208 protein-coding genes, 5 tRNA genes, 4 pseudogenes and 4 other annotated features (2 of these 221 running past the window's edge) are annotated in these 230,686 nt (G+C 33.4%); of the genes and pseudogenes, 191 read left to right on the top strand and 26 right to left on the bottom strand.

The window, feature by feature from the left end:
* Together DRZ96_RS09850 and DRZ96_RS09845 are read right to left on the bottom strand one after the other, a co-directional pair.
* On the bottom strand, positions 1-644 hold the start of the coding sequence (locus DRZ96_RS09850) for a relaxase/mobilization nuclease domain-containing protein (protein WP_112890519.1). 688 nt of this gene lie to the left of the window's left edge; only the first 644 of its 1,332 coding nucleotides appear in the window; the start codon lies at positions 642-644; its stop codon lies beyond the left edge, outside the window.
* A gap of 1 nt (position 645) precedes the next feature.
* Complete coding sequence (locus DRZ96_RS09845; RefSeq protein WP_112890518.1) at positions 646-1,002, bottom strand: plasmid mobilization protein; 357 nt, start codon at positions 1,000-1,002, stop codon at positions 646-648.
* A gap of 311 nt (positions 1,003-1,313) precedes the next feature.
* Here DRZ96_RS09845 and DRZ96_RS09840 point away from each other — a divergent pair, with 311 nt between their 5' ends.
* From DRZ96_RS09840 to DRZ96_RS09570, 56 genes and pseudogenes are all read left to right on the top strand, one after another.
* A complete protein-coding gene (locus DRZ96_RS09840; RefSeq protein ID WP_112890517.1) occupies positions 1,314-1,925 on the top strand; it encodes a TetR/AcrR family transcriptional regulator in 612 nt (203 codons plus the stop codon).
* 17 nt (positions 1,926-1,942) lie between these two features.
* On the top strand, positions 1,943-2,524 hold the full coding sequence (locus tag DRZ96_RS09835) for an MptD family putative ECF transporter S component (protein WP_002841816.1): 582 nt from the start codon (positions 1,943-1,945) through the stop codon (positions 2,522-2,524).
* Positions 2,525-2,548: 24 nt separating this feature from the next.
* On the top strand, positions 2,549-3,250 hold the full coding sequence (locus DRZ96_RS09830) for an energy-coupling factor transporter transmembrane component T (RefSeq protein WP_002836640.1): 702 nt from the start codon (positions 2,549-2,551) through the stop codon (positions 3,248-3,250).
* Positions 3,243-4,634 carry an ATP-binding cassette domain-containing protein gene (locus DRZ96_RS09825; protein ID WP_072537733.1) on the top strand — a complete coding sequence of 464 codons (1,392 nt, stop codon included), beginning with the start codon at positions 3,243-3,245 and terminating at the stop codon, positions 4,632-4,634. Before DRZ96_RS09830 ends, DRZ96_RS09825 begins: the two co-directional genes overlap by 8 nt.
* Positions 4,635-4,669: 35 nt before the next feature.
* Positions 4,670-6,412 (top strand): ABC transporter ATP-binding protein, encoded by a 1,743-nt coding sequence (locus tag DRZ96_RS09820; protein WP_112890516.1) that lies wholly within the window; start codon positions 4,670-4,672, stop codon positions 6,410-6,412.
* Entirely contained in the window at positions 6,409-8,142 is a 1,734-nt protein-coding gene (locus DRZ96_RS09815) for an ABC transporter ATP-binding protein (protein WP_112890515.1), read from the top strand. Before DRZ96_RS09820 ends, DRZ96_RS09815 begins: the two co-directional genes overlap by 4 nt.
* A gap of 36 nt (positions 8,143-8,178) precedes the next feature.
* A complete protein-coding gene (locus DRZ96_RS09810) occupies positions 8,179-9,528 on the top strand; it encodes an MATE family efflux transporter (protein WP_112890514.1) in 1,350 nt (449 codons plus the stop codon).
* A gap of 319 nt (positions 9,529-9,847) precedes the next feature.
* Positions 9,848-10,258 (top strand): sigma factor-like helix-turn-helix DNA-binding protein, encoded by a 411-nt coding sequence (locus DRZ96_RS09805; RefSeq protein ID WP_036758229.1) that lies wholly within the window; start codon positions 9,848-9,850, stop codon positions 10,256-10,258.
* Between the two features lie 435 nt (positions 10,259-10,693).
* A complete protein-coding gene (locus DRZ96_RS09800) occupies positions 10,694-10,903 on the top strand; it encodes an excisionase (RefSeq protein ID WP_009345237.1) in 210 nt (69 codons plus the stop codon).
* Between the two features lie 77 nt (positions 10,904-10,980).
* Positions 10,981-12,216 carry a tyrosine-type recombinase/integrase gene (locus DRZ96_RS09795; protein WP_019132791.1) on the top strand — a complete coding sequence of 412 codons (1,236 nt, stop codon included), beginning with the start codon at positions 10,981-10,983 and terminating at the stop codon, positions 12,214-12,216.
* A 156-nt stretch (positions 12,217-12,372) separates the two neighbouring features.
* Positions 12,373-12,822, top strand: a complete 450-nt coding sequence (locus DRZ96_RS09790) for a methionine--tRNA ligase (RefSeq protein ID WP_112890513.1) — start codon at positions 12,373-12,375, stop codon at positions 12,820-12,822.
* Between the two features lie 220 nt (positions 12,823-13,042).
* A complete protein-coding gene (locus tag DRZ96_RS09785; protein WP_172605478.1) occupies positions 13,043-13,957 on the top strand; it encodes a Kiwa anti-phage protein KwaB-like domain-containing protein in 915 nt (304 codons plus the stop codon).
* 13 nt (positions 13,958-13,970) lie between these two features.
* On the top strand, positions 13,971-14,540 hold the full coding sequence (locus tag DRZ96_RS09780) for a hypothetical protein (RefSeq protein WP_146740971.1): 570 nt from the start codon (positions 13,971-13,973) through the stop codon (positions 14,538-14,540).
* Positions 14,541-14,690: 150 nt separating this feature from the next.
* Positions 14,691-15,071, top strand: a complete 381-nt coding sequence (locus DRZ96_RS09775; protein WP_322788181.1) for a GntR family transcriptional regulator — start codon at positions 14,691-14,693, stop codon at positions 15,069-15,071.
* Positions 15,068-15,946: an ABC transporter ATP-binding protein gene (locus tag DRZ96_RS09770; protein WP_112889278.1), complete on the top strand. Its 879-nt coding sequence runs from the start codon at positions 15,068-15,070 to the stop codon at positions 15,944-15,946. The genes DRZ96_RS09775 and DRZ96_RS09770 overlap by 4 nt, the downstream gene beginning before the upstream one ends.
* 3 nt (positions 15,947-15,949) lie before the next feature.
* A complete protein-coding gene (locus tag DRZ96_RS09765) occupies positions 15,950-16,594 on the top strand; it encodes an ABC-2 transporter permease (RefSeq protein WP_112890510.1) in 645 nt (214 codons plus the stop codon).
* Positions 16,595-16,800: 206 nt separating this feature from the next.
* A pseudogene (locus DRZ96_RS09760) lies at positions 16,801-17,022 on the top strand (DUF3847 domain-containing protein); the annotation flags it as partial.
* A pseudogene (locus tag DRZ96_RS09755) lies at positions 17,010-17,114 on the top strand (MobA/MobL family protein); the annotation flags it as partial. The pseudogenes DRZ96_RS09760 and DRZ96_RS09755, both read left to right, overlap by 13 nt.
* A gap of 117 nt (positions 17,115-17,231) precedes the next feature.
* Positions 17,232-17,804 carry a uracil-DNA glycosylase family protein gene (locus DRZ96_RS09750; RefSeq protein WP_112890509.1) on the top strand — a complete coding sequence of 191 codons (573 nt, stop codon included), beginning with the start codon at positions 17,232-17,234 and terminating at the stop codon, positions 17,802-17,804.
* Positions 17,805-18,596: 792 nt separating this feature from the next.
* A complete protein-coding gene (locus DRZ96_RS09740; protein ID WP_112890508.1) occupies positions 18,597-19,781 on the top strand; it encodes a phosphoglycerate kinase in 1,185 nt (394 codons plus the stop codon).
* On the top strand, positions 19,778-20,521 hold the full coding sequence (gene tpiA, locus DRZ96_RS09735) for a triose-phosphate isomerase (RefSeq protein ID WP_112889239.1): 744 nt from the start codon (positions 19,778-19,780) through the stop codon (positions 20,519-20,521). The genes DRZ96_RS09740 and tpiA overlap by 4 nt, the downstream gene beginning before the upstream one ends.
* Positions 20,518-22,020, top strand: a complete 1,503-nt coding sequence (gene gpmI, locus DRZ96_RS09730; protein ID WP_112890507.1) for a 2,3-bisphosphoglycerate-independent phosphoglycerate mutase — start codon at positions 20,518-20,520, stop codon at positions 22,018-22,020. Before tpiA ends, gpmI begins: the two co-directional genes overlap by 4 nt.
* A gap of 38 nt (positions 22,021-22,058) precedes the next feature.
* Positions 22,059-23,351, top strand: coding sequence for a phosphopyruvate hydratase (gene eno, locus DRZ96_RS09725; RefSeq protein ID WP_112890506.1), 1,293 nt, complete (start codon positions 22,059-22,061; stop codon positions 23,349-23,351).
* Complete coding sequence (locus tag DRZ96_RS09720; RefSeq protein ID WP_112890505.1) at positions 23,348-23,761, top strand: SixA phosphatase family protein; 414 nt, start codon at positions 23,348-23,350, stop codon at positions 23,759-23,761. The genes eno and DRZ96_RS09720 overlap by 4 nt, the downstream gene beginning before the upstream one ends.
* 62 nt (positions 23,762-23,823) lie before the next feature.
* Positions 23,824-24,228 (top strand): hypothetical protein, encoded by a 405-nt coding sequence (locus tag DRZ96_RS09715; protein WP_201621242.1) that lies wholly within the window; start codon positions 23,824-23,826, stop codon positions 24,226-24,228.
* Between the two features lie 6 nt (positions 24,229-24,234).
* A pseudogene (locus DRZ96_RS12330) lies at positions 24,235-24,309 on the top strand (hypothetical protein); the annotation flags it as partial.
* A 152-nt stretch (positions 24,310-24,461) separates the two neighbouring features.
* Complete coding sequence (locus tag DRZ96_RS09710; RefSeq protein WP_070702117.1) at positions 24,462-25,109, top strand: response regulator transcription factor; 648 nt, start codon at positions 24,462-24,464, stop codon at positions 25,107-25,109.
* Positions 25,109-25,972, top strand: a complete 864-nt coding sequence (locus DRZ96_RS09705) for a sensor histidine kinase (RefSeq protein ID WP_112890504.1) — start codon at positions 25,109-25,111, stop codon at positions 25,970-25,972. The genes DRZ96_RS09710 and DRZ96_RS09705 overlap by 1 nt, the downstream gene beginning before the upstream one ends.
* Positions 25,973-26,019: 47 nt before the next feature.
* Positions 26,020-26,700 (top strand): ABC transporter ATP-binding protein, encoded by a 681-nt coding sequence (locus tag DRZ96_RS09700; RefSeq protein WP_112890503.1) that lies wholly within the window; start codon positions 26,020-26,022, stop codon positions 26,698-26,700.
* Positions 26,693-28,372: an ABC transporter permease gene (locus tag DRZ96_RS09695; RefSeq protein WP_236587197.1), complete on the top strand. Its 1,680-nt coding sequence runs from the start codon at positions 26,693-26,695 to the stop codon at positions 28,370-28,372. Before DRZ96_RS09700 ends, DRZ96_RS09695 begins: the two co-directional genes overlap by 8 nt.
* Before the next feature lie 21 nt (positions 28,373-28,393).
* Positions 28,394-29,161 (top strand): ABC transporter permease family protein, encoded by a 768-nt coding sequence (locus tag DRZ96_RS11770; RefSeq protein WP_236587196.1) that lies wholly within the window; start codon positions 28,394-28,396, stop codon positions 29,159-29,161.
* 9 nt (positions 29,162-29,170) lie between these two features.
* Entirely contained in the window at positions 29,171-29,428 is a 258-nt protein-coding gene (locus DRZ96_RS09690; protein WP_112890502.1) for a hypothetical protein, read from the top strand.
* A gap of 196 nt (positions 29,429-29,624) precedes the next feature.
* Positions 29,625-30,833 (top strand): ATP-binding protein, encoded by a 1,209-nt coding sequence (locus DRZ96_RS09685; protein ID WP_112890501.1) that lies wholly within the window; start codon positions 29,625-29,627, stop codon positions 30,831-30,833.
* A gap of 98 nt (positions 30,834-30,931) precedes the next feature.
* A complete protein-coding gene (murJ, locus tag DRZ96_RS09680; protein ID WP_112890500.1) occupies positions 30,932-32,431 on the top strand; it encodes a murein biosynthesis integral membrane protein MurJ in 1,500 nt (499 codons plus the stop codon).
* Positions 32,432-32,500: 69 nt separating this feature from the next.
* Positions 32,501-32,824 (top strand): DsrE family protein, encoded by a 324-nt coding sequence (locus DRZ96_RS09675; protein WP_112890499.1) that lies wholly within the window; start codon positions 32,501-32,503, stop codon positions 32,822-32,824.
* Positions 32,825-32,978: 154 nt separating this feature from the next.
* Positions 32,979-36,722: a DNA-directed RNA polymerase subunit beta gene (gene rpoB / locus DRZ96_RS09670; RefSeq protein WP_112890498.1), complete on the top strand. Its 3,744-nt coding sequence runs from the start codon at positions 32,979-32,981 to the stop codon at positions 36,720-36,722.
* Between the two features lie 36 nt (positions 36,723-36,758).
* Positions 36,759-40,346 carry a DNA-directed RNA polymerase subunit beta' gene (gene rpoC / locus DRZ96_RS09665; protein WP_112890497.1) on the top strand — a complete coding sequence of 1,196 codons (3,588 nt, stop codon included), beginning with the start codon at positions 36,759-36,761 and terminating at the stop codon, positions 40,344-40,346.
* 907 nt (positions 40,347-41,253) lie between these two features.
* Complete coding sequence (locus DRZ96_RS09660; protein ID WP_112890496.1) at positions 41,254-42,423, top strand: poly(R)-hydroxyalkanoic acid synthase subunit PhaE; 1,170 nt, start codon at positions 41,254-41,256, stop codon at positions 42,421-42,423.
* Positions 42,424-42,468: 45 nt separating this feature from the next.
* Positions 42,469-43,536: a class III poly(R)-hydroxyalkanoic acid synthase subunit PhaC gene (gene phaC, locus DRZ96_RS09655; RefSeq protein WP_112890495.1), complete on the top strand. Its 1,068-nt coding sequence runs from the start codon at positions 42,469-42,471 to the stop codon at positions 43,534-43,536.
* A 21-nt stretch (positions 43,537-43,557) separates the two neighbouring features.
* A complete protein-coding gene (locus DRZ96_RS09650; protein ID WP_112890494.1) occupies positions 43,558-43,989 on the top strand; it encodes a MaoC family dehydratase in 432 nt (143 codons plus the stop codon).
* 396 nt (positions 43,990-44,385) lie between these two features.
* A complete protein-coding gene (gene rsxC / locus DRZ96_RS09645; protein ID WP_112890493.1) occupies positions 44,386-45,720 on the top strand; it encodes an electron transport complex subunit RsxC in 1,335 nt (444 codons plus the stop codon).
* A gap of 11 nt (positions 45,721-45,731) precedes the next feature.
* Positions 45,732-46,736 carry an RnfABCDGE type electron transport complex subunit D gene (locus DRZ96_RS09640; RefSeq protein ID WP_112890492.1) on the top strand — a complete coding sequence of 335 codons (1,005 nt, stop codon included), beginning with the start codon at positions 45,732-45,734 and terminating at the stop codon, positions 46,734-46,736.
* Positions 46,737-47,321, top strand: coding sequence for an FMN-binding protein (locus DRZ96_RS09635; RefSeq protein WP_112890491.1), 585 nt, complete (start codon positions 46,737-46,739; stop codon positions 47,319-47,321).
* 11 nt (positions 47,322-47,332) lie between these two features.
* Positions 47,333-47,929, top strand: coding sequence for an electron transport complex subunit RsxE (rsxE, locus tag DRZ96_RS09630; RefSeq protein WP_070702082.1), 597 nt, complete (start codon positions 47,333-47,335; stop codon positions 47,927-47,929).
* Positions 47,929-48,507 (top strand): electron transport complex subunit RsxA, encoded by a 579-nt coding sequence (gene rsxA, locus DRZ96_RS09625; protein WP_070702080.1) that lies wholly within the window; start codon positions 47,929-47,931, stop codon positions 48,505-48,507. The genes rsxE and rsxA overlap by 1 nt, the downstream gene beginning before the upstream one ends.
* A 9-nt stretch (positions 48,508-48,516) precedes the next feature.
* Entirely contained in the window at positions 48,517-49,428 is a 912-nt protein-coding gene (locus DRZ96_RS09620) for an RnfABCDGE type electron transport complex subunit B (RefSeq protein ID WP_070702078.1), read from the top strand.
* Positions 49,429-49,612: 184 nt separating this feature from the next.
* A complete protein-coding gene (gene tnpA / locus DRZ96_RS09615; RefSeq protein WP_112889581.1) occupies positions 49,613-50,086 on the top strand; it encodes an IS200/IS605 family transposase in 474 nt (157 codons plus the stop codon).
* 289 nt (positions 50,087-50,375) lie between these two features.
* Positions 50,376-50,924 (top strand): substrate-binding domain-containing protein, encoded by a 549-nt coding sequence (locus DRZ96_RS09610; RefSeq protein WP_112890490.1) that lies wholly within the window; start codon positions 50,376-50,378, stop codon positions 50,922-50,924.
* 94 nt (positions 50,925-51,018) lie between these two features.
* Positions 51,019-51,250, top strand: a binding site (T-box leader).
* Positions 51,251-51,307: 57 nt separating this feature from the next.
* Complete coding sequence (gene brnQ / locus DRZ96_RS09605) at positions 51,308-52,651, top strand: branched-chain amino acid transport system II carrier protein (RefSeq protein ID WP_112890489.1); 1,344 nt, start codon at positions 51,308-51,310, stop codon at positions 52,649-52,651.
* Positions 52,652-52,915: 264 nt separating this feature from the next.
* Complete coding sequence (locus DRZ96_RS09600) at positions 52,916-54,661, top strand: ABC transporter ATP-binding protein (RefSeq protein ID WP_112890488.1); 1,746 nt, start codon at positions 52,916-52,918, stop codon at positions 54,659-54,661.
* Positions 54,661-56,382, top strand: coding sequence for an ABC transporter ATP-binding protein (locus tag DRZ96_RS09595; RefSeq protein ID WP_112890487.1), 1,722 nt, complete (start codon positions 54,661-54,663; stop codon positions 56,380-56,382). The genes DRZ96_RS09600 and DRZ96_RS09595 overlap by 1 nt, the downstream gene beginning before the upstream one ends.
* Before the next feature lie 11 nt (positions 56,383-56,393).
* Positions 56,394-56,975 (top strand): MptD family putative ECF transporter S component, encoded by a 582-nt coding sequence (locus tag DRZ96_RS09590; protein ID WP_112890486.1) that lies wholly within the window; start codon positions 56,394-56,396, stop codon positions 56,973-56,975.
* Entirely contained in the window at positions 56,975-57,670 is a 696-nt protein-coding gene (locus DRZ96_RS09585; protein WP_112890485.1) for an energy-coupling factor transporter transmembrane component T family protein, read from the top strand. The genes DRZ96_RS09590 and DRZ96_RS09585 overlap by 1 nt, the downstream gene beginning before the upstream one ends.
* The gene (locus DRZ96_RS09580; protein ID WP_112890484.1) at positions 57,664-59,070 is read left to right on the top strand and encodes an ATP-binding cassette domain-containing protein; all 1,407 of its coding nucleotides are present in this window, start codon (positions 57,664-57,666) and stop codon (positions 59,068-59,070) included. Before DRZ96_RS09585 ends, DRZ96_RS09580 begins: the two co-directional genes overlap by 7 nt.
* Positions 59,060-59,512, top strand: a complete 453-nt coding sequence (locus tag DRZ96_RS09575; RefSeq protein WP_112890483.1) for a hypothetical protein — start codon at positions 59,060-59,062, stop codon at positions 59,510-59,512. Before DRZ96_RS09580 ends, DRZ96_RS09575 begins: the two co-directional genes overlap by 11 nt.
* Positions 59,496-59,993, top strand: coding sequence for a helix-turn-helix domain-containing protein (locus DRZ96_RS09570; protein WP_112890482.1), 498 nt, complete (start codon positions 59,496-59,498; stop codon positions 59,991-59,993). Before DRZ96_RS09575 ends, DRZ96_RS09570 begins: the two co-directional genes overlap by 17 nt.
* 22 nt (positions 59,994-60,015) lie before the next feature.
* Here DRZ96_RS09570 and DRZ96_RS09565 read toward each other — a convergent pair whose 3' ends face one another.
* Complete coding sequence (locus DRZ96_RS09565) at positions 60,016-60,810, bottom strand: nitroreductase family protein (protein WP_112890481.1); 795 nt, start codon at positions 60,808-60,810, stop codon at positions 60,016-60,018.
* Positions 60,811-60,919: 109 nt separating this feature from the next.
* Between DRZ96_RS09565 and DRZ96_RS09560 the strand changes: the two genes are divergently transcribed.
* Both DRZ96_RS09560 and mgtE read left to right on the top strand, forming a co-directional pair.
* Positions 60,920-62,779 carry an ATP-dependent helicase gene (locus tag DRZ96_RS09560; protein ID WP_112890480.1) on the top strand — a complete coding sequence of 620 codons (1,860 nt, stop codon included), beginning with the start codon at positions 60,920-60,922 and terminating at the stop codon, positions 62,777-62,779.
* Complete coding sequence (gene mgtE, locus DRZ96_RS09555; RefSeq protein ID WP_112890479.1) at positions 62,763-64,100, top strand: magnesium transporter; 1,338 nt, start codon at positions 62,763-62,765, stop codon at positions 64,098-64,100. Before DRZ96_RS09560 ends, mgtE begins: the two co-directional genes overlap by 17 nt.
* A 51-nt stretch (positions 64,101-64,151) precedes the next feature.
* Here mgtE and DRZ96_RS09550 read toward each other — a convergent pair whose 3' ends face one another.
* From DRZ96_RS09550 to sfsA, 3 genes are read right to left on the bottom strand one after another with little or no spacing between them, the layout of a single operon-like run.
* Entirely contained in the window at positions 64,152-64,367 is a 216-nt protein-coding gene (locus tag DRZ96_RS09550) for a DUF6440 family protein (RefSeq protein WP_112890478.1), read from the bottom strand.
* An 8-nt stretch (positions 64,368-64,375) separates the two neighbouring features.
* On the bottom strand, positions 64,376-64,879 hold the full coding sequence (locus DRZ96_RS09545; protein ID WP_112890477.1) for a GNAT family N-acetyltransferase: 504 nt from the start codon (positions 64,877-64,879) through the stop codon (positions 64,376-64,378).
* Entirely contained in the window at positions 64,870-65,568 is a 699-nt protein-coding gene (gene sfsA, locus DRZ96_RS09540) for a DNA/RNA nuclease SfsA (protein ID WP_112890476.1), read from the bottom strand. Before sfsA ends, DRZ96_RS09545 begins: the two co-directional genes overlap by 10 nt.
* A 77-nt stretch (positions 65,569-65,645) precedes the next feature.
* On the opposite strand from sfsA, the gene DRZ96_RS09535 reads away from it, so the two are divergent.
* Complete coding sequence (locus DRZ96_RS09535) at positions 65,646-66,170, top strand: cysteine hydrolase family protein (RefSeq protein WP_112890475.1); 525 nt, start codon at positions 65,646-65,648, stop codon at positions 66,168-66,170.
* Between the two features lie 387 nt (positions 66,171-66,557).
* On the opposite strand, the gene DRZ96_RS09530 is transcribed toward DRZ96_RS09535, so the two are convergent.
* From DRZ96_RS09530 to DRZ96_RS09520, 3 genes are all read right to left on the bottom strand, one after another.
* Positions 66,558-66,633, bottom strand: a tRNA-Phe gene (locus DRZ96_RS09530).
* Between the two features lie 7 nt (positions 66,634-66,640).
* A tRNA-Ile gene (locus tag DRZ96_RS09525) sits at positions 66,641-66,717 on the bottom strand.
* A gap of 7 nt (positions 66,718-66,724) precedes the next feature.
* Positions 66,725-66,816, bottom strand: a tRNA-Ser gene (locus tag DRZ96_RS09520).
* A 278-nt stretch (positions 66,817-67,094) separates the two neighbouring features.
* Here DRZ96_RS09520 and DRZ96_RS09515 point away from each other — a divergent pair.
* The 3 genes from DRZ96_RS09515 to DRZ96_RS09505 all read left to right on the top strand — a co-directional run bounded on the left by DRZ96_RS09515 (position 67,095) and on the right by DRZ96_RS09505 (position 74,214).
* On the top strand, positions 67,095-69,152 hold the full coding sequence (locus DRZ96_RS09515; RefSeq protein ID WP_112890474.1) for a heavy metal translocating P-type ATPase: 2,058 nt from the start codon (positions 67,095-67,097) through the stop codon (positions 69,150-69,152).
* Between the two features lie 270 nt (positions 69,153-69,422).
* Positions 69,423-69,593, top strand: coding sequence for a DUF362 domain-containing protein (locus DRZ96_RS09510; RefSeq protein ID WP_112890473.1), 171 nt, complete (start codon positions 69,423-69,425; stop codon positions 69,591-69,593).
* Positions 69,594-69,936: 343 nt separating this feature from the next.
* Complete coding sequence (locus DRZ96_RS09505) at positions 69,937-74,214, top strand: 2-hydroxyacyl-CoA dehydratase (protein ID WP_112890472.1); 4,278 nt, start codon at positions 69,937-69,939, stop codon at positions 74,212-74,214.
* Positions 74,215-74,310: 96 nt separating this feature from the next.
* Here DRZ96_RS09505 and DRZ96_RS09500 read toward each other — a convergent pair whose 3' ends face one another.
* A complete protein-coding gene (locus DRZ96_RS09500; RefSeq protein WP_112890597.1) occupies positions 74,311-75,261 on the bottom strand; it encodes a copper amine oxidase N-terminal domain-containing protein in 951 nt (316 codons plus the stop codon).
* A gap of 14 nt (positions 75,262-75,275) precedes the next feature.
* Positions 75,276-75,764, bottom strand: coding sequence for a hypothetical protein (locus DRZ96_RS09495; protein ID WP_112890471.1), 489 nt, complete (start codon positions 75,762-75,764; stop codon positions 75,276-75,278).
* Positions 75,765-75,863: 99 nt separating this feature from the next.
* On the opposite strand from DRZ96_RS09495, the gene DRZ96_RS09490 reads away from it, so the two are divergent.
* The 5 genes from DRZ96_RS09490 to DRZ96_RS09470 are packed head-to-tail and all read left to right on the top strand — an operon-like array spanning position 75,864 to position 81,628.
* Positions 75,864-77,186, top strand: coding sequence for a CCA tRNA nucleotidyltransferase (locus DRZ96_RS09490; protein WP_112890470.1), 1,323 nt, complete (start codon positions 75,864-75,866; stop codon positions 77,184-77,186).
* Positions 77,187-77,190: 4 nt separating this feature from the next.
* The gene (gene glmM, locus DRZ96_RS09485) at positions 77,191-78,534 is read left to right on the top strand and encodes a phosphoglucosamine mutase (protein ID WP_112890469.1); all 1,344 of its coding nucleotides are present in this window, start codon (positions 77,191-77,193) and stop codon (positions 78,532-78,534) included.
* Between the two features lie 9 nt (positions 78,535-78,543).
* Entirely contained in the window at positions 78,544-79,377 is an 834-nt protein-coding gene (locus DRZ96_RS09480; RefSeq protein ID WP_112890468.1) for a DegV family protein, read from the top strand.
* An 8-nt stretch (positions 79,378-79,385) separates the two neighbouring features.
* Complete coding sequence (locus tag DRZ96_RS09475; protein ID WP_112890467.1) at positions 79,386-80,504, top strand: 5-bromo-4-chloroindolyl phosphate hydrolysis family protein; 1,119 nt, start codon at positions 79,386-79,388, stop codon at positions 80,502-80,504.
* Positions 80,505-80,506: 2 nt separating this feature from the next.
* Complete coding sequence (locus DRZ96_RS09470) at positions 80,507-81,628, top strand: toxic anion resistance protein (RefSeq protein WP_112890466.1); 1,122 nt, start codon at positions 80,507-80,509, stop codon at positions 81,626-81,628.
* Between the two features lie 246 nt (positions 81,629-81,874).
* Here DRZ96_RS09470 and DRZ96_RS09465 read toward each other — a convergent pair whose 3' ends face one another.
* A complete protein-coding gene (locus DRZ96_RS09465) occupies positions 81,875-82,447 on the bottom strand; it encodes a xanthine phosphoribosyltransferase (RefSeq protein WP_070702028.1) in 573 nt (190 codons plus the stop codon).
* 163 nt (positions 82,448-82,610) lie between these two features.
* Here DRZ96_RS09465 and DRZ96_RS09460 point away from each other — a divergent pair, with 163 nt between their 5' ends.
* The gene (locus DRZ96_RS09460; RefSeq protein ID WP_112890465.1) at positions 82,611-84,074 is read left to right on the top strand and encodes a C40 family peptidase; all 1,464 of its coding nucleotides are present in this window, start codon (positions 82,611-82,613) and stop codon (positions 84,072-84,074) included.
* Positions 84,075-84,286: 212 nt separating this feature from the next.
* On the opposite strand, the gene DRZ96_RS09455 is transcribed toward DRZ96_RS09460, so the two are convergent.
* Positions 84,287-84,679 carry a zinc ribbon domain-containing protein YjdM gene (locus tag DRZ96_RS09455; RefSeq protein WP_256584847.1) on the bottom strand — a complete coding sequence of 131 codons (393 nt, stop codon included), beginning with the start codon at positions 84,677-84,679 and terminating at the stop codon, positions 84,287-84,289.
* 147 nt (positions 84,680-84,826) lie between these two features.
* Here DRZ96_RS09455 and DRZ96_RS09450 point away from each other — a divergent pair, with 147 nt between their 5' ends.
* The 8 genes from DRZ96_RS09450 to DRZ96_RS09415 all read left to right on the top strand — a co-directional run bounded on the left by DRZ96_RS09450 (position 84,827) and on the right by DRZ96_RS09415 (position 92,566).
* Complete coding sequence (locus DRZ96_RS09450) at positions 84,827-85,387, top strand: DUF5317 domain-containing protein (RefSeq protein WP_112890464.1); 561 nt, start codon at positions 84,827-84,829, stop codon at positions 85,385-85,387.
* A 1-nt stretch (position 85,388) separates the two neighbouring features.
* Positions 85,389-86,219: a diadenylate cyclase CdaA gene (gene cdaA, locus DRZ96_RS09445; protein WP_112890463.1), complete on the top strand. Its 831-nt coding sequence runs from the start codon at positions 85,389-85,391 to the stop codon at positions 86,217-86,219.
* Positions 86,200-87,138: a CdaR family protein gene (locus tag DRZ96_RS09440; RefSeq protein ID WP_112890462.1), complete on the top strand. Its 939-nt coding sequence runs from the start codon at positions 86,200-86,202 to the stop codon at positions 87,136-87,138. Before cdaA ends, DRZ96_RS09440 begins: the two co-directional genes overlap by 20 nt.
* A gap of 24 nt (positions 87,139-87,162) precedes the next feature.
* Positions 87,163-88,608, top strand: a complete 1,446-nt coding sequence (guaB, locus tag DRZ96_RS09435) for an IMP dehydrogenase (RefSeq protein ID WP_112890461.1) — start codon at positions 87,163-87,165, stop codon at positions 88,606-88,608.
* A 71-nt stretch (positions 88,609-88,679) separates the two neighbouring features.
* Positions 88,680-89,363, top strand: coding sequence for a response regulator transcription factor (locus DRZ96_RS09430; protein ID WP_112890460.1), 684 nt, complete (start codon positions 88,680-88,682; stop codon positions 89,361-89,363).
* Between the two features lie 8 nt (positions 89,364-89,371).
* Positions 89,372-90,793 carry a sensor histidine kinase gene (locus DRZ96_RS09425; protein ID WP_112890459.1) on the top strand — a complete coding sequence of 474 codons (1,422 nt, stop codon included), beginning with the start codon at positions 89,372-89,374 and terminating at the stop codon, positions 90,791-90,793.
* Positions 90,786-92,222, top strand: coding sequence for a hypothetical protein (locus DRZ96_RS09420; RefSeq protein WP_112890458.1), 1,437 nt, complete (start codon positions 90,786-90,788; stop codon positions 92,220-92,222). The genes DRZ96_RS09425 and DRZ96_RS09420 overlap by 8 nt, the downstream gene beginning before the upstream one ends.
* An 8-nt stretch (positions 92,223-92,230) precedes the next feature.
* Complete coding sequence (locus tag DRZ96_RS09415; RefSeq protein ID WP_112890457.1) at positions 92,231-92,566, top strand: cytochrome C biosynthesis protein; 336 nt, start codon at positions 92,231-92,233, stop codon at positions 92,564-92,566.
* A 117-nt stretch (positions 92,567-92,683) separates the two neighbouring features.
* Here the strand turns inward: DRZ96_RS09415 and DRZ96_RS09410 are convergent, their stop codons facing one another.
* Complete coding sequence (locus DRZ96_RS09410) at positions 92,684-93,331, bottom strand: ComEA family DNA-binding protein (protein WP_112890456.1); 648 nt, start codon at positions 93,329-93,331, stop codon at positions 92,684-92,686.
* A 150-nt stretch (positions 93,332-93,481) separates the two neighbouring features.
* Between DRZ96_RS09410 and fusA the strand changes: the two genes are divergently transcribed.
* From fusA to radA, 7 genes are all read left to right on the top strand, one after another.
* On the top strand, positions 93,482-95,542 hold the full coding sequence (gene fusA / locus DRZ96_RS09405; RefSeq protein WP_112890455.1) for an elongation factor G: 2,061 nt from the start codon (positions 93,482-93,484) through the stop codon (positions 95,540-95,542).
* A gap of 133 nt (positions 95,543-95,675) precedes the next feature.
* Positions 95,676-96,158: a hypothetical protein gene (locus tag DRZ96_RS09400; protein WP_112890454.1), complete on the top strand. Its 483-nt coding sequence runs from the start codon at positions 95,676-95,678 to the stop codon at positions 96,156-96,158.
* Positions 96,159-96,406: 248 nt separating this feature from the next.
* Positions 96,407-96,859 carry a CtsR family transcriptional regulator gene (locus tag DRZ96_RS09395; RefSeq protein WP_070702002.1) on the top strand — a complete coding sequence of 151 codons (453 nt, stop codon included), beginning with the start codon at positions 96,407-96,409 and terminating at the stop codon, positions 96,857-96,859.
* 11 nt (positions 96,860-96,870) lie between these two features.
* A complete protein-coding gene (locus tag DRZ96_RS09390) occupies positions 96,871-97,383 on the top strand; it encodes a UvrB/UvrC motif-containing protein (RefSeq protein WP_112890453.1) in 513 nt (170 codons plus the stop codon).
* Positions 97,376-98,356: an ATP--guanido phosphotransferase gene (locus DRZ96_RS09385; protein ID WP_112890452.1), complete on the top strand. Its 981-nt coding sequence runs from the start codon at positions 97,376-97,378 to the stop codon at positions 98,354-98,356. The genes DRZ96_RS09390 and DRZ96_RS09385 overlap by 8 nt, the downstream gene beginning before the upstream one ends.
* Positions 98,353-100,818, top strand: a complete 2,466-nt coding sequence (locus DRZ96_RS09380; RefSeq protein WP_112890451.1) for an ATP-dependent Clp protease ATP-binding subunit — start codon at positions 98,353-98,355, stop codon at positions 100,816-100,818. The genes DRZ96_RS09385 and DRZ96_RS09380 overlap by 4 nt, the downstream gene beginning before the upstream one ends.
* The gene (gene radA, locus DRZ96_RS09375) at positions 100,790-102,169 is read left to right on the top strand and encodes a DNA repair protein RadA (RefSeq protein ID WP_112890450.1); all 1,380 of its coding nucleotides are present in this window, start codon (positions 100,790-100,792) and stop codon (positions 102,167-102,169) included. Before DRZ96_RS09380 ends, radA begins: the two co-directional genes overlap by 29 nt.
* Before the next feature lie 71 nt (positions 102,170-102,240).
* On the opposite strand, the gene brnQ (DRZ96_RS09370) is transcribed toward radA, so the two are convergent.
* The gene (gene brnQ, locus DRZ96_RS09370) at positions 102,241-103,548 is read right to left on the bottom strand and encodes a branched-chain amino acid transport system II carrier protein (RefSeq protein WP_112890449.1); all 1,308 of its coding nucleotides are present in this window, start codon (positions 103,546-103,548) and stop codon (positions 102,241-102,243) included.
* Between the two features lie 123 nt (positions 103,549-103,671).
* Between brnQ (DRZ96_RS09370) and DRZ96_RS09365 the strand changes: the two genes are divergently transcribed.
* On the top strand, positions 103,672-104,949 hold the full coding sequence (locus DRZ96_RS09365; RefSeq protein WP_112890448.1) for a bifunctional folylpolyglutamate synthase/dihydrofolate synthase: 1,278 nt from the start codon (positions 103,672-103,674) through the stop codon (positions 104,947-104,949).
* A gap of 111 nt (positions 104,950-105,060) precedes the next feature.
* Here DRZ96_RS09365 and rpmB read toward each other — a convergent pair whose 3' ends face one another.
* The gene (gene rpmB / locus DRZ96_RS09360; protein WP_005955693.1) at positions 105,061-105,252 is read right to left on the bottom strand and encodes a 50S ribosomal protein L28; all 192 of its coding nucleotides are present in this window, start codon (positions 105,250-105,252) and stop codon (positions 105,061-105,063) included.
* A gap of 180 nt (positions 105,253-105,432) precedes the next feature.
* On the opposite strand from rpmB, the gene DRZ96_RS09355 reads away from it, so the two are divergent.
* The 42 genes from DRZ96_RS09355 to tsaD all read left to right on the top strand — a co-directional run bounded on the left by DRZ96_RS09355 (position 105,433) and on the right by tsaD (position 140,984).
* Entirely contained in the window at positions 105,433-105,786 is a 354-nt protein-coding gene (locus DRZ96_RS09355) for an Asp23/Gls24 family envelope stress response protein (RefSeq protein WP_070701987.1), read from the top strand.
* Between the two features lie 13 nt (positions 105,787-105,799).
* A complete protein-coding gene (locus DRZ96_RS09350) occupies positions 105,800-107,464 on the top strand; it encodes a DAK2 domain-containing protein (RefSeq protein ID WP_112890447.1) in 1,665 nt (554 codons plus the stop codon).
* Positions 107,465-107,537: 73 nt separating this feature from the next.
* Positions 107,538-109,568, top strand: coding sequence for an ATP-dependent DNA helicase RecG (gene recG, locus DRZ96_RS09345; protein WP_112890446.1), 2,031 nt, complete (start codon positions 107,538-107,540; stop codon positions 109,566-109,568).
* 53 nt (positions 109,569-109,621) lie between these two features.
* Positions 109,622-110,188 carry a 16S rRNA (guanine(966)-N(2))-methyltransferase RsmD gene (gene rsmD / locus DRZ96_RS09340; protein ID WP_112890445.1) on the top strand — a complete coding sequence of 189 codons (567 nt, stop codon included), beginning with the start codon at positions 109,622-109,624 and terminating at the stop codon, positions 110,186-110,188.
* On the top strand, positions 110,166-110,651 hold the full coding sequence (gene coaD / locus DRZ96_RS09335; RefSeq protein ID WP_112890444.1) for a pantetheine-phosphate adenylyltransferase: 486 nt from the start codon (positions 110,166-110,168) through the stop codon (positions 110,649-110,651). Before rsmD ends, coaD begins: the two co-directional genes overlap by 23 nt.
* Positions 110,648-111,088 carry an ATP synthase subunit B family protein gene (locus DRZ96_RS09330; protein ID WP_112890443.1) on the top strand — a complete coding sequence of 147 codons (441 nt, stop codon included), beginning with the start codon at positions 110,648-110,650 and terminating at the stop codon, positions 111,086-111,088. Before coaD ends, DRZ96_RS09330 begins: the two co-directional genes overlap by 4 nt.
* 364 nt (positions 111,089-111,452) lie before the next feature.
* Positions 111,453-112,568 (top strand): peptide chain release factor 2, encoded by a 1,116-nt coding sequence (gene prfB, locus DRZ96_RS09325; RefSeq protein WP_070701979.1) that lies wholly within the window; start codon positions 111,453-111,455, stop codon positions 112,566-112,568.
* Positions 112,569-112,575: 7 nt separating this feature from the next.
* Positions 112,576-113,280: an orotidine-5'-phosphate decarboxylase gene (gene pyrF / locus DRZ96_RS09320; protein WP_112890442.1), complete on the top strand. Its 705-nt coding sequence runs from the start codon at positions 112,576-112,578 to the stop codon at positions 113,278-113,280.
* The gene (pyrE, locus tag DRZ96_RS09315; protein ID WP_112890441.1) at positions 113,280-113,909 is read left to right on the top strand and encodes an orotate phosphoribosyltransferase; all 630 of its coding nucleotides are present in this window, start codon (positions 113,280-113,282) and stop codon (positions 113,907-113,909) included. Before pyrF ends, pyrE begins: the two co-directional genes overlap by 1 nt.
* A 62-nt stretch (positions 113,910-113,971) precedes the next feature.
* Positions 113,972-114,352 (top strand): YkvA family protein, encoded by a 381-nt coding sequence (locus DRZ96_RS09310; RefSeq protein ID WP_112890440.1) that lies wholly within the window; start codon positions 113,972-113,974, stop codon positions 114,350-114,352.
* Positions 114,324-114,947 (top strand): DNA-3-methyladenine glycosylase, encoded by a 624-nt coding sequence (locus tag DRZ96_RS09305; protein WP_112890439.1) that lies wholly within the window; start codon positions 114,324-114,326, stop codon positions 114,945-114,947. Before DRZ96_RS09310 ends, DRZ96_RS09305 begins: the two co-directional genes overlap by 29 nt.
* Before the next feature lie 53 nt (positions 114,948-115,000).
* Positions 115,001-115,825 (top strand): energy-coupling factor transporter ATPase, encoded by an 825-nt coding sequence (locus tag DRZ96_RS09300; protein WP_112890438.1) that lies wholly within the window; start codon positions 115,001-115,003, stop codon positions 115,823-115,825.
* Positions 115,816-116,682 carry an energy-coupling factor transporter ATPase gene (locus tag DRZ96_RS09295; protein ID WP_112890437.1) on the top strand — a complete coding sequence of 289 codons (867 nt, stop codon included), beginning with the start codon at positions 115,816-115,818 and terminating at the stop codon, positions 116,680-116,682. Before DRZ96_RS09300 ends, DRZ96_RS09295 begins: the two co-directional genes overlap by 10 nt.
* Positions 116,675-117,472, top strand: coding sequence for an energy-coupling factor transporter transmembrane component T family protein (locus DRZ96_RS09290; protein ID WP_070701968.1), 798 nt, complete (start codon positions 116,675-116,677; stop codon positions 117,470-117,472). Before DRZ96_RS09295 ends, DRZ96_RS09290 begins: the two co-directional genes overlap by 8 nt.
* Positions 117,469-118,203 carry a tRNA pseudouridine(38-40) synthase TruA gene (gene truA, locus DRZ96_RS09285; RefSeq protein WP_070701965.1) on the top strand — a complete coding sequence of 245 codons (735 nt, stop codon included), beginning with the start codon at positions 117,469-117,471 and terminating at the stop codon, positions 118,201-118,203. The genes DRZ96_RS09290 and truA overlap by 4 nt, the downstream gene beginning before the upstream one ends.
* Positions 118,204-118,710: 507 nt before the next feature.
* Entirely contained in the window at positions 118,711-119,097 is a 387-nt protein-coding gene (locus tag DRZ96_RS09280; RefSeq protein WP_070701964.1) for an Asp23/Gls24 family envelope stress response protein, read from the top strand.
* Entirely contained in the window at positions 119,094-119,492 is a 399-nt protein-coding gene (gene nusB, locus DRZ96_RS09275) for a transcription antitermination factor NusB (RefSeq protein WP_070701963.1), read from the top strand. Before DRZ96_RS09280 ends, nusB begins: the two co-directional genes overlap by 4 nt.
* Position 119,493: 1 nt before the next feature.
* Positions 119,494-120,945 carry an exodeoxyribonuclease VII large subunit gene (xseA, locus tag DRZ96_RS09270; RefSeq protein ID WP_112890436.1) on the top strand — a complete coding sequence of 484 codons (1,452 nt, stop codon included), beginning with the start codon at positions 119,494-119,496 and terminating at the stop codon, positions 120,943-120,945.
* On the top strand, positions 120,946-121,170 hold the full coding sequence (gene xseB, locus DRZ96_RS09265; protein WP_060799977.1) for an exodeoxyribonuclease VII small subunit: 225 nt from the start codon (positions 120,946-120,948) through the stop codon (positions 121,168-121,170).
* On the top strand, positions 121,154-122,011 hold the full coding sequence (locus DRZ96_RS09260) for a polyprenyl synthetase family protein (RefSeq protein WP_112890435.1): 858 nt from the start codon (positions 121,154-121,156) through the stop codon (positions 122,009-122,011). The genes xseB and DRZ96_RS09260 overlap by 17 nt, the downstream gene beginning before the upstream one ends.
* Entirely contained in the window at positions 122,011-122,811 is an 801-nt protein-coding gene (locus DRZ96_RS09255; RefSeq protein ID WP_112890434.1) for a TlyA family RNA methyltransferase, read from the top strand. Before DRZ96_RS09260 ends, DRZ96_RS09255 begins: the two co-directional genes overlap by 1 nt.
* Before the next feature lie 7 nt (positions 122,812-122,818).
* Positions 122,819-123,337 carry an AAA family ATPase gene (locus DRZ96_RS11765; RefSeq protein ID WP_236587195.1) on the top strand — a complete coding sequence of 173 codons (519 nt, stop codon included), beginning with the start codon at positions 122,819-122,821 and terminating at the stop codon, positions 123,335-123,337.
* Between the two features lie 19 nt (positions 123,338-123,356).
* Positions 123,357-124,481 carry a DNA repair protein RecN gene (locus tag DRZ96_RS09250; RefSeq protein WP_236587194.1) on the top strand — a complete coding sequence of 375 codons (1,125 nt, stop codon included), beginning with the start codon at positions 123,357-123,359 and terminating at the stop codon, positions 124,479-124,481.
* Positions 124,482-124,994, top strand: a complete 513-nt coding sequence (locus DRZ96_RS09245; protein WP_112890433.1) for an NUDIX hydrolase — start codon at positions 124,482-124,484, stop codon at positions 124,992-124,994. It abuts the gene before it with no gap.
* A gap of 31 nt (positions 124,995-125,025) precedes the next feature.
* Positions 125,026-125,826, top strand: a complete 801-nt coding sequence (locus DRZ96_RS09240) for a purine-nucleoside phosphorylase (RefSeq protein WP_112890432.1) — start codon at positions 125,026-125,028, stop codon at positions 125,824-125,826.
* Positions 125,826-127,127, top strand: coding sequence for a thymidine phosphorylase (locus DRZ96_RS09235; RefSeq protein WP_112890431.1), 1,302 nt, complete (start codon positions 125,826-125,828; stop codon positions 127,125-127,127). The genes DRZ96_RS09240 and DRZ96_RS09235 overlap by 1 nt, the downstream gene beginning before the upstream one ends.
* Position 127,128: 1 nt before the next feature.
* Positions 127,129-127,761: a site-2 protease family protein gene (locus DRZ96_RS09230; RefSeq protein ID WP_112890430.1), complete on the top strand. Its 633-nt coding sequence runs from the start codon at positions 127,129-127,131 to the stop codon at positions 127,759-127,761.
* Positions 127,740-128,486: a segregation and condensation protein A gene (locus tag DRZ96_RS09225; RefSeq protein WP_112890429.1), complete on the top strand. Its 747-nt coding sequence runs from the start codon at positions 127,740-127,742 to the stop codon at positions 128,484-128,486. Before DRZ96_RS09230 ends, DRZ96_RS09225 begins: the two co-directional genes overlap by 22 nt.
* The gene (gene scpB / locus DRZ96_RS09220; protein WP_070701937.1) at positions 128,455-128,982 is read left to right on the top strand and encodes an SMC-Scp complex subunit ScpB; all 528 of its coding nucleotides are present in this window, start codon (positions 128,455-128,457) and stop codon (positions 128,980-128,982) included. Before DRZ96_RS09225 ends, scpB begins: the two co-directional genes overlap by 32 nt.
* Positions 128,979-129,686 carry a pseudouridine synthase gene (locus DRZ96_RS09215; protein ID WP_112890428.1) on the top strand — a complete coding sequence of 236 codons (708 nt, stop codon included), beginning with the start codon at positions 128,979-128,981 and terminating at the stop codon, positions 129,684-129,686. The genes scpB and DRZ96_RS09215 overlap by 4 nt, the downstream gene beginning before the upstream one ends.
* Positions 129,683-130,237, top strand: coding sequence for a tRNA (mnm(5)s(2)U34)-methyltransferase (locus DRZ96_RS09210; protein ID WP_112890427.1), 555 nt, complete (start codon positions 129,683-129,685; stop codon positions 130,235-130,237). Before DRZ96_RS09215 ends, DRZ96_RS09210 begins: the two co-directional genes overlap by 4 nt.
* Positions 130,234-131,424 carry a BaiN/RdsA family NAD(P)/FAD-dependent oxidoreductase gene (locus tag DRZ96_RS09205; protein ID WP_112890426.1) on the top strand — a complete coding sequence of 397 codons (1,191 nt, stop codon included), beginning with the start codon at positions 130,234-130,236 and terminating at the stop codon, positions 131,422-131,424. The genes DRZ96_RS09210 and DRZ96_RS09205 overlap by 4 nt, the downstream gene beginning before the upstream one ends.
* An 83-nt stretch (positions 131,425-131,507) precedes the next feature.
* Positions 131,508-132,128, top strand: coding sequence for a (d)CMP kinase (gene cmk, locus DRZ96_RS09200; RefSeq protein WP_112890425.1), 621 nt, complete (start codon positions 131,508-131,510; stop codon positions 132,126-132,128).
* A 3-nt stretch (positions 132,129-132,131) separates the two neighbouring features.
* Positions 132,132-132,722 carry a lysophospholipid acyltransferase family protein gene (locus tag DRZ96_RS09195; protein WP_112890424.1) on the top strand — a complete coding sequence of 197 codons (591 nt, stop codon included), beginning with the start codon at positions 132,132-132,134 and terminating at the stop codon, positions 132,720-132,722.
* Positions 132,707-134,794, top strand: coding sequence for a bifunctional 4-hydroxy-3-methylbut-2-enyl diphosphate reductase/30S ribosomal protein S1 (locus DRZ96_RS09190; protein ID WP_112890423.1), 2,088 nt, complete (start codon positions 132,707-132,709; stop codon positions 134,792-134,794). The genes DRZ96_RS09195 and DRZ96_RS09190 overlap by 16 nt, the downstream gene beginning before the upstream one ends.
* Positions 134,795-135,028: 234 nt before the next feature.
* Positions 135,029-135,634: a hypothetical protein gene (locus DRZ96_RS09185; protein ID WP_112890422.1), complete on the top strand. Its 606-nt coding sequence runs from the start codon at positions 135,029-135,031 to the stop codon at positions 135,632-135,634.
* Positions 135,625-137,844, top strand: a complete 2,220-nt coding sequence (locus tag DRZ96_RS09180) for a DUF3160 domain-containing protein (protein ID WP_112890421.1) — start codon at positions 135,625-135,627, stop codon at positions 137,842-137,844. The genes DRZ96_RS09185 and DRZ96_RS09180 overlap by 10 nt, the downstream gene beginning before the upstream one ends.
* 103 nt (positions 137,845-137,947) lie before the next feature.
* Positions 137,948-138,481: a nitroreductase family protein gene (locus DRZ96_RS09175; protein WP_112890420.1), complete on the top strand. Its 534-nt coding sequence runs from the start codon at positions 137,948-137,950 to the stop codon at positions 138,479-138,481.
* Entirely contained in the window at positions 138,465-138,923 is a 459-nt protein-coding gene (tsaE, locus tag DRZ96_RS09170) for a tRNA (adenosine(37)-N6)-threonylcarbamoyltransferase complex ATPase subunit type 1 TsaE (RefSeq protein WP_112890419.1), read from the top strand. The genes DRZ96_RS09175 and tsaE overlap by 17 nt, the downstream gene beginning before the upstream one ends.
* Positions 138,904-139,578: a tRNA (adenosine(37)-N6)-threonylcarbamoyltransferase complex dimerization subunit type 1 TsaB gene (tsaB, locus tag DRZ96_RS09165; RefSeq protein ID WP_112890418.1), complete on the top strand. Its 675-nt coding sequence runs from the start codon at positions 138,904-138,906 to the stop codon at positions 139,576-139,578. Before tsaE ends, tsaB begins: the two co-directional genes overlap by 20 nt.
* Complete coding sequence (rimI, locus tag DRZ96_RS09160; protein WP_112890417.1) at positions 139,550-139,984, top strand: ribosomal protein S18-alanine N-acetyltransferase; 435 nt, start codon at positions 139,550-139,552, stop codon at positions 139,982-139,984. Before tsaB ends, rimI begins: the two co-directional genes overlap by 29 nt.
* Before the next feature lie 4 nt (positions 139,985-139,988).
* Entirely contained in the window at positions 139,989-140,984 is a 996-nt protein-coding gene (gene tsaD, locus DRZ96_RS09155; protein ID WP_112890416.1) for a tRNA (adenosine(37)-N6)-threonylcarbamoyltransferase complex transferase subunit TsaD, read from the top strand.
* Between the two features lie 302 nt (positions 140,985-141,286).
* Here tsaD and DRZ96_RS09150 read toward each other — a convergent pair whose 3' ends face one another.
* Positions 141,287-142,804, bottom strand: coding sequence for an oleate hydratase (locus DRZ96_RS09150; RefSeq protein WP_112890415.1), 1,518 nt, complete (start codon positions 142,802-142,804; stop codon positions 141,287-141,289).
* Between the two features lie 98 nt (positions 142,805-142,902).
* Here DRZ96_RS09150 and DRZ96_RS09145 point away from each other — a divergent pair, with 98 nt between their 5' ends.
* The 5 genes from DRZ96_RS09145 to DRZ96_RS09125 all read left to right on the top strand — a co-directional run bounded on the left by DRZ96_RS09145 (position 142,903) and on the right by DRZ96_RS09125 (position 151,918).
* Positions 142,903-145,794: an insulinase family protein gene (locus tag DRZ96_RS09145; protein ID WP_112890414.1), complete on the top strand. Its 2,892-nt coding sequence runs from the start codon at positions 142,903-142,905 to the stop codon at positions 145,792-145,794.
* An 11-nt stretch (positions 145,795-145,805) separates the two neighbouring features.
* Positions 145,806-146,585 (top strand): inositol monophosphatase family protein, encoded by a 780-nt coding sequence (locus DRZ96_RS09140; protein ID WP_112890413.1) that lies wholly within the window; start codon positions 145,806-145,808, stop codon positions 146,583-146,585.
* A gap of 201 nt (positions 146,586-146,786) precedes the next feature.
* Positions 146,787-150,446 (top strand): Rib/alpha-like domain-containing protein, encoded by a 3,660-nt coding sequence (locus DRZ96_RS09135; RefSeq protein ID WP_112890412.1) that lies wholly within the window; start codon positions 146,787-146,789, stop codon positions 150,444-150,446.
* A 112-nt stretch (positions 150,447-150,558) separates the two neighbouring features.
* The gene (locus DRZ96_RS09130; protein ID WP_112890411.1) at positions 150,559-151,623 is read left to right on the top strand and encodes an alpha/beta fold hydrolase; all 1,065 of its coding nucleotides are present in this window, start codon (positions 150,559-150,561) and stop codon (positions 151,621-151,623) included.
* A 1-nt stretch (position 151,624) separates the two neighbouring features.
* The gene (locus tag DRZ96_RS09125; protein ID WP_112890410.1) at positions 151,625-151,918 is read left to right on the top strand and encodes a YciI family protein; all 294 of its coding nucleotides are present in this window, start codon (positions 151,625-151,627) and stop codon (positions 151,916-151,918) included.
* A 45-nt stretch (positions 151,919-151,963) separates the two neighbouring features.
* Here DRZ96_RS09125 and DRZ96_RS09120 read toward each other — a convergent pair whose 3' ends face one another.
* Positions 151,964-152,221 carry a putative signal transducing protein gene (locus DRZ96_RS09120; protein WP_112890409.1) on the bottom strand — a complete coding sequence of 86 codons (258 nt, stop codon included), beginning with the start codon at positions 152,219-152,221 and terminating at the stop codon, positions 151,964-151,966.
* 165 nt (positions 152,222-152,386) lie between these two features.
* Between DRZ96_RS09120 and DRZ96_RS09115 the strand changes: the two genes are divergently transcribed.
* The gene (locus tag DRZ96_RS09115; RefSeq protein WP_112890408.1) at positions 152,387-153,691 is read left to right on the top strand and encodes a sodium-dependent transporter; all 1,305 of its coding nucleotides are present in this window, start codon (positions 152,387-152,389) and stop codon (positions 153,689-153,691) included.
* A gap of 175 nt (positions 153,692-153,866) precedes the next feature.
* Here DRZ96_RS09115 and rpsD read toward each other — a convergent pair whose 3' ends face one another.
* The gene (gene rpsD, locus DRZ96_RS09110; protein WP_070700104.1) at positions 153,867-154,463 is read right to left on the bottom strand and encodes a 30S ribosomal protein S4; all 597 of its coding nucleotides are present in this window, start codon (positions 154,461-154,463) and stop codon (positions 153,867-153,869) included.
* Positions 154,464-154,691: 228 nt separating this feature from the next.
* Here rpsD and DRZ96_RS09105 point away from each other — a divergent pair, with 228 nt between their 5' ends.
* The 32 genes from DRZ96_RS09105 (at position 154,692) to DRZ96_RS08950 (ending at position 183,813) form a co-directional block, all read left to right on the top strand.
* On the top strand, positions 154,692-156,035 hold the full coding sequence (locus DRZ96_RS09105) for an oxaloacetate decarboxylase subunit alpha (protein WP_070700105.1): 1,344 nt from the start codon (positions 154,692-154,694) through the stop codon (positions 156,033-156,035).
* A gap of 108 nt (positions 156,036-156,143) precedes the next feature.
* Positions 156,144-157,391 (top strand): aminopeptidase, encoded by a 1,248-nt coding sequence (locus DRZ96_RS09100; RefSeq protein ID WP_112890407.1) that lies wholly within the window; start codon positions 156,144-156,146, stop codon positions 157,389-157,391.
* Positions 157,392-157,575: 184 nt separating this feature from the next.
* Positions 157,576-158,871: a copper amine oxidase N-terminal domain-containing protein gene (locus DRZ96_RS09095; RefSeq protein ID WP_112890406.1), complete on the top strand. Its 1,296-nt coding sequence runs from the start codon at positions 157,576-157,578 to the stop codon at positions 158,869-158,871.
* A gap of 130 nt (positions 158,872-159,001) precedes the next feature.
* Entirely contained in the window at positions 159,002-160,522 is a 1,521-nt protein-coding gene (locus tag DRZ96_RS09090; protein ID WP_112890405.1) for a YifB family Mg chelatase-like AAA ATPase, read from the top strand.
* Positions 160,523-160,531: 9 nt separating this feature from the next.
* Positions 160,532-161,611: a DNA-processing protein DprA gene (gene dprA / locus DRZ96_RS09085; RefSeq protein ID WP_112890404.1), complete on the top strand. Its 1,080-nt coding sequence runs from the start codon at positions 160,532-160,534 to the stop codon at positions 161,609-161,611.
* Positions 161,612-161,636: 25 nt separating this feature from the next.
* A complete protein-coding gene (gene topA / locus DRZ96_RS09080) occupies positions 161,637-163,715 on the top strand; it encodes a type I DNA topoisomerase (protein ID WP_112890403.1) in 2,079 nt (692 codons plus the stop codon).
* Entirely contained in the window at positions 163,708-165,153 is a 1,446-nt protein-coding gene (locus tag DRZ96_RS09075; protein WP_112890402.1) for a GspE/PulE family protein, read from the top strand. Before topA ends, DRZ96_RS09075 begins: the two co-directional genes overlap by 8 nt.
* Positions 165,150-166,319 (top strand): type II secretion system F family protein, encoded by a 1,170-nt coding sequence (locus DRZ96_RS09070; RefSeq protein WP_112890401.1) that lies wholly within the window; start codon positions 165,150-165,152, stop codon positions 166,317-166,319. Before DRZ96_RS09075 ends, DRZ96_RS09070 begins: the two co-directional genes overlap by 4 nt.
* A gap of 9 nt (positions 166,320-166,328) precedes the next feature.
* Positions 166,329-166,712, top strand: a complete 384-nt coding sequence (locus DRZ96_RS09065) for a prepilin-type N-terminal cleavage/methylation domain-containing protein (protein ID WP_112890400.1) — start codon at positions 166,329-166,331, stop codon at positions 166,710-166,712.
* Positions 166,702-167,433, top strand: a complete 732-nt coding sequence (locus DRZ96_RS09060) for a prepilin peptidase (RefSeq protein WP_112890399.1) — start codon at positions 166,702-166,704, stop codon at positions 167,431-167,433. The genes DRZ96_RS09065 and DRZ96_RS09060 overlap by 11 nt, the downstream gene beginning before the upstream one ends.
* Positions 167,434-167,436: 3 nt before the next feature.
* Complete coding sequence (locus tag DRZ96_RS09055) at positions 167,437-168,726, top strand: type IV pilus biogenesis protein PilM (RefSeq protein ID WP_112890398.1); 1,290 nt, start codon at positions 167,437-167,439, stop codon at positions 168,724-168,726.
* A 27-nt stretch (positions 168,727-168,753) separates the two neighbouring features.
* Positions 168,754-169,737, top strand: coding sequence for an AIR synthase family protein (locus tag DRZ96_RS09050; RefSeq protein ID WP_112890397.1), 984 nt, complete (start codon positions 168,754-168,756; stop codon positions 169,735-169,737).
* A gap of 70 nt (positions 169,738-169,807) precedes the next feature.
* Positions 169,808-171,160, top strand: a complete 1,353-nt coding sequence (locus DRZ96_RS09045; protein WP_112890396.1) for an N-acetylmuramoyl-L-alanine amidase — start codon at positions 169,808-169,810, stop codon at positions 171,158-171,160.
* A gap of 10 nt (positions 171,161-171,170) precedes the next feature.
* Complete coding sequence (gene rph / locus DRZ96_RS09040; RefSeq protein WP_112890395.1) at positions 171,171-171,887, top strand: ribonuclease PH; 717 nt, start codon at positions 171,171-171,173, stop codon at positions 171,885-171,887.
* Complete coding sequence (rdgB, locus tag DRZ96_RS09035; RefSeq protein ID WP_112890394.1) at positions 171,884-172,468, top strand: RdgB/HAM1 family non-canonical purine NTP pyrophosphatase; 585 nt, start codon at positions 171,884-171,886, stop codon at positions 172,466-172,468. Before rph ends, rdgB begins: the two co-directional genes overlap by 4 nt.
* A 61-nt stretch (positions 172,469-172,529) precedes the next feature.
* Positions 172,530-172,606 (top strand) — tRNA-His (locus DRZ96_RS09030).
* Positions 172,607-172,644: 38 nt separating this feature from the next.
* Positions 172,645-172,731, top strand: a tRNA-Leu gene (locus DRZ96_RS09025).
* Positions 172,732-173,060: 329 nt separating this feature from the next.
* The gene (locus tag DRZ96_RS09020; protein ID WP_172605477.1) at positions 173,061-173,456 is read left to right on the top strand and encodes a NusG domain II-containing protein; all 396 of its coding nucleotides are present in this window, start codon (positions 173,061-173,063) and stop codon (positions 173,454-173,456) included.
* Positions 173,453-173,953 (top strand): Gx transporter family protein, encoded by a 501-nt coding sequence (locus DRZ96_RS09015; protein WP_112890393.1) that lies wholly within the window; start codon positions 173,453-173,455, stop codon positions 173,951-173,953. Before DRZ96_RS09020 ends, DRZ96_RS09015 begins: the two co-directional genes overlap by 4 nt.
* Before the next feature lie 8 nt (positions 173,954-173,961).
* Complete coding sequence (locus tag DRZ96_RS09010) at positions 173,962-174,540, top strand: Maf family protein (protein WP_112890392.1); 579 nt, start codon at positions 173,962-173,964, stop codon at positions 174,538-174,540.
* A 16-nt stretch (positions 174,541-174,556) separates the two neighbouring features.
* The gene (gene radC / locus DRZ96_RS09005) at positions 174,557-175,276 is read left to right on the top strand and encodes a RadC family protein (protein ID WP_112890391.1); all 720 of its coding nucleotides are present in this window, start codon (positions 174,557-174,559) and stop codon (positions 175,274-175,276) included.
* 8 nt (positions 175,277-175,284) lie between these two features.
* Positions 175,285-175,833, top strand: a complete 549-nt coding sequence (locus tag DRZ96_RS09000) for an SGNH/GDSL hydrolase family protein (protein WP_112890390.1) — start codon at positions 175,285-175,287, stop codon at positions 175,831-175,833.
* Positions 175,820-176,962, top strand: a complete 1,143-nt coding sequence (locus DRZ96_RS08995) for a hypothetical protein (RefSeq protein WP_112890389.1) — start codon at positions 175,820-175,822, stop codon at positions 176,960-176,962. The genes DRZ96_RS09000 and DRZ96_RS08995 overlap by 14 nt, the downstream gene beginning before the upstream one ends.
* Entirely contained in the window at positions 176,931-177,371 is a 441-nt protein-coding gene (locus tag DRZ96_RS08990; RefSeq protein ID WP_112890388.1) for a prepilin-type N-terminal cleavage/methylation domain-containing protein, read from the top strand. Before DRZ96_RS08995 ends, DRZ96_RS08990 begins: the two co-directional genes overlap by 32 nt.
* Complete coding sequence (locus DRZ96_RS08985) at positions 177,355-177,735, top strand: type II secretion system protein (RefSeq protein ID WP_236587193.1); 381 nt, start codon at positions 177,355-177,357, stop codon at positions 177,733-177,735. Before DRZ96_RS08990 ends, DRZ96_RS08985 begins: the two co-directional genes overlap by 17 nt.
* Positions 177,680-178,186: a PilW family protein gene (locus DRZ96_RS08980; protein ID WP_236587192.1), complete on the top strand. Its 507-nt coding sequence runs from the start codon at positions 177,680-177,682 to the stop codon at positions 178,184-178,186. Before DRZ96_RS08985 ends, DRZ96_RS08980 begins: the two co-directional genes overlap by 56 nt.
* Positions 178,179-179,144, top strand: coding sequence for a hypothetical protein (locus DRZ96_RS08975; protein WP_112890386.1), 966 nt, complete (start codon positions 178,179-178,181; stop codon positions 179,142-179,144). Before DRZ96_RS08980 ends, DRZ96_RS08975 begins: the two co-directional genes overlap by 8 nt.
* A gap of 14 nt (positions 179,145-179,158) precedes the next feature.
* Positions 179,159-179,716 carry an elongation factor P gene (gene efp, locus DRZ96_RS08970; protein ID WP_070700128.1) on the top strand — a complete coding sequence of 186 codons (558 nt, stop codon included), beginning with the start codon at positions 179,159-179,161 and terminating at the stop codon, positions 179,714-179,716.
* A 23-nt stretch (positions 179,717-179,739) separates the two neighbouring features.
* On the top strand, positions 179,740-180,048 hold the full coding sequence (locus tag DRZ96_RS08965) for a CD1247 N-terminal domain-containing protein (protein WP_112890385.1): 309 nt from the start codon (positions 179,740-179,742) through the stop codon (positions 180,046-180,048).
* Positions 180,049-180,137: 89 nt separating this feature from the next.
* Positions 180,138-181,403, top strand: coding sequence for a dihydroorotase (locus tag DRZ96_RS08960; protein ID WP_112890384.1), 1,266 nt, complete (start codon positions 180,138-180,140; stop codon positions 181,401-181,403).
* Between the two features lie 90 nt (positions 181,404-181,493).
* The gene (locus DRZ96_RS08955; protein WP_236587191.1) at positions 181,494-183,251 is read left to right on the top strand and encodes a DUF4153 domain-containing protein; all 1,758 of its coding nucleotides are present in this window, start codon (positions 181,494-181,496) and stop codon (positions 183,249-183,251) included.
* A 10-nt stretch (positions 183,252-183,261) separates the two neighbouring features.
* The gene (locus DRZ96_RS08950; protein WP_112890383.1) at positions 183,262-183,813 is read left to right on the top strand and encodes a hypothetical protein; all 552 of its coding nucleotides are present in this window, start codon (positions 183,262-183,264) and stop codon (positions 183,811-183,813) included.
* Between the two features lie 52 nt (positions 183,814-183,865).
* Here the strand turns inward: DRZ96_RS08950 and DRZ96_RS08945 are convergent, their stop codons facing one another.
* On the bottom strand, positions 183,866-185,500 hold the full coding sequence (locus DRZ96_RS08945) for a putative manganese-dependent inorganic diphosphatase (RefSeq protein ID WP_112890382.1): 1,635 nt from the start codon (positions 185,498-185,500) through the stop codon (positions 183,866-183,868).
* 79 nt (positions 185,501-185,579) lie between these two features.
* On the opposite strand from DRZ96_RS08945, the gene DRZ96_RS08940 reads away from it, so the two are divergent.
* The 4 genes from DRZ96_RS08940 to ileS all read left to right on the top strand — a co-directional run bounded on the left by DRZ96_RS08940 (position 185,580) and on the right by ileS (position 191,940).
* Positions 185,580-186,794 carry a BaiN/RdsA family NAD(P)/FAD-dependent oxidoreductase gene (locus DRZ96_RS08940; protein ID WP_236587190.1) on the top strand — a complete coding sequence of 405 codons (1,215 nt, stop codon included), beginning with the start codon at positions 185,580-185,582 and terminating at the stop codon, positions 186,792-186,794.
* A 72-nt stretch (positions 186,795-186,866) separates the two neighbouring features.
* On the top strand, positions 186,867-188,144 hold the full coding sequence (locus DRZ96_RS08935; protein ID WP_112890381.1) for an NAD(P)H-dependent oxidoreductase: 1,278 nt from the start codon (positions 186,867-186,869) through the stop codon (positions 188,142-188,144).
* A gap of 35 nt (positions 188,145-188,179) precedes the next feature.
* Positions 188,180-188,590 (top strand): RrF2 family transcriptional regulator, encoded by a 411-nt coding sequence (locus DRZ96_RS08930; RefSeq protein ID WP_112890380.1) that lies wholly within the window; start codon positions 188,180-188,182, stop codon positions 188,588-188,590.
* Positions 188,585-188,774, top strand: a binding site (T-box leader). (Overlaps the previous gene by 6 nt.)
* 64 nt (positions 188,775-188,838) lie before the next feature.
* Complete coding sequence (gene ileS / locus DRZ96_RS08925) at positions 188,839-191,940, top strand: isoleucine--tRNA ligase (RefSeq protein WP_112890379.1); 3,102 nt, start codon at positions 188,839-188,841, stop codon at positions 191,938-191,940.
* Between the two features lie 61 nt (positions 191,941-192,001).
* Here ileS and DRZ96_RS08920 read toward each other — a convergent pair.
* The 3 genes and pseudogenes from DRZ96_RS08920 to DRZ96_RS08910 form a co-directional block, all read right to left on the bottom strand.
* Positions 192,002-192,722, bottom strand: a pseudogene (locus DRZ96_RS08920) (amino acid ABC transporter ATP-binding protein).
* Complete coding sequence (locus DRZ96_RS08915) at positions 192,706-193,506, bottom strand: amino acid ABC transporter permease (protein WP_112890378.1); 801 nt, start codon at positions 193,504-193,506, stop codon at positions 192,706-192,708. Before DRZ96_RS08915 ends, DRZ96_RS08920 begins: the two are co-directional and overlap by 17 nt.
* Positions 193,507-193,513: 7 nt before the next feature.
* Entirely contained in the window at positions 193,514-194,323 is an 810-nt protein-coding gene (locus DRZ96_RS08910) for a transporter substrate-binding domain-containing protein (protein WP_112890377.1), read from the bottom strand.
* 34 nt (positions 194,324-194,357) lie between these two features.
* Positions 194,358-194,556: a binding site (T-box leader), on the bottom strand.
* A 205-nt stretch (positions 194,557-194,761) separates the two neighbouring features.
* Positions 194,762-194,960 (top strand) — a binding site (T-box leader).
* A gap of 79 nt (positions 194,961-195,039) precedes the next feature.
* Between DRZ96_RS08910 and DRZ96_RS12115 the strand changes: the two genes are divergently transcribed.
* The 10 genes from DRZ96_RS12115 (at position 195,040) to DRZ96_RS08865 (ending at position 208,224) form a co-directional block, all read left to right on the top strand.
* Positions 195,040-195,792 (top strand): argininosuccinate synthase, encoded by a 753-nt coding sequence (locus DRZ96_RS12115; protein ID WP_306344723.1) that lies wholly within the window; start codon positions 195,040-195,042, stop codon positions 195,790-195,792.
* Entirely contained in the window at positions 195,758-196,261 is a 504-nt protein-coding gene (locus DRZ96_RS12110; protein ID WP_306344722.1) for an adenine nucleotide alpha hydrolase family protein, read from the top strand. The genes DRZ96_RS12115 and DRZ96_RS12110 overlap by 35 nt, the downstream gene beginning before the upstream one ends.
* A gap of 1 nt (position 196,262) precedes the next feature.
* Positions 196,263-197,633: an argininosuccinate lyase gene (gene argH, locus DRZ96_RS08900; RefSeq protein WP_112890376.1), complete on the top strand. Its 1,371-nt coding sequence runs from the start codon at positions 196,263-196,265 to the stop codon at positions 197,631-197,633.
* A 197-nt stretch (positions 197,634-197,830) separates the two neighbouring features.
* Positions 197,831-198,112, top strand: coding sequence for an ArsR/SmtB family transcription factor (locus tag DRZ96_RS08895; protein ID WP_070700142.1), 282 nt, complete (start codon positions 197,831-197,833; stop codon positions 198,110-198,112).
* A 14-nt stretch (positions 198,113-198,126) separates the two neighbouring features.
* Positions 198,127-201,060 (top strand): UvrD-helicase domain-containing protein, encoded by a 2,934-nt coding sequence (locus tag DRZ96_RS08890; RefSeq protein WP_112890375.1) that lies wholly within the window; start codon positions 198,127-198,129, stop codon positions 201,058-201,060.
* A 20-nt stretch (positions 201,061-201,080) separates the two neighbouring features.
* The gene (locus DRZ96_RS08885; protein WP_112890374.1) at positions 201,081-202,424 is read left to right on the top strand and encodes a butyryl-CoA:acetate CoA-transferase; all 1,344 of its coding nucleotides are present in this window, start codon (positions 201,081-201,083) and stop codon (positions 202,422-202,424) included.
* A 448-nt stretch (positions 202,425-202,872) separates the two neighbouring features.
* The gene (locus tag DRZ96_RS08880; protein WP_112890373.1) at positions 202,873-203,355 is read left to right on the top strand and encodes a CarD family transcriptional regulator; all 483 of its coding nucleotides are present in this window, start codon (positions 202,873-202,875) and stop codon (positions 203,353-203,355) included.
* Positions 203,356-203,388: 33 nt separating this feature from the next.
* On the top strand, positions 203,389-204,477 hold the full coding sequence (locus DRZ96_RS08875) for a PIN/TRAM domain-containing protein (protein ID WP_070700146.1): 1,089 nt from the start codon (positions 203,389-203,391) through the stop codon (positions 204,475-204,477).
* 225 nt (positions 204,478-204,702) lie between these two features.
* The gene (locus tag DRZ96_RS08870) at positions 204,703-205,770 is read left to right on the top strand and encodes a pyridoxal-phosphate-dependent aminotransferase family protein (RefSeq protein WP_112890372.1); all 1,068 of its coding nucleotides are present in this window, start codon (positions 204,703-204,705) and stop codon (positions 205,768-205,770) included.
* 186 nt (positions 205,771-205,956) lie between these two features.
* Entirely contained in the window at positions 205,957-208,224 is a 2,268-nt protein-coding gene (locus DRZ96_RS08865; protein WP_112890371.1) for a stalk domain-containing protein, read from the top strand.
* Between the two features lie 79 nt (positions 208,225-208,303).
* On the opposite strand, the gene murC is transcribed toward DRZ96_RS08865, so the two are convergent.
* Positions 208,304-209,698, bottom strand: a complete 1,395-nt coding sequence (gene murC / locus DRZ96_RS08860; RefSeq protein ID WP_112890370.1) for a UDP-N-acetylmuramate--L-alanine ligase — start codon at positions 209,696-209,698, stop codon at positions 208,304-208,306.
* Positions 209,699-209,859: 161 nt separating this feature from the next.
* On the opposite strand from murC, the gene spoVG reads away from it, so the two are divergent.
* Positions 209,860-210,183, top strand: coding sequence for a septation regulator SpoVG (spoVG, locus tag DRZ96_RS08855; RefSeq protein ID WP_112890369.1), 324 nt, complete (start codon positions 209,860-209,862; stop codon positions 210,181-210,183).
* An 89-nt stretch (positions 210,184-210,272) separates the two neighbouring features.
* Here the strand turns inward: spoVG and alr are convergent, their stop codons facing one another.
* Together alr and DRZ96_RS08845 are read right to left on the bottom strand one after the other, a co-directional pair.
* On the bottom strand, positions 210,273-211,430 hold the full coding sequence (gene alr / locus DRZ96_RS08850; protein ID WP_112890368.1) for an alanine racemase: 1,158 nt from the start codon (positions 211,428-211,430) through the stop codon (positions 210,273-210,275).
* Positions 211,431-211,529: 99 nt separating this feature from the next.
* Entirely contained in the window at positions 211,530-212,849 is a 1,320-nt protein-coding gene (locus tag DRZ96_RS08845) for a uracil-xanthine permease family protein (protein WP_236587189.1), read from the bottom strand.
* Between the two features lie 92 nt (positions 212,850-212,941).
* On the opposite strand from DRZ96_RS08845, the gene crcB reads away from it, so the two are divergent.
* The 12 genes from crcB to smc form a co-directional block, all read left to right on the top strand.
* Positions 212,942-213,304: a fluoride efflux transporter CrcB gene (crcB, locus tag DRZ96_RS08840; RefSeq protein WP_112890367.1), complete on the top strand. Its 363-nt coding sequence runs from the start codon at positions 212,942-212,944 to the stop codon at positions 213,302-213,304.
* An 83-nt stretch (positions 213,305-213,387) separates the two neighbouring features.
* A complete protein-coding gene (locus DRZ96_RS08835) occupies positions 213,388-214,086 on the top strand; it encodes a response regulator transcription factor (protein ID WP_112890366.1) in 699 nt (232 codons plus the stop codon).
* The gene (locus tag DRZ96_RS08830) at positions 214,086-216,161 is read left to right on the top strand and encodes a sensor histidine kinase (protein ID WP_112890365.1); all 2,076 of its coding nucleotides are present in this window, start codon (positions 214,086-214,088) and stop codon (positions 216,159-216,161) included. Before DRZ96_RS08835 ends, DRZ96_RS08830 begins: the two co-directional genes overlap by 1 nt.
* Positions 216,162-216,259: 98 nt before the next feature.
* Positions 216,260-218,011, top strand: coding sequence for an aminopeptidase P family protein (locus tag DRZ96_RS08825; protein ID WP_112890364.1), 1,752 nt, complete (start codon positions 216,260-216,262; stop codon positions 218,009-218,011).
* Positions 218,012-218,015: 4 nt separating this feature from the next.
* Positions 218,016-219,878 (top strand): excinuclease ABC subunit UvrC, encoded by a 1,863-nt coding sequence (uvrC, locus tag DRZ96_RS08820; RefSeq protein WP_112890363.1) that lies wholly within the window; start codon positions 218,016-218,018, stop codon positions 219,876-219,878.
* The gene (hprK, locus tag DRZ96_RS08815) at positions 219,868-220,779 is read left to right on the top strand and encodes an HPr(Ser) kinase/phosphatase (protein WP_112890362.1); all 912 of its coding nucleotides are present in this window, start codon (positions 219,868-219,870) and stop codon (positions 220,777-220,779) included. The genes uvrC and hprK overlap by 11 nt, the downstream gene beginning before the upstream one ends.
* A gap of 228 nt (positions 220,780-221,007) precedes the next feature.
* On the top strand, positions 221,008-224,544 hold the full coding sequence (nifJ, locus tag DRZ96_RS08810; RefSeq protein WP_112890361.1) for a pyruvate:ferredoxin (flavodoxin) oxidoreductase: 3,537 nt from the start codon (positions 221,008-221,010) through the stop codon (positions 224,542-224,544).
* Between the two features lie 619 nt (positions 224,545-225,163).
* Positions 225,164-226,147, top strand: coding sequence for a phosphate acyltransferase PlsX (gene plsX, locus DRZ96_RS08805; RefSeq protein ID WP_112890360.1), 984 nt, complete (start codon positions 225,164-225,166; stop codon positions 226,145-226,147).
* Positions 226,147-226,374: an acyl carrier protein gene (gene acpP / locus DRZ96_RS08800; protein WP_070701583.1), complete on the top strand. Its 228-nt coding sequence runs from the start codon at positions 226,147-226,149 to the stop codon at positions 226,372-226,374. The genes plsX and acpP overlap by 1 nt, the downstream gene beginning before the upstream one ends.
* A gap of 4 nt (positions 226,375-226,378) precedes the next feature.
* Positions 226,379-227,074, top strand: a complete 696-nt coding sequence (rnc, locus tag DRZ96_RS08795; protein ID WP_070701585.1) for a ribonuclease III — start codon at positions 226,379-226,381, stop codon at positions 227,072-227,074.
* The gene (locus DRZ96_RS08790; RefSeq protein WP_112890359.1) at positions 227,067-228,116 is read left to right on the top strand and encodes an elongator complex protein 3; all 1,050 of its coding nucleotides are present in this window, start codon (positions 227,067-227,069) and stop codon (positions 228,114-228,116) included. The genes rnc and DRZ96_RS08790 overlap by 8 nt, the downstream gene beginning before the upstream one ends.
* 4 nt (positions 228,117-228,120) lie before the next feature.
* A protein-coding gene (smc, locus tag DRZ96_RS08785) for a chromosome segregation protein SMC (protein WP_112890358.1) crosses the window boundary here: on the top strand, positions 228,121-230,686 show its 5' portion. Its footprint extends 956 nt past the window's final position; 2,566 of the gene's 3,522 nt are visible here — the first part of the coding sequence; its start codon is at positions 228,121-228,123; its stop codon lies beyond the right edge, outside the window.

Genomic DNA, 230,686 nt, shown 5'->3' with positions numbered 1-230,686 from the left:
CCAAACTTAATTTCATAATCAAGAGCTTTCATATTTTCTAAAAACTCTTCCCACGAGTTAGACTTATTAATCATTCTATCTATATCAAATTGCAGTTTAGACTTCCAAGAATTTCCTTTCTTGTTTTGGTCATATTCGTACCAAGATTTACCAGCAGTTTTATATTTTCTTTTGTAAGCTTCATAATATTCATCAATGACTGAAAGCTTATTTTCTTTACATAATTCGTCACTTTGAAACCTGATTTTATGATAAGATTTTTTATTAGATTGGTAGCATTTACCAGTCTTGTAATTTACATTATTAAAAATAATATGGTTATGGATATGTCCTCTATCTATATGAGTTGCAAGAACAAATTCATAATCTTCTTTTAAAATTTTCTTACATAATTCCATTCCTATTTCGTGAGCTTTTATAGGATCAACCTCTCCTGGCAGAAAAGATTGGATTAAATGTCTACCCAAAACTGTACCTTTAGTATCATTGTCTTCTCGTGTTTTCATAAACTGAATATGAGCAGTAGATGGATGACATTTAAATGAAGATACCAAGATTTTTTCATCAGTTTTTTCACTATTAGTAATGTAGTCTATTGCCAAATTTAGAGTTGATTTTATAGGATGTATTTTCGTAATTGCCATACTAATCACCAGAACTTTCTTTTGATTTATTAAGAAGTAGGGAATGGATCTGCCATATTTCTCTTGATAATTTTTCTATCTGTTTCTTCATTGATTCAATTTCATTTTTGTAAATAACACCAGTTGTATTAGTTGCTTTTGCAATCTGGTTTATATTATTCGTAGCATTTGAAAGTAACCATTGTAGATTCCTAAATGGTTCTAAATCTACTACATAAATTTCTTTTTCTAATACACATTTCCTAAGAAAGTGGGACATAGTTTTGCAATTAGCAAGTTTCATTTTCTTTTCAAAAACTTCTTTTTCTTCATCTGTTAAATATATTTTAAGCTGATTTTTTCTCTTTCTGTTATCCATAGTATATCTCCTTATCATAAAATATTGGGGTCTTAGGGTTCTCCCTAACAAGGTAAAATTGATAAAAAAAGAAGCAGTCCATAAAGGTTCTGCTTCATCAATTTTTCGTAAGTGGGTACTCACTTACTGTGCTTGCTATTAAAGTTATAAGCGTTAAGCGTTTATTCAGTTTTATTAATTATACCGCATTTAAATAAATTAATTAAGAAGTATACGGTAGAGTAGAGCAAAATTTATAATTTGATTGATATTGAAAATATTTTTCAATTAAGATATAATAAAAACCGAGGGTACCCTCGGAAAATAATCGAATGATTGGAGGTATTTTATTGAAAGATAAGGAAACAAAAGTTGGTCAAATTAGAAAAAAAGAAATTCGAGATGCAGCAATGAGATGTTTTTTGAATAAAGGATTTCAGAATACAACAATGGAAGATGTGATTAAAGAAGTTGGCATGAGCACAGGTGGTGTCTATCATCATTATAAAAGCACAGCTGAAATGCTTAAAGATTTAATGCTTGATGGAAATCAGTATAGAAATAATTTAATTGATAATTATTTAGAAACTCACATAGGTCAAGATAAATATGAACAGATGAGTGAAATTTTAGTGGATAAGTGTCTACCAGATACAGATATTACTAAGGTTTATTCTCTTTTATTACAATCAAAAAAATATAATGAAGATTTAGAAAAGATGTTTCAAGATTTGAAAACAGAAACAGTAAATCAATTAGATTCAATATCTAATAAATTAGGAATTGATTCAAAGATTTTTGAAGATGGTTTTTTAGTAAATTATATAAATGGAATGATATTAAGCTCGCAAGTTCTTAATGCAAGAGATTCATATGATGAGAATAGGAAATATCTAAAAGATACAATTTTAAATTATATTTTAGATTTAGAAAAAAATAGATAACTAAGGAGGTTTCAGAAATGAATAAAAAATTAGAAGTTAGAGATTTAATTAATGTTGGTTTGTTTGCAGTACTTGGGTTTATTTTTATGCTAATAGGCTCATTTACAGCTATGGTTCCTGTTTTGATGCCAATTGTTCCCTTAGTACAGGGAATTTTAGTTGGACCTAGTAACATGCTTTTTTCAACAAAAATTAAGAAGCCAGGAATGCTTTTTATTCAAACAATGCTAATATCTTTAGCTTATGTCATCATGGGTCATGGTCCATGGGCACTTTTAACAGGAGCAATTGCAGGATTTATTGGAGAAATAATATTAAAATCAGGCTCTTATGACAGTAAAGGAAAATCTAGATTAGCATTTTCTTTTTCAAGTCTTTGCACTTTAGGAAACTATGTTCCGATTATCATCTCAAGAAATGAGTATGCACAAGGGCTTTTAAATCAAGGTTATAATCAAGAATTTATTGACACAATGATGAAAGTTATGCCTGATTGGATTTTAATAGTTATGGCTATTTTAGGATTTATTGGTGCTTTTGTAGGTTGTAGCTTAGGAATTGTGTTTTTGAAAAAACATTTTTCAAAAATTGGTAAGTAAGAATTAGGGAGCGGGTTATTAGATATGATAAGGATAGATTTTAGAGCAAAATTATTTTTAATGATGGTTATTTCTTTTATTATGACAATTGGAAATATTCAAAGCCTAAATCCTATATATTATGTATTAATATGTATGCTCCCTACTTTTTTATTATTTTTATCTGGACATATAAAATCCGGGATTAAATCAATCATACTTTTTATAATATTGAATATTATAGAAATTAATATTAGGGAATTAAATGATTCTATAATATTATCACTTATACACATAGTTATAATTATAATAAAAAGAGTTTTTGCACCTATGGTTATGGGAAATTATATAATTTTAACAACTAGTGTAGGAGAAGCAATTTGTTCATTAAAAAAGGTGAAGTGTCCTGATCAGATAGCCATTCCTGTTGCGGTTATGGTTAGATATTTTTATGCAACAAGAATTGAGTATAGACAAATAAAACAAGCTATTTATTTGAGGGGTATAAGTTTTAGGAAATTTTTAAAGAATCCTATTTTATTAATTGAATATAGGATAATCCCACTATTGATGACCCTATCAAATTCTGCTGATGAATTGACAGTAGCTTCATTAACTAAGGGTCTTGCTGTCAATCAAAATAGATCAAATATTAGAGAAGCAAAGTTAACATTTGCTGACTATTTAATTTTTTTTGTTTCTATTTTAGTTTTATTTTTTTATATAAGAGGAAGAAAATATGCTTAAAATAAGAAAGCTTGATTTATCTTTTGATGATGAAAATATCTTAAAAAATCTAAATTTTGAATGTAAAGCTGGTGAAATTACAGTTATTACAGGACATTCTGGATGTGGAAAAAGCACACTATTAAAAGCAATTAATGGAGTAATACCTGAATACCTTGATGCTAATATTAATGGAGAAATAAAATATAACAGCCTAGATTTACTTAGTAAAAATATATTTGAAAGATCATGTATTATTTCAAATGTATTTCAAAATCCAAAATCTCAATTTTACTGTATGAATTCCACTGAGGAGTTAGCCTTTCAGCTAGAAAATAGAAATACTGACAAGTCAGAGATAATCAATAGAATAAAGAAATACTCAAAACTCTTAAATATAGAATACTTATTAGACAAAAATATATTTGATTTATCTGGTGGAGAAAAGCAAATGATAGCACTTGCAGCTTGTGCAATTTCTGAAAATGATATTATTTTATTAGATGAACCATCTTCATCATTAGATAATGAATCTATAGAAAGGTTAAAAGAAGCCTTAGTGAAATTAAAAGAATTAAATAAGATAATAATTGTTGTGGAACATAGATTATTTTATTTAAAAGATATAATGGATAGGCTCTGTATTATTGATAATGAGTCTTTAATTTCATACGAAAAAGAAGATTTAAATGATTATAATTTGAATGCTATTGCAGAAGGATATGGACTTAGAACATTTAATAAAATAGAGAAAAGTGATTTAGAGATTAATAAATATTATAAAGTGAATTTATTGGATGATAAAAATAATTTTAGCAATGGAGATTTATCATGTCATAATTTTAAGAAAAAATATGAAAAGAATAAAATTTTTGACTTTAGTATTTCCTTTAATAAGGGAGTAAATTTTATCATTGGAAAAAATGGAATAGGGAAAAGTACTTTCATTAAATTATTGACCGGTACTACAAAAGGTCACGGAGATGTATTTGTTAATCAAAAAAAAGTTACAAAACAAAATAAAGAAATTTTTATGGTAATGCAAGATCCTAGCTCCCAGCTTTTTACAGAAAGTGTATTATCGGAAGTATCAACAGTAAGTGAAGATAAAAGCCTAAATGAAAAAATGTTAGAAAAGATGGGATTATTATCAAAGCTTGAAAAACATCCTCAAAGTTTATCGGGAGGAGAGAAGCAAAGATTGTTGATTGCTATAGCAAGGCTTAGTAATAAACCTATTATTATCTTAGATGAGCCTACAAGTGGATTATGTAAACCACAGATGAATACATTAATTAATTTCCTACACGATATGGAGAGAGAAGGAAAACTCATTATAATTATTACACACGATTTTGAATTTATAAAACACTGTGATGGTACAATATATGAATTTCTAAAATAAAATGAAAATGGATACAATTATGGAGGTGTTAAATTATGAAAGAAAAAAGTCCTGCTGTAATATTGTGGGAGCTTGCATATAAGGAACATTCAAAGTTAAAAACATCTGTATTTATAGCAAGTATCGGTGTTATTGCCGGAATTGTTCCATACATTGCTGCAAGCCGTATTTTAGTCTATTTATTAAATGGAATTGCAGATTTCAAGGTCTATTTTTTATGGATGGGAATAGGTCTGTTATCTTATATTTTAAAATCTGTTTTATACTCTACGGCGTTATCTGTATCTCATAAAGCGACTTTTAGTGTATTGAAAGATATTCGCTTGAGAATGATTGATAAACTTCCGAAGATGCCGTTAGGAGAAATAATCTCTGTTCCAAGCGGAAACTTTAAGCAGATTATAGTGGATCAGGTTGAAAGTATGGAGAAACCGCTCGCTCACCTGTTGCCTGAAATGACATCGAATCTCTTAGGTTCTTTGAGTATATTTATTTACTTATTATTTCTTGATTGGAGAATGGCTCTTTTATCATTAGTATCCATTCCTGTGGGGATGCTTTTTATGGGACTCGTAATGAAAAATTATGCTGTTCAATATGAAGGATCTGTAAAGGTAAATCGAGAAATGAATTCTGCAATTATTGAGTATGTTAATGGAATAGAAGTGATAAAAACATTTAATCAAGACAAGAGATTGTACGCAAAGTACAAAGATAAAGTCATTGCAAATGCAAGATACTTTTATGAATGGATGAAGAGCTGTCAGTTACCTGTATCTTTATCTAAAAACATATCTCCTACTACAATGATCACAGTGCTTCCATTTGGTTGGTATTTCTACATTAGCGGCAGTTTAAGTGCAGAAGTATTTATATCTGTAATTATTCTATCTTTAGGTATTGCAGGACCTTTACTTGAAACAATCAATTTTGTTGATGGTCTTGCTAAGATAGGGACTATTGCAAATTCTATTAACTTAATTTTAGAAGGAAAAGAACAAAAGCATTCTGATAGAGAAGTGACTATCCAGCAATATAATATTGATTTACAAAATGTAAAGTTTGGATATGAAGAAGAAAAAGAAATTCTTCATGGAATATCCCTAAACATAAAAGAAGGGACAACAGTGGCTTTTGTTGGACCAAGTGGAAGTGGCAAGTCAACTTTAGCAAAATTAATAGCTGGATATTGGGATAGCATGGAAGGAAATATAAATATTGGTGGACACAATCTTAAGGAAATTCCATTAAAGCAATTATATAGTTTGACCGCCTTTGTTTCTCAGGATAATTTTTTGTTCAACGAAAGTATTAGGGAGAATATAAGAATGGGCAATCCAAGTGCCAGTGATAAAGAAGTAGAAGACATTGCTAAGAAATCGGGTTGTCATGATTTTATTATGAAAATGGAACATGGTTACGATACGGTTGTCGGAAGTAGTGGGAGCCATGTTTCTGGTGGAGAAAGGCAAAGAATATCAATAGCGAGAGCAATGCTCAAAAATGCACATATTGTAATACTTGATGAAGCTACTTCATATATAGATCCTGAAAATGAAGTGATTATAAAGCAAGCTTTATCAAAGCTTATAAAAGATAAAACGGTGATTATTATTGCTCATAGGTTATCAACTATAACAGATGCAGAACAAATATTCTTAATTGAGAATGGAGAGCTTGTTTCACATGGTAAGCATGAAGAACTTATGGAAGATTCTGAGTTATACCAAAAGATGTGGAATGCTCATATTGGAGTAAAGGATGGTGAAATAAAATGATAAGTGCCTTAAAGAAAATTTTAGATTTCTCAGGTGATGAGAAGAAAAATGTATACCATTCTATATGGGTAAGTTTCTTGTTTGCAATTTTTCACATGCTCCAAATCAGTGCAATATACATTATTGTTAAAGCTATTGTTGAAAAAGATATGAGTATGACACCTGCATGGATTGCTTTGATACTTCTTGTTATAAGCATAGTTGGCAGAAGTGTTGCAAATTATTATTCACAGTTACAGCAATGCCATGCAAGTTATTTTATGGTGGCAAATAAAAGAGTTGCAATAGGTGAAATGCTCAAAAAAATACCTATGGGATTCTTTAATGAAAATAATATTGGTGAAATCGTTGGAATTTCTACAACTGTTTTGGAAGATGTAGAAAATACTGCGGCAATGGTTATGGTAAATACCTTATCTGGTTTTATTAACACAATAATTTTTACAATAATGATTTTGGCTTTTGAATGGAGGATCGGTCTTATTGTTACAATTGGATGCTTGTTGTACTTATTAATTCTTTCAAAAATGGAAAACAAGTCAAGAAATGTTCTTCCTAAAAGACAAGTGGCATCGGCAAAATTAGTTGACACTATTTTAGAACAAATAGGTGGAATGGCTGTTATAAAATCCTTCAATTTAACAGGGAAAGGAGATGAAAAAGTCAGAGATGCTATTGAAAATAGTAGAAAAATAAATCTTGATTGTGAAAAACTGTTTACACCTTATACGATTTTGCAAAATATTCTTTTGGATTTGTTTAGCATTTTGATAATAGGTGCAGGTATTTTCTTTTATATTAATGGAGAACTTTCATTCTTAAATACAGTTATGACGATTATAATTTCTTTTCTTGCTTTTTCTCAAATAAAATTGGCAGGAAGTGCAACAACCTCTCTCAGAGTTGTTAGTGGATCTATTGAACAAACAAAGAAGTTAGAGGAATTTCCAAAGATGGATATTGATGGAAAAGACATAAAGCCTACTACTTTCGATATTTCTTTTGATAATGTAGAGTTTTCATATTCAGGAAAAAAAATCCTTGATGATATTTCGGTCAAGATACCACAAAAACAAATGACAGCTATAGTTGGACCTTCAGGAGCTGGAAAAACTACATTTTGTAATTTGATAGCTAGATTTTGGGATGTAGATAAAGGAGAAATCAGCATAGGTAAACATAATATTAAAGAATATTCATTGGAGTCATTAATGAGACAAATTAGTATGGTTTTTCAAAATGTTTATTTATTTCAAGACACTATTGAGAACAATATAAAGTTTGCCAAGCCAGATGCTACTCATGAGGAAGTTATAGAAGCTGCAAAGAAAGCGTGTTGTCATGAATTTATTATGAAGCTTCCTGAACAATATGAAACAGTTATAGGAGAGGGAGGTGCAAGTTTATCTGGTGGAGAAAGACAAAGAATATCTATAGCAAGGGCTATGATAAAAAATGCTCCGATTATTATTTTTGACGAAGCTACTGCAAATGTAGACCCTGAAAATGAGGATAAACTACAGATTGCTATGGAAGAACTTACAAGAGATAAAACTGTAATAATGATTGCACACAGACTAAAAACCATAAAAAATGCAAATCAAATTCTTGTCTTGGCTAATGGAAAGATAACGCAACAAGGTACACATGAAGAACTTATTCAAGTTGATGGTATCTACAAAAAATTTGTTGAAGCAAGACAAGTGGCAGCAAAGTGGCAGTTGTCATAAGTTATAAAAATATTGAAAACAACTGGAGGAAGTCATATGGGAAAACAAGATATGAAAACACAACTTTTAACCAAAAGTCCTAAAGATTTATTGTTTCAGTTAGCTATTCCGGGAATTATAGGAATGGTAGTTATAGGGCTATATCCATTTATGGACGGAATTTTTGCTGGATGGATTATTGGAGACTATGCAATGTCTGCTATTAGTATATCCATGTCCTTAACAATAATAAATGGTGGAGTATCAGCACTTATTGGAGTTGGTAGTGCATCAATATTATCAAGGGCGATTGGAAAGGGAGATAAAGAAACAACTGACAAGATATTTGGAAATTTTTGTTATTGGGTAATTTTATTCTCTATAGTTATCACAATATTAGGTTTGATATTTGCACCTAATTTTTTGGATTTAGTAGGAGCAAAGGGGAATATTAAAGAACTTGGAGTCAGATATTTAAGAGTAGTTTTTTTTGGATCCATATTTGTTAATTTTGCTCAAGCCGGAAATATGACAATGCGTGGTGAAGGTGCATTAAAGCAATCCATGATTATTATGGGGGTAGGAGCAATATTAAACATTATTTTAGATCCCATTTTCATGAAGTTGATGGGAGAATATGCGATTGAAGGGGCAGCTGTTGCAACTGTAATCTCTCAAATTGTGCAAGCTATATTAACCTTCCGCTATTTTTCAAAGAAAAGTGCTTTTGTGGGGATTCATAAAATCCAAAAGAGTAAGGATATTTCCAGTGAAATGTTTAGCATAGGAAGTTCTGCAATGATGATGCAAATTTTGTTTGCAGTACAACAAACATTCTTGTTTAAGCAAGCTTTCGCATACGGTGGAGATAATTGGGGAATTTTAATGGCTGCTACAATGAGATTGTATATGTTCTCCTTTATTCCTCTTTGGGGAATGAGCCAAGGTTTACAGCCTGTTATTGGGGCAAATTTCGGAGCAAAGCAATATAAAAGAGTAAAAGATACAATGAAGGTTTTTATGTACGGAGCAACTATTCTTGCAGCTCTTTCATGGATACCATCGATGTTTTATTCAGAAAAATTACTATCACTATTCAGTGTAAGAAGTGAAATCATAGAAGCTGGTGTTATGAATTTCAAGATGTTTTATTCCACATTTATTTTGTATGGAATTATGATAATGACACTTACATTCTTTCAATCTATTGGAGATGGGAAAAAAGCAAGCATGATTGTAATGCTTAGACAACTGATTTTGTTTATTCCGGCTATATTATTGCTTCCAAAGTTTTTTGGAGCAAGTGCAGTTTGGTGGGCTGAACCTATTGTAGATTTTAGTATGATTATGTTGGGACTGTTTTTAATGCTTAATGGACTTAGGAAAATGGGAAAAGACAAAGCGTAAATACAAGGACATTTGATATAAAAGCGAAAATAATCAAAAGAGGCTGTAGCTATGGATGCTATTTATCTATAATGAACGGAGGGAAAGGGAGATGAACAAGTGTATAAGTTACCTTGTAGAATTGAAATGGAATAAAAATACTCCTTTTTTCTATAATTCTTGTAGTTGTCTGTCTTTACATATTCTCGTCTAAACAATTAAATATAGTAAAAGAAAGAACGGATTTCTTTCATTTCAGAGGACTTCTTATGCCAAGATGCAGGAGTCCTCCTTTTTTGTCTGAATAACAAATAGACAAAAAAGAAATGGAGGAAACTTTATGGCAAAAGAGTATTACCTTTATGTCAACGGACAAAGGGTTAAAGTCAGCGAGCAGATATATAAAGTCTACTGGCGAGAAAAAGAACACGAAAAGTATTTAGAGCAGGTGGACAAGAAAAACCACTTGCTCTTTTTTTCGTCCCTAAATCACGATGGGAATTTTGAAAATAATCTAGAAGATAAAAATGTTGATGTTGAAAAAGTTGTAGCTACACAAATAATGATTGAAGCACTAAGAAATGCTATGTCAAAGTTAAATGAGGAGGAACAGGAAATAATCGAAAGATTATATTTCAATGATGAAACACTTCGTGCAGTAGCAAAGACTCAAAATATATCACATCCTGCTTTAATAAAAAGGCGAGATAAGATTTTAGAAAAACTAAAGAAATTTATAGAAGAAATATAGTTTCTGGTTACCAAAGAGGGCAAATTTTCCTTTATAAAGTGAGGGGAGTTTTGTCCTCTTTCTATTTTAAAAGAAATTTAAACAATATTTGAACCTTAACAATTGAATAGACCAAGACAAGACATTAATCATTTTTGGAGCATAATAACCTATCCGCCAAGATCTTTCTGCTGAATAATTCGGCAAAACAAGTACTGCTAAGCAAAAAGCAAGGGAAGAAGAAAGAGAGCGATAAGTAAGAGTTTGAATATAGGGAGGGATACCCTATTCGCTACGAAGAAAATGAGGATAATGATACTTCTAAGGTTGAAGCCGGCTCATCCTGAACAGAGGCGGAGGTGAGATTCCTATGTTGCTAATCCAAGGCACTTGTCAATGTCAAAAAACTTTAAAAATATTAAAATAAATATTTTAAATATATTATTTGGAGGATTTATGATTAACGAAAATATAAAAGGTGTTCGTGTTTCTGAGAAAGCATTTCTAACATTAAAAGAAGCATCTGAATATTTTAATATTGGTCAAGATAAAGTTAGACAATTAACGGATGAAAATGATTGCGATTTTGTATTATTTAATGGTAGTAAGCGTCTTATTAAGAAAAAGTTAATGGAAGAATATTTAAATAGACAGTTCTCTATCTAATCTAAAATTATATATAAAACACGCTTAATGCGGTATAATAATTATAGCGTGTCTTTTATCAAAAAAGGAGAATTTTTATGGTAAAAAGACGCAAAGATAGTAAAGGGGTTGTTTTAAAAGACGGTGAATATCAAAGGTCAAATGGCACTTATGAATTTAAGTGGCAAGACAAAATAGGGCGTAGAAAATCTATCTATGCGAAAACTCTAAAGGAATTAAGAGAAAAGGAATTGGATATTTTACGCAATACTATAGATGGAATCAACAACGAAGGAAGTAGCTTGTCTGTAAATGATACTTTTAAGTTATGGACAAAGGTAAAAAGAGGTTTAAAGGATAATACCTTTAAAAATTACATCTATATGTATCAACAATTCGTCGAACCGACTTTTGGTCGTATTAAACTATCTGATATTAAAAGATCTGATGTTAGAAGTTTTTATAACAGATTAAAGGAAGACCAGGGATTGATGGTTTCTACCATAGATTGTGTCCATACTGTGCTACATCAGGTTTTAGAATTAGCAGTGGATGACGAATATATAAGGTTTAATCCATCTGACAATGCTTTGAAGGAATTGAAAGTAGCTTATCGAAATGAATCTCCGAAGAAAAAAGCCATGACAATAGAAGAACAGGTGCTATTTGAAGAATATTTATCTAATAGTGACGAATATAAAAAATGGTATCCAATATTCATTGTTATGCTTTGGACAGGAATGAGAGTTGGAGAAGTTACAGGATTGCAATGGGACGATCTAGATTTTGATAATGGTCTTATAAATGTAAATAGGACTTTGGTATATTATAGTAAAGGTAAAGGATTAAACAATAGATATGCTATTAATACACCGAAGACAGCATCAGGTAAGCGAAGTATTCCTATGGTTCAAAAAGTAAAAGATGCTTTTCTTATGGAAAGAGAGTTACAAAAGACTTTTGGAATCGAATGTTGTGATTCAATCGATGGATTTAAAGACTTTGTATTTTTAAATAGATTTGGAAAGGTTCATAATAATGGAACACTTAATAAAGCTTTAAGAAGAATTGTTAGAGATTGCAATTTAAGTATAATGGATAAAAATAAATCGAACTCTAATGATATTCTATTAGTTCCACATTTAAGCAATCACATTTTCAGACACACCTTTACTACAAGGCTTAATGAACAAAATATAAATACAAAAGCAATGCAGTCTATTCTAGGTCATTCTGATATTAGTACAACAATGGATATATATGTAGATGCAACAGAAGATTTTAAGATAGAACAGATGGGAGAATTTGAAAAAGCAATGAAATTTATATTTTAGAATTTACGACAGCTTACGACAAATTTACGACAATTTGCTAGAAATCTATAGGCACTTATAGAGAGTTAGCAAATTGTCGTAAATGGAGAAGTACCATAAAATAGACTTTTATAGAGATTTAGACAATTATCTAAGGTAGAGGGGATTTTCCCAACAATGAAGCCACTTGGAAAAGAAGTTGCAGAAATAAAAGCAAATAAGGCAGCAGATGACAATGCAAGTGCAAAGATTGACATGTCCAAGGTAAAGGTTGAACCTCTATTTGAAGACATGGTAGACTTTGATACTTTCTCAAAATCTGACTTCAGAGTTGTAAAAGTTAAGAATTGTGAAGAAGTTCCAAAATCTAAAAAACTTCTCAAGTTCACACTTGACGATGGATCTGGTGAAGATAGAATTATCCTATCAGGAATCAAAAATGTTTACGATGCAGAAGATTTAATTGGCAAGATTCTTGTTGCAATAACAAACCTTCCACCAAGAAAGATGATGGGAGTTGAATCTTGCGGTATGCTTCTATCAGCAGTATGCGAATACGATGGAGAAGAATTATTAAACCTTGTAATGCTAGAAGACAAGATTCCAGCAGGATCAAAATTATATTAAAGAACACGCTAATTATGAAACTGGGGTTTGTTATGAATCCCAGTTTCATTTTTATATCAAGCTTGATACTACGTTATTAAACGTAGTTTCTACTATAGACCTATATAACACATCAGAAACAATATCCAACCAAAAATATTTTGGACTAAATTATCAAAAGACTGATTCGGTTAAAATTTAAAATAGATGGTAATAAATATAAAATATGGAGGATACAAATATGAGTATTAGTATAGCTGACTTAGTTAGCAATTTGAGAGAAAATGATTTGGAATTTAACTTGTTTTTTTCACGTAAATTAAGAAATGGTAATTATGTTAGTTTTTCTCCAAATATAGACGCACAAATTTTCGACGATTTATTAAATTTAATAATTGAGTATGTTGAAACTTTTTCAGACAAAGAGATAGTTGAGTATAATCCAACAGGATATAAAGATGGCACTATAGAAACATGTGAAACTTCATATATAAATTATTATGACAGAGTTATTGACAGTTTTAGAAATAGCGATCATGTAGAAACAGAAATAGATCCAGATAATTATAATTTTTATACTTTTGAAATCAAAAAAGAAGATGAAAATTTTCCTGAAATTAAAATCTTTAGAAGAGTAACTAAATTTAGAAAATTACATTCTAAGGGTATAATTGCAAGATTTAACGGAAATACTCTGAATAAGGTAGAAAGTAAATTAATAGGGATAGATGGGGAGGTAGACTTTATAGTAGTTGATAATAAAATAATAATATTGTCCCATTACTCATTGGAAAGGATATTTAATCTAGATGAGCAGTTTAGAGATAATGCTTCAGCATTTTTAACTCAAGAAGGATTAAGTGATGGTATAGTTAATTTTGAAAGTTTTTATGAAGATTGTTTAAATGATGGTCGCTATAGAAAAACTTTAACTAAGATGTCTAGTGAAAATATAGATGTATCTAAGACATATGATAATTATAAAAATATCAAGGAAACTATTGATATGTTTAATTTAGATATAAATTATAATGAAAAACCGCGTTTTACTATAGTCTATGAAGAGAAAAGTCAAATCATGGACATACTAAGGATATTAAGAGATTCATATTATTTGAGTATTATTAATAAACAAAAAGGAGTAGATGACAAATAAAGGAGGTTATCTTATGAATAAAAGGCTGGATAAGCTTTATAATAGTTTAGTTAGAACTATTATGTTTATTTCTTCATATTTTCCTCTTTATATTATGATAACAATTCTTTATTATAAGAAAATTATTGAGGGTTTTAAGTGTATGAATGTTTTCTCAATTATTGTTACCTTAGCATTGGGTCTATTCATCATAATATCTATATTTAGCATTGTATTATTAAAGTTAGGAAAAGGGAGCAAGGAAAAACTAATTGAAGATTTGGAAAGGCCGGACGATACTGTTCTTAGCTATATTATGACATATATAATTCCTCTTGTAACGAATGGTGACAATACAACTGAGGTATATATGGCTAATATATTTCTTTTTATTTTGATTGGTTATATTTATCTTAGATTAAACTTGATTTATTTGAATCCCTTATGGGCGATGTTCGGTTATATGATATATAGAGATTCGAATAGGGAGGTTATTATTACTAATATATCTAGAGAGCATTTGAAATGTATGAATAAATTAAAAGGGTACTACTTAAGTAACTATGTGTTTGTAGCTCATAAAAAAAATAATTTAGAATATTAGAAAAGTATTAATAGGCGATAGAAATTAAAAAACTCTATCGTCTTTTTTTATATTCAAAATTAGGAAATTAAGGGGGTTGAAAAAAATTTTTATTGGTGGTATTATTAAAACGATAAGTACACATAAGTACACTTCTGGAACAGGAGGTGCATTATAAATATTATTATAAATACCGATTCTAGCGAACCGATTTATGAACAAATCGAAAATCAGATAAAAAAACAAATTATGAATGAAGATTTGAAAACTGGAGATTCTATACCATCTATGAGAGTATTAGCTAAAAATCTTAAGGTAGCTGTAATTACAGTTCAAAAGGCTTATGAAAATTTACAAAAAGATGGATTTATTGAGACTATTCATGGTAAAGGCAGTTTTATATCAGCAAGAAATATTGAATTACAAAAAATAGAAACATATAAAGAAGTGGAAGATTTAGCTAAAAAAATTGTCAAGAGCATACAATCAAGTTCTATTTCGTTAGATGACTTAATAGATTTAATAAAAAAGATATATGAGGAGGGGCAATGATGGATTCATATGAAAATAAATTAGCATTAAGGGTATCTGGATTAAATAAAAAGAATAAAACAAATGATTTTTCTTTGAAAAATATAAATATTGAAGTACCTTATGGATCTATTGTAGGAAATATAGGAAGAAATGGAGCGGGGAAAAGTACTACTATTTCTTGTATACTTGGAATGTTTCAAAAAGATGAGGGAAAAATAGAGATATTTGGTACTGAAGATTGTAATCAAATAGATATTAAAAAACACATAGGTGTTGTTTTAGATGAGCCAAACTTTTCATTATTATTAACGTCTAATGAGATAAATGAGGTAATGAAATTTAATTACAGTAATTGGGAAGAAGATAGTTTTAAAAATTATTTGAATAGATTTAATTTACCAATAGACAAGAAGACTAAGCAATTTTCATTTGGTATGAAAAAAAAGTTATCGTTGGCTATAGCGTTGTCTCACGAAACAAAACTTCTCATATTAGATGAGATTACTTCAGGTTTAGATCCAGTAAGCAGAGATGAAATACTGGGTATATTGTTGGAATTTATAGAAAACCCAGAAAACTCCGTGTATATATCATCACATATTACAACAGATTTGGAAAAAATAGCTGATTATATAGTTTTTATGGATAATGGCAAAGTCGTGTTGAGTGAAGAAAAGGATGAATTGTTATATAACTATGGGATACTTCGTTGTACTGATAAAGAACTAGAAAAAGTGGAAAAAACGGACATCATTTCATACAGGAAGGAATTTGGAAGGGTAGATATTTTAGTAAAAGATATATCGAAGATAAAGAATAAGTATAAAGAATTTGTTGTGAATAAACCAAATTTTGATGAGATGTTATTAATATTAACAGGGAAGGAGGACTAATATATGAAAGGTTTATTGTTAGAAATATATTACAAAAATATTAAAAACATTTTTATAATGAATGCATTTTTAATTTTAGTATGGATTCTAATAAATTTATTTGCTGACATACAAATGGTTGTTTTTGCGTATTTTGCAGTAGTAATTTTCGCTAACAGTTTGTTGCTTCTTTTATCTCAAAGAAAAGATTATGATTTAAAATTATATAAATATGAATTCATGCTACCAATAAAAAGTAAAAATATAATACTATCAAAATATATAAGTCAAGTAGTTATTATTCTCTTTTCTATATTGATGTTGATTATTTTGAATTATATATCAATCTATCTAGGTAAGAATTATTTTGATTATGGATCTTCAGACTTAATAGCTTTGTTAAATGTTCTATTAGGTATTATTTTGCAACTAGTATCAATCTTCTACTTAGCCATGTACTTTATTGATTTAGAGAAAGGTGATTTGTGGATGGTTTTAGGCTTGATTGGGTCTATAATGCTAGTATCAATAGAAATATTTACATTAAATAGGCTTGGATTTTCTAAGTCAGGTGGAAATGTTGCACTTTGTGCAATATATTTGATGCTATTTATAACATCATGCGTATTGAACTCAAAAAGAATGGTAAATCTAAAATTAGATACTTAAAATGGAAGATGCTATATCTATATTAGGTTTTATGTATAGAATTAATAAGTAAATATATTAATATTCAGAGCTGCTGGACCTAAAATATGGTCTTGTAGCAAAGAGATAAAAACTTATTGAATTAGAAAATATTAAAACGTGGATATTTTAGGCGATAGAAATTAAAAACTCTATCGTCTTTTTTTATTACAAGAAAGGAGTTATATATGAAAAATTTAGAGCAAATAAGACAAGAGTCAAAAGAAATAAAAGATAAAATTGATGATACAGAAGAAAGATTAAAGCAACTAAAAAATCAAGAAAAGAAGATATTAAAACAAGACATAGTGAAAAGAAGAAAAGAAAGAACTCATAGACTAATCATAAGAGGAGCAATCTTAGAAAGTCTTATAGAAAATACAGAAGAACTAACAGATCAAGAAATAAAAACCTAATTGAAAGATTTATAAAAGAAAATTTAACATCACAAGGAATGATAGTAGATTATGCAATTCATGATGAGAGTCAAGACAAAAATGGGTAATAATTTTATATAAGTTAAAAGTTTTACTAGGCTAAGAATAGATTTTTTACGAAAATTGTTACTTGTCCTAAAGCTTGGTAAGGTTCTAATTCTAATGAAGGTGATGGCAAAATTATGAAAGAAAAAATTATTATTAAAAAATTAAAAGAAGATCGCAGAAATGAAATCTACACAAATAGAGGAATTAACCCAATATTCCAGCTAAATCCAAAATCAAAAATTTTGATAATTGGGCAAGCTCCTGGGGAAAAGGTTGAAGAGACTGGTATTTTATTTAATGATAAGAGTGGGGAAAATCTTGTCAAATGGTTGGGTATATCAGAAGACGTCCTCCATAGTGAAGACTTTTCTATAATTCCAATGGATTTTTATTATCCTGGAAAGGGAAAATCGGGCGACAAGGCTCCCAGATCTTTTATTGCAAAAGAATACCATCCACTATTATTAAATGAATTGAAGGATATAAAGTTAACTATTTTGATAGGAGCCTATGCTCAAAAGTTTTATTTGAAGGATAAATTTAAGAAAAATTTAACTGAAACAGTAAAATCTTACAAAGAATTTTTGCCAGAATATTTCCCAATAGTCCACCCAAGTCCTCTAAACAACAGGTGGATAGCAAAAAATCCTTTTTTTAGAGAGGATGTCTTGCCTGAGTTAAAGAAAATGGTAAAAAAGCTGATATAAATTGTGTTTGTAAAAATTTATTGTATAACTTTTTTTATGGTAATGGTCATCAACAAGGAGAGAAAATATGAAGCGACTATGATGGAGAAGAACTATTAAACCTAGTGATGCTAGAAGATAAAATTCCAGCAGGAGCAAAATTATATTAATAAAAATTTTATTTATAAAAGTAAAAGGAACTGAGAAAAAATTATCTCAGTTCCAATTTTTTTGCTTTTTTTATTTTTTAAATTGTTTTAAAAGATTTAATATTTTTATAAGTAAGACAATCTTAATCACATGTAAAATTGTATAGGGAATTAGACCTGTAAGGATTGTCATAGTCGCTTCATATTTTTCTATAAAATCACATCTCCTTAAATAGTTCTTTTAATTTTTTTAATATTAAAATCAAAAGTATAATCTCAATTATGTTAAAAAGATATTGAGGCTGGATTATAGTGAGGAACTTAATTAATTGCATTTTCATAAGAAACATCTCCTTCAAATAATTGATAGAATTTAAATCAAAAATTTTATCTAATAATTTCATATATTTGGGAATTAATTTACATATTTTTTTGAATTTTAAGTAACGAAAGTTGAAGCTTATATCAATTTATCGATTTAACAAATTATATCACAAAAAGGGAAGTGCAAGTATAGTAATTATTCCTTGATTTTTTAATGAATTTACCCTTATAAATACTTATAAAGCAGTAGTACTAACTTCAACTCTTTATGATTTGTGGTATAATTTAAATGATAAATTGACGGAATATGACGGTATAAATCTAAAATTAGAGGTGTAATGTGAAAAAAACTATTAGAGATTTTGATTTTAATGATAAAACTGCTCTAGTTAGGGTGGACTTTAACGTGCCCCTAAAGGATGGAGTGGTAACTGGCGACGACAGAATTATTAAGGCAATCCCAACTATTGAATATTTAATAGAAAATGGGGCCAAAGTTGTTCTTATGAGTCACCTTGGTAGACCTAAGGGAGAATACAAGGAAGACCTATCTCTTGAACCAGTTGCAAAAAGAGCTTCAGAACTTTTGAAGAAGGATGTAAAATTTATTCCTTCGAAAGAAGTTGTTGATGAGGAAGTTGTAAGTCAAGTAAAAGAATTACAAAAAGGAGAAATTGTTCTTCTTGAAAACTTGAGATTTGTCAAGGGTGAAGAAAAGGATGATTCTGACTTTGCCAAAAAACTTGCATCTCTTGGTGACATCTTTGTAAATGATGCCTTTGGAACTGCCCACAGGGCTCACGCATCAAATGTTGGTGTGACAGAATTCCTACCATCTTGCGCAGGACTTCTAGTTGAAAAAGAAATTAAATACTTTGAAGATGCTCTTAAGAACCCAGAAAAACCTTTTGCGGCAATTCTTGGTGGATCAAAGGTTTCTGACAAGATTGGAGTAATAGAAAATCTATTGGAAAAAGTTGATTTCCTAGTAATTGTTGGTGCCATGGCCAACACCTTCTTAAAGTCAAAGGGACTTGAAGTTGGAAAATCTCTTGTAGAAGATGACAAGCTAGACCTTGCTAGAGAAATAATGGCAAAGGCAGTAGAAAATCAAGTTGAAATAATTCTTCCAAAGGACGTTATTGTTGCTCCAGAAGTATCTGAAAACGCAAAGGGAACTTTAAAAGATGTGGAAGATGTTGCTGAAGATGACATGATCTTAGACATTGGTAAAGAAAGTCTAAAGGATATTGAAGGATCACTATCTAAGGCAAAGACTGTTGTCTTAAATGGACCTTGTGGAGTTTTTGAAATTGAAAAATTCTCCCACGGAACTATTGAACTTGCAAAAATTCTAGCTAAGCTTGATGCCACAGTAATTGTTGGTGGTGGAGACTCTGTTGCTGCTGTTGAAAAGGCAGGAGTTGCAGATGACTTAACTCACATTTCAACTGGTGGTGGAGCAAGTCTTGAAATGCTTGAAGGGAAGAAACTTCCTGGTATCGAGGCAGTTGAAGAAGCATGAGAAAAAAATATATTTGTGGAAATTGGAAGATGAACAAGACTTCTTATGAAGTCCTTGAATTTGCAAAAGAAATAAATGAATTTGAATTTAATAAGGTAGATGTTTTAATAGCACCATCTTTTGTGAGTCTGGAAAGTCTAAGAAAAAACTTAAAAGATGAGATAAAGCTAGCGGGACAAAATGTGTCTGAGTTTGATGATGGAGCCTTCACTGGCGAAATTTCTACTACCATGTTAAAAGACATTGGAGTTGAAGATGTAATCATCGGCCACTCTGAAAGACGTGAAAAGTTTTCTGAAAGTGATGAGATTATAAATGCCAAGGTTAAAAAGGCCCTTGCAGATGATTTATCAGTAATTCTTTGCCTAGGCGAATCCCTTGAAGTCAAGGAGGAAGGCAAGGAAATTGACTTTGTAAGAGATGAACTTTTAAAATCTCTTGATGGAGTTGATGACTTAGAAAATCTTACTATTGCCTACGAACCAATTTGGGCAATTGGAACAGGAAAAACTTGCTCATCTGAAGATGCAGAAAACATGTGCAAGGAAATTAGAAATATAATAAATGAAAAATATGGAGAAATTTCTCAACAAATTAGAATTTTATATGGTGGATCTGTTAAGCCATCAAATGCAGGAGAAATTTTGTCCAAGGAAAATATTGACGGAGTCCTAGTTGGCGGTGCAAGCCTAAAGGCTAGTGACTTTATTGAAATTATAAAAGCTGGTGAAAATCTATGAAACCAACAATGTTAATAATCTTAGATGGTTTTGGGATAAATGAAAGTGAAGTAGGCAATGCAGTTAAACTTGCAAAGACTCCAACTCTTGATGAGCTTTATAAAACCTCAGCTCACACAAAAATTTATGCCAGCGAAGAATATGTTGGGCTTCCTCATGGACAAATGGGGAACTCTGAAGTTGGCCACTTAAATATTGGGGCAGGAAGAGTTATCTACCAAAATTTGACAAAGATTACTGAGTCAATTAAGTCTGGAGAATTTTTCAAAAATTCAGAATTTAAAAGGGCAATTGACAATGTCAAGAAAAATAATTCAAGCCTTCACTTAATTGGACTTGTGTCCAAGGGTGGAGTTCACTCTCACCTTGACCACTTAAAGGCTCTTATAGAATTAATGAAGGAAGAGGGAATAGAAAAAACTTATATCCATGCAATTACTGATGGACGTGACGTTTCTCCTCATGCAGCTATTGACGATATAAGAGAGCTTCAAGAAGAAATAGAAAAAGTTGGGAATGGAAAAATTGCCACAATTTCTGGAAGATATTATGCCATGGACCGTGACAAGAGATGGGAAAGAACTAAAAAATACTACGACAACCTAGTAAGTGATGTGGACTTCACTGAAGAAGACATTCTTTCCTATATAAAGTCATCCTATGATAAGGATGTTACTGATGAATTTTTAGAACCTGCAAAATTTATCAAAGGCTCTGAAATAAAAGATGGTGACTCTGTTATTATCTTCAACTTTAGACCAGACAGGGTTAGACAAATTACAAGGGCCCTTGTGGATGATGACTTCGCAGGTTTTGAAAGAAAAAAAATAGACACTACTCTTGTTGCTATGACAGAATATGACAAGGAAATAAAGAATAAGCTAGTTGCCTTTAAGGACGAAATTCCAAAGGATACTCTTGGAGAAGTTCTTGAAAAAAATAAAATCAAGCAACTTAGGATTGCCGAGACAGAAAAATATGCCCACGTTACATTTTTCTTTAATGGTGGGCGTGAAAAACCCTTTGAAGGAGAGGACAGGATCTTGGTCCCGTCTCCAAAGGTAGCAACCTATGATTTAAAACCAGAAATGTCTGCCAATGAAGTTACAGATAAGGTAATAGAAAGTTTGGAAAAGGACAAGTATGGCCTGATAATTTTAAACTTTGCAAATCCAGACATGGTTGGTCACACAGGAGACCTAAAGGCTGCCATAAAGGCAGTGGAAACTGTGGACCATGACCTTGGAAGAATTTTAAAGGTCTTAAAGGAAAAGGACGGAGCAGCAATAATTACTGCAGACCATGGAAACTGTGAGTACATGATTGATAATGAAGGCAATGTTGTAACAAGCCACAGCACAAACCTTGTTCCCCTATTTTTATTTAACAGGGATGAGGAACTTAGGTCTGACGGAGCCCTTTGCGACTTGTCGCCAACAATTTTAAAAATTATGGGATTAGATCAGCCAGAGCTTATGACTGGCAAGTCTTTATTTTAATATAATTAAATTAGAATTTATTTAAATTAGGAGGAATTATGAGTTTAATTGATTACGTTTATGCGAGAGAAGTTCTTGATTCAAGGGGAAACCCAACAGTTGAGGTAGAAGTGGGAACACTTAATGGTGGTTTTGGTTCTGCAATTGTGCCAAGTGGTGCATCAACTGGTATTCACGAAGCAGTAGAACTTCGTGATGGAGAAGATAGATACAATGGCAAGGGAGTTGAAAAGGCAGTTGCAAATGTAAATGAAAAAATTGCTGAAGAATTAATTTGCTTTGACTGCTTTGACCAACTTGGCATTGACAAGATGCTTATTGAACTTGACGGAAGCGAAAACAAGGGCAATCTTGGAGCAAATGCAATCCTTGGAGTTTCTCTTGCAGTAGCAAGGGCAGCAGCAAATGAAGCTGGACTTCCACTTTACCAATATCTTGGTGGAGTAAATGCAAAAACTATGCCAATCCCATTGATGAATATAATCAACGGTGGCGAACACGCTGACAACAACGTGGACATCCAAGAGTTTATGATTATGCCAATAGGAGCAAAAACTTTTAAGGAAGCTTTAAGAATGGGAGCAGAAGTTTACCATGCACTTAAAAAAGTTTTAAAGGACAAGGGACTTTCTACAGGTGTTGGTGACGAAGGTGGCTTTGCACCAAATCTTGAATCCAATAAAAAAGCCTTTGACTGCATACTTGAAGCTGTAAAGGCAGCAGGTTATGAAGCAGGCAAGGACATTGTACTTGCAATTGACGCTGCAGCTTCAGAATTCTATGACAAGGACAAGAAAAAATACATTCTTGAAGGAGAAGGTCGTGAGTTTACATCAGAAGAACTTTCAAAATTCTATGAAGAATTAGTAAAGGAATACCCAATTTATTCTATAGAAGATGGACTTGATGAAGACGACTGGGATGGCTGGAAGCACTTAACAGACCTACTAGGCGATAAGGTTCAATTAGTTGGAGACGACTTCTTCGTTACAAACACAAAAAGACTTCAAGAAGGAATAGAAAAAGAATCTGCAAACTCAATCCTAATTAAGTTTAACCAAATTGGAACAATTACAGAAACACTTGACTCCATAGAACTTGCAAAGAGACACAATTACACAGCAGTAATCTCTCACAGGTCAGGAGAAAGTGAAGACTCAACAATAGCGGACCTTGCAGTTGCAACAAACGCTGGCTTTATAAAAACTGGAGCACCAGCAAGATCTGAAAGAATTGCAAAATACAATGAACTTCTAAGAATTGAAGACGAACTAGGCGACTTGGCAATTTATCCAGGCTTTGATGCTTTCTATAACATTGACAGAAAATGAAAATTTACTTTATAAGACATGGTGAAGCAGAAATTTATGCTGAAGATGACTTCAAGAGAAAGTTGACTACCATTGGAAGGGTTAAACTGGAAAATTCTTTTAAGGCTTTTGCAAATAATTTAGAAGACAAGAGGTCCTACAAGATTTATTCCTCACCTCTTGAAAGGGCAAAGGAAACTGCAGAGATTTTGGCCAAGCACTTGGACTCAACTTATGAAGTCAAGGACTATCTTGCAGGAGCAAGGATAAGAGATATTTTAAAAACTTTAGATCAAGATGAAAACTATATTCTAGTATCCCATGAGCCTTTTATATCTAATTGGATTTATCAACTCACTGGTGAGATGAAAATTGTATCAAGAGGCAGCATAAACTTTGTGGAAATAAATTTAGAGGACTTTGCAGAATAAAAATTTTGAAATCTTAATCATATTTTGCTTTTCTTAATAAAAGAAGAAATTATGAGGAGACAATGAATAAGAAAATTACACTAGCATCAGTAGCACTACTTTCGCTAACACTAGTTGGATGTGGAGCAAAAAACGATGCAAAAGAAAATACAGCAAAAGAAAATAACACTAAGGTAGAAGCAAATAATGTAGAAAAGACTACTGAAGAAGCTCTTGAATTAAAGGACGGAACTTACACAGGTAAATCATCAGAAGATGACTTTGGTGGACACATGGAAGTTACAATCACAGTAGCCGACGGAAAGATTTCTAACACTGAAGTTAAGAACCTTCAAAAAGACGGAAGTGAAAAGGGAGAAGACTACGGTAAAGAAGCTGGCGAAGAAGGACACAAGACTGCACAAATGACACTTGAAGCTTCACAAACTTACGGACAAGAACTTACAGAAAAGGGTTCAGTAGAATAAGTTGAAGCAGTGACTGGCGCAACACAATCCTACAATCAATTTGTTGAAGCAGCAAATGATGCAATCAACCAAGCAAAATAATTTTAAAAATTAAAAGAGTTAAAATCACAAGCACTGGCGAAAGCTGGTGCTTTTTTTGTTGGGAAGATTTATAAGAACGCAAAAAGATTAAGAATTCTTTTAAAAACTAAAGTGTGATAGAATTTGTTTACAAGATTGTGTTAGGTGATCAAATGAAAAAAATAATTTTAATAGAAGACGATGAAAATTTATCAAGAGGGATTGAGTCCTATTTGTCAAAAAATAATTTTAAAGTAGAAACTTGTAAAAACTTTGAAGAAGCAAGGATAAAAATAAATAATTCTTATGACTTGGCAATTTTAGACATAAATTTGCCTGATAGGGATGGAATTAATTTGTTGAAGACTTTGAGAGAAAACAATGTGAGAGTAATAATCACAACAGTAAAAAACGATGAGAAATTTATCGTGAGAGCCCTAGATAGTGGAGCCGACGATTACATTACAAAACCCTTTAAGCTTTCTATCTTAAGAGCGAGAATAGATAAGACTCTTAGGACGGCTCTTGTAGAAGATGATTTTATTAGCTTCAAGGACTTGGCTCTAAATAATAAGGAAGGAAGCTTTTATTATAAAGATAAAAAACTAGATTTAACTTCACTGGAATTTGAAGTGATGAAATTATTTATAAATAATCCAAATAGAATTTTTACTAGGGACTTTTTACTAGAGAGATTTTGGGATAGGCGAGAGAAATTTGTCAACGATAATACACTTACTGCCACTATTAAAAGAATTAGGGACAAAAGTGACAGAGATATTATCAAGACAATCCGTGGAATAGGTTATAGGATGGACTGATGATTTATTTATTTTACCCTGTGAGCTTGTTGGCCCTTTATTATTTTTTAAAGAAAAGACAAAAGAAGAGAATTGAGGAATTGGAAGAACTTATAGATAGGTTGGAAGAAAAGAACTATTCAATCCCCATGGTCCAAGATGAATTTTCTATACTTGAAGACAAAATTTATAAGATATTTGTAGAACTTGTTGAGGCGAGAGAAAGCCTTGAGATAAATTCAAAAAAACAGAGGCAAAATCTAGAAGATATTGCCCATCAAATAAAGACTCCAATCACTTCAATGGTCTTTGACTTGGAAACAATTGATAAGACTGAAGAAAATAGAAAAGAGATTGAAAGGTTAGAGTCTCAACTTGAAAGGCTTAACTCTCTTGCTGATATTTTGTTAAAGCTATCTAGTCTTGATGCAAATATAGACAAGATGGATAAGAGAGAAGTTTTTATTTCAGAAATACTTGACTATGTTTTGGATATTTTAAGAAAATCAATTGATGAGAAAAAGGTAAAAATTATTTGTAACTACGAGGATTATGAGATAAAAGTCGATTACTATTGGATCTCTGAAGCTTTAATAAATATTATAAAGAATGCCTTGAGCCTTGATGGTCTTACAAGAATTAAGATTTCTACGGATAAAAATCCAATTTATACAGAGATAATAATTGAAGATGACGGTGGAGGGATTAAGGAAGAAAACTTCAAAAAAATATTTGAAAGATTTTACAAAAGTCCTGACTCTAAGGGCTTTGGCATAGGACTTGCCATGGCAAAATCAATTGTTGAGGCAAACAATGGAGATATATCTGTAAAAAATGGAAAAGATGGTGCGATTTTTAAAATTAAATTTTACAATGTCACTTAAAAGTCATTTTAACCCTTTATTATTAAGACAAATAGAGGGAGGTACATATGGAAATTGTTAGAACTGAAAATTTATCAAAAACTTATGGAAGTGGAGAAAATCTTGTAAAAGCAATTGATGATGTTAATTTAAAAATTGAAAAAGGAGAATTTATTGCAATTGTTGGACCAAGTGGATCAGGCAAGTCAACTCTTCTTCACTTGTTGGGTGGTGTGGACAATCCAAGTTCCGGAAAAATATTTATAGACGGCAATGACATCTCAAAATATTCATCAAAAGAATTAGCACTTTTTAGGAGAAGAAAAGTAGGTCTAATTTATCAATTTTATAATTTAATTCCCAACTTAACAGTGAGGCATAACATTGAGTTGCCCCTAAAGCTTGATAAGAGAAAAATCAATGATGAAGTCCTATTAGATATTGTTAGAAAACTTGGCATAGAAAATAAGTTGGATTCTTTTCCAAGTGAACTATCAGGTGGTCAACAACAAAGAGTTGCCATAGCAAGAAGTCTTATATATTCTCCGTCTCTTGTGCTCGCTGATGAGCCAACTGGAAACCTAGACAGAGAGAATTCAAGAGAAATAATTGAAATTTTAAAATATTTTAACAGGACTTTAAAACAGACAATTATTGTAATAACCCATGACGAGTCCATAGCCCTAGAGGCAGAAAGAGTAATAACAATAGTGGATGGAAAAGTAGTGGGAGATGAAAGAAATGAATAAGAAGAATCTATCAATCTCACTTTCACTTTTTATAACTGCAATTTTCTTTACATTTTGTGTTTACTTTGGATATGTAAATAATAAATTTGATTATGAATATTTTAGAAACAGATCAATTTATGATGCTAAAATTATGACTGAAACAGTTTCTGGTGACACAAGCAAATTAAAAGAAATAAAAAACATCAAAGAGGTGGGAGAAGTTGCAGTAGAAAATAATTCTGCCAAGCTATCTCAAAATGTCTTAGTGGTAAATTATACAGATCATGGTTTTAACAAGATGTTAGAAGATAATATGCTAAAAGAGGGAAGCTTTGCTACAAAAGATAATGAAATCACCATACCAAAAAGTCTTGCAGAAAAAGAAAATTTAAAAATTGGCGATAAGGTAAAAGTAGAATTTGGGAATAGACTAGTTAATGGAAAACAAATAAAAGCAGTTTCAAGTGTTACTAAGGATGAAGAATTTATAAGAAAAGATAGCAAGGAATATGTAATAAGTGGTCTCACAAGAAATCTTTACAATGAAAATATGAAGATTTTTTATGCGTCTACTGTCATAGGAAAGAATGCAAAGACTAATAGCTTTGTAAGATTTCATAATTTTAGAAAAGCCTATAGTAATAAAGATAATTTAGAAAAAGATCTTGCATCTATCTTGAATAAAGATAAAGTAGAACTAGAATTTAGCGAAATAATGAAAGATTACTATAATGTTGATGGGAGTCTTTTTCAGCAAAATAGGCAGATAATTGTAGATTCTCTTTTAATTTTTGCTACAATCCTTATTTTTATATTTTTTGTAAAAAATATTTTTACAGTTTGGGGACTAAGAAAGATAAGAGAAATTTCAATGTACAAATCCATTGGTTCAACAGATTATCAAATTTATAAATTGCTTTTAAAAGATGGATTAAAAACTTCACTTCTACCAATAGTTATGGGACATGTTTTCGGATATGGAGGAATCAACCTCCTCTATCTTGGCCTTCAAAGGATTGTAGAAGAAGAGGAAAAGTACAAGTATATAGAATTTTCGCCAAGCCTTTCACTTATAGTTTTGTTAATTTGCTTTTTTATAATTTTAATAGCAATACTTGCTCCAGCTAAAAAAATCGCAAAGATAAATATAATTGATGGAGTAAGGGGCAACTTTAATGACAAAAATATAAAACTAAAGAGAAATAAAGATATTTGGAAGGAATTAAAGATAAATAATTTAAAAACTACTTCCTCTCAGAGATATATTTCTGCCATTGGAATGATAATTGTCTCAATTTTTTTAATAGTTTTTTCTATGGCAAAGTACAATAGGGTGAAAAATACTTACACTTACAATACGAATATTAATATACTAATTCATTCAAATGAAGCTGAAGTTCCAAATGTCTTAAAAGATATAATGAATACTACAGAAAATGACAGAGCATTTCTTTCAACTGAAAAATATATTTCCCTTAGTAAGGAGCAAAATTATTCAGATGAGTTTAGGTCTCTTGATTTAGATGAGAAAATTCGAAAATATTATGATAATGGCGAAGATTTTTATCTCGATGGAATTATAACGGCCTTAGATGATGAAACTTTTGAAAAGATAGGTGGCAAAAAGGGAGAGGCTTTGCTATTAAATAGGGTCCAAGTCAATCCAAATGCACCAATTGATGGATCATAAACAACAAAATATTTTGAAAATATGGATATTTTAAATTACTCTATAACAGAAGAGAAAAATTACAATTATTCAATCAAAGTAGATAAATTAATCGATAGCACAAAGGACTTTAGGCAAAGAAGGCTACCCTTCGATGTGTATTTATACGTTGACTTTGACACATATTTTAAACTCTTAGATGACTGGAATAAGTACTATTTAAAAAATAATAATGACTTGAGAAGAAACACCTATGAACTATCAATGCAAGTTGATGAAAATAAGTTAGACGATATAAAGAATGAAGTTAAAGAAAAATTAGATTCTTCCATTGCCTACAATGAAACTTATAATTTAACTACAAGCAAAGATGTAGAGGCAAATCGCATGAAAGATGTAAAAACTTTTGGACTTATGATAATTTCTATTGCAGGCATAATTTTCATTTTAAATATAACTAATGGATATTCTTCCATTAATTTAAGTTTAATGGCAAGGAAAAAAGAAATTGGATCTTTAATGTCTTGTGGAATAGATGGGGAAGAACTAATATATAAATATACAAGAGATTTTATATTAGAAGAAATTAAATCACTGGCAATAGTTTTAATAGTAAGTTTTGCTGCTGTATTTGTAATTGCAAAAATATCTCCAACATTAGATATGAAAATTTTGTTGTCTTATTTTGAATATAAATATTTCCTTGCTTTTGGAATTTTGATTTATGGTATAAATATATTAATCTACAAATTATCTTTAAAAAACATTCTAAAGATCGATCCCATTGATTTGATAAGAGGATTTGACTAGGAGGTAGTCATGAGAAAAAATATCAGCAAGTATTTATTTTTTATTGGCATAGGAATTTTGATAATTTCTTATATGCTGCCTGTAGATATTCTTGAAAGTTTTACAAACTTAAGACCGACAGGTCTCACAAGTTTATTTATCTGCAGGGTTATAGGACTTATTGGTCTTATCTTTGCAATTAAAGAGAAGTCACTTTTGTTTGGAATATTAAATTTCTTGTTAATTATAATTTTTCCCCTCGTTATGTTCATTAATAGTTTGATATAAAGTTACAAGCTTTGAGTTTAGACTCAAGGCTTTTTTATTTGTATGTTATTTGATTTTATAAGCTATAATAAAACAATTCAGACTTTCGATTATAATAGAAATAAATAAAAAATCCCAAAGTCTTTCGAGTATAATCGAAATCAAGTTGAAAAATAATTTAAATTCGAGTATACTCGAAATAGATGGAGGGATTCAAATGGATTATATTTTTAGAGATAGGTATATAGAAAAAATTAAAAATTTTATTGATAAACCAATTGTAAAAATTTTAACTGGAATGAGACGTGTTGGAAAATCTACAATTTTAAATATTATTAAGAACGACGTTTTAAAGGATATTCCTGAAGAAAATAAAATTTATATGAATTTTGAATCCTTTGAATATTTTGAAATTAACAATTCAAGTGCATTAAAAGAATATTTAAATGAAAAATTGAAAGACCAAAAGGGAAAAGTTTATTTTTTCTTTGATGAAATTCAGTTAGTCGAAGATTGGGAGAAAGTAATAAATGCCCTGAGGGTTAGCTTTGATTCAGACATTTACATCACTGGGTCTAATTCAAAATTAATATCTGGTGACTTGGCAACACTTCTTGCTGGTAGATATGTTGAATTTGAAATCCAGCCCTTAAGTTTCTATGAATTTTCAGAAATTTACAAAGATTCAGACTTAAATGAAGAAGATTTATTTCAAAAATTTATAAAAATTGGTGGTATGCCAGGTTTAAAATATTTCAAGCTTGAGGAAGAAGTTTCTCAGAAATATTTAAATGATATTTATAACACAGTCCTCGTGAAAGATGTTTTGAACTACAACAATATAAGAGATGTTGATATTTTTAATAGGATTCTCAGCTTCGCAATGCAAAATATTGGCGCGACATTTTCTGCTAGTGCAATAAAAAATTATTTAAAGAGCGAAAATCGAAATATTTCTGTAGACACTGTTTTAAATTATTTGGAATATTGCAACAGGGCCTTTGTCTTAAAAAAAGTTCCAAGATTTGATCTAGAAGGCAAAAAACTCTTAAAGGTTGATGAAAAATATTATTTGACAGATCATGGCTTTAGACAGTCCATGGGCTTTTCTAACGTTAAAGATATTGAAAAAACTTTGGAAAATATTGTCTACATTGAGCTTTTATCGCGAGGATATGATGTGAAAATTGGAAAAGTAAAAGATAGAGAAATAGATTTTGTGGCAAAAAGAGGAGAGATCATTTCTTATTTTCAAATTTCATACCTAATGGAAAATGAAAAAACTAGAGAAAGGGAGTTTGGAGTTTATGATTTAATAAAAGACAATTATCCAAAATATGTCCTCTCCATGGATAAATTTGATTTTTCACAAAAAGGCATTGTTCACAAAAACATAATTGACTTCTTGTTGGAAAGAGAGAAATAATTTTTTAAATTGCAATAGAAGTGAACTTGTAAATAAAAATAAATAACTATATAATAACTTGGGGTTTAACCCAAGTTTTTTTAATTAAAGGAGAAAAAATGAAAACTTCTTATATACTTATGATAATTACAATCCTCTCCAAGGTCTTTGGACTCTTGAGGGAGAAGGCCCTTGCTTACTTCTTTGGAGTTGGCATGGTGGCAGATATTTTTTTAGTAGCCTTCCAACTTCCTATGACCTTTACCAATGTCATTAGTGGTGCTGTTGCCAACGGCTATATCCCTATGTACGACAAAATTAAGGAGAGGGACGACAAGAAACTTGCTGACATCTTTACTGCTAATCTTTCAAATATAATTTTTATTGTCTTTGCAATAGTGACAATTCTTTCCATTATATTTGCAAGACCTCTTGTCAAGTTAATGGCTGAAGGTTTTTCTGGAGAAAAGCTTGAGCTTGCAATTTTTGTTTCAAGAGTTGCCATGCTATCAATTGCCGTAACAGCAGTAAGTTCTATCTACAAGGCCTACTTACAAATTCATGAAAAGTTTGTAATTTCTGTCCTTCACTCAATTATTATGAATATCATAATAATTATTTCCATGGGGTTTGCCTACAAGATGGGGATAAATTATCTTGCAGTGGGAATTCTCTTGGCCTTTGTCCTTCAATATGGGATTTTTATTAGGCCAATTAAGAAGCTTGGCTACAAGCATTCTTTAAAAATTGATTTCAATGAAGATATTAAGAAGTTATTTACTTCTATTCTTCCAATTTTGATTTCAACTTCTGCAATTGAAATAAACTTTATGATTTCACGTTCTCTTGCATCTGGAGCCTATGCTGGTGGGATTTCTATCTTAAATTATTCCTATAAGCTGCAAAGTTTTGTCACAGGAATTGTTGTAACTTCAATTATCACTGCAACTTATCCTAAGCTTGCAAAGTTTGGATCAAAAAAAGATTTAGAAAATTTAAAAGATGCCTTGTCAGAAGGTCTTTCAAATATGCTAATCCTAGTTGTGCCGGCAGCCTTTGGCCTTTATGTTTTTTCTTTTCCAATTGTAAATCTCTTATTTGTTGGGGGAGAATTTTCTGTTGAAGATGCTAGGATTACTGCTACAGTCTTATCTTTCTTTGCCTTTGGAGTTATAGGAATTGGGGTTAGAGAAATTATTTCAAGAGCCTTCTACTCTCTTGGCGACAACAAGACGCCAGTTTACAATTCTCTAATTATTGTTGGAATTAATATTGCCCTTGCACTTTTATTATCAAAAGTCATGGGAATTAGGGGGATTGCTTTTGCTACATCAATTTCCTTTATTGTTGGAGCCCTTGCAATGTATTTTTCTTCTATAAGACTAATAGGAAATGTGTTTGATAAGAAGCTTCTTAAAAATCTTATAAAAATAACAATTTCGTCAGGAGCTATGGCTCTTGGATCGAGACTAGTTTATGAAGTCCTTACAAAAAGCTTTAGCATAAATTTATCTCTTCTTATTTCTATTCTTGTAGCAGGCCTAATTTATCTTATACTTCTCATCCTTTTGAGAGTTGATGAGATAAGAGAAATTTTAAAACTTGTCCTTAAAAAGTAGAAATTTATTAAGGACCTTTCCTTTTTCTCTTTATTAGTGTAAAATATTATCTAATAAGGAGTGATACATATGAAGGTAATTTTTCACGTAGTAGAACAAGACAAGTGGACTTCTGTAATATCAAACGTAAGAGACTTGTTAGACAACTTTGATGACATCCAAATAGAAATAATTGCAATGTCAAAAGCAGCTGCATTATTTAACAGATACTCTGGAGTTGACTTCCAAGGAATTATTGGAAATCCAAAGGTTAATATTACAATAGGAAAGAAAGCATTAGAAGAAAACAGACTTAAAGAAGAACTAATTCCTTCAGAAATCAAAATCGAAGACTTAGTTATAACAAAAATCGTAAAGCTTCAAAACGAAGGTTACGCTTATATTAGACTTTAAAAAGAATTCTGCCTTTTGGCAGGATTTTTTTATTTAAAAACCTTGCAAAGTGTCGGCAATAATGATAAAATACCTATTTGCATAATAATAATTAGAGTGGTGATTTGTACTCTAATTGGATACACTCATTTGAAAGGCTAGGGTGAGAAAATTAATGGTACATCCTGTTAAATATGGGAAACGTGAGAGAATGAGTTTTTCTCGTGTAGATGAAGTTATGTCACTTCCAAATCTTCTTGACGTGCAGACTTCTTCATACAAATGGTTGATTGAAGAAGGATTGAAAGAAGTTTTTGATGACGTATCTCCTATTGAGGATTACTCTGGAAATTTAATTTTAGAATTTGTGGACTATCATTTATCTGATGAAATCAAATATGATATAGACGAATCTAAACAGAGAGACACAAATTACTCTGCGCCATTAAAGGCAAAGGTAAGACTTATCAATAGTGAAACTGGCGAAGTTAAGGAACAGGAAGTCTTTATGGGCGACCTTCCACTTATGACACCAACTGGCACATTTGTAATAAATGGGGCAGAGCGTGTAGTTGTTTCACAACTTGTAAGAAGTCCTGGAGCATATTATAAGGAAGAAAGAGACAAGACAGGTAAGAAAATCTATTCGGCAACACTTATACCAAATAGGGGAGCTTGGCTTGAATTTGAAACTGATGCTCAAGGCGTTATCAATGTAAGAATTGATAGGACAAGAAAAATTCCTATTACTGTCTTATTAAGAGCTATTGGTGTTGAATCTAACCAAGAAATCATGGACGTAATTGGAGAAAGTGAAGCTGTATTAAAGACTCTTGAAAAAGATATTACTACTAACAAGAATGAAGCTTTACTTGAAATCTATAAAAAATTAAGACCAGGTGAACCACCTACTATTGATTCAGCTCAATCACTTTTTGAGAATATGTTCTTCGATGACAGAAGATATGACCTTGCAAAAGTTGGTAGATATAAATTCAACAAAAAGCTTGGCATTTCTGCAAGACTTGAAGGTAATATTCCTGCTGAAGACATAGTTGACCCAATGACTGGGGAAATCTTAGCAGAAGCTGGCGAACTATTAAATAGGGCAAAGGCTGAAAAGATTGAAGCAGCTGGTGTTAACCAAGTCCTAATTAAGACTGACGAAAACTACGAACACGCAAGTGAAAATACAATAGTAATTGGAAACAACTTCTCCTTTGTTGATGCTTATGAACTAGACTTCGACATGGAAGAACTTGGTTTTAAAGAAAAAGTATATAGACCACTTTTCGATGAACTTTATGAAGAATATTCTGAAGACACAGAAAAGTTTAAGGAAGAGCTTGTAAAGGCTCATAGAGAACTATCTCCAAAAAATATTTTAATCGACGATATTATCGCTGGTATAAATTATGAATTTGGACTTATGAACAACGTGGGATCCGTTGACGACATCGACCATCTTGGAAACAGAAGAATTAGATCTGTTGGAGAACTTCTTCAAAACCAATTTAGGATTGGTATTTCAAGAATGGAAAGAGTTATCCGTGAAAGGATGACTGTACAAGATGTTGATGCAACAACTCCACAATCACTGATAAATATTAGACCTGTGACAGCTGCGATAAAAGAATTTTTCGGTTCTTCCCAACTTTCACAATTTATGGACCAAAATAATCCTCTATCAGAATTAACTCACAAGAGAAGGTTATCTGCACTAGGACCTGGTGGGTTGAGTAGAGATAGGGCTGGATTTGAAGTGCGTGACGTCCATAACTCACATTACGGAAGAATGTGTCCTATTGAGACACCAGAAGGTCCAAACATTGGACTTATCACATCCCTTACAACTTACGCAAGAATCAACGACTATGGTTTTATTGAAACACCATATAGGAAGGTTGTTGACGGAGTTGTAACTGATCAAATAGATTATCTAACTGCCGATGTTGAGTACGAACAAATCATTGCTCAAGCTGACGAAAGACTTGATGAAAATAATAAATTCGTTGAAGATAGGATTGCTGCCAGAGGTCATGGCGGTAATGCCGATATTTTCGACATAAAAGACGTAAACTACATGGACGTTTCTCCACAACAAATTGTTGCTGTAGGTACATCCATGATTCCTTTCTTGGAAAACGACGACGCCAACAGGGCTCTAATGGGTGCCAACATGCAGCGTCAAGCAGTACCTCTATTAAAGACTGAGGCTCCTGTTGTTGGAACTGGTATTGAATACAGGGCAGCAAAGGACTCAGGTGTTGTAATTGTTTCTAAGAACAAGGGTAAAATCAAAAAAGTTGACTCTGTTCATATTGAAGTGGAAAGAGAATCTGACAAGGGAATCGACACATATAAACTTCACAAGTTTATGGGTGGTAACCAAGGAACTACAATTAACCAAAGACCTATTGTAAATGAAGGGGACCTTGTAGAAGCAGGAGAAATCATTGCTGACGGTCCATCAACTGATATGGGTGAAATGGCCCTTGGTAAAAATATCCTAATAGCCTTTATGAACTGGGAAGGATATAACTACGAAGATGCCATGCTTGTAAGTCAAGAGCTTGTTATTGATGATGTATTAACTTCACTTCACATTGAAGAATATGAATCAGAAGCAAGAGATACAAAACTTGGACCTGAAGAAATTACAAGAGACATACCTAATGTTGGGGAAGACATGCTAAAAGACCTTGACGACAGGGGTATTATAAGAATTGGTGCAGAAGTAAAACCAGGAGATATCCTAGTTGGTAAGGTAACTCCAAAGGGAGAAACTGAACTTTCTGCAGAAGAAAGACTTCTTCGTTCAATCTTTGGTGAAAAGGCAAGAGAAGTAAGAGATACTTCCCTTAGACTTCCTCATGGTGAACATGGAATTGTTGTTGATGTTAAGACATTTAATAGGTCTGAAGGAGACGAACTTCAACCAGGTGTCAACGAAATGGTAAGAGTCTTTGTTGCTACAAAGAGAAAGATTCAAGTAGGGGACAAGATGTGTGGTCGTCACGGAAACAAGGGTGTTATCTCTAGGGTTATGCCTAAGGAAGACATGCCTTACATGCCAGACGGTACACCAATCCAAATTGTTCTTAACCCACTAGGGGTTCCATCTCGTATGAACCTTGGACAAGTACTTGAAGTTCACTTGGGACTTGCTGCCAAAAAACTTGGATGGCACGTTGCAACACCAGTATTTGACGGTGCCAATGAAAATGACATCTTCGACACACTTGAAGAAGCTGGATATTCTAGAGATGGAAAAATTCAACTAAGAGATGGTAGAACTGGAGAAGAATTTGACCACCCTGTAACTGTTGGTTACATGTATATGTTAAAGCTTCACCACTTAGTTGATGAAAAGATCCACGCTCGTTCTACTGGACCTTACTCACTTGTTACACAACAACCTCTTGGAGGTAAGGCACAATTCGGTGGACAAAGATTTGGAGAGATGGAAGTTTGGGCTCTTGAAGCATATGGTGCTAGCCATACCCTACAAGAAATGCTTACAGTTAAGTCTGACGATATTGTTGGTCGTGTTAAGACTTACGAAGCTATTGTTAAGGGCGAAAACATTCCACAACCAGGAGTTCCTGAATCCTTTAAGGTTCTAATAAAAGAACTTCAAGCACTAGCTCTTGAAATTCAAGTTCTTGATGATAAGGGCAATGAAGTTGACCTTGAAGTTGATGAAGATGAACTAACAAAGATTGATAACATCGATGATAAAAATACAAAATCAGATGAAGATGAATTAAAGGAACTTATCGAACAAACTGGAACTGCAAATATTGGAATCAGAACAATTTCAAATGATGAAGTTGAGTCTTTTGAAAAAAGTCACATCTACGAAGATGAAGACGGCGAGTATGAAGACGACGATGAATCCGATGAATCTGAAGATTAATTATTGTTTTAATTAATATGAAAGGAGAAGTGCTCCTTGAGCGAACATGAATTATTCCATTCAATAAAAATTGGACTAGCTTCACCTCAAAAGATCAGATCTTGGTCTTATGGAGAAGTTAAAAAACCGGAAACTATAAATTATAGGACATTAAAGCCTGAAAAAGAAGGTCTATTTTGTGAAAAAATATTTGGACCTACTAAGGACTGGGAATGTTCCTGTGGAAAATATAAAAGAGTAAGATACAAGGGAGTAGTCTGCGAAAAATGTGGCGTTGAGGTCACAAAGGCTAAGGTTCGTCGTGAAAGAATGGGTCATATTGAACTTGCTGCTCCAGTATCACACATTTGGTACTTCAAGGGTATCCCTTCAAGAATGGGTCTTGTTTTAGACATGAGCCCTAGGGCCCTTGAAAAGGTACTTTACTTTGCATCTTATGTAGTAACTTATGTTGAACCAGGCGAAACAACTCTTTATGAAAAACAACTATTATCAGAAATTGAGTATAGGGAATTCAAGAGAGAATATGGTGACAAGTTCACTGCAAAGATGGGTGCAGAAGCTATTAGGGACCTTCTAGAAAAAGTTGACCTTCAAAGGGAAAATGACGAACTTACAGAAGAGCTCCAAGATGCAACTGGACAAAAGAAAATTAGAATAACAAGAAGACTTGAAGTTATTGATGCCTTTATTCAATCAGACAACAAGCCTGAATGGATGATCCTTGATGCGATCCCTGTTATACCACCTGATTTAAGACCAATGGTACAACTTGATGGTGGCAGATTTGCAACAAGTGACTTAAACGACTTATACAGAAGAATTGTAAATAGAAACAACAGACTTAAGAAGTTAATGGACATCAATGCTCCAGACATTATCGTTAGAAATGAAAAGAGAATGCTACAAGAATCTGTAGATGCTCTTATTGACAACGGTAGACGTGGAAGACCTGTTACTGGACCAGGAAATAGACCACTTAAATCTTTATCAGAAATGTTAAAAGGTAAGCAAGGTCGTTTCCGTCAAAACTTACTTGGTAAGAGAGTTGACTACTCTGGTCGTTCTGTAATCGTAGTTGGACCAGATCTTAAATTCTACCAATGTGGACTTCCAAAAAATATGGCACTTGAATTATTCAAGCCTTTCGTAATGAAGGAACTTGTTTCTCGTGGCCTAACTTATAACATTAAATCTGCAAAGAGAATGGTTGAAAGAGGAAAGGAAGAAGTTTGGGATGTACTTGAAGAAGTTATCCAAGACCACCCAGTTCTGCTTAACCGTGCACCGACACTTCACAGACTTGGTATCCAAGCCTTTGAACCTGTCCTAGTAGAAGGTAAGGCTATTAAGCTTCACCCACTTTCTTGTACAGCATACAATGCCGACTTCGATGGTGACCAAATGGCAGTCCATCTACCACTATCAACTGAAGCACAAGCTGAAGCAAGACTACTAATGCTTTCAACTAACAATATCTTAGCCCTTAAGGATGGTAAGCCAATTACTACTCCTACACAAGATATGGTTCTTGGTTCATATTATCTAACTCTTATGAGAGAAGATAAGTTAAAGGGCGACGGATCAATTTACAGAAACTATGATGAAATGTTCCACGCTTATGAATCAGGATTCTTACACCTTCAATCTAAGGTATCTATAAGAAGATATGCAGATGAAAATGACAAGAGGGGAAAAATTGTATCATCAACTGTTGGTAGATTTTTAATGAACGAATTTATCCCACAAGACCTTGGATTTGTTAACAGGGATGAAGACAAGTATTCACTTGAAATTGACCAAGTTGTAGACAAGAAACTTCTTGGAAAAATAATTGAAAAAACTTATAAAAAACATGGAAATATAAAAACTGCTGAACTTCTTGACAACATCAAGGCAACAGGATATCACTACTCAACTATTGGAGCAGTATCAATTTCAATGGGTGACGTACAAATTCCTGCATCTAAACCAGAAATTTTAGCAGCAGCTGAAAAAGAAGTAGCTAAGTATGAAAAAGCCTTTAGAAGAGGTCTTATATCTGATGAAGAAAGATATGAAAAGGTAATTGAAATTTGGAACAAGGCCACAGATGACTTAACTGACGATGTAATGGACGGCTTTGATGCCCTAAACAACATCTACATCATGGCAGACTCTGGAGCCAGAGGTTCTAAGAACCAAATCAGACAACTTGCAGGTATGCGTGGACTTATGGCATCACCTTCAGGTAGGACAATAGAAGTTCCAATCACTTCAAACTTTAGGGAAGGTCTATCAGTACTTGAATTCTACATGTCAGCCCACGGTTCTAGAAAGGGTCTTGCCGATACAGCCCTAAGGACTGCCGACTCTGGTTACTTGACAAGAAGGCTAGTAGACGTTTCACAACAAGTAATCATATCTGAAGAAGACTGCGGCACAGATGAATATCTTGTAGCTAAAGCCTTCAAAGATGGAAAAGAACTAATAGAATCTCTTGCAGATAGAATCGAAGGAAGATATTCCTTTGAAGATATTGTAAATCCAGAAACTGGAGAACTAATAGTTGGAGCTAACGAACCAATCTCTGATGATGACGCAGTTCTAATTGAATCTCTAGGAATAGAAGAAGTTAAGGTTAGATCAATTCTTGGCTGTAAGAGTAAAAGCGGTGTTTGTTCCCACTGCTATGGTAGAAACCTTGCAACAGGATCTCACGTTGGTATTGGAGAAGCAGTTGGTGTAATTGCTGCCCAATCAATTGGTGAACCGGGTACACAACTTACAATGAGAACTTTCCACACTGGTGGTGTAGCGGCAGCTGCCGATATCACTCAAGGTCTTCCAAGAGTTGAAGAACTTTTCGAAGCAAGAAAGCCAAAGGGTCTTGCAGTAATTGCAGAACGTGCTGGTGTAGTTGACATCAAGGAAACTAACAAGAAGAGAGAAGTTCTTATTACAGCTGAAGACGGAACAGTTGACTCCTATAATATCGTTTATGGTTCAAGATTAAAGGTTAAAGCAGGCGATGAAGTTGAAGCAGGAGATGAACTTACACAAGGTTCTGTATATCCACAAGACTTACTACGTGTTAAGGGCGAAAAAGGTGTACAAGAATACATTGTAAAAGAAGTTCAAAGAGTTTATAGACTTCAAGGGGTAGACATCAACGACAAGCACATTGAAATTATTGTTAGACAAATGCTATCAAAGTGCAAGATAGAAGATGCAGGAGACACAGATTTACTTCCAGGATCTCTTGTAAATGTTGTTGACTACAAAAAAGCAAATAAGGACGCAATAGATGCAGGTAAAGAACCAGCAATTGGTCAAATTAATTTACTTGGTATCACAAAGGCTTCCCTTGCAACAGAATCCTTCTTATCAGCAGCATCCTTCCAAGAAACTACAAGAGTTCTTACAGATGCAGCAATCAAGGGTAAGGAAGATAAACTTGAAGGTCTAAAGGAAAATATTATAATTGGACAACTTATACCAGCAGGTACAGGCGCTCGTATTAATTCCAAGGTTCAAATTGGAATCGACGAAAGCCTAAAAGAAGATTACAATATTCTAGAAGACTCTGAAGTAATAACAAGTGATGATGTAAAAATTGAACTTGAAACAGTTGAAGAAGAATAAAATATTATAAATTAAGAGTAGGCTTAGAGATGAGCCTACTTTTTTGTGCAAATTTTTATGGGTCCTTCTCTTATATGTTTTGTGAATAAAAATATTAATGAAAATTTAAAAATTTCTGATATTTAAAATATTTGCAAGTCTTAAGTTAATTATGAGTTTGAGAAAAATTAAGACTTTTTAATTAACTAGGCGCTTGTAAAAAATCATGACCTTCTAATAAACTTTGATCTTCTAAAAAGGAACGACCTTGTAATAAGTTAAGAACTTCTGAAAGATTATGACCTTGTAATAAATTATAAGCTTCTGAAAAATTATGAACTTGTAAAAAATTATGACTTTATAAAAAGTTTTGACTTTCAAATAAACTATGAGCTTGTAAAAAAATGACGCTGATTAAAAGTTTTTAAAATTAGATATAAAAGGACCTTTTAAAATTCAATTAAATAATAGGTAATATGGTTAAAATAAAAATTTTATTAAGTCTTGAGATAAATTATTTGGGTTTTAAGTTTATAAAAATTTTAATTAATCATAGATGGTGAAAGGGACGACAAGAAAATTAAAAATTAAAAGTTTAATAACAAAGAATCTAAATTAAAAATAATTTATATAAACCCTCAAGCTAAATTATTTTTATTTTGAATTTCCAAACAAAGTCTTTTTTTAATTTCCAAATAAATTTTTTTTATCATATTTTGTGGAAGGGAGTAGAAGAAACATAAAATTAAAAATTTTATAATAAAGAAATCAAAAATCAAATAAAAAACTAAGAAATAATAAATTTTACATAAACTTTAATATTTATTTAACAAAAACAAATATTGCTGTTTTATAATATAAAAACCGGGTAACCTATTAGTAAGATGAAGTAATAAATTTTTTAATTCTAAAATTTAGGGAGGATAATATGACAATGAATTACAATGCTTGGAATGATATGTTCAAGACAAGCCAAGATATGATGAAAGCATGGGTGGATGCTCTGCCAAAGAGAGACCCTGAAAATAAAGAATCTGAAGATAATGCCTTTGATTTTACAAAATATCAAGATTGGGCAAAATTTCAACAAGCTTGGATGAGAAGTTGGGAAGATATGATGAAAAATGCAGGCCCACAAAATGTATTTTCCAATAATACTTACGAAGCTTGGACAAAAATGATGGAATTATACAATCCTCTTGATGCCAGCAAAATGATGGGAGCAGGCACAAGAGATGTCTTCGAAAAAATTCTAAATTCTAACAAATTGTATCTTGGAGCTTATGAACAATGGAAAAAATTTAATGACGACTTTTTAAAGCCAGGAACTGATACTTATAAAGAGAACCTTGAACAACTAGTAAAGCAATTTAATGAAATATTCACGAATAATCTGATTCCACTTTTACCTAAAGAAATGCAAGGTTTAATGGTTAATTCTCAAAGCTATTTTAATACCTATTTAAAAACTTTAGAAAATTTCCTTGGCCCATGGTCTTTTGCTTACCAAAATATAGCTGAGATATATATGGAATCTATTTATAAGGATCCAATGAAGTTATCAGATGCCTTAAAAGAATGGAAGGATGCTTATAATAAGACTTTTGGAATTTTAGTAAAGTCTCCTGTAGTGGGAAGTTCTAGAGAATTACTGGAACAAAATAACAGGGCTGTAGACTCTATGGTTGATATGCTTATTTCTGTTTCAGAATTTATAACAAAGGCCTTATCAGTTGGATACAAAAATTCTCAAGAAGTTTTTGAAGAATACTTCGACTCAGTTGATAAGGGCGAAGATCCAAAAACTTTCAATGAGTTTTATAAGATGTGGTCAAAACATGTTGAAAATGCCATTGAAAAGTACTTCTACACTGATGAATTCTCAAAGCTTATTGCAAAAGCAGCAGATTCATATATGATTTTTAAAATAGAATACGACAAGTTAATAGAAAAATCTCTTAGCGATTCTCCAATTGTCACAAAATCAGAAGTAGACAATGTTTATAAAAATGTTTACGAATTGAGACGTGAAGTTAGGTCTCTTAAAAAAGAATTGGAAGAACTTAGGGGAAAAGAAGGCTTAAAAAGTGACAAATAATTATTTCCTATAATTTTGAAATAGTTAATTAAGGGAGGCAAAAATATGTATAATGATTTTTTCGATATAAAGACATCTATTGAGGAAGGAATAAAGGCTCAGGAAAAATTCCTAAAGAGTTATGAAAGTATGATTAGTGCAACTAATGACCACGCCAATCAGACTCCTAGAGAGGTTGTTTTTGAGGAAGATAAATTAAAACTTTATAACTATAAAAAGTCTACAAGAAGTATAAGCAAGGTTCCAACACTAATTGTTTATGCCCTTGTTAACACTCCTTCTATGATGGATATTGGCCAAGACAAGTCTTTTATTAAAAAGTTAGTGGACAGTGGTCTTGATTTATATTTAATCGAATGGGGATTTCCAACTGCTGATGACAAATATATAAGTCTTGATGATTATATAAATATTTATATTGACGATTGTGTCGACCACATTAGAAAGGAAAAGGGAGTAGACAAGATAAACATTCTTGGAGTTTGCCAAGGTGGTACTTTTAGTTTAATGTACACAGCTCTTCATCCAGAAAAAATTAAGAACCTAGTGACTATGGTTACACCTGTCGACTTTTCAACAGATGATGGACTTCTTTTCAAATGGGGAAAATATTTAAATCCAGATAGGATGGTAGAGGCCTATGGAGTTGTGCCAGGGGACTTTATGAATACTGGTTTCCTAACTTTAAAACCTCTTTCACTAATGGTCAATAAATATGTAGATGTTATAAATGACCTAGATGATCCTGAACATCTTTCAAGCTTTATGACTATGGAAAAATGGATTTTTGATAGTCCGGGACAAGTTGGAATGGCATACAAGGAATTTTTAAATGCAATGTACAGGGAAAATCGCCTAATGAAGGGTGAAATGGAAATTGCTGGTGAAAAAGTAGATTTGAAGAAAATTACTCAACCAGTCCTAAACCTTTATGCAGAAAGAGATAACCAAGTTCCAAATGCTGCGTCAATTCCAATTGGAGATTGTGTAGGAAGTGAAGACTACACAGCTAAATCTTTCCCTACAGGACACATTGGAATGTTTGTTAGTAGAAGAAGTCAGGAAGAAGTAGCGCCAACAGTAGTAGATTGGCTAAAGAAACGTTCAAAATAAATATAGAAGGGATAGTGACTTATGGATAATACAAAGGGAAAAACTATTGATGAGTTAAAAGTAGGACAAAGTGCTTGTTTTACAAAAACAGTTTCTGAGGCAGACGTTTATAACTATATCGGTGTATCTGGTGACTTTAACCCTGCCCATATAAATGAAGAATTTGCGAAAAAGACAAGATTTAAAGAACGTATAGCCCACGGTATGATTAGTGCAGGATTCATTTCTTCAGTGCTAGGAACTCAGTTACCTGGTCCAGGAACTATTTATTTGAATCAAGATCTTAAATTTACTCACCCAGTTCACTTTGGTGATACGATCACTGCAACTTGTACTGTTGAAGAATTATTCTCTGACACAAATAGGGTAATATTAAGTACAGTTTGTGAAAATCAACATGGACAAACTGTAATCGAGGGAAGGGCCTTAGTCCTAGCTCCTCTTCCAGATTAAAATAATAATAAAAATGATAGGGCGACCTTATATGAGGGTCGCTTTTTTATATTCAAAAAATTATTCTATTGGATAGAAAAATAAAATAAGATATTTTATCCTTGTGAAATTGAAAATATTTTGATAAAAAAGAATTGCTTATAAATTTAATCGCTTAATTTGCTGATGAATAAATACGAAGAATTAAAATAGAGAGATAAAATAAAGTTTTTATTGGTCTTGTTTTTGATAAAGAGTATCAGAAACCCTATTTTAAGAATGACTAGATTTGAATGATGATAAAGATTTCCCAAAATGAATTTTTTCAGTAGAATAATGTACTTTAATAAAATTTAGTGTTATAATTATAACAAATGGTAAAAATATAGGCTAAAGCCAAATAAGGGGTGAAGTTTTATGAGTTCAAGAAATCTCACTTTTTCCGTAGGTGGAGTTCATATGGACGAACACAAAACTTTGACAGAAAAAATCGCAATTGAGAGGATGCCAAGTCCAAAGATTGCTTACATACCTATGTCACAACACATTGGAGCGCCATGCTCACCTGTTGTTTCAAAGGGCGACTCTGTTAAAGTTGGCCAAATTGTTGGGAATTCTGAAGCTTTTATTTCAGCAGCTATACACTCTTCTGTATCAGGTACAGTTAAAGAGATTAAAAAAATGTATACAGCTGATGGAAGGTATTGTGATTGCGTCGTTATAGAAAACGATGGCAAAGATGAAATGATTGAGGACCTTAAATCTTTTAAGGATTATAAGGATCATCCTATTGACGACTTAATTCCTTTTATTAAGGAAAAGGGAATCGTAGGAATGGGTGGAGCTGGTTTCCCTCTTCATGCAAAACTTAAGGGTGAAGATCCAGTTCTAGACGAATGTATAATCAATGGTGCAGAGTGTGAGCCTTTCCTTACATGTGACCATAGAATTATGCTAGAAAAAACTGAAGAAATATTAGAAGGTTTAGATATCTTCTCACATTTTTACAATAAGGAAGCTTCTTACATGGCAATTGAGGAAAACAAACCTGATGCAATTGCTAAGATGGAAGAAGTTATAGGTAATAATCCTAATTGGAATCACTTAAAAGTTGTTGGATGTCAAACTAAGTATCCACAAGGTGATTCAAAGAGACTTTCTGAAGCCGTAGTTGGTAGAATTGTTCCACAAAATGGTGTAACAAATGATGTTGGAGTTTTCCTAACAAATGTTGGTACTACTCTAGCTTTCTATGAAGCTATGATCGAAGGAAAGCCTTCTTATGAAAGAGTTATAACTGTTTCTGGTTCTGGTATTAAAGAACCTAAGAATATTCTCGTTAAAGTAGGAACTCCTGTGGGAGATATCCTAGATTTCTGTGGCGGTCTTAAAGACAACTTCAAAGAAATCATCTGTGGTGGTCCTATGACTGGTAAGTCAGTATTTAATCTTGACTCACCAATTACTAAGACTACTTCTGGTATTTTGGTTTTCACTGAAGAAGAAGTTACAGAAAGAATTGAGTCTCCATGTATTAGATGTTCAAGATGTGTAGACCATTGTCCAGCCAATATAAATCCAACTGATATTAATCATGCGATTTTAAAGGGAGATGTAGACTTATGTATGGATCTTCACGCTGACCAATGTATGGAATGTGGTATATGTTCCTTTGTTTGTCCAGCCAAGAGACATCTTACAGCATCTGTTAAATTAGCTAAACGAGAAATCAGAGCTAATCAAAAGAGATAGGAGGGATCAATTTGGAAAATAATAAAATTAATAAGGATCCGATGACAGTAAACGAGGCACGCTTTGTTTCACTAGCTCCTCATATTAGGTCAAATGATACTGTTAGAAAGATTATGCTTGATGTTATTATCGCACTTGCTCCTGCAATGATTGCTTCTGTATATTTCTTTGGAACAAGGGCCATAGCACTTTTAGCAGTATGTATTGGTGCTTGTGTATTTACTGAACTTATTACACAAAAATGCCTAAAGAAAACTGTTCAAATTGCTGACTTATCTGCTGTTGTTACTGGGATTTTGATTGCACTTAATATGCCACAATCTTTTCCACTATGGATGGCAGCTTTCGGATCAGTTTTTGCAATATTAGTAGTTAAAGAATGTTTTGGTGGTATTGGTTTCAACTTTATGAACCCAGCTCTTGCAGCTAGACTTGTGCTTATGACATCTTGGCCAAAACAAATTACAGATTATATTTCACCAGAATTATTGAAGCAAGGTCTTACAACATCATCTGCAGCAGTGGATGGTCTATCTTATGCAACACCTCTTCAAGTTATTGCATCTGGTGATCTTGCAAATCTTCCTTCAATGGGAGATATGTTTATTGGAAATATTGGTGGTGTAATAGGAGAAACTTCTGCAATTGCACTTCTAATTGGATTTGTTTACCTAGTAGCAAGAAAGGTAATTTCTTGGGAAATCCCAGTAATTTATGTTGCATCAACTGCAATATGTCTATTTGTTCTTGGAATCCCAATGGAACTTATTCCTTATGAACTACTTGCAGGTGGTTTGTTACTTGGTGCTATCTTTATGGCAACTGACTACACTACAAACCCAATAAACAGAAAGGGAAGAATTATTTTTGCTCTTGGCTGTGGTATCTTAACTGCAGTAATTAGGGTTAAGGCATCTCTTCCTGAAGGTGTTTCATACGCAATATGTCTTATGAACCTCGCAACACCATTAATTGACAAACTTACTATATCAAGTGCATATGGGGAGGCGAAGTAAATGAAAGAACCAGTAAAATTCGGAATAATACTTTTAGTATTCTGTGCCCTATCAGCAGGTCTTCTTGCAGCTGTAAATAGTTTTACGGCTCCAGTAATTGCTGAAACTGAACTTAAAAATACACTTGCATCCTATGAAGTTATTTTTGGTGATGCTGCTGATAGTTTCGAAGAATACGATCAAGCTAAATTAGATTCAATAAAAGAAAAATATCCAAACATAGAAAAAATCTTTGTTGCCAAAAAAGGTGAGGATGTTGTTGGATATGGTGTAAACGTAAAATCAAATGGTTATGGTGGAGCTATGACTAACGCCCTTGGTTTTCTACTTGAAGGCGATACAATCGCTGGATTTAGAAATATCTCCAATGGAGAAACAAGTGGATTTGGTTCTAGAATCACTACTGATGAATATTATCCTTCCTATGAAGGTAAGTCTGCTGCTGGTCCTCTAGAACTTTCTAAGGAACCTAAGGCTGATAATGAAGTTATGTGGTTGACATCAGCTACAATCTCCTCTAAGGCAGCTCTTGCAGGCTCAAATGATGCCATTCAAGTTTATAACGAAGTTCTAAAGAATGAATAAGGGGGTTTAAAATGAAATTATCTAAAGTATTTTTAGACGGTGCTTTCAAAAACAATCCTGTATTCATGCAACTTATAGGTCTTTGTTCAGTACTGGCTATTACAAACAGCTTAACTAACTCACTAGCAATGGGTATGGCAGTTACTTTTGTACTTATAATGAGTAACACAGTAGTATCTGCCCTTAGAAATGTAATTCCTGATAAAATAAGAATTCCTTGTTTTATAGTAGTAATTGCAACTTTCGTAACTTTAGTACAAATGATCCTTCAAGCATATTTCCAATCAATTTATGCAGCACTTGGTATTTTCTTACCACTAATCGTAGTTAACTGCTGTATCCTTGGAGAAGCAGAAGGTTTCGCTTACAAGAACAAACTTGTTCCATCAATAGTAGATGGACTTGGAACAGGAGTTGGCTATACAATAGCAGTTCTTTCCATGGGTCTTGTGCGTGAATTTTTCGGCTACGGAACATTATTTGAAAAACAAGTCCTACCAGAATCCTATCCAGGAATTGGACTTATGGGAGCTCCAGCAGGTGCCTTCATACTTCTAGGATTCTTAATTGCAGGATTTAAACTACTACTTAATAGGAGGGCAGACTAATGTTAGAGAGTATTTTAACAATTTTAATTTCAACAATACTTGTAAATAACTATATATTTGCTCAGTTCTTAGGAATTTGTCCCTTCTTAGGTGTATCTTCCAAAACAGAAACTGCCCTTGGAATGGGAGTTGCCGTTACCTTTGTAGTTGTACTTGCATCTGCAATAACATGGCTAATTCAAAATTTCGTACTAAATAAATTTGGACTTGAGTACTTACAAACAATTGCCTTTATACTTGTAATTGCATCTCTAGTACAATTTGTAGAAATGTTTATTAAGAAGTCATCACCTTCACTTTACCAAGCTATGGGTGTTTATCTTCCACTTATCACTACAAACTGTGTTGTACTTGGTGTAACAGTATTAAACGTGCAAAACGGATATAACTTAATAGAAACAATCTTTAGTGGATTTGGAGCTTCTCTAGGCTTTACACTAGCTTTAGTATTAATCGCAGCCCTAAGAGAAAAACTTATGCTTGCAGATGTACCTAAGGCACTTCAAGGTGTTCCTATTGCGCTTGTGAGTGCTGGTCTTATGGCCATAGCATTCTCAGGTTTCGGCGGATTGGTATAGGAGGTAATTATGGAAATTAGTGCAATACTTACCCCAATGGTGTTTTTGGGAATAGCGGGAGCTTTTTTCGGAATAATACTTTCCATTGCATCAAAGGTTTTTTATGTAGAAGTTGATCCAAAGGTAGCTGAAGTAAGAGATGCCCTTCCAGGAGCAAACTGTGGAGCTTGTGGTTTCCCAGGTTGTGATGGACTTGCAGAAGCAATTGCCAATGGTACATCACCAGTTAATGGTTGTGTTATTGGTGGTGCAGAAACTGCTGAAAAAGTCAGCCAAGTAATGGGTGTCAATGCAGAAAATGTTGATAGAAATGTTGCCGTAGTTCACTGTCAAGGTGACTGTGACAAGGCAAAAAATAAATATGATTACAATGACCTAGTTGACTGTAGACTTATAGCTGACTACCAACAAGGTGCAAAAGCTTGTAACTATGGTTGCTGTGGTGGAGGAACTTGCGTTAGCGTTTGTGAATTCGATGCAATCCACATGGTTAATGGAGTAGCAGTAGTTGACAAGGAAAAATGTGTAGCTTGTATGAAGTGTATCAACATTTGTCCTAAGAAAATTATTTCACTTAGACCTTACAAATCAAAAACAGTTGTTGAATGTAAGTCACTTGATTCAGGAAAAGTTGTTAGAAATAATTGTAGCATTGGTTGTATAGGATGTGGAATCTGTGAAAAGAACTGTCCTAAGGATGCAATCCATGTAGAAAATAATCTTGCATCAATTGATTATGACAAGTGTATCAACTGTGGAATTTGTGTTTCAAAATGTCCAACAGGAGCAATCTATTGTGAATATCCTGAAAGAGTGGAAAAAATGAAACAAAAGGAAAAAGAAAAGAAAGAAAAAGAAAGACAAGCAAAAATAGCAGAAGCTCAAGCTAAAAAAGCTGCTGCAGAAAAGACTAATGCTTAATCTTAAACTTTAAATAAAAACTGTCGCTTAAGGCGGCAGTTTTTTCTTGTACGCTTTAGTATGAATAAACCACCAGCTATGCTGGTGGTAGGAAAATAAGCTTTAGCTTCAAGCAAAAAACCTCCCGTGATAAACTATTAATGTTACTGGCAGTAGCATAAATAGAAAAGGGAGGTATCCTAAAATGGATAAAAATAGTTTATCACATACATCATGGAATTGTAAGTATCACGTAGTATTTGCTCCAAAATACAGAAGGCAATTAATATATGGAAGATTAAAACAAGATATAGGAAAAATATTAAGAGATTTATGTGATAGAAAAGGAATAAATATAATAGAAGCGGAATGCTGTCCAGACCATATCCATATGTTGTTGGAAATTCCACCAAAATACAGCATATCTCAAACGATGGGATATTTAAAAGGAAAAAGCAGTCTAATAATATTTGATAGGCATGCAAACTTAAAATATAAATATGGAAATAGACATTTTTGGTGCAGAGGATACTATGTAGACACAGCAGGAAAGAATGTGAAAAAGATACAAGAATATATAAAAAATCAATTAAAAGAAGATTACATGGCAGATCAAATAAGCATTAAAGAATTTGTTGACCCGTTTACGGGTGAGCAAGTAAACAAAAGCAAAAAATAAGGTGCTTTAGCACCAGCTGTGAAAATTGGTGCACGAGAAAGAAAGTTCGAAGCATGGAATGCTGCCGGTAACAGCCCCTTATAGGGGCAAAACAAACCACCGGCTCAGCCGGTGGTTATGATTGTAAATTTTTATAATAAATACATAAAAATTTTAATGGGATTTATTCAAGATCTCTTAAATGTTTAAAACTTTTACAATATTTTGCACTTACATTTTCTTGATAATGTGATATTCTATTAATAGAATAAATTAAAGATGGTGCAAAAATTTAGAAGGAGGCTCTATTATGAAAAGAAAGTTTTATAATAAGATCGCTTATGCCTTACTTATAATGATCCTATTAACTTCTTGTAAGTCTAAGGAGGAGGCAAGTGTAGAAAATACTTCCAATGAAAAAGAAGTAAGCCAAGAAAATGTAGACAAAGAAAAAAGGTCAGATACTAAAGATAGGGAACTCTTTGTGGAAAAAGAAAATCCAAGAATTGTTGCCATGTCAGTTAAGGCTGCAAAGGCATTAAAATTTTTGGCTTATGAAAATGTAGTAGGAGTTCCTAGTGGAGCAGAAGCTCTTTATCCTGACGCAAGTCTAATAGGTGATGAAATGGATCCTGACTTTAAACTCGTAAAAAATCTAAATCCAGAACTTTTACTCACAGATAAAAGTGTAACTTATGACAAGCCCTTAGGACAAAAGGTTGATGATATAGATAATGCTTCGGCTTCCTTTGAGACTTTAGAGGACACGAAAGATGGTCTTAATTTCTTTGCCAAGGGTTTGGGTCTAGATGACGATAGCACTAGAGAAAAAATAGATTCACTTACAGAAAATATTTAGTTTTTAAATTATTTTTATAAAAAATTTTTAAAAAAGTGTTTGACAAGTTTATTTTTATTTCTTATAATAACATGCAAATCATAATTTTATTAATAAAAAATATTGGAAAAAACGAGTAGGTTTATTAAAGTTTTCAGAGAGTAGGCGTTTGGTGAAAGCCTATAATGGAGATAAATTCGAAAATCCTTTTTCTTATGCAAGTCTGAATCCTAGTAAGATTTGCCGCTTTAGTAGGCGTTATCTATACTCGGCATTGATTGATGCTTGTTAAGAGAGCTTACATATTGGTAAGAACTAAGGTGGTAACGCGATAATTCGTCCTTTGTCTATTATTTAGACAAGGGACTTTTTTTATTTATAAAATTAAAAATTAGGAGGAAAGTATGAAAAAATTATCAAGAAGTCAGTTTACTCAAGTGAGCATAATGCTCTTTGGATTGTTTTTTGGAGCTGGAAATTTAATTTTCCCTCCATTTTTAGGAAACCAAGCAGGGAATAAGACTATTATTTCACTTTTGGCTTTTTCTGTTACCGCAATTATTTTCCCAGTCCTTGGAGCAATAGCCGTTGGCAAGACTGATGGACTTAAAAACTTATCTTCAAGAGTTGGAGGAAAGTTCGCCCTAGTTTTTACTACTGCTATATACCTTTCTATAGGACCTGGACTTGGCATACCAAGAGCAGGGTCAGTTCCCTTTGAAATGGCAATAGCACCTTATGTACCAGAAAGCTTTAACCTATCACTTGTAAGATTAGTATATACATTCTTATTCTTCTCAGTTGCAATGCTTGTTTGCTTAAAGCCAAATAAGTTAGTGGCAAGAGTTGGAAAGTATCTAACTCCAACACTATTACTCTTAATACTTATAATGTTTGCCAAGGTAATGACTTTACCAAAAGATTTAGCAGTGGCAAGTGGAAATTATAAGGATGCTCCAGTAGTTGCTGGTTTCTTAGCGGGTTATGATACTATGGATGCTGTTGCAGCCCTTAATTTTGGTTTTGTTGTCACTCTTGCCATAAGAAGGTTTGGAGTTGAAGATAAGAAGCTTGTGACATCTTATACAGATAAGGCTGGTCTAGTTGCAGGTTCAGTTTTATTTCTTGTCTACCTAATGCTTTCAACAATGGGTATGGTGACATCAGGGGCTTTTGCTGGAGCAGAAAATGGTGCTGTAGTTCTTACAGAAGCTGTTAGGCTTGTCTTTGGCAATGCAGGATTAGTTTTATTGGCATCAATATTTACTCTTGCTTGTTTAACAACTTGTATAGGGTTAATATCAAGTGGTTCAGAATATTTTTGTACACTATTTAACCGCAAGATGTCTTATGGCAGATGGGTTTTCCTTTGGACCTTCTTCTCCTTTGTTATGGCAAACTTTGGACTTAATAAACTTCTTGCCCTATCAGTTCCACTACTAACTGTTATATATCCAGTTGCCTTAGTCTTAATAGTTTTAGGATTTACTCATGACTTTGTAGGTTATTCTAAGTATTCTTACAAGGCATCAGCTTTCTTTGCAGTAGGTCTACCACTTGTGGCAGTTGCAAAATCAACATTTAATTTAAACTTGCCACTTTTGACAAATCTTGAGGCAAGCCTTCCAATGGCATCAAGTGGTTTATCTTGGGTCCTACCAAGTCTTGGAGCAATTGTAGTAGTAGAACTTGTTAATAAGTCAATGGTCCTATCAAGATCAAGGGCTAAGGCAGAAAATTATATGTAAGAAAAATTAGAAATTTTAAAACAGTCTCACGTGATGAATGTGGGACTGTTTTTTTATGCTTTCTTGCAAATAAGTTTTATAAAAATTTTGGAAGTTTGCGAATGAAAGAAAAAAATATGGCAAATAAATTCTAATTGAATATAATTTAAAAATTTTTTTGAATATAAAAGTATTTTTGTTAAGAAATTAAGAAAAAGAAATATTATAATAATATCGATAATTGTTATCAGTTATTTTTTATTTAATAAAGAGAGGTGTTATATTTTGAAATTATACAAAAAATTATTTTCCTACATACCTGAGAGAAAACTCCACGGTATTTTTGCATGTTTACTTACGACGGTGGGCATTGTTTTAGAATTTTATGCCTATTATTTAATTTGGATTTTGCTAAAGAATGTTTTTAGTGGTGGAGTCTTGTCAGAAGAAAGAAGTCTAGCCATAAAAATTTTATTTTTATTTATCGCCTATGGTATTTTATACTTTATGGGACTATGGATGAGTCACTTGGCAGGATTTAGGCTTGAAACTCGTCTTCGTGAAAGAGGTATAAGACATCTTCTTGGGGCATCTAATACTTTCTTTGACCTACATAATTCAGGAGAAGTGAGAAAAATAATTGACAACAATGTGGAGCAAACTCACATGATTGTGGCTCATTTAATTCCAGATCAAACAGCAGCATTTTTGACTCCCATACTTATGATTATCTTGACCTTTGTATTGGATTTATACCTTGGAATATTTTTTATTGTCATTGTCCTAATAAGTTTAGTCCTTGTAAAAAATATGATGGGTGATCAGTCCTTTATGAAGAAGTATATGGATATGCTTGACGAAATGAATGCAGGTGCAGTTGAGTATGTAAGGGCCATGCCTGTAGTAAAGATTTTTAATGCACCCCTAATTGGTTTTAAAAAACTTTATGATTCGATTCTAATTTATAAGGAGATGGTCTATAAATATTCTATGTCTTGCAGGTTTCCCTTTGTCCTATTTCAATGGCTTTTAAATATTTTTATAATTACGCCAATATTCTTTGGAATCTTTATGGTAAATAGGGGAGCTGATCCTGGTCTTTGGGCTGCAAAAATTTTATTTTTCACTTTGTTCATGGGGATATTTTATTCCAACACAATGAAAATTATGTATGTTTCCATGTATATCTTCCAAGCCAACTCTGCTGTGGATAATCTTGAAAATTTATTCAAGGAGATGAAGGAGAAGGAAATAGAATTTGGAAGTCAAAGAGAATTTTTAAATAAAAATATTGAATTCAAGAATGTAGACTTCTCTTATGACGGAGAAAATAAAATTTTAGATAACTTTTCTCTCAGTCTTGAAGAAGATAAGGTCTATGCTTTGGTGGGTAGTTCGGGTTCAGGTAAGTCGACTATTGCAAAATTAATTTCTGGCTTGTATCCAGTTGACTCAGGAGAAATTTTAATTGGAGACAAAAATATTTCTTCTTATGACAAGGAAAGTCTAATGAAAAATATAGGAATTGTTTTTCAAAATCCACAACTCTTCCAGGGTATTTCCATTTTTGAAAATGTTAAGCTTGCGAAAAGTGACGCCTCTGATGAAGAGGTATTAAGGGCATTAAAAATTGCAAGGTGTGACGAGTTCATATACAAATTTAAAGATGCTTATGATGTAGTGATTGGAGCAGAAGGTGTAAATCTTTCTGGGGGAGAAAAGCAAAGAGTAAGTATTGCTAGGATTTTCTTAAAGGATCCAAAAATTATTATTATGGACGAAGCTTCAGCAGCTGCTGATCCTGAAAATGAGTATGAATTACAAATTGCCTTTAAGGAATTAATAAAGAATAGGACTACAATTATGATTGCCCACAGGCTCACTTCCATAAGAGGAGTGGATGAAATTCTTTTAATCGAAGATGGAAAGCTAATTGAAAGAGGAAGCCACGATATACTTTACAAGGAAGACAGCAAGTATAAGAAGTTTGTAGAAATGTATAATAGTGCAAATGAATGGAGGGTTGACTGATGAAAAATTACTTAAAAAATCGTTTTGGACTTACAGATAAGGGGGCAGAAGGTGCCCTAGTTGCAATAAGATATTCCAGCCTAAAGAACCTTTCTTATATGTTACCTATGTTCCTTCTTATGTATGTAATGCAAGGCTTGTTAAACTTAGGGGACTTTAGTCTAAGTCTTTCGGTCATTGCCTATGTAATAATTGCTCTTCTTATGATTTTTGTAATTAATAGGGACTACATTACAACTTACAATGAAACCTATAAGGAATCTGCAAATCTTAGGATAGAAATTTCTGAAATAATTAAGGAATTGCCTCTTAGTTTTTATTCAAGCAGAGATTTAACAGATCTTTCTCAAACAATAATGAAAGACGTAGAGGCAATTGAGCATGGACTTTCCCATGCAGTGCCAGGCTTTTATGGCTTTATAATAAATCTATTCATTATTTCGATTTTGTTACTAATTGGGAATTTAAAACTTGGGCTTGCAGTTATAATTCCAATTTATATTTCTGCTATCTTGAGTTTGCTTTCCAGCAGGATACAAAAGAAGGGAGTAAGGTCCTACTACAAGGAGCAAAGGAAGTCCTCAAAGATGTTCCAAGAACTCATTGACCTATCTACAGAGATTAAGTCCTATAACTTGACTGAAGAAAAGGAAAAAAATGGAATTGACTTTGTTAGGTCCTTAGAAAAAAACCACATTAAGTCAGAACTGGGACAAGTTATACCCATTGTTTCTGCAACAGTTGTGGCAAACTTATCGCTTGCCCTTGCAATATATGTTGGATTAAATAGCTTGATAGACGGGGAAATAAATATTTTGTATTTTGCAGGATACTTATTTGCTTCAGCAAGATTAATTGATGGCGTTGCTGCCTTCAACCAATTTTATGGAGAGTTAATGTATATTGATTCGCCAGTTGAAAAGATAAAGGCCCTAAGGAATGAAAAAATTCAAAAAGGAAAAGAAGCAGAATTAAGGTCTTTTGACATTAAGGGAGATAGAGTTTCTTTTTCTTATCTCGATGATAAAAAAGTTATAGATAATATTTCCTTTAAGACCTTGCAGGGAAAGACTACTGCCCTTGTTGGTCCATCTGGTTGTGGTAAGTCTACCTTAATAAAATTAGTGGCAAGGCTATATGATTATGACTCTGGAAAAATTACAATTGATGACAAGGAAATAAAAAATATTGACACACAAGACTTATTCAAACACATTTCCATGGTCTTTCAAGATGTAACCCTCTTTAACGGATCAGTGATGGAAAATATTAGGCTAGGCAGGTCCAGTGCCAGTGACGAAGAAGTTCTTGAAGCAGCAAGACTTGCCAACTGTGATGATTTTGTAAAGAAATTGCCAAGGGGATATGAAACAGAAATTGGCGAAAATGGTTCAAACTTATCTGGAGGAGAAAGGCAAAGAATTTCCATAGCAAGAGCCTTCTTAAAGGATGCAGAAATAATTCTTTTAGATGAAATTGCCGCATCACTTGATGTGGAAAATGAAAAGTACATCCAAGAATCTTTGAATAAATTAACAAAGAATAAAACTGTCATAATAATATCCCACAGGATGAAGTCAATAGAAAATGTAGACCAAATAATTGTTATGAAGGACGGAAAGATCGAAGACTTTGGAAGACATGAAGAACTAATAGAAAGAAGCAAGACTTACAAGAAGATGATTGAGTCATCAAAGAAGTCAGAAGAATTTGTATATTAGGAGGAGATAAGATGAAAAAATTTGGGATACGAGATTTAGTAAACGCCGGTGTATTTTCACTTTTAACTGTAATGGCAACTTGGTGTGGAGGTATGATAGGTTTTATACCTGTCCTTATGCCCCTAGTTCCCTTTGCTTGTGGTTTAGTTTCAGGACCAGTCTTTATGCTTTATTCAACAAAGATAGACAAGTTTGGAATGGTCTTAATAATGGGAATAGTTTTTGGACTTGTATTTTCAATGTCAGGTCATGGGGCAATAGTTCTTCCTGCCATAATTATCTTGTCCTTAATTTGTGAGATGATATTAAAAAGTGGTGGTTACAAGTCAATAAAAACTGCAAGACTAAGCTACACAGTCTTTATGATTTTTGCAGCTGCAAATTTAATACCAATTTATTTTGCTAGAGATGCCTTTGTACAATCCTTAATCGATAGAAATTATGGGGCTGAATATGTAAATAAATTATTATCTGTTATGCCAACTTGGTCCTTTATACCTGTTGTCCTAGTAGGCATGTTAGGTGGATATTTAGGCTGCACTATTGGAATTAAAATCCTAAATAAGCACTTCAAAAAAGCAGGAATGGCTTAATGAAAATAGACTTTAGGACAAAAATATTTTTAACAAATGTAATAGGGATTGTTGCCATTGAAGGTTCTCTTGGAAGAAGATATTATTATCTTGGAATTTTGATAGCAATTTTCCCCTACTTACTTGCACTATTTGATAGAAAGTGGTCCCTTTTAATTAAGGGACTTTTATATACTTCTGTGGCAGTCTTAGGGCAAGGTCTCTTGCTTAAGCTTCCGCAAAATTTCTTTACAATGATTTTAAACCTCTATGTTGGAATTATTATAAAAGTTTTGCCTGGCTTTATTATGGGTTACTATGCTCTGGTTACAACAAAAATGAGTGATCTTGTTTACTCTTTGCAGAAAATAAGCTTGCCAAATTTTTTGATTATTCCTGTTTCTGTAATGTTTAGATTTTTTTATTCAATAAAGGAAGATTACATGAAAATAAATGAGGCCATGTATATGCATGGACTAACTATGAAAAATTTTTTCAAAGACCCTGCTAAGATTTTGGAATATAAGTTTGTTCCACTTTTAATGATCACATCACAAACTGCTGATGATGTTGCCATATCAGCTATGACAAGGGGAATGAGAGTGGATGGAGAGAGGTCATCTATTTCTGATGCTAGCTTGAAGTTACAAGATTATGTCTTAATGATCTTTGGAATTTTTATAATTATTTTATTCATCAGGGTGAAAATATGTTAGAGTTTAAAAATTTTTCCTTAGCCTATGAAAATTATAAGGGCAAAGAAAATATAATATTTGAAAATATTAATCTGTCCTTCGAAAGGGGCAGTGTAAATGTAATAAGTGGCGAGTCAGGTTCAGGAAAGTCAACTTTTATAAAGTTAATTAATGGTATAATTCCAGAGATAAATAATGCAAAAATTTCGGGTCAGCTTTTATTTAAGGGGAAAAATTTATTTGACCAGGGCATAAGCGATAGGAGTCAATATATTTCCACAGTTTTTCAAAATCCCAAAAATCAATTTTACTGCATCAATTCAAGTGATGAGATGGCCCTTGCTCTTGAAAACAGAAATGTAAAAAGAGAGGAGATATTAAGTAAGATAGATTATTATACAAGGATTTTTGGGACAGATAAATTACTTGATAGAGATTTATTCAAATTATCGGGTGGGGAGAAACAACTTGTGGCTATTACATCTGTTGCCCTAATGGATAATGAAATTTATATTTTTGATGAGCCCTCTGCCTCTCTTGATAATCAATCCATTGAAAGACTAAAAAATATTATTGAGGTATTAAAGGAAAAGAAAAAAATTATAATTATTGCAGAGCATAGGCTTTACTACCTAAGGGATATAATGGAAAAGCTCTTTGTCATTGAGGACAAAAAAATAAATTCTTATGAAAGAGAAGAGCTTAATGATGAATTCATAAGAAATCATAAGCTGAGAAGCCTAAAGGAGATAAAAAAGGAAGATTTGAATAAGGATAAATACATAAAAAAATCTTTTTTTGATAAAAATTTTGATCATGACAAAATAATGGAGTGTCGAAACTTTTTTTGCAAGTATAGGGGAAGTGAGAAGGTAATTTTTGACTTCAACCTATCCTTTGACAGGGGAATTTATTTTATAATTGGAGCAAATGGAATAGGAAAGACCTCTTTTATAAGAAATATTTGTGGACTTAATAAGGGACAAAGGGGAGATTTATATTATGGGTCTGAGAAAATAAAGAGATCCTATGAAAAAATTTCTCTTGTAATGCAAGATGTGAACTATCAATTATTTACAGATTCAGTTTACTCAGAAATTTCAATAGTATCAGATGATGACCTCCTAAAGGAAAAAATCTTACGTGATTTAGGACTCTGGGACAAGAAGGGCAGACACCCCCAAGCCTTATCTGGAGGAGAGAAGCAAAGACTTGCCCTTGGACTAGCCCTTGCCAGCAAGAAGGAAATAGTTTTGTTAGACGAACCAACTTCTGGCTTGTGCCTAAAGAATATGACAAAATTAATTAGCTTCTTAAAGGAAATGAAAAAGCAAAATAAAACAATTATTATAATCACACACGATTATGAATTTATTAAGAGTGCAGATGAAAATATTTTGGAGTTTGTAAATGAAAAATAATAATTATTTAGCTTCCTGGGACTTTGAGGTCGTTGATGATAATGATGATTTTATAGAGTATCAAGGGATAAGCCATCCTAAAAATAAAATGAAAAATTATAAACTCTTCCCAGGACTTATGCTCATGTATATTGACTTAAGGGAAAGGTATCAGGTGCAAGCTTCTGATAGTAAGGGAAAGAAGGGTTATAGGATTTCTTATAGCTATGAAGGCAATTACTTTACCTATATCAATGATACAAAAATTTTAATAACTAGAGAAATTTTTATTGGAAAGGCCCTTCCCTATGCAAGGGAATCTTATACAACCAAGGACAGGGTTCAAGCCTTTAACTTTTTCATTTTTGAAGACCAGATAGATGAGAATTCCTTTTACGGGAAAATTTTAGGGGAATTTTTGAAAAAAAATAAATTTCATAAAGGATATGGGTTTTGTATATAAGAATGAAAGACTAATTCAAAGAGCCAATGAACTTATCCAAGTCCTAAAAAGTGAAGATATCTTGGGGATTTCTATAAAGGCTTTGGATTTTATTTACGATATTACACGAGAAAAAACTTCCGAAATAAGAAAATCTTATCAGAAGGAAGAGGGAAGTGAGGAAATTATTCTAATTGAAGAGTTTATTAAAAATAATTTAGACAAGGATATTACTTTAGATTTGCTTACAAAAAAATTTAAGATTTCTAAGTCAAACTTAAACAATAAATTCATTAGAAAATTTCAGTACACTCCTATAAAGTACTTAAATAATTTGAGGATGATGAAGGCAGAAGAAATTTTGACTAATACAGATAAAAATATAACAGAAATTGCCATGGAACTTGGTCTCACAAGTCCATCAAATTTCACAAGATCCTTTAAAAAATTTACGGGACTAAGTCCAAGTGAATACAGAAAAAAAGAAGCTCGAAGTGAATGAGCTTCTTTTTAATGTTTAAATTTTATAAAGTAAAGGAACCAATGTAATAATATTTGCCGTCGTCCTTTAGGTCTATTGTCCATTTCTTTTCGATTCCCATAGTCTTAAGCATCTCTTCCATGTAGAAAAGGATAACGCCCATGTCTATTAGTGATCTTGAGTCTTCGTCAGATTTTAACATGTAAGCTTCAACAACTGATCCCTTTAGAACAAATCTCCAAGGTTGGAAATTTTTGTGGCTTGGTGCATATCTAACAGATGAGAAGACATCAAAGACTCCGTAGTTTTCTAGAGTTTCAATGGAAATTGGATTTCCTAGTGTGTCAGCAAATACAATTTCATCTACATTAAGTCTTGAGCTTGTAACTTCTGGATCAAATAATTTTTTCTTTTGTCCGTAGCCAATTGCAATGAGATAGTCGATTCCTATTCCATTTTCCCCGAATATTGCCTTCTTAGTTTCTGCATCAACATCATCTACTGTTATCCAGCATGTGTCTAAATCAAGGTCGACTATTTTTGTATTTAGCTTTTCAAGGCAGTAGCCACCCTTTAAGATGTTAAGTGGTTTGTCATTTGTGATGTCTAGTGCAATGTAATGTGGAGCTTCGATCATAACTCCAGAATAACCAGCCTTGCCCCTTAGACCTTCTGCTACGATTTTTCCGTTTTCGTAAAGTGAAAAATTTATTTCTCCTTCTTCTTGGTCTAGTTCATCCATAAGTAATTTTATATTTTCTAAAGAATCCCTTGGTACTGTATCCTTCTTAAAATTTCTCACTGATTTTCTTTTTTGTAAAAAGTTTGTCATTAACATAGTAATCCCCCTTAAAGCTCTTTCATACTAAGATTATACCATAATGAAGAGCTTAAAAATAGATTTAAAATAATCGGACTATAGTTTAAACTATAGGAGGAGGGATAAAGTGAATTTAACACCAAGTCAATTAAAAGCTGTAGACCACTTTGAGGGTCCTGCCATCGTCTTGGCAGTTCCTGGAGCTGGAAAAACTACTATGATCCTTTACAGGACAAAAAAATTAATAGAGAGGGGAGTGGACCCAAAGAGCATCTTAACCATTACTTTTTCAAAGGCCCAAGCAGTGGATATAAAAAATCGTTTTGTAGGAATGAATGGAGACAGGACTGTCCACTTCTCCACTATTCATGCTTTTTGCTACTCAATTGTAAGGGATTATTCCAAAAAGTATGGCAAGTCCCTTAGCTTAATTGATTCTAATATGAAAAAGAAGTACGAGATCCTAAGAGACATCTACAGGTCGGTTAATAATTCTTATCCCACAGAAGAGCGAATCGAGACAGCAATTTCAGAAGTTGGCTATTGCAAGAATATGATGCTGTCGCCCCAATCTTTTGCCAAGACTAAAAGGTGTGACACAGATAATTTTGTGAAATTCTTTGAGACCTATGAGAAGTTTAAAAAAGACAAGAGCTTAATAGACTTTGATGATATGATAAATCTTTCTTATGAAGTCTTAAAAAATGACCCGGCAATAATGAAGAAGTACAGGGACAGGTTTAAGTTTATCCAAATTGATGAAGGACAAGACACTTCTAGGAGCCAATTTATGGTTTTAAAGCTCCTTGCCAAGCCTAGCAACAATTTATTTGTTGTTGCCGATGACGACCAGTCTATCTATGGCTTTAGGGGAGCCAACACAGAGGAACTTTTTAAGCTTCAAGATGAATTCGATGACATCAAGACTTTTTATATGGAAGACAACTTCCGTTCCACAAAAAATATCGTAAATATTGCAAATATTTTTATTGCCCAAAATGAAAAGAGGTTTGAAAAGACCCTTGTGACAGAAAATCCCTTTGACAAACCCGTCAATATTATTAAGGTCAAGGAACCAAGGGACCAGTACGCACTTATAGAAGAAGAGTTGAAAAAAGATGATGGTAACATAGCCGTCCTCTATAGGAACAACTTATCAAGTATTGGCCTTGTGGAGTATTTTGAGAGGAAAAATTATGAATTTAATATTAAGGACAAGAAGACCAAGTTTTTCTCCCACTTTATAACTCGTGATATCTTGGATATTTTAAATTTTGCCCATGATTTGTCGGACATAGACCTCTATGAAAAATTTTATTTTAAGTTGAAGGGTTATATTTCAAAAAGACATATTGAATACTTAAAGAGGCACAGGGGGAAAAATGTCTTCAACATCCTAAAGGACTATCCAGACCTTCCTTCTTACTACAACAAAAATATCAATGGTCTCCTAGTTGGTTTTAAGAAGATTGCAAGAGTAAGTGTCTATGAAGCTATAGATTATATTGACAAAGAAATGGGTTACGGTGACTACCTAAGGGAAAATGCCAAGAGGTTTATGGAGACAGAATCCACCTTAAATGAATACCTCTATTATTTAAAGATGATTGCAAAGTCAACTAAGTCCTTAGACTTATTCGTTGGAAGACTAAAGGAGTTGGAATATGATCTCTTAAAGGCAAGGGACACTGATGCAAGGCTTACCTTCTCCACAATCCACTCAGCCAAGGGGCTTGAATTCTCTAAAGTCTTTGTTGTAGACTTATATGAGGGAACCCTGCCTTCTACTTCAAGCATTGAGGACCTAAGAGAAGATCCAGACCTCTATGAAGAGGAGAGACGCCTATTTTATGTAGCCATGACCAGGGCAAAGAGGGAGCTCTTCCTCATGTATTCCCACTACACTAATGGAAAGAAAAATGAAATTTCTTCCTTTGTGACAGATTTAGAAACTTTAGCAGGAGGAAAAAGTGAACATAATAGATGAAATAAAAAATATAATTTTGGAAAGAGATGAGATAAAAGCAAATGAGCTCTTTGATGAATATCATCCAGTTGATATATCTCTAGAGCTAGAAGAATATGAAGACGATGAACTTGAAGTTTTTGTAAAATTACTAAACAAGGAAAATCTTGGACTCTTGTTAGAGTCATCTGAAGAAGATTTGGCAGTAGATATAATGAAGTTTTTCACCAATGAAGAACTTATTGAGGCCTTTGCCTTTATAGAAAATTCTATAGTGGCAGACCTTCTTGGATTTCTTTCAACAGTTAGGAGAAAGGAAATCTTGTCTAAGTTAAAAAGTGATAAACAAAATGTCCTAAAGATGATTCTCTCCTTTGATGAGGAATCTGCAGGTTCAATTATGGCTACAAATTTTATAGCCCTTAAGGAATATTTAACTGCTGACCAGGCTGTAAAGAAATTAATTGCAATTTCCCCAAAGACAGAAATTATAGACAAGATTTTTGTGACAGATGATAAGCACAGACTCAAGGGTATTGTAACAATGAGGGACCTCTTAGTTTGTCATGCAGATGATCTTTTAAAGGATCTTATGGAAGACTGCGATTTCTATGTCTATGGGACAGATGACCAAGAAGTTGCAGCCAATCTCTTCTCCAAGTATGAACTAGACATACTTCCAGTTGTAAATAATAATATGGCAATCCTTGGTGTAATTACATCAGACGATATCATCGCTGTTATTGACCAAGAGCACAACGAAGATATGTTGCAGATGCACGGTGTTAACGCCGATGAAGAATACGACTCAAGCATCTTAGAATCCTTTAAGTCTAGAATTCCTTGGCTAATTGTAAACCTTGTGACAGCCTTCTTGGCTTCATCAGTTGTAAAGGGATTTGAATCAACAATTTCTCAAGTGGTTGTCCTATCAGCTGCCATGCCTATTGTAACGGGAATGGGTGGCAACGCAGGGTCCCAAACTCTTTCAATTATTATCACGTCCCTTGCAAGGGGAGAGTTGTCTTTAAAGAAGGACTTTAAGCTTATTTTTAAGGAAATTTTCTTGGGACTTACTGAAGGGGCAATAATTGGTCTCTTGGCGGCAGGAGTTTTTGTCTTCTGGCACCACAATCTTTACCTTGGCCTAATACTATTTTTGGCAATGATTTTAAATATGATAATTGCTTGCTCCATGGGCTTTTTAATTCCACTAATCTTAGACAAGCTCAAGGTGGACCCGGCAATTGCATCATCAATATTTTTGACAACTTTTACAGATGTATTTGGATTTTTTATCTTCCTAGGTCTGGCAACAGTTTTTTTACCAAAATTAATATAAAAATAAAACCACAGTCTTTTAAGTATTAAACTTTTAGACTGTGGTTCTTTTTTATATTCTTTCCTTGTAAGATGCGATTTCTCTTTGATTAGAAACAATAACTTTTCCCTCACCATCAAGGAGGGGAGTGATTCCCATGCCGTAACCGGCGCTTATATAGAGATAATTAACACCAGTCTCTGTGTCCAAAAGAATTTTCATGTACTCAGTAAGAGATCCCTCTTTAAAAATCTCAATAAATCTTTTGTCATCCTTATTTTTAAACATTTTTAACCTCACAATACTTTTTCAAAGGCAAGTCTTTCATTCTTGCCAGAGAGATAAACTAGTCCTACGTATTTATAATTTAAGGACTTTAGAAGTCCCTGCATTGTCTTATTGCCCCTGTGGGTGTCAATCCTCACAGACTTAAAACTATTTTCTCTTGCATAGGCTTCTGCCAGCTCAATGACTTTTCTTCCGTAACCTTGCTTACTTTCCCTTTTAAGGGTTCCAATCCTGTGGAGGGCCACATAGGGCTTTGGACTTTGCCAAGTTCCATCTAAGTTATTTTCATAATCGATGTCGAAGTCATAAATAATTACAGTGGAGACAACTTGTCCTTGGTCATCTAAGACAAAAATATTTTTATTTTCTTTGAGTTCCTTAAAATTATCAAGATTTGGTTTATCTTGCCCTTGCCATTGGTCAAGTCCCAAGGACTTTAATTTCTTCGATCCATCATCATAAATCTTTAAAATTATTTCTCTATCATCTTCTTTTGCTAGTCTTAATTCCATTTTTCCTCCAAAATAACAGGGACTTCCTTATTAAGTTCTATTGAATTTCTTGTGACTATTGAATCATAGGCAAGAACGCCCACTCCATTTTCACTTGCTTCACTAAGTCCTTTAGAAAAATCTGGGTCAGTTAGATAATTGGGCGTAAAAAACTTAACATCTTCCATTTGGATTACAAAGAGGACAAAGGTCTTGTAGTCCTCGTGGGATTTATCTAGTCCCTTGACGTGCTTAAGCCCTCTCTTAGTTGGAGCATCGGGGAAGGCAACCACTCCGTCTTTTTCAAGTGTAACTCCCTTGACTTCCATGAGGGCTTTTTGTCCCTGGCCCTCAAGATAAAAGTCGAAGCGTGAGTCCCCGTAAGTGTATTCTCTCTTTATAGTTTCATATTTAAAACCCAAGTCAATTTTATTTTTAAGTAAGGCCTCTTCCACAACTTGATTGGGAGCCTGAGAGTCAATATTTATAAGCCTATTGCCCTTCATAACTCCAATAAGTGTATAGGAAGTCTTCCTATTAGGATTGTCGTTATAGGTTAAAAAGACTGTTACTCCTTCGAGGAGAAGCTCCTTGCAGCGGCCTGTGTTTGGTACATAGACCTCAAGGGTTTTGAAACCCTTCTTGCAATAGGATATAAATCTATTCTTTCTATATAAAAATTCTGCTTTAATTGCGCTAGTGTATTTCATAAGTCACCCCAAAATATTATACAAGTAACTTTAATTTATGTAAAATTTGGAGTAAGATAGGGAAAAGGAGGGAGATAATGGACGTTTTAGTTGTTATTGATATGCAAAATGACTTTGTAACAGGATCTCTAAAGGCAAAGGACGGAGAAAATCTTTTAAAGAGAGTTGTAGAAAAAGTGGAAGGCTTTGATGGGGAAGTGGTCTACACCCTCGACACCCACCATGATGATTATCTTTCAACAAATGAAGGAAAGAACCTTCCAATTGAACACTGTATTAAGGGGACTTGGGGCCACGATATTTCAAAAGAATTAAAGCTGACTAAGTCCTTTGAAGGAGCAAAGAAGTTCGAGAAAAATACCTTTGCTTCACTTGAACTTGGAGAGTATCTTAGAAAATTAGACGAGGAAAAGGGAATAGGGGACATTTATTTTCTTGGTCTTGTTGCAGACATTTGTGTAGTTTCAAATATTTTATTGGTCAAGGGTTTCTTGCCAGAGAAAAATATTTATATTTATAAGGATTTGACAGAAGGATTAACAGAAGAAAAGAAGAGATCAGCCTTAGATGTTTTAGATTCTTGTCAAGTAAAGATAATTTAAGTTTTTAAATTTATAAATTAATAATATTGGAGAAAATCGGAAAAGTTTTTTATAGTGATGAGGTTTTTCCATGGAAGATTTTTAATTTAAATAATTACAAGACTGACATGGATATGAAAGCTATAATAAAATACTTTATATAAAGAACAAACTTGATCCAGAAAGACTAAGTGAAGATGAATTAGAAAGATTTAAAACTTAGAAATAGAAAAAGCACACAAACTAGAATGCGAGATTTGCATAAGCTGTGTGCTTTTTTATGTAAGAAATTTTATTATGACAAAGATTTAAGTCAAAGATCCAAAAATATTTTAGGGTAGCCAACAAGTAGCCAACTTTTACAATAAAAAAACCTTGAAATCATTTGATTTCAAGGGTTATAAAAAATGGTGCCCAGAGCCGGAATCGAACCAGCGACACGAGGATTTTCAGTCCTCTGCTCTACCGACTGAGCTATCTGGGCAAGTAAATGGTGGGCCTTCAGGGACTTGAACCCGGGACCTACCGGTTATGAGCCGGGCGCTCTAACCAACTGAGCTAAAGGCCCTCACCATTGGCGGAGAAAGAGGGATTTGAACCCTCGCGACCCTAATCGGGACCTACTCCCTTAGCAGGGGAGCCTCTTCAGCCACTTGAGTATTTCTCCAAATTGAAGGTCACTCTTTAGCAACTTACTCTACTTATTCTAAAGTAATAAGTTTGTTTTGTCAACCGTTTTTTAAAAGTTTTTAAATTTTATTTAAAATTTATGTAAAATCTTAAAAAAAACAATATCAAGGCTTCTCTTGCTTAAGTATTATCTCATAGATTTTGAAAAAAATAAAGGCTTAATTAAAATCTATTGACAATAAAAGCAGATGATTTATAATGAATATATGAGCAAGTATCGAAGTATAAAAATGTAAAATAAAAAAGGAGGAATTTATGGATAAATATATTTTCCACTTAAGAGGCCTCACCTGTGCCAATTGTGCAGGCAAGATAGAGGAAGAACTTAAGTCAAAAGATGAACTCAAAAACTTGCACTACGACTTTCTAAACGACGAACTCGTATTTGAATCAGAAGAAGATTCAATAGAACTAAAGAGAAAAATTCAGGATATTGTGGATTCCATTGAAGATGGTGTTATTGTAACAGAAGATATAGGTGAGGAGATTGAAGAGGAGGAAGAGGAAGAAAACTTTTCAATCTACAAGGCTATCCTTGTTTTTATAGGTCTTGTAGCCCTACATTTTGTAAATTTAAATGAAAAATTTAAGCTGATTTCTTATTTAATTCTTTACATCATAATTGGATACGATGTTATCAAGGCTTCTATTTCAAAAATTTCTTCAGGTAATTTTATGGATGAAAAATTCCTGATGACAGTGGCTTCTCTTGCTGCAATTATTTCTGGCGAGTATGCTGAAGCTGTGGCAGTAATGCTCTTTTATAGCGTAGGAGAAATTATCCAAGATAGGGCAGTGGATTCTTCAAAGAAATCCATTAGAGAAGCCCTAAAGTTAAAACCGGACTTTGCCAACCTAAGACTCAATGGAGAGATTGTAAAAGTTGATCCAAGTGAAGTTTCTATTGGTCAAGTTATTTTAATCAGACCAGGAGAAAAAGTTCCCCTAGATGGAAAAATTATAAAGGGGTCTTCCAATCTTGATACTTCAAATATATCAGGAGAGTTTGCCCCAGTATCTCTCGAAGCAGGAGATGAAATTATATCGGGTTTCGTTAACTTAGATTCTTCCCTTGAAGTTGAGGTAACAAAGACTTATAAGGAAGGAACTATTGCAAAAATTATTGATATGGTAAAAAATGCCAGCGTCAATAAGGCTAAAGTGGAGAAATTTATCACTCGATTTGCAAAAATTTACACTCCAATAGTTATTGGCCTTGCAGTAATTTTATTCTTATTCTTAAATTTTGCAACAGACCATACTGCTAAGGAAGCACTTTACAGAGCGGCCATATTTTTGGTTATTTCCTGTCCATGTGCTCTTGCAATTTCTGTTCCACTTACAATATTTGCAGGAATTGGATCTCTTTCAAGAAGGTCAATCTTCGTGAAGGGTGGTAACTCTATTGAAGCCCTAACAGATATTGATGGAATTGCCTTTGATAAAACTGGGACAGTTACTAAGGGAGAATTTACTATTGCAGAAGTGGAAGAAGTCTCTGGATCAAGAGATGAAATTTTAGAAATTGCTTCTGTTGGAGAAGCCTATTCAACTCATCCTATAGCCAAGGCCATTGTAAAGGCTTTTGAAACTAATAAGACGCCTGACCACTTAAATAACCTTGGCGGCAAGGGTATAGAATTTGATCTTGAAGGAAAATCTTATCTTGTTGGTAACAAAAAATTAATGGAAGATTTCAATATAAAACTTGATGGCGATAAAGAGTCAAATTATGTTGATGTCTTTGTGGCAGACAAAGAAAAAGTCCTTGGTATTATAAAATTAAAAGACCAAATAAAGGATGGAGTTAAGGAAAGTGTAGATGAGCTTCACAAAAGAGGCGTTAAGACTTACATGTTTTCTGGCGACAAAGACAGGGTAGTAGAAGAAATCGCAAAAGAAGTTGGCATTGACTACTATAAGGGTTCTCTTTTACCAGAAGACAAGGTAAGTGAAATTAAAAAAATTGAAAAAGACAAAAGAATTGCCTTTGTTGGTGACGGAACTAATGATGCACCTTCACTTGCATCAGCATATTTAGGTATAAGTATGGGTTCTGGATCAGATATTGCCATAGAAACTTCTGACATTGTCCTTCTAAAAAATGATATTTCTTCTATTGTAAGAGGAATTGATATAGCCAAGAGGGTAAAGAAAATTGCCTACCAAAATATTTTTATTGCCTTGTTCTTAAAAGTTGTAGTATTAGGACTTGGAGCAGTAGGATATGTATCAATGCCTCTAGCAGTTTTTGCTGATGTAGGTGTTGCCCTACTTTGTATTGTCAATTCACTTAGGGTTTTTAAAGAATAATAAATCATAGTAAAATGCTATGATTTATTAGCTTTAATGAATACAATACTCATTTGAAAAACATTTTTCAAAAAATAAAAAAATTTAAATTAGTCTGAAAAGCTTGCAAATCCTTGAGATTAATAAAATTCACTAAAAATACTAAAATTTTATCATAAAAAAACAATAATAATGATTGAAATATTAAAAAGCTTATGTTAATATAATGACAGAAGATTATGAATATAAAAATTCATAAATTTTGGTATAATTTTATGGAGGTAATGAAAAATGGCATATGTAATTAACGATTCTTGCATCGCTTGTGGTGCATGTCAACCAGAATGTCCAGTTGGATGTATTAACGAAGGAGACATCTATACAATTGACGAAGCTCAATGTATCGATTGCGGTAGCTGTGCAGCAGTTTGCCCAGTTGGAGCTCCAAATCCAGAAGACTAATTTACTTAAAAAGAAGATAGGTTTCGGCCTATCTTTTTTTATTTTATTATTAATTTAAAGACTGTCCTTAGGTGGGCAGTTTTTTATTTTGCGAAAATCACCTTTTACTGTTATAAAAATCACTAAAGTAGTTTATAATAGAAGGAGCAATTACTAAGAAATGTCAAATATTTAAATAATAAATATCAAACTATGAATAATTTTTTCTTGTAATTGCAAGAAGAAAGTGCAATAATTATTTATCTCAAAATGTTTCTTAGATATCAAACATTTTTTAGATATTAAATTAAAAATACTTATACATAGAGTTTAGTGACTTTTATTTTGAAAGGAGAAAGTGACTATGCTAATTCATATGGGATTAGACGTTGGTTCAACTACTGTAAAACTAGTAATACTAGATGAAAAATTAAATATTTTATATAAAACTTATAGAAGACATTTTTCTGATGTAAGGAAAACTATCAAAGATGTAATAAATGAAGTTTATCCACAATTTAAATACGACACAGTAACTGTAAATGTAACTGGATCAGGGGGGCTTTCTGTTCATGAATTCTTGGGGATTGATTTTGTCCAAGAAGTTGTTGCAGGCAGGGAAGCTATCTCTTGTTTTATTCCAAAGACTGATGTTGCTATTGAACTTGGTGGAGAAGATTCAAAAATTACTTATTTAAGAGGATCTGTAGAACAAAGGATGAATTCCATTTGTGCTGGAGGTACAGGTGCCTTTATTGACCAAATGGCCTCCCTTCTTCAAACTGATGCTTCAGGTCTAAATGAAATGGCAAAGGATTATAAAAAGTTATATCCAATTGCCTCAAGATGTGGTGTTTTTGCAAAGACTGATGTTCAAGCCCTAATCAACCAAGGGGCAAGCAAGGCTGACATTGCTATTTCAGTTTTTCAATCTGTTGTAAACCAAACAATATCAAACCTAGCATGTGGTAGACCAATTAGGGGCAATGTTGCCTTCTTAGGTGGTCCCCTTCACTTCCTTCCAATGTTAAAGGAAAGATTTGTAGAAACTTTGGACCTAAGTGAAGATGAAATCATTGCACCAGAAAACTCACAAATTTTTGTTGCCCTAGGAGCTGCTCTTGCAAGTTTTGACTCTAAAGCTATGTCCTTTGTAGAACTTTATAATAAGGTAAACACAAGTGGAGATACTGTCATAAAAGAAAGTGACGTCATGCCAGCCCTCTTCACAAGTGATGAAGAAGTTAAAGAATTTAGAGAAAGGCATAAGACAAAATCACTTAAAAGTATTGATTTAAAATCCTATGAAGGGCCAATCTATCTTGGAATAGATTCTGGTTCCACAACATCAAAAGTGGTGGCAATTTCTGATAAAAATGAAATCCTCTATTCTTTTTATGGGTCTAATAAGGGAAATCCTCTTGACATTGCCATAGAAAATTTAAAGGAAATTTACAAGGAAAAAAATGATAAGGCCTACTTTGCTGGTTGTGGTACCACAGGTTATGGGGAAGAATTTTTGAAGGCTGCTTTAAACTTAGATTTTGGGGAAGTAGAAACTATTGCCCACTTCACTGCAGCAAAATATTTTGATCCTGATGTTGACTTTATTCTAGACATTGGCGGACAAGATATGAAGTCTATGAAGATAAGGGATGGAGTAATTGAGTCCATCCTACTAAATGAAGCTTGCTCAGCAGGTTGTGGTTCCTTCTTAGAAACTTTTGCTCACTCAGTAAATATGACAGCAGAAGAATTTGCCAACGAAGCGACAAAGTCAAGAGAACCAGTAGACCTTGGATCACGTTGCACAGTTTTCATGAACTCAAATGTAAAACAAGCACAAAAGGAAGGAGCATCTGTTCCAGATATTTCTGCAGGCCTTGCTTATTCTGTAATAAGAAATGCCATCCAAAAGGTAATCAAGGTGAGAGACCCTAAGGACCTAGGTCAACACATTGTTGTTCAAGGTGGAACCTTCTTATCAGATGCAGTCTTAAGAGCTTTTGAAAACTTAACTGGAGTTGAAGTTACAAGACCAGAGATTGCTGGACTTATGGGTGCTCTTGGTATGGCCTTAATCTCAAAGGAAAAATCAACTGGTAAGTCAAATATAATTTCTAAGGAAGCCTTAGAAACTTTTGAATATAAATCTATCTCAACAAATTGTAGACAGTGTACTAACCAATGTGCCCTTTCTGTAAATGTATTTCCTAATGGAAAGAGATACATCACAGGAAATAGGTGCGAAAAAGGTGCAGGTCACGTTAGAAACAAGGAAGACCAGCTTCCAAATATGTATGCTTATAAGTATGAAAGAGTCTTTGACTACAAAGCTCTTCCAGAAAAAGAAGCACCAAGGGGCATTGTTGGTATCCCAAGAGTTTTAAATATTTATGAAAACTATCCTTTCTGGCACAGCTTCTTTACAGAACTAGGCTATTCAGTTGTCTTATCATCAAAGTCATCAAGGGAAATTTATGAAAAGGGAATTGAAACTATAACAAGTGAAACTGCTTGTTATCCTGCAAAAATTTCTCACGGTCACATTGAAGACTTAATCGAAAAGGGCATAGATTTTATTTTCTATCCAGCAGTCTTCTATGAAGAAAAACAATTTAAAAATGCTGACAATACATTAAACTGTCCTGTAGTTGCAGGTTATTCTGAAGTTATAAAAAATAATGTGGATGACATAATTGATGGAAAAGTTAAATTTATGAATCCTTTTATTTCCTTTGACAACAGGAAGAAACTAGAAAAGAGATTGGCTGAAGTCTTTGATTTTATTCCAAAAAATGAAGTTAAAAAAGCAGTTCGTGCAGGCTACGAAGAACAAGATAGGTATAGGCTTGATGTCTTAAATGAAGGAAACAGGATTCTCGAAGAAGTTAATAAGAAAAATCAAAGAGCCATTGTCCTATCAGGCAGGCCTTATCACATTGACCCAGAAATAAATCACGGTATACCTGAACTTATAACAAGTCTTGGTCTTGCTGTTATCTCTGAAGATGGAATTGCTAATAATGTAGAAATTGATTCAAGACTAAGAGTACTGGACCAATGGAATTACCACTCAAGACTTTATAGGGCAGCTAAATTTGTTGGAGAGCATGAGAACTTAGAACTAGTTCAACTTAACTCCTTTGGATGTGGAATTGATGCAGTGACTACTGACCAAGTCCAACATATCTTGGAGTCTTACAACAAAATTTATACAGCCCTAAAGATTGATGAAGTTTCTAATCTTGGTGCAGTAAAAATTAGGATTAGGTCTCTAATAGAAGCAGCTGAGAAGAGAGAGTTCGAAAAAATCGATGCAGAACTTGAAGGCCTAATTGATGATGATCCAGTAATCTTTACAAAAGAAATGAAAAAAGATTATACAATTTTGATGCCGCAAATGGCGCCACTTCACTTTAGCATCTTTGAACCAATCCTAAGGCAAGAGGGAATTAACATTGAAGTCCTTCACGATACAGGCCACAAGGTTGTCAATGAAGGTTTAAAATATGTAAATAACGACGCTTGTTATCCATCGATCTTTGTTGTAGGACAATTTATTGACGCTGTTAAATCTGGCGACTACGACACAGACAAGTTGGCCCTTTTAATGAGTCAAACTGGTGGAGCTTGTAGGGCATCAAACTACGTTGGATTTATTAGGAAGGCCTTAAAGGATGCGGGCTATGGTCACGTTCCAGTTATTGGACTTTCCTTCCAAGGAATAGAAGAACACCCAGGCTTTGAGTTTGACAAGAGACAAATGGTGAGAATTGGAAGAAAATTAATCCAAGGCATGCTTTACGCAGACTTAATAATGAGACTTACTCAAGCTACAAGACCTTATGAAGTAATAGAAGGCTCAACAAATATCCTTCGCGACAGATGGATAGATATTACGACTTCAGAAAACTTGATTTACAACAAGAGAAACTTTATGAAAAATGTAAATCAAATGGTAAGTGAATTTGATAGACTTGAAATAACTAAGGAGAAGAAACCAAAGGTTGGAATTGTTGGAGAAATTTTAGTTAAATATCATCCAGCTGCCAATAACCACCTTGCAGAATTACTTGAAAGGGAAGGGGCAGAAGTTGTAATCCCAGACCTAACTGACTTTATGATGTATTCATTTAAGAATGCAAGAGCTAAGGCTGACAAACTTTCTAAGTCACAATTTACTGCTTTTGTATGTGAAATGGGAATTTCTTACATTGAGTCTTATAGAAAATTTGTTAGAGAAGCCCTAGCAGGTACTAGGTTCATTGTTCCTGAAAAAATTGAAGAGATTATCAAGTATGCAGAAAAATACGTTGACCTTGGAAACCAATATGGAGAAGGTTGGCTCTTAACTGGCGAGATGGTTGAGTTAATTGAATCAGGTGTTGAAAATATTATTTGTGTTCAACCTTTCGGTTGCCTTCCAAACCACATCACAGGTAAGGGAGTAATAAAGGCTATAAGGTCTTCTTATGAAAAGGCAAATATAATTCCAATTGACTACGACGCATCAGCTTCTGAAGTAAATCAATTTAACAGAATTAAGCTTATGCTTTCACAAGCCAAGAAAAATATGGAACAAGGCGAAGACAAATACAACAGAGGCTATTTAAAGAAAAAGGCAAGTATTAAAAATTAAATAAATTGATATAAACAAAACCCCTCAAATCAATGAGGGGTTTTTTGATGGATAAATTTAATTTTAAATCAAAAAATAAAATTTAAACAAAAGAAATTAAAGTTTATTAAAAATATTTTTTAAAGTTTTGTCTTGTAACAAGTTATCTGTTGAATCTTGTTTTTCCTTTTGGTCCTTGTAAACTTCAATGTCCTTTTGAGCTTTGTAGTCCTCTCCCTTAAGAGCTGCCTTAAAAGAATCTGTTGCTTCTTGCATCTTAACTTGGAAGTCAGTTAATTCTCTTATAAAAGATTTTGCAGCTTCTTCGTCCTTAGCCATAATAGAATTCTTTAGGCCTGGAAGAATTTCTAGGGCCTTCTCACTTGCTTCTAAAGTATATTGGTGAGAAGATTTAAATTTTTCTGGAACATCAAGGGCTTTTATCTTATCAACAGTAGATCTGATTTCTCCATCTGCTTTTTCATAGGCATTAGCAAGTTCAGCGTCACTTAGCTTAGCAGCATTGTCAAAGAAAGATAATTTTAAATCTTTAATTGACTTATTCAAATCACCTTGTAAAGATGTAATTTCTTTTACATACTTATCCTCATCTGATGACAAATCTATAATTGAAGATCCTTGTCGTTTATTGTCATTGATGATAACCTTAAAGTTCTTATTATCCCACTTAACTTCTGCCTTTAGATTTTCAGCAACAAATCTTAGGGGAACAAAAGTACGTTCCTTTTTAATTGAAGCAGGAGCGTCAAGCTTTAATTCTTTTCCATTAACTTTTGCCTTTGTTGAATCAATTTTAAGGGAAATTTCTGTGTCCTTGCCACTAATTCCAACTTCTCTCTTGTCATTATCCCAAGTAACCTTGTAGCCAAGAGTTTCTGAAATAAATCTTATGGGAACCATAGTCCTTTCATTTTGAATGTAGGGATTAACGTCTGACTTTATAATTTTTCCATTGTACTCAATAAGAGGACTTCTGCCTGCAAAAACATTTGAAGTCACAAAAATCATAAGTACAAGAGAAAATAGAATAGATCTAAATTTTTTCATTCTCATCTTCCTCCTTATTTGCTCTTTAATGATGAAGTGTAAGAGTTTGGATCAAATTGTTTTTCAATATAAATTAAGTTTGAGTCCTTGTCTCCTTGTAGCTCAATAAAAGCTCCGTCTCTTGTAGTAGGAGAAACTTCTCCCTTTTCATCATCCCTATAGAAAATTAAATATTCCTTGTTAGGGCTTAGATTCTTTGGAACATCTACTTTAATTTGAGATAGGTCTCCCTTATAATCCTTTAAGAAGGAAACAGACATACCTTCAGCAGTAGATGTTGAAATTCTAATTCTTGAAATATAATCAGAGTTTTTGATTAGTTCGTTAACAGCTTCCTTATCAAAGTTTGAAGTAGTAACTTGCTCTTCATCAGTCTCTTTATCAGTGACTTCTGATGTAACTTTTGCTTCATTAGCTTCAGCAGGAGCTTGGTCTTTTTTGCCACAAGCAGAAAGACTTATGCTGAGAAGCAATGACATTGAAATAATAAAAATCTTTTTCATGTTATACCTCCAATTTTAGTTCATTATATCACAAGAGAAGGGCTTAATTATATAATTTTAAATTAAGAACAAGAATGTTATAATGAAAAGGGTGATAGAATGCCAAAGGATGTCCTATTTATATTAAATAAACTAAGAAAAAGTGGCTTTGAAGCTTATATAGTTGGTGGGTCTGTGAGAGACAAACTAATGGGCATAGAGCCACACGACTACGATATAACAACTTCTGCAAGACCAGAAGAAATTAAAAGAGTCTTTAAAGACTGTAAGACTGTCTTAGTTGGTGAAGACTTTGGAACAGTTGGCATTTTACTAGACAAGACCCTCTACGAAGTTACAACTTTTAGGATTGACGGCGACTATGTAAATAACAGGAAGCCAGAAAAAGTTATTTTTTCGGATAATTTAACAGAAGACTTAAAAAGACGTGACTTTACTATTAATGCCATGGCTATGGATGGGGATGGAAGACTTTATGATCCCTTTGATGGCCAAGCTGATATAGAGAATAAAATAATTAGGGCAGTTGGTAATCCTAATGAAAGGATAAGAGAAGATGCCCTTAGGATGATGAGGGCAATAAGATTTGCTGGAAGGTTTGGATTTTTTATCGAAGAAGAACTTTTTGATGCCCTATCATTGAATGCAGGACTCTTAAAAAACATTGCTCCAGAGAGAATTTTTGATGAGTTTTCAAAGATGATTACAGGAGAAAATCCATCAAACTACTTGCTCTTAATGGAAGAGACGGGAATTCTCGATGTGATTTTTCCAGACCTAAAGAGAACAGTTGGCTTTGTTCAATTTTCTCCCTACCACGACAAGACTCTCTTTGATCACTTGCTTTGCGTAATGGATAATGTGAAACCAGACTTGAGTCTTAGACTTGCGGCACTTTTCCATGACATATCAAAGGTGGACACCTTGACAATAGGAGAAGATGGCAGGGGACACTTTTACGGACACGAAGTTCTTGGTGGAGATAAGGTAGAAGAAATTTTAAAAAGATACAGACTTCCCAATAAAACTATAGAAAAAGTTAAAATCTTAATTTTAGACCACATGAAGGTCCATGCTGAGATGACAGATAAGGCCCTAAGAAGGCAGATAAAAAGAGTTGGAAGGGATAATGTTCTTGACCTCTACGACCTATTAATTGCCGATTGTATGTGCACAAGAATAGATAGAGATGCATCTTTTATTATAAATAGAAAAAATAGGGTAAAAGAACTATTAGATGAAAAAGAAATGAAAACTGAAAAGTTTTTAGAAATAAATGGAAATGACATTAAGTCCTTGGGATTCTCCGAAGGGAAAATTATTGGAAAGATATTAAAAGACCTAGAGGAAATGGTCTTAGATGATCCAGAGAAAAATACCAGGGCTTATTTAATAGAATATATAGATAAAAATTACAGGTGATAAAATGACAAGATTGTTTGGAACAGATGGAGTTCGTGGAATTGCAAACAAAAAGCTAACTCCAAAACTTTGTTACGATATAGGAAGGGCTGCAGCTTATGTACTTGCCAAGGGCAAGAAGGGCAAGGTCCTAGTTGGAAGAGACACAAGACTTTCAGGAGACCTAGTTGAGTCTTCTCTTGTGGCAGGTTTTATGAGTATAGGGCTTGATGTAGACCTAGCAGGAGTAATCCCAACTCCAGGTGTTGCCTACTTAACAAGGACAGGTGACTACCTATGTGGAGTTTCTATCTCTGCGTCTCACAACCCTTATGAACACAATGGGATCAAATTTTTCTCATCAGAAGGACTTAAGCTTGATGATGAGGTTGAAGATGAAATAGAAGAAAAGATTCTTTCAACTACAAAGATATATAAGGACGTAACAGGCCATGAAATTGGAAGGCTAAATAGGTCTCATGAATTTACACAAAAATATGTGGACTATTTAAAGGGACTAGTCGATCTTGACTTTTCTGATTTTGAAGTTGCAGTAGATGCAGGTCATGGTGCCCAATCTTATATAGCTGAAGAAGTTTTAAAATCCTATGGTGCTAAGGTTAAAATCATTAACAATGAGCCAAATGGAAAAAATATAAACGACTCCTGTGGTTCAACAAATCCAAGTCTAATTCAAGAACTTGTAAAAAAAGAAGGAGCAGACATTGGAATGTCCTTTGATGGCGATGCCGACAGGATTATTGCCGTTGATGAAGATGGAAACATTGTTGATGGTGACCATATCCTTGCCATAGTAGCAACTTATTTAAAGGAAGATGGCAGACTCAAAAATAATGCTGCTGTTGGAACTATTATGTCCAACATGGGCCTTAAGAAATATCTTGAAAAAATTGGTGTAGACTTTGTTGAGACAAAGGTTGGGGACAGGTATATTCTTGAGAAGATGTTATCTGATGATTATATAATTGGTGCAGAACAATCTGGCCATGTAATCTTCCTTGACCACAATACAACAGGAGATGGACTTGCAACAGGCATCCACCTCTTAGAAATTATGAAAAAAACAGGCAAAAAATTATCTGAATTAAATAAATTGATGAAGGATTATCCACAAGTCTTAAAGAATGCAAAAGTTCGTGATGACTTGAAGAACAAGTACCAAGAGTTTCCAGAAATTATGGATGCAATAAAAGAAGTGGAAGAAAACTACCATGGATCTGGAAGAGTTGTAATAAGGCCATCTGGTACAGAAGCTCTTGTTCGTGTAATGATTGAAGGGGAAGACCAGGATAAACTTTCAAGTGATGCTGACAAAATAGTAAAGCTTATTGAAGATAAATTGAATTAGGAGCAAGCAATGTACAAGATTATATCAGACACAAGTTGTGATTTAAGAAAAGATGAGATAAGGGATCTGGGTATTGAGTATGTCCCATTTAAAATTTCTATTGATGGAAAAGATTATACAGATGATGAAAATTTAAAGATAGATGAATTCTTAGAAGCCATGGAAAAGACAGAACATCCAATAAACACAGCCTGTCCATCTCCTTATGATTACCTACAAGTAATTGAAGAAAATAAGGACAAGGATATTTATATTTTGACAATATCATCAAAACTTTCTGGATCTTATAACTCTGCAAAGGTAGCAGAAGCTGAAGCTAAAGAAAAGTTTGAGGGGATAAATATCCACGTAATAGATTCCAAGGCCGCATCAGCAGGAACAACAAGGATTGCCCTAAAGTTACTTGACCTTGTAAAGGAAAAAAACTTTGATGAGGTTGTCGAAGAAATTGAGAAGGAAACAAAGCTTGAGACTACAATGTTTGTCCTAGAATCCATGAAGAACCTAATAAAAAATGGGAGAATAAAAAAGACAGCAGGTCTTATTGCCAATGTTTTAAATATTAGACCAATAATGATTTCCAATGACGGTGAAATAGAACTCTTTGAAGTCAATCGTGGAATGAAAAAGTCTCTTGATAAAATGGTTAAGGCAATTGAGTCCAAATGCAAGATAGAAAAGCCAGACTTAATTACAATTTCTTATGTAGCAAATAAGGAAAGGGCAGAAAAAATCAAAGAAAGAATTGAAGACCTCTATGAGGGTGCAAAAGTACACCTTAGACATACTAACGGCTTGTCATCAGGATATGCCGACATAGGAGGAATTGTCATAGCTTTTTGAGGTGAAAGATGAGAAAAGATAAGGAAAATAATTTTCAAGATAAGATAAACGACGCCTTTAAAGAAGAGAATTTTAAAGAAATTGGAGAAATAATTGGAGAGGGAATTGATACAGCAATTGACGTCACAAAGAGGTCTATTTCTAATTTTGTTAATAAAAACAAAAAGAATTTGCCCTACTCCATCCAAAATGATGACAGGATAATAAATCAAAATCCAAAGACCATGAAGAGGATTAAGACTTGGGGACCAATTTTTAAAATTTCTATAGTAGGTCATATTTTTGCTTTGTTTGGTTTTCTCATGGATATGTTTGATACTTATGGATCAATAAGAGAAGATCTGCCAGCCTTAATTTTTTGGGTTATTCCTGCACTTATTATTTCTTTTTATGGAAACTTTAGAATAAAAAAATTAAAAGACCAGATAATTAGGTTCAGAAAATACAATCGTGAAATTGGAAATAATACAGTGATTCCAACAGGAGACCTTGCAGCCATAACTGCCAAGCCTCTTGATTTTACAATAAATGATCTTTTGAATATGATAGAAAAAGATTACTACAGGCAGGCAAGGATTGTTGAAGATGGCAAATTATTTATCTTAGATTCAAAAACTTATAAATTATACAAGGAAGAAGCCCTAAGAGATCCTCATGAAAAGATGGAAGAACTTGAAAATCAAGAAAACAATGAGAGGGCAGAAGAACTTCTCTTGAGAGCCAAGTCTTACGTGACAGAGCTAACTAAAATCGAGAGAAAAATTTCTTCTCCAATGGATGAAAAAATTAGAGAACTCTTAAAAATAATTGGAAAGATTTTTGAACTCTTAAAGGAAAATCCAAGCACAGCGTCAGACTTAAATAAGGCTATAAATTATTATCTGCCAACTACTCTTAAGCTTTCAAATTCATATTTAGAAATGAAGGAGAAGCCAACAGAATCTGTGAGAGGGTCTCTAAGAGATATTGAAAATACCATGGACATTGTAATAGATGCTTTCATGAAGATTTTGGACAATATTTACCAGGAAAAAATAATGGACTTATCTTCAGACATGAGTGTTTTGAAGTCCATGTTAAAGCAAGAAGGACTTTTGGATAAGGACGAATTTAAAATTGGGAGGTAAAAGTGGATAGAGAAATAAAATTATCACTATCAGATGACTTTGATGAAATTCAAGATGATGAAAAAATTATCTTGAAGGAAGTTGAAGAAGACAAGGAGCTTAAGCTAAGCCCAGAGGAAGAAAAACAAGTTAATGATTTTGCAAAAGAAATTGATATAACAAATTCAAATATAGTCCTTCAATATGGGGTTGGTGCCCAAAGGAAGATTTCAAACTTTTCTGAGAAGACCCTAGAGTCTGTTAAGACAAAGGATCTTGGAGAAGTTGGAGACTTATTATCTGGAGTAGTAAATGAACTAAAGACCTTTGACCTTGATGAGGAAGACAACAAGTTCCTTGGATTTTTCAAAAAACAAGCAAATAAGATGACTTCAATAAAAACCAAGTACGACTCTGCAGAAAAAAATGTCAATAACATTATAAAGACTCTTGAAGACCACCAAGTTACACTTATGAAAGACATTGCCATGCTGGACCAAATGTATGACTTAAACGAGTCTTATTATAAGGAACTTAGTATGTATATCTTGGCCGGCAAGAAAAAACTTGAAGAGGCAAGGAATGTAGAGTTGCCAAGACTTCAAGAGAAGGCTCAGGAGACCAACCTTCCAGTTGATGCACAACGTGCCAACGATTATGTGAATATGATTTCTAGGTTTGAGAAAAAGCTTCACGACCTTGATCTAACTAGGATGGTTTCAATCCAAATGGCACCACAAATTAGGATGGTTCAATCTTCTAACACAGTTATGGTTGAAAAGATTCAGTCAACTATTGTGAACACCATTCCACTTTGGAAGTCTCAAATGGTTATAGCTCTTGGAGCAAATCATTCTAAGGAAGCTGCCAAGGCGACAAAAGAAGTGACTGACTTAACCAATGAACTTTTGAAGAAGAATGCAGAAACCTTAAAGCAAACTACTGTTGAAACTGCAAAATTATCTGAGAGGGGAATAGTTGATATGGAAACAATAAGACACACTAATGATCAACTAATATCTGCCTTAAATGAAGTTCGTGAAATTCAAATTGAAGGTCATAAGAGACGTGAAGAAGCTTCACAAGAACTTAGAAGGATAGAAGAAAATTTAAAGTCTTCTCTAGTTGAAATTGCAAATAAATAAGAATTTGAAAATTAATAAGATAATAAGAGCCGAGAGAAATCTCGGTTTTTTTATTGGAAAATTTATGAGAAGAAGAGATTGGTTTATGAAATTGAATTAGATTTCAAAAATCTAAAAAAATTTGGTTAATTATTTTCTTGGAAAACTTTTAAGAGTGAACAAATAAAAAAAGCTCCAGCCAATGTCGAAAGGACAAAAGCAGGAGCCTTAAATTTTATAAATTGTTTTATAAATTCATCTATAGATTTATCTAAAAGAAATTTTTCCATCTTCAATGGAATCAATAATTGCAAGAGAGAGAAGGTCGTAGCCCATGTCTCTAATTATCTTGCCCCCATCTTGGAAGCCCTTTTCAATGGCAACAGAAACTCCAGACACATTTGCACCAGCTTGCTTAGAAACGTCAATCAAACCCTTAAGGGCATTTCCTTCAGCAAGGAAGTCGTCAATAATAAGTAAATTGTCATCAGGAGATAAGAATCTCTTGGAAACAGTTATAGTGTAATTTTTCTTTGTAGTGTAGGACTCAACCTTTGACTGGTAAACATCGTCTCCAATATTTAAAGTTTTTTGCTTCTTGCAAAATACCACCATGGCATCGTTAAAGTGTTTTGAAGCAACAGTTGCAAGGGCTATACCACTTGCTTCTATAGTAAGTATCTTGTTAATTTTTTTATCTTTGAAATAAAGAGCCATCTCTTCAGCAAGCTTATCCAAAAATTTTATGTCAAGTTGGTGATTTAAAAATGAATCTACCTTAACAATATTTCCATCTAAAATTCTTCCGTCTTTTATAATTCTATCTTCTAATAATTTCATTTTACACCTCTAGAATATTTTAAGGCAAAAGGATCAAGTTATCAAGTTGAGGACTGGGATTTATAAAAAATATTGTAGTCATCTTTTATAAAGTAAAAGTAGCTAAGGCAAGCTTTATTTGATAAAATTAATTTATCAAGGTAAATAGAGAAAGGAGAAAATTATGAAGAAAACTTTAATTTTACTTGGCTTGCTTCTTAGCTTAATAATTCCAACAAATATTTTTGCTGAAAAAGCTATGCCAAACAATTCATCAAAGATGGATATTATTGCAGAGAATGGAGACGTATCCAACTATACTTTTTCAACCTACATAATAAAGGATTACAACTATTTTAAACTTCGTGACTTTGCATCCTATATGAATGGAACTATTAAAAACTTTGATGTCGATTACAATAGGGACAAGGATGCCATTGAAATTACGACAAAAACATCTTATGGGGACTTTACTGGACTTCCAAGTGATAATGTAGTTGGGGCGAAGGAAGCTGTAACAACAAGACAAAAGATTTTTATTGATGGCAAAGAAGTTCAAATTTCTGGCTATAATATTGATGGAAATAATTATTTTAAGCTCAGAGACTTGGCTAGTGCCTTAGATATAAAGATTTATTATGACTCCTTGAGAAAATCTGTAATCCTCAATCCAAACCTTCCAAGTGATGAAAAACTTGTTGAGGACTTAAAGAAGGAAATAGACAAGCTAATTGGCATGGAAGAAGAAGCATCAAGACCTAAGGCAAGCACAGGAACAAGAGATCTTATTGGAGCAGAAGAAAATCTTATTTATCTTCCTCCAAAAAATATTGATAGAAAGGTGAATCTAAAGACAGGTTATGCAGCAGAGATTAGAAATTCAAAAATTCAAAACTTTAAAAAGATTTCATCTCAAGTAAATGTCCCAAAAGGTACAGGGATTTTATATTTTGATCTTGACACCTTAAAGACAATGACCATTTATATTGATGGTAATGACACAAACATCAGTCAGGCTTACTTAAATAAGTGGATGAAGAAAAACATCTTAGTTCCCCTTATTCGTGGAGAAAAAATTTCAGGTCAAGAAGATGCCTATAAGGTCGCTTATGTAACTTTTGTTGATACTGCTCCAAAGCTAAATGGAGTTAGTGAACTTGTTAGTGTAAAGGCTAATGAAGTTAGAAATTATCTTTATGGACCTCAAACAAATCTCAAGGATTTTACAGCCGATAGGGGACAAATTTATTCTCTTGCAAAGAAGGGAGAAAACATTGGATGGTCCTGGTGGTACTTCACTGGTCCAAATTCTTATAATGAAAAAATTGACCATATGATTAACTATGCCCTAAGTGTGCAAGGTTTTTCTTATGAGCAATTTGACTGCTCAGGACTTGTTGGGACAGCAGCAGAATTTGCAGGTTTTCCTCTTGCACCAGCCTACTCATGGCTCATTGAAGGATCACCTATGGTTGAGGATATTCCAATGAATCAGCTTAGGAGGGGAGACCTCCTCAATAAGGCAGGAGAACACATTATGATTTATATTGGAGATGGAAAGGTTGTTGAATCTGTTCCAAGGACTGGAGTAAGAGTAGCTCCAGTGAGAAAAGCAGGCTACAAGGCCCTAAGAATTAAAGATGTGTAAAAATTAAGGAGCTTAGGCTCCTTTTTTGATGGAAATTTTTAAAATTTGAATAAGCAATTCTTATATAATTTTGGAATAAAATTTGGAAAACAATTGAGATATAAAAAATAATAAAACTTGTAATAGCTTATAAACTGAAAAAATTTATAAAAAATCAAGTATGTAAAGCTAAGTTTTATAAAATAAATTATTTTAGGATTAAAAGTGACAACTTATAGTCCTATTTTGAAAATAAATAGAAAGTTATAAAATAAATAAAAAAAGTGCCAAGACTTGGCACAAAAATTAAGCTTTTTTACAACAGAAGACTTAAGATAAATTCCACCGAAGTCTTTAGTCTTAGCGTCAATGTCATGACCGTTAACTTCTTCATCGAGAATTCTAATATTAGTAATCTTAGTCCCCCTCTTCATGGTGTCTTTGCCAAACTTTAAGTCCTTAATAGTTACAACACTATCTCCAGTCTTAAGTTCGTTGCCATTGGCATCAAGAACCTTGTCCTCTTCAAGAGAAAGATCAGTCCACATATGTCCACATTCAGGACAGTTATAAGCAACATTATCAAAATAGCCATATTCTGACCCACAATTTGGGCATTTATACATTTACCTCATCCTTTCAAATATCTTATCCTAAGTATAATTGAAAATAATTTATAATACAAATCAAATAAAGTATTTGTGATATAATAATTTATTAGTAAAGAAGAAATATACAATTTTCTAATGTTATTCTTGTTTTGTGGTGATAAAATGATTTTAGAAGCCTTAATACTTGCACTTATAAGTATGATTTTTATTAAGGAAAAGGACCTAAATAATTTAATAAATTTTAAATTTAAAAGATTTTATCTGGCTTTTATTGGAATTTTTATAATGGTTTTTATAAATTTTCTTACGGGAAGAGACTTTGGAAGTCTTACTGACTTTTTTGTAAGAAACTTCACTTTGTTTCATATCGCATCTCTTCTTCTCATTAGCCTTTCATTTTTTTCCAATTATGAGAACAAGGGCCTTTTAATTTGTGGTATTGGGACTTTTTTAAATGCCCTTCCAGTTATGGCTAATGGAAAAATGCCAGTCTCGCCATCTGCCCTTATGAAAATAGAAAATGAGAGAATTATTAAAATTATTTATATGGGAGCAAGCCTAAGTCATGGTGTATTTGATAAGGCAAAATTATATTTCTTGTCAGACTTAATATACTTAAAGAGGTTTATTGGACCTTCTAAGGTCATTAGCCTTGGAGATATTTTAATTGCCCTTGGCTTATATATTGCACTTATAATTATTGTTAGAAAGAGAGGTGCTTAGGATGGATAAGTTTAGCAACCTATTAAATATTATTAACTTGAGAGATGTTGTTGACATATTAATTGTCACTATCTTAATTTATTATGTTTTAAAATTAATTAGAAACACGAGAGCAGAGCAAGTTTTTAAGGGAATTCTTTTTATCCTATTATTTATTAAAATTTCACAATTTTTCCAACTTTACACAGTGAACTGGATTTTTACCAGGTTTATCAATGACGGTATTGTGGCTATTATTGTCTTGTTCCAACCTGAAATTAGAAGGGGTTTACAATATCTAGGCCTTACTTCAAATATAAAGAATAGTTTCAGTCAAAATAAGGACAATGTGCCAGAGACTGTTGAGGAAATTACTTCTGCAGTTGCCTCTCTTGCTAGACAAAAAATTGGTGCCCTAATAATTATTGAAAATGAAGTTGGCCTTACAGAAGTTATTGAAACTGGAACTGAAATTAATGGAAAGGTTAGCAGTGGACTTCTTATAAATATTTTTATTCCAAATACGCCACTTCACGATGGGGCTGTTGTTATAAAGGGATCAAAAATTAAGGCCGCAGCTTGTTTCTTGCCTTTATCTGATAACCAAAAGATTTCCAAGGAATTGGGGACAAGACACAGGGCAGGAATTGGAATTTCTGAAAGAGCTGATTGCCTTTCTATAATGGTTTCAGAAGAAAATGGAACTATTTCCACAGCTGAAAATGGAGTTATTTCAAGATACTTGGATATAGAAACTCTAGAGGCAAAACTTTTAGAAATTTATAGTCCAGACTACAAGGCAAGAACTTTTTTCTCAAAGCGTGGTGAAAAAAATGAAGAAAATAAATTTTAAAAATGATAGGACCTTGATGATAAAAATTATGTCCTTAATTTTTGCTATCATCCTATGGTCCTATGTTAAGGGTGAAGCAAATTTCATTACTTCTACAAACTACAAAAATATAGAGGTTTCTTATGAAGGCTTGTCTGATCTAAAGGCCAAAGACCTAACGATTATTTCTCCTAAGGAGTCTACCGTTGATGTTAAACTCCAGGGTTATAATTCTTACATGAGAAATGTAACAAAAGATGGAATTGTTGCCAAGGTTGATGTTAGTAAGTTAACTGAAGGAGAACATTCTGTTCCTATTAATGTATCTTATATTGATCTTGGAATATCTGTAACTAACACTACACCAAGAAGGATACCTTTTAAAGTTGACAAGGTTTTAAAAGAGAAGCATGAAGCCAATATTGTATTCTTAAATAAGCTGGAAAAGGGACTTAGTCTAGGTGATTTAAATAAGAAAGTAGACGTTGAAGTCAAGGGTCCATCAACTTATATGAATAAGATTAAAAAGGTTGATGCTTATATTGATCTTGCTGATATAACTCAGTCAACGAGCCTTGAGGCAGAGATATATGCCTACGACGATGGAGGGAAGATAATTAAGGAAGTTGAAGTCAATCCTTCAAGTGTAAAAGTTGACCTTCCAATATTAAAGAGTAAAACTGTCCCAATTAAAATAAAATTTAATGAAAATACTAGCAAAAATATTGTGACAAGTGACTTTTCAATTGAGCCATCTTCTGTTACAATTAGAGGAAATTCTGATGTAATTGATTCTATCGACTTTATAGAAACTAAACCAGTTAATTTTTATAATTATAAAAATGGAAATGATTTAGTGAAATTAAGTCTGCCAGATAAGGTTACATTGGTTGATGAGAATATTGATTTCAGGTTGAAGTCAATTGCAAATGAAGAATAAATGTATTAATAATCAGGAGGGAATATGGAATTTTTTGGAGAAGGACTAACATTTGACGATATTTTACTTGTACCAGCAAAATCAGAAATTTTGCCTAACGAAGTTGATTTATCTACAAACCTAACGGAAAAGATTAAACTAAACATTCCTCTTATGTCAGCAGGTATGGATACTGTAACTGAACACAGGATGTCTATTGCCATGGCAAGAGAAGGTGGTATTGGTATTATCCACAAGAATATGTCAATTGAAGAACAAGCCCTAGAAGTTGACAAGGTTAAGAGATCTGAACACGGAGTTATAACTGATCCATTTTCACTAACTAAGGATCATTCTATTAAAGATGCTTCTGAACTTATGGATAGGTACAGAATTTCTGGTGTTCCAGTTGTTACAGAAAAGGGTGTCTTGGAAGGAATTATTACAAATAGGGACATAAGATTTGAAACAGATCTTTCTAAAAGAATTAGCGATGTAATGACTTCAGAAAAACTAATCACAGGAGATCCTGATATTAATTTAGACCAAGCTCTAAATATTTTAAAGAAATATAAAATTGAAAAGCTTCCTCTTGTTGACAAAGACAATGTCCTAAAGGGTCTTATCACTATTAAGGATATTGAAAAACACGAACAATATCCAAACTCTGCAAGAGATAAATCAGGAAGACTACTTGCTGGTGCTGCAGTTGGTGCAACTAATGATGTTATGGATAGGATCGAAGCTCTTGTTGAGGCAAAGGCTGATGTGGTTGTTATTGATACTGCTCACGGACAATCTAAGAACGTATTAAAGACTATAAAAAATATTAAGGATGCCTTCCCAGATCTACAACTTATAGCAGGTAACGTTGCTACTTATGAAGGAACAGAAGACCTAATTAAGGCCGGTGCTGACTGTGTTAAGATTGGTATTGGACCTGGTTCTATTTGTACAACAAGAGTTGTAACAGGTATAGGTGTTCCACAAATTACTGCTATTATGGAAGCTTATAGAGCTGCCAAAAAATACGGAGTTCCAATAATTGCCGATGGTGGTATTAAATTCTCTGGTGATGTTGCCAAGGCTCTTGCAGCTGGTGGTAATGTTGTTATGATGGGTTCACTATTCGCAGGTACTGACGAATCTCCAGGAGAAGAAATCTTTGTTGAAGGTAGAAGATTTAAGGCTTACAGGGGCATGGGTTCTCTTGGTGCCATGAGTGCCGGTTCTTCTGATAGATACTTCCAAACAGGTACAACTAAGTATGTTCCTGAAGGAGTTGAAGGCAGGGTTCCATACAAGGGACTAGTAGGAGACATTGTATTCCAACTTGTTGGTGGAGTTAAGTCTGCCATGGGTTATATGGGTGCAAAGGACCTAGAAACTCTTAGGGCAACTGCTAAGTATGTTAAAATCACACAAGCTTCACTTACAGAATCTCACCCTCACAACATTACAATTACAAGAGAAGCTCCTAACTATTATTAAGACATTAATAAATCCACTTCAATTGAATTTGGAGTGGATTTTCTTTATAATTACAAGATAGAGGTGATATTTTGAAAACAAAAGTCTTGCTCGTTGAAGACGAAGAATCAATAAGAAAATTTGTTAAGATAAATCTTGAAAGAGAAGGCTACACAATTTTTGAAGCTGGCAGCGGAGAAGATGGAATTGAAATTGCTAGACGCGAGCTTCCAGATATTGTAGTCCTAGATATTATGCTACCTGGCATAGATGGTTTTGAAGTCTGCAAGACCTTGAGGGGAGAGTTCCCAAGCCTTGGTATCATTATGCTAACTGCAAAGGCAGAAGACTATGACAAGATTATGGGTCTTCAATATGGAACAGATGATTATTTGACTAAACCCTTTAACCCAACTGAGTTAACTCTTAGGATAAAATCAATTGAGAGAAGGCTTGAAATTGGTGAAGAAAATGAAAGCAACTTAATCACAGACCCACCTTTTAAAATAGATTCTTACTCAAGAAAGTTTTATAAGGATGATGTGGAACTAGAACTCACTCCTACAGAATATCAAATTATAAAATTATTTATGACAAATCCTGGCAAGGCCATGACAAGAAATGAAATTTTAAAATTAGTTTGGGGAGATGACTTCTTAGGCGACTCAAAAATTGTTGATGTAAATATAAGAAGACTTAGGTCAAAAATCGAAACAAACCCAGCAAAGCCAGACTATATTGAAACAGTTTGGGGAACTGGTTACAGATGGAAGTAGGTTTATAATTGAAAAATAAAATTGGAAAAAGACTTGTCAGAAGTTTTTTAATAATAATTTTAATTACAATTTCAATTATAGATATATTCTTGCTTTTTTCCTTTAGCTCCTACTATTACAACAACATATCCAAGGAATTAATCCAGAGGATGGAGGTCTCTTTAGAAATTTACAGGAGAGACTATTCCGACAAGTCCATTGAAGATTTGATCTATGAGGACAGTGATATCTTCTTGTCTAACACCAATGCAGAAGTCCAAATCCTTGATAAGGATAAAAACCTCTTGTCAGATTCCATTGGAAGGTTGGCTTCAAACCCAATAGAAACTATAGATGTAATGGCCGCTGAGAAGGGTGAAATAAAGACTTGGAAGGGAGAAGATTCACAAACAGGTGAAGCTATAATGTCCGTTGCAGGTCCTATAAAAAATAATGAAGGAGAAATAATTGGCTACCTAAGATTTATTTCGTCTATTGAAGGAATCAAGGCTGCAATTTTAAAAACTATTATAAGTCTACTTATCTTTACTCTATTTGTAGCCCTAGTGACAACTATGGTTTCACTTCTTATATCAAAGTCCATTGTAAAACCAATTTTAGAACTTACAGAAGTAGCCAAGACTATGCTAAAGGGAAATTACGAGGAGAAGGCCAAGATTTTTGAAGATGACGAGATAGGAGAGCTTGCCAAGACTCTTAATGCCATGAGTGATGAAATTATAAACAAAGATAGGATAAAAAATGATTTTATATCTTCAATTTCTCACGAGCTTAGAACCCCTCTTACATCAATAAAGGGATGGGCCGTTGTACTAAAGGATGCCAAAGAAGATGAAAAAGAACTAATGGAAGATGGCTTAAATATAATAGAGAATGAGGCAGACAGGCTTGCCAAAATGGTTGAAGAACTCTTAGACTTTTCTAGATATATTTCAGGAAGAATCACCCTTGATAAGGATGTTTTTGATATAACACAAACTTGTGTGGATATATCAAAGCAAATGAGACCTCGTGCCAAGTCCAACAATATTGAACTTATTACAGCGCTCCCAGAAGAGTCAATACTTATTAATGCTGATGAAAATAGGATCAAACAGCTGCTTATTAATCTCTTGGACAATGCCATTAAATTTACATCAGACAAGGGATGGGTTAAGTTCCAAATGATAAGAGAAGCTGATCTTGTTCAAATTATGGTTTCTGACAATGGAATGGGAATGACTAAGGAAGAACTTGCTCACGTAAAAGAAAAATTCTACAAGGGCAAACACTCCAAGAGCCACAGTGGAATTGGTCTATCCATTAGTGATGAGATAACAAAACTCCACCAAGGTAAACTAGAGATTTTCTCCGAAGAAAATATTGGAACAACAGTCAAGGTTAGCTTGCCCCTAGAAATAGAAAAAGAAGTAGGTGAAAAAAATGATTAAAAAAATAATTTTTTACCTCTCATTAATTTCCCTAGTTTTATTAACGGGTTGCTCCTTTTTGACAAGTCAAGGAACTGATGTTGAAAGGCCAGATATGGGTCAGTCACCACTTTATGGTAAGTGGACAATAACGAAGTTTATATCCAATAAAAAATCAAACCAAGACAATTTTAAATTTAAGGAATTAATTGGAGAAGACTTATACTTTAGTAATGACTCAGTCCTTCTTGCCAATGATTATATAAAGGATGCTTCTTATAAGACTAAATATGTGAAACTTTCTAATTATTTATACCAAAAGTTTAATCTTGACTACAAGAATTTGGGACTTGAAGATTCTGAAGTCTATACAACTTATGTCTTCGATTCAAATTCCAACTCTTCCTTGTATTATGAAGTTATAAAGACAAGTGAGAACACTGCTCTCTTGTTTGACAATGGAATAACTCTTGAAATAAAACTTGTGGACGACAAGATAAAAAATGAAGATTTAAATTCACATATTTTAGAAAGAAAGGATGAGGTTTTAGCTAAGAGTAGCTTGTTTGACTTAACAGGTGACAAGGGATTTTTAATTGGATTTAAAACTAAACTTGATTCCAATATTCCTTCATGGAATTACAAGACTCTTTACCTAAAATTTTCTGATTCAAAATTGGAAAATGTCTACGAGATGAACAATATTATCCTTCCAAGGGATGATCGCTTCTATGAAGTTAGTGTTCAAAGAGAATCAAAGTCAGAGGAAACAACTGATAGGTTAATTGCAAGAGACTATAAAACGTCAAATCTTCTTAAAAGAGATTCGGAAATTCCAAAAAATGAAGCTGAAGAGTTAAGAGAAGACAACTCCCTTAAGACAATTAACTTTATTACAAATAATTATATAAATGTTGAGAGTCTCGATAGGAATACAGGCAAAAGGACTCTTAGAATTTATAATTTAGATAAGCTAGAGGATAAAAAGGCCCTTAGTTATAAAGATTTCATATCTGAAGATGAATTAAAGGCTGAAGGGAAAAACATTCAATCCCTAAAAGAAGATCCTTACAATATTGGAATCTATAGGGACAATGGATTTTGGAAGCTCAAGGGAAGGCTTAACACAGAAGATGGAAAGTATTCTGATTTTGATTTAAATCTAGTTCTTCCTTATGAAGTTAACAAGTACAACAAAATAAATATTCCAATGACTCAGATCAAAAGTTTTAAGTCAGGAATAAAAGATGGATTTGTTTCTCCAGATAACAATTTCTTAATAACATTGGAAAATAATTATCTAAGAATATATAATATAAGTGAAGGAAGAATTATCTCCAGTCCTATTTTTGAAAGGGAAATAGGAGATGAGGCTTCCACAATTATGACAGAGTGGGCAACAGGCCGCTATGCAAATATTTGGCAGGATGAACTTTCATCAAATAAATGAGGTGTGAAATGAATAAGATTATAGAATTGATTGGAGAAAATTCCACTTACATGCTCCTAACCCTAGGTGCAATATTAATTGGAATTGTCATTACCTTTATAGTAAACTTTGCTGCAAGGGATTTAAAATTTATAAAATATTTACCAGGACTTGCTCTGGTATTTGTTGGGATAATTTCTCTTTTTATGGTTATCAATAAACTTTTTGATCCAACAAGCTTAGACAATTTAATTATTTTTGTAGTGGGAGTTTCATCTGGATTAGTGTCACTTATATTTGCACTAATAATAGGCATTGCCTCTTCAGATAAAAATCGCTACAAGAAAAATACTAGAAATAGATAAAAAATTAAGCTCAAGATAAGAGGCACTCAGGTGCTTCTTTTTTCTTGAGCTTTTTTAGGAAGAATATGAAAAATATTTAGTAATTATTAAATAAGTTTTTGTTTGTAGTTTTTAAATTTAATAAGTAGAAATGTAGTCCTTCATGGATTCAAATTTTTTGTCCCCAATGCCAGGGACATTTTTTATGTCCTCAATGGAAGAGAAAGAATTGTTGGCCCTGTAGTCTAAAATCTTTTGGGCAGTTTTTTCTCCAACTCCAGGAATTTTTGTCAGTTCACTTAGGTCAGCTGAGTTAATATTTATTTTTGAAGCAGGCCCACTTGATGATGGACTAGATACAAGTGTGGTCATATTTTCTTGTACTTCGCCAACTTTTGGAATATAAATCTTTTCTTCGTCGTGAAGCCTTGCTGCCAAGTTAACCCTATCAAGGTCTGCATCATCTCTTGCTCCACCAGCCAAATCAAGGGCATCAACCACACGCTTACTTGAGTCAAGTCTTAGGATGCCAGGGCTATTTACCGCTCCAGATATATGTACCATTATCTCTTCACTTTCTTCAGGAGCTTTTTCAATCTCAAGTTCTTTTGTATTTTCATCAAGAGATTTCTTCTTATTATCAATTATGCCAGCAGTATTTATTTTTAAAAATTCTTTGGCATCATCCTTGCTGTGATTATCATAATATTGGTAGCCAATTATTAAAAGTAAAAAGACAATTATAAGGTAGGGGAGTTTATCTTTATTTAAAAATTTAAAATCCATTCACACCACTCACTTATTAGTAATATTATATTTATAACAATGTAATACCCTAAATAGATAATTTTACACAGTTTTCAAATGCTAAAATTTATGTTATAATTTATCCATCGAAACGATTTCAAAAAAATTAATATATTTAGGAGGAAAACAATGAAAGTTTATACAACAGATAAGGTAAGAAATCTTGCTCTCGTGGGACATTCTGGCTCCGGAAAGACTAACCTAACAGAGGCTATGTTATTCCAAAGTGGAGCTACAAAAAAACTTGGAAATGTTTCTAGCAAGAACACAGTATCCGACTTCTCAAAAGAAGAAAGAGAAAGAGGAACATCAATTGCAACATCAATTATTCCTGTTGAATGGAGAAATTATAAAGTAAACATAATAGATACTCCTGGATTTCTTGATTTTGTTGGCGAAGCTCACAGTGCTCTAAGAGCCAGTGAAGCAGCAATTATGGTTATAGATGCAACTAAGGGTATCGAAGTTGGAACAGAAAGAACTTGGAAATACACAGAAAAAATTGGTCTTCCAAGAATTATTTTTATAAATAAAATTGACGGAGAAAATGTAAACTTTAGAAAACTAATGGATGAGCTTGAAGCTGCCTTTGGTAAAAAAGTTATCCCATTCTCTGTACCTATTGGCGAAGGTGAAGATTTTGTTGGTGTAACTGATGTAATCTTCCAAAAGGGATATAAGTATATAAACTCTGCACCAGAAGAAACTGAACTTAACCACGACCAAGTTAAGGCAACTGAAAGAATGTATGAAGAAATTGCAGAAGTTGTTGCAGGTTCTGATGAAGTACTTATGGAAAAATACTTCTCTGGAGAAAAATTCACAAGAGAAGACCTTCTAAGAGGAGTTACAACAGCCCTACTTGAAGGTGACGCAGTTCCACTACTTGTTGGATCTGGTGAAAAGGGAATAGGTATTGATATTTTACTTAATACAATTGTTAACTACATGCCAGCACCAGACGATGATCGTGCCCACCTTGGATTTAGATACAAGGAAGGGGAAGAAAGAAAGGTTTCAGCAAAGGATCCTTTTGCAGCAGTTGTATTTAAAACTGTATCAGACCCATTCCTTGGAAAGATTTCTATCTTTAAGGTAATTTCTGGTATTTTAACTAAAAACACTCCTTTATATAATGTAACTACTGAAGAAACAGAAAAACTTGGTGGCCTTTTTGTAATGAGAGGCAAGGAACAAATAGAAGTTGATGAAATATATGCAGGAGACATTGGTGCAACTACAAAACTTGCAGGTACTTTAACTGGTGATACTCTTTGTGATAAGGACCACATGGTTAAGTACAAGAAGTTAAAACATCCTACTCCAGTTTTATATTATGCAATAGAACCTAAGACTAAGGGAGACGAAGAAAAGCTTACTCAATCTCTTAAGAAGATTAGGGACGAAGACCCAACATTTACAATCGAAAGAAATACAGAAACTAAACAAATGACTATAGGTGGTCAAGGCAAGGTTCAACTTGATGTTATACTTGAAAAATTAAAGAACACTTATGGTGTTGAAGTTGAAATTGTTCCATTTATAATCCCTTATAGAGAAACAATTAGACAGACTGCAAGTGTACAAGGTAAACACAAAAAACAATCTGGTGGAGCAGGCCAATATGGTGATGTTTGGATTAGATTTGAACCATCTGAAAATGATTTTGAATTCGATGAAGAAGTATTTGGTGGCGCAGTTCCTAAGAACTACTTCCCAGCAGTTGAAAAGGGAATTATTGAATCTAAGGAAAAGGGAGTTCTCGCAGGGTATCCTGTTACAAACTTCAAGGCTGTTTTATATGATGGATCCTACCACGATGTTGACTCAAATGAAATGTCCTTTAAACTTGCTGCAAATCTTGCCTTTAAGAAGGGTATGCAAGAAGCAAGCCCAGTTCTCCTTGAGCCTATTATGAAGGTTGAAGTTACAATTCCAGAATCTTATCTTGGAGATGTAATGGGAGATATGAACAAGAGACGTGGAAGAATTCTTGGTATGGACCAACAAAATGACGGCACTCAAGTTCTTATTGCTGAAGCACCTCAAGCTGAACTTTTCACTTACCTAATTGATCTTAGATCACTTACTCAAGGTAGGGGAACTTTCAACATGGAATTTGTAAGATATGAAGAAGTTCCACAAAATATTGCAGAAAAAATTATTGAAGAAAGAAAAACTGATAAATAAAAATAAATTTTTAAAGGTTGGGCTTAAGTGTTCAACCTTTTTTATTATAAAACGATTAAACATATTGAAAAGCAACATTAATAGTTTTATAATTTAGTTAGATAACATTATACCTTATAGAAAGGGGATAAAAATGAAAACTAAAAAAATTGTATTAATTTTAATATCTTTGGCTATTGTGTCAATTATGTGTGGTTTTTCTTTTTTAAATTCTAATAAAGAAAATTATAATTTTAACATAGATGTTTGTGATGATAAACCAAACTATGAAAAAATTATTAAGGACTTAACTTATGATAGTGTGTATAAATATAAGCTAAAAGAAGTTATTGTAAGTAACAAGATTATGGAAGAACAGGGTTTTAAATTTACAACAAATAAAGATGCTGATTATTTATTAGTATTTTCTAATGAAGATAATGAGAATGCACGTATAGCAGTAAGAGTTTCTGATGTGAGTTTGAGAATTTCTACTTCTAAAAAACATAGTAGTTATATACTTATTACTGATTCAAAAAATTCTAAAAAAGATTTAGATTTCTCATCAAAAAGTGGTATTCCAAAAGGAACATTTTCTATTTTAGAACTAGAACGAGAAAAAGTCATAAATAAGTAAAAAAAGAATTAAATAGCTAAAAATATCTGTTGGTGAGTTGAATCCCAACAGATATTTTCATTTGAAAAAAATTTATTATTTATATGAAACAATTCTTTAAAAAACAACAAAAATATATAAGCTTAACTTAAAAGGTAACGAAACTAAATACTTTACAAAAGTCCTAGTTTATATTAAACTAGAGATAGTAAAAGATAGTCAGATTTATTCTGACTTAAAAGACAAAGATAGTCAAAGGAAATGATTTTATGGCAAAATTATCCAATTCCATTGAAGAATTTTTAAATGAATTAATATTTGAATCAGGTGGAGTTGTTGAAATACAAAGATCAAAAATTTCAGACCAATTTAATTGTGCACCTTCACAGATAAATTATGTTTTGACAACTAGGTTCACACCCTTTAAGGGTTACTATGTTGAGTCGAGACGTGGTGGCGGTGGCTACATTAGAATTGTTAAGGTTAAATTAGAAGATGATGAAGATATACTAGAAAGATTTTTAGATTTTATAGGCGACTCTATTACAAAAAATAATTCAGACGACCTAATAGAAGAGCTTGTTAGATTAAATAAGTTGACTGAGAGGGAGATGGAACTCATGAAGGTGAGCCTGTCCGACAGGTCCCTAAGTCAATGTGAAAATAGAAATGAACTGAGGGCAGATTTGTTAAAGAATATGCTCCTCGTTATTTTCAGCTAGGAGGGAAGAAGATGTTGTGCGATAACTGTAAAGAAAGGGAATCAATAATTTCTTACACAAGAATAAACAATGATGAAGTTGAAGAAGTTCATCTTTGTCAAGTTTGTGCTGAAGAAAAATTTAAAAAAGAATTTCAGGGCTATCAAAATATAATTCCTCAACTTGAAAATGCCCTAAAAAATATTTTCAAGTTTACCGCCAACTCATCAAAGGATGAAAAAGATGACATTAGGTGTGAATACTGTGGTAGGAGTTTTAGAGAACTTAAGAACACAGGAGTCCTAGGTTGTCCAAAGTGTTATGATTCCTTTGGAAATGAAATTAAGGCCTATCTAAAGGCTTTAAATATAAATTTAAAATACAGGGGAAAAATTCCTAAAAACTCAGAATCTTATATTTACTACAATAGGAAGCTAGAGGATCTAAGGGAAAAGCTTGATCTTGCTATTAGCCTAGAGGAATATGAAAAGGCAGCAGAAATTAGAGATGAGATAAAAACTTTAAAGGAAGATGCCAATGTCTAATATTATTTTAGGAAACAAGATAAAATTATATAGAAACATTGACGGGAAGAACTTTGTCAACACTATGTATGACGAAGAATTAAGAGAAAATATAGACTTCCTTGACCCAATAATAAGAGAAATGGGTTATGAAAAAGTCGATATAGAAAACATGTCTTCCTTAAAAAAGTTAAAATACTTGGAAGAGGGAAGGCTTGGCAAGAGCTTTCTTGAGAAGAAAAATATTGGGTTTTATCAAAAGGTTGAAGAGCCAGATATTTTAATAAATTCAAGCGAACACCTTGAGCTTTCAAACTTTTCAAGGACTAAGTCTCTTGACGAACTTTATAAGGAAATTTATGACTTGGAAGAAAAGCTTGAAGAAAAAGTAGATTTTGCCTTTAGTCCAGAGTATGGATATTTGACTTCAAGGGTTTTTAATGCAGGAACTGGTTTTAAACCTATTGCATTTTTATACTTGCCAGCCCTAAATTATTTTGGCATAAGTGAAATTGCCAAGGGCCTATCAAGGCTTGGCTACACCCTAGGTTCTTATAGGGGCAGGTCCGAGAAAGCCATGGCAAGTATTTATACACTTTCTTTTGAGTCTACACTTACAGAAGACGAAGATTCTTATTTAGAAAAATTAAAACTTATTAGCGACGAGATTGCTGATGTTGAAAGGGAAAATAGAAAAAAACTTTATTTAGATAATATTATAAGCCTTGAAGACATGGTAAACAGGTCCTACGGCCTACTTGCCAATGCAAGGCTACTATCGGAAGAAGAGATGATGCAGTCCATGAGCATGATTAACCTGGGGATTGAGCTTTCAATCTTAAAGCCAAATAGGGATTTTGACTTTTACAAGGAAATCATGAAGCTTAGAAATGGACACTTACAAATTGAGAGAGGCTCAATCTTGGACCTTAAGTCAAGAGATATTTTAAGGGCCAACAAGTCGAGAGCTCTCATGAAGGAGGTTTTCAAATGAGTATGTTTGGAAGATTTAGTGAAAAATCACAAAAAGCCATTCTCTTTGCCCAACAAGAGGCAAGAGAACAAAGACATTCATATATAGGGTCAGAGCATATACTTCTTGGAATTTTGCGAGAAGGAACAGATGCAGGAGCCCACATACTTTCAAAGCTTGGGGTAGATTACAAAAAGGCCAAGGAAACAACTATGGATATAGTAAGTCAGGGCCAAGGTCCAGTGGTGTCAAGCATTGCTTACACACCTAGGACAAAGAGGATTTTTGAACTTGCTTTTGAAGTTTCAAGGGAAATGGGTGAGAACACAGTGTCAACTGACCACCTTTTACTTGGAATCCTAAGAGAAGGCCAAGGAGTTGCTATCTTAGTTTTAAAAAGACTGGGCATTGACGTAATGAGTCTTGAGAATGATATTGTAAATAATATGGAAGACTATGAGGACTATGAAGAGGGCAGCGAAGGTTCTTCTGAAGCCCTAGAAAAATATACTACTAATTTAAATAAAAAGGCTGAAGAAGGAAAAATTGACCCAGTTATTGGAAGAGAAAAGGAAATAAAAAGAGTAATCCAAGTTCTATCAAGAAGGACAAAAAACAACCCAGTCCTAATTGGAGAACCAGGTGTTGGTAAAACTGCCATAGCTGAAGGACTTGCTGCAGAAATTGTTGCAGGTAATGTTCCAGAAATTATGAAGGATAAAATTATTCTAACTCTTGATATTTCTCAACTTATTGCTGGTGCAAAATACAGAGGAGACTTTGAAGAGAGATTAAAAAATGTAACTAATGAGGCAAGCAAGAATAAAAATATTATTTTATTCATTGATGAAATGCACGTTATAATTGGTGCAGGATCTGCTGAAGGATCTCTTGATGCTTCAAATATTCTAAAGCCTATGCTTACAAAGTCAGTCCTACAAATTATTGGGGCAACAACTATTACAGAATACAGGCAAAAAATTGAAAAAGACTCTGCTTTTGAAAGAAGACTTATGCCAATAATGGTTGATGAACCAAGTGTGGAAGATTCAATCAAAATAATAGAAGGTCTTAAAAATATTTATGAAGATCACCACCATGTCATAATACCTGACGAAAGTATTGAAGCTGCTGTAAAATATTCTGACAGGTATTTAAACGACAGGTTCTTACCAGACAAGGCAATTGATTTAATTGATGAGGCAAGTTCAAAATTAAAGATAGAATCTTATAAGGTGCCAGAGTTTGAAGAAAAATATAAGCTTGACCTTGAAGACATAGAAGAAAAGAAAAACAAGGCAGTAAAGGACCAAGACTATGAACTTGCTGCAAATCTACGTGATGAACAAAAAAGAGTGGAAGAAGAGCTTGAAAAGAAGAGGGCTGCCTTTAAAGAAAAAGAAGCAAAGAAGGAAGTTTCTCCAGAACTTATAGCCGATATTGTATCTGACTGGTCCAAGGTTCCTGTTACTGAAATGACAGAAGAAGAGACTGAAAAATTAAGAGATCTTGATATAAAACTAAAAGAAGATGTCAAGGGACAAGACCAAGCTGTCAAGGCCCTTGCCAAGGCCATAAAGAGGTCAAGGATTGGCCTTAAGGATCCAAACAAGCCAATAGGTTCCTTTATCTTCGTTGGACCAACTGGTGTTGGTAAGACTTATCTTGCAAAGAGTCTTGCTAAAAACTTATTTGGTAAAGAAGAAAACATGATTAGGTTTGATATGTCAGAATACATGGAGAAATTCACTGTATCAAGACTTGTGGGTTCACCTCCAGGATATGTTGGTTACGATGAAGGTGGCGAGCTAACAGAAGCTGTTAGGACAAATCCTTATTCAGTAATTCTCTTAGATGAAATTGAAAAGGCTCATCCAGATATATTTAACATTCTTTTACAAATTCTTGATGAAGGAAGATTAACTGACTCCAAGGGTAGGACTGTTAACTTTAAAGACACAGTTATAATTATGACTTCAAATGCTGGAGCAAACCTCCTTGCCAAGAATTCAGTGCTAGGCTTCTCAACTTCAGAAGAATCTGCAAAGAAAAGTGAATTTGAAAACATGAAGTCCATTATAGACCAGTCTTTAAAAGATATGTTTAAGCCTGAATTTTTAAATAGGGTTGATGATGTTGTAATCTTTAAGGCTCTTGAAAAATCTGAGATCAAAGACATTGTTAAGAACATGCTTGATAGTCTAAACCTTAGACTAGAAGATATGGGAATCAAGGCAACATACACAAATAAACTTATCAACTTCCTTGTTGAAGAAGGTTATGACAAGGTCTTTGGTGCAAGGCCACTACAAAGAACAATTACAAAACTCATTGAAGATAAAATTGCAGACGAATTCTTAGATGGAAATATCAAAGATGGCGATGAAATCTCTGTAGATGTTAAATACAAGAAGGTTCAAATAAAAAAAGTAAAGAAGACAAAAAAGGCGAAAGATGAAAAAGAAAACAGTCTATCAATGTAATAAATGTGGCTACATTTCCCATGGATTTTTTGGGAAGTGTCCCAACTGTGGTGCATGGAATACCCTAGAAGAGAAGGAAGAAGAAACATCTTCTAGCAAAAGCTCTTCTAGGTCTAAAAAAGTTAAAAAGGATGCACAAAAATTAAATACTGTTGCAGTTTCTTCAGATGAGAGAATTAAGACTAGTATAGAAGAATTTAACAGGGTCATGGGCGGTGGGATTGTCCGTGATTCTGTTAGTATTTTGACTGCAAAGCCAGGCTCAGGTAAGTCAACCCTTCTTATGCAAGTTGCCAATGATATTGCTAACAAGGGGATGAGGGTCCTCTACGCATCGGGAGAAGAATCAGAAACACAAATTAAGATGAGGGCAGAGAGAATTCTTGATAAACTTTCTGACAATATTTGGGTTTATTCTGTAACTTCACTTAACTCAGTCCTTGATCAGGTGGAAAAAATTGATCCACAATTAATAATCATAGACTCAATTCAAACTTTTACACTTGATGAATTTCCACAAAGACCAGGAACTCCGACCCAAACTATGGAGTGTGCCTATAAGATGACTGAAGTTGCCAAAGACTTAGAAAAGCCTCGCATGGTCTTCTTAGTTGGACAAATGACTAAACAAGATGAACTTGCAGGTGTGAGAAGTCTTGAACACTTGGTGGATACAGTTCTCTTAATTGACGGTGACTCATCAGAAGACTTGAGATCACTTATGACTACAAAAAATAGGTACGGGTCAACAGGTGAAATTGGATTTTTCTCCATGACAGAGAAGGGCATGATTTCAATTGATAATCCATCAGAATACTTTATGACTAAGAGGTCGGTATCAGAACAAGTGCCAGGTTCTTCACTCTCAGTCATTAGAGAAGGAACAAGGCCAATAATTCTTGAGACAGAAGCCTTAGCCTCAAAGTCTTTCCTTCCTTATCCATCAAGAATTTCTGAATCTGTAAGGCGTGAACACTTAAACACCCTTGTATCAATTCTTGAAGAGAGGGCAGGAATTACTTTTTTAGACAAGAACATTGTGGTCAAGTCCACTGGTGGAATTAAAGTTAAGGAGCAGGCATCAAACCTATCTGTAATGGTTTCTATTGTGTCGTCAACACTAAATAAGCCTGTTGAAGCTAACTCAGTCTTCATTGCCGATGTGGGACTTACTGGAGAGCTTAAAAATGTTCCAAGTCTTGATATAAGACTCAAAGAAGCAGAGAGGATGGGCTTTAAAAAAGCTTACGTTTCAAAATATTCTAATGTAAAGGAAGAAGCCTACAAGGACTTAAAAGTTATTAAGATGTCAAATATCTCTGAAGTATTAAATAAAATATTTGATTTATAAAATTTTAGACAATAAAAAAACTCTTGTTACTTAAAAAGTAATAAGAGTTTTTCTTTTGCATGTTTTTAATTTTAAGCTAGCTTAGTTTTTCTTGTAGATGAAACTACAAGAGCAATTACGAGACCAACAAGCATTGGGCATACCCAACCAAGACCAAACTCAGTAAGTGGTAATTTAGTTAAGCTATCTCCAAAGACACCTAGAAGGCCTTTGCCTTGTAATACAAATAAGAATCCAAATATCAATGAAATAATAGATGGAACTTTAAATACTAAGTCGTCCTTAATCTTTTCATTAAATAATCCCAATAGGACAATTGTCATTGCACATGGATAAATAACTTCAAGTATTGGTGCAGAAATTTTAATAATTTGAGTTACACCAAGCATAGAAATTAAGCATGAAACAACAGAACAAATAATTACGATTCTTTCGTAAGAGATCTTGTTAAAAGTCAAGTCGTTAAAGAAGTTACCAGTTGCAGATATAAGTCCAATAGCAGTTGTAAGGCAAGCTAGTGCAGTTATAAGACCTAAGATATAAACACCAGTGCCACCTAGTACTCTATTTGTAATGTCAACAAGTAGAAGAGTAGAATCTGTATCTACATCATAAATGCCAAGGCTTGAAGTTTGTGCTCCAAGATATAGTAGGCCTCCGTAGATTAATGCTAATAAAATTACTGCAATGACACTTGATAAAATAGTTGCCTTAATCTCAACTTTTTGTGATGAGTAATTTCTTGACTTAACAGCTCCAATAACAACAAGAGCAAACATACAACTAGCAATGGCATCCATTGTTTGATAACCATCAGTGATGCCCTTCTTTAGAACATTGTCGATCATAGTTGTGTTTGCAACTTCTCCAATTGGAGTGACAATTCCCTTAATGATTAAAACTGTCATACAAAGTAAAAGTGAAGGAGTAAGGAACTTTCCTACAATGTCAACAACCTTACTAGGTCTAATACTTAATAGACAAGCTATAAGGAAGAAGATAACAGAGAATAAGTACCTGTTAAAGGACTCACCAAAAATTGGCAAGATTGCAATCTCATAAGTAGTAGCGGCTGTTCTTGGTGTTGCCAAGAAGGGTCCGATACATAAAATAATTGCTGTAGAAATAATTACTGCAAAAGTCTTGTTAATTCTTGAGGCGAGGACGTTAAGGTTACCTTCATATTTTGATAGGGCGATAATTGCCAGTAGGCCTAGACCTGCGTCTGTGATTGTAAAGCCTAAAAATCCTATCCACCATTGGTGACCCGACAATAAACCTAAGTAAGGGGGAAAGATTAAGTTTCCAGCTCCAAAGAACATTGCAAAAAGTGCGAAGCCAATAATAAATAAATCTTTCGTCTTAATTTCATTGTTCATCTTTTTTTACCTCCATAAATATATTTTTCTCATTCTATCACAAAGAAAGACTTTTGGATACATAAATTATTGATTAGATGCAAATATTTTGATAATATCAATGTTATTGAAAGGAAGGTTGACATGGATTACAAAGAATCAGTAGCTTGGCTTGAAAATAGAAATATACCTCTTGGAGAATTTACAACAGATAATATTAAGGTTCTCTTAGAAATTTTTGATAGGCCTCAAGATAAATTAAAAAGTATTCACATTACAGGGACTAATGGCAAGGGATCAGTTGCAAGTTTTATAACTAATGCCTTAATAGAAAATAATTATTCAGTGGGCAAGTTCACATCTCCTTATATAACAAATATTCGTGAGGAGATAGAAGTCAATAGGGAAATCATAAGCGAAGATGACTTTGCAAAGATTGCTAGTCAAGTTAGGGAAAAAGTTGAAGAACTTGATGAGGAAGAAATATTTGTAAGTGGTTTTGAAATTTTAACTTCAATTGCCTACATTTATTTTGCAGGGAAAAACTTAGACTTTGCAGTAATGGAAGTTGGAATGGGAGGAAGAGTTGACGCGACAAATGTAATGGCAAAATCTATCCCTGTTTTTTGTCACATTGCACTTGATCATGCAAACATCTTGGGTGACACTTTAGAAAAAATTGCTCGTGAAAAGGGTGGAATTATTAAAGAAAATTCTCAGGTATTTTCTTATCCTCAGGCTGAAGAAGCAAGGATAGAATTAAAGAAAATCTCAAAAGAAAAATCTTCTGGCTTTAGTGAATTCTCTTTTGATGAAGTAGAGATAATTTCTTCTAACGAGTTTGGAAATAAATTTAACTTTAGAGATTATAAGGACGTAGAAATTTCTCTTATTGGAGACCATCAAGCTTTTAATGCGGCCCTAGCCCTTATGGTCTTAGATTATTTAAAAGAAGACTATAAGTTAGACGAAGAAAAGATAAAAGAGGGACTAAAGAAGGCAGAAAATATTGGAAGGACAGAATGTCTATCAAGAGACCCTCTTATAGTAGTTGATGGATCACACAACTTGGATTCCATTGAAGGAATAGAAAAAAGTATAAAGAAATTTAACTATAACAAATTGATTTTGGGATTCTCACTTCTAAAGGATAAGGACCACAAACACATCTTAGAAAAGATTGAGGGACTTGCAGATAAGATTGTCTTGACAGAAATTGACAATGAGAGATTTACTGATTTAGATTCCTTAGAAAAAGAATTTAAAGAAATTTCAAGTAAAGAAATTTTTGCAATCGAGGACAGGAAGGAAGCAGTTGAAAAAACTTTTGAACTTGCAGGAGAGGGCGATATGATCCTTTGGTGTGGATCACTTTACCTCATAAAGGATATAAGAAAAATAATTTTGGAAAAAATAAATTAAATATAAAAAACAAAACCCCTTGATTATGATTCAAGGGGTTTTCTTATAAAGTCTCCCGAGGGAGAATATGTAAGTCCTAAATAAAAAAAGGATCTTTACTAAGACCCTTAATTATATAGCTCTTTCTACTTTACCAGATCTTAGGCATCTAGTACATACGTTAATTCTTTTTCTTGATCCATTAACTACAGCCTTAACTCTTCTAATATTAGGAGACCAGCTTCTGTTAGAACGAGAGTGAGAGAAAGAAATTTTATTTCCGAATGATTTTTCTTTTCCGCAAATTTCACATCTTTTAGCCATAACGCACCTCCTTTAGTTATTAAGCAGACAATATTTTACCAAAAAAGTCCGCTAAGTGCAAATATTTTTTCAACATGTATTTATTTTACACTAAATTCTAATTTTTTACAAAGGATATTTTGAAAATCTGTTAATATTCTGTGACTTCTGATATAATGTATTAGATAAGGAGGTGCCCTCATGCCGGCAATTATTAATAGAGAACTTGGAAACATTGTAATAGAAGATAGCGTACTAGCAAATATAGCTGGGATTTCAGCTATGGAATCTTACGGAATTGTTGGAATGGCATCAAAAAATGCCGCAGATGGAATTTTTGAATTATTGAGATTCGAAAATCTTTCAAAGGGAATTGTAGTTAATACTGACGAAAATGAAATTTCTATAGAGCTTCATGTTATTTTAGAATATGGAGTTAAAATTTCTACTGTTGGTGAAAATATTATAGAGAGAGTAAAGTTTAATATAGAAAATTTAACAGGGCTTGAAGTTGATAATATTGAGGTCCTTGTAGAAGGTATTAGACTTAAGTAGTGGAGGTAAGATTTTGGAAATAAATAAAATTAATGGTCCCCTATTAAAAGAAATTTTTAAGGGAGCCGTAAATTATCTAATATCCATGAAGGAGGAGGTCAACGCTCTTAATGTGTTCCCTGTTCCCGATGGAGATACAGGAACTAACATGAGCCTTACATCAAAATCTGCCTTAAAACAAATTGAAAGCTTAGAGGGAGATTTTACTGCTGGAGACGTTTCAGCAGCAGCAGCACGTGGTGCTCTTATGGGAGCCAGGGGAAATAGTGGTGTTATTCTTTCACAACTTCTAAGAGGTTTTTCAGAAGGCCTAGAAGGAATTGATGAAGCAACTACATCAGACCTTGCTCATGCCTTTAAGAAGGCAAGTGAGACAACTTATAAGGCTGTTATGAAACCAATTGAAGGAACAATACTTACAGTTGGAAGAGAAACTGCGGACTTTGCCATTAGACATTATAAAAAGGCAGAAGACCCAATTACATTTTTAGAAGATGTAATTGTTGAAGCAAATAAATCTCTCGATAACACGCCAAATCAGCTTCAAGTTTTAAAGGAAGCTGGAGTAGTTGATGCAGGTGGTAAGGGTCTTGTTGTTCTACTTGAAGGTGGACTAAAAGTCTTAAAGGGCGAAGACATTGCTGATCAAAGTGAAGATGAAACTTTAAAGAAAAAGGCACAAAAAGAAGTTCAATTTACTGAAGCTGACACTTCTTTAAAATATGGTTATTGTACTGAATTTATTATAAATACTGACTACGAAGATATTGACTCTTTTAGAGAAAAAATTGCACCACTTGGCGACTGTCTTTTAGTAGTAGGTGGTGGCGGAAGTCATCTTATAAAGGTTCACGTTCACACAAATGACCCTGGAATTGTCCTTCAACATGCTTGCGAGCTTGGACTTCTTCAAGATATCAAGATCGATAACATGAGATACCAACACAGGGAAGTTCTCTTTGATGATGAAGAAGTTGCTGAAGCTAAAAAGAGAGAAGAAGAGGAAGAAATAATAGAAGAAAAAGATTATTCTTTCATAACAGTTTCCATGGGAGAAGGAATGACAGAAACCTTTAAATCTCTTGGTGTTGACTTTGTTGTTGCAGGTGGTCAAACTATGAACCCATCAACAGAAGACCTTTTAAAGGGAGTTGACAAGGTTGGGGGCAAGGTAATCTACCTAATTCCAAATAACAGCAACATAATTTTATCAGCAGAACAAGCAAGGGATATTTCCAACAGGGAAATTATTGTAATTCCATCAAAATCTGTTCCACAAGGTATAGCTGCTATGCTTGCTTTCAATGAAGAAGCTTCAAAAGAAGAAAACGAAGAGAATATGATAGAAGCAATAGGAAGTGTCATTGATGCATCTGTAACTTATGCAGTAAGAGATACTACAATAAATGGCAAGGAAATTCACAAGGATGACATAATTGGTATTGCATCTAAGGATATAATTTCCAGCGGTAAGACTGTTTTTGATGTTGTAACGGAAACTGTGGACAAGCTAATGGACGAAGACATTTCTCTTGTGACACTTTTCTATGGAGAAGATGTTAAAGAAGAAGATGCAGAAGAAGTTCGTGAAGCTATTGAAGAAAAATATCCAGATATTGATATTGACGTAATAAAGGGTGACCAACCAATTTATTACTACATCATATCTCTTGAATAAATTTTAGATTATTAATTGAGCCCGAAGTTTTGCTTTGGGCTTTTCTTATAGGAAATAAAATTAGGAGATAAATATGAACTTAACAGACCCTATAAAGGGCTTAAAAGGAATTGGACCCAAGAGGGCTGAGCTCTTTCATAAGTTGGGAATTTATACAATTGAAGACCTCCTACACTTTTATCCCAGAAGATATGAAGACTCTTCAAAGATCACTAGGGTTTCAGAAGCGAGGATTGGAGAAAAAAATACTTTTAAAGTTAGGATTCTTTCCAAACTTCAAAATAGGAGAATAAGGAAGGGTCTTACACTTACAAGTTTTTTGGCTGAAGATGAATCTGGAGAGATTGAGCTTTCTTTTTTTAATGCCTTTTATCTTCATTCCAAGATTTTGCCAGGTAGATACTACCTAGTCTATGGAAAGGCAGACTACTTTAGGGGAAGGGTGACCATGTCAAGTCCAGAGATTGAAGAGGCTGACAAGTTAAAAAAACTTGGCAAGATTTCTCCCATTTACAATTTAACTGAGGGTCTAAATAATTTTGTCTTTGAAAAAGTAATTGACCAAGTTATTGATGAAAATCTTTTTAGTGAAAATCTGCCAGAAGAAATCTTGGATAAGTATTCTTTTCTTGGAAAGAATGATGCCATAAGAGCAATTCATTATCCTAAGTCTAGGAAAAATTACATACAGGCTAGGGAAAGGCTAATCTATGAAGAGTTATTTTTATTTGAGCTTTCTATCCTAAAGAACAAGGTCCAAAATGAAAGGCGAGATGCAATTAAATTTGAAATCAAGGATCAAGTTTTTGATTTTATTAACAATCTTCCCTTTAAATTAACAGAGGGCCAAAATACAGTTCTTGAAGAAATCTTTAAGGACATGAAGGAAGGCAAGGCCATAAATAGACTTATCCAGGGTGATGTTGGTAGTGGTAAGACAATTATTGCCATTATAATAATGTATCTTGCCTACCTCAATGGCTACCAATCATCAATTATGGCACCAACAGAAATTTTGGCCAAGCAACACTTTGAATCTTTTGTAGAATTGTTAGAGCCTTTGGGGATAAAAGTGGGACTCTTAATAGGATCAACTACAAAAAAGGCAAGAAGAGACATATTGGACAATCTTGAAATGGGGTCTCTTGACATCTTAATAGGAACTCACGCTCTTATTGAAGAGAATGTAGTTTTTAAAAAGCTTGGAGTAAATGTTATTGACGAGCAACATAGGTTTGGAGTTGTTCAAAGGAACATGCTGCAAAATAAGAATAAGGACGCAGCTACAATAGTCATGTCGGCAACACCTATTCCAAGGAGTCTAAGTCTTGTCCTCTATGCAGATCTTGACGTCTCCATAATAAAGTCCATGCCCAAGGGACGAAAGCCAATTAAGACCATTGTCATAAATGAAAATATGCTGGAAAAGTCCTTGGCCTTTATAAAAAAAGAACTCAGCCAGGGAAGACAGGCCTATGTCATTTGCTCACTCATTGAAGAAAATCAAGACTACGAAAACTTGCAGGCTGTTGAAAAGGTTTATGAAGAACTAAGCCAATACTTTGAGGGTTTTCATGTTGGACTTCTTCATGGCAAGATGAAGGCAGATGAAAAAAATCAAATTATGGAGGACTTTGCAGAAAATAAAATTAATCTTCTGGTATCAACAACTGTTGTTGAAGTTGGGGTCAACGTACCCAATGCCAGCGTCATAATGATCTATAATGCAGAGAGGTTTGGCCTATCAACCCTCCACCAACTTAGGGGAAGAGTTGGAAGAGGGGACCAACAATCCTATTGCATCCTCTATAATCTCTCAACAAGTGAAATATCCTGGGAGAGGATGAAGATAATGACGGACTCCAACGACGGATTTTATATTGCCAACAAGGACTTAGAGCTCAGGGGATTTGGTGACATACTTGGAACAAGACAATCGGGCATGCCAAACCTAAGACTTGCAGACCCCTTCAGGGATGAAACTATTTTAAAATACGCTGCAGATGACGTGAAAGATATCTTAGAAGAGGACCCAAACTTAGAGGGAGAAAAATATTCTTATTTAAACAAAGAGATAACTGAATTTTACTCGGATTTAAACTAATATCTTTTAAAATATCCTTTCTTATGGTAAAATGTAACTAATTTGGAGGCTTTATGAGAATAATTTCAGGAAATAGAAGGGGACTAAAATTAATAGCTCCCAAGGGACTAGATACAAGGCCCACAGAAGACAGGGTTAAGGAATCTGTTTTCAACATTTTGGGACAAAACTTCTTTGACGTCACAGTCTTAGATTTATTTTGCGGTTCAGGTGCCAATGGAATAGAATTTTTATCTAGGGGAGCAGACAAGGCCTACTTTGTTGACAAGTCAAAGGAAGCCATAGATTGTGTGAAAAAGAACCTTGATAAGGCAAAGTTAAATGATCAAGCAATAGTAATGGAAGATCATTTGAACCAAGCTCTAAAAAAGTTAGATGTAAAGTTTGATTACATCTATATGGACCCACCCTTCGAGAGACGCGATTTATACAAGAAAGCCTTTAAACTAATAAGAGAAAATAAGATACTAAAGCCTGACGGAAAGTTAATTGTGGAGTATAATACAGATAAGCCACTAATAATAGGTGAAGGCTTTGTAGAAATAAAAAACAAAAAATATGGAAACACTTCGATTTCCATATGCGGATGGGATGAAAATGAAAGTAATATATGCGGGTAGCTTCGACCCAGTGACCAATGGCCACTTAGACATAATAAAAAGAGCAAGGGATATTTTTGGAGAAGTTATAGTTGCAGTCCTAGACAACACTTCAAAAAAAGGACTCTTCACAGTTGAAGAGAGGAAGGACCTTCTTCATGAAGTGCTAGACGACATGGAAGGGATTGAGATTGATTCCTTTGACGGACTCTTAGTAGAATATGCAAAAAAGAAAAACTGCAAGGTGGTTGTTAGGGGTCTGAGATCAGCAAGTGATTACTTTAGTGAATACACCCTAGCCATGGCAAACAAAAATTATAAGGACAGCATAGAAACAGTATTTTTATTGTCATCTAATGAAAATTTATTTGTAAGTTCATCACTTGCAAAAGAAGTAGCCAACTTTGACGGAGATACAGATTTATTCGTGCCTCCTATTGTAGGAGAAGCTATGAAGAAAAAATTACTTAGGAGGAAGATATGAATTTAATTGATTTAGTTGAAGAATTAGAAGACCTTGTGGAAACAGCATCACAAATTCCACTTACAAACAAGGTAATGGTTGAAAGGGAAGAATTTTTAGAAATTGTTAACGAATTAAAAACACAAATTCCTGGAGAAGTTTCTGAAGCACAAAGAATTGCTCAAGACAAGGACGACATCATCAATGGAGCACACGATGAAGCAGACAAAATTATCTCTGCAGCAAGAGCCCATTCAGAAAAAATTATCGATGAAAATGAACTTGTGAGACAAGCAAATGAAAGAGCAAGTGAAATTTTAAAATCTGCAAAGGAAGAGTCAACTCAAATAAGAGAAGGCGCAAGGGACTATGCAGACGAGCTACTTGAAAACACACAAGTAAACCTTTCAGAAATTATAAAAATGCTTAACGAAAATAGACAAGAGTTAAGAGGATAAATTTAAGAGCAAGACCTGAGTTAAAAGCTTAGGTCTTTTTTCATGCTTAAAACCATCTTCACCACTTATTTAATGAAAATTGGACTTTATAAGTTAGTAAAAATTAAAATAATTAGAGAAAAGAATAAGAATTAATTTAAAGTATAAGATTAATAAAAAATTTCAATTTAAAATAAATTCTAATTTGAAAAAAATACACAAACTTATATTAAGTTGCAAGTTAATATAAAAATGATAAGTCAAAAATAATTTTCATACTATAACAAAATGATAAGTCAAAAATTATTCTCATCTAACAACAAAATATTAGTGTGATTATATCAACTGTGTTATACTAAAATAAGCAATACAAAGGAGGATTTTTATGGAGCAAAATATCTATTTAGATAAGGAGCGCCTGGAAAATTCCAAGCTTACAACTAAAGCCCTAGGTGAGTCTCTTGAGATAGATTCTCTCAAAGAAAAAGTTGTTGAGCTTAACAAAAAACAAATGGAACCAGGTTTTTGGGACGACAATGAAAGTGCCCAAAAAGTTATACGTGAAACAAATTCATATCAAAGAAAGATAGATCAATACGACAAGTTAAATGAACTAATTACTGATGCAGAAGACCTAATTACTCTAATGGAAATAGAGGAAGACTACTCTTCATACTCTGACTTCCAAGGAGTTGTTGATGAAATTGAAAAGGAAGCTGCTGAATTTAAACTAAACACCTTATTAAATGGCGAGTACGATTCCCACGATGCCATTCTTTCTATCCATGCTGGTGCAGGTGGAACTGAAGCCCAAGACTGGGCAAGTATGCTACTTAGGATGTACACAAGATATGCAGAAAATAAAGGCTTCAAGGTTGAAACTCTTGACCTCTTAAAGGAAGACGAGGCTGGAATTAAATCAGTAACTCTAAAGATTTCTGGCGACAATGCCTATGGATACCTAAAGGGAGAAAAGGGAGTCCACAGACTTGTAAGGATTTCACCTTTTGACTCCAACAAGAGAAGACACACTTCCTTCTCATCTGTTGATGTCTTCCCAGAAATTGACGACGACACAGAAGTTGAAATCAAAGACGAAGAATTAAAGATTGACACTTACAGGTCATCTGGTGCAGGTGGACAACACGTTAACACTACTGACTCTGCTGTTAGAATTACTCACATTCCTACAGGAATCGTTGTTCAATGTCAAAATGAACGTAGCCAAATCCAAAATAGGGAAAAGGCAATGAATATGTTAAAGGCAAAGCTCGTTGCTCTTGCTGAAGAAGAAAAGAAGGAAAAAATCGAAGACCTTCAAGGTAACTACTCACAAATTGCTTGGGGTTCACAAATAAGATCTTATGTTTTCCAACCTTACACTATGGTTAAGGACCACAGGACAAATGTAGATGTTGGTGACGTAGAAAAGGTAATGGACGGAGATTTAGATACATTTATTAACGCCTACTTGCAAGATAAGGCGACTGGAGAAAGCTGAGGTTAATATGGCAAAGAATGTAATTATTGCACTAGATTTTCCAAGTGGAGATAAGGCTCTTGATTTTTTAAAGGATTTTAAAGATGAGGAAGTCTATGTAAAAGTTGGAATGGAACTTTTCTACAAGGAAGGCCCAAGTATTGTAAGAGAAATAAAAAAACTAGGTCACAAGATTTTCTTGGACTTAAAGATTCACGACATTCCAAACACTTGTAAGGGGGCGACAAATTCCCTTATTGCCCTTGATGTTGACATGATCAACTACCACATTGCTGGTGGCAAGAAGATGTTAAGCGATGCCAGTGAAATTGTAAAAAATGAAAAAAGTGACCTAATAACACTTGGTGTAACTATGCTTACTTCTACAGACGAAGAGGTCATGCATGGGGAACTTCAAATTGACAAGGATAAGTCTCTTGATGAGGTTGTCCTTGCCTATGCAAATATTGCAAAGGAAGCTAACTTAAGTGGTATTGTTTGCTCTGCACTTGAAGTGCCAAAGATAAAGGAAAATTTGGGAGAAGACTTTATCACAGTTACTCCAGGAATTAGGAAGGTAAAAAATACTGACGACCAAAAGAGGGTTGTAACTCCTAGCGAAGCAAGAGAGCTTGGATCTGATTACATCGTTGTGGGAAGACCAATCACTAAGGCAGAAGACCCATTAAAGGAATATAGAGAAATCAAAGAAGACTTTTTAGGAGGAAAATAATGCGAGAAATTGCAAAAATTTTATTAAAATTAAAGGCCGTTACTCTTTCACCAGAAGATCCATACACTTGGGCATCTGGTATAAAATCTCCAATCTACTGTGACAACAGACTGACTCTTTCTTATCCAGAAGAAAGAAGTCAAGTAGAGAAGGGTCTTGTTGATTTAATTAAAAAAGAATACCCTGAAGTAGAATATATAATGGGAACTGCAACAGCAGGCATTCCTCATGCAGCTATAATTGCTGATGCCATGAAACTTCCTATGGGCTTTGTAAGATCTTCCAATAAGGACCACGGCAAGCAAAATAAAATTGAAGGTGCAAAAATTGAAGGAGCAAAAGTTGTAGTTATTGAAGACTTATTCTCAACTGGTGGATCCTCAATTGAAGCTGCAAAGGCTCTTGAAGAAGTTGGATACCAAGTCCTTGGAATCGTAAGTATTTTCACTTATAATATGAAAAATGCTGAAGAAAACTTTAAAGCATCAGGTTTTAAACACAATTCACTTACAACTTTTGATGAATTAATAGAAGTTGCTCACGAAATGGACTATATTAAAGAAAGCGAAATTGAAAAGTTAAAATTATTTAGGGACAATCCAAAGGATTCTTCCTGGATGAATGCATAAATCTCTTTTTGGGTAAAGAAAAGTAGTAAGAGAAATGCAAATTTTAACTTAGGGGGAGAAATTTGAATTATTATAGAACTTTGAGAAAGTTATGGCCCTATGACAATCAAGTCTTTAAAAATAAAGATAGACTTAATAGGGTGATTCATGAATCCACAGCTACAACAAATAAGATGGATTTATTTAAAAAGATTTCACGAGAACTTGGACTTGCTCTGGGTCTTGTCATGGATTATTCCAAGGGAAATTATAGGGATGTAAAAAAGAAGGACATAATTTTAATTGTGGCTGGGTTTTTATATCTTTTAAATCCAGCAGATATAATTCCTGACTTTGTTTTGTTCTTTGGATTCTTTGATGACTTAAGTGTTCTAACTTATATAGTAAAAAAATTAGACAAGGAATTGGAAAAGTATGACCACTGGAAAAATTCTAGAGAATGATTTTTTCAAAAGAGATACAGTTGAAGTTGCAAAATCTTTAATAGGCAAGAAAATTATCAGAAATATTTCTGGTAATTTTTTCTGTGCAAAAATAGTTGAAACTGAAGCTTATTTGGGCCTTGAGGATATGGCCTGCCACTCCTATGGTGGTAGGATTACTGATAGGAATAAGACACTTTATCTACCTGGAGGTCACATCTACGTCTACTTGATTTATGGAATGTACGACTTATTAAATATTGTGACAAGAGACGAAGAACATCCAGAGGCAGTTTTAATTCGTGGAGTAGAACCCCTTGAAAATTTAGATGGAATTTCTAAAAATCGATTTGGAAAGGCTTATGAAGATCTATCAACTTATCAAAGGAAGAACCTAAGCAATGGACCTGGGAAGCTTTCCATGGCGCTTGAAATTAATAGGTCTTTAAATGGAAAAATCTTGTCAAAGAATTATCTCTACATAGGAGAAGGAGAAGAAGTTCCCGAAAAAGACCTTGTAATTACAAAGAGGATTGGAATAGATTATGCTGGCGAAGATGCAAATCTTCCTCTAAGGTTTTGTCTTAGAGATAACCCCTATGTGTCAAAGAAATAATATAGATTTTTGTTAAGTTATCCTTTATAATAGGTTAACATAAAGGTGATAAAATGATTAGTATAAAAAACTTATCTTTTAAATACGACTACGAAGATGAAAATGCAAAAGAGATTTTAAAAGATATAAATTTAGAAATAAAAGAAGGCGAATTTGTGGCTCTCTTGGGTCACAATGGGTCTGGAAAGTCTACCCTTGCCAAACTAATAAATGGTCTCCTATTGCCAGGACAGGGAGATGTCCTTGTTGATGGGATGAATACCAAGAGTGAAGAGGAGATCTGGGACATAAGAAGGACTGCTGGCATGGTTTTTCAAAATCCAGACAACCAATTAGTTGCAACTATTGTTGAAGATGAAGTTGCCTTCGGTCCTGAAAATATGGGGATTGAACCAGGTGAAATAAGAAAAAGAGTTGATAGTGCCCTAGAGGATGTTGGGATGTCTGAATATAAAAAAAATGCACCCCACCTTCTTTCTGGTGGACAAAAGCAAAGAGTAGCCATAGCTGGAATCCTTGCCATGTCGCCTAAATATATAATTCTCGATGAGCCAACTGCCATGCTTGACCCAAGTGGCAGGAGGGAAGTAATTGACACTCTTGTTAAACTCAACAAGGAAGAGGGAAAGACAATAATCTTAATAACCCACTACATGGAAGAGGCGGCCATTAGCGACAGGGTTGTTGTAATGGAAGATGGCAACATGGTCCTAAGTGGGACTCCAAGAGAAGTTTTTTCTCAAGTGGACAAGATCAAGGGACTTGGCCTTGATGTGCCCCAAGTAACAGAACTTGCCTATGAACTAAAAAAAGATGGCTTTGATATTTCTGGGGAAGTTTTAAATATAGAAGAAATGGTGAAGGAAATATGTCACTAATAGAAATTAACAACTTAACACATATCTATAGCGAGGGCCTCCCTTTTGAGAAGAAGGCTGTTGATGACATCAGCTTAAAAGTCGAAGAGAATGAATTCATTGGCCTCATTGGTCACACTGGTTCAGGCAAGTCAACCTTTATCCAACACCTAAATGGACTTTTGAAGCCATCATCTGGGGAAATTATTATTGATGGAACAAGGGTTGATAAGTCTGGAGCAAATTTAACTGACCTTAGAAAAAAAGTTGGCTTAGTCTTTCAATATCCAGAATACCAACTTTTTGAAGAAACCATTGAAAGAGACATTGCCTTTGGACCAAAAAACCTGGATATAAGTGATGAAGAAGTTCAAGAGAGGGTAAAGTCTTCTATGGAGTCAGTTGGGCTCGACTATAAAACTTATAAGGACAAGTCACCCTTTGAACTTTCTGGAGGTTTAAAAAGAAGGGTGGCCATAGCAGGTGTCCTTGCCATGGAGCCAAAAGTTTTAATACTTGATGAGCCAACAGCAGGTCTTGACCCAAGGGGTCGTGACGAAATCCTAAGTGAAATAAAAAGCATTCATGAAAAGAGGAAGATGACAGTAATTTTAGTTTCCCACTCCATGGAAGACGTGGCGAAAATTGCTGAGAGAATAGTTGTCCTTGATAAGGGTAAAGTCTTTTTAGATGGAGAGCCAAGAGATATCTTTAGAGAGGAAGATAAGCTTCTTGGAGTTGGACTTGGGATTCCACAAATAACTTCTCTTATGAGGACTTTAAAGAAGAAGGGTCTAGACATCAACGAGGATGCCATAACTGTGGAAGAGGCCAAGGAGTCTCTAAAAAAATATTTGAGAGGTGCTTCTAATGTTTAAAGATATAACAATTGGCCAATATTTTCCTGGTGAAAGTGCCGTCCACAAGTATGACCCAAAATTAAAAATGATAACAATGATTTTATTTATATGTTCACTCTTCTTTATAAAATCAGTTTTCATGTATATACCAGTAGTTTTATACTTACTTTTAATTATAGTTAACGCCAAGCTACCACTTGGAATGGTCCTAAAGGGATTAAAGCCACTGAAGTGGATTATCCTCGTTACATTTATAATTAACTTATTTTTCACGCCTGGAGAAGCAATTTACACTTTTGGATTTTTAAAAATTTCAAAAGAAGGGGTAAACCTTGCTGTCTTTATGGGAATAAGACTAATCCTCTTAGTTCTTGGTACAAGTTTATTAACTTATACAACTTCGCCAATAGAACTAACTGATGGGATAGAATCGCTCTTAAGGCCTTTTAGGAAGATTGGAGTTCCAAGTCACGAGATTGCCATGATGATGACAATTGCCCTTAGGTTTATTCCAACACTTATAGAAGAAACTGACAAGATTATGAAGGCACAAATGGCAAGAGGAGCAGACTTTGAGTCAGGAAATATAATCAAGCGTGCGAAAAACTTAGTTCCACTCCTTGTTCCACTTTTCATTAACTCCTTTAGGAGGGCAGAAGAACTTGCCACAGCCATGGAAGCAAGATGTTACAGAGGTGGAGATGGCAGGACAAAGATGAATGCCTCAAAGATCGTGAAGAAAGATGTCATCTTATTTATTGGCAACCTAATCTTCTTTGGCATAATAGTTGTGGTTTCTAAGATATGAAAAATATTTTAATAAAAATTAACTACGACGGGACTAACTTTCACGGATTTCAGATGCAACCAGATGAGAGGACTGTTGAGGGAGAAATAAATCTTGGAATTGAAAAAACTGTCAAACATCCTGTGAAGATTTTTTATGCAGGAAGAACTGACAAGGGAGTTCACGCTGAGGGACAATACGCAAATTTTTATTCTGATACCACAATTGATATAGGAAATCTCCCTAAGGTTTTGAACTTTAACCTGCCAGAAGATGTTTCAGTTGTTGAAGCAAGGTATGTTCCAGATGATTTTCACGCAAGATATGATGCAAGATTAAAAAAATATCGTTACGTAGTTCACAGGTCAAGATATAGGCATGCCCTCTTACGCAATCGTGCCTATGAATATCCCTATGAAGTGGACCCAGATAGGATGAGGAAGGCTCTTTCTTACTTAATAGGAGAGCACGACTTCAACTCCTTTATGGGAAAAGGGGCCATAGTCAAGGACTCCATAAGGTCCATTGATCGAATAGATGTCATTGAAGATGGAGACTTTTTGTATTTTGACTTTGTAGCAAAAGCCTTTTTAAAAAATATGATAAGAATTGTAACAGGAACTGTCCTCGAGATAGGACGGGGTCAAAGAGAAATTGAATATATGAAGGAAGCCTTGGAGAAAAAAACTCGAAAGGCCGCTGGACCAACAGCACCTGCCTGTGGACTATACTTGTTAGACGTCAAGTATTAAGTCCTCGGGCTTTTTTTATTTTAAATTTTAGCGACTTAGGACTTACAAGCTTATAAATAATTTTTTATAAAATTTTTATAGGTCATATTTTTTTATCATCACCTCAATATTGTTAAAAAGCTTTTTGTTATTGGCTCACAAATTTTTACAGACTTCATAATAAATTCATACTTGCTTATTAATAAGAATTTTATAATTTTTAAAGACTTCATAATTATTTCTTGCTTACTATTTAATTACAAGCTTACAAATTTTTAAGAAGTTACAATAAAATCTTAGTCAATCTTTAATAAGGATTTTAAAAATTTTTATGGGCTCATAATAAATTTTCAATTTCGTTTTCAATTTAGTTAGTTATTTTTTAATAAATTCTTATAAAATTGCAAGCACATTTGCAAGTCTAATTTACTATTAAATATCTTCCAAAAAAAGTCATGCAAAGTGCAATAAATTGATAATATAAGAAGTATTTGGTATAATTATTTTAGTTAATTTGGAGGTGTAATAGTGGATAATAAATATCTTGTTAATGGTAATGAGGCAGAAGGTCAAGTTAAGATTTCTGAAGATGTTATCGCTACAGTTGCATCAGTTGCAGCTGAAAGTGTTGATGGTGTTGTTAAGGTTGGATCTAACTTCAAGTCTCAAGTTACTGACATTTTAAATACAAAAAATTTCAATAAGGGCGTTAGAGTCAATATTGGCGAAAAAGAAACTATTGTAGATGTATATATTACTATTGAGTACGGAATAAAAATTGTTGAAGTATCTGAAAAGGTACAAGAAGAAGTTAAGGAAGCAATTGAGAATATGACAGACTTTGATGTTGTAGAAGTCAATGTTCACATTTCAGGGATTGCTGTAAAAAATTCTGAAAAGACTGTTGTCAAATGAGTAGGAAGAGAGCAAGAATAGGGGCCATGCAGGCCCTTTTCGCCATGGATATAAATAATGACTTCTCTACTGACAAGCTAGAAGTTTTTATGGAAAACAATAACTTCCAAGGGGATGAAGTTGATTACATCAATAGGGTAGTTCCAGATATTTTGGACAAGCTTGAAGTAGTTGATGAGACAATAGAAAAAAATTTAAAGGGCTGGACTATGGCAAGACTTGCCAAGGTTGACAGGCAAATCCTTAGGGTTGCTGTCTACGAATTTCTCTACAAGGATGATATCCCTGAAGAGGTTTCTATTAATGAAGCTGTTGAAATTGCAAGACTTTATAGTTCTGACGAAGCACCTAAATTTATAAACGGAATTTTGGGAACAATTTACAGGAGTTTTTAATTTGGCAAAGTCTGCTTTTAATGTAAGTGAACTGAATAATTACATCAAAAAGCTAATCTCAATGGACTATATCCTAAGGGACATTAAGGTCACTGGGGAGATTACTAATTTAAATTACCACAAGAATGGAAATATTTATTTTTCTCTCAAGGATAAATTTGCCCGTATTGATGCTATGGCAAGCCAAGAGGATATAAAAAGTAATATATTCGATGGGGCAAAGGTTATGGCAAAGGGAACTGTCACTTACTACGATAGAAGTGGCAGGGTTTTTTTATATATTAGCCAATTAGAACTTGATGGCAAGGGCAATCTCTACCAGGAGTACCTGGATCTTAAAGAAAAACTCTCTAAGGAGGGACTTTTTGACCCTAGCCACAAGAAGAGATTAAAGAAGTATCCATCGAGGATTGGACTTATTACATCGACTAGTGGTGCAGCCATTGAGGATGTTATAAATATTTTTAGGAAACGCAATAAGACTTGTGATGTTTTTATTTATCCAAGTCTTGTTCAGGGAGCCTATGCAGCTGAAACTTTAATTTCTGGTGTGAAATATTTTAACCAAGAAGAGCCAGTAGACACAATAATTATTGCCAGAGGTGGAGGAAGCTTTGAAGACCTCTTTGTCTTTAATGATGAAGGTCTTGCAAGGGAAATTTTTGCATCAAAAATCCCAGTGATTTCTGCTGTGGGTCACGAGGTAGACTACACTATTTGTGATTTTGTAGCAGATATGAGGGCGGCAACTCCGACTAATGCAGCTGAACTTGTGACTATTAGTGAGAATGAAATTTTTTCTGAACTCGAGAAGAAAAAGTCTCAGCTAAAAAATCTCATGGATAGGAGACTTGATTTCAATAGATTAAGGCTCTTAAATCTATACAAAAATATTTCTATAAAAAACCAAGTTTATAAGATAAATGAAAGGACTAGAGACCTCTTAAGGGCTCATGTACTTTTAAATTCCTCTATAAAAAAAATTATTGAGGACCATGAGTATGACCTTCAGGAGAAAAAGTTTTATCTGGGGAATTTTAAGTTAAAAAAGTCCAAGAATCTTGAAAATTATTCCTACAGGCTAAAAAATATTTCTATAAATATAAATTCTAGGATTAACAAGGACAAAGAGAGTCTAAATTTTGATAAAAAACTCTTAAATTATTATTTTAAGACTTATGTCAATGATAATCATAGGAAAGTTAAGAGTTTTGAGAAGTTTCTTTGCTCTTATGACTTAAGTACTAGGTTAAAAAATGAAAGAAATAGGCTAAACCTATTAAAGATGGGACTTGATTCGGCCTTTGAAAAGATAAATAAGGTTGAAATCCTGACAGAAGATGGAAAAAGTCTTAAGTCTGCAAGAGAAGCAAGACCGGGAGATCTTATTTCTTTAAAATTTAAGGATGGCCAAGTAGAATCCAAGGTTCAAAAAGTGGAAGTGAGGGATTAAATGGAAAGAGATTATGAAAGTTCCTTTAGGGAGCTTGAAAATATAATAAGGGAACTTGAGTCTAAGGACATTAGTCTCGAAGATTCCATAAAAAAATACGAAAAGGGAATTGAGCTTTATAAGTACTTAAACAATACCTTAAAGGCCTACGAGGGCAAGATTAAAACTATTGCAGAAGAAAATTCAGAATTTATTGAGGACAAAAAAGATGAGAGATTTCGATAATTTGCTAGAAAAATTTAATAATTATTTGAGCTCCTTACTTGAGTACGACAACAGTCCCCAACACAAGGTTATTGACTCTATTAAGTATTCCTTGTTTTCTGGTGGTAAAAGGATAAGACCCCTTTTTTGTTTAATAAGTTTTTGTGAATTTTCAGATGAATCTTTGGATAAAATACTACCTTTTGCAGCTGCAATTGAAATGATTCACACTTATTCACTTGTTCACGATGATCTGCCAGCTATGGATGATGATGACTTTAGAAGAGATAAGCCAACTAACCACAAGGTTTATTCTGAAGGGATTGCGATCCTTGCTGGCGATGGACTTCTAAATATGTCTATGGAAATTCTCTTAAGACATATTGAAAATATTGAAGATCCTGAAGACTTAAAGCGTGCTATGAGGGCCATGAAATATATCTACAACGCTACAGGTGTTAATGGGATGATTGGTGGTCAAACTATTGATATTGACAGAGACGTTTCAGATTACACAGAGGATGACTGCGAAAATATGTATAAGCTAAAGACTGGAGCCCTAATTAAGGCATCAGTTGTAGTTGGAGGTATTGTAGCAGGTCTTGATCCAGACAACATTACTAAGCTTGCAAAGTTTGGTGAATACATTGGTATTGCCTACCAATTTGAAGATGATCTCTTAGATGAAGAAAAGGACCCAGACAGTGGCGAAATCAACATGCTCCTATTTAAGGACAAGGAAGACCTTCAAAATGAAATTATCGACTTAACTAATGGAGCCTATGATGCCCTAGATGGTCTTGAACTTAAAGAGGATGCATTAAAATCTTTTGCAGCCAAATTAGTAAATAGGAGTAGGTAATGGCAAAAAAACGAGCAGATGTCTTATTAGTTGAAAAGGGCCTAATTGATTCAAGAGAAAAGGCCAAGAGACTAATAATGGAAGGCAAGGTTTTTATTGGAACAGATAGGGTGGAAAAACCTGGAACTCAACTTAAAGAAGAAGAAAAAATCTACATTAAGGGACTTGAAGACTCCTTTGTATCTCGCGGTGGCCACAAGCTTGAGAAGATGATTGATGACTATGAAATTGACCTTAGAGATGCAGTTTGTGTGGATATAGGTGCATCAACTGGGGGCTTTACCCACTGCATGTTAAAGCACGGAGCCAAAAAAGTTTACGCCATAGATGTTGGCTACAACCAACTTGACTACAAGCTTAGGATGGATGAAAGAGTTGTATCTCTTGAGAGGACTAACATTAGGTATTTTGACAAGGGAATAATCGAAGAAGATGTTTCCTTTATTTCTATTGATGTCTCCTTTATTTCACTTGAACTTGTTCTTCCTGTTGCCAAGGACATCTTGGGACCGGAAGGTGAAATTGTTGCCCTTGTAAAGCCACAATTTGAAGCTGGCAAGGGAAAAGTTGGCAAGGGTGGAATCGTAAGAGACAAAAAAGTACATATTGAGGTTATAGAAAAAATAATTGACCTTGCAGGAGAACTAGGCCTTAATATAAAGGCTTTGACAAATTCTCCAATTAAGGGAACAAGTGGAAACATAGAATTTTTAATATACTTGTCAAATTACGGAGAATCTTCCGAAACTTTTGATGCAAAAGAAATTGTAAATAAGGCTTATGAAAATTTAAATGATTAGGTGAAATATGCTTTTAGAGTTAAATATCGAGAATTTTGCAATAATTGAAAATATGAAAATAGAATTTGAATCTGGTCTCAATGTTTTAACAGGAGAAACAGGTTCAGGTAAGTCAATTATTATCGACTCCCTTGGTCTTGTCCTTGGTCAAAGGGCCAACAAGGATATTATAAAGAAAGGTAAGGACAGGGCCTTTATTGAGGCAGTTTTTTCTTCTTATGATGAAGAAACTAAGAACCTTCTTCTTGAATATGGAATTGATTCAGGAGATTTAGTTGTTGTTTCAAAGGAGATTCGTGAAAAGGGACCAAGCATTACTAGGGTCAACAACAGGACTGTTACATCTCAAATTTTATCAAAAATCTCCAGCCATCTTATCGATATTTTTGCTCAGCATGAATCTATTTCCCTAATGGACAACAAAAATCAATTGAAGTTGATCGATGACTTTTCAGGCAAGGGTCAGAGACAACTACTTGATGATTTAAAAGAACTTGTAGAAAAAAATAAATTCTTTAAAAAATGAATATAATGAAAAGTCCAATATGGAACAAAATAAAGACAGGGAAATTGACCTTCTTGAGTACCAAATAAAAGAAATTGAAGATGCAGGTCTGAGTGACTATGACGATGAAGAACTTTATGATGACTTCAATGCCCTAAACAATATGACAGACACTTTGATAAAATTATCTGAAGCTAAGTCTTTAATAAATGAAGGCTACGAGACAAGTTCTCTTGAAGACATTTTGGACAGGGTGATTGCCAATGTGGTTGACGTCACAAGCTACAACAAGGACTTAAAAGAAATGGAAGAAAACCTAGAGGATATAAGATTTAGGATATCTGATATTGCAAAGGACCTTGACAGGTATATAAATACTAGTGAAATTGACGAGGAAAGATTACAATTTTTAAAAGAAAGAATAGACCTTGTAAACAATTTAAAATTAAAGTATGGAAATAATGTTAAGGCTATAACTATCTTCTTCGATGAAATAAGCGAGAGACTTAGATTTTTGCAAAACTTTGAAGATAATTTAAATAAACTTTTAAAGAAAATCAAAGAAAAAGAGAAGGAAGCCTTAATACTTGCGGAAAAAATTAGCCAAAATAGGAAAAAGACTGCAAGGATTCTCGAGAAAAAAGTTGAAGAAGAGATCAACAAGTTAAATATTAAAGACGCTAAGTTTAAGATTGATATAAAAGAAAAAGACCTTTCCTTTGATGGGATTGACAAGATTGAATTCTTAATCGCGCCCAACCTTGGCCAAGATCTTATGCCAATGGCAAAGGTGGCATCTGGTGGTGAAATGTCAAGAATTATGCTTGGCTTTAAGTCCATAATTGCAGAAAAGGACAATATCCCTACACTTGTGTTTGATGAGATAGATACGGGTATAAGTGGAAAGACAGCTCAAATAGTTGGAAACAAGATAAAGGAAGTTTCAAAAGATAGACAAGTTATAGTAATTTCTCACTTGCCACAAATTGTTGCCCTTGCGGACACGCACTTTGCAATAAAAAAAGATGTGGTTAACAATAGCACAATTTCTACAATTGACAAATTAAGCTACGACGAGAGAGTTAATGAAGTTGCTAGATTAATTGGCGGTATGAATATAAGTGAAATTGCAATTGAAACTGCAAAGGAAATGATTGGTGATTAAATGACAAATTCAAATTATGAAGAAAGAACTATGAAATCAACAAAAATCTTTGACGGTAAGGTCCTGCAACTAAGGGTTGATACTGTTGAGATGGAGGGACAAAAGTACACTAAGAGAGAAATAGTGGAAAGACAGCCTTCTGTGGGCATAGTTGCCATAACTGAAGAAGATGAAATTATACTTATAAAACAATATAGGAAGGCTATTGATAAGGAGATCTACGAAATACCAGCTGGTATGGTTGATTTTGGAGAGGAACCTCAAAAGGCTGCCTTAAGAGAACTCAAAGAAGAAACTGGCTATGATGCCAAGAAGTCTGACTATCTTGCAGAAATTTATTCTTCTCCAGGTTTTACTAATGAAAAATTATTTATTTTTTATGCAGAAGACTTGACTTTAGGCGACCAAGACCTTGATGAGTTTGAGCATCTTTCTGTTGAAAAAATAAAATTTGAGGAAGCCTTAAAACTTGTTAGCTTAGGAGAGATAAACGACTCAAAAAGTGTGGCATGAATTCTTTACTACAATAACTTTAGGAGGAACAATGAATAAATCGATTGACTATATAAAAGGAAAAATAAAAAATCAGCCTGAAATTGGAATTGTATTGGGATCTGGCCTAGGTGATTTTGCCGATTCCATTGAAGATAAAATCGAGATTCCTTATACAGAAATTCCTGGTTTTCCAGTTTCTACAGTTAAGGGACATGATGGTAAACTAATTTTTGGAAAAATTAATTCAAAAGAAGTTTGCGTAATGAAGGGAAGAATTCACTACTACGAAGGTTATGATATCAAGGAAGTTGTTTATCCAATAGAAGTTCTTGCAGGTCTAGGAATAAAAACTCTAATCCTAACAAACGCAGCAGGTGGAGTTAACACTGACTTTGAACCAGCAGATCTTATGATTATAAATGATCACATTAACCTAATGGGTAAGAATCCGCTTATTGGACCAAATGATGAAGACCTTGGACCAAGATTTCCTGACATGACAGATCTTTATAACAAAGACCTCATTGAAGTTGCGGAAAAGTCTGCAAAAAAACTTGGCATTGATATTCAAGAGGGAGTTTACATGTACTTCACAGGACCATCTTACGAAACTGCAGCTGAAGTAAGAATGGCAAGGATACTTGGAGCTGATGCTGTTGGTATGAGTACTGTACCTGAAGCGATTATTGCAAGACACAGGGGCCTAAAAATCCTAGGTATTTCAACTATAACAAATATGTCTACAGGCATATTAGACACTCCTCTTGACCACACAGAAGTTGTAGAAGTTGGCCAAGAAGTCGCAGGTAAATTTAAAGAACTATTAAAAGAAATAATCGAGGAAATTTAATGAATTTTTTAGATATTATTCAAAAGAAAAAAGAAAATAAAGTTTTAAATCAAAATGAAATAGAATTTTTTGTAGAAAATTATGTAAAGGGAGAAATTCCTGATTACCAAGTTTCTGCATTTTTAATGGCTATTTATTTTAATAAGTTGAATTTAGATGAAACATACTATCTTACAAAGGCAATGATTGACTCAGGAGAAACTGTAGATTTATCAGAAGTTCCTGGATCAAAAGTTGACAAGCACTCAACAGGTGGGGTTGGAGACACAGTAACCTTAGTCTTAGGACCTTTACTTGCATCAGTGGGGCTTGTTTTTGCAAAGATGAGTGGAAGAGGACTTGGTCACACAGGCGGAACGCTTGACAAATTAGAAGCAATTCCTGGCTTTGCCATAAATATTGGTGGAAGAGATTTTATTGAAATCCTAAAAAAATCCAATATTGCAGTAATTGGTCAAACAGAAAACATCGTTCCTGCAGACAAACTTCTCTATGCCCTAAGGGATGCAACGGCAACTGTAGACAATGTCAGCCTAATAGCATCATCTATTCTTTCAAAGAAGATTGCCCTAGGTACAGATGCCCTAGTCCTAGATGTTAAGGTTGGAAATGGTGCCTTTATGAAGGACGTTCCATCAGCAGTAGAATTATCAAAATTAATGGTAGAGCTAGGCAAAAAATTCGGACGTAATACTAAGGCAATTATAACTTCTATGGAAGAACCTCTTGGAGATGCCATAGGTAACAGCCTAGAAGTTATTGAAGCTATAAATATCCTAAAGGGAAAAAAGGAAGGTCATCTAAAAGATATTGCTTTAAGAATTGGAGCTAAACTAATGATGATGGAAGGAATTTCATCTTCTGAAGAAGAGGCAATAAAAGTTCTTGAAGGTAAAATAAGTGATGGATCTGCAATTGAAAAGTTCAAAGAAATGGTTGAACTACAAGGTGGAGACAAGACTTACATCGATGATACAGACAAGTTTAAAAAATCTTCAATTATTAAAGAAATTTATGCAGAAGAGTCTGGCTATGTAAAGTCCATTGAGGCAATTGAAATTGGAATAGCATCAAGAGACTTGGGAGCTGGAAGACACAAGAAAGATGATGTGCTTGACCTAAGCGCAGGAATTTACCTTCACAAAAAAATTGGAGACCTTGTAGAAAAGGGCGATAAACTTGCGACAATTTACACTGAAAAGGAAAATGAAGTTGAGGGAGCAATTAAGAGAATTAAGGCTGCCTATGCTTTTTCTGATATAAAGGAAGATTACAAATTAATTATAGAAGAGATTGATTGAGATGAATAACTTAGATATTGTATCAATACTAATAAATATTGTTGCCCTAATGGTGGCAATAATTCCTCACGAGATAGCTCACGGTTACGTGGCCTATCTCTGTGGTGATACAACTGCAAAGGATGACGGAAGACTTAGCTTAAACCCACTGCATCACATTGACCCTGTGGGTTTAATTTCTATGGTTATTTTTAGGTTTGGCTGGGCAAAGGCCGTGCCTATTAATCCTTATAGATTTAAAGGAAATAGGAAAGTAGCATCACTTTTAGTTTCTCTTGCAGGAGTCTTCACAAATTTTGTTCTTGGACTAATTTCTGGAATAATTTTAGTCTACTTAAATTACAAGTCATCTGCCTTGGTGCCTCTTTTCACATCAATCTTTTGGTACAATATTATGCTTGGAGTCTTTAATCTTGTGCCTCTTCCACCACTTGATGGGTCAAAGGTCTTGGCGACATTTTTGCCAGAAAATTTAGAATACAAGTTTTATAAGTATGAAAAATATTTTTATTTTGTATTAGTTATAATGATTTTTTCTGGACTTGTTGACAAATTTATTGGACCAATTGTCTATGGAATAATCAATGGAATTATTTCTTTAGGAATTAATTTATGGAATACAATATTGTTTTAAAAACTTATGAAGGTCCAATGGATCTTCTTTTAGATTTAATAAAAGAAAATGAAATAGATATTTACGACATACCGATTTTTAAAATTACTGAAGAATTTTTAAAATACATTGAGAACATGAAGAAGTTAAACCTAACTCTCACTTCAGATTTTATTTTAATGGCTTCAACTCTTTTGGAGATAAAGTCAAAGATGCTCCTTCCAAAGAAGGAGGAGCTTGATGAAGATGGGGAGGTTGAAGATGACCCGAGGCAAGATTTGGTGGAGAGTCTCTTGGAATATAAAAGGTATAAGGAAGCTTCAGAAATTTTAAAAGTTCAGGAAGAATATGAGTCAAAGTCCTTTTATAAGCTTAGGACAGAAATATTTTCCATGAATGAGCTGGACTTTTTAAAGGATTCTAACGTTGATAAACTTTCCCTTGCTTTTTTTAATATTTTAAAAAGATATAAGGACAAGGAAGTTGTGGGAATTGAAAGAGAATATTTCAAGGTGGAAGATGCTGCCAGAAAGATTAAACTTGCCCTCCACAAGAATAAGGAGATAAAATTTAGCGATTTGCTTCATGATATAGTTTACAAGGTGGATGTCATCACTTATTTTTTGGGAATGTTGGAACTTATTAAGAATGAATATATTTATGCAGATCAAAGTGATAATTTTGCAGATATTTTAATAAAAGAGAGAGAGTACAATGGACAGGAACAGGCTGAAATCAATAATTGAATCAATTCTTTTCATCTGGGGCGATCCCATAAGCTTAGAGGATCTTGCATCTACCTTAGAACTTAGGAAGGACTATGCGAGAGAAATTCTTTTGGAGATGAAAGAAAATTATAAGGACGAGACATCGGGCCTAAGGCTTAGGGAAGTTGACGGGAAGTTTCAACTGGGAACTAAGCAAGAAAATGAGCCCTACTTAAAAAACTTGATACAAGAAAAAAATGAAAAAAATCTTTCAAAGCCTGCCCTTGAGACTCTTTCTATTATTGCCTACAAGCAGCCAGTGACAAAGTTAGAGGTAGAAGAACTAAGGGGAGTTAACTGCGACTCAACTATTAAGGGACTTTTGGATTTTGATTTAATAGAAATTTCTGGCAAATTAGATAGGATTGGTCACCCTAATCTCTATTCAACAACAGAAAAATTTCTACAAAAATTTGGGATGGAAAACTTGGAAGAGCTACCTGACTTAAAGGAATTAGAGGAGGAATCTAATTGAGATTACAAAAATATATGGCTCATTGTGGAGCTGCATCGAGAAGAAAGTGCGAAGAATTTATAAAGCAGGGACTTGTTAGAGTTAACGACAAGGTTGTGACAGAACTTGGAACAAAGGTTGATCCCAACGTAGATAGGGTTTACCTCGATGGAAAAAGATTAACACTTGAAGGCAAAAAAGTTTATATGATTTTAAATAAGCCCATAGGAGTTGTAACTTCTGCATCAGATGAAAAAGACAGGCCAACTGTCACTGATCTTGTGCCCGATGATTACAGGGTTTACCCAGTGGGAAGGCTTGATATTGACACAACTGGCCTAGTTTTTCTAACAAATGACGGTCAACTTGCAAATATCATGATGCACCCAAGATATAAAATTGGGAAAAAATATATTGTAACTGTTGAGGGGACTCCCAATGCCCGTGAGCTTTCTCTCTTAAGAGAAGGTCTTGACATTAGGGACTTAAAAACTTCTCCAGCAAATTTAAAAATTTTAAAATCCTTCAAGCAAGATTCCATTCTTGAAATAGAAATTTTTGAAGGACAAAACCATCAAGTTAAGAGGATGTTTGATTATATTGGCCATAAGGTTAAGAAGCTAAAGAGAATTTCCATGGGAGAAATCCAGCTCTTAGACCTTGAGCCAGGCAACTACAGATATCTAAATGAAAAAGAAGTTAAATATCTAAAGGGATTAAAATGATAGTGAAAGAAAAGTATTATGAGATAGTGGATGAAGTCCTATCTCATAATTTTTTAGGAAAAATTGCAGTTGATGCAACTGTTGGCAAGGGCAATGACACATTGAAGCTCTTAGAAGCTGTTGGACAAAATGGATTTGTCTATGGATTTGACGTCCAAGAGGAGGCCATTAATAAGACTAAAGGATTATTAAAAGATTATAAAAATTTTGAATTATTTTTGGACTCCCATGCAAATATTGATAGACTAAAGAGTTTTGACCTGGTAATTTATAATTTAGGATTTTTGCCAGGTTCTGATAAAAAGATTACAACTTTAAGAGACTCAACTATTGAGTCACTGAAAAAGACAACAGACAGAATAAATGAAGCTGGAATAATAATTGTAGTTTCATACTTGGGTCACGAAAACTCTTTTGAAGAGAGAGAAGGCGTCGATGAATTTTTAAAAACTCTTGATCAAAAAATTTTTAAAGTAGAGAAGAGAGAATTCTATAATCAAAAACACAATCCACCCATTGTTTACTTAATCGAAAAGAAGGTGACTAGATGAGAATTGGAATTATAGGAGGAGGACCAGCCGGCATGATGTGTGCCATTAAGGCAGGAGAAAATCATGAAGTTGTCCTCTTTGAAAAAAATGAAAAACTTGGCAAAAAACTATTTATCACTGGCAAGGGAAGGTGCAATCTAACAAACTACACAGACGAAAAAGATTTTATGAAAAATCTTGTGAGAAACCCTTCCTTTATGTTCTCATCAATTTATTCTTTTTCACCATTCACAACTTATTACTACTTTGAAGACCTAGGCCTGCCACTAAAAGTTGAAAGAGGGAACAGGGTCTTCCCAGCAAGTGACAAATCATCTGATGTCATCAAGGCCTATGAGAAAAAGCTTAGACAAGTTGGGGTTGAAGTTAGACTTAATACAGAAGTTACGTCCATAAAAAAAGATGGAGAGACCTTTATCTTAAATGACAGAGAAAAATTTGATAAGGTGGTAATTGCAAGTGGCGGTATCTCTTATAAACTCACAGGGTCAACTGGGGACGGCTACAAATTTGGAAAAGAGTTTGGTCATAAAATCATTGAGCCCAAGCCAGGACTAATTGGAATTAATCTCTCAAATAATTTTGAACTAGCAGGACTTAGCCTAAAAAATGTTGAATTAAGAGTTGAGAAAGATAAAAAAGTTATTTCTAGAGAATTTGGTGAGATGCTCTTCACTCACAGGGGAATATCAGGTCCCATTGTCCTAACGACTTCAAGCAAAATTAATAGACTTAATGATTTTGAACTTTATCTGGACTTAAAGCCAGCCCTTTCAAAAGAAAAGTTGGATAATAGGATCTTGAGAGATTTTGAAGATAATCAAAATAAAAATATTGAAAATGTGATAAGAAATCTTCTTCCAAGAGATTTGATTGCTTATGTTCTTGATTCTGCAAAAATTCCTGGAGACAAAAAGATAAATCAAATTACAAAAGAAGAAAGAGAAGAGCTTGTAAAGACAATTAAAAACTTTAAATTAATTTTTGCTAGTCTCGATGATATTGACAGGGCAATAGTAACTAGTGGCGGAATAGACGTTAAGGATATTGACCCAAAGACTATGGAGTCAAAACTTGTTAAAGGCTTATACTTTATTGGTGAAGTCATAGATATCGATGGACTAACAGGTGGATTTAATATTCAAATTGCAAATTCAACTGGCTACTCCTGCGGCATCAATCTCTAAGCCTTTACTTATTTTCAAAAATAAAATATAATAACAATGATAAGAGTCACTACGCTAAGTAGTGATTTTTTTTGGAGGTAAAAATGAAAATTGCAATAGATGGACCAGCAGGCTCAGGGAAAAGTTCTCTTGCAAAGGAAATTGCAAAGAGACTTGGGGTCTTATACGTTGACACAGGAGCTATGTATAGGGCTATTACCCTTAAGCTTCTAAAGGAAGATGAGTCTTCTTATGAAGATATTCTTAAAAACACAAAAATATCTTTTGAGGGAGATAAAATTTTTCTTGATGGAAGAGATGTCTCAAAGGAAATAAGAGAAAATGAAATTTCTAACAAGACTTCAGAGATGTCCAAAAAGAAAATTATTAGAGACTATCTCGTGAAGATGCAAAGAGAAATTGCAAGTGACAAGGACGTTGTCATGGAGGGAAGAGATATTGGCTCAGTTGTATTAAAAGACGCTGAATACAAGTTTTTCTTAACTGCTGATGTCAAGACTCGTGCCATGAGAAGGTATAAGCAAATTGATGACGACAAGGTATCTTTTGATGAAATTTTAGAGGACTTAAAAGTGAGAGATTATAATGACTCTCACAGGGAAAATTCTCCACTTATTCAAACAGAAGATGCAATTTTAATTGACAGTACAGACTTAAATGCTGAAGAGACAATTGAAAAAATAATTTCTTATATAAAAAGGTGACGTATGTTTTACTTTGCTGTTAGAGGTATTGTGGGATTTTTTATGAGACACATATATAGACTTGAAGTCCATGGAAGAGAAAATATTCCACAAGATTCTGAAAGATTAATAATTTGTGGAAATCACAAGAGCAACCTAGATCCAGTGGCTATTTCAGCAATTTTTGAAAGACAAATTTTTTGGATGGCGAAGAAGGAACTATTCGAAAATAAATTTTTTGGAGGTTTTTTAACTAAGCTTGGAGCCTTTCCCATTGATAGACAAGGGAATGACCTAGCAGCCATAAAAAAATCCCTAAAAATTTTAAAAAATGAAGATGTTCTTGGAATCTTTCCTGAAGGAACTAGGGTAAAGGAAGCTGACTACACGAGAATAAAATCTGGCATAGCCCTTATTGCGCAAAAGACAAATTCAAGAGTCCTTCCAGTTTATATTGAGGGAGACTACAAGCCCTTTAGGAAGACTAGGATTTATTTTAGGGAGCCTGTAAAAATTAATAAGGAAATAAAATATTCTCCAGGGGAGCTTGAAAATATTTCCCAAGACATAATGAGAATAGTGTATGGTGATGAAGTTAAATGGAAATTATTGTAGCTAATAAGCATGGATTTTGTGGCGGAGTAAAAAGAGCTGTTAAGATGGCCTTTGACAATGCAGGTGAGGGAGTCTATTCCTATGGCGACCTTGTTCACAATGAAGGAGTAGTAAAAGAACTTGAAGACTTAGGAGTTGTGACAATTGATGACACCAATGTTGAAAACTCCAAAGTTATTATAAGAAGTCACGGAGTCCACAAGAGGATTTTAGACAAATTAGAAGAAAAGAATAATGAAATAATAAATTGTGTTTGCCCTAAGGTAGAAAAAGTTTATAATATAGTAGATAATTTCTACAAAAAAGGTTATAATATAGTAATTATTGGGAATCAAGACCACCCTGAAGTGGTGGGAATAAATTCTCGATGCAATGACTCTGCAACAATTATTTCAAATTTGGAAGATATAAAAATTCCAGAGGGAAAGCTAGTTATTGTCTCACAAACTACAAATAATGTAGATTTTTTCGAAAAAGCAACAAATCTTATAAAAGATATTTCAAAAGATGAAGTTTTAGTTTATAATACTATATGTAATGCAACTTTCGAGAGACAAGAAAGTGTTAGGAATTTATCAAAAAATGTTGATGCCCTAATTGTACTTGGCGGCAAAAAATCTTCCAACACAAAAAAACTTGCAGAAATTGCGAAATTAAATTGTAAAAATGTATTTTTAATTCAGTCCATTAGAGATATTGATTTAAATATATTTAAAAAATTTAATAAAATAGGTATTACCGCCGGAGCATCCACACCGGAATCGGTAATCAAGGAGGCTGTTAGTAGGATGGAAAATTTTGACAAAGGTGAGATGATGGAAGCCATCGAAAATTCTTTTAAAAGAATTAGACGTGGCGAAGTAGTAACTGGAGAGGTTTTATATATAACTGATTCAGAAGTAATGGTTAATCTTGGATACAGATCAGATGGTATCATTTCAAGAGATGAACTTGCAGGAGGACCTGATGTAAATCCTCAAGATCTTTATGAACAAGGTCAAGAAATTGATGTTTACGTTCTAAAGATGGATGATGGAGACGGCAATGTTGTCCTTTCAACAAAAAGAGTTGCTGACATGAAGGTTTGGGATGAAGTTGAAGAACTTTATAACAACAAAGAAAACATAACAGTAACTGTTAAAAACCAAGTTAAGGGCGGACTTACTGCAGATTACAGAGGACTTAATGCATTTATACCAGCATCTCATGTTTCTGTTAGATTCCAAAAAGATTTAAGCAAATTCATTGGAGAAGAATTCGAAACTGAAATTATCGATTTTGATAAGAGAAAGAGAAGAATTGTTCTTTCAAGAAAGAATGTACTTCAAGAAGAATTAGACAAGATTCGTGATGAAGTATATGACAAGCTTGAAGAAGGAGACATTATCGAAGGAACTGTACAAAGATTAACTAACTTTGGTGCATTCGTAGATGTTGGAGGAGTAGATGGACTTATCCATATCTCTGAACTTTCTTGGAACAGAGTTAAACACCCTTCAGATGTAGTAGCACCTGGAGATGTTGTTAAGGTACAAGTTCTTAATGTAGATAAAGAAAAGAATAGAATCGCACTTGGACTAAAACAAACTATGGAAAAACCATGGGATGTATTTACAAAAGAAGTTAAAGTTGGCGACGTTGTTAAGGGTAAGGTTGTAAACCTACTTGACTTCGGTGCTTTCGTAAGACTTGAACAAGGCGTTGATGGTCTACTTCACGTTTCTCAAATCTCAAGAGAACACGTTGAAAAACCACAAGATAAACTTTCTATTGGTGAAGAAGTTACAGTTAAGGTAACTGACATTGATGAAGAAAATCAAAAGATTTCTCTTTCAATCAAGGCTCTAATTGAACCTGAAGAAAAAGAAGAAAGCGAAGAAGCTAAACCAAGAGAAAGAAAACCTAGAAGAGAAAGAAGAGCTCCAAAGAGAGAAAAGAAAATTGAAGAACCTAAACAAGATGACTTCAACATGACTATTGGAGAAATGCTAGGACTTAATTTCTCAGATGCAAATCTTGACGCTGATCTAATCGACGAAGATGCAACTGAAGAAAACACAGATAATGAATAATAATTCTTATTTGAAATTAAATATTAAGAGAATCTAAAAGAAACTCTTTAAGATATAGAAAACTCAGGAAAATTTCCTGGGTTTTTTATTTTGTAATTTTTTATAATTTAAGATTAAAAATATTTAAATAGAGTTAATCTCATAAAATTTTTGATTAAGTAAGTCTGAAAATTTTATAATAAATAAAAAAACTTTATATAAATAAACTACTAAATTAAATGATATAATAAAAGCATGAAGTACTTAATATTTTTACTTATTTTTTTGACAGGATGTAGAGGCAATGAAGCTCAAGTTATAGATAGTGCAAGCCAAGCTAATCTTTCGGCAGAAATTATTTCTCTAGATGGTGAGTATGGAAGTGAACTGAGGATTAAAAATAAAAACGAAGAATTTATTATTGATGTAAGTGATTTAAAGCCTTGGAAGATTGACTTAGCTAATGTGGATGGAGGTCCAATTGAGCTTGCACTTGGAGTTTATAAGAAGACACCTTTTGATCAAAAGTTTGCCAGGAGGTGTTTCTTATACAATATTGACTTTAAAAATCAAAAGTTAAGGCCAAAATTAAGAATTTCAAGACTATATAATCCCATTAAAGATTTTAACTTATGTGATCTTGATGGAGATGCTTACGATGAAATTATTTCCATAGAAAAAAACCTTGATGGCAATTATCTATTTGGTGTCTATGACTGGACAAATTTCGCTGTCGAGAGAAATTATGGGAGTGAAGTCTTAAAGTCTGAGCCAAAATTTTTAGACAAGGAGAAAAAAGTTGAGATAGATGGAAGCGAGAGAGAATTATATTTAGAAGGAGATGAAGTAAAATGGAAGTAAAGAAAAAAATACTTATAACTTCACTTTTGGCACTTACTCTTTTATCAGCCTGTAAAAATGATAAGGGGACTTTGCCAGAAAAGGAAACTGCAAAGATTGAACTTCAAGACACAAAATTTTTAGATGAAATGGAAAACAAAACTGCTTATATTGATTACAAACTTTCTGAGTTTACACCAAGTATTGAAGACTATAAGGTTGCTGATGATTTTTCCAATGTAGAAAATTTTTCTGACTTTGGAGATTTTACAGAAAAGCAAAAAGAATTGCTAATAAAAAATGGTTTTGTAATAACTAAGCCAAAAAATTTAGAAGACAATGAATACATGGAAGATCCTTGGAATTATGAATTTGACCAAATTCACCAAGTTTATGAAGACAATGAATATAAAGAATTAGCAAGTTTTGTGACAACTGATTCAGTAACTCACATCTTCCATATTTTCTATGATGGATTCTTGAGAAATTTGGAAAAAGAAGAGCTCTATCCAAAATCTATTAGCTTAAATCAAAGTTTGCTTGCAGAAAATATAAATCTTTATAAGGAACTTAAAAACGATAGGCTAAAAGAAATTCAAAATAGAAACATTGCCTTTATAGCAACTGGCCTTAAGCTCTTGGGAATTGAACCAGAAAACTTACCTGAAGAAGCCAAGAAAATTTATGAAGAAGAGATAAAAAAGGCAAGCACTGAAGAAATTACTTCTTCATCCGTAAGTGGAAGGGATGTAGATTTTTCACAACTTAAACCAAGAGGTCACTACACAAGAAGTGAAGAATTAAAAAAATATTTTTCAGGCACAATGTACTTTGGTCAAGTTGGACTATTTATAGAGAATGAAGGCAAGCCTGATGAAGACAGTATCTTGCAAGGACTTCTTCTAACTTATTCAATTTATAAAAATCCTGAAATTTTAAAAAATTGGGAAGACTTAGTTGAACCAATTGACTTTATGGTTGAGTCTGCTGATGACCTTTCCATAAGAGAATTTGCAAGAACACTTTATGGAGTTTATGGAAAAGATTTTGACATTAATAAACTAGATGACAATAAAAATTTAAAAGATGTCTACACAGTATTAAAGTCATATCCAGACCCACAAGTGGCAGGTTTTATGGGCAAGTCCTTTAGGTATATGCCACAAAGAGCAGTTATGGATAGCGTATTGATGCAAAATGTTGTTGATATTGCGAGCCAAAATCACCCATCTGATAGACCAATATATTCTGGCTTGGACCTTATGGCTGCCTTTGAAAATGAAAAGGCGAGAGAAATTTTAGATAATGATTCCTACAATTCTCACTGGGATAAGTACAAGGAAAAAACTGATGAAAATATTTCAAGTGTGAAGAAGATGGAAGACTTAGACTGGCAAAAAAATATGTACCGTGGATGGCTATGGATGCTAAAGTCCTATGACCAAAAATTTGGAGAGGGCTATCCAATGTTTATGAGAAATGATGCTTGGGAAAGAAAGGACCTAGTATCTGCTCTTGGTTCTTTTGCAGAGTTAAAACACGACACAGTTTTATATGGCAAGGCAGTCATGGCTGAAATGGGTGGCGGAGGAGAATTCGAAATTCCAAAATCCTATGTTGAACCAAATGTAGAACTTTACGAAAAATTAAATTGGCTACTTGAATTTACTAAGGTAAATTTAAAGAATCGAAACATGCTAAGTGAAAAGTATGAAGAAAAAATAAATAATTTCCAAGCTATGGTTATTAAATTTAGAGATATTTCAATTAAAGAACTTCAAAATGAAGAGCTTACAGAAGAAGAAATATCAGACCTATATTTCATTGGTGGAGAAATGGAAATGCTAATGGTTGACTTTGTTGAGTCCTCTGATGAATATGAAATTTCTGGCTGGTATGAAATACAAAATGCAACAGACAGGAGGATGCCAGTAGTAGTTGACCTAATGAGAGTTGTGGAAAATAGTGTGGGTCTCCCAGAAGGAGAAATTTCTCATATAGGAACAGGCAAGCCTATGGAAATTTTTGTAATCTATCCTCACCAAGATAAACTTTACATGGGTAGGGGAGCAACTTTCTCTTACTATGAATTTTTAAATAAGGAAAGACTTACTGATGAAGATTGGCAAAAGATGGTTTACGATGAAGAAACTGATTTTCCATCTTGGTATAAAGATCTTGTGACAGAAGAGAAGAAGGCCATTGAATATAATTATGACTCATATTATTGAGAAGAAATGTATTAAAAGTGATTAAAGAGGGCTAGCCCCTCTTTTTTCTTGCAAATTTTTAAATTTAAAATTACTATGTGTTATAATATTTTGAGGTGATAATATGCTTTTAGATTTAGTTGAAAAAAGAAGAAGTATAAGAAAATTTACTGATGAAAAAGTTTCTGAAGAAGACTTGAGAGAAATTTTAACTATTGCACTTCATGCCCCAACGGCAAAAAACAGAAACCCAGTTAGATATATAATTATTAGAGATAAAAAAAGATTGGAAGAACTTTCTAATTATAAGGTAAACAGTGCCAAGTTCTTGGCTGGTGCTGATGTCGCTATTGCTATAGTAACTGATAGCGAGATTGCACCAAACACCAACCACCAAGACGCATCTATTGCTGCAACTTATATCTTACTTGCAGCAACTGACTTGGACCTTGGGGCAACTTGGGCCAACGTGACTGATTCCAAACACGAAAGTGGAATTCCTGCCCAAGAATTTTTGCACAAGTTCTTTGACCTTGAAGACAAGTTTGATGTTGAGTGCATAATCGGCATAGGTCATCCAGCTGAAGAAAAGTCAGAGAAAGTTCCCTTTGAATATTCTGAAAATGTATTTGAGGATTTACATGATAAGCTTAAATAATTTAGAAGAGACAGAAAAATTTGGACTCATTCTTGGAGAAAACTTAAGACCAGGAGATGTTGTCTGCCTTAATGGTGACTTGGGAGCGGGGAAGACCACTCTTACAAAGTCTATTGCCAAGGGACTTGGGATTGATGACTATGTGACAAGTCCTACTTTTACAATTGTAAATGAATATTACGGCAAGATTGACTTATACCACATTGATACCTATAGGCTTGACGACATGGTTGATGTTGACTATCTTGGTTTTGATGAATATTTTTATTCTGATGGAGTTACCATAGTTGAGTGGGCAGAAAAAATTAGGGATGCCCTACCAGAAGAATATATGGAGATAAACATTAAGTCCCATGATGATAAAAGAGACTTAGCTATAAAGTATGTTGGAAATAGATTTGATGAATTGAAGGAGAAATTAGATGAAAGTTTTGGGAATTGATACTTCCACAAGAACAACTGCTATTGGGCTAATCGAAGACGATGAAGTCCTAGCTGAATACAACTTAAGGGGTCGAGTTTCTCATTCAGAATCTGTGACAGATATGATTGAAGAAATTTTCAAAAAGTTTGAATTTTCTCTAGAAGATATTGACCTAATTGCAGTGGGAATAGGACCAGGATCCTTTACAGGACTTAGGATTGGAATTACTATTGCCAAGGTCTTGGCCTTCTCACTTGATAAGGACTTAATTGGAGTTTCTTCTCTTGTAGCAAATGGGATGTCAGACTACGGCAAGGTTGCTACTATTGTCGATGCGAGACGTGGAAATGTATATGGCTCTATAATTGACAATGACAAGGACCCAGAAGTATTATTTGAAGACTCCCTCTTGCCCTTTGAAAAGTTTAAGGAAGAGTTAAATAAGTGTGATGAAGTCACTCTTGTGGGACTCGATGCAGAAAAATTCCTAGAAGAACTTCTTCAGGCAAAATTATCCAAGAACAAGGGTATGAAAGGGACTAACATTGCAAGACTTGGATTAATCCAATACAAAAAGAATGGTCCCGTTGATATCTTTAGTCTTGTACCGAATTATTTAAAACTTTCTCAGGCAGAGGCCCAGTATGAAAAAAATCACGAGACTGGCAAATAAGTCTGACATAGATAGGATTCACGAAATCGAAGTTGAGACCTTTGAAAATCCCTGGTCGAAAAAATCCATCGAGAACGCCGTAGTTTTTGATGAACTTTCAGATATTTTAGTAGTTGAAGTTGATGGTGAAATAGGCGGATTCATTTCTTTTATGAGGATTTATGATGAAATTCACATAGGAAATGTTGCTGTTGGGAAAAAATATCGTGGACAAAAACTTGCAAATGACCTTTTTGAAGGTTTAATTGATCTTGCAGAAAGAGAATCTTACAAGATGACCCTGGAGGTTGAAAAGTCAAATAGGGTCGCCTTTAATTTATATAAAAAGTTTGGATTTACAATCCAAGGAGTGAGAAAAGATTATTACGGCATTGACAGAGATGCCTATATAATGTGGAGGGAGTGATGAGATGAAAGTTTTGGCAGTGGAATCCTCTTGTGATGAAACTTCTGTTGCTGTTGTTGAAGACGGACGAAAAGTTTATTCTAATGTGATTGCATCCCAAATTGATACCCACAAAAAATTTGGTGGAGTTGTACCTGAAATTGCATCAAGACAACATGTTGAAGCTATTAACACAGTCTTAAAGGAAGGACTTGACGAGGCAGGAGTGGACCTTAAGGACATAGATATTATTGCAGCCACAAAGGGGCCAGGTCTTATTGGAGCCCTACTTGTGGGCCTAAGTGCAGGAAAGACTCTTGCCCTTGCAACAAATAAACCCTTTGTTGGGGTCAACCACATTGTGGGACACGTTTGTGCAAATTATATTTCCTTTAAGGACTTGGAGCCGCCCTTTATTGGACTAATAATTTCTGGTGGCCATACCTACTTAATTGAAGTCAAGGACTATGTTGACTTTACTCTTCATGGAAGAACTGTGGACGATGCAGTGGGTGAAGCCTTTGACAAGGTGGCAAGGTCTATGGGGATTGGTTATCCAGGTGGGCCTATAGTTGATAAGCTTGCAAAAGAAGGCAAGGAAACTATAGACTTCCCAAGGGTAATGATCAAGGAAGATAATTATAACTTCTCTTTTTCTGGCCTCAAGACTGCAGTCTTAAATTATTTAAATTCAACTAAGCTTCGTGGAGAAGAAATTGTCATAGAAGATGTGTGCAAGTCCTTCCAAGAGGCAGTGGTTGACGTCTTACTTGAAAAATCTTTTAGACTTGCAAGAGAAAAGAATATGGATAAGATTGTCCTTTGTGGTGGCGTTTCAGCAAACTCTAGGATAAGAAAAGCCTTTGAAGAAGAAGGCGACAAAGAAAATATTAAAATTTTCTATCCTGACTTAAAGCTCTGCACAGACAATGCTGCTATGATTGCATCAGCAGCTTATTATGAATATATGGCTGGCAATCTTGATGAAAAAAATTTTGCAAATCCAAATTTAGGTTTGTAATAAGTTAGATATTAAAAAATCTAAGTCTATGAATTAAAATGTTTCATGGCTTAGATTTTTTATTTTTTTAATTTTCTAGGCTTGTAAAAAGTTGTGGGCTTATAATAAATTGTAAAGTCGTAATTTTTAATAGGGTCGTAATTATTTATTAAGTCATAATTATTTGTAAAGTTATAAATATTTAATAAGTCACAAGTATTTTAAGGCTTGGCAATAATTATGGACTCACAAAATTTTTATACTTATAAAAAACATCTTAAAACTTAATAGAAAATAAAAAAAGTGCATCTCTGCACTTTTTTTTATAAGCTATTAAGGAATTTTAAAATTTCCATTTTTGTAAGATTATTTTCAAAAACTTCTAGGTGGTCAATTCCCATTAGCTCGTGGGAACTTTTTAATCCCATTTTAATTAATTTTTCCACTGAGTATAGTTCTCCAAAGTCAGAAGACTTTGATGATAGGAAAATTAAATTTGAAATTTGATTTATATTTTTAGTGTAAACTTCTCCTGAGACCTTCTTGTAGTTTTCCATAAGGGATATGGAGACAGATTTTAGCTTAAGTCTCAATTCGCCATAATGGTCCTCAAGTCCAAAAAGTTTTATTAGCTCAAAGAAAAAGTCTTCGCCGTTGAGGGCCTTAAATACATCTCCAACAAAGATTGAATTCTTGTTGGGGTTTATGACCTTTAAGATAATTCTATTATCAAAGACCTTTGCAGAAATTCCTGCCTTAGATTTAAAAATAAAGAAGTCACTATCTCTTAGATTACTTTTAATTTTTTCCAAGAAAATCGGTTCAGAGAAGTTAAAGTTTACGTATAAAATTCCCGAATCGGAAGTCTTTCCCTTAATTTCCTTGTAGATGTCCCCAGTTGACATTTTTTCTCCAGAATAATAAGTGTTTAAAATATTTTCTGGAACTTCTCTTATGTTGCCAAGGGATAGGTTATCCAAATAAGTTGGAGACTCAATGGATATAATATCCTTTAAGTCAGTATAGACTTCCTCAACCTGTTCATCCTTTTCAAAGACAAGCTTGCTTACATGAGTTTTTTCTGACGAAAATTCAAGAAACTTGTAGCCATGGAAGAAGTTGACTCCTCTTTCCTCTAAATAGGAGCGAAGCTTCTCGTAAATAAGCTCGCTGTCTAAAGTAAAGTAAGATTGAGAACCAATATAATCAAGTAGACCTTCTCTAAGCTCTTTAACTGGAGAAGTGGCCTTTAAATTGTAAATATTTGCTAAGTAATAGTAAAAGTTTGATTTCAAGAAGTCTGAAAACAAGAAGTATTTTTCAATACTTGACTGAGTTTCCAAGTCAAGGGGAGAGAGCATTAGCTTGTAAATTTTTTTCTTGCTGGCTTCATCAAGCTCTTCTATCTTATAGGATGAATTCATTGACAAGTCCATAATCCTTGGGCTTTCTTTTTTTGCAATTTTTTCATATATTTCAAGAATTTCTTCTTCAGTCATTATATTTTTTAAAAGTTCGAGAGTGTTCTTAAAGTTATATTCAGAGAACCTATTGTCAAAAGTCACATAGGTATTTTCATCTTCATTTATATTTGTAAATTCATTAAAAGCTTTTGTATAAATATTTATATTTTTTGGGTCTAAGTTTGCGTGGTTAATAAGTCCATAGGCAAGAGCCAGATTGCCAAAGCCATCTCCCAAGAGATAGGCAAGGGACTCTTCGTCACGATTTGGCATTAGGACCTTTACTTCATCATCAGAAGCTTTTTTTGCAGCAAATATGGCTGCTGAAATTGTGGCAGCTGCAAAAGCTAGTTTTTTGATGTCATTTTTTCTTGACATAATTTCACCTCTCTTAGCCTTTACCCAATAAATAGCCACTTAATTCTAGTTTGTTAAATTGTTTTTTAACAAGTATAATGGACTTTGGAGGGATTAACTTGAATAATTATAAATTAATCGAAGAAAAATATATAGACGAGGTTGCATCTAATTGTAAGGTCTATACTCATATAAAGACAGGAGCAAGAGTCTTAACTCTTGAAAACAATGACGACAACAAGGCCTTTGGGATTGGCTTTAGGACACCACCTGAAAGAGGAAATGGTGTTTGCCACATTGTTGAGCACTGCGTTCTTTCTGGCTCAAGAAAGTTTAAGACAAAGGAACCTTTTATGGATTTAATTAAGTCATCGCTACAAACATTTTTAAATGCCATGACTTTTCCAGACAAAACAATTTATCCAGTTTCATCAAGAAATGAAAAAGACTTTTACAACTTAATGGATGTCTACCTTGATGCAGTTTTTCACCCAGCAATTTATGAAGAAGAAAAAATTTTTCTTCAAGAAGGCTGGCACTATGAACTAAAGGACAAGGAGGACGACTTAAAATACAATGGAGTTGTTTATAACGAGATGAAGGGAGTTTACTCTGCATCAGAAAACCTTGTGTCAGATGCCATGGTCTTTGCCCTTCATGAAGACTCATCCTATGGAGTTGACTCTGGTGGGGATCCAAAACTTATTACAAGCCTAAGCTACGAGGAGTTTAAAGACTACCACAAAAAGTACTACCATCCATCAAACTCCTACATTTACCTTTATGGAAATCAAAATATGGAAGAGGCCTTGGACTTTATTGACAAAAATTATTTACAAGACTTTGACAAAGCTGAAATTAATTCTGAAATAATTTTAAATGATGAAATCAAAAAAACTAAGGATGTGGAAATAACTTTTTCTGCATCAAAGGAAGAAATGAAGGACAAGATAGATTATTTATCCAAGGGTTGGACTCTTGGCTATGCTGACTCCAAGATGGATGTCTTTATGCGTGACTTCTTGGCAGAACTTTTAATTGATGCTCAAGGGGGACCACTTAAGAAGGCAATCTTTGATGCAGGACTTGCTGAAGATGTCTATTCAGAAACTTCTTCATCACTTCCTCTAGATCTATCAATTGTCTTAAAAAATACTGAGGCCGACAAGAAGGATGAATTCTTAAAACTATTGAGAGAAAGTCTTGAAAAATTAGTTGAGGAAGGAATCGACAAGGACCTACTTGAAGCAACTTTAAATAAGTTTGAATTTATCTTTAGAGAAGGTGGAGGAACTCAAAAGGCAATAATATATTATATTAGGGCTCTTAATTCTTGGTTATATGACCAGTCACCACTTGATGCCCTTTACTACAACGACGTATTAAGTGAAGTTAAGGAAAAATTAAATGATGGTTTTGTGGAAAATTATATCAAGGAAAAATTATTGGACAACGAGTATTCTGTCAACCTAGTTGCAAGACCAGAGCTAAATAAAAATCACAGGGAAGAGGAAGAATTAAAGAAAGAACTTCAAGAACTCAAGGCAAAAATGTCTGATGAGGAAATCCAAGAAATTGTAAAAAAATCTAGAGACCTTGAAGAATATCAAAATCAAGAAGACTCACAAGAAAACAAGGACACAATTCCTTCTCTAGAATTATCTGACATTGACGAAAAGGTCACTGAATACCCAGTGGAAGAAGACAAGCTTGGAGATGTAGTTTATTTAAAAACTCACCAAGAGACAAATGGAATTGTCTACACTACACTTTCTCACGACATTTCCTTTATTGAAAAAGAAGATATGGAGACAATGTCCCTTCTGCTTTCACTAATTGGACTTATCGACACAAAAAATTACACTTATGAAGAATTAAATAACGAGATCTACAAGGCAACTGGGGGAATTTCCTTTAACCCATCTGTTTATGTTGATGCTAAGGACAAGGAAAAATACGTCCTTAGGATGAATATCAAGATGAAGTCTACTGCCGATAAGCTAGGAAGAGGTCTTGAAATTATAGATGAAATCACGAATAATTCGCTTCTTGATTCTAAAAAGAGAATTAAAGAACTTTTGAATATTTTAAAATCAAGAATTGAGTCCACAATGTTACAAAATGGCCACCAATTCATAATTTCAATTTTAAAATCCTACTACTCAAGAGTTGCTGACATCCAATCACATATTGGCGGACTAAATTATTACGACTTCATGAGAGATTTAGTAGAAAACTTTGAAGAAAAGTGGGAAGATTTTGAGAAAGAGTCAGAAAAAATCTATGAAAAACTCTTTGTTAGAGATAATTTAATTATTTCGACTGCAGGAAACCTAGAAGACATAAATAATATTAAGCCTGAGCTTGAAAAATATATCAATTCCTTAGAAATGAAAAATATTAAGCCAGCAGATTATGAATTCGAAAGAAATAATAAGAATGAAGGACTTTACACTACTTCAAATGTTGTATATGTATCAAAGGGTTACAACCTTGAAGACTTGGGTCTAAAATACAGGGGAGACTTAACAGTTCTTGCAAATATTTTAAACTCATCCTACCTGCACAATGAAATCAGAGCCAAGGGTGGTGCCTATGGTGGAGGAATCACTATAGGAAGGTCTGGCGACATGGCAACTTATTCTTACAGGGACCCTAACTTAAAAAATACTGTTAAGGTTTATGATTCTATTGGAAACTTTGTAGAAAATGTAAAAATGTCAGATGAGGATCTTAAAAACTTCATTATTGGATCAATGAATTCCTTTGACCCACTACTTTCTCCAGAACAAGTGGGAGACATCAACCTTTCAAGATTTATTACAGGACTTAAAGTCGAAGATTTAGAAAAATCCAAGAAGGAAGCCTTAGAAACAAACTTAGAAAAATTAAATTCCTATGGAAAAATCTTTGATGAAGCCATGAAGAAAAATTATCTTGCAGCCTTTGGTAGTGAAAATATAATTAGAGATGGAGAAGATCTCTTCAAGGAAATAAAATCAATTAAGTGAGTGGAGGAAGAATGATAAATTATCAAGAAATTTTAAGTGAAATAGAAAAGCTAATGAAGGAAGCCTCCAAAATTTTCTTTGACCTAGACCCTCAAAATAATTTTGAGATGAAGGGAAGGAATGACTTTGTAACAGAAGTTGATTTTAAGGTCCAAGAAGTTTTAGAGGAAGAACTTTTAAAATTAATAGAAGGCTCCAACCTCTTGGCAGAAGAAAAGGGCAAGTCAAGTGCAGATATAAAGGATTACACTTGGGTCCTTGATCCTGTTGATGGGACAAGCAACTTGGTCCATGGTTTTCAACATTCAGTTATTTCTCTTGCACTTATGGAAAAATCTGAATTTGTCATAGGAGCAGTCTATGATCCTTATAGGGATGAATTTTTCTCAGCAATAAGGGACCATGGAGCAAAATTAAATGGTAAGGAAATCAAAGTTTCATCCAATGAAGAATTTGCTAATTCATTAATTGGTGCAGGAACAGGTGGAGGAAGACTGGGAAGAGTTGATGAGACTTTTGAAATGATGAGATATATTTATGAGAACACTAATGGGATAAGACGAATTGGGTCTGCAGCCCTTGAGATGTGTTACTCAGCTTGCGGAAGGTATGATGCCTTTATTGAAGACGACTTAAATCTTTGGGACTATGCTGCTGGAACTTTAATAGTGAGAGAAGCTGGAGGGCAAGTAATCAATATGTATGGAGAAGAAGTCTCTTCTGAAAGAAGGGGCGGAATAATTTCTGGAAGCAAGAAGATAGTGGATGAACTTAGAAGATTCACCTATTAAAAATTTATTTCATTTTTGGGTTTTAAATGTGAAATAAAAATTTTAGATTAAGGAGTCAGGTAACTGGCTTCTTTTTTATTTCTTATAGAAGAAGAGCTGTATCTTTGCTATAATTATTTTTAGAGAAAACGAATTCCTAAATTAAAGTTTTCTATATTTTGAATAAACAAGAGAGACATGGATTAAAGTAGGAGGCTAAGAATGAACAGAAAAACATTTTCACTTGTGACAAGTCTTGCAATTTTAACTTCCAGCCTGAGTCCAACTTGGGCAGCAGGCAAGGATTTTACATACAATAATATAAATCAAAACTTGCAAATTAAAGCTCCGGTTGATGAGACAAAAGATGTGGAAAAAAAGATAGACCTTCCCTTGGTGACAGAAACATTGCCAGATGAAAGTGTAAGGAATAAGTATGTAAAAATAATTTTTATACCAGAAACAAAAAAAGTTGATGGAGCTATGCAATATGGAAAACTTCTTGATAAGGAAGGGAAAGAAGTAAGCTTAAACGATATATCCTATAATAATAATGTTGTTAAAGGTAAAGAATACTACGCCTTAAAAAGTGCAAGTTGGAGAGAAATTAAAAATTATAAAGAAAATGATAAACAAGTTCTTTTTGTAAGAAAGGCTGACAACAACGAGATTGACCCAAAAAAGAAGGAGATACATAAATTCTTAACGTGGAAACTTGGTTCGAGAAAAGAGTTTCCTTTTTATGCGGATTACAAACTAAAATTCGAAAAATATAGTATCGACAATCCTGTAATTTTTCAGTCTGTATTTGATCCATTGCCTTATTTTTATAGTACTTCTCATTTAGATAGTCTTGACGCAGATGGATATAAAATTACCAATAGTTCTGATGAATATTATTGTGTAGAATTTCTTTCAAGTGGTGGAAATAAAGAAAAGGGTGTTGGATTTAGATTTAATGATTCTCAAATAAAATATGCTTGTAAAGAAGTCAATAATTCAAAAAATGTAGTTCTTCACATAAGGTGGAATTCTGGTGATTATAGATTTGGAGATTACAAACCACAAACTGTGAATACTAAAGATAAAACCTTTTGGTATTGGACTTATGACAAAAATTCGCATGAAGTAGTTAAGGATGATACTAAACTTTCAATATCCAGACCAACATTCATAGCTAAATATATAGTTGACTTCTTAGGAATAGAAAAAGATTTTGATTTAAAAAATAATCCAATTCCCGAGGGATGTCATGAACTTAAACTAGAGGTAGAGGATGGATATTCATTTAACAGTGTGCCGTATGAAAAATTTGCAGTAAGGGATGGACTTTCACTAGCTAATATTAGTGTTTTAGAAAACCTTATATTAAAGGATAAAAATAATATTAACTATGACGATGATGTTGCTTGGTATGACAGATACAAAAAAATTGATAATCTTAGTGAGTTCAAAATAAATTCAGACACAGTTTTAACTGCTAGAAGGGTTAGAGATTATGAGTCGGAAAAGTTTATACCAGAAGTCAAAGAAATTGAAGTCAACAAAGACCAAGATGTGACCTTAGAAAAATTAAAAGAAGGAATTAAAAATCTTCCAAAAAATATTAAAGATATTGAGATTGTAGAAAATGTAGATACTTCAAAAGTAGGAGAAGGCAAGGCCACTCTAAAATTAATTTTTACAGACACATCAAGCAAGGAAGTTGAAATTCCTGTAAGAGTAATAGAAAAATTTTCAGGAGGAGTAATTACTCCGATTCCAACAATAAATGATGAAGATATTATTAAAGAAGAAGTCTCTTATAATGGTCAAATAAATCTTTTAGATAATATTAAAAATCTACCAGATGGAGCAAAAGTTGAAGATATTAGTGACACAATTAATACTAAGATCTCAGGAACTTACACTGGAAAAGTAAAAGTAATCTTTAAAGATGGATCATCAAGGATAGTTGTCATTCCAGTTAAAGTTTCAGAAGCCTTAGCAGATTCCTACACACCTCAAGTTAAGAAGATTGAAGTCAATAAAGACGAGCTATTAACTCGAGAAAAATTAAAGACTGGAATTGTAAATCTTCCAGAAGATATTAAGGATATTGAGATTGTAGGAAATGTAGATACTTCAGAAGTAGGAGAAGGCAAGACAGTCTTAAAATTAATTTTTTCAGACACGTCAAATAAGGAAGTGGAAATTCCTGTAAAAGTAATTAATGTAATTGATGCGGCTCTTATTACTCCAGTTCCAGAAATAAAGGAGTCAGATATCATAACAGAAGAAGTTCCTTATAATGGAGCAATAAATCTTCTAGACAACATTGAAAACTTACCAGATGGAGCAGAGATTGAAGATATTAGTGACACAATTAGTACTAAGATCTCAAGAACTTACACTGGAAAAGTAAAAGTAATCTTTAAAGATGGATCATCAAGGATAGTTGTCATTCCAGTTGAAGTTTCAGAAGCCTTAGCAGATTCCTACACACCTCAAGTTAAGAAGATTGAAGTCAATAAAGATGAAGATGTGACTCTAGAAAAATTAAAGTCTGGAATTGTAAATCTTCCAAAAAATTTAGATAAAATAGAAATTAAAACTTATCCAGATACTTCAAAAGTAGGAGAAGGCAAGGCCACTCTAAAATTAATTTTTACTGACACATCAAGCAAGGAAGTTGAAATTCCTGTAAGAGTAATAGAAAAAATTTCAGGAGGAGCAATTACTCCGATTCCAACAATAAATAATGAAGATATTATTAAAGAAGAAGTCCCTTATCATGGTCAAATAAATCTTTTGGATAATATTAAAAATCTACCAGATGGAGCAGAAATTAAGGACCTTAGTGACACAATAGACACAAAAAGTCCAGGAACATATAAAGGAAAAGTAAAAGTAACTTTTAAAGATGGATCATCAAGAATTGTTGAAATTCCTATTGAAGTTCTAGCTCCAATGGCAGAAGAATTTCCAGTACAAAATCCTGATAAAACTGAGGTTGAAAATCTTGAAAATATAAATCCTACAGAAAAATCTGAAATTGAAGAAAAAGTTAGGGAAGCAAACCCTCAAGTTGCTTCAATTGAAGTTGACGATAGGGGAAATGTGACTTTAATTTACGAAGATGGATCAAGTAATTTGATCAAGGCAGAAGATATAATTATCTTAAGAGAAAAGACACCTGAAGAGGAAGAGCCTGAAGGTATACCAGGAGAAGGAGACAAGAACTCTGAAGACAAACCAGGAGAAGTAGGGGATAAAGATCCTGAAGAAAAACAAGGAGAAAAAGACAACAAAGACCCTGAAGAAAATCCTAAAGACAATGAGGAAGAAGACAATAAAAAGACAGAAAATAAATTAGACTCTTGGAACGATTTTCCAAGATACTATGTAAGAAATCATAGGACGCCAACTTACAAGGTAGAAACAAAAATTACTTACAAAGAAAATAAGCCACAAGTCAATTCAAAAAAATTCGTAATTGATACAAAAACAGGAACTTACACTGTAACAGAAGATGGCAAAACTTTAGAAAAAAACATGGAAGTAAAACCTGTGATTAAAGGCGGCAGGACCAACTTACCACTTAGAGCCTTGGCAGAAATCTTAGATGCAAAAGTAATTTGGAATGAGGGAACAAGGACAGCTTCCTTTACAAGAGATGGACTCACAGCCCTTATCCAAATCGATGGCAAGAAAATTGTCTTGTCTAATGGCGAGACAATAGAACTTGAATCAAAAGCTCTTAATATTAATGGAAGAATTTATCTTCCACTAGTTAACGTGGGACAAGTCTTTGGGCTAACAAGTGGTAACAGTCTCGATGGAGAAGACCAAGATATAGAGTGGGATGATAAGGATAAGACAGTTACAATTAATATTAAATAAGATTTTAAAGAGGAAGGAAGACTTTCCTTTTTATTTGCGAATATATTGAAATAAAAATACTAATAAGGACAAAGTCGCTGAATATTTTGTTATAATGACCTTGAGGTGAATTATGACTTATTTTATTATCTTACTTATTTTCATTATTTTTTTGATTCCACAAATTCACTATAGAAAGTCCAATAAACTTTTGCAAAATGAAGATGTGGATTTAAAATGTGACTTAGAATTTATTTCTGTGAAAAAGGAAAATGATGACTTTATAGAAGTTGGTAACGAGAAAGATTTTTATGAACTTCCAAACTTTGAAAGAGTTAAAATAAAATCCTACGATGGTTTTGTTTTAGACGGAGGATTTTTTCCAGTGGAAGACCCCAAGGCCTTAGTGCAAATTATCCATGGAGCTCTTGAGCACAAGGAAAGATACTATTACTTGATTAAGTATTTAAATGAAAGGGGATACTCCTGCTTTATATCTGACAACAGGGGGCACGGAAGGTCCACAGGAGGCAAGTACACCACTGGCTATATAGATGGAGTGGAGAAGGTTGTTGACGATAACATGGCCATAACAAAGGCACTTAAAAATAAATTCCCAGGCACTGATATTTATTTAATTGGTCACTCACTTGGCACTGTCTTTGGAAGAATCTATCTTGAAGAGGGCGACGATCTAATAAAAAAATTAGTATTGTCAGGGCCACCAAATTATGTTCCAGAAGTTCCACTTGCAATTTTTCTTGGAAATTTTATAAACTTTTACTTTGGAGAACAAAGAACAATTTATTTAATGAAAAAACTTTATACTGGAGACAAAAAACACTTTGATTGGTTGTCTTACTCTAAAGAAAATATAAAAGATGCAGAGAGAGACCCTCACATGCCTTCAGTTTTTAAAAACAGGGGTTACCTTGCTGTCTTTGAAGGTGTAAGGGAATTAAAAAACACAAAAAACTACAAGTTTAAAAATCCTGACCTTGATATCCTTTTTATTGCTGGCCAAGATGACGTAGTAATTGGGGGAAAGGAAGGATTTGAATCTTCTATTAATATCTTAAAAGAAGTTGGCTATAAAAATATAGAATCAAAGCTTTATAAGATGATGAAGCACGAAATTTTTAGGGAAGAAGAGAGGGAAGAAGTCTTTAAGGACATTGTAGACTTCTTGGAAAAGTAAAATGAACTCTTATTTAATAATCGGAAACTTAAAGAAAAATAAAAAGTTGGATAAAAATTTTGAAAAATTACTTGAGGAACACTTAAACTATCATGAGAATGAAGTTGATGTGGGGAATTTAATTATCTCTGGCCCAAGGGATGAGGGTGGAGGAATAGGGATCTATTTGGGAGATGAAGTCAAGGACTTTTGTGACAATGATCCCCTAGTCTTGGGAGGTTACCTGGACTACGAAATCATAAAATTTTATCCCAATGCCATAAATAAAAATTTAATAGAATTGTTTATCCAATAAAAAAAGCTGAGAAAGAAAAATTCTCAGCTTTATTTTTATTTAAGATCAGTCAAAGGACAAGTCCCCACTTGTGTCGTTGTCATTCATAAAGTAAACCAAGAGCTCATTGGCTTCGTCGAAGGCATCTTCTGATACATAAATTCCCTTTTCATAGATAGAGAAGCCAGAGATGAGACGCATATAGTCACCCTCGTCTTTGACAAAATATGGGATTGAGTTGTCTTCTAAGAAGGCACAAATTTCATCGAAGATGAGTTTATTAGTTGAAGTCACAAGTTTTACATATTCAATGTCTTTTTTCATATTATCACCTAAGGAGATTATACCACGAATAGGATTGAGAATGAATTTAAGAAAAAATAAATAATTTAAAAAATTTGTCGCTTTAAAGGGGAAAATACACTAAATCTATTTAAAAAAATTGGCTTTTGTGTTAGTATTTCTAGTATATAAAAAAGGAGAGAGCGTATGTCAAAACAAAATGAAGGATTTTCATCAATCCTAGGATTTATTATGGTTGCCATTGGCCTTGCCCTTGGTATAGGAACTCTTTGGAGGTTTCCTTACGTAGTTGGCGAAAACGGTGGAGCAATATTTATATTCTTGTATATTTTAATTATCTTAGTTATAGGAATTCCCCTAATGACTTGTGAGGTTACCATAGGTTATGCAACGGGTAATGCCGCCATAGATGCTTACAAGACTTTAAAACCAAACACAAAATGGTATCTAGCTGGTTACTTACACACACTTGCTGCCCTAATAATTGTAGGTTACACTTCAGTTATTTATGCATGGATAATAAAATATATAGCGGGAGCATTTATGGGTGACTTTGTTGGACTTGATAGCCAAGGAATTCAAGCTTACTTTGATGCCTTTAACGCTAAAAAGACAACAGTTTTTATATTTTTCTTAGTTAACTTCGTCCTTAACAACGCAGTTATTATTCTTGGAGTTCAAAAGGGAATCGAAAGAGTTTCAAAGATTTTAATTCCAGTTTTATTTGTAATTATGATAATTATCATTTTCTTTGGACTTAGACTACCTGGTGCAAAAGAAGGTATTACTTTCTTATTTAAACCAGACTTCTCCAAATTTTCCTTTAACTCAATTATAACTTGTTTGGGACAGGCCTTTTTTGCCTTGGGACTTGCCATGCTTGGGTCTATGGTATTTGGTTCTTACATCAAGGAAAAGGACGAAAATATCTTTAAGGACTCAACAGTTATTTGTCTAGCCCTAGTATTTGCAGGAATTTTATCTGGATTTATGATTCTTCCAATAGTTTTTGCAACAGGGCTTACACCAGGGGAAGGAGTTGGACTTACATTCTTAACTCTTCCACTTGCTTTTAACGTTGTACCATTTGGTAGAGTACTTTCAGTTCTATTTTACTTTGGTTTCTATATTGCTGCCTTTACTTCTTCTGTTGGGGTTCTTGAAGCAATTGTAGGACAATTTATGGAAAGATTTAAACTAGAAAGAATCAAGGCCCTAATGCTTGCAAGTGCAATAATAGTTGTTATTGCAGCTGTATCAATTTTCTATGATCCAGCCTTTGCCTTCTTGGATAATGTTGAAAGTAATTATATCTTAGTAATTGGTTGTCTACTAATTGCTCTTTTCTCAGCAAGAGCTTGGAAGATGGAAAATGTTCTTAAGGCAGCAAACATTAAAAGTCCTTTTGTTAAGACCTGGATGAATGTCAGTATAAAATATATATCACCAATTGTTATAGTGATAATTTTCTTAAGTCAATTTATTAAATAAAAATAAAGGTCCCGTGGAAATCCATGGGACTTTTTTAATGGGATTTTTTATATTTAAAGAATAAATGAAAAATTTTCAAAACATCTAATTAAAAATTTGCAATAAAAAAAGTGGGGGACTGACCTCCACTTTTTAAATAATAAAAAAGACCCTGGCTGGGTCTTTTTCATTTTCATTACATGTTCTTTGAATAGAATTCAACGATTAATTGGTCTTCAATTTCTATTGGAACATCTTCTCTATTTGGTAGAGAAACTAAAGTTGCCTTAAAGTCTTCGTCCTTAGAAATGTAAGGATAGTTTACAACAATGTTAGTGTTGTAGTTTTCTTTAAATAGGTCAACTTTTCTTCCTTTAGCTGATAGTGCAATAACATCGCCAGGTTGACATCTGTAAGAAGGAATGTTTACTTTCTTTCCGTTTACAGTTAAGTGACCGTGGCTAACCATTTGTCTTGCTTGTCTAATTGAAGATGCATAGCCCATTCTGTAACATAGAGAATCTAATCTAGTTTCTAGGAATATTACAAGGTTTGGACCAGTTTGGCCTTGAGTTCTTTGAGCTTCTTTGAATAGATTAACAAATTGTTTTTCAAGTACACCGTAGTATGCTCTTAATCTTTGTTTTTCTAAAAGTTGCTTACCGTATTCAGTAAGTTTTTTATCACTTCTTGCAGTACCTCTTGTAGCTCTTTTCATTGCCTTTGGGTGACCGCATACATTTAGTCCAAGTCTTCTTGATTGCTTGAACTTTGGATCCATCATTTTTGCCATTTTTATCAAACTCCTTATAAATTTTCGCCGCGATAATTTATAAGCCGATAGCATTATACTAAATGACAATGGCTTTGTAAAGAGAATTACAAAATATAATGAAAACTTTATAGAGCAACAAAAATTATTTGTTATAAAACCCATTTAAGTATTAAAAAATTTGAAGGATTTATGTTATACTTAAGTTAATAAGAATAATCTGAACGTATAGAATACCTAGGAGGATTTATGAAAAAAATAGAATTTGTTGATACTATTCTTCGTGACGCTCACCAATCACTTATGGCAACACGAATGACTTACAAGGATATGGAACCTGCACTAGAAAGACTTGACAAGGTTGGCTACAAGGCAATCGAATGTTGGGGAGGAGCAACTTTTGACTCCTGCATAAGATATTTAGACGAAGATCCATGGGAAAGACTTAGAAAAATTAAGTCTAATTTTAAAAACACTAAGACACAAATGCTTCTAAGAGGTCAAAACCTTTTAGGATATAAAAACTATCCAGATGACATCGTAGAAAAATTTATTGAACTATCTGTTAAAAATGGAATTGATATAATAAGAATTTTTGATGCCCTTAACGATGTAAGAAATATTGAAACATCTCTTAAGGCAACAAAGAAGGCTGGAGCAGAAGCTCAAGTTGCAATTTGTTATACGACATCAGAAGTTCACACTATTGAATACTTCACTGACCTTGCAAAGAAGGTTCAAGAAATGGGAGCAGACTCCATTGCCATCAAGGACATGGCTGGAATTCTAACTCCACCTGTTTCAAGAGACCTAGTTAGGTCAATGAGAAAGGTAATTGACATTCCAATAGAACTTCACACTCACGAAACAACTGGTTGTGGATCTATGACTTACCTAAAGGGAATCGAAGAAGGTGCTGATATTATTGACACAGCAATTTCTCCTTTCTCAGGTGGAACAAGTCAACCACCAACAGAAACTCTTGCTCTTATTTTAAAAGAAGCAGGATACGATGTTGACCTTGACCTAGACATTCTAAATGAACTTGCACCTTACTTCCAAGAAGTTAAGAATAAATATCTTAACGACGGAACAATGAGGGTTAAAATGCTTACAGTTGATCCAAAGGGACTAATTTACCAAGTTCCTGGTGGAATGCTTTCAAACCTAAGCTCTCAACTTTCTGCAGCTAAGCAAGACCACTTATTCGACAAGGTTCTTGCAGAAGTTCCAAATGTTAGAAGAGACATGGGCTTCCCACCACTTGTTACTCCAATGAGTCAAATGGTTGGTACACAAGCTTCCTTTAACGTTATGACTGGCAAGAGATACAAGATGGTTCCAAATGAAATCAAGGATTATCTAAAGGGACTTTATGGAAAGACTCCAGTGGAAGTTGACGAAGCTTTTAGAAAATCTATAATTGGTGATGCAGAAGTTATTACTGACAGACCTGCTAACCACTTAGAACCAGCTTTTGACAAGTACAAGGCAGAAATTGGGGACCTTGCAAGATGTGATGAAGACGTATTGACTTACGCACTTTTCCCACAAGTTGCCAAGGACTTCTTAGCAAAGAAATATTCTAAATAAGTTTGATTTAAAGATGCTACTCCGTGAGGGTAGTATCTTTTTTTGCATCTTATAATAATTTGTTGTATATTAATTTTAAATAAATTTATAAATTGAAGGGATGATTAAATGGACTATAAAAATTTTAAAGTCGATGACTATATAGAAAAATACGCAGAACTAATTTTAAAGATTGGTTTAAAGATTAAAGATGGGGACAAGCTTGTTGTTAGATGTCCCATTGAAGCTAGGGACTTTGCTATTAAATGTACAAAAAAAGCTTACGAACTAGGTGCCGGCGAAGTTGTAGTTGACTACAGAGACCAACTTATTTCAAGACTTAAGTATGAAAATGAAAGCATCGATGTCTTAACAGACATTCCTAAACACAAGGTTGACAAGGAAAACTACTACATGGAAAAAAAGGCAAAGTATCTTTCAGTTACAGGTTCAGACCCAGATGCCTTTAAGGGAGTAGATTCTGAAAAACTATTCCAGTCTAACCTTGCAAACTCTAAGGCCTTAAGAGATTTCTCTGCAAAGATGATGGCTAACTATGTTTCTTGGATTGTTGTGGGAGCAAGTATCCCATCTTGGGCTACAAAAGTTTTTCCAGACCTTGAAGAAGGCGAAGCTGTTAGAAGACTTTGGTTTGAAATCTTTAATTCAGTTAGACTTTTTGAAGATGATCCAGAAAAAGCCTTAGAAGATCACGTGGATAACTTAAACAGATACAGCAAGTTCTTAAATGATGCTAAGTTCGAAAAATTAATTTACAAGTCTCAAAAGGGAACTGACCTTGAAGTTGGACTTCCAAAGGGCTACATCTTTGCAGGAGCAGGAGATATAAATTCTGATGGAGAAGAATTCATAGCAAACATGCCAAGTGAAGAAGTTTTCTCTGCTCCAAGACTTGATGGAGTTAATGGAAAAGTTTATTCAACAATGCCACTTAACTACAATGGAAATTTAATAAAAGACTTTTACCTAGTTTTTAAAGATGGACTTGTTGTTGATTATGACGCAAAAGCTGGAAAGGAATATTTAAAAAATATTTTAGAAACTGATGAGGGAGCAAAGAGACTGGGAGAAGTTGCCCTAGTTTCTTACAACACACCAATTTCCATGAGAAAGGTTCTTTTCTACAACACACTTTATGATGAAAATGCATCCTGCCACTTTGCCCTAGGTAAGTCTTACCCAACTTGTCTTGAAGGTGGAGAAAAACTTTCTATAGAAGAGTTAAAGGAAAGGGGAATGAATGATTCCCTAACTCACGTTGATTTCATGGTGGGAGACGAAACAACAGAAATCATTGGGGTAAAAGAAAATGGAGAGCAAGTTCAAATCTTTAAAGAAGGAAATTTTGTAATTTAATAAATTTATAAAAGTAAGATAAAATTTAAACCTCTTTGCTAGTAAACTAGTGGAGAGGTTTTTATTTTTTAGAATAGTAACAAGAAATAAAAAATCTATTTTGTCCATTCTTTTATAAGTTTCTCTTTAATATGATAAGATATTAATTACAGATATTATATTTTTTAAGTTAAGGAGGATACTTATGAAAGGATTTAAAAAATTATTACTTGGGCTTGCCTTGGTCCTAACTTTAAGTGCCAATGTCTATGCCTACAACTTTGACACACCACTTGTAATTGATGGTGCAGATTGTGAGACTGCCTACAAGGGTGACTCAAAATTTTATGGATTTATATCAAACAGTCGTACCTATGTACCCCTAAGATTTGTAAGTGAAACTTTGGGATTTGATGTAACTTACGATCATACTACTCGCAATATTACAATCAAGGGAAATGGTCAAGAAGTTGGAATGAATGTTAAAAGCAAAAATCTTGAAGTCAATGGACTTAAGAAGACAATGGATGTGGCTCCAATTCTTTACAAGGACAGTACTTATGTTCCAATTCGTTATGTTGGAGAATCTCTTAACAAACCTATTAGCTGGAATCCAAATGATGGTGCAGTTTATATTGGAAATGGACTTAACACAAGAAATATAGACTATTCAAATCTTAAAAAGTTAGATTTTTCCAAGTATGGTTTCACTCTTTATGTAAAAGATAATTTTGAAAATAATATTTTTATTGAAGAGTCAGCAGCAGAAGGTCTTGTAAACTTTTATGACAAGGGACTTTATAAGAAGAGAACAATGAATGGACTTGTTGGTTCAATTGGTACAGAAGAAGAAAGAGCTATATTCCCAGCTCTTAACCTTTACCAAGAAAATGGCAAAGTCCTAGCTAGGTACGAGTTCTCAGATAAAAGTCTAAAGAAGTTTGATCCAAGCCTTAAGGGAAGCGATGAGACTCTTAAAATTTTCCAAGAATCAGTTGCTCTTCCAACAAATAATATTTTTCCAAAATTTGATGTGAAAAATATTAACAAAGTAGAAGATAGCACAGAGAAAACTAAGCCAGTTGAAAAAACAAAAGAAAGCACACCAAAAGCTGCTCCTATTAAGGAAGCCTTCACTACTTTCACTTTTGGAAATCCAAAGGTAACAATTAAGATTCCTAATGATCTTATGAAGGAACTTGTAGTTGAGAAGTCAACTTGGAGACCAGGTTACTTTATATTAGACAAAAAAATTGTCCAATCAGGTAATAAAACTTTTGGAGGATGTATTAAGTATTACGAACAATTTGAGCAAAAAAAGGGCGATTATGTTATGTATGACGGTCTTTACAAACTTATAAATTCCAAAGGGACAATTAAAACTGCTGAAGGAGTTCCAAGGGATGCTCAAGTAGACTATAGGAACAAGGAAATGACTAAGCATTATCAAGAACTTTCAAAAAGAGTTGATAAGGAAGTAATAGTTACAGTTGAAAAATAATTTTTAAAATGAAATGAAGTCAGGTATGAAGGCCTGACTTTTTTTAATTACTTTAGAATTTGTAAAGGTTTTCTGATAAAATATAATTAAGAAAATAAAAGTAATTTACATAAATAGATAAGGAGGTCTTATGTACTCTTGCACAAAAACTTGTACCTTGACTGGACTCAATGGATATCCAGTTGACGTAGAAGTAGACTTATCAAATGGAATGCCAAAAATTATCCTAGTTGGACTTGCAGATACAGCTGTAAAAGAATCAACAGAGAGGGTAAAGTCGGCAATAAAAAATTCTGGATACGACTTTCCAAAAAAGAGGATTACAATAAATTTAGCTCCTGCCAATCTTAGAAAGGATGGAACTCAACTTGACCTAGCTATTGCAGTGAGCCTTTTAAGTTGTGATGAAAGCCTTGAGATGGACTACTCACCCTATGTCTACATGGGGGAGCTTGCCCTTGATGGAAAGGTAAATAAAATCCAGGGTGCCCTTCCCATGGTCATATCCATGAGGGAGAAGGGCTACAGAAAATTTATCGTTCCCTATGAAAATCGCAAGGAATGTGCCATAGTATCTGATGTAGAAATTTATCCTGTGAAGACCTTGGAAGAAGTTGTGTCTTTTATAAGGGGAGAGATTCAAATTGAAAGATGCATGGGAAGTTTAAAAAGGGAAAAGGTTTCTTATGACATGGATTTTTCTGATATAAAAGGTCAAGAAAACTTGAAGAGGGCTCTAGAAATTTCGGCATCTGCAAAGTCAAATATTTTAATTTTAGGCTCACCAGGTTCAGGAAAGACTATGGCTGCAAAAAGATTTCCAACAATCTTGCCAGAGCTAGACTTTGAAGAAGCCATTGAAGTTACAAAAATTTATTCTATATCAGGACTCTTAGACGACAACTCACTTATAACGAAACCACCCTTTAGGTCACCCCACCACACAGCATCAGCAGTTTCATTGATAGGTGGAGGAAGAATTCCAAAGCCGGGAGAAATTTCTCTTGCCCATAAGGGGGTCTTGTTCCTAGATGAATTACCAGAGTTCTCAAAGTCAGTCTTAGAAGTTTTGCGTCAGCCAATGGAGTCTAAGGACATAATAATATCTCGTGCTAATGCAAATGTTAAGTATCCAGCAGACTTCCAGCTTGTTGTTGCCTTAAACCCTTGTCCTTGTGGTTACCATAATTCCAAGACTCATGAGTGTACTTGCTCGCCTTATGAAATCCAAAGATATCTTTCAAAAATTTCTCATCCACTTTTGGATAGGATTGACATCCATCTTGAGGTACCTGAAGTTAATTACAAGGATATTTCTTCCGAAAGGTCTGGAGAATCTTCTGAAGCTATAAGAAACAGGGTCAAGTATGTTAGAGAACTTCAAAAGGACAGGTTTAGGGATGAGACTTTTAAATACAACTCTGAAATTCCTGAAAATAAATTAAAAAGATACTGTGCATTAGACAATAATTCTGAAAAAATTTTAGAGCTTGCCTTTAAAAAATATGGAATGAGTGCAAGGACTTACAATAAAATTTTAAAGATTGCAAGGACCATTGCCGACATGGATGGTTGTGAAAATATAAAAGAAGATCACGTACTTGAAAGTATCCAGTATAGGACTATGGACAAGAAGTTCTGGGGCAACTAGGAGGATCCAATGGATGAAAGAGATTTACTTATTTTTTTAAATGCAATAAATTTTTCCAGTCAAAATTCTTTGAAAGTTTTGGATTATCTAATCGATAAAAATATTCCCCTTGAAGATTTTTATAAGGTTAATTATTTGGAAGAAAAAGTACTTTCAGAAAGAAGTGCCAATAGGTTAGATAAGAGAGCTAAAGACTTTGACCTTATAATAGAAAAGATTAGGGAGAAAATTGACTCAATTGGTGTTCACATAGTGACAATCCTCGACGAAGACTATCCTGATGAACTAAGGTACATCGAAAATCCACCTTCTCTCCTTTATGTTAGAGGAAATTTAAATATTTATAATCCCATTGCCTTTGTTGGGGCAAGGTCCCACTCATCTTATGGGAATATGGCTGTAAATAAGATTATTGATGATTTGAGGTATTATGACTTCACAATTGTAAGTGGCATGGCCTACGGCATTGACACCTTGTCTCACAGGAGGGCTCTTTTAAATAATTTAAATACAATTGCAGTCTTGGGGACAGGGATTGATGTAATCTATCCAAAGTCAAACAAGGCGCTCTATGAAGAAATTTCTGAGAAGGGAGCCGTCATTAGTGAGTTCCCCTTGGGAACTGAGGCCAACAAGTTTACCTTTCCCATGAGGAACAGGATAATTTCTGGACTTTCAAAGACTGTCGTAGTTGTTGAGGCCAAAGACAAGTCTGGCAGCCTCATTACTGCAAGGTTAGCTGCAGAACAAGGAAGAGAAGTCTTTGCAGTCCCAGGCAATATTACTTCTATCTATTCTGTAGGAACGAATAAGCTGATTCGTGACGGAGCAATTCCCTTAATAGAGATAAAAGATATCTTAGATTTTTATCCAGGGATTTTGGACAAAAAAGAAAAAGAAGAAGAAATTGAATTAGATTTGGAAGAAAGAGCAGTCTATAATCTCATTGAAAAGGGGATAAATAACACAAATGATATTTGCATAAATTTAAATAATGAGGTATTTTATATAAATAAGCTACTGACAAAATTGGAACTTAAGGGAATTATAGAAAAAATTTCCATGAACGAATTCCAAATTTTAAAATAAATTTTAGGAAGAAGGAGATGATATTTTGGCAAAAAATCTCGTAATAGTCGAGTCACCTACTAAGGCAAAGACAATAAAAAAGATGCTTGGCAGAAATTACAATGTTATTGCATCTGTAGGACACGTTAGGGACCTACCCAAGTCCAAACTTGGTATAGATATAGAAAATGATTTTGAACCACAATACATGAATATATATGGTAAGGGTCCTTTAATTAAAGAAATTAAGTCTGAAGCAAAAAAAGCAGACAAGATATTCCTTGCAACCGACCCCGATAGAGAAGGAGAAGCCATATCTTGGCACCTTTCTTATATTTTAGGTATGGATGAAGATGATAAAAACAGGGTTACCTTCAATGAAATAACTAAGGACACAGTAAAAAGAGAAATTAAAAACCCAAGAACTATTGATATGAACCTTGTTGATGCTCAACAAGCAAGACGTGAACTTGATAGGCTTGCAGGTTATAAAATTTCTCCCTTATTATGGAAGAAAGTTAAGTCTGGCTTATCAGCAGGTCGTGTTCAATCAGCAGTCCTAAAATTAATTTGTGATAGGGAAGAGGAAATTGATAGCTTTATCCCCGAAGAGTACTGGACTATTGAAGCTGATTTAAGGGCAGGAAGAAGGAAACTTCTTGCTGATTATTATGGTGTAAAAGAAAATAATAAGGCTAAGAAAGTTGAACTTAAGACTGAAAAGGATGCTGACAAGGTAATAAATAATGTAGATAAGGACAAGTTTACTGTGGACTCTGTGAAGAAGGGAAAAAGAGCTAGAAAGTCTCCAAATCCTTTCACAACTTCTACAATGCAACAAGAAAGTTCTAGGAGAATTAATTTTTCCACAAAGAAAACCATGATGGTTGCCCAAAGTCTTTATGAGGGTGTTAAACTTCCAAAAGAAGGTTCAGTAGGTCTTATAACTTACATGAGAACAGACTCAGTGAGGATTTCCCAAGAGGCACAAAATGCATGCCTAAATTTTATAGAAAAGTCTTATGGTAAAAATTATCTAGGAAAAGCAAAGGCACCAGCAAAGAAAACTGAAAACATTCAAGATGCCCACGAATGTATTAGGCCAACTGATGTTACAAAAACACCTTACTCAATAAAAGATTCTCTCTCAAAGGATCAATTTAAATTGTATTCCTTAATTTGGAAGAGGTTTGTTGCATCACTTATGGCAAATGCAATTTTTAACACAATATCAGCAGATATAGTTTCTAATCTTGAATTATTTAGGGTAACTGGGTCTACTTTGGACTTTGACGGATTCTTAAGAGTTTACGATTATAGTCTTGAGAAAGCAAAGGAACTTCCGCCACTTGAAGAAGGACAAGTCCTAAAATTGAAAGATATTAAGAAGGAACAACACTTCACAAATCCACCTCCAAGATATAACGAAGCCTCACTCATTAAGGAGCTTGAAGCCTTGGGAGTTGGAAGACCTTCTACCTATGCGCCAACAATTTCTACTCTCCAAAGTAGGTATTATGTAGTCCTTGAAGAGAAGAAATTTGTCCCAACAGAGCTTGGTCAAACAGTAAATGAGATCTTAGTTGATAACTTTGACAACCTAGTTGACAAGAAGTTCACTGCCCAAATGGAGTTTGAACTTGATGAAATTGCTGAAGGTAAAAAACCTTGGAAGGAACTTGTTAGGTCCTTCTATGGTGATTTAAAAGAAGACCTCGATAAGGCTTATGAAAATATAGAAAAAGTAGAAATTGAAGATCCAGTAACTGATGAAATCTGTGACAAATGTGGCAGAAACATGGTTATAAAAATGGGTAGGTATGGAAAGTTCTTGGCATGTCCAGGCTTCCCAGAATGTAGGAACACAAAACCTCTTGTTGAAAAAATTGGAGTTAAGTGCCCAGACTGTGACGATGGAGAAATTGTAGTTAAGAGATCTAAAAAGGGAAGAATCTTCTACGGCTGTGACCAATATCCAAAATGTGAATTTGTGTCCTGGAACAAGCCAATTGATGAAAAATGTCCAAAGTGTGGAAGCATTTTGACAGAGATGAATTCAAGAAATAAAAAGACAATAAAATGTAGTAATTCTACTTGTGACTACAGGAGAGAGGAAAGTGAATAATTTTTCTTTTGATCTTAAAAATATTTTGACAGAAAATTACTGTCGAAAAAATTTTATAGCTCCACATAGAGAAGAAGGCGACCTAGTGGTCTTCTACTCTTTACATATTAATGATGAGATTTTAAAGTACAATCTCAGCGAAAAACTAGGAAGAGAAATTTCCTTTGAGGAAGCGAGTATAGAAAAAATAAATCTAATTTTAGATGAAATCTATAATAGTGATGGAAAAGATTATCTTTTAGAAGATATAAACAAGGAGTATGAGGACTTAATCGTCTTAGAAGATGAGGATAAGGAAGACTCACCAGCTGTTAGAGCCCTTGATTATATTCTTAGAGAAAGCATTGCTAAAAATGCTAGTGATATCCACATAGAACCAAGGCATGACAATATAGTTGTGAGAATCAGGATTGATGGAGCCCTAAATAAGTTAATAGACTTGCCTGAAAAGATTTATCCTCATTTAATAACCAGGATAAAGATTCTATCTCAACTTGATATTTCAGAAAAGAGACTTCCTCAAGATGGAAGATTTTCCTTTGACTTCAAGGGAGATAAGATCGACATAAGGGTTGCCACAACTCCAACTGGTAGCGGCGAAAAAATTGTCTTGAGGATTTTGGACATTCAAAGAATTTCTTATACACCTGAAGGAATTGGACTTGTCGGAGAAAATTATGACAAGGTAATGAAATTAATTTCTCAACCATCAGGCTTGATTCTAATTTGTGGACCAACATCTTCCGGTAAGACTTCATCCCTATACACTCTTCTAAGAAAAATTCAAGATGATGACATAAACATCATGACTATTGAAGACCCAATTGAGTATAAAATTGACGGTATAAATCAAATTGAAGTAAATCCCAACACAGGTCTAAGCTTTGAAAAAGGTCTCAAGGCAATTTTGAGGATGGACCCAGATAAGATTATGATTGGCGAAATAAGAAATGAAGATACAGCTCACATAGCAATTTCATCTTCAATCACCGGTCACTTAGTCCTATCTACTCTTCACACAGAATCATCCCCTGCTTCAATAGGAAGACTTATTGATATGGGAATAGAGCCCTACCTAATTTCTGCAGGCCTTATTGGGGTAATCTCCCAAAGATTAATAAGAAGACTTTGTCCACATTGTAAAGAAAAGATTAAAAATACAAACCCACTTATAAAGAATGAATTTATCTATAGGGCAAGGGGTTGTCATAAGTGCAACCAAGGTTACTCTGGCAGGATGGCTGTCTTTGAAATAATGATTGTTGATTCTGAAATTAGAGAGATGATTAGCAGGAGAGAATCTGTTAAAAATATAAAAAATCTCGCCATAGAAAAGGGAATGAAGACCCTATCAAGTGAAATTCTAAACTTAATAGCAGGTGGAGAGACAACTTTTGATGAGTATTATAGAAACATACATACTGTTGGTGAATTATGATTTACAAGTACAAGGCCTTTAGGGGCAGGGAAAAGGTTAAGGGAAATATTAAGGCTGACAACTTAAAGAAAGCTAAGGAGAAATTAAAAAGAGAGGGACTTAGGCCCATAAAGATAGAAGAAAATATTGAGTCTTCAAATTCTTTTGACTTCAAGAAAAAATTTAAGAATGAGGATCTCTATATTTTATTTAGACAACTTTCTCTTTTTATAAATTCTGGAATAAATATAGAAAGTGCCTTTGAAATATTATCCACACAGTTTGTAAAGGACAAGGGAAAGATTTTAAGTAATATAAGGGATAGTTTAAGATCTGGGAGCTCTTTATCAGATGCCATGAATTTGACGGGAGCCTTCCCGAGTCTTGTAATAAACATGGTTTATGTTGGAGAAAATACTTCAAGTCTTGGAAAAATTTTTAATAAACTTTCTGATTACTACATAAAAAAGAGAAAGACTCGTTCAAAAATTATTGAAGCCATGGCCTATCCTATAATTCTTTTAGTGACTTCAATCTTTATAATTAATTTTTTGATTATAAATGTAATTCCAAGTTTTGCGGAGATTTTTTCTGACAACAATAACTTGCTTCCATTACCAACGAGGATTTTATTAGGATTTTCAAATTTTATTTATAAGAATTATTTATTTATAATTTTAGGAATATTAATTGTGGTATCGATTGCATTAATTTATCATAAAAAACATCCCAAGACTTTTCATTCTTTCTTATTGAAATCCTCTTACTATAAGATGACAAAGTCCATGAACCTATCCTTTAACATGGATCTCTTACTTGGGTCAGGTTTAACAGTAGATAGGAGTCTTGAAATAATTTCTAAGATGGAAAAAAATTTAAGCTTAAAAGAAAAGTATCAAGAGATTTTAGCAAGGTTAAAGTCAGGAGATCATCTATATAAAAGTTTTCAAGAAGCTGGAGTTTTTTCAAATATTTTGCTATCAATGATTAGGGTTGGAGAAGAGTCTTCAAGCTTAAGAGAAGTTTTTTCTATAATGTCTTCATATTATGACGAAGAATTAAATTCCAGAAACCAAAAATTCCTTGGTCTAATGGGACCAATTTTAATAATTATAATGGCATTGATAATTGGATTTATAGTGCTGTCAATTGCACTACCAATTTTTGATATGGTAAATCAATTTTAGGAGGGACATATGAAAAACAAAAAAAGAAACAAGGGATTTACTTTAATTGAGTTGGTAATTGTAATAGCAATTATTGCAATTTTAATTTCCATTGCAGCTATGAGATATAGCTCAACTAACTTGGCAGCAGAAGCGGCAGCTCACAATGCCAATGTCAAGGTCTTAAAAAGTGCAGGCATTTTATATTTCATTGACAATCCCGATAAAAAAGGTGAAATTAATGCAGAAGATTTAAAGCCCTATATTGAAGGAGGAAAGATTCCAAAACCCGCAAAGCATCTTGATGGAGCAAAAGATTTTAAAATCACATCAACAGCTGATGGAGATGTGACAGTAGAGCCAGGTCCAATAAAAGTTCAAGACAAGAAGCTCGTCAAAGATAATGAAAGTTAACTTATATTTTATTTTTATATCTTTATTAGTATTTTTATTTGGCGGTTCCCTTGGATCCTTTTACAAAGTTTTTGTTGAGAGAAGGGAGAGGGGAGAAGACTTTATATTCTCAAGAAGTCATTGTGATTCTTGCAAGAAGACTTTAAGTTTTTATGAAATGATTCCAGTTTTTTCTTATATATTTTTAAGAGGGAAATGCTCTTATTGTGGAGAAAAAATTGAAAGAGAAAACTTTTATCTTGAAGTCTTAACTTCTCTTTTGGCTCTTTTAGTTTTTATGAGATATAAAATTTCTCTTGAGACCCTGATAGTTATTTTTATTTTAATAATTGCATTTTTTATTGGAATCATTGACTATAAGACAGGTTATATTTATAACCTTGACCTCTTAATATTATTGTTTTTTGTCCTTATTTATAAGGTTTTTATTATTGGAGGGCTTATAAATTCTCTAAAATATTCTCTTGGAATGGGTCTTATATTTTTTCTAATATATTTTGTTACAAAGATGATGGGTCTAGGAGATGTTTATTATTCTCTTATAATGGGGCTCTTGGCGAATAATTTATATGAGGCCTTTGTCCTATTTAAGGACTCCTTTATAAGTGCAGGACTTATATCTTTAATATTAATTTTACTTAAGAAGAAAACTTTCAAGGATTCCATTGCTTTTGGACCCTTTATGACTGTGGCTATAATTATTTTCTTAATTTGTAGGTGAAATATGTTTGACAGAAGTATAAAAATTAAGCTTAATGACGGTTTTATAAATATTTTTGACAAGACAAAAAGTGAAGAAGAGAAAAATTCTGTTCCCATGCCTTATAGGATATATAAGGATGGGAATATTTTAGATTACCACCATTTTTTCTATAAGATGGGAAAGATTTTTAAGAAACTTGATTTAAAGAAGAGGGATAAAGCCTATGTAATATTTGATTCAAGTGAATTTATTCATATTAATTACAAGATTCCAGAAATTGATGAGTCTGAAATTAGAGGATTTTTAAATCTTGAATTGGAAGATTATGGAGATTTTAATCTTGATGATTACAAAATTTTTTATAAGAAAAAATCTCTTGGAGATAACCTAGAACTTTCTATTGATCTAGTTCCCAAAGACATGATTTTAAAAATTGAAGAAATCTTAGATAAATTAGAAGTTAAAAATTATGAGATACTTCCAGAGAGTCAAACTTTCTCAAAGGATGGTAAGTTTCTAGAAGTCCAAGCTACTTACATAAAATTGATTTCTATTGAGGATGATCTAGTAAAATCCTATGAGAAAATTTACGACGAGAACATTGAAAAAATAATTGAAGACAATGGACTAGAAGAGAAAAATGCCTCAAACATAATTAATCTTAGGTACGATATAGAGGAACAAAAAGTTGAAGAAGACTTCTTGTTTAAATATAAGAATTATTTTATCAGACACATTAATAAAATAGAAAAATTTGCAAGTGGAGATAAAATTTATCTTTTTGGAAAAATTGCAGACTCAGAAACTATTAAGGATCTTCTAAAGTCCTATAGCAATTTAGAATATGAGTATCTTGGGAAAAATTTAGAACTTAATATTTTAAAGACTAAAGAAAAAGAGAAGAATAAAACAAAAAAAGATAAAAATTATATTAATTACATTTTGCCCCTTGCTATATTAATTTTAATAATTTCAAATCTTTTTTATTACAAGAAGCTAAAAAATGAAAATGAAATCATAAGTGAAAAAATAAAAACTCAAGAAGCAACCGAGGGCGAGGACATAGATTTATCATCTGATAGGTTTCAAGAAAAGAATAAAAAGTTTATAGAAAAAGTTTCTGAAATACAAAAACTTGAAGATGAAAATTTGGTCATAACATCCTACAATTTTGACAAGGGAAGGATAGTAGTGAGAGGCCTAGTAAAAGATGAAGATTATTTTAATAAGACTTTTAAAGATATAGATATTGTGAGCAAAAATTTTTACAAGGAAAATGGATTTAACAAATTTGAAATGCAAATCAAATAAGTGTAAAATTTTTGTGAGGTGTAAAGGATGAAAATTGGAAAATTAAAAACAGACTTGTTGGAAAAATATATTTTTGATAAGCTTGTTTCAAATAGAAAAGAAGTGATAATGGGTGGAGGAACTGGTCTTGACAATGCAGTAATGGATTTTGGAGGAGACCTAATAGTAGCCTCAACTGATCCCATAACAGGTGCTTCAAAAAACCTAGGATCACTTGCCATAAATATTTCTGTAAATGATGTGAGTTGCCAATGTGCAGACCCAGTGGGAGTTTTAATGACACTTTTGATTCCGCCATCTGCCGACCTAGACGACTTAAAGGAAATTGTAAATGATGCAACAAGAACTGCAGAAGAACTAAATGTTGATATAGTTGGTGGACACACTGAGGTAACTGATGCCGTAAATAAAATTGTAATTTCAACTACAGTCCTAGGCAGAGTCAATAAAGATAGAAGACCAGACATAAAAAGTGTAAAGCCAGGAGACGTACTTGTGGTTTCTAAATATCTTGGCATAGAAGGCACAAGTATAATTGCCCATGAAAAAGACCAGGTAAAAGAAATTTTAAACGAAGAAGAATATGAATTTGCAAAATCACTTTCCAAGGAAATTTCTGTTTTAAAGGAATCTAAAATTGCAGGTAAATACTATGTAAAACACATGCACGACATCACTGAAGGTGGACTTTTTGGTGCAGTGTGGGAGACTTCTAGAGCTTTAGGTCACGGTATAAGAATTTATAATGACTTAATCCCTCTTTTAGATGTAACTAGGAAAATCTCCGACTTTTATGATATAAATCCCATGAAGTTAATATCAAGTGGGTCCATGTTAATGGTATTTGATAAAGAAAGCTTTGATGACTTTAAAAGAGAAGCAGAAGCTAAAGGAATTAAAGTTACAAAAATTGGAGAAATAAATGGAGAAAATGAAGCTGTAGTAAAGTATGAGGACAAAGAAATAATATTAAAAGATCCTGATCCTGATGAGCTTTATAAAGTGGTCTAAAATTATTACAATTTGGTTACATTGTTGACAATAATTACAAAAGTCTATAAACTTTATCTAGGTGAATTAAATGAAAAAAATTATTAAAATTTCAATATTGTGCTTGGCATTACTTATTACACCAGTATTTGCCAACAACTTATTTAAAGTAAGCATAGGCAGGACACAATTTCAGGTTAAGAAAGCTGGAGTTCTAGTAAATAATAGGACATTAAAGACAGAATTCTCCCCCTACATAAAGCAGGGCAGGACTTTTGTGCCGATCCGTGAAATCACAGAAAATCTCGGAGCAGATGTCAAGTGGAACAACAGGGATAAGTCAATTAAGATTAGTCTTAATGGAGATGTTATTGACATGAAAATAAATAGTCCTAATGTAAGAGTTAATGGTAAAAAAATAAGCCTTGACAATGCTCAAGCACCACAACTTGCTCTTTATTCAAGCCCAAGAAAAGAAACCAAGACAATGGTGCCTTTGAGATTTATTTCTGAAACTTTTGGTTATGATGTTGATTGGAATAACGATAAAGTTAGGGCAGAGATAAGCACAAATAAGACTAAGTCTATTGTTGAAGATGACAAGAAAGAAAATTCTAATAAGAATACTAAGAATAATAAGTCTAAGAATAAGAATACGAAAAAAGTTGCATCTAAGACTAAGAATTCTAATTCAAAATCCATATTCGATAGCAATTATTTTGAGTCAAATGTGGAAAAGAGAGAAACTAACAAGATTACAAAAGAAATTAAGGGTGGCAACAAGGACAAGATTTTTGACCAAGCTGAACTTGATAAATCAGATGAAAAGAAAAAGAGGGTAATTAAAGATAAGATAGAAGTTAATGGCAAATTAAAAATTGTAATTGACCCTGGTCACGGTGGAAAAGACTCAGGAGCAGTTGCTCTTGATGGAGAAACCTATGAAAAAACTGTAAATCTATTAGTTGCTGAGAGATTAATGGATAAACTATCTGCCAATAGTGAAATAAGCCCAACAATAACAAGAACAAGAGACGAATACATTAAGCTTCTAGATAGGGCAGGTGTTTCTAACGATGGAGACGCTCACTTATTTTTATCAATCCACTTTAACAGTGCTGATAATTCTAGTGCCAAGGGGATAGAAGTTCTTTACGCATCAGAAAAGAACGTAAGAATTAAAGATACAGTTCAAAAAGATTTCGCATCCTGCTTACAAAAAGCTCTTATAAAAGAAACAGGAGCAGTTGATCGTGGAATTAAAAATAGGCCAGCTATAATTGTTTTAAATAAGACAAAAAATGTTGCTGCCTTAGCAGAACTTGGATTTTTATCCAATGAAGATGATTTAGAAAATATTAAAGACCCTGACTACATTGATAAATTAGCACAAGGACTCTATAATGGTATAGAAGAATATATGAACACATTTGTAGAAAAATAGAAGGGGAATTATGAGAGAAGATAGACAGAACGATGAAGCAAGACCTATAAGGATCACTCCTAATTACTTAGACCATCCCGATGGATCAGTTTTAATAGAATGTGGCAAGACAAGAGTTATTTGTAGTGCCATGATCGAAAACAAGGTTCCAGGATTTTTAAGAGGAAAAAATAAGGGCTGGCTATCAAGTGAATATTCAATGTTACCTGGATCAACCCCTACTAGAAAAGTTAGGGACATTTCCAAGGGGAAACTTGATGGAAGAAGCAGCGAAATTTCAAGATTAATTGGAAGATCCTTAAGGACTTGTATAGATTTAGATAAAATTGGAGAAAGAACTATTTGGATAGACTGCGATGTTATATCTGCCGATGGAGGAACTAGAACAGCAGCAATAACAGGTTCTTACATTGCACTTAAACTTGCAGTTAAAAAAGCCTTAGAGAATAAGAGGTTTGAAGAAGATCCAATCATCTCAAAAGTTGCAGCTATTAGTGTAGGAAAAGTTAATGGGACAAGCCTAGTTGATTTAGACTTCAAAGAAGATTCCAATGCAGATGTAGACCTAAATATTGTAATGAATGACGACTTTCAACTTGTAGAAATTCAAGGAACTGGAGAAAAAGACACATTTTCCATTGAAGAGTTAAATGAATTTTTACAAGGAGCTAAGAGAGGAATTGGAGAAATCTTCCGATATTTTGAAATTTTGGAGCAAAGTCTATGAATAAAATAGTTTTATCAACAGATAATAAAAATAAATTAAGAGAAATAAAAGAAATTTTAGCTGACTTAGATATTGAAATCTTTGGGAAGTCTGATATAGATGGACTTGATTTTGAAGTAGTAGAAGATGGAGAAACACTTTATGACAATGCTTTGAAAAAAGCAAGTGCCATGGCAGAAAGAATTGACCTCGCAGTCCTGGCTGATGACACAGGACTTTTTGTAAATGCACTTGATGGTGAGCCAGGAGTTCACTCTGCAAGGTATGCATCAGAGCATGATGATAAGAAAAACAGAGAAAAACTTTTAACAAACTTAAAGAACAAAGAAGACAGGTCAGCCTATTTCAAAACTCAAATAATCTTAATCGATTCAAAGAAGAATATAATTCCAATAGAAGGGGTTTGTGAGGGAAAAATTTCAGAAGTTGAAAGAGGAGACAATGGTTTTGGCTATGATAGTATCTTCATACCAGATGGATTTGACAAAACTTTTGCAGAAATGTCTCACGAAGAAAAAAATGAAATTTCTCACAGAGCAAGAGCCTTGAAGAATTTAAGAGAAAAATTAGAAAACTTATAATTATTGTAAATCTTTATTGACAATACATTTTTAATTTGTTATTATATATTTATTGTTCGTGGTGGGTATGGCCTAGCTGGTTAAGGCGTCAGATTGTGGTCCTGAAGATCGTGGGTTCGATTCCCACTATCCACCCCACAATATTTAGAAGTGCCTGGCACTTCTTTTTTTATTTTGCTAGAGTGGCGGAATTGGCAGACGCACCAGACTCAAAATCTGGCGGTCGAAAGATCGTATGGGTTCAAGTCCCATCTTTAGCACCATTTTCTATTATCGTGTATTATCGTTAATTGCCGTTTATTTGTATTTCATGCGGTTAATGATGATACACGATTTTTTTATTGCCCTGTAATATTGTTTTTTTGCCGTCTATTTATGCCAAAATCCACACCAAATGTCCACTTTTTTTTATAAGAGATCATTCATATTTAATTATTAATCATTTAAAATCAATTTTTCCATTCGAAAAAAATTAAAAATTTTCACACCGACTTTAAACTATTTTTTACTAAAAATTATAATTAGTTAAATATAAAAATTAAAATTTTATTTATTAAGTCATTAGTAAATAAAAGTATGCTATAATAAATTCATGAATAAGATAAAAAAAGCTGATGTTTTAGTTATTTTTTTAATAATTATTTCGTCTTTTCTTATTTATTTTTTCACCAACAAGTTACCGAAAGAAGATGAAATATCTTCTAAAAAACTTGTTATAACTGTTGACGGAAAAATTTATAAGGAAGTTGAATTAAATGAAGATACGAATTTAGATCTTGATATAGATACTAAGTACGGCAAGAACGAAGTTCATATAAATAATGGAGAAGTTCATATGCATGAATCTGATTGCAAGGATAAGATTTGCATGAAGATGGGAAAAATTAGTCTAACAGGTGATTCTATTATTTGTCTACCTAATAGACTTATGCTTAAGATTGTTGAAGACAAGCCTAGCGACGAGAGTTTGGATATGATAATAAAATGAGAAATAATAAAAAGTTAATTTACCTATCCCTCTTAAGTGCTCTTGGTATTGTGCTTGGTCTCTTTGAGTCCATGATTCCGCTACCTGTAGCTATTCCAGGAGCAAGACTTGGATTATCCAATATTGTTGTCCTAGTAACTATAGTTGCAATTGGCTACAAGGAGGGTTTTTTTGTAGCTATTTTTAAAACTATATTATTGGGACTTGTGACTGGAGCAATTTCAAGTTTATTTTTCTCCATGGGTGGGGCTATATTGAGTTCTCTTTCTATGATTTTAGCCCACAAATTCTTGAGAAAATATTTATCACTTATTGGTATAAGTGAAATTGGTTCTTTTTTTCACAATTTAGGTCAGGTTCTTGTGGCTTCATTTATAATGAGGACCACAGCAATCTTAGCCTATCTTCCAATTTTGGTTATTCTTGGTATTTTCACAGGTTTTTTTGTTGGACTTACTTCAATCTATATAGTTGACAACACAAACATTTCTAAGTAGAGGTATATATGGAAAAAATTATTTTAGCGTCAAATTCTCCAAGAAGAAGAGAAATTTTGGGAGAATTTATAGATTTTGAAATTATAACAAGAGAAATAAATGAAATTAAGGACGATACTTTTTCTCCCTGGGCAACTGTTATGGGCCTTGCTTTTGGAAAAGGTATAGAAGTTGCCAAGGAAAATGAAAACTCTATTGTTTTATCTGCTGATACCCTAGTGGAACTTGATGGAAAACTAATGGGCAAACCTAAGAACAGGGATGAGGCGAGAGAAATGATTAAGTCTTTAAGTGGTAAGGTCCACAATGTTTATACGGCTTATGCTATTTTTAAATTGTCTCAAGGCATAAAGTATGTGGACTATGAAAAATCTTCTGTAAAATTTTATGACTTAAGCCATGAAGAAGTTGAAAATTATTTGGATACATTAGAATATGAAGACAAGGCTGGTGCCTACGGTATACAAGACAAGGGAGCCTTACTTGTTGAAGAAATCAGGGGTGACTTTTTTAATATTGTTGGTCTTCCAATTGGAAAAATAAATAGAGACCTAACTAGGTTATTTGATTTTAATTTATGGCAATAAGTGATTGGTGGTTTAGATGAAAGAGAGAGATTTTGAAAAATACACTATAAAGGAAATGCCAGAGGACGAAAGGCCTCAAGAGAAACTAATTAAGTTTGGTCCAGATTATCTATCTAATGCTGAACTCCTAGCCCTAATTATTAGGACGGGAAATAGGAAGGGAGATTCAGCCATTGATACTGCTACTAAGGTTTTGAGGTCCCTTAGGACAGCTAATGATTCTAATGGACTAAACTCCTTAAAGAATGCAAACCTTTCTAATCTTATGGAGGTTGATGGAATAGGAGAGGCCAAGGCTGCTATGATCTTGGCGGCAGTCCAACTGGGCATAAGACTTGCTGTTTCAAGTAATGGAACAAAGATAAGAGTTACTTCGCCATCTATAGCTGCTAATTATGTGTTGAGCGAGATGAGTGTATTGGAGCAAGAACACTTTAGGATTATGACTCTTAATACAAAGAAGGAAATAAACTTTATCAGGGAAATTTCTAAGGGAACTATTAATATGACTATAGTCCATGCAAGGGAAGTTTTCAGGGCCGCTATATCTGACAATGCTCACAGCATAATTCTATTACATAATCACCCAACTGGTGACCCCAGCCCATCAAAGGAAGATATAGGGCTCACAAAAAATTTAATTGAGGCTTCTAAGATTATTGGTATAGACATCTTGGATCATATAATTATTGGAGACAACAGATACTTTAGTTTTCTTGAAGAAGGACTTTTATAGGAGGGCTTATGAAATTCTGTGCCTTAGGTGATTCGATTTTTGAGGGATTTTTAGTAGGAGGAAAATCCTTAGTTTATTACTTATCGGGAAAAGGTTATGATATTGATAACTATGGGGTTAATGGTCTAACTAGTGACGAACTACTTTTGACACTAGATAACTTAATTGCCTATGATGTGAATTTAGTTTGTATTGGTTTAAATGATTTTTATAATGGGAAGTCTCTTGATCATGTCTTAGATAATATTTTTAAAATTGTAGATAAGTTAAAAATAAATAAGGGAAAAATTTTCATAATTACACCTTATCCAACGTCTTTTTTAAATCTTGACGAAGCCTATAAAAGTTTTATAAATTTTACTTCTGTAAATAAAAAAATAGAAGATTTTGATAGGATCTTAAAGGAAAGAGAAGGAGACTATAGGGTCGTATCCTTCTACGATTATGCTAAAGAAAACTATATAGAAGAAGACCTTATCGATGGAATTCATCCTAACACAAGGCTTCACAAGGACTTAGCAGCTTATCTTGAGGAAAAATTAAATGGATATTTATGATATTTTTTGCAAAAAAATTGGATATCGAAAACTTTCAAAGAGAGAAAAAATCCTATCCAGCCTTTTGATTTTACTTTTAATTGAATTTTTATTTTATAATTTTCTATTAAAGAATGAAGTCCAAAGCACATCTGAAGCAAGTCTTAAGGATAATATGCCTGTAATCGAAGAAGAATTTACATATAAGGGATTCCGTGACTTCTCACAAGATAAATTAGAAAAAATTGCCAAGGAAAGCAATATAAGTAAAGATAATTTTTCTAAAGAATCTCAAAGTGATATTGAAAGTTTAATTATTAAGGGGAGCGTAAACTCTAATAACTTAAATAAAATTGAGAACCTTATTAATTACTATGGATACTCTAGTATTGACTTGACTAGAAGTGATGAAGGAAACTTCAATTACAGGCTTAAAGCAGAGAAACCTTCAAAGGCAATTTATTATAGCGATTTAAAGAAGGCTTACTTTGGAGAAAATAAACAAATTGAAGAGAAGAAATCAGAAGATAAAGAAAAACAAGATGTAACTAAAGAAAAAAACTCTGAAAAAATTACTAATACCAAGAAAAATATTCAATTAAAGAATAAAAAGCAAAGTAATATTAAGAATATAGCTAAGAATCAAAAGCAAATCAAGGGTCATGAAGAGACAATAAAAAATTTAGATAAGAATAGTATTTCAGCTAAGCCCTTAAATTTAAGCGATTCAATTAAAAGTGAAAGTATATTTGAACAAGATAAAACTAAATCTAATGAAGAGGGTTTAAAGTTTATTGAAAGCGATAATATAAAATTAGATTATTATCCAGAAGATGGAATCACATCTGTCTTTGCAAGTAAAAAGGATTTAAATGACAAAGTGAAACTTGGAGTGGACAGGCACTGCAATGGTCTTTCTTTTTCTATATATCTTCCAAAAAAATCTTTTAGAGAAATGGGAACTATAAATATTGCTGGAGAAAACTTGCCTTTTAGTGGAGAAATTCTTGAGAATCAGTGGACTAGAATAAACTTAGCCCAAGACGATATAAGCTATATTTACTTTATAGCAGAAGAGGATGAAGATTTACTTTTATTTTTAAAAGAAGTTGATTACTATGAAGAAGAACAAAGCCTTTACCCTAATTGAGTTAGTGATTAGCATAGGCATAATTTTAGTTTTACTTAGCATTGGAGGACTTAATTTTAAAATAAGGGACAGGGTTCAGGCTAGAGAACAAGTAAAAGAACTAGCACTTGATTTAAAATTTTTAAAAAATTATTCTCAAATAAATAATTTGAGGACTTCAATGACTTTAAATGACCAAGGTTACTCAATAAAATTTGGTAAAAAGTCAAAAGAAGTTAAATTTAATTCTCTTCTTAAATTAGAGTCCACAAACCTCAGCGAAATTACTTTTTCAAAAAAGGGTAAGCCCTCTTATGTAAATGAAAAATCATCAGCTGGAACAATGATTTTTTCCATTGGAGATAAGAAATATAAGATTACAATACAGCCAGTGACAGGTAAGGTGAATTTTATTGATTATAAAGAATAAGCACAAGGGCAACTTAATGCTTGAAGTTTTATTTTCTATTGTTCTCTTGGCACTAATAGCGTCAACAATTCTTCCTAATGTAATAAGTCTTTTAAAGAATCAGACTTATATCGGCGAGAGGGAAGAACTTATAAGCCTCATGTCATCTAGAATGGAAGAAGTAATTGGTAGCTCCTACAATAATGAAGACTTAGATTTACACTTTGATGATGCCGATGGTTTTAATGATAAATTTAAGATTGAAGTTGAGAAGGAGTCAGAAGATAAGTTAGACCATATAATTTTAAGGGGAAAGAGACGAGGTTCTGATGAAGAGATTAAGATGGAGGTATACCTCAAAAAGGGAGGCCTATTCACTGATTGAACTTGTTATGTCCATGGCCATGCTCTTAATAATTGGGATGGTAATAACATCAATCTTGGGAGTGTCTCAGAAGGCCCTGACAAAAACCTATGAAAATGAAAATATTTCATCTGACTTGTCCTACGCCTTGGGTTACATAAAAGATGAGATCACTTCAAGTGATTACTATACAGTTGTTGATGGAAAAATTTATTTTATCCAGCCAGTTGAAAATAAATTTAATTATGTTTTCTTTGGACTAAAGAACAATAAAGTTTACAGGTATTCTCTTCTGAGGGACAGGTTAGGCAAAACGGAAAAGATTGAGTCCGACGGAGTCAATGCACTAGCAGATAACATTTCTTCATTTTCTATTGATGATGAAGGAGATTGTTTTTCTATAAAAATTGGATATAAGGATAAAGAAGAAATTATAAGAAAGATTGCAAAGAGGTCAAGACTTTATGAGTAAAAGAGAAAAGGGATATATTTATATTTTTACAATTTTACTCATTAGCCTCCTTGCAATCTTTTTTTATTTTATTTACTCCTACATGTCTGGTTCTACTTACATAAGTAAAAATAGACTGGAGTCTCTTCAAGCAAACTATGCTTTAGAGTCAACACTTAATATAAAAATCTCACAAGATGACTTTCAAAAAGACCTAGAAGATTTTATTTTTAAAGATTCCTCTAATAAGTTAAAGATAAAAAAACTTCCAGAAGATACTGAACTCTTAAGTCTTAATTTTAAGAAAGAAGATTATGAAGATGAAAAAAATAAGGATATAGACTTAATTAGCCTCAAGAGTCAAATCAAATATAAGGATACTCTTGTGGACGGGAGGATTCGAGGTCACTACATAAATAAAATTTATAAGGAAGAAGATGGAATTCTAAATTCATCTAAAGTAAATGGAGAAGCTTTAAATAATTTAAGAGAAAAATTTGCATGCGATGATTGGACAGATAAAAATAATAAAAAAATATATCTTGACGGCGATTTTATTTATGATTATCAGGGTGGGAAATATATTATTTTCGAAGAGATAGAATTGTACGATGAAGAAAGTGATTCTTACATCAAAAAATTAAATCCACTTTATGATGTATCAAAAAAAGATATAATTATTCAAAAGTCAGGAACTTTAAAATTTTTATCATCTACTAGGGGTCAAATTTTCATAATAAATGATAAAGTTGTGTTTAATGATAATACATTATCTGGTATAATTATACTAAAGGAAAATGCACAAATTGCTAATACTTGCACTTTAAATGGATATTTAATAGACCTATATGATAGAAACTCAGGTATAGGAGTTAAATATTCTTCACGAGTCTTCAGTTTATATGGTTATTTGTTGCCTGAATACATAAAATTTCAGCCAATTTCACTTAACTACTACGACATAGAAGATAATACTTAAATATGGAGGATAATATGATCAACGCAGGAGAATTAAGAAAAGGACTTACATTTGAATGGGATGGAGATGTTTGGGAAGTTATTGATTTCCAACACGTTAAACCAGGAAAGGGAGCTGCCTTTGTAAGAAGTAAAATTAAATCAGTACTAACTGGTGGAATTAGAGACACTACTTTTAACCCATCTGAAAAATTTGAAAGAGTTGTTATTGAAAACAAAGAAATGCAATACCTATATTCTGACGGTGAACTTTACTACTTCATGGATCAAGAATCCTACGAACAAATCCCACTAGAAAAAGACATGGTGGAAGATGCTCTTAACTTTATTAAGGAAAATGACATGGCTACTATTAACTTCTACAAGGGAAAGGCATTTAGGGTAACTCCTCCTAACTTTGTTGAATTAGAAGTTACTCAAACAGAACCAGGCGTGAAGGGAGATACATCAAGTGGTGGATCTAAACCAGCTACAGTAGAAACAGGCTTTACTCTCAACGTGCCACTATTTATCAATACAGGCGATATGATAAGAATTGACACTAGAGATGGCGAATATATGTCTAGAGTTTAATTTGGAGGAAACTTGGAGGAAACATGGAATATTTATTAAAGAGAATATCTTACTTACGAGGTCTTTGTGATGGATATGATTTAGACACTACTACAAATGAAGGAAAAATTATTTCTGAACTTGTAGATATTCTAAGTGATGTTATCGATGAAATGAGAGAATCTCGTGAAGAAATTGAAGACTATGTAGATATTATTGAAGAAGATCTTGCTGATCTTGAAGATTATGTTTATGAAAATGATGACATTGAATTCGACCTTTATGATGATGATTTCGACTTTGACGATTTAGAAATTTATGACGAAGACGAAGAAGAGGCAGAAGAAGAATAAAATATTTTAAAAGGCGAGGTTAACCCTCGTCTTTTTTAGGATGTAGAATTTTATTTGATTTTTTAAGATTTTATTTAAGAGGAGTTTATATGATAATTAAAGGTGGAAGAGTTCTTGATCCAGTATCTAAAAGAGATGAAGTTATAGACATAAAGATTGAAGATGGGAAAATTATAAAGATTGCAAAAGATATTGAAGCATCAAGTGACAAGGAAGAAGTTATTGATGCAAGAGAAAAAGTCGTAGTCCCAGGCCTAATAGATGTCCATGTTCACTTTAGAGATCCTGGTCAAACTCAAAAGGAAGACCTAGTGACAGGAAGCCAAGCTGCCATTGCTGGTGGCTTTACTAGTGTGGTCCAAATGGCAAACACAAGTCCAAAAATTGATTCTAAGGAAAAAATAATTGAACATTACAAGAAGGCCAGAGACTTACCCCTAAAAGTTTTTACAGTTTCAGCTCTTACAAAAAATTTTGGAGACTTAGAACTAGTTGATATGGAAGAAAATTTTAAGAGGGGAGCAGTTGCCTTCACTGATGATGGAATCCCAAATAGGAATTCTGAACTTATACTTGAAGCAATGAACAGGGCCAAAGACCTTGATGCAATTATTTCCTTCCACGAAGAAGACCCAGACTTAATTGGACAAAATGGAATAAACCATTCAGAAGTTTCAGAAAAACTTGGAATATATGGTTCACCTAATATTGCAGAGACATCTTTTATAGCAAGAGACGTGGCTATGGCAATCTATACTGGGGCAAAAATTTCTATCCAACATATTTCCACAGGACTTGGAGTAGACCTTGTGAAGTTTGGAAAGGAAATGGGCGCAAATATTTATGCAGAAGTAACACCCCACCACATAGCTCTAAATGATTCTGCAGTTTTAGAATATGGAAGTCTTGCAAAAATGAATCCTCCACTAAGGAGTGAAGAGGATAGACTTAGAATTATTAAGGGAATAAAAGAAGGAACAATAGAAATTATTGCAACAGACCATGCCCCTCACACTGCAGAAGAAAAATCTAAAGAAATAACTAAGGCTCCATCGGGAATAATCGGTCTTGAGACGTCTTTTTCAATTTGCTATGAAAATTTAGTTTTGACAGAAGAAATTAGCCTTATGAAATTAATTGAACTCATGTCTACAAATCCAGCAAGAATTTATGGACTTGAGGGAGGAGAAATAAGCCAAGGAAAAATTGCTGACCTTGCAATAATAGATCTCGATAGTGAATATAAGATAGATAAATATAAATCTAAATCTTCTAATACACCTTTCAAGGATAAGACCCTTAGAGGGGAAGTCCTATATACAATCTCTGAAGGAGAACTTGTATACAAAAAATAAATATGTCAAAGTGGATACAATGATAAAGGTTTAAGTGAAATTCTTTAAAAATTATTGTCTTTAGTATATTATTAAAAAAGGGAGGTAATTATGAAAAAACTTAATATTAAAATTCTTGATTTTAAAAGTATAAAAGATACTTTTAAAAGATTTCCCTTTACAATAATATCAGCTACACTTGCAAGTATATTTTTGATACTAGCGACTTATGATCAAAATGCAGAAGACTTTAACAATAAAATGATAACTTACGGATTAGTTTTTATCTTTGCCATATTTTTATATGCATTTATAAGACTTTTCAATGAAGGATTAAGAAATTTTTATGATCTAAAAAACTTAAAAAATAATAATTTATTAAAAATAATTTCTTATGTTGTAAGCTTGCCCATACTTTATGGAATTTACGAATTAGTATCTAATGAGGCAGGTCCTTTGACAAAATATGATGATAATTTGGTTTTCTTTACCCTGATAGCATCACTAATAGTGGCATCTTCCTTTGTAGCAAAATTTAATTATCACGAAGACTATGTAGCCTATGTTGCAAAAATCTTAAGAGCCTTTATAATTTCCAACATTTACAGCTTTATAGTTTTTGTAGGAGTTTCTGCTATAGTATTTGCCCTGGATTCACTTTTTAAATTTAGTTTTGGATCCTTAGTTTATTTAAGAATTGGAATATTTTCCTTTATCTTATTTAACGTGATAACTTTTTTCCAAGATTTTCCAAAGGTGAGGGACTCCTTTACAGACTACAAGTATCCCAAACCCTTTAGGATTCTTTTGGTCTATATATTTACGCCACTTGTAATTATTTATGCTTTAATTCTCTTGGCATACTTTATAAAGATTTTAGTACTTTGGCAAATCCCAAATAACTTAATAGTAAATCTTGTAATTTGGTTCGCATCTTTTTCTGTGGTTTACTTGTTTTTCCTTTCAAGAGTGGACTCAATTGGATTTATAAATAAATTTAAAATTATTTTTCCAATAAGTTTATTCCCTCTGCTTGGGATGATGTTTTTTGCAATTTACCTAAGAATTGGGGAATATGGACTTACAGAAAACAGATACATTGTATTAGCTGTAGGACTTTGGGTATTTTTATCCTTAATTTACTATATTTTTTATAGAGAAAATTCAAATATAACTGTGCCAATTTTCTTAGCTGCCATTATATTGATAACTGGAATTGGGCCAGCCTCTGCAACAAGACTTAGAACTAGGTCACAAAATGCTAGGTTTGAAAAACTCTTAAAGGAGAACAACATGATTGCTGGAGAAGACATAAGGTCTGATGTGAAGCTCGATAGCTTTGTAAAAAACCAAATAATAGATATAGTTTCTTATATGGATAAGAGAGACAGACTTGAAGAGTTAAAATATCTTCCAAAGGAATTTAAACTTAGCGAAGAAAGTTTCACAAGAGTCTTTGGCTTCTCTAATAAAGTTGAAAACCAATCTTATCTTGGTTACTCTTACACTGATGGCATTGTCGACGAAGGAGAACTTGGATTTAATTTAGATATAGAAGGATATAAGAATATTATTTTTGTTTACTCACTAGATAAGGAAGCGAAATCTGGGGACTATAAGTTTGAAAAAAATAATAAAGAAATAAATATTTATAAAAAAGCTAATGGTGACTACAGGCTTAAGAAGTCTATTGATCTAGTGGCCCTAAGGGATAAACTGAAAACTCTTAAAAAGACTAAGGAGCAAATAAAGTTAGAAGACCTAGCAATAGAAGATGACAACTATAAAATCTATTTCACAAATATTTATTTTGGCAATGAAGACAAGATGGAAAATGCCTATATTGAATTCTATCTCTTGACTAAGTAGGAGGCATAAATTGTATTATATAAATTTTGAAAATGATGTTTTTATTGATGAAAACATAGACCTTTCACACCTAAAAGACCTTGTAAGAATTTACCTTAATAGGTGCGATTCTTATCAAATCACAGTTTTAAAAGAAGACAAGAAATCAAAAAAACTTGTAGATGACTTGGCTGTTTATTCAGATGAAAATGGATACGAGTATATCTTGCAAGGCATCATTGATGAAGACTTTAAAAAATTAATTTTAGAAAATCTTATAGGTGAAAGTGCCTTAAACTTTATGGGCTTAAGTCTTTATGATGATGGAATTTTAAAATTAGAAATCTTAAATTATGGAAGCGAAGTTTACATCTATGGCTTTGACAAAAAAACTGTAGTAGAATTTGCCGATGAACTTGAAAAAGTTTATGGAATAAAAGAAGTCAACGTCTATATAGATGAAAACAGTGAAGAGGATAATGACCACCACCAACACGACCACGATCATGACCATTCATGTGGGTGCGATTCCCATGATGATCACGACGGTTCATGTGGCTGTGGTGAGTCTTGTAACAATTAAACTAACAAAAATAAGAGTCTATCACTTGATAGACTCTTATTTTTTTATCTTCTTATGAAATTTCTTCTGATATTGCTGAGGAAATCTTTGGTAAAAGTTGTTTTTTTCTTGAGAGAAGACCTTCTGATAAAAACTTATCTCCAACTAGGTTCTTGTCAAATTTTCTTGCAATAGCTTCCTTGAAGGAACCTGCCAAGATGACTTCGGAAACTTCTTTAAAAATGTCTGTAATCATTAGGACGAAAGTCTCTGCATCAGATGTAGCTACAAAGTTTTCCATGGTCTCTTTTAGTTCATTTTCAACTGAAGCTGTTGACTCTAGGTCCATGGTAAAAATTTGGCAGACCCTTACATTAACTCCTTCAACAGAAAAGTTTTTAACATCAGACTTTAAAAGTTCATCAGGTTTTCTGCCTTCAAGGCTCGTGCCTGCACGGAACATCTTCATGGCAAAGTCATCAACATCAATGGCTGCAATTTTTTTCATCTTGTTTAAGACATACTTATCTGTCTCAGTTGAAGTTGGTGACCTAAAGAGTAAGGTGTCAGAAATGATTGCTGCACAAAGAAGTCCAGCAACTTCACGAGATGGTTTGATCCCATTTTCAAAAAACATCTTTGAAACAATTGTAGCAGTTGATCCCACAGGTTCGTTCCTAAAATAAATTGGGGAAGATGTGGAGATATTTGCAACCCTATGGTGGTCCACAATTTGAACAATTTCTGCAGCGTCAATGTCGTCAATAGATTGGTTCCTCTCGTTGTGGTCTACTAAAATTATTTTCTTCTTTAAATTTGAAATCAAGTGGTATCTTGAAATATTTCCTATAACCTTGTTCTTGTTGTCAAGGACTGGATATGACCTAAATCTCGATTGAGACATTTTTTCTCTTACGTCGTCAATTAAATCGTCTTTGTGAAAAACTACTAGGTCATCTCTTGTCATTACATATTCAACAGGCACAGCTTGAGGCAAAAGTCTTGCCACCATAAAGGTAGATAGGCCAGTTGAAATCACTGCAACATTATTTTCTTTTGCAAGCTCCATGAGTTCATCGTCAAGCTTACTAGAAATAGTTAGGATTAAAAGAGAAACTCCTTTTCTTATTACAGATTCTTGGTCCTTTACATCGTCACCAACAATTACAATGTCCCCTTCGCTTATAAGGTCTTGATTTTTTATGGCTTTGACAGCCATCTTGCCAGTGAATTTTCTTGGATCTTTGGGAAGATAGAGGACCTTTCCCTTAAGTACTTCTAAAATATTTTCGAAACTTGTATTAGACCTGCCAATAATTGAGTCGTCCCAAATTTCCATGTAAGTTGATGCTATGTTGGAAAGACTCACTATCCCAATTAAGTTGTCATCGTCATCAACTACAGGGAGTGAACTAATATTATTTTTTTGAATTAGGTCCATGGCAGAGGCCATAGAAAGACTTGGGTTGACACAGTAAGCTGCATCAATTTCTATGTCGCGAACTTGTGGCTTAATAGAAGTTTTTAGCCTTGGTCTTTGGACCTTAAAGTAGTCTAGGACAAATTCTGTTTCCCTATTTAGGTTTCCCAATCTAATTGCTTCAGCGTCTTCGCCCATCTTGTTTTTTAATTCTGCAAGGGCTATGGCAGAACATATGCTATCAGTATCTGGATTTTTGTGACCAGTTATATAAATTTTATTTTTCATACATCCTCCAAATTTCTAAGTCATTATAACATAAAATGGCTTAAATCTTGTAAAATTATATGAACTTAGGATATAATTTATGAGTGATAATATGGATATAATAATAATTGGCGCAGGGGCAAGTGGAATTGTCACTGCAATAAATGCAAAAAATGAAAACAACAAGGTAATTCTTTTAGAAAAAAATGACAGGATTGGGAAAAAATTGTTGGCCACAGGCAACGGAAGGTGCAATTACACCAACATGAACTTGACTGAGAAAAATTATTCTTCTCCTGACTTTGTAAAAAGAACCCTAGAAGAATTTACTAACGAAGATCTTATAAATCACTTTAAAATTTTAGGACTTGAATCAACTCGTGACGGAGAAAGAGTCTATCCCATAAGCTTAAAGGCAAATTCTGTTTTAAATATTCTTATTTATTGGCTTGAGAAAAAGGGAATAGAAATAAAAACTAATTCGCAAGTTAAGGAAATCAAGAAGAGAAAAAAGGGCTATGAGCTTATAACTAATGACGAGACTCTCAAGGCTGATGTAGTGGTAGCTGCCTTTGGTGGCAAGGCCATGCCAGCAAGTGGGTCCGATGGAGTTAGCTTTGAAATCCTAAAAAAGATGGGAATAAGGGTTACTGATTTAAAACCAGCTCTTACTCAGTTAAAACTTGACTCAAAATATTTAAAACACCTAAGTGGGACAAAGGTCCTAGGTCGTGCAAGGCTATTAAAGGATGAAAAACTTGTAGATGAGAGAGAAGGGGAAATTTTATTTACTAACTACGGAATTAGTGGTCCACCAATTCTAGATATGTCGGTAAATATTAGTGATAATAACATAATTGAAGTTCCCCTTATAAATAACTTAAATGAAGATAGCATCGATATGCTCTACAACAGGTATTACATGTTCCCAGACTTTTCACTTGAAGAATTTTTGCTGGGTATTGTAGACAAAAAGTTTATCCACTATATAGTTGACTCGCTAAATATGGACAAAAATATTGCCATGAACATGATTCCTGTTGGAGACTTTGAAAAGATTGTTGGACTACTTTTAAAATCTCGTTTTAGAGTAACAGGAAACACTGGATTTAAAAATGCCCAAGTGACAAGAGGTGGAGTTTCTCTTGATGAAGTAAATCCAGAAAACTATGAATCAAAAAAATTTAAGGACCTCTATATAATTGGAGAGGCCCTAGACATTGATGGGGACTGTGGTGGTTACAATCTTCACTTTGCCTTTAGCTGCGGCTATAGGCTCGGAAAAATATTGAGGGAAAAAAGCAATTTGCAATAGAAGTTAAATCAGATTAAAATAGTCTTTGCGATTAATTTTGAAATTATATCTTGCAATAGATTTGGAGGAAGTATGTTTTATTTACAGAAAAAATTAAAGGAATTTGGGAATATTTCTGTTGGAATTGTTGGTTCAGGTATTATGGGAAGCTCGCTTTTCACTTTGCTTAGCCAAAATGAAAATTTTTATCCCCTTGTATTTGCGTCAAGAAATAAAAAAACTTTGGAAGCTGCCATTGATGCAGCAAATATAGATAAAAATGACCTTGCCTTTACTGATGACATAGAAGAAGCTAAGAAGCTTTTAAAAGAAAAAAAATATATTGGAACTACGAATAATTTAATAGCTGCATCCCTTGTAGATTGCCTAGTGGATTGCACTGGAGATACAGAGACAGGAACAAGGCTTTCTCTTATTGCTATTGAGAACAAGGTTGACATTGTCAGCCTCAATGTGGAAATGGATGCAACTGTTGGTCCTTATTTAAAAGTCTTGGCAGATGAAAAGGGAGTAGTTTATTCTGGAACTAAGGGAGACGAACCTGGTGCAATTGTAGAAATTTATGAATTTGCAAAAACTTGTGGCTTTGAAGTCCTAGTCTTAGGCAAGGGTAAAAATAATGAATTAAATAATTATGCTACACCAGACACTTTAAGGGAAGCAGCAGAAAAAAAGGGAATAAACCCTAGGATGCTAACCTCCTTTGTTGACGGAACAAACACAATGATTGAACTCAATGCAGTTTGCAATGCCCTTGGATTTGTGCCAGACGTAAGAGGCTGTCACTTTATAGATACTGATCCAAAAAGTATTTCAGATGACTTCAAGCTAAAAGAAGATGGGGGAATTTTAAATTCCTATGGAGTTGTTGACTTTGCAACGGGGATTGCTCCAGGAGTTTTTGCAGTAGTAAGACCAAAATCAGACATAATAGATAAGGAAATGAAGTATCTTTCTATGGGAGAAGGTCCAAACTACGCTATTTATAGGCCCTATCACTTGACTAGCATCGAGACAATTGTTTCTATTATAAATGCTGTTGTATTAAGAGATGAATCTATTGCTCCTATTGGAAGGCCTTTTGCTGAAACAGTTTCTGTAGCCAAGAGGGATATCAAAAAGGGAGAGGCCTTTGATTCTATTGGTGGAGAAATGATTTTTGGAAGTCTTGAGAAGAAGGAAGACCAAGAGAAAGGAAACCACCTACCAATAGGGATAGTAACTGAAGGTGCTATTGCCAAGAGGGATATTAAAAAGGGAAGTCTACTCACTTACGATGATGTTTCTCTAAACCAGGACTCAGAAATTGTTAAGTTGAGAAAAATTCAAGATGACTATTTTAAATTGTGAACATTGATGGTATAATATCGTAAATAGGTGATAATATGAGAATAACACAAGAAACAGACTATGCATTTCGTATTGTAAGTTATCTTGCTAAGAACGAGGGAAAGGTAATTGGAGCACCACAAATTGCTGAGAGCGAAGGTGTTACAAAAAGATTTACACTTAGAATCCTTAGAAAATTAAACTTAGCTGGTATTACAGATGCGAAGAGGGGATCTAAGGGCGGATATTTTTTAAATAAACCCAAGGAAGAAATCACTTTATATGATATACTTATAGCTGTAGATGGCCCTATTGTAATCAATAGGTGTCTACAAGAAGAAGAATCTTTCTGCAGCAAGCACCCTGAAGGAGATACAAGACACTGTAAATTCCATGTGGCACTTGCTGGTATGCAATCAGAAATAATTAAAATGTTTAAAAGTCAAACAATTGACAATTTCATATAGGCTTTGATGAGGACGGTAACTTCTAGAAAGTAAGAGAACAGTTGGTTGGTGCAAAACTGCCTTTCGAAATTTTACATATCACCTCGGAGCCCAAGAGTCAAAAGCTCTTGCGCTATTTTGCGTTATAATATTAAGTGATAGTTTCCTATAATTAGGGTGGTACCGCGGTTAGTTCGTCCCTTCTCTTTTGAGAAGGGGCTTTTTTTATACAAAATTTTTTATAAAAAAAGGAAGAAAAGGAGTTTTAGATGAAAGTATTTAAAGAATTATCTAAAGACAGTGTAAGTGTTAGAGAAGAAAATGTCTCAAAATTTTGGGACGAAATAGATCTTCTACACAAATCTGTTGAAACAAGAAAAGACGGAGAAAATTATATCTTATATGAGGGACCTCCAACAGCAAATGGTAAGCCAGGCATCCACCATGTCATGGCAAGAACTCTTAAAGACTTGACTTGTAGATACCATACAATGCTTGGTTACCAAGTTAAGAGAAAAGCTGGTTGGGATACACATGGTCTTCCAGTAGAAATTGAAGTTGAAAAAAGATTAGGACTTCACAACAAGCAAGACATTGAGTCCTATGGTGTTGAAGCCTTTAATAAAAAATGTAGAGAATCTGTTTTCGAATATGAAAAGGAATGGAGAAAGCTTACAAGAAGAATGGGATACTTAACTGACCTAGACCATCCTTATATAACTCTTGAAAATGATTATATTGAATCAGTTTGGCACATACTTGATAAGATGTTTAAGGACGGCCTAATTTATGAAGGTCACAAAATAGTTCCTTATTGTGCAAGATGTGGTACTGGACTTGCATCTCACGAAGTTGCTCAAGGTTATGAAGAAATCAAAACCACAACAGCAACTTGTAAATTTAAATTAAAAGACAAGGATAATGAATACTTCTTGGCATGGACAACTACTCCATGGACACTTCCATCTAACGTTGCCCTTGCTGTCAACCCTAAGGTTGAATATATAAAAGTTAAGCACTCTGACGGAAATATTTACTATGTAGCTAAGTCACTTGCAAAGCAAGTATTTAAAGATGATGAATATGAAGTCTTAGAAGAGATGCTTGGCAAGGACCTTGAGTATATAGAATATGAACAACTTCTTAAATTCCTAGAAGTTGACAAGAAGGCCTTCTTTGTAATCTGTGCTGATTATGTAACAACTGATGATGGTACTGGTATAGTTCACATTGCTCCTGCCTTTGGTGAAGATGACTACCAAACTGCAAGGGGATATGACCTACCAATGCTAAAACCAGTTGATGAAGATGGTAAGTTTACAGACACACCTTGGAAGGGTCAATTTGTAATTGATGCTGACCACGATGTTCTTCACTATTTAATTGACAATAATCTTATGTTCTCAAAACAAAAGATGCTTCACAACTATCCACACTGCTGGAGATGTCACACTCCACTTATTTACTACGCTCACCCATCATGGTATATAGAAGTAACTAAGTTCAAGGATAAACTAATTGAAAACAACAATGGAGTTAACTGGTTCCCAGACTTTGTTGGAGAAAAGAGATTTGGCAACTGGCTAGAAAACTTAAATGACTGGGCAATCTCCAGATCAAGATATTGGGGTACTCCACTTCCAATTTGGAGATGTGAATGTGGTCACACAGAATCTGTTGGCTCAATTGAAGATTTGAGAAATAAGGCCATAGAAGATGTGGCAGAAGATGTTGAACTTCATAGACCTTATGTTGATGACATCCACCTTAAGTGTCCTAAGTGTGGAAAACCAATGACAAGAGAAGCAGACGTAATTGACGTTTGGTTCGACTCTGGTGCTATGCCTTTTGCTCAATGGCACTATCCATTTGAAAACAAGGACAACTTTGATGAACTTTTCCCATCAGACTTTATTTGTGAAGGGATAGACCAAACAAGAGGTTGGTTCTACTCTCTTATTGCAATATCAACTTACATGACAGGCAAGAGTCCTTATAAGAATGTACTTGTTAACGACCTTATCCTTGATAAGGAAGGCAAGAAGATGTCAAAATCACGTGGCAACACAGTTGCACCTTTTGAGCTCTTTGACAAGTATGGTGCTGACGTTGTTAGGTGGTACCTACTTTATGTATCTCCACCATGGACTCCAACAAAATTCGATGAAGATGGACTTCGTGAAATTGAATCAAAATTCTTTAGATCTTTAAGAAACACTTACAACTTCTTCAGTCTATATGCAAATACAGATAAGATTGACCCAAGAGAAGTAAAAGTTTCTTATGACGACCTTGAAGAAATCGACAAGTGGTTATTGTCTAAGTACAATAGACTTGTTAAAATTGTAAGAGAAGATATGGATGCATTCGAACTTACAAAAGTTGTAAGAGAAATCCAAGACTTCGTAATAGAAGATATTTCCAACTGGTATATCAGAAGAAATAGAAGAAGATTCTGGAAGACTGACAAGGACAACACTAAGGTTGCAGTATACAAGACAACTTATGAAGTCCTACTCGGCGTTACGAAGTTAATTGCACCTATGGTTCCATTCCTAGCAGAAGAATTATTTAAGTCACTTACAGATGAAGAATCAGTTCACTTAGCTGACTATCCAACTTATGATGAAAACATGATTAACGACAAGGTTGAAGAAAAAATGGACCTTGTAAGAGATCTTGTAACTCTAGGAAGAGCATCAAGAGAAGAAGCTAAGATCAAGGTTAGACAACCACTTTCTAAGGTAATCATCGACGGAAAGTATAAGGAAATCATTGGCGACTTAACTGAACTTATTAAAGAAGAGCTTAATGTAAAAGAAGTTCAATTCGAAGAAGACCTTTCAGAATTTATGGAATTTGAACTTAAACCAAACTTCAGAGTTTGTGGAAGTATTTTAGGTTCAAAGGTTAAAGAATTTGGCAAAGTTTTAAGAGAAGCTGATGCAAAAGAATTACTTGGAAAACTTGAAGAAGGAAAAGTAAGTCTTGAACTTGGTGGAGAAGAAACAGAAATTGAAAGAGATTATGTTGAAGTTAAGATTTCTGCAAAAGAAGGCTTCGACGTAATAATGGAAAATAACCTCTTTATAATCTTAGATACAGAACTTAACGAAGAACTTTTAAATGAAGGTTATGTAAGAGAATTTGTATCAAAGATCCAACAACTTAGAAAGAAAAAAGACCTAGACATTCTTGACAACATAAAAATTTCTTATAAGTCTGACGATGAAGTTGAAAAAGCTATTGAAGCTGACAAGGAATTTATTAAGTCAGAAACTCTTGCTCTTGAAGTTGTTAATGAAGACAATGATGCAGAAGTTGAAAACCTAAATGGTCACGACATAAAAATAAATATAGAAAAAATGTAAAAAATAAAGGCTCTGGGAAACCAGGGCCTTATTTTAATGCACAAATTATTTATTTTAATTTTTACAAGACGGCTTCTAAGAATTTTTTTGTGTTTAAATTATTTGTATCTTTAAAAATATGCTGAGGGCTGCCATAGTCTTCAACTAATCCATCCTTCATAAAGACTATATTATCAGATATTTCCTTTGCAAACCCCATTTCATGAGTGACAATTACCATTGTCAGCTTGTCCTTTAAGGATTTTATAACGTTTAAAACCTCCTTTACCATTTCTGGGTCAAGGGCTGATGTTGGCTCATCAAATAAGAGATACTTGGGTTTATTTGCAAGGGCTCTAGCAATTGCAACCCTCTGTTTTTGACCGCCAGAAAGGGAGTCCGGATAAAAATCTTTTTTGTCTTCAAGTCCCATGGCCTTTAAAAGGCTTATGGCATTTTCTTCTGCACTTTTTTTTATCTTCACCCCTAACCTTTATTGGTGCAAGAGTAATATTTTCTAGAACACTTTTATTGGGGAAGAGGTTAAAATTTTGAAATACCATGCCAATTTCTTGTCTTATTTTTTCTAGGTTTGGATTTTCGCCAGTAATTTCATATTCATCGAGATAAATTTCTCCGCCATTACTTTTTTCCAAGAGATTAATGGACCTAAGTAGGGTGGACTTGCCAGAACCACTGGCGCCAATAATGGATGTTACTGTGAAATCTTCTATAGTAAGATCAATCCCCTTGAGGACTTTTTTGTCTCCAAAGGATTTTTGTAAATTATGAATTTTTATCATATTTTCCCTCCATAAATTTTAATAATCTGGTCAAAGTAAAGGTAATGGCGAAATAAAGAAGCGACCCAAGTATTAGAGGTTCAAGAGCCTTATAAGATGATCCCCTAACAAGGTTGACATTATACATAATATCAGTCACACCAATTGTTGAAATAATAGATGTTTCCTTAATGACTGCTATAAATTCATTTGCCAAGGCTGGCAAAATATTTTTTGTAGCTTGGGGAAGTATAACTTCTTCCATGGCAAGAGATTTTTTCATACCAAGAGATTTGGCAGCTTCCATTTGCCCCTTGTCAATGGCATTGATACCTGATCTTATAATTTCTGCAACGTAGGCGGCAGAGTTCAAACTCACTGCAATAACTCCTGTTATATATGCAAAAGAAGAAATAGAAAGTCCAAAGCTTTTAAAGTCTACAATACTTGCTAGACCAAAGAATATAAAAAATACCTGAGTCAGCATTGGAGTTCCTCTGACAAGTTCAAGATAGCAAGAGGCAAAAACCTTTAAACTTTTTATTTCTGATGACTTCATAAGGTATAAGAAGAGTCCAAAGATGGAGCCCAGGATTACAGAAATTAATGAAAGTGAAATTGTAACCAAAAGTCCTTTTAGATAGTAAGATGAATAATTTTTTAAAATTTCCAAGCTAGATCCAAAGAACTCCATTAATAATTTTCCAAAGATTAAGATAAATATTAAAAATCCAAAAATAACTAGACCATTAATTATATTATTTTTAGAAAGTTTTTTATTTTCGATTTTATAAATATTTTCCATGGTCCACCTACTTTGTAGATAAATCTAAGGCTTCTTGATAATATTCATCTAGTTTACCTTCAACTTTTAATCTCTTTAGAGTTTTATTAACTTGGTCTAAAAGTTCTGTGTCATTTTTATTTAGTCCAATGGCTGTCCCTTGAAGTTCAGCTTTAAAGTAAAAAGAATCTTCAATTTTTAAATTTTCATTGGAAAGCTCATAATTATCGCCAACACATTTTTCTACGATAATCCCATCAATAAGACCCTTGTCAAGTTGGGCAACTAGGTCTGGTGTCTTAGGTAAGGACACTAACTTTTTAATGCCCAAATTTTTTCCAATATCTTCTTGGCTAGTTGCAGTTTGAACTCCAATAGTGAGGTCTTTTACATCATCTTCTTTAGTGTACTTGCCAAGATTTTCTTTGTTGACTAATAAATAATTTTTAGGTTCATAGTAAACATCTGAAAAGGCCATGGACTTTTCTCTTTCAGGAGTCTTTGAAACTCCAGAGATAGCTAGATCAATAACACCTGTATCTAGACTTGCAAGAACTGATGAAAATTCCATGTCTGAAATTTCTAGTTCAACACCAAGGTCTTTTGCTATTTCCTTTCCAATAAAAACATCAAGGCCAAGGATTTCGTCTTTGTCATCTATATTTTTGTGAAATTCGAAAGGTGGGTAGTTTGCATTGCAACCCATGACGATTTTTCCTGATTTTTTTATTTCATCTAATCTTGAATTAGAAATGTCCTTGGACTTAGTAAAAAATATTACAAGGCCGAATATTAATACTAGTAAAATAAGACTTGATATACTTAATATTTTTTTCATAATTTTCCCTCCATAATAAAAAAATCGCCTCTATGAAAGAGGCGAAGTCCGCGGTACCACTCTAATTATCTTTTGGATATCTCAAAACTTTAAGGCAGTTAACCTCTGTAAATACTAATTTCCTTACAGAATCTCAGTGGTTCTATTATATTCCTTTCACTTGCAAGCTTTCACCTAACCTTGCTCTCTAAAAAGTTTCTGAAAATACTTTTTGTCCACTTCATTGATTTCTGAACACTCTACTACGATAAATTATTTTTGTCAATAGTTTTTATAAAAAAATTAAAAAATATTTTGAGAGATATAAAATTCAAAAAATTTTAAAATTAATTTTTCTTTGCATTTAATAGATAGAATTATTTTAACTTGATAAATTACAAAATTTTTTTAAAAATATGCTTGACAAACAAAAATTATCTTGCTAGGATATCAAACAAATCAAAAGTTTTGAAAAGCGAAGTAAAATTATCCAAGACTTAAAGAGAGTTTTCGTTTGCTGGGAGAAAATAGGGAGGATAATTTGAAATAGGAGCTTGGAACTGGCATCTCGATATTTAGATTTGCCCGGTTATGCGTTATAGTTTTTGAGGTATAGAAATATACAAATTTGGGTGGTACCACGTTCTTCGTCCCTTGATAGGGGCGATTTTTTTATACTTTTTTTGAGTCTCAAAGTTAGCTGTTGTAATATTAAAGATTTAATTTGGAGGATAAAAATGAAAAAAACTAATTATAAAAAAATTGCTCTAGCATATTCAGGTGGCCTTGATACGTCAATTATTATTCCTTGGTTAAAGGAAAATTATAATTGTGAGGTTATTGCAGTAGTGGGAAATGTTGGTCAAGAAAAAGAACTTGAAGGCCTAGAAGAGAAGGCTATTAAAACAGGAGCTTCGAAGATTTATATAGTTGATCTTGTAGAAGAATATGTAAAAGATTTTGTATTTCCAACTATAAAAATGGGTGCAAAGTATGAAAAAAATTATCTCTTGGGAACTGCAACAGCAAGACCTCTTATAGCAAAGTCCCTAGTTGAAATTGCAGAAAAAGAAAATTGCGATGCAATTTGCCACGGCTGTACAGGAAAGGGAAATGATCAAATTCGTTTTGAAATGGGGATTAAACATTTTGCTCCAGATATGCCAATAATTGCACCTTGGAGAATTTGGGACATAAAATCTCGTGAAGAAGAAATTGACTATGCAGAAGCCCACAATATTCCACTTAAAATATCAAGGGAGACAAACTATTCAAAGGATTTAAATATTATGCACTTGTCTCACGAAGGCTTAGACCTTGAAAATCCAAAAAACTTCCCAGACTACGACAAAATTTTAGAACTGTCTGTATCTCCAATGAAGGCAAAGGATGAAGTTTGCGATGTGGAAATTGAATTTGAAGCTGCCGAAGCAAAAAAAAATAAATGGCAAGGAAATGACACCTGCAGAAATTTTAAATTACTTAAATAAAATTGGTGGAGAAAATGGAATTGGAATTGATGACATTGTAGAAAATCGTCTAGTTGGCATGAAGAGTCGTGGAGTTTATGAAAATCCAGGTGGAGCTATCCTTTATAAGGCTCTAGAAATTCTTGAATCTATTACTCTTGATAAGGACTCAGCCCACTTAAAAGACTATCTTTCTATAAAGTTTGCCGATTTAGTTTATGATGGAAAGTGGTATTCAAATTCTATCAAGGGACTTTTGGCTTTTGGAAATGAAATCACAAAAAATGTTACAGGTAAGGTGAAATTAAAACTTTACAAGGGAAATATTATACCAGCAGGAGTAGAAGCAGACAAATCACTTTATAGCGAAGACTTAGCTTCCTTTGGCGATGGGGCAGAAGATTTATTCTCTCACAAGGATGCAGATGGATTTATAAACCTCTATTCACTAGCAAGCCTAGTTGAAGCTAAGATCAATAAAGGAGTTTAATATGTATTTATGGGGATCTCATTTAGAAGGACTGGAAGAATTTACTCATGAATTTAATAAGTCAATAGATTTTGATAAAATTTTATTCGAAGAAGACATCACTGGTTCACTTGCTCATGTTGAGATGTTGAGTAAAAAAGGAATAATTGGCCAAGAAGACTTTGAAATTATAGCTAGTGAACTAAAAAATATTTTAGAAGAAATAAAGTCTAAAAAACTTGAAATAGATTTAAAGGAAGAAGATATTCATTCTTTTGTGGAAAATGAACTGACAAAAAGAGTGGGCAGTGTGGGTAAGAAGCTTCACACTGCAAGATCTAGAAATGACCAGTGTGCCCTAGACCTTAAGTTATATTCTAAGAAAGTTTTAGCTGAAATTAATAAGGATTTAAAAAATCTTATAAAAGCAATCATTTCACTTGCTGAGGAAAACAAAAACACAATAATGCCAGGCTTTACCCACATGCAACATGCACAAGTTACTAGCTTTGCTCATTATATCCTTGCCTATGGTCAGATGTTTAAAAGAGATATTGAGAGGTTAAACAATAGTCTTCTTAGAATAGATGAGAATCCCTTAGGATCTTGTGCCCTTACCACAACAAGTTTCGACATAGATAGGTTTATGACTAGTGAAATCTTGGGATTTAAAAAGCCCACAGAGAACTCCATGGATTCAGTTTCAGATAGGGACTATGTTCTTGAGATTTTATTTAACAACTCTCTTATTATGACCCACCTATCAAGACTCTGCGAAGAATTAATTTATTTTTCATCTAGTGAATATGATTATATTAAGTTTTCTGGCAAATTTTCTACAGGGTCATCTATAATGCCTCAAAAGAAAAATCCCGATATGGCAGAATTAATAAGGGGAAAGAGTGGAAGGACTTTTGGAGATTTAATAACAGTTTTTACAATTTTAAAGGGAACGCCATTAGCCTACAATAAGGACTTTCAAGAAGATAAGGAAGCCTTATTTGACTCAGTAAAGACGACTTCTTCTTCATTAAAAATTATGAAGGGAATTATTGAAAGCCTCGAACTAAACAAGGATAAGATGAGAGATTCAGCAGAAAAAGGATTCTTAAATGCCACAGACTTAGCAGACTATTTGGTCCTAAAGGGACTTGCCTTTAGAGAAGCCTATGACTTAGTTGGTAAAATCGTGAATTATGCTATAGAAGAAAATTTAAAATTAGAAGAAATTTCTCTTGAAAAATATAAGAATTTTAACAAGATTTTTGAAGAAGATCTTTATAACTTTATAGAAATTGAAAATTCTTTAAAAAATAGAAAAGTTTATGGAGGACCAGCTGAAGAAGCAGTCACTGTTCAAATTGAAAATCTAAAAAAATCATTAAATATATAAATTTTTAAAATAAGGTCATGGGCCTTATTTTTTTTGTAAAAAAGTACAATGTTAGAATTGTATTTTAAGCTAATGGAAATATTTTCATAATTTATATTTATACAAAAACTATTGACAAATTCATAAAAATTACATAATCTAACTATAGTAAAGTAATTACCAATAAAGAAAAATAAATATATGCTTGGAGGCAAAAAATGAAAACCAAAAATGACAACCTTGAGAATACTGCTGAGGTTTTAAAGGTCATGGCCCATCCAATTAGGCTAAAGATTATAAAGAGTTTAATCGATAATGGTCCTTCTAATGTGGGATCACTACAAGAAAAATTTCATATTCCACAACCAACTGTTTCGTCTCACCTAGGCAAGCTTAGGAGGGCTGGTGTTTTAATATCAAGAAGAAATGGAACAGAGATTTATTATAAGGTTGAAAATGAATTTATTTTGAAGCTAGCTAGTGCACTTTTCACTAAGTAATAAAAGGTGTTTTTATGGAACTAAGTGAAGTTCAAAAAAAAGCTGTCACAACTCTAGACAAAGATGTAAACCTAATGGCGGGAGCCGGTACTGGTAAGACCAGGGTTCTCACCAATAGGTTTATTAATATTGTAAAAAATAAAGTCAAACCCCTAAGAGTTCTTGCTATAACTTTTACTAAAAAAGCTGCAGAAGAAATGCGAGCTAGGATTTCAAAAGACCTTGTTTTAAATAGGATAGATTATGAAGATAAGGACCTTAACATAATGACTATCCACTCCTTTGCTCTCGAGATAGTGGAATCCTATTCTTATATTTTAGGCATAAATCCAAAATTTAAGATTCTTGATGATGGAGAGTCTGCTTATCTTTTGGAAGAAGCCGTTAAGGAAAGTTTAAATGAGATTGAAGATGAAAAATTTAAGGATTACCTATTAGATTTTAAAACATCACCCTTTGAAGAAGTAAATAATTTTATAAATCTTTATGGAGATTTTAAAAATAATAATTTAGATTTTGATGATATTTTAAAGAAATCTTTGAACTTTGATACATCAGAAAAGACCTTCCAAGACTTAATTAATCTTTTAGATGAATATAGGCAAGTTAGTGGAAAGAAGTTTAAGGGATTTTATGATTCTAATATTGAAAATTTAAGAGACCTTGTGTCCTTTGATGGCGAAGTTTTAAGTGAAATAGAAGAAAATCTTGGTAGTTCAAAAAAAGAAAATGATAAAATTCTAGAGATAAAAGATCTCATTCAAGAGTTAAAAAAAGGTTTAGAAGATAATAACAAAGCTTACTACGAAATTATTATAAAAATTTTAAAGTCAATAGACAGAATTTATAAAGAATCTAAAGAAGAAATTAGGGGCCTAGATTATGACGATATAATTTTTTACTGTCATATACTTTTAAAAAATCCAATTGTAAAAAGTGAATTGATAGAAAAGTATTCCTACATATTAGTTGATGAATACCAAGATACAAACGAGATCCAAAATGACATTATACGCGTCTTTTCTTCTTCCAACATATTTATAGTTGGTGACCCCAAGCAGTCCATCTATGCCTTCAGGGGGACAGACCTATCATCTTACTTTTCTTTTTCAGAAGACATTGAAAAAAGGGGAGAGACCCTTTTAATGAACAAGAACTATAGGTCTGATGAAGAGATTATCCACTTTGTAAATGAAAAATTTAAGGACTTAATTGAGCCCTATGACGAGATGGAATCCTTCAACAATTATGGGGGAGGAGTTTATCTCTACAACACCCCTGAATATGCTGAGCTCCTTGATTTAGTTAAGGACTTATTAAAAAAATATGATGCAAAAGACATTGCCATCCTTTCAAGATCCAATGCTCAAATAGATGAAATTGGAAAAATTTTATCCCAAGGCGAGATAAAATTTAACAAGGGTGAGAGAAGGCTTGACGAGATTGAAGTCTTGAGGCTTATTAAAAATATTTTATCTGCAATTTATAGTCCAAAAGACTTTTTAAATTTTTTGTCTCTTTTTAACTCCAATCTCTTGGATTTTGATTTCAAAGATCTAATTGAGATTTTAAACCAAGGAATTGATAATTCAGAGGACCTATTAGCTTACAAGTCCACAGATAAAAATATAAAAGAATTTTTAAACTTTATAAAAGACACAAGAGAAAAATCATCTTACCTCATGCTTGATGAAGTAATTGAAGAGATAATGAATTATTTTTATGGTCTTGGAACTTTAAGGGAAATTGATTGGGAATATATTTATAATTTTAAGGATCTAGCAAGAGATTTTGTGGAAAATAATTCCAAGGACTACAGGTCTTTTGAAAGACAAATTTCTTCCATGACCTTTGAAGACCTTGAAGATGGGATTAATCTCTTAACAATTCACAAGTCTAAGGGTCTTGAGTTTGATGGGCTGATAATATCCCACATGGATAAGGGAAAAAAATATGGAAAGACAAATAGAATTCTTGTGGACAAGGACTTGGGGCTTGGAATTAATTCTAAACTTTCAAATTATTCCTATAGGGAGATATCTAATAAGTTAAGGACAATTGATGAGGAAGAAGAAATTAGGGTCCTATATGTCGCAATGACTAGGGCAAAAAAGGAATTAATTTTATTTGGTAATTTAGAAAAGGCAAGAGCTGGATCTTATTTTTTACTTCTGGGAGATCTTTCAGGCCTAAAAGAATATGAATTTTCAAACTTAGAAGTAAAAGAAGAAGAAAAGAATTATTTACCTCTTAATCTAGACCTAAAGTTTGACAATAGGATTAGGGAGTATTATACAGTCACAGACTTCATTAATTTCGACAGAAGCAAGAAGGATTTTTATTACAAATATTTCTTGGGCATTGATAACTACACCATGGGTCAAGGAAAGGGTCAAGCTATGGACCCCAAGACTCTGGGAAATATTATTCACTTCTTCGCCTATAAGTATGGTGGAGACCAAAGCTTACTAGAAGATAAAAATATTGATGAAGACTTAAAAGAAATTTTCACATATTATGAAGAAGGTTTGACAGAAGAAAAATTAAATATTTCAAGAAAACTAGCTTTGAACTATCTAGAAATGGAAGAAAAGGTTATAATAGATAAAGAGCTTTTATTTTACTACGACTTAGAAGGATTCCTTGTAAAGGGTTACATTGACCAAGTCATAAAAATAAATGGCGAATATTTTATTGTTGATTTCAAAACTAGTACCCTCGATGAAGAGGAGTTAAAGAAGACTTATGAAAAACAATTAATACTTTATTCGGCAATCTATGAAAAGCTATATAAAGTTAAAGTGAAAGCTGCATATATATTTGACCTAAGGGGTAAAAATAAAATACTTGTAGAGACAAGTGAAGAAAAATATAAAGAAGTAATGGATGAATTTTTAGATTACATTAATTTTATAAGGTCTCACAAGCTATTAAGGGATTATTTATAATTTATATTTAAGGAGGAAATATGGACTATTCTAAGGATTATAAGGACAAGTTAATTACGGCTAAAGAAGCTGCTGGCCTAGTAAAAGACAATATGTGGGTTGACTACGCATGGGGTGTTAGTACACCAGTTGCTTTTGATAAGGCTCTTGCTGAAAGACTTGATGAATTAAATGAAATTTATTTAAGAGGTGGAGTACTTCTTTGGGAACCAGAAGTATTTAAAAAGGATCCAGAAGGTGAAAAAGTTGTATGGAATTCTTGGCACGCTGGTGGACCAGACAGAAAGAGAATTAACACAACTCTAGGTGGATTTTATATTCCATTAAGATATTCTGAACTACCTAGATGGTACAGAGAAAACTGTAAAGTAGACGTAGCAGTTATTGTTACACCTCCAATGGATAAACACGGTAACTTTAACTTTGGACTTAGTGCCTCTCACCTAATGGCTGTTATTGAAACAGCAGACAAGGTTGTAATAGAAATTAACGAAAAGATGCCAAGAGGACTTGGTGGATTTGAACACGAAATTAACATCAAGGATGTTGACTACATTATAGAAGGAGATAATCCTGACATTGCAGCACTTCCTAAGGGATCTTTTGGTGAAGTTGATAAAAAAGTTGCAGAATTAATTGTAGAAGAAATTCCTAATGGAGCTACACTTCAACTAGGTATTGGTGGAATGCCAAACGCTGTTGGATCTCTAATTGCTGATTCTGATTTAAAGGACCTTGGAGTTCACACAGAAATGTATGTTGATGGATTTGTTGAAATGGCTAAGAAGGGTAAACTTACTGGAGCTAAGAAAAACATCGACAGATTTAGACAAGCTTATGGATTTGCAGCTGGTTCTCAAGAAATGTATGACTACATTGATGGTAACTCAGCATGTATGGCAGCACCAACATCTTATACTAACGATGCAAGAGTAATTGCACAACTTGATAACTTTGTTTCTATTAACAACGCAGTAAACGTTGACTTGTTTGGCCAAGTAAGTTCTGAATCTTCAGGAATTAAACATATTTCTGGAGCAGGTGGACAACTTGACTTCGTACTAGGTGCTTACCTATCTAAGGGTGGTAAATCCTTCATCTGTCTATCTTCTAAATTTATGAACAAGAAGACAGGAAAAGAAGAATCAAGAATTGTTCCAAACTTTGAAACATTCTCAGCTATTACAGCTGCAAGACCTAACACTCACTGGCTTGTAACTGAATATGGTAAGTTCAACTGCAAGGGCCAATCAACTTGGCAAAGAGCAGAAGGTATCATTAACATAGCTGCACCAGAATTTAGGGATGACCTAATCAAGGAAGCAGAAAAAATGAATATCTGGAGAAGAACTAACAAGAGATAAAATATAAATTATTTTCCCCTGATTTATCAGGGGATTTTTTTATGCTTTTTTTATTGAGTAATAAGAAATAAATACAAAGTAGTAAACAAAGGAAAAGTTAAATTTTATTTGTAAGTCAAAATTAAATACAAAGTTGTATTATATTGATAAGTGATTAAAATTTATAAACTTGTAAATATTTATAACTTATTAAAAATTAATTAACTCGTAAAAAATTATTTAGCGAAGTTTATTTATAAAATTTTAATAAACTTAAAAAGATTTTAAATTACTTCAAATAGATTTCACAATGACCATCTATATATTTCACAAAGAAAAATTATAATTATAAAAAATAAAAAAATCACCAAAAAATCTTTGCATAATTCAAAAGATTATGATATAGTATTACGTTTACTTTTATAAAAACCTCTGTTATACTAGAATAAGGGACAAGAGGAGGTAAGTAATGTTTAAAATTGGTGATAAGATTGTATATCCTATGCACGGTGCAGGCGAAATTGTTGGAATAGAAGAGAGAGAAATCCTTGGTAATGTCCACAAGTATTACATAATGAGGTTACCTATAAATGATCTTAAGGTAATGGTGCCTGTTAAAAATGCGGAAGAAATTGGTGTTAGAGATATTTCTGACAATAAAACCATGGAAAAAGTTTTAGAAACTTTGAAATCCAAAGTGGAAATTTCTATGCCTAAAAACTGGAATAGGAGGTACAGGTTCAATCTTGACAAGATAAAATCTGGTGACTTAACTGAAATTGCTGATGTTGTTAGATCTCTTGAAAATCTAGATAGGGAGAAATCTTTATCAACGGGCGAGAGAAAAATATTGACTGAAGCAAAGCAAATTATTGTATCAGAAATGGTTCTTGTCTTTGAAAAAAATGTTGAAGAAGTGACAAAGTTAATTGACGATGCCATTTTTGGATAAGGAGGGATTTTTATTAGCAAAAACCGAAGAATTGTGTCCAAAATATTTAAGTTTCTATTTACTGTAATCGGCGCATTAGTAGGTATTTTTATTGTATCTGTTTTATCAGATATTGATTTTGTAAGAGGTATTGGAAGTCAAAAAATTATCACAGGTGTTTCTGTGGTTATTGTATTTTTATTTGCACTTATATTTTTTATACTTTCTCCAAGGGTTTTTAAAGCCTTGGAAGATTTATTAGTTATTTGGGAAAGACAAATCCAAACAAAATCTTTTACAGAAGTAATACTTGGTGCCGTAGGCCTAATATTAGGTCTTATAATAGCATTCTTAATTTCGCAACCTATTTACAAGATACCAATTCCCTATGTGGGTTCAGTAATTTCTATTTTACTCTATGGTATGCTTGGTTATTTAGGTCTTACTATTGGAATGTCAAACAAGGACACTATATCAGAAAAAGTTAGGGATCTTACATCTTTGGCTGCAAAGAGAAATGTTAAGCCAAAGGATGTAGTAAAAGAATACACAGGCATTCCAAAAGTCTTAGATACTTCTGTCATTATTGATGGAAGGATACTAGACATAGCAAAGGCTGGATTTATTGAAGGCCCTCTTGTTGTTCCCGTTTTTGTACTAGAAGAATTACAACATATAGCCGATTCTGCTGATGGATTAAAGAGAAATCGTGGCAGGAGAGGGCTAGATACTGTTGCAGAAATCCAAGAATTAAAAAATGTAGAAGTTATAATTTACAATGGAAAAATAGAAGAAATTCCTGAAGTAGATTCAAAGCTTTTAAAACTTGCCACAGAATTAAATGGAAAAATTGTTACTAATGATTTTAATTTAAACAAGGTGGCTAGGGTGCAAAACTTAGATGTTTTGAATATTAATGAGCTTGCCAATGCTGTTAAGCCCCTTTACCTTCCTGGAGAAGAAATGGAGATTTTAATTGTGAGAGAGGGCAAGGAGCACAAGCAAGGTCTTGCTTATCTTGACGACGGCACTATGATCGTTGTTGAAAATGGTAAGGACCTAATTGGAGAAAAGGTAAATGTAGTTGTTACATCAGCCCTTCAAACTTCTGCAGGTAAGATGATTTTTGCAAAGCTAAAATAAAAATTAATTTTTAAACTCTGTCTTAGGGCAGAGTTTTTTATTTGGCAAAAATTTATAATTTAAATTATCACAAGAAGCTTATGATTGAGATCTTCACTTTAGAGGTATAAATATAATCTAAGATAGTAGAAAACAAAAATATTATATACAAGCCTACAAATATTTTTATTTGACGGTAAAATTGATTTGTATTATTATTTGTTAGTAATAAAAGGGGGAACAAAAATGAAATTATTTTTACCCGGTCCTGTGTCTGTTCGCAGCGAAGTTTTAAAACAATTTGAAAAACCTGTTATTGGACATAGAACTAAGGAAGCATCAGAAGTTCAAAAATCAATTTCAATAAATATGCAAAAGATATTTGGAACAAAGGAAGAAATCCTTGTTTCAACATCATCAGGCACTGGACTTATGGAAGGTGCTATTAGGTCTTGCACTAAGAAGAGGGCTCTTATATGTTCTATAGGAACTTTTGGGGACCTTTGGCAAAGACTTGGACTTGAAAATGGAATAGAGACAGATATTTTGAGAGCAGAAGACGGAGAAGTAACTGATCCTAATAAACTAGAAGAAGCTTTGAAGGAAAAAGATTATGATTTTGTAGGAATCACTCACAATGAAACTTCATCTGGTATCTTAAATGATCTAGCTGGACTTAAGCCAGTTATTGACAAGTATCCAAATATTGTTTGGGCACTTGATACAGTAAGTTCTGCTGGTGGAGCTCCAATTGATCAAGATAAATATGGAATTGATATTGCTATTACATCTTCACAAAAGTGTCTTTCACTAGTACCAGGACTTAGCTTTGCATCTTTTTCTGAGAAAGCTGTTGAAAAGGCAAAGACTGTTGAAAACAGAGGTCACTACTTAGACTTACTTCTTTTGTATAATTATGTTAAAGAACACGATTACCAATATCCATCAACTCCAGCAATTTCTAATATGGTTGCTGCAGAGTATCAACTTAACTATATTATTAATGAAGAAGGACTTGAAAATAGATTTAAAAGACATGAAGAGATGTCCCAATATTTTAAAAAGTGGGCAGATGAAAACTTTGAAATCTTTGGTAACAAGGACCATCTTTCTCCAACAATAACTTGTGTTAAGAATACTAAGGATTTAAAATTTGATATTTTAAGTCACGAATTTATGAACAAGGGATTCTTAATTTCCAATGGATATGGAAAACTTGCTGGCAAGACTTTTAGGGTTGGTCATATGGGTGATACAAGCTTAGATGATATAAAAGAATTCACAAAAACTTTTGACGAAATATTAAATAAATAAATTAAAGAATATCCTGGGCGACAGGATATTTTTTATTGTATATTTAGTTTAAATAAAGACCTAGTGAGGATGATTCCTTCTCTAGGTCTTTTATAATTCATAATTAAGTTTTTGTTACAAATCCACGTATTCTTTGAGAATGAAGAAAGTATGATTTATAATTTTTAATTAAGTGAGGTAGATAAAATGAATAAGAAAAAAATTAGTATTGCATTGATTTTATTTTTACTTTTTATAACTTCAAATGTGTTTGCAGAAAACCAACTACTCTTTCAAGAGCCAATTGCTCCAGGAGTAGTAAGATACAAATACAAAGTTAAGAGAGGTAAGAGAAATGCAGAGACAAATGTAATAAAAGTAGATTTAAACAATCCCCATGTAAAGATCAACACTGTTGCAGGTGGAGGTACTTATACAAATAAGGCCACTGTTTCACAAATGGCCAACAGGACTAATGCAGTTGCCCTTGTAAATGGTGACTTCTTCACAATGAAACTTCAAGGAGCTCCACTGGGACCATCTATTATCAATGGGGAAATAAAATCATCTCCAGCAGTCTTAACAGACCTTTGGTCCTTTGGGATTGATAGCAACAACAAGGCCTTTATTGATCTTACAAAGTTCGCTGGAAGTGTAACGGCGCCTAATGGCAAGTCTTTTCCAATAGATGGACTGAACAAGACTATTTATTGGTACCAACCATCTAAAGAATATTCTCACCAATCTAAAATTCAAATGTATGACTCTTTCTGGACTTCAAAGACTAGGGGAGATAAGACTACTGGGGAATTACTTTTATCAGAAAATGATGTCGTAGAACAAATTTCTTATAGGAAGAATTTAGATATGGCTGTGCCTAAGGGAAAGAAGATTTTACAATTCTCCGAAAATGCAGAAAAGTTTATGCAAGATAATGTTAAAGTTGGAGATAAGCTTACAGTAAGAACAAATATTGAGCCTAACAGAAATTGGAAGATGATGATTGGCGGTCATGCCCTTCTAGTTGAAAATGGAGCAATAAAAAAATATACAAAGGACATAAAATCTATTGACGGTGTAAGAGCAAGAACTGCTGTTGGAATTAGCCGAGATGGTAAGACAGTTTATATTGTAACTGCTGAAGGCAGGACAAAAAGATCATCTGGACTTACAATTAGTGAACTTGCACAATTTATGTTAGACCTTGGAGTAGACAAGGCTATGAATCTTGACGGTGGTGGCTCCACTGCCATGGCTGTTAGAAATCTTGGAGACCTAAAGAGGACTAGGGCGACAAACCCTGAGAGAAATGGGGCTGAAAGAAGAGTTGTCAATGGACTTGGCGTTTACAACACAAGTAAGAACACTGGTCTCATTGCTGATGGAAAATTTGAAAGTGATGTAGACACAATTGTTGGTGAACAATTAAACCTAAAGCTAAAAGCAGCTTGGGATGAGTTTTTAAATCCTATTGATACTAAGTCAAGGACTTACACACTTACAGAATCATCAAACGGGGCAAATATCCTAAATGGTCAAACTTATCTTCCAATGACTCCTGGCAAGTTTGTGGTGAATCTTAAGGCTGACAAGGGCGATGGCTTTAATAAAGAAATTAGTGTTGCTGACCCATCAAGTTATACAAACTTAAAGCTTTCAACAAAAAACAATATTATAAAAAGAGGAAGCGAGATCAAGGTTGAGGCAACAGGTGAATACAAGGGAAGAAAAATAAAAATTTCTCCAAGAGTTTTAAAGCTAAACTTTGAAGATTTAAATGCTGAAGTAAATCCAAATAATTTTAATATAAAAATTAATGATTACGGAAAAAATCCAAAGATTACTCTTAAATTTGGAGATAAAATTGCAAGTCTTCCACTTTATGATGAAAACACAAGACTTATAAAGATGAAGATAAATGATGTAAACTACACAGTTAATGGAGAAAAGAAAAAAATGGATGCAAAGCCATTTATTTCTAACTCAAGGACTCTTGTTCCACTTAGATTTATAGTTGAAGCTATTGGCGGCGACGTTCAGTGGGATGGAGATAAGAGAGTGGTGACAGTAAATAGCCATGGAAGAGAACTTCTTCTTCCAATCGACTCAAAGACAATAAAAGTTGATGGAAAAGATATTGCTATTGACCAAGCTGCAATAATTAAAGGGGACAGGACTTATGTTCCAATAAGATTTATTGCAGAAAACTTAGAAATGAATGTAAATTATATCCACGAAAGTCGTGAAATTGAAATTTCTTACTTTGAAGATAAAAAAGAATTAGATAATAAAGAGCTTAATGAAAAGACTGAAGTGAATAATTCTATTAATGAGGATATTAATTCAAAGAATAACAAGAATTTAAACAATAAGTCTAATGAAAATAATAAAAATAATGAGCTTTCTAATAATAACTTAGAAACAAATAATAATTCTTCAAATACAAATGACAACAACAAAAACTTGTTAAATTAAAAGATCTCCTTTAGGGGAGATTTTTTTATGGAAAATATTATAAGAGCAATAAAAAAGGAACTCCTACGAGTTCCTAATTTTATTTATTATCTTCTTCATTTAAGAGCATTTCGCCAATTTTATAGACGTCACCAGCTCCCATAGTAACGAAGATATCGTCCTTAGAGATATTTTCTTTAACAAACTTCACTATGTCTTCGAAACCAGAAATGTAAAAGGCATTGTCTCTGTGGTCGGCAATGGCATTTTTCAAGGTCTTTGAGTGGATGTCACCATAGTCCTTCTCACGTGCTGCATAAATATCTGTGATTATAATTACATCAGATTCATCAAAAGAATTTGCAAAAGCATCAAGCAGGAGTTTAGTCCTTGTAAAGGTATGAGGTTGGAAAACTGTGTAAAGTTTGCCCTTACAAGCATTTTTAATTGCATGAATAGACGATTTTATTTCAGTTGGGTGGTGGGCATAGTCGTCCATGACCTTTGCACCTTTATAAAATCCCTTTTCCTCAAGCCTTCTCTCAACGCCTCTATAAGATTTTAAACCAGCAAGAGAGTCTTCAATGGATATTCCATTTATATAGGCAGCACTAATAGCAGCAAGGGAATTTAAAATATTGTGTCTACCAAGAACTGAGAGTTCAACGTGGGCAATCTTTTCGCCTTTCAGGTAAAGGTCATAAGTTGGGAAGCCTTCCTTATTGAATTCAATATTTTTTGCCATAAGGTCTGCATGATTTTGTATTCCAAATGTAAAGACATTGCAATTTTCAATTGGCAAGAGGGTCTTCACATTTTCATCATCAATATTTAAGATTACATAATCACTTTCTGTTAGATTATCAACATAACCTTTAAAAGTTCTTATTATGTGTTCTATATTATCAAAGTAATCTAGGTGATCCTCATCAATATTTAAAATAATTTCTGTTGTAGGGAAATATTTTAGGATATTTGCCTTGTACTCGCAGGCCTCTGTTAAAAATAAATTCTTATCTCCGATTTTTATATTTCCATCAATATCCTTTAGTTGGCCACCAAGCATAATTGTTGGATTAACTTTTAGGTCCTTAATAATTTCTGTAAGCATTGATGTAGTAGAAGTTTTGCCATGAGTTCCTGAAACAGCGATAGATTTCTCATAGTTCTTCATAACTGCGCCTAGGAAGCTTGCTCGGTCAACAAGATCTATTTTTTGTTTAACAGCTTCTGTGTATTCTTCGTTGTCAAAGGAAATTGCATCAGTAAAAACCACAAGGTCCATGCCATTGATGTGTTCTTTTTTGTGTTCGTAGTAAACCTTGGCACCATTTTTTTCTAACTTTTCAGTATTAATAGAAGGGCTCCTGTCGCTTCCATAAATATTGTAGCCCTTAGATAACATCAACTCTGCGAGAGCAGACATGGAGATGCCACCAATTCCTATAAAAAATATATTCTTATAATCACTTTTATCTATATTAATTTCAAACAATTTACTTCCTCCAATTCTTTATAATTATAACATATTTTCTAAAGTGAGAAAATTTTTTAAGTCTTCTTTTAAGTAAATTTAGGGAAAATATTTAACTAACATATTCAATATATAGCTTGATTGTGTTATAATGTGATAAAGAAAGAGAGGATGATACTTCTATGAACATAACTGATGTAAGACTACGTAAATTGCCAACTGAGGGAAAACTTAAAGCGATAGTATCTGTAACCTTTGATAATGAATTTGTGCTTCACGACATAAAAATAATAGAAGGAAAAGAATCATTATTTTTAGCAATGCCAAGCAGAAGACTCCCTAATGGAGAATACAGAGACATTGCCCATCCTATTAGCGCTGAAGCGAGAAAAGAACTTGAAGATGTAGTATTTAAAGAATACTATTCTGTGAAGGAACAACTTGACCAAGAAGAAAACAAGGCTGAAGTTATTGAAGTTGAAGCAGAAGAAGTAATCGAAGAATAAAATTTAAGAATTTAAAGATTTAGAGAGCCAAGAGCTCTCTTTTTTTATGTTAACTTACAAATAAAAAAGGCTATGTAACCATAGCCTTATTAGTCCATCTTGCTCACGTGGACAAGTTCTTTATTTTTGTAATAGTATTTTGGAAGTCTCCTGTTGAAGTGGGTTATGAAGGATGTTTCACAATCACCAGAGTGGATACAGATGTCACGAACCTTTATCTCTTCATGGCCCTGTCTTCCAATTAAGACAACATCGTCGCCAATTTTGCAGTCAATACCTGTGGCATCGACCATCATTTGGTCCATGCAGATGAGACCAATTTGTTTACATCTTTTCCCATTGATCAAAACTTCAATTTTTTCAGAGAGAATTCTTGGGAAGGCATCTGCATATCCAAGGGGAAGGGTCACAACTTTTGTGTCTTTTTCGCAAATATGAAATCTTTCGTAACCTACAGATTCTCCTTTTTTCACTTCTCTTATTGAAGAAATTTGAGCCTTTAAAGATATAATTTCTTCTAAACCAAACTCCTCTGGAAGGTGGTCACTGTCAGTGTATCCAAATTGAATTATACCAGGTCTTACCATATCCAGGTCGTACTCATCGTGAAAGAGAACTGAAAGAGAATTTGCAATATGCCTATACTTAAAAGTACATCCTAGATTATTTAATTCATCAATAAATGAAGTGAAGATTCTAAATTGTCTTTCAGTAAATTCTGGGTCACTTTCACAGGCTGCAAAATGGGAAAAAATCCCCTCAACATTTATATTTTCAAGTTTGAAAATTTCTTTTATTTCTTCTTTTGCTTCATCACAGGGAGTAAAACCAATTCTTGACATGCCTGAGTCAAAGGCAATATGTATCTTAGCTTCTTCTTTTAAATCTTCTGCAAGATCATTTAAGACTTTTGCGTCAGCTAAGGAGTAAATATTTAAGGTAATTTGATTTTTAATTGCTTCTTCGTAAAGGTGGCGAGGAGTGTAGCCTAAAATGAAAATATTAACTCCATCAAATCTCCTTCTTAAACTAAGTGCTTCAGAAAGAGTTGCCACTGCGTAATAATTTATCCCAAGGTTAAGGGAAACTTGTGAAAGTGGGAGAGCACCCAACCTATAAGCGTCGCTTTTTACCACGCTCATAATTTCAGTTTTTTCTCCAACCTTGTCTTTTATTATTTTCATATTATTTTCAAATTTATCAAGATCTATCTCTATCCAAGCAGGTCTTGTCAAAAAATCTTTCATCTCATTGTCCTTTCGATTAAAAGTTACTTTTTTTATTATATCACAGTAAATATATAAAATACTTTTTGAAAATAAAAAAACTGCCAAGAGGCAGTTTAATTAATATTCTTTGTCTATTAATAAAATGTTTAAGATAACAGCTACAATAGTTCCTCCAGAAATTCCAGAAGAGAAAAGAGCAGCAATAACAGTTGGAAGTTTTGCAACAATGTCAGGCCTCATTGTGATTCCAATACCAACACCAATGCCACCAGCAATAATCATTAGATTCTTAGATGAGAACTTAGCTCTTGATAGGGCCTGCATACCTGAACCTAAAATTGTTCCAAACATAAGAATTCCAGCTCCACCAAGGATTGGTGTTGGCATAATAGAAACAAGAGTTGCAAATTTTGGACAAAGACTCATTATAATTAAAATAAATGAGGAGAAGATTGCAACTTTTTTTGACGCACACTTTGTAAGTGGAATAAGTCCTACGTTTTGACTAAAGGTTTGGGCTGCACCTGAACCAAAGACAGGAGAGAGCATTGAACCAATAGCATCTGCTCTTACACCAGAAGCTATGTCGTTGTCATCAAGGTCAACTTCGCAAACTTCACCAAGTGTTTTCATAACTCCAACAGTTTCTATAATTGTAACAAGATAACCTGCTATAAAGGGGATAACAAATTTCACATCAAATTTAAGTCCAAAGGGAAATAAACTTGGAAGTCTTATCCAAGGAGCAGCAGCAACTTGTGAAAAGTCAACAAGGTCTAGTGGAATACAAATGATGTAGGAGATAGTCATGGCAATGACAACTGATGCTGTTGTTGCAAAGCCTCTACCGTAATGATTTATAAAAATTATAAGTAGGAAGGTAAAGACGGCTATCCCAATAAAGAGTGGGTCCCCATAATTTTCTGCACCATAACCTCCACCAACCCAGTCAAAGGCAACAGGCATCATAGTAATACCAATAAGAGTGATTACAGTTCCAGTTACAACTTCTGGGAAGAATCTAAGTAGTGGCTTTATAAAAAAGCTCAAGATTAACTCTAGGAAGGCCCCCATAATTGTTGCACCGAAGTAACCAGCGAGACCGCCGCCCATAGTATTAATAACAGCATTGGCAGGCGGAACAAATCCAAAGTCTGTCCCCATAATAGTTGGAAGTCCTATACCAACCTTGGCCTTGCCCTTAAAAATCCCCCTTGTTTGGATAAAGGAACATATACCCGAAGCAAGGAGGGCAGCAGAGATAAGTACTGAAGTTTCAGCGACATTTGTGCCAGCAATAGCAGCGATACTAAGTGGGACTGCAATAATTCCACTAAAGGCTGTCAAAATATTTTGAAAACCAAGTAGAGATGATTTCAAAAAATCTGGCTTGTCGTCAACTTCATATTCAAGTTTCATACCATAATATTTCTTCACAATAAACCTCATTTCTCATATAATAATGTTGAGTAAATTTTAACACATTCACTTTTAACTAACAATATTTCTAGGATAGAAAGGATGAAAAAATGTACATATTTGTTGGACTTGGTGGAGCCTTGGGGTCTATGCTTAGATATTTTTTATCTAATACCATAAAAAGTAACGGGGACTTTCCTCTTGGCACTTTTATTATAAATGTAGTGGGATCATTTTTAATTGGACTTATTGCTTTTTACGCAGAGAAAAATAATTTGGACTCGAGACTTGTTTTATTTTTAAAGGTTGGATTTTGTGGAGGCTTCACTACCTTTTCAACTTTTGCCTTTGAGATATTTAAGATGGGAGAGAGTAACAAGTTTGGGACAGGAATTTTTTATGCCTTTCTTAGCATAATTTTGTCTATCATTGCTATATATCTCGCAAGAGAAATCACAATAAAGTTATTTTAAAATAAGATTTAAGATTTTTGTAAGAATTTGTAAGAAGTTTTGTAATTATTATTTGCTATTATAATGTCAGAAGGAGGGATGTAATGGATAAGTACAATATTTTAATTGCCGAGGACGACAAGGAAATCGCAAAGTCCATTGGAATTTATCTAAAAAATGAAAATTTTGAAATTTTTTACGCTGAAGATGGACTTGAAGCTCTAGAAATTTTTAAAAATGAAAAAATTGACCTAATTATAATGGACCTCATGATGCCAAAACTTTCTGGCGAAGAAGCAATAATTAAACTAAGAGAAGTTTCCTTTGTCCCAATAATTATCCTATCTGCAAAATCAGAGGACACAGACAAAATTTTTGGACTCAACATTGGTGCTGATGATTATGTTCAAAAGCCCTTCAATCCAATGGAACTTATTGCTCGAGTAAAGAGCAACTTGAGAAGATTTTATGCCTATGATTTAAAAAAGGACAGGAACTTTATTGAGATAGGCAGTATTAAGCTAGACTTGTCACAAAAAATTGCCTATGTGGAGGACAAGCCAGTGGCGCTTACTTCTATTGAGTTTAAAATTTTGGAACTCTTGATGAAGAATCCCAATAGGGTCTTTTCCATTGAAGAAATTTACGAAAGTGTCTGGAATGAACCAGCCATGGAGGCAAAGACTGTGACAGTTCACATTAGACGAATTAGAGAGAAAATCGAAGTAAATCCAAAGAAGCCAATGTACTTAAAAGTTCAGTGGGGTCTTGGATATAAGTTTGAAGATTTGAGGCGAAAATAATGAAAAAAAATTCTTACAAATTATCCTATTATGCTTTAATAATTTTAGTAATTTCACTTGTATCACTTTTGGCAGGATCATTTTTATACAAAAAAAACCCTGATTCTTCTTATAGAAGAAGGATTACAGAAAGTTTGATATACAACACTCTTTATCAGTCAGTAAATAACAATGATGAATTTTATAGTAGTTATAAAGAATTTAACTATGCTGTAAAGTCTTACAAGCTAAAGTATTTTGATATTTATGGAGATGTAGTTACAGACACAGGAGCAATTGAAGCTCAAAAGAAGAAGGATGACCTAAAGGCCAAGGGACTTGACCCAAAACTTTACTTGGACGAAGGTATGTTAAATCAACCAGAATTAAAGTCTGAATACAAAACCTTTTACCTAACTAATGAATATGAAAAAAATGAATTTGATCCTCTAGAGATTGAATTAGGAGATAATGACTTTTTAATCACTGGTTCAGTAATCAATGATAGTACAGTGATTGATAAGGTTCAAAAGAGTCAAAGACTAATGGATAGCGACTACAATTTTATTGATAAGTCTTTTAAATCAGGTTTAAATGAAGCCTTCAGTAGATTAAATAGTAACAATAATGTTAAGAATTTAAAATTTGCTTACTATGCTTCTTTAGACGATGAAGTCTTTAAAGAAATTGGAAGAGATGTCTTTAGGGACCAGGTCCAAGTGCAAATTGGAGTAAGCGTATTGATTGCAGCGGTCTTATCAGCAATACTTGGACTATTTATGAATATGGAAAAAATTGACGGCAGCGAAAGCTTGCGAAAAGTCTTTAAGTTTCCAATAGAAGTTGTGATTATCTTATTTGTAATATTTGTAATTTCCAGTGCAGGAATATCAAGTATGAATCAAATTTATAGAAACTTGTATGTTTTCTATCTATTGTATTTTATTGGTCTTGTGATTGTTTCACTAACAGTAAATTATTTTGTAATCTTACTAAAGAGCATATTTAATAAAAATACAGAAAATTATCTAGTGAAAAATTCATTAATTTATAGGATTTTTACTGGGGCAATTTCTGAATTCTCAAATGCGTCTGATGACAACAAAAATATTAAAGATGCAAAAGTTAAATTTACCCTAGTTTATTTTGTAGTTTTCTTATTGTTTGCAATACTCAACATGATGTTTTCAACTATGTCTTACTATGCTCCTGAAAAAATGATGATTCCAATGATATTATTTGGCATCTTTCTCTATGTGATAATTTTTAAAAACATAAAGGAAGTTGCAAGAATTTACAGAGAGTCCAGCGAAATTGTTAAGGGAAATTACAAAAAGAATATAGAAAAAAATGGTGGTCTTTATGACGGCATAGTTGACAATTTTAACAACATTGGAGAAAACTTAGACCTTGCCATTGAAGATGCAGTCAAGTCCGAAAGGTTAAAGACAGAACTAATTACAAATGTGAGCCACGACCTAAAGACACCTCTCACTTCAATACTAAATTACTCTGACTTGCTTTCAAAGGAAGATAATTCTGAAGAGGAAGCTAGAGAGTATGCAAGGATAATTAATGAAAAGTCCAACAAGCTCAAGGTCTTAATCGAAGACTTGTTTGAAGTTTCAAAGGCAAGTTCTAACAACGTTGAACTTGATAGGCAAGAACTTGATTTTAATTCTCTCGTTGCCCAATCCATTGGCGAGTGGGAAGATAAAATTGCAGAAAACAATATTGAGATAATTTCAAACCTTCCTGAAGAAAAAGTTATGCTTAACATTGATGGACAAAAATTCTCAAGAGTCTTAGACAACTTATTCTCAAATATTTCTAAGTATGCCTTAGAAAACTCAAGAGTATATGTTGACTTAAGAGATGATGGCAGAGTTAAGCTTACAATAAAAAATATTTCTAAGTATCCACTTAATATTTCTGCAGAAGAACTCATGGAAAGATTCACTCGTGGAGAAAAATCAAGGACAACTTCAGGATCAGGTCTTGGTCTATCAATAGCATCTTCCTTTGTAAGAGCTCACGGAGCAAGCTTTGACATAGACATCGACGGAGACTTATTCAAAGTTACAATCGAATTTTAAAAATAAATTTAAGAGAAAGAGAGAAAGTTCGGGAGACCGGACTTTTTTCTTTGCCCTAAATTCCTCTTGTGATAATATAAGACCTAGGAAGTGATAATGTGATTCTAAATAAAATACGAAAATTAATGAAAGAAAATAAAATAGATTTTTATCTTGTGCCATCAAAGGACCCACATGGGTCTGAGTACCTGCCAGACTATTACAAGGAAAGAGAGTTTTTGACAGGTTTTACTGGTTCACAAGGGACAGCACTTGTTACAAGAGACGAAGCCTATCTTTGGACTGATGGAAGATATTACATCCAAGCTGCAAGAGAGATAAAAGACTTTGGCTTTGAACTCAAAAAGCAAGGACAAGCTGGAGTCTTAAATTATGATGAGTGGATAGTTGAAAATATTAAAGAGGGAATGACACTTGGTCTTAATGCAGAATACTTTTCTCATCAAGAGTTTTCTTCTATCTCAAAGAAATTGCAAAATAAAAATATTAAAATCCTTGACATAGATTTGATAAAAGACCTTTGGGAAGATAGGTATGACTTCCCATCTGATGATGCCTTCTTGTTGGACATCAAATACGCAGGTAAGTCTGCGTCAGAAAAGATTTCTGAGATCAGAGAAATTCTAAAAAAGAAAAATGCCCATATGACAGTGGTTTCTTCACTTGTTGACATTGGCTGGACTCTAAATCTTCGTGGCATGGACATAAAGGACATACCAGTTTTAATTTCCTTTATGGTAATAGAAGAAGGCAAGGTTCTTTTATTTACTGACAAGGCTAAGACAAAAAATATTGAAGAAGAACTTTCTAAAGTGGTAAAAATAAAAGATTATTCAGAATTTTATGAACATTTAAAAACTTATAAGGACGAAAAAATTTATCTTGATTCCGCATCTATTAATGAAAGAATTTATAAGGGACTTTGTGAAAAGAATGAAATTATTTTTGGAAGAAATATTTCAGAAGATTTAAAGACTATAAAAAATGAAGTTGAAATAAAAAATCTTGAAGAAACTTATGTTAGGGATGGAGTAGCACTTTTTAAGTTCATCTACTGGTTAAAGAAGAATGCAAAAAATAAAATTGGAGAATATGAGGCTGCTATGAAACTTGATAGCCTCCGTGCTGAAGACCCACTTTATATTTCCAATTCCTTTGATACAATTTCTGCTTATGGACCTAATGCTGCCATGATGCACTATCACGCAACAGAAGAAAATGAGTCAACTATTGAAGACAAGGGACTCTATCTTGTGGACTCAGGTGGCCAATACTATTCAGGAACAACTGACATAACAAGGACAATTGCCATGGGAGATTTAAGTGAAGAAGAGATTAGAGATTACACATTGACCCTAAAGAGTCACATCAACCTCATGGATGCAGTTTTCTTAAAGGGAACTTATGACCTAGCCCTTGATGGGATAGCAAGGTATTCCCTTTGGCAAGAGAGAATGGATTACAAGTGTGGCACTGGCCATGGAATTGGTTTTGTTCTTTCAGTTCACGAGGGACCTCAAAGAATTTCTCCAAGAGACCCTGCAGTTAGGATGGAAGAGGGAATGATAGTTTCCAATGAACCTGGAGTTTATAAAGAAGGCAATCATGGAATTAGGATCGAAAACATCATGAGGGTTGTTTACGACTGTGAAACTGTGGACTCTGTCTTTGATAAGTTTAAGACAATTTCCTTCTGTCCCTTTGAACTTGATGCAATTGATGTAAGTCTTTTAACAGATAGACAAGTAGAAGTTTTAAATGCCTACCACAAAGAAGTTTTTGAAAAATTAAGTCCATATATTGAAGGAGAAATTTTAGAGTTTTTAAAAGAAGCAACTAGAGAGGTATAGACAATTGTTAGATTTAAGAGAAAGGCTTGATAAACTTCCTGACAAACCAGGGGTTTATATAATGAAAAATGAATTAGACGAGATAATCTATGTTGGAAAAGCTAAATCTCTTAGAAAAAGAGTTAGACAATACTTTGGATCCTATGGGAAGTCCTCAAAAAAAGTTGCCAGCATGGTGTCAAAGATTCATGACTTCGAGTATATAATAGTAGAAAATGAAGTTGAGTCCCTGGTTCTTGAGTCCAACCTAATTAAGGATAATCTGCCTAAATACAACATCCTCTTGCGTGATGACAAGCAGTATCCCTACATCAAGGTCAAGGTCAACGAGAGGTTCCCAAGGGTAATGAAGACAAGAAGGGTTGAAAAAGACGGGGCAAAATATTTTGGACCATATCCTGATGTCTTTGCAGTAAATGGATCCATTGAAACCTTTGAGAGGATTTATCCACTTAGGACTTGTAATTTAAATCTTGAAAATGTGGAAGAAAAACCCTTTAGGCCTTGTCTTAATTACTACATTGGCAAGTGCCTGGGTCCCTGCACAGGAGAAGTAAAAGATGAAGATTACAATGTAATGGTTGATGAAGTTCTAAGTTTTTTATCGTCTTCAAACAGTAACGTGGTTGATAAGCTTCATGAGAAGATGATGGACTATTCAAGAAACCTTGATTATGAAAATGCGGCAGACATTCGTGACAGGATTAAAAATCTTGAATACCTAAAGGAAAGACAACTTATTTCTGACCCTGAGGCAAATGATGATAAAGACATCATAGCCCTTGCCAAGGGTATTGACGAAGTCTTAATTCAAATCTTCTTTTTTAGGAATGGGAAGATTATTGGACGCGAGCACTACATGATTAGGGACTATTACAACGATTCCTATGAAGAAATATTTTCTTCTTTTGTAAAACAATTTTATATAGGAGCATCTTATATTCCAAAGGAAATTATAATAGAAGAAAAACCCATGGATATAAAAGTCTTGGAAGACTGGCTCACTGAAAAAAGAGGAAATAAGGTGAGCATTGTAGTTCCAATAAAGGGCAACAAGAAGGAACTTGTGAGGATGGTAAAGAGAAATGCCCTTGATATGATTGAAAAATACGGAGACAAGTTTAAGAAGCGTGCCGAAACAAATAAGAAGGCTCTTGAAGACATAAAAGACCTACTTGGCCTAGACGAAATTCCAAGAAGGATTGAAGCCTATGACATTTCAAATATTTCAGGAGTTGAATCAGTTGGTTCCATGGTTGTCTTTGAAGATGGTGATGCAAAAAAAAGTGACTACAGGAAGTTTAGAATTAAAAGTGTAGTTGGTCCTGATGACTATTCAAGCTTAAAAGAAGTAATTGAAAGGAGATTTAAAAGAGGAGTAGAAGAGAAAAAATCTTCTAAGTCATCTTCTTTTTCAAATTTTCCAGACCTAATAATGATGGATGGTGGTAAGGGACAGGTCAATGCAGCCAAGGAAATCTTAGACAAGTTAGGCTTAAATTTAGAAATTTGTGGACTTGTTAAGGACGATTTCCACAAGACTCGTGGGATTATTTACAATAATGAGGAATTTAAAATAGATATAAATTCTCGTGCCTATAAGATGATTTATAAAATTCAAGAAGAAGCCCACAGGTTTGCCATAAATTATCACAGAAACTTAAGGTCCAAGACTATGTTTAAGTCAGAACTTGACAATATAAAGTTGATTGGGCCAAAGAGAAAGGAAAATCTCTTAAAACATTTTAAATCAATTGATAAGATAAAAAATGCAAGCGTAGAAGAACTAATGGAAGTCGAATCCATGAATGAAGCCAGTGCAAATTCCATTTACCAGCACTTTAGGGGAGGAAAAAATGGGCGTTAAAATAAAATATATAGTAGATGAATTGAATTTTGAACTTGTTCACGCATCTACAGACTACAAGGATATTGAAATAGAAAGTAGCGATATCAATAGGCCAGGACTGCAACTTAATGGTTACTACTCAAAATTTGTTAAGGACAGGATCCAACTTATAGGAACTCAAGAGTGGCACTATATAAATTCTATGGAAGACAAGAAAAGGTATGAAACCCTAGAAAAGTTATTTATGTATGACATTCCAGCAGTAATTGTTTCTAGAAATGCTGAAATTTTTCCTCAAGCTATTGAACTTGCAAAAAAATACAATGTAACGATTCTTAGAAGTCCTGATTCAACATCCAAAGTTTTTAGTAAGATAATTTCTCTAGTAGAAGATGAGCTTGCACCAACTATGAGGATGCATGGTGTTCTTTTAGATATTTCAGGTATAGGAGTTTTAATAACTGGTAGGAGTGGAATCGGAAAAAGTGAAACAGCTCTAGACCTTATCTCTAATGGTGCGAGGTTAATTTCTGATGACTCAGTTATCATAAAGAATTTAGATAAGAGGCTTATAGGAAAGTCGCCAGAAATAACAAAGTATTTTATGGAAATAAGAGGCGTTGGCATAATAGATATTCAAAAAATGTTTGGTGTTGGCTTCGTAATGGAAGAAAAAGAAATCGAAGTTGTTGTTAACTTAGAAGATTGGGACGAATCAAAAGAATATGAAAGACTTGGACTAGACAACAAGTATCAAAGCATTCTTGGGATAGATGTTGTAAGGTTTGACATACCAGTTAAGCCTGGAAGACATACAGCTCTTATAATTGAAGTTGCAACAAAGAATTATAAGCAAAAAGAACTGGGTTATAATCCCGCAGAAGCATTAAATAATAGGTTAATGAATAATAGAAGGTAGGAGAAGATAAAAGTATTAGAGAGTAGTTTATTTATTATTATGAATAGTAAAACTTTATATAAAAATAGAAACATGATTCCATAAAGTGGAACACCTTTCGCAATTCGCTATTTTCAAATCTTTCTAAGACTTTTATTAATAATATTATTGAAATTTATTAAATTAAGTTCTATAATATAACCAGTATGGTTAGTTAATATTTATATTATTAATAATTAGGAGGCAAATATGTCTAAAACATTTAAAACAATGGACGGTAATGAAGCAGCTGCTCACGTGGCTTATGCCTTTTCAGACGTTGCTTGTATTTACCCAATAACACCTTCTTCACCAATGGCTGAGCACATTGATGCTTGGGCTTCTCACGGAAGAAAAAACATCTTCGGTCAAGAAGTATTGGTTAAGGAGTTACAATCAGAAGGAGGAGCTGCTGGAGCTGTTCACGGTTCACTACAAGCTGGATCATTAACATCAACATATACAGCATCTCAAGGTTTATTACTTATGCTACCCAACATGTACAAGATAGCAGGGGAACTACTTCCAGGTGTATTCCACGTTGCTGCTAGAGCACTAGCATCACATGCACTTTCAATCTTTGGAGACCACCAAGACGTTATGGCAGCTAGAGCTGCAGGACTTGCTATGTTAGCATCTGGTTCAGTTCAAGAATCTATGGACTTAGCTGGTGTTGCTCACTTAGCATCAATTAAGGGAAGAGTACCATTTATCCACTTCTTTGACGGATTCAGAACATCCCACGAAGTTCAAAAAATTGAAGTACTTAATTACGAAGACCTTGAAAAACTAGTAGACAAAGAAGCAGTAAAAGCTTTCAAACAAAGAGCTCTTAACCCTAATGGACCAGAAATTAGAGGTACTGCACAAAACGCTGATATCTACTTCCAAGAAATTGAAGCATCAAACCACTACTACACTGATATCATTGATATTACTGAAGGTTACATGAAGGACATTTCTGAATTAACTGGTAGAGAATACAACCTATTTAACTACTATGGTGCAAAAGATGCTACTGATATTATCGTGGCAATGGGTTCAGTAACTGAAACAATCGAAGAAGTTGTTGACTACTTAAACGCAAAGGGACAAAAGACAGGACTTGTTAAAGTTCACCTTTACAGACCTTTCTCAATTAAACATTTAATGGAAGCAATTCCAGAAACTGTAGAAAGAATTGCAGTTCTTGATAGAACTAAGGAAAAGGGAGCAGTAGGACAACCACTTTACCTTGATGTTAGAGATGCATTCTACGAATCAGATAAGAGACCTCTTATCGTTGGTGGTATCTACGGTCTAGGTTCAAAGGACACTAACCCAACAGATATTCTTGCAGTTTACGAAAACCTTAAAGCAGACCAACCTAAGAATGATTTCACTATTGGTATCGTTGACGATGTAACTCACAAATCACTTGAAATTAAAGAACACATCACAACTGAACCTGAAGGAACTATTAGATGTAAGTTCTGGGGATTCGGATCTGACGGTACTGTAGGTGCAAACAAATCTGCAATCAAGATTATCGGTGACAACACTGACATGTATGCACAAGGTTACTTTGACTATGACTCTAAAAAATCTGGTGGGGTTACAATGTCTCACTTAAGATTTGGTGAAAATAAGATTACATCAACATATCTTCTAACAGAAACTGACTTTATTTCTTGTTCAAAACAATCTTATGTTTACTCTTATGACCTATTAAGAGGACTTAAGAAGGGTGGAAAGTTCCTTCTAAACACTATTTGGAATGATGAACAACTTGACGAACACCTACCAGGATATATGAAGAAATATATTGCTGATAATGAAATTGAATTCTACACAATTAACGCAACTAAAATAGCTGCAGAAGTTGGACTTGGTGGAAGAACAAACATGGTAATGCAAGCTGCATTCTTTAACCTTTCTCAAGTACTTCCAATAGATAAGGCTGTTAAACTTCTTAAAGAAGCTATCGTAAAAGATTACGGCGCTAAGGGTGACGACATTGTTAACATGAACTACGCTGCAGTAGATCAAGGTATCGATGCTCTACACAAAGTAGAAGTTAAAGAATCTTGGAAAGATGCTGATACAACTAAGGACTTCAAAATCGATGGAGCACCAGAATTTATCAACAACATTCTTATTCCAATGAACAGACAAGAAGGTAACGATCTTCCTGTATCAACTTTCGTAAACATGGTTGACGGTACATTCCCATCAGGCACAAGCCGTTACGAAAAGAGAGGTATTGCAGTTAATGTTCCTCACTGGAAGAACGAAAACTGTATCCAATGTAACCAATGTTCATTAGTTTGTCCTCACGCAGTAATTAGACCTTTCCTTGCTGACGAAGAAGAAAAGGCTAACGCACCAGAAGGCTTTGAAACAATTAAGGCTAGAGGTAAGGGACTTGAAGATTACGAATACAGAATGCAAATTTCTCCACTAGACTGTACAGGTTGTGGTAACTGTGCTCAAGTTTGTCCAGCAAAAGAAAAAGCACTTGTTATGACACCATTTGAAGAAGAAATTGACGTTCAAGCAGCTAACTGGGAATATGCATCTAACAATATTAAATCTAAAGAAGAACACATTGAGCCGAACAACTTCAAGAACACTCAATTCCAAACTCCATATCTTGAATTCTCAGGAGCATGTGCAGGTTGTGGAGAAACTCCATATGTAAAACTTGTTACACAATTATTTGGAGATAGAATGAGTATTGCTAACGCAACAGGTTGTTCATCAATCTGGGGTGGATCAGCACCATCAATGCCATATTGTACAGATGAATGTGGAAATGGACCATCATGGGCTAACTCCTTATTCGAAGATAACGCTGAGTACGGATATGGTATGGCTGTTTCTCAAACTCAAACAAGAAATAGAATTAAAAACCTTATGGAAGAATTTGTTGAACTTAATGTTGACGCAGAAGCTAATGAAGCATTCAATGCTTGGATCGAAGGAATGGATGACTACAAGACTTCTAAGGCAGCAAGTGCAAATGTACTAAAAGTTCTTGACAAAAAATTTGGCAACGACAAGGCTGATGAAATCATTGAAGATCTTAAGGGTCTTGAAAAATTCTTAATTAAGAAGAGTCAATGGATCATCGGTGGAGACGGATGGGCTTACGACATCGGATATGGTGGAGTTGACCACGTTCTTGCATCTGGTGAAGACATTAACATCCTTGTTCTAGATACTGAAGTTTATTCAAACACTGGTGGTCAAGCTTCTAAGGCAACTCCAACAGCAGCAATTGCACAATTCGCAGCAGCTGGTAAGTTAACCAAGAAGAAAGACCTTGGTCTAATGGCAACAACTTATGGTTATGTATATGTAGCTCAAATTGCTCTTGGCGCTGACAAGAACCAAGCTTATAAGGCAATTAAAGAAGCAGAAGCTTACAATGGTCCATCACTAATCATTGCTTACGCTCCATGTATTAACCACGGTATTAGAGTAGGTATGGGCTTCTCAATTGAAGAAGAAAAGAAAGCTGTTGAAACAGGTTACTGGCACCTATATAGATTCAACCCTGAACTTAAAGAAGAAGGAAAGAATCCATTCATCCTAGACTCTAAAGAACCTACTAAACCATTCAGAGACTTCTTAGATGGAGAAGTAAGATATACATCTCTTAAGAAGTTATTCCCTGAAAGAGCAGAAAAACTTTACGAAGTTGCTGAAGAAAATGCTAAGGATAGATACGCAAGTTACCTAGCACTTTCAGAAGACGAAGAATAATTTTTGCCAAATAATATAATTTCTAAATAAATAAATTTAACTCGCTTGAGGAAACTTGAGCGAGTTTTTTTATTGATATTTTAAAAGTATATATCTTATAAGATTTAAGTTAAATAAGAAATTGATAAAAACTTATTAAATTTCATTAAACTAAAATCAGTTTATAAGTTAAAAGTGTCTACAAAGTCACAATTATTTATGAAGTAACAATTATTTATAAAGTTATAATTTATTCTAAATTCATATTTATTTAGTAAGCTATTTTTTGTTCTCAATTTATAAATTAAGGCTTCAAGAAAGAAGATTAATCTTTTTGATTATTATAAATTTATAACAAAAATAATATTATCTAAATTGTAACAATAAGTTGGCCACTTTTTAGTTTTCAATCTAATATATAAATTAAAAAAATTTTTCATAAAAATTCAATAAGGCCTTAAGATTTTATTAAAAAGGATTGAAAATATTTATAATATAAGAGAAAGTTCAAAATGAAATTTAAAAAATAAAATTATTATGAAGCAAGCTGAAACGAGACAATAAATCTTAATTAATAGGGCCAAAAGATTGATTTTTTTAATTATTTAATATAATATTAAATTTGTTAATGGAGGTCGAAATGAAACTAATTTTTGATATAAATGGTGGCGACAATAAGGCTGAAATAATAAAAGGGGCGATTGATGCTTCCAAGGAATTTGACAAAGAAGTTATCCTAGTTGGAAGAGAAGATTTCATAAAGGAAAATCTTCAAGAATTAGATTATGATAAAGAAAAAATAGAAATAATAAATGCAAGTGAAAACATAGAAAACAATGAAGAACCTGTTCTTGCTTTAAGAAAAAAGAAGGACTCTTCTATTGTTAAGGCAATGACTTTATTAAAAGAAAAAAAGGCTGATGCCTTAATATCTGCAGGGAGCACTGGTGCCCTATTAGGGGGAGGAATCTTCTTAGTTGGTAGAATAAAGGGAATAAAAAGAGGAGTGCTTCCAACTTTAATTCCAGGGCTTAAGTCCAACACACTTGTGATAGATTCGGGAGCAAACATGGACACAAGTCAAGAACTCCTTGAAGAATTTGCAGTCTTAGGCGATATCTTTCTAAGAGAATATTCTAAGATAGAAAGCCCTAGAATTGGACTTTTAAATGTTGGAGCAGAAGAAGGAAAGGGAAACAAACTTTATAAAGAAGCTTACCAAAAATTAAAAGAATCTGATCTTAACTTTGTGGGAAACATTGAAGCTAGAGACATAATGGATAATGATGTTGACCTTCTTGTTTGTGATGGATTTGATGGAAATGTCCTTCTTAAATCTATTGAAGGTGTAGTTGACTTTGCAACAAAGAGCGTATTTCACGGAATAGCAACATCAGACCTAGATGATAAGAGCAAAAAAGCCTTCACTGAGTTTTTAATGAATAAATTTAAAAATCTTGATGCTAAAGAAGTTGGTGGAACAATTCTACTTGGAATTGACGGAAATATTATTAAGGCTCATGGAAATTCTGATGCCAAAGCTATAAAAAATGCTGCAAAATATGCAATAGATATAGTAGAATCTAATATTGTAGAAAAAATAAAAGAAAAGGTGGAAAAATAATGAAGGATAGAATATTACAAATTATTGCTGAACAATTTAATTTTGATAAAGAAGATCTTACTGAAGATATGAACTTCCAAGATGACCTAAATGCAGACTCTATTGAGTTAGTTGAACTAGTAATGACAATAGAAGAAGAATTTGAGACAGAAGTTTCTGAAGAAGATCTTGAAAAACTAAAAACAATTGGCGATGTAATTGAATACGTAGAAGATTTGGAACAATAATCTCATGACCTTTTCCAATTTAAAGAATCTTGAAAAAAAATTAAATTATGATTTTAAGGACAAAGGTCTTTTGAAAACAGCCTTGACTCATTCATCTTATGTAAATGAAAATAAGATGAAACAATATGACAGCAATGAAAGACTTGAGTTTCTTGGCGATGCCATACTTGGCTTGGTTATTGGAGAATATTTTTATAAAAAATTTCCCCATGATCTTGAAGGATCTTTAACTAAGATGAGGGCAGAGTCTGTTAACGAAAAAGTTTTGTTTTTCATTGCCAAGGGTCTAGGCCTTGGAGATTATATAAGATTTGGCAAAGGTGAAGAGAAAAATGGGGGAAGCAAGAGAGAATCAACTTCTGCTGACGCTCTTGAAGCCCTAATTGGCGCAGTTTATTTGGATTCAGACTTCAAGGTAGCAAAGAATATTATTTTAAGTTTATTTGATGAATTCTTAAAGGAAGATGGATATAAGCTTTTTAACATTGATTTTAAAACCATGCTTCAAGAAGAGGTTCAAAAGTCTGGACAGAAAGCTGAGTATAAACTAGTTAGAGAAGAAGGACCTGACAATGACAAGACCTTCTTTACAGAATTATACCTAGATGGAATTTTAGAAGGTAAGGGATCTGGAAAGACTAAGAAAGAGTCTCAGCAGGAAGCCGCCAAAGTTGCCCTTGAAAGGAGAAGGAATGGCTAAGAGAAATATAATACCTATTTTCATTCCTCACTACGGCTGTCCTAATGATTGTGTTTTTTGCAACCAAAGAAAAATTACAGGGATATCTACAGATATTTCAAATAGTGATGTGGAAGATACTATTTTGGAATATCTTTCTTATTTTAAGAGGAAGGATAATGTTGAAGTTGCCTTTTATGGCGGAAGTTTTACTGCCATTCCCCTTGAAGAACAGGTTGGATTTTTAAAAGTTGCCCACTCTTACAAGGAGAAGGGTTTAGTTAAATACATTAGACTTTCAACAAGGCCCGATGCCATTGATGAAGAGATTCTAGACAATTTAAAAAAATATGGCGTAGACATAATTGAACTTGGCGTCCAAAGTCTTGACCCAGAGGTTCTAAGATTATCCAACAGGGGACATGATTCTTCTTGTGTATATGAAGCAGCGAGCTTAATTAAGTCCTATGGTTTTAAACTAGGTCTTCAGCAAATGGTAGGCCTTCCAGGAGATGATTTGGAAAAATCGCTTTATACTGCCAGAGAATTTGTTAAGTTAGACCCCTATTGCGTTAGAATTTATCCAACCCTTGTTATAAAAGAGACGGCCTTATGTAAAAATTTGGAAAGAGGAAGTTACCAGGCTCTTGAATTAGAAGATTCTATTGGATATGTAGCAAATCTTTTAAATATTTATTATAGGCACAATATTAATGTAATAAGGGTTGGACTTCAGCCAACAGATAATATAAATTATGGTGGCGATATTGTTGCAGGAGCCTTTCATCCAGCCTACAGACAATTAGTTGAATCTTATTATTTTAAAAAGGCACTTATAAATTATTTTAGGTCTTCAAATAATATTGAAGATGAAGTTACAATCATTGCTAATGGGAAAAATATTTCAAATATAAGTGGACAGGGGTCAAAAAACAAGAATGAAATAATTAAGGAATTAGGAATAAAAAAATTAAATCTTAGACAAGAAGATCTTACTAATTTTGAAGTAAAGATTCTGTCAAAGAAAGACGAAATTATTGATGTGAGAGATTACTACAGGTGAGCAGATGTTTTTAAAATCCGTTACTATGCAGGGCTTTAAGTCCTTTGCAAATAGAACAAAAATTGAATTAGATAAGACCACTACGGCAATTGTTGGACCTAATGGAAGTGGAAAAAGTAATATTACAGATGCAATAACCTGGGTACTGGGAGAATCTTCTGCTAAAAACCTACGTGGGGCCAAGATGGAAGATGTTATTTTCTCTGGAACTGACTCAAAAAAACCCCTTGGTATGGCTGAAGTTACAATCCTTTTTGATAATTCAGATAAGTCATTAAACCTTCCTTATAATGAAGTTTCTGTAACTAGGAGGATGTACAGGTCTCTTGAAAGTGAATTCTTAATTAACAACAAGAAGTGCAGGCTCAAGGACATAAAAGAACTATTTATGGATACGGGAATTGGTAAGGATGGTTATTCCGTCATTGGTCAAGGAAAAATCGAATCAGTCCTAAGTTCAAAGCCAGAAGACAGGAGAAATATCTTCGAAGAAGCTGCAGGAATTTCAAAATATAAGTACAAGAAAGTTCAATCTAAGAACAAACTCTTAAAGACTGAGGAAAATTTAATTAGAATAGAAGATATTCTTTCGGAAATTGAAAGTCAAGAAAAGAATTTGAGGGTTCAGGCAGAAAAAGCTGAAGCTTACTTAAAAGACTATGAAGAATTAAAAATCTATGACATAAACTACTCTTGTAAGGATATGAAAAAACGTGAAGAAGACTTGACTAATAAGATAGAAGAGCTTGAAGTCCTTAAAGAAGATTCTAAAAAAATCTTAATTAATAGAGAAAGTTTGTCGCAAAACCTTGAAGAAATCCAAGAAAAATTAGAAAAATTGAAAGAAGAAGATGAAGTTTCCAGTGAAAAACTAAGGCTTTATAAGGAAGAGTTTGATAAGTTAAATTTAGAAATTAACCTTGATGAAGAAAAAATAAATTCTTTAAAGAAAGATATTGAAAGAATTGGTCTTGAAAATGAAAATCTAGATAAAGACCTACTTGGTTTAAAAGAATCTCTTGAAGAAATAGGAAAAGATAGAGAAGTTTTAAATAAATCAAAGGAAGGAATTCTTGAGAAGTTAACTACAAAGGATTCTGTAATAAAAAATTTAGAAGCTGAATTTAAAAACTTAGAAGAAGTAGGCAACTTAAATTTTGAAAATAAAAATAAAGTAAAGAATGAAATTGAAAATATAAAATTCAAGAGTGAAACTTTAAAAGACATTATAGAAGAAAAAAATAACAGGAAGTCTAATTTAGATAAGTCAATTGAAAACCTCAAAGAAAATCAAGCTGAATTTTCAAAGATTATAGATAGAGATTCTTTAGAATTAAAAACCTTAAAAGAAAATCTAGAAAAAGATGATCAGGAATTTGAAAAAACCAAAGAAAGCCTTTTAAAGCTTGATGAAGAAAATAAAAATCTAGAAAACAAATTAATTGGAAGAAAAAACGAAGGAAACGAAATCCTTGCAAGATTAAAAATTTTGGAAAATATGGAATTAAATTATGAAGGTTACAATAGAACTGTTAAATCCTTTATGAATTTTTCTTCTAAAAACGATATTTTTAAGGATTCACTCTATGGTCCAGTGGCAGAGAAATTCTATGTAGAAAAAGAATTTGAAAAGGCAATTTCTGTTGCCCTTGGGTCTATGTCACAAAACATTATTGTGTCATCAACCAAAGATACTTCAGAGATGTTAAAAATCTTGGAAAAAAATAAGATGGGAAGGGCTACCTTCTTGCCTCTGGATAGGGTGTCTGGCAACAAGGTCAAAATAAATTCTAAGGAAGATGGAATGGTTGGACTTGCTTGTGACCTAATAAAATTTGATGAAGTCTTTAAAGGTATCTTTTATAATTTGCTTGGAAGAGTCATAATAGCCGATAACTTCAAGAATGCTTCTAGAATTTCAAAAAAGCACAGACTTAAAGTTGTAACTATTAAGGGAGAAGTTTTTAACCCATCAGGAGCAATAACAGGTGGTTCCCTTAACAATTACAATAGTAGCTTTATCTTGCGTAAAAATGAAATTACAGACTTCCAAAATAAATTCAAGGATCTTCAAGGGCAAATAAAGAAAATTGAATCTGAAAAAAATCATCTTGAAGAAAAAATTTCTGAACTCAATGAATTTGCAGAAACTTATATGGAAAAGAGAAATTCCCTTAAGCTTAAGATCAATGATATTGAGTCAAATATTTATAAAAATAAAAATGATAAGGACCTTAATTCAGAATACTTAAATAAGTATCTAAGGGAAAAAGAAGAACTTGAAAAAAATATAGAAGCTGATTTAAAAACCTTAGAAAATAACAAGCTTGAGATTGAGAACAAAAACAAGTTACTTGAAGACCTCTTAAATGAAGTTGACAGCGGAGATAGGCTTGCAGGACTTTCAAAGGAAATCGAAGGGTTAAAGACAGAAAAAATTGAAATCCAATTATTAGAAAGAGAAAATAGAGAGAAAATCCTTTATAAGACTAGGGAAATAGATAGGATAAATTCAGACTTATCTTTAACTGGGGAGAAACTTGAGAATAATAAGAAACTTCTAATAGAAG

Origin of the sequence: Peptoniphilus harei (assembly GCF_900454685.1) — a bacterium.
In the GTDB taxonomy this organism is placed as follows: Bacteria; Bacillota; Clostridia; order Tissierellales; family Peptoniphilaceae; genus Peptoniphilus_A; species Peptoniphilus_A harei.
The sequence above is the reverse complement of the archived record's forward strand: the minus strand, read 5'-3'. Positions and strand labels throughout refer to the sequence as shown.

What these genes read in the sequence shown, in the direction of transcription:
- rnc (WP_070701585.1), top strand. Translation starts at nt 226,379, where the DNA reads ATGACCTTTTCCAATTTAAAGAATCTTGAAAAAAAATTAAATTATGAT.
- sfsA (WP_112890476.1), bottom strand. Translation starts at nt 65,568, where the DNA reads ATGAAATACACTAGCGCAATTAAAGCAGAATTTTTATATAGAAAGAAT.
- scpB (WP_070701937.1), top strand. Translation starts at nt 128,455, where the DNA reads ATGGACAGGAACAGGCTGAAATCAATAATTGAATCAATTCTTTTCATC.
- DRZ96_RS09750 (WP_112890509.1), top strand. Translation starts at nt 17,232, where the DNA reads ATGAAAGAAAAAATTATTATTAAAAAATTAAAAGAAGATCGCAGAAAT.
- DRZ96_RS09100 (WP_112890407.1), top strand. Translation starts at nt 156,144, where the DNA reads ATGGACTATAAAAATTTTAAAGTCGATGACTATATAGAAAAATACGCA.
- DRZ96_RS08975 (WP_112890386.1), top strand. Translation starts at nt 178,179, where the DNA reads ATGAGTAAAAGAGAAAAGGGATATATTTATATTTTTACAATTTTACTC.
- DRZ96_RS08980 (WP_236587192.1), top strand. Translation starts at nt 177,680, where the DNA reads ATGAAGAGATTAAGATGGAGGTATACCTCAAAAAGGGAGGCCTATTCA.
- DRZ96_RS09185 (WP_112890422.1), top strand. Translation starts at nt 135,029, where the DNA reads ATGAAGTACTTAATATTTTTACTTATTTTTTTGACAGGATGTAGAGGC.
- DRZ96_RS08915 (WP_112890378.1), bottom strand. Translation starts at nt 193,506, where the DNA reads ATGGAAAATATTTATAAAATCGAAAATAAAAAACTTTCTAAAAATAAT.
- DRZ96_RS09675 (WP_112890499.1), top strand. Translation starts at nt 32,501, where the DNA reads ATGAAGGTAATTTTTCACGTAGTAGAACAAGACAAGTGGACTTCTGTA.
- DRZ96_RS09205 (WP_112890426.1), top strand. Translation starts at nt 130,234, where the DNA reads ATGAGAATTGGAATTATAGGAGGAGGACCAGCCGGCATGATGTGTGCC.
- DRZ96_RS09250 (WP_236587194.1), top strand. Translation starts at nt 123,357, where the DNA reads ATGGAACAAAATAAAGACAGGGAAATTGACCTTCTTGAGTACCAAATA.
- DRZ96_RS09595 (WP_112890487.1), top strand. Translation starts at nt 54,661, where the DNA reads ATGAAAAATTACTTAAAAAATCGTTTTGGACTTACAGATAAGGGGGCA.
- rpsD (WP_070700104.1), bottom strand. Translation starts at nt 154,463, where the DNA reads ATGGCAAAAATGATGGATCCAAAGTTCAAGCAATCAAGAAGACTTGGA.
- DRZ96_RS09660 (WP_112890496.1), top strand. Translation starts at nt 41,254, where the DNA reads ATGACAATGAATTACAATGCTTGGAATGATATGTTCAAGACAAGCCAA.
- rsxA (WP_070702080.1), top strand. Translation starts at nt 47,929, where the DNA reads ATGTTAGAGAGTATTTTAACAATTTTAATTTCAACAATACTTGTAAAT.
- DRZ96_RS09635 (WP_112890491.1), top strand. Translation starts at nt 46,737, where the DNA reads ATGAAAGAACCAGTAAAATTCGGAATAATACTTTTAGTATTCTGTGCC.
- pyrE (WP_112890441.1), top strand. Translation starts at nt 113,280, where the DNA reads ATGCGAGAAATTGCAAAAATTTTATTAAAATTAAAGGCCGTTACTCTT.
- ileS (WP_112890379.1), top strand. Translation starts at nt 188,839, where the DNA reads ATGAAAGTATTTAAAGAATTATCTAAAGACAGTGTAAGTGTTAGAGAA.
- DRZ96_RS09175 (WP_112890420.1), top strand. Translation starts at nt 137,948, where the DNA reads ATGCTTTTAGATTTAGTTGAAAAAAGAAGAAGTATAAGAAAATTTACT.
- DRZ96_RS09105 (WP_070700105.1), top strand. Translation starts at nt 154,692, where the DNA reads ATGAAAAAAATAGAATTTGTTGATACTATTCTTCGTGACGCTCACCAA.
- DRZ96_RS09235 (WP_112890431.1), top strand. Translation starts at nt 125,826, where the DNA reads ATGAATTTTTTAGATATTATTCAAAAGAAAAAAGAAAATAAAGTTTTA.
- nifJ (WP_112890361.1), top strand. Translation starts at nt 221,008, where the DNA reads ATGTCTAAAACATTTAAAACAATGGACGGTAATGAAGCAGCTGCTCAC.
- DRZ96_RS09180 (WP_112890421.1), top strand. Translation starts at nt 135,625, where the DNA reads ATGGAAGTAAAGAAAAAAATACTTATAACTTCACTTTTGGCACTTACT.
- DRZ96_RS09790 (WP_112890513.1), top strand. Translation starts at nt 12,373, where the DNA reads ATGAAGCCACTTGGAAAAGAAGTTGCAGAAATAAAAGCAAATAAGGCA.
- pyrF (WP_112890442.1), top strand. Translation starts at nt 112,576, where the DNA reads ATGGCAAAGAATGTAATTATTGCACTAGATTTTCCAAGTGGAGATAAG.
- DRZ96_RS09065 (WP_112890400.1), top strand. Translation starts at nt 166,329, where the DNA reads ATGAAAAACAAAAAAAGAAACAAGGGATTTACTTTAATTGAGTTGGTA.
- DRZ96_RS09845 (WP_112890518.1), bottom strand. Translation starts at nt 1,002, where the DNA reads ATGGATAACAGAAAGAGAAAAAATCAGCTTAAAATATATTTAACAGAT.
- DRZ96_RS09295 (WP_112890437.1), top strand. Translation starts at nt 115,816, where the DNA reads ATGTCACTAATAGAAATTAACAACTTAACACATATCTATAGCGAGGGC.
- DRZ96_RS09305 (WP_112890439.1), top strand. Translation starts at nt 114,324, where the DNA reads ATGACCACTGGAAAAATTCTAGAGAATGATTTTTTCAAAAGAGATACA.
- DRZ96_RS09460 (WP_112890465.1), top strand. Translation starts at nt 82,611, where the DNA reads ATGAAGAAAACTTTAATTTTACTTGGCTTGCTTCTTAGCTTAATAATT.
- DRZ96_RS08995 (WP_112890389.1), top strand. Translation starts at nt 175,820, where the DNA reads ATGGATATTTATGATATTTTTTGCAAAAAAATTGGATATCGAAAACTT.
- DRZ96_RS09130 (WP_112890411.1), top strand. Translation starts at nt 150,559, where the DNA reads ATGACTTATTTTATTATCTTACTTATTTTCATTATTTTTTTGATTCCA.
- DRZ96_RS09410 (WP_112890456.1), bottom strand. Translation starts at nt 93,331, where the DNA reads ATGGATTTTAAATTTTTAAATAAAGATAAACTCCCCTACCTTATAATT.
- DRZ96_RS09195 (WP_112890424.1), top strand. Translation starts at nt 132,132, where the DNA reads ATGTTTTACTTTGCTGTTAGAGGTATTGTGGGATTTTTTATGAGACAC.
- DRZ96_RS09545 (WP_112890477.1), bottom strand. Translation starts at nt 64,879, where the DNA reads ATGGAATTAAGACTAGCAAAAGAAGATGATAGAGAAATAATTTTAAAG.
- DRZ96_RS09480 (WP_112890468.1), top strand. Translation starts at nt 78,544, where the DNA reads ATGTACAAGATTATATCAGACACAAGTTGTGATTTAAGAAAAGATGAG.
- DRZ96_RS09590 (WP_112890486.1), top strand. Translation starts at nt 56,394, where the DNA reads ATGAAAAAATTTGGGATACGAGATTTAGTAAACGCCGGTGTATTTTCA.
- DRZ96_RS08955 (WP_236587191.1), top strand. Translation starts at nt 181,494, where the DNA reads ATGAAAAAACTTAATATTAAAATTCTTGATTTTAAAAGTATAAAAGAT.
- DRZ96_RS09395 (WP_070702002.1), top strand. Translation starts at nt 96,407, where the DNA reads ATGGCAAAATTATCCAATTCCATTGAAGAATTTTTAAATGAATTAATA.
- DRZ96_RS09230 (WP_112890430.1), top strand. Translation starts at nt 127,129, where the DNA reads ATGAATAACTTAGATATTGTATCAATACTAATAAATATTGTTGCCCTA.
- DRZ96_RS09225 (WP_112890429.1), top strand. Translation starts at nt 127,740, where the DNA reads ATGGAATACAATATTGTTTTAAAAACTTATGAAGGTCCAATGGATCTT.
- brnQ (WP_112890449.1), bottom strand. Translation starts at nt 103,548, where the DNA reads ATGAACAATGAAATTAAGACGAAAGATTTATTTATTATTGGCTTCGCA.
- guaB (WP_112890461.1), top strand. Translation starts at nt 87,163, where the DNA reads ATGGAATTTTTTGGAGAAGGACTAACATTTGACGATATTTTACTTGTA.
- DRZ96_RS09705 (WP_112890504.1), top strand. Translation starts at nt 25,109, where the DNA reads ATGATTTATTTATTTTACCCTGTGAGCTTGTTGGCCCTTTATTATTTT.
- DRZ96_RS08895 (WP_070700142.1), top strand. Translation starts at nt 197,831, where the DNA reads ATGAAAACCAAAAATGACAACCTTGAGAATACTGCTGAGGTTTTAAAG.
- dprA (WP_112890404.1), top strand. Translation starts at nt 160,532, where the DNA reads ATGGATGAAAGAGATTTACTTATTTTTTTAAATGCAATAAATTTTTCC.
- radC (WP_112890391.1), top strand. Translation starts at nt 174,557, where the DNA reads ATGAAAGAGAGAGATTTTGAAAAATACACTATAAAGGAAATGCCAGAG.
- DRZ96_RS09805 (WP_036758229.1), top strand. Translation starts at nt 9,848, where the DNA reads ATGGCAAAAGAGTATTACCTTTATGTCAACGGACAAAGGGTTAAAGTC.
- DRZ96_RS09650 (WP_112890494.1), top strand. Translation starts at nt 43,558, where the DNA reads ATGGATAATACAAAGGGAAAAACTATTGATGAGTTAAAAGTAGGACAA.
- DRZ96_RS09565 (WP_112890481.1), bottom strand. Translation starts at nt 60,810, where the DNA reads ATGTTAATGACAAACTTTTTACAAAAAAGAAAATCAGTGAGAAATTTT.
- cdaA (WP_112890463.1), top strand. Translation starts at nt 85,389, where the DNA reads ATGGATAAGTTTAGCAACCTATTAAATATTATTAACTTGAGAGATGTT.
- coaD (WP_112890444.1), top strand. Translation starts at nt 110,166, where the DNA reads ATGAAAGTAATATATGCGGGTAGCTTCGACCCAGTGACCAATGGCCAC.
- DRZ96_RS09420 (WP_112890458.1), top strand. Translation starts at nt 90,786, where the DNA reads ATGATTAAAAAAATAATTTTTTACCTCTCATTAATTTCCCTAGTTTTA.
- DRZ96_RS09815 (WP_112890515.1), top strand. Translation starts at nt 6,409, where the DNA reads ATGATAAGTGCCTTAAAGAAAATTTTAGATTTCTCAGGTGATGAGAAG.
- DRZ96_RS12115 (WP_306344723.1), top strand. Translation starts at nt 195,040, where the DNA reads ATGAAAAAAACTAATTATAAAAAAATTGCTCTAGCATATTCAGGTGGC.
- rph (WP_112890395.1), top strand. Translation starts at nt 171,171, where the DNA reads ATGAGAGAAGATAGACAGAACGATGAAGCAAGACCTATAAGGATCACT.
- DRZ96_RS09840 (WP_112890517.1), top strand. Translation starts at nt 1,314, where the DNA reads ATGATTGGAGGTATTTTATTGAAAGATAAGGAAACAAAAGTTGGTCAA.
- tsaD (WP_112890416.1), top strand. Translation starts at nt 139,989, where the DNA reads ATGAAAGTTTTGGCAGTGGAATCCTCTTGTGATGAAACTTCTGTTGCT.
- DRZ96_RS09290 (WP_070701968.1), top strand. Translation starts at nt 116,675, where the DNA reads ATGTTTAAAGATATAACAATTGGCCAATATTTTCCTGGTGAAAGTGCC.
- DRZ96_RS09495 (WP_112890471.1), bottom strand. Translation starts at nt 75,764, where the DNA reads ATGAAAAAGATTTTTATTATTTCAATGTCATTGCTTCTCAGCATAAGT.
- rsxC (WP_112890493.1), top strand. Translation starts at nt 44,386, where the DNA reads ATGAGTTCAAGAAATCTCACTTTTTCCGTAGGTGGAGTTCATATGGAC.
- alr (WP_112890368.1), bottom strand. Translation starts at nt 211,430, where the DNA reads ATGAAAGATTTTTTGACAAGACCTGCTTGGATAGAGATAGATCTTGAT.
- DRZ96_RS09330 (WP_112890443.1), top strand. Translation starts at nt 110,648, where the DNA reads ATGAATTTAATTGATTTAGTTGAAGAATTAGAAGACCTTGTGGAAACA.
- DRZ96_RS09000 (WP_112890390.1), top strand. Translation starts at nt 175,285, where the DNA reads ATGAAATTCTGTGCCTTAGGTGATTCGATTTTTGAGGGATTTTTAGTA.
- DRZ96_RS08960 (WP_112890384.1), top strand. Translation starts at nt 180,138, where the DNA reads ATGATAATTAAAGGTGGAAGAGTTCTTGATCCAGTATCTAAAAGAGAT.
- DRZ96_RS09835 (WP_002841816.1), top strand. Translation starts at nt 1,943, where the DNA reads ATGAATAAAAAATTAGAAGTTAGAGATTTAATTAATGTTGGTTTGTTT.
- gpmI (WP_112890507.1), top strand. Translation starts at nt 20,518, where the DNA reads ATGAAACCAACAATGTTAATAATCTTAGATGGTTTTGGGATAAATGAA.
- DRZ96_RS09385 (WP_112890452.1), top strand. Translation starts at nt 97,376, where the DNA reads ATGTCTAATATTATTTTAGGAAACAAGATAAAATTATATAGAAACATT.
- crcB (WP_112890367.1), top strand. Translation starts at nt 212,942, where the DNA reads ATGTACATATTTGTTGGACTTGGTGGAGCCTTGGGGTCTATGCTTAGA.
- DRZ96_RS09150 (WP_112890415.1), bottom strand. Translation starts at nt 142,804, where the DNA reads ATGTCAAGAAAAAATGACATCAAAAAACTAGCTTTTGCAGCTGCCACA.
- DRZ96_RS09505 (WP_112890472.1), top strand. Translation starts at nt 69,937, where the DNA reads ATGCTAATTCATATGGGATTAGACGTTGGTTCAACTACTGTAAAACTA.
- DRZ96_RS09585 (WP_112890485.1), top strand. Translation starts at nt 56,975, where the DNA reads ATGAAAATAGACTTTAGGACAAAAATATTTTTAACAAATGTAATAGGG.
- DRZ96_RS09695 (WP_236587197.1), top strand. Translation starts at nt 26,693, where the DNA reads ATGAATAAGAAGAATCTATCAATCTCACTTTCACTTTTTATAACTGCA.
- hprK (WP_112890362.1), top strand. Translation starts at nt 219,868, where the DNA reads ATGGGCGTTAAAATAAAATATATAGTAGATGAATTGAATTTTGAACTT.
- prfB (WP_070701979.1), top strand. Translation starts at nt 111,453, where the DNA reads ATGGAGCAAAATATCTATTTAGATAAGGAGCGCCTGGAAAATTCCAAG.
- eno (WP_112890506.1), top strand. Translation starts at nt 22,059, where the DNA reads ATGAGTTTAATTGATTACGTTTATGCGAGAGAAGTTCTTGATTCAAGG.
- DRZ96_RS09380 (WP_112890451.1), top strand. Translation starts at nt 98,353, where the DNA reads ATGAGTATGTTTGGAAGATTTAGTGAAAAATCACAAAAAGCCATTCTC.
- fusA (WP_112890455.1), top strand. Translation starts at nt 93,482, where the DNA reads ATGAAAGTTTATACAACAGATAAGGTAAGAAATCTTGCTCTCGTGGGA.
- DRZ96_RS09440 (WP_112890462.1), top strand. Translation starts at nt 86,200, where the DNA reads ATGAAGAAAATAAATTTTAAAAATGATAGGACCTTGATGATAAAAATT.
- tsaB (WP_112890418.1), top strand. Translation starts at nt 138,904, where the DNA reads ATGAAAGTTTTGGGAATTGATACTTCCACAAGAACAACTGCTATTGGG.
- DRZ96_RS09765 (WP_112890510.1), top strand. Translation starts at nt 15,950, where the DNA reads ATGAAAGGTTTATTGTTAGAAATATATTACAAAAATATTAAAAACATT.
- rpmB (WP_005955693.1), bottom strand. Translation starts at nt 105,252, where the DNA reads ATGGCTAAAAGATGTGAAATTTGCGGAAAAGAAAAATCATTCGGAAAT.
- DRZ96_RS09245 (WP_112890433.1), top strand. Translation starts at nt 124,482, where the DNA reads ATGACAAATTCAAATTATGAAGAAAGAACTATGAAATCAACAAAAATC.
- DRZ96_RS09810 (WP_112890514.1), top strand. Translation starts at nt 8,179, where the DNA reads ATGGGAAAACAAGATATGAAAACACAACTTTTAACCAAAAGTCCTAAA.
- DRZ96_RS12110 (WP_306344722.1), top strand. Translation starts at nt 195,758, where the DNA reads ATGACACCTGCAGAAATTTTAAATTACTTAAATAAAATTGGTGGAGAA.
- brnQ (WP_112890489.1), top strand. Translation starts at nt 51,308, where the DNA reads ATGAAAAAATTATCAAGAAGTCAGTTTACTCAAGTGAGCATAATGCTC.
- DRZ96_RS09800 (WP_009345237.1), top strand. Translation starts at nt 10,694, where the DNA reads ATGATTAACGAAAATATAAAAGGTGTTCGTGTTTCTGAGAAAGCATTT.
- argH (WP_112890376.1), top strand. Translation starts at nt 196,263, where the DNA reads ATGTATTTATGGGGATCTCATTTAGAAGGACTGGAAGAATTTACTCAT.
- DRZ96_RS09515 (WP_112890474.1), top strand. Translation starts at nt 67,095, where the DNA reads ATGGATAAATATATTTTCCACTTAAGAGGCCTCACCTGTGCCAATTGT.
- rpoB (WP_112890498.1), top strand. Translation starts at nt 32,979, where the DNA reads ATGGTACATCCTGTTAAATATGGGAAACGTGAGAGAATGAGTTTTTCT.
- DRZ96_RS09535 (WP_112890475.1), top strand. Translation starts at nt 65,646, where the DNA reads ATGGACGTTTTAGTTGTTATTGATATGCAAAATGACTTTGTAACAGGA.
- DRZ96_RS09140 (WP_112890413.1), top strand. Translation starts at nt 145,806, where the DNA reads ATGATAAATTATCAAGAAATTTTAAGTGAAATAGAAAAGCTAATGAAG.
- DRZ96_RS08830 (WP_112890365.1), top strand. Translation starts at nt 214,086, where the DNA reads ATGAAAAAAAATTCTTACAAATTATCCTATTATGCTTTAATAATTTTA.
- DRZ96_RS11765 (WP_236587195.1), top strand. Translation starts at nt 122,819, where the DNA reads ATGCTTTTAGAGTTAAATATCGAGAATTTTGCAATAATTGAAAATATG.
- tpiA (WP_112889239.1), top strand. Translation starts at nt 19,778, where the DNA reads ATGAGAAAAAAATATATTTGTGGAAATTGGAAGATGAACAAGACTTCT.
- DRZ96_RS09700 (WP_112890503.1), top strand. Translation starts at nt 26,020, where the DNA reads ATGGAAATTGTTAGAACTGAAAATTTATCAAAAACTTATGGAAGTGGA.
- spoVG (WP_112890369.1), top strand. Translation starts at nt 209,860, where the DNA reads ATGAACATAACTGATGTAAGACTACGTAAATTGCCAACTGAGGGAAAA.
- xseB (WP_060799977.1), top strand. Translation starts at nt 120,946, where the DNA reads ATGGAAAGAGATTATGAAAGTTCCTTTAGGGAGCTTGAAAATATAATA.
- radA (WP_112890450.1), top strand. Translation starts at nt 100,790, where the DNA reads ATGAAAAAGAAAACAGTCTATCAATGTAATAAATGTGGCTACATTTCC.
- DRZ96_RS09415 (WP_112890457.1), top strand. Translation starts at nt 92,231, where the DNA reads ATGAATAAGATTATAGAATTGATTGGAGAAAATTCCACTTACATGCTC.
- tsaE (WP_112890419.1), top strand. Translation starts at nt 138,465, where the DNA reads ATGATAAGCTTAAATAATTTAGAAGAGACAGAAAAATTTGGACTCATT.
- plsX (WP_112890360.1), top strand. Translation starts at nt 225,164, where the DNA reads ATGAAACTAATTTTTGATATAAATGGTGGCGACAATAAGGCTGAAATA.
- DRZ96_RS09690 (WP_112890502.1), top strand. Translation starts at nt 29,171, where the DNA reads ATGAGAAAAAATATCAGCAAGTATTTATTTTTTATTGGCATAGGAATT.
- DRZ96_RS09400 (WP_112890454.1), top strand. Translation starts at nt 95,676, where the DNA reads ATGAAAACTAAAAAAATTGTATTAATTTTAATATCTTTGGCTATTGTG.
- efp (WP_070700128.1), top strand. Translation starts at nt 179,159, where the DNA reads ATGATCAACGCAGGAGAATTAAGAAAAGGACTTACATTTGAATGGGAT.
- DRZ96_RS09390 (WP_112890453.1), top strand. Translation starts at nt 96,871, where the DNA reads ATGTTGTGCGATAACTGTAAAGAAAGGGAATCAATAATTTCTTACACA.
- DRZ96_RS09795 (WP_019132791.1), top strand. Translation starts at nt 10,981, where the DNA reads ATGGTAAAAAGACGCAAAGATAGTAAAGGGGTTGTTTTAAAAGACGGT.
- DRZ96_RS09610 (WP_112890490.1), top strand. Translation starts at nt 50,376, where the DNA reads ATGAAAAGAAAGTTTTATAATAAGATCGCTTATGCCTTACTTATAATG.
- DRZ96_RS09825 (WP_072537733.1), top strand. Translation starts at nt 3,243, where the DNA reads ATGCTTAAAATAAGAAAGCTTGATTTATCTTTTGATGATGAAAATATC.
- acpP (WP_070701583.1), top strand. Translation starts at nt 226,147, where the DNA reads ATGAAGGATAGAATATTACAAATTATTGCTGAACAATTTAATTTTGAT.
- DRZ96_RS08935 (WP_112890381.1), top strand. Translation starts at nt 186,867, where the DNA reads ATGTTTTATTTACAGAAAAAATTAAAGGAATTTGGGAATATTTCTGTT.
- DRZ96_RS09710 (WP_070702117.1), top strand. Translation starts at nt 24,462, where the DNA reads ATGAAAAAAATAATTTTAATAGAAGACGATGAAAATTTATCAAGAGGG.
- DRZ96_RS09365 (WP_112890448.1), top strand. Translation starts at nt 103,672, where the DNA reads ATGGATTACAAAGAATCAGTAGCTTGGCTTGAAAATAGAAATATACCT.
- DRZ96_RS09465 (WP_070702028.1), bottom strand. Translation starts at nt 82,447, where the DNA reads ATGAAATTATTAGAAGATAGAATTATAAAAGACGGAAGAATTTTAGAT.
- glmM (WP_112890469.1), top strand. Translation starts at nt 77,191, where the DNA reads ATGACAAGATTGTTTGGAACAGATGGAGTTCGTGGAATTGCAAACAAA.
- DRZ96_RS09580 (WP_112890484.1), top strand. Translation starts at nt 57,664, where the DNA reads ATGTTAGAGTTTAAAAATTTTTCCTTAGCCTATGAAAATTATAAGGGC.
- DRZ96_RS09045 (WP_112890396.1), top strand. Translation starts at nt 169,808, where the DNA reads ATGAAAAAAATTATTAAAATTTCAATATTGTGCTTGGCATTACTTATT.
- DRZ96_RS08965 (WP_112890385.1), top strand. Translation starts at nt 179,740, where the DNA reads ATGGAATATTTATTAAAGAGAATATCTTACTTACGAGGTCTTTGTGAT.
- phaC (WP_112890495.1), top strand. Translation starts at nt 42,469, where the DNA reads ATGTATAATGATTTTTTCGATATAAAGACATCTATTGAGGAAGGAATA.
- DRZ96_RS09355 (WP_070701987.1), top strand. Translation starts at nt 105,433, where the DNA reads ATGCCGGCAATTATTAATAGAGAACTTGGAAACATTGTAATAGAAGAT.
- rimI (WP_112890417.1), top strand. Translation starts at nt 139,550, where the DNA reads ATGAAAAAAATCACGAGACTGGCAAATAAGTCTGACATAGATAGGATT.
- DRZ96_RS09050 (WP_112890397.1), top strand. Translation starts at nt 168,754, where the DNA reads ATGAAAATTGGAAAATTAAAAACAGACTTGTTGGAAAAATATATTTTT.
- DRZ96_RS09090 (WP_112890405.1), top strand. Translation starts at nt 159,002, where the DNA reads ATGTACTCTTGCACAAAAACTTGTACCTTGACTGGACTCAATGGATAT.
- DRZ96_RS09020 (WP_172605477.1), top strand. Translation starts at nt 173,061, where the DNA reads ATGAATAAGATAAAAAAAGCTGATGTTTTAGTTATTTTTTTAATAATT.
- truA (WP_070701965.1), top strand. Translation starts at nt 117,469, where the DNA reads ATGAAAAATATTTTAATAAAAATTAACTACGACGGGACTAACTTTCAC.
- DRZ96_RS08885 (WP_112890374.1), top strand. Translation starts at nt 201,081, where the DNA reads ATGGACTATTCTAAGGATTATAAGGACAAGTTAATTACGGCTAAAGAA.
- DRZ96_RS08880 (WP_112890373.1), top strand. Translation starts at nt 202,873, where the DNA reads ATGTTTAAAATTGGTGATAAGATTGTATATCCTATGCACGGTGCAGGC.
- DRZ96_RS09055 (WP_112890398.1), top strand. Translation starts at nt 167,437, where the DNA reads ATGTTTGACAGAAGTATAAAAATTAAGCTTAATGACGGTTTTATAAAT.
- rsmD (WP_112890445.1), top strand. Translation starts at nt 109,622, where the DNA reads ATGAGAATAATTTCAGGAAATAGAAGGGGACTAAAATTAATAGCTCCC.
- nusB (WP_070701963.1), top strand. Translation starts at nt 119,094, where the DNA reads ATGAGTAGGAAGAGAGCAAGAATAGGGGCCATGCAGGCCCTTTTCGCC.
- DRZ96_RS08940 (WP_236587190.1), top strand. Translation starts at nt 185,580, where the DNA reads ATGAGTGATAATATGGATATAATAATAATTGGCGCAGGGGCAAGTGGA.
- DRZ96_RS08990 (WP_112890388.1), top strand. Translation starts at nt 176,931, where the DNA reads ATGAAGAAGAACAAAGCCTTTACCCTAATTGAGTTAGTGATTAGCATA.
- DRZ96_RS08865 (WP_112890371.1), top strand. Translation starts at nt 205,957, where the DNA reads ATGAATAAGAAAAAAATTAGTATTGCATTGATTTTATTTTTACTTTTT.
- DRZ96_RS09780 (WP_146740971.1), top strand. Translation starts at nt 13,971, where the DNA reads ATGAATAAAAGGCTGGATAAGCTTTATAATAGTTTAGTTAGAACTATT.
- DRZ96_RS09785 (WP_172605478.1), top strand. Translation starts at nt 13,043, where the DNA reads ATGAGTATTAGTATAGCTGACTTAGTTAGCAATTTGAGAGAAAATGAT.
- DRZ96_RS09125 (WP_112890410.1), top strand. Translation starts at nt 151,625, where the DNA reads ATGAACTCTTATTTAATAATCGGAAACTTAAAGAAAAATAAAAAGTTG.
- DRZ96_RS09550 (WP_112890478.1), bottom strand. Translation starts at nt 64,367, where the DNA reads ATGTTTAAAAATAAGGATGACAAAAGATTTATTGAGATTTTTAAAGAG.
- DRZ96_RS09830 (WP_002836640.1), top strand. Translation starts at nt 2,549, where the DNA reads ATGATAAGGATAGATTTTAGAGCAAAATTATTTTTAATGATGGTTATT.
- DRZ96_RS09255 (WP_112890434.1), top strand. Translation starts at nt 122,011, where the DNA reads ATGGCAAAAAAACGAGCAGATGTCTTATTAGTTGAAAAGGGCCTAATT.
- DRZ96_RS09475 (WP_112890467.1), top strand. Translation starts at nt 79,386, where the DNA reads ATGAGAAAAGATAAGGAAAATAATTTTCAAGATAAGATAAACGACGCC.
- DRZ96_RS08835 (WP_112890366.1), top strand. Translation starts at nt 213,388, where the DNA reads ATGGATAAGTACAATATTTTAATTGCCGAGGACGACAAGGAAATCGCA.
- DRZ96_RS08790 (WP_112890359.1), top strand. Translation starts at nt 227,067, where the DNA reads ATGGCTAAGAGAAATATAATACCTATTTTCATTCCTCACTACGGCTGT.
- DRZ96_RS09500 (WP_112890597.1), bottom strand. Translation starts at nt 75,261, where the DNA reads ATGAAAAAATTTAGATCTATTCTATTTTCTCTTGTACTTATGATTTTT.
- DRZ96_RS09570 (WP_112890482.1), top strand. Translation starts at nt 59,496, where the DNA reads ATGGGTTTTGTATATAAGAATGAAAGACTAATTCAAAGAGCCAATGAA.
- DRZ96_RS11770 (WP_236587196.1), top strand. Translation starts at nt 28,394, where the DNA reads ATGGATATTTTAAATTACTCTATAACAGAAGAGAAAAATTACAATTAT.
- DRZ96_RS09820 (WP_112890516.1), top strand. Translation starts at nt 4,670, where the DNA reads ATGAAAGAAAAAAGTCCTGCTGTAATATTGTGGGAGCTTGCATATAAG.
- DRZ96_RS09070 (WP_112890401.1), top strand. Translation starts at nt 165,150, where the DNA reads ATGATTTACAAGTACAAGGCCTTTAGGGGCAGGGAAAAGGTTAAGGGA.
- DRZ96_RS09210 (WP_112890427.1), top strand. Translation starts at nt 129,683, where the DNA reads ATGATAGTGAAAGAAAAGTATTATGAGATAGTGGATGAAGTCCTATCT.
- DRZ96_RS09060 (WP_112890399.1), top strand. Translation starts at nt 166,702, where the DNA reads ATGAAAGTTAACTTATATTTTATTTTTATATCTTTATTAGTATTTTTA.
- DRZ96_RS09455 (WP_256584847.1), bottom strand. Translation starts at nt 84,679, where the DNA reads ATGTATAAATGCCCAAATTGTGGGTCAGAATATGGCTATTTTGATAAT.
- recG (WP_112890446.1), top strand. Translation starts at nt 107,538, where the DNA reads ATGAACTTAACAGACCCTATAAAGGGCTTAAAAGGAATTGGACCCAAG.
- DRZ96_RS09135 (WP_112890412.1), top strand. Translation starts at nt 146,787, where the DNA reads ATGAACAGAAAAACATTTTCACTTGTGACAAGTCTTGCAATTTTAACT.
- DRZ96_RS09010 (WP_112890392.1), top strand. Translation starts at nt 173,962, where the DNA reads ATGGAAAAAATTATTTTAGCGTCAAATTCTCCAAGAAGAAGAGAAATT.
- DRZ96_RS09575 (WP_112890483.1), top strand. Translation starts at nt 59,060, where the DNA reads ATGAAAAATAATAATTATTTAGCTTCCTGGGACTTTGAGGTCGTTGAT.
- DRZ96_RS08945 (WP_112890382.1), bottom strand. Translation starts at nt 185,500, where the DNA reads ATGAAAAATAAAATTTATATAACTGGTCACAAAAATCCAGATACTGAT.
- cmk (WP_112890425.1), top strand. Translation starts at nt 131,508, where the DNA reads ATGAAAATTGCAATAGATGGACCAGCAGGCTCAGGGAAAAGTTCTCTT.
- tnpA (WP_112889581.1), top strand. Translation starts at nt 49,613, where the DNA reads ATGGATAAAAATAGTTTATCACATACATCATGGAATTGTAAGTATCAC.
- rdgB (WP_112890394.1), top strand. Translation starts at nt 171,884, where the DNA reads ATGAATAAAATAGTTTTATCAACAGATAATAAAAATAAATTAAGAGAA.
- DRZ96_RS09620 (WP_070702078.1), top strand. Translation starts at nt 48,517, where the DNA reads ATGGAAATTAGTGCAATACTTACCCCAATGGTGTTTTTGGGAATAGCG.
- DRZ96_RS09300 (WP_112890438.1), top strand. Translation starts at nt 115,001, where the DNA reads ATGATTAGTATAAAAAACTTATCTTTTAAATACGACTACGAAGATGAA.
- DRZ96_RS09490 (WP_112890470.1), top strand. Translation starts at nt 75,864, where the DNA reads ATGCCAAAGGATGTCCTATTTATATTAAATAAACTAAGAAAAAGTGGC.
- DRZ96_RS08930 (WP_112890380.1), top strand. Translation starts at nt 188,180, where the DNA reads ATGAGAATAACACAAGAAACAGACTATGCATTTCGTATTGTAAGTTAT.
- DRZ96_RS09260 (WP_112890435.1), top strand. Translation starts at nt 121,154, where the DNA reads ATGAGAGATTTCGATAATTTGCTAGAAAAATTTAATAATTATTTGAGC.
- DRZ96_RS09715 (WP_201621242.1), top strand. Translation starts at nt 23,824, where the DNA reads ATGAATAAGAAAATTACACTAGCATCAGTAGCACTACTTTCGCTAACA.
- DRZ96_RS09685 (WP_112890501.1), top strand. Translation starts at nt 29,625, where the DNA reads ATGGATTATATTTTTAGAGATAGGTATATAGAAAAAATTAAAAATTTT.
- DRZ96_RS08870 (WP_112890372.1), top strand. Translation starts at nt 204,703, where the DNA reads ATGAAATTATTTTTACCCGGTCCTGTGTCTGTTCGCAGCGAAGTTTTA.
- DRZ96_RS09015 (WP_112890393.1), top strand. Translation starts at nt 173,453, where the DNA reads ATGAGAAATAATAAAAAGTTAATTTACCTATCCCTCTTAAGTGCTCTT.
- DRZ96_RS09120 (WP_112890409.1), bottom strand. Translation starts at nt 152,221, where the DNA reads ATGAAAAAAGACATTGAATATGTAAAACTTGTGACTTCAACTAATAAA.
- DRZ96_RS09115 (WP_112890408.1), top strand. Translation starts at nt 152,387, where the DNA reads ATGTCAAAACAAAATGAAGGATTTTCATCAATCCTAGGATTTATTATG.
- DRZ96_RS09720 (WP_112890505.1), top strand. Translation starts at nt 23,348, where the DNA reads ATGAAAATTTACTTTATAAGACATGGTGAAGCAGAAATTTATGCTGAA.
- DRZ96_RS09240 (WP_112890432.1), top strand. Translation starts at nt 125,026, where the DNA reads ATGAATAAATCGATTGACTATATAAAAGGAAAAATAAAAAATCAGCCT.
- DRZ96_RS09450 (WP_112890464.1), top strand. Translation starts at nt 84,827, where the DNA reads ATGATTTTAGAAGCCTTAATACTTGCACTTATAAGTATGATTTTTATT.
- murJ (WP_112890500.1), top strand. Translation starts at nt 30,932, where the DNA reads ATGAAAACTTCTTATATACTTATGATAATTACAATCCTCTCCAAGGTC.
- DRZ96_RS09770 (WP_112889278.1), top strand. Translation starts at nt 15,068, where the DNA reads ATGATGGATTCATATGAAAATAAATTAGCATTAAGGGTATCTGGATTA.
- DRZ96_RS09510 (WP_112890473.1), top strand. Translation starts at nt 69,423, where the DNA reads ATGGCATATGTAATTAACGATTCTTGCATCGCTTGTGGTGCATGTCAA.
- DRZ96_RS08910 (WP_112890377.1), bottom strand. Translation starts at nt 194,323, where the DNA reads ATGAAAAAAATATTAAGTATATCAAGTCTTATTTTACTAGTATTAATA.
- rsxE (WP_070702082.1), top strand. Translation starts at nt 47,333, where the DNA reads ATGAAATTATCTAAAGTATTTTTAGACGGTGCTTTCAAAAACAATCCT.
- DRZ96_RS09190 (WP_112890423.1), top strand. Translation starts at nt 132,707, where the DNA reads ATGGAAATTATTGTAGCTAATAAGCATGGATTTTGTGGCGGAGTAAAA.
- DRZ96_RS09095 (WP_112890406.1), top strand. Translation starts at nt 157,576, where the DNA reads ATGAAAGGATTTAAAAAATTATTACTTGGGCTTGCCTTGGTCCTAACT.
- DRZ96_RS08890 (WP_112890375.1), top strand. Translation starts at nt 198,127, where the DNA reads ATGGAACTAAGTGAAGTTCAAAAAAAAGCTGTCACAACTCTAGACAAA.